This is a genomic window from Acidobacteriota bacterium (assembly GCA_039030395.1).
In the GTDB taxonomy this organism is placed as follows: Bacteria; Acidobacteriota; Thermoanaerobaculia; order Multivoradales; family JBCCEF01; genus JBCCEF01.
The window spans coordinates 115,344-346,029 of the sequence record JBCCEF010000002.1; the positions used below are offsets into that span (position 1 = coordinate 115,344).

Annotated in this window: 189 protein-coding genes, 1 tRNA gene, 1 other RNA gene and 1 pseudogene (2 of these 192 only partly in view); 107 read left to right on the plus strand and 85 right to left on the minus strand. The window is 66.8% G+C overall.

Features of this window, described 5'->3' with window-relative positions; all coding sequences use genetic code 11:
- From rimO to trxA, 3 genes are all read left to right on the plus strand, one after another.
- Window positions 1-996 carry the 3' portion of a 30S ribosomal protein S12 methylthiotransferase RimO gene (gene rimO, locus AAF481_02855; protein ID MEM7480090.1) on the plus strand. Its footprint begins 390 nt before the window's first position, so 996 of the gene's 1,386 nt are visible here — the last part of the coding sequence; the start codon falls outside the window, past its left edge; it ends in the stop codon at window positions 994-996.
- A 65-nt stretch (window positions 997-1,061) separates the two neighbouring features.
- On the plus strand, window positions 1,062-2,018 hold the full coding sequence (locus tag AAF481_02860) for a bifunctional riboflavin kinase/FAD synthetase (GenBank protein ID MEM7480091.1): 957 nt from the start codon (window positions 1,062-1,064) through the stop codon (window positions 2,016-2,018).
- A 102-nt stretch (window positions 2,019-2,120) separates the two neighbouring features.
- On the plus strand, window positions 2,121-2,450 hold the full coding sequence (trxA, locus tag AAF481_02865; protein MEM7480092.1) for a thioredoxin: 330 nt from the start codon (window positions 2,121-2,123) through the stop codon (window positions 2,448-2,450).
- Window positions 2,451-2,687: 237 nt separating this feature from the next.
- On the opposite strand, the gene AAF481_02870 is transcribed toward trxA, so the two are convergent.
- The 5 genes from AAF481_02870 to AAF481_02890 form a co-directional block, all read right to left on the minus strand.
- Window positions 2,688-3,086, minus strand: coding sequence for a hypothetical protein (locus AAF481_02870; GenBank protein MEM7480093.1), 399 nt, complete (start codon window positions 3,084-3,086; stop codon window positions 2,688-2,690).
- A gap of 220 nt (window positions 3,087-3,306) precedes the next feature.
- A complete protein-coding gene (locus tag AAF481_02875; GenBank protein ID MEM7480094.1) occupies window positions 3,307-3,876 on the minus strand; it encodes a DUF4126 domain-containing protein in 570 nt (189 codons plus the stop codon).
- 68 nt (window positions 3,877-3,944) lie between these two features.
- Complete coding sequence (locus AAF481_02880; GenBank protein ID MEM7480095.1) at window positions 3,945-5,282, minus strand: hypothetical protein; 1,338 nt, start codon at window positions 5,280-5,282, stop codon at window positions 3,945-3,947.
- The gene (locus tag AAF481_02885; GenBank protein MEM7480096.1) at window positions 5,279-5,488 is read right to left on the minus strand and encodes a hypothetical protein; all 210 of its coding nucleotides are present in this window, start codon (window positions 5,486-5,488) and stop codon (window positions 5,279-5,281) included. Before AAF481_02885 ends, AAF481_02880 begins: the two co-directional genes overlap by 4 nt.
- Before the next feature lie 252 nt (window positions 5,489-5,740).
- Complete coding sequence (locus AAF481_02890; protein ID MEM7480097.1) at window positions 5,741-6,049, minus strand: hypothetical protein; 309 nt, start codon at window positions 6,047-6,049, stop codon at window positions 5,741-5,743.
- Between the two features lie 314 nt (window positions 6,050-6,363).
- Between AAF481_02890 and AAF481_02895 the strand changes: the two genes are divergently transcribed.
- The 6 genes from AAF481_02895 (at window position 6,364) to pruA (ending at window position 11,475) form a co-directional block, all read left to right on the plus strand.
- Window positions 6,364-6,786: a BrxA/BrxB family bacilliredoxin gene (locus AAF481_02895; GenBank protein MEM7480098.1), complete on the plus strand. Its 423-nt coding sequence runs from the start codon at window positions 6,364-6,366 to the stop codon at window positions 6,784-6,786.
- A 7-nt stretch (window positions 6,787-6,793) separates the two neighbouring features.
- Window positions 6,794-7,078: a hypothetical protein gene (locus AAF481_02900; GenBank protein MEM7480099.1), complete on the plus strand. Its 285-nt coding sequence runs from the start codon at window positions 6,794-6,796 to the stop codon at window positions 7,076-7,078.
- Between the two features lie 295 nt (window positions 7,079-7,373).
- Complete coding sequence (locus AAF481_02905) at window positions 7,374-7,619, plus strand: hypothetical protein (protein ID MEM7480100.1); 246 nt, start codon at window positions 7,374-7,376, stop codon at window positions 7,617-7,619.
- A 222-nt stretch (window positions 7,620-7,841) separates the two neighbouring features.
- Complete coding sequence (locus tag AAF481_02910; protein ID MEM7480101.1) at window positions 7,842-9,185, plus strand: tetratricopeptide repeat protein; 1,344 nt, start codon at window positions 7,842-7,844, stop codon at window positions 9,183-9,185.
- Between the two features lie 65 nt (window positions 9,186-9,250).
- On the plus strand, window positions 9,251-9,622 hold the full coding sequence (locus AAF481_02915; protein MEM7480102.1) for a DUF423 domain-containing protein: 372 nt from the start codon (window positions 9,251-9,253) through the stop codon (window positions 9,620-9,622).
- Window positions 9,623-9,843: 221 nt separating this feature from the next.
- Window positions 9,844-11,475 (plus strand): L-glutamate gamma-semialdehyde dehydrogenase, encoded by a 1,632-nt coding sequence (gene pruA / locus AAF481_02920; GenBank protein MEM7480103.1) that lies wholly within the window; start codon window positions 9,844-9,846, stop codon window positions 11,473-11,475.
- Here pruA and AAF481_02925 read toward each other — a convergent pair.
- The gene (locus tag AAF481_02925) at window positions 11,459-12,439 is read right to left on the minus strand and encodes an EamA family transporter (protein ID MEM7480104.1); all 981 of its coding nucleotides are present in this window, start codon (window positions 12,437-12,439) and stop codon (window positions 11,459-11,461) included. The two genes, pruA and AAF481_02925, sit on opposite strands and share 17 nt — an antisense overlap.
- Before the next feature lie 11 nt (window positions 12,440-12,450).
- Window positions 12,451-13,422, minus strand: a complete 972-nt coding sequence (locus AAF481_02930) for a DMT family transporter (GenBank protein MEM7480105.1) — start codon at window positions 13,420-13,422, stop codon at window positions 12,451-12,453.
- A gap of 141 nt (window positions 13,423-13,563) precedes the next feature.
- Here AAF481_02930 and AAF481_02935 point away from each other — a divergent pair, with 141 nt between their 5' ends.
- The 13 genes from AAF481_02935 to dnaE all read left to right on the plus strand — a co-directional run bounded on the left by AAF481_02935 (window position 13,564) and on the right by dnaE (window position 31,248).
- Window positions 13,564-15,324 carry a methylmalonyl-CoA mutase family protein gene (locus AAF481_02935; protein MEM7480106.1) on the plus strand — a complete coding sequence of 587 codons (1,761 nt, stop codon included), beginning with the start codon at window positions 13,564-13,566 and terminating at the stop codon, window positions 15,322-15,324.
- Between the two features lie 120 nt (window positions 15,325-15,444).
- Window positions 15,445-15,837, plus strand: coding sequence for a cobalamin B12-binding domain-containing protein (locus tag AAF481_02940; protein ID MEM7480107.1), 393 nt, complete (start codon window positions 15,445-15,447; stop codon window positions 15,835-15,837).
- Between the two features lie 130 nt (window positions 15,838-15,967).
- Window positions 15,968-17,047 (plus strand): response regulator, encoded by a 1,080-nt coding sequence (locus AAF481_02945; protein MEM7480108.1) that lies wholly within the window; start codon window positions 15,968-15,970, stop codon window positions 17,045-17,047.
- Window positions 17,048-17,257: 210 nt separating this feature from the next.
- Window positions 17,258-19,900: a valine--tRNA ligase gene (locus AAF481_02950; GenBank protein ID MEM7480109.1), complete on the plus strand. Its 2,643-nt coding sequence runs from the start codon at window positions 17,258-17,260 to the stop codon at window positions 19,898-19,900.
- A 7-nt stretch (window positions 19,901-19,907) separates the two neighbouring features.
- Window positions 19,908-20,753 carry a biotin--[acetyl-CoA-carboxylase] ligase gene (locus AAF481_02955; GenBank protein ID MEM7480110.1) on the plus strand — a complete coding sequence of 282 codons (846 nt, stop codon included), beginning with the start codon at window positions 19,908-19,910 and terminating at the stop codon, window positions 20,751-20,753.
- Between the two features lie 44 nt (window positions 20,754-20,797).
- Entirely contained in the window at window positions 20,798-21,562 is a 765-nt protein-coding gene (locus AAF481_02960; protein MEM7480111.1) for a type III pantothenate kinase, read from the plus strand.
- A gap of 2 nt (window positions 21,563-21,564) precedes the next feature.
- Window positions 21,565-22,215 (plus strand): hypothetical protein, encoded by a 651-nt coding sequence (locus AAF481_02965; GenBank protein MEM7480112.1) that lies wholly within the window; start codon window positions 21,565-21,567, stop codon window positions 22,213-22,215.
- 60 nt (window positions 22,216-22,275) lie between these two features.
- On the plus strand, window positions 22,276-24,603 hold the full coding sequence (locus tag AAF481_02970; GenBank protein ID MEM7480113.1) for a DNA internalization-related competence protein ComEC/Rec2: 2,328 nt from the start codon (window positions 22,276-22,278) through the stop codon (window positions 24,601-24,603).
- Window positions 24,604-24,660: 57 nt separating this feature from the next.
- A complete protein-coding gene (gene miaA / locus AAF481_02975; protein MEM7480114.1) occupies window positions 24,661-25,617 on the plus strand; it encodes a tRNA (adenosine(37)-N6)-dimethylallyltransferase MiaA in 957 nt (318 codons plus the stop codon).
- A complete protein-coding gene (locus AAF481_02980) occupies window positions 25,598-25,816 on the plus strand; it encodes an RNA chaperone Hfq (protein ID MEM7480115.1) in 219 nt (72 codons plus the stop codon). Before miaA ends, AAF481_02980 begins: the two co-directional genes overlap by 20 nt.
- Before the next feature lie 94 nt (window positions 25,817-25,910).
- Window positions 25,911-27,176, plus strand: coding sequence for a tetratricopeptide repeat protein (locus AAF481_02985; GenBank protein MEM7480116.1), 1,266 nt, complete (start codon window positions 25,911-25,913; stop codon window positions 27,174-27,176).
- 3 nt (window positions 27,177-27,179) lie between these two features.
- Window positions 27,180-27,773, plus strand: coding sequence for a CDP-alcohol phosphatidyltransferase family protein (locus tag AAF481_02990; GenBank protein ID MEM7480117.1), 594 nt, complete (start codon window positions 27,180-27,182; stop codon window positions 27,771-27,773).
- 19 nt (window positions 27,774-27,792) lie between these two features.
- Entirely contained in the window at window positions 27,793-31,248 is a 3,456-nt protein-coding gene (gene dnaE / locus AAF481_02995) for a DNA polymerase III subunit alpha (protein MEM7480118.1), read from the plus strand.
- 181 nt (window positions 31,249-31,429) lie between these two features.
- On the opposite strand, the gene AAF481_03000 is transcribed toward dnaE, so the two are convergent.
- Entirely contained in the window at window positions 31,430-34,291 is a 2,862-nt protein-coding gene (locus AAF481_03000) for a penicillin acylase family protein (protein ID MEM7480119.1), read from the minus strand.
- Between the two features lie 215 nt (window positions 34,292-34,506).
- Here AAF481_03000 and AAF481_03005 point away from each other — a divergent pair, with 215 nt between their 5' ends.
- Window positions 34,507-35,418 carry a zf-TFIIB domain-containing protein gene (locus AAF481_03005; GenBank protein ID MEM7480120.1) on the plus strand — a complete coding sequence of 304 codons (912 nt, stop codon included), beginning with the start codon at window positions 34,507-34,509 and terminating at the stop codon, window positions 35,416-35,418.
- Between the two features lie 109 nt (window positions 35,419-35,527).
- A complete protein-coding gene (locus AAF481_03010; GenBank protein ID MEM7480121.1) occupies window positions 35,528-36,925 on the plus strand; it encodes a 3-deoxy-7-phosphoheptulonate synthase class II in 1,398 nt (465 codons plus the stop codon).
- Between the two features lie 230 nt (window positions 36,926-37,155).
- Here the strand turns inward: AAF481_03010 and AAF481_03015 are convergent, their stop codons facing one another.
- Window positions 37,156-37,587 carry a hypothetical protein gene (locus AAF481_03015; protein MEM7480122.1) on the minus strand — a complete coding sequence of 144 codons (432 nt, stop codon included), beginning with the start codon at window positions 37,585-37,587 and terminating at the stop codon, window positions 37,156-37,158.
- Entirely contained in the window at window positions 37,584-38,381 is a 798-nt protein-coding gene (locus AAF481_03020) for a Sir2 family NAD-dependent protein deacetylase (protein MEM7480123.1), read from the minus strand. Before AAF481_03020 ends, AAF481_03015 begins: the two co-directional genes overlap by 4 nt.
- A gap of 586 nt (window positions 38,382-38,967) precedes the next feature.
- Here AAF481_03020 and AAF481_03025 point away from each other — a divergent pair.
- Window positions 38,968-41,787 carry a M14 family zinc carboxypeptidase gene (locus AAF481_03025; GenBank protein ID MEM7480124.1) on the plus strand — a complete coding sequence of 940 codons (2,820 nt, stop codon included), beginning with the start codon at window positions 38,968-38,970 and terminating at the stop codon, window positions 41,785-41,787.
- Window positions 41,788-41,805: 18 nt separating this feature from the next.
- A complete protein-coding gene (murJ, locus tag AAF481_03030) occupies window positions 41,806-43,440 on the plus strand; it encodes a murein biosynthesis integral membrane protein MurJ (GenBank protein MEM7480125.1) in 1,635 nt (544 codons plus the stop codon).
- A 201-nt stretch (window positions 43,441-43,641) separates the two neighbouring features.
- Here murJ and guaB read toward each other — a convergent pair whose 3' ends face one another.
- The 7 genes from guaB to AAF481_03065 form a co-directional block, all read right to left on the minus strand.
- Window positions 43,642-45,111 carry an IMP dehydrogenase gene (guaB, locus tag AAF481_03035; GenBank protein ID MEM7480126.1) on the minus strand — a complete coding sequence of 490 codons (1,470 nt, stop codon included), beginning with the start codon at window positions 45,109-45,111 and terminating at the stop codon, window positions 43,642-43,644.
- A gap of 36 nt (window positions 45,112-45,147) precedes the next feature.
- Window positions 45,148-45,552: a type II toxin-antitoxin system VapC family toxin gene (locus tag AAF481_03040; protein ID MEM7480127.1), complete on the minus strand. Its 405-nt coding sequence runs from the start codon at window positions 45,550-45,552 to the stop codon at window positions 45,148-45,150.
- Window positions 45,549-45,821, minus strand: coding sequence for an AbrB/MazE/SpoVT family DNA-binding domain-containing protein (locus tag AAF481_03045; GenBank protein ID MEM7480128.1), 273 nt, complete (start codon window positions 45,819-45,821; stop codon window positions 45,549-45,551). Before AAF481_03045 ends, AAF481_03040 begins: the two co-directional genes overlap by 4 nt.
- A gap of 34 nt (window positions 45,822-45,855) precedes the next feature.
- Window positions 45,856-47,655, minus strand: a complete 1,800-nt coding sequence (locus AAF481_03050) for a hypothetical protein (GenBank protein MEM7480129.1) — start codon at window positions 47,653-47,655, stop codon at window positions 45,856-45,858.
- Window positions 47,646-49,037, minus strand: coding sequence for a tetratricopeptide repeat protein (locus AAF481_03055; protein MEM7480130.1), 1,392 nt, complete (start codon window positions 49,035-49,037; stop codon window positions 47,646-47,648). Before AAF481_03055 ends, AAF481_03050 begins: the two co-directional genes overlap by 10 nt.
- A gap of 303 nt (window positions 49,038-49,340) precedes the next feature.
- Complete coding sequence (secA, locus tag AAF481_03060) at window positions 49,341-52,055, minus strand: preprotein translocase subunit SecA (protein MEM7480131.1); 2,715 nt, start codon at window positions 52,053-52,055, stop codon at window positions 49,341-49,343.
- Window positions 52,056-52,229: 174 nt separating this feature from the next.
- The gene (locus AAF481_03065; GenBank protein MEM7480132.1) at window positions 52,230-53,093 is read right to left on the minus strand and encodes a M23 family metallopeptidase; all 864 of its coding nucleotides are present in this window, start codon (window positions 53,091-53,093) and stop codon (window positions 52,230-52,232) included.
- Window positions 53,094-53,470: 377 nt separating this feature from the next.
- On the opposite strand from AAF481_03065, the gene AAF481_03070 reads away from it, so the two are divergent.
- Entirely contained in the window at window positions 53,471-54,727 is a 1,257-nt protein-coding gene (locus AAF481_03070) for a glycosyltransferase (GenBank protein MEM7480133.1), read from the plus strand.
- Here AAF481_03070 and AAF481_03075 read toward each other — a convergent pair.
- The 3 genes from AAF481_03075 to AAF481_03085 are packed head-to-tail and all read right to left on the minus strand — an operon-like array spanning window position 54,664 to window position 57,301.
- Entirely contained in the window at window positions 54,664-55,458 is a 795-nt protein-coding gene (locus AAF481_03075) for an ABC transporter ATP-binding protein (protein MEM7480134.1), read from the minus strand. The genes AAF481_03070 and AAF481_03075 overlap by 64 nt on opposite strands.
- A 27-nt stretch (window positions 55,459-55,485) precedes the next feature.
- Window positions 55,486-56,250 carry an ABC transporter permease gene (locus AAF481_03080; GenBank protein MEM7480135.1) on the minus strand — a complete coding sequence of 255 codons (765 nt, stop codon included), beginning with the start codon at window positions 56,248-56,250 and terminating at the stop codon, window positions 55,486-55,488.
- A gap of 58 nt (window positions 56,251-56,308) precedes the next feature.
- On the minus strand, window positions 56,309-57,301 hold the full coding sequence (locus AAF481_03085) for a glycosyltransferase (protein ID MEM7480136.1): 993 nt from the start codon (window positions 57,299-57,301) through the stop codon (window positions 56,309-56,311).
- Window positions 57,302-57,418: 117 nt separating this feature from the next.
- Between AAF481_03085 and AAF481_03090 the strand changes: the two genes are divergently transcribed.
- The gene (locus AAF481_03090; protein ID MEM7480137.1) at window positions 57,419-58,003 is read left to right on the plus strand and encodes a class I SAM-dependent methyltransferase; all 585 of its coding nucleotides are present in this window, start codon (window positions 57,419-57,421) and stop codon (window positions 58,001-58,003) included.
- 1 nt (window position 58,004) lies between these two features.
- Entirely contained in the window at window positions 58,005-58,976 is a 972-nt protein-coding gene (locus AAF481_03095; protein ID MEM7480138.1) for a lysylphosphatidylglycerol synthase domain-containing protein, read from the plus strand.
- Here AAF481_03095 and AAF481_03100 read toward each other — a convergent pair.
- Window positions 58,933-59,925, minus strand: coding sequence for a glycosyltransferase family 2 protein (locus AAF481_03100; GenBank protein ID MEM7480139.1), 993 nt, complete (start codon window positions 59,923-59,925; stop codon window positions 58,933-58,935). The genes AAF481_03095 and AAF481_03100 overlap by 44 nt on opposite strands.
- A 68-nt stretch (window positions 59,926-59,993) precedes the next feature.
- Here AAF481_03100 and AAF481_03105 point away from each other — a divergent pair, with 68 nt between their 5' ends.
- Entirely contained in the window at window positions 59,994-60,482 is a 489-nt protein-coding gene (locus tag AAF481_03105; protein ID MEM7480140.1) for a flavin reductase family protein, read from the plus strand.
- On the opposite strand, the gene AAF481_03110 is transcribed toward AAF481_03105, so the two are convergent.
- On the minus strand, window positions 60,458-61,900 hold the full coding sequence (locus AAF481_03110; protein MEM7480141.1) for a hypothetical protein: 1,443 nt from the start codon (window positions 61,898-61,900) through the stop codon (window positions 60,458-60,460). The genes AAF481_03105 and AAF481_03110 overlap by 25 nt on opposite strands.
- 138 nt (window positions 61,901-62,038) lie before the next feature.
- On the opposite strand from AAF481_03110, the gene AAF481_03115 reads away from it, so the two are divergent.
- A complete protein-coding gene (locus AAF481_03115; GenBank protein ID MEM7480142.1) occupies window positions 62,039-63,484 on the plus strand; it encodes a sulfatase in 1,446 nt (481 codons plus the stop codon).
- Between the two features lie 89 nt (window positions 63,485-63,573).
- Here AAF481_03115 and AAF481_03120 read toward each other — a convergent pair whose 3' ends face one another.
- Together AAF481_03120 and AAF481_03125 are read right to left on the minus strand one after the other, a co-directional pair.
- On the minus strand, window positions 63,574-65,031 hold the full coding sequence (locus AAF481_03120) for a sulfatase (protein MEM7480143.1): 1,458 nt from the start codon (window positions 65,029-65,031) through the stop codon (window positions 63,574-63,576).
- A 76-nt stretch (window positions 65,032-65,107) separates the two neighbouring features.
- Entirely contained in the window at window positions 65,108-66,550 is a 1,443-nt protein-coding gene (locus AAF481_03125) for a sulfatase (GenBank protein MEM7480144.1), read from the minus strand.
- Window positions 66,551-66,891: 341 nt separating this feature from the next.
- Here AAF481_03125 and AAF481_03130 point away from each other — a divergent pair, with 341 nt between their 5' ends.
- The 4 genes from AAF481_03130 (at window position 66,892) to AAF481_03145 (ending at window position 73,567) form a co-directional block, all read left to right on the plus strand.
- A complete protein-coding gene (locus tag AAF481_03130) occupies window positions 66,892-67,533 on the plus strand; it encodes a hypothetical protein (protein ID MEM7480145.1) in 642 nt (213 codons plus the stop codon).
- Between the two features lie 136 nt (window positions 67,534-67,669).
- Window positions 67,670-69,091 (plus strand): sulfatase, encoded by a 1,422-nt coding sequence (locus AAF481_03135; GenBank protein MEM7480146.1) that lies wholly within the window; start codon window positions 67,670-67,672, stop codon window positions 69,089-69,091.
- A gap of 5 nt (window positions 69,092-69,096) precedes the next feature.
- Window positions 69,097-71,787 carry a glycosyltransferase gene (locus AAF481_03140; protein ID MEM7480147.1) on the plus strand — a complete coding sequence of 897 codons (2,691 nt, stop codon included), beginning with the start codon at window positions 69,097-69,099 and terminating at the stop codon, window positions 71,785-71,787.
- A gap of 100 nt (window positions 71,788-71,887) precedes the next feature.
- Window positions 71,888-73,567 (plus strand): hypothetical protein, encoded by a 1,680-nt coding sequence (locus AAF481_03145; GenBank protein ID MEM7480148.1) that lies wholly within the window; start codon window positions 71,888-71,890, stop codon window positions 73,565-73,567.
- Between the two features lie 16 nt (window positions 73,568-73,583).
- Here AAF481_03145 and AAF481_03150 read toward each other — a convergent pair whose 3' ends face one another.
- Both AAF481_03150 and AAF481_03155 read right to left on the minus strand, forming a co-directional pair.
- Window positions 73,584-74,528: a glycosyltransferase gene (locus AAF481_03150; protein ID MEM7480149.1), complete on the minus strand. Its 945-nt coding sequence runs from the start codon at window positions 74,526-74,528 to the stop codon at window positions 73,584-73,586.
- Between the two features lie 264 nt (window positions 74,529-74,792).
- Window positions 74,793-76,133 (minus strand): glycosyltransferase, encoded by a 1,341-nt coding sequence (locus AAF481_03155; protein ID MEM7480150.1) that lies wholly within the window; start codon window positions 76,131-76,133, stop codon window positions 74,793-74,795.
- 98 nt (window positions 76,134-76,231) lie between these two features.
- Between AAF481_03155 and AAF481_03160 the strand changes: the two genes are divergently transcribed.
- The 6 genes from AAF481_03160 to AAF481_03185 all read left to right on the plus strand — a co-directional run bounded on the left by AAF481_03160 (window position 76,232) and on the right by AAF481_03185 (window position 84,242).
- Window positions 76,232-77,173 carry an NAD-dependent epimerase/dehydratase family protein gene (locus AAF481_03160; protein MEM7480151.1) on the plus strand — a complete coding sequence of 314 codons (942 nt, stop codon included), beginning with the start codon at window positions 76,232-76,234 and terminating at the stop codon, window positions 77,171-77,173.
- Window positions 77,174-77,298: 125 nt separating this feature from the next.
- Entirely contained in the window at window positions 77,299-79,218 is a 1,920-nt protein-coding gene (locus AAF481_03165) for a sulfatase (protein ID MEM7480152.1), read from the plus strand.
- A 57-nt stretch (window positions 79,219-79,275) separates the two neighbouring features.
- Window positions 79,276-80,481, plus strand: coding sequence for an efflux RND transporter periplasmic adaptor subunit (locus tag AAF481_03170; GenBank protein ID MEM7480153.1), 1,206 nt, complete (start codon window positions 79,276-79,278; stop codon window positions 80,479-80,481).
- A gap of 27 nt (window positions 80,482-80,508) precedes the next feature.
- Window positions 80,509-81,702 (plus strand): HlyD family efflux transporter periplasmic adaptor subunit, encoded by a 1,194-nt coding sequence (locus AAF481_03175; protein MEM7480154.1) that lies wholly within the window; start codon window positions 80,509-80,511, stop codon window positions 81,700-81,702.
- Window positions 81,703-81,713: 11 nt separating this feature from the next.
- On the plus strand, window positions 81,714-82,982 hold the full coding sequence (locus AAF481_03180; GenBank protein ID MEM7480155.1) for an HlyD family efflux transporter periplasmic adaptor subunit: 1,269 nt from the start codon (window positions 81,714-81,716) through the stop codon (window positions 82,980-82,982).
- A gap of 24 nt (window positions 82,983-83,006) precedes the next feature.
- Complete coding sequence (locus tag AAF481_03185) at window positions 83,007-84,242, plus strand: ABC transporter permease (protein MEM7480156.1); 1,236 nt, start codon at window positions 83,007-83,009, stop codon at window positions 84,240-84,242.
- 36 nt (window positions 84,243-84,278) lie between these two features.
- Here the strand turns inward: AAF481_03185 and AAF481_03190 are convergent, their stop codons facing one another.
- Window positions 84,279-85,784, minus strand: a complete 1,506-nt coding sequence (locus tag AAF481_03190; GenBank protein MEM7480157.1) for a hypothetical protein — start codon at window positions 85,782-85,784, stop codon at window positions 84,279-84,281.
- A gap of 160 nt (window positions 85,785-85,944) precedes the next feature.
- A complete protein-coding gene (locus tag AAF481_03195) occupies window positions 85,945-87,561 on the minus strand; it encodes a glycosyltransferase family 87 protein (protein ID MEM7480158.1) in 1,617 nt (538 codons plus the stop codon).
- On the opposite strand from AAF481_03195, the gene AAF481_03200 reads away from it, so the two are divergent.
- The 3 genes from AAF481_03200 to AAF481_03210 all read left to right on the plus strand — a co-directional run bounded on the left by AAF481_03200 (window position 87,550) and on the right by AAF481_03210 (window position 90,371).
- The gene (locus AAF481_03200) at window positions 87,550-88,071 is read left to right on the plus strand and encodes a hypothetical protein (GenBank protein ID MEM7480159.1); all 522 of its coding nucleotides are present in this window, start codon (window positions 87,550-87,552) and stop codon (window positions 88,069-88,071) included. The two genes, AAF481_03195 and AAF481_03200, sit on opposite strands and share 12 nt — an antisense overlap.
- The gene (locus AAF481_03205) at window positions 88,064-89,245 is read left to right on the plus strand and encodes a threonine synthase (protein MEM7480160.1); all 1,182 of its coding nucleotides are present in this window, start codon (window positions 88,064-88,066) and stop codon (window positions 89,243-89,245) included. The genes AAF481_03200 and AAF481_03205 overlap by 8 nt, the downstream gene beginning before the upstream one ends.
- A gap of 394 nt (window positions 89,246-89,639) precedes the next feature.
- Window positions 89,640-90,371 carry a hypothetical protein gene (locus AAF481_03210; GenBank protein MEM7480161.1) on the plus strand — a complete coding sequence of 244 codons (732 nt, stop codon included), beginning with the start codon at window positions 89,640-89,642 and terminating at the stop codon, window positions 90,369-90,371.
- Between the two features lie 152 nt (window positions 90,372-90,523).
- Here the strand turns inward: AAF481_03210 and AAF481_03215 are convergent, their stop codons facing one another.
- Together AAF481_03215 and AAF481_03220 are read right to left on the minus strand one after the other, a co-directional pair.
- Entirely contained in the window at window positions 90,524-92,374 is a 1,851-nt protein-coding gene (locus tag AAF481_03215) for a protein kinase (GenBank protein MEM7480162.1), read from the minus strand.
- Between the two features lie 17 nt (window positions 92,375-92,391).
- Window positions 92,392-92,964 carry a sigma-70 family RNA polymerase sigma factor gene (locus AAF481_03220; GenBank protein ID MEM7480163.1) on the minus strand — a complete coding sequence of 191 codons (573 nt, stop codon included), beginning with the start codon at window positions 92,962-92,964 and terminating at the stop codon, window positions 92,392-92,394.
- 269 nt (window positions 92,965-93,233) lie between these two features.
- Between AAF481_03220 and AAF481_03225 the strand changes: the two genes are divergently transcribed.
- A complete protein-coding gene (locus AAF481_03225; protein MEM7480164.1) occupies window positions 93,234-94,409 on the plus strand; it encodes an acetyl-CoA C-acyltransferase in 1,176 nt (391 codons plus the stop codon).
- A 49-nt stretch (window positions 94,410-94,458) separates the two neighbouring features.
- Entirely contained in the window at window positions 94,459-95,712 is a 1,254-nt protein-coding gene (locus tag AAF481_03230; GenBank protein ID MEM7480165.1) for an FAD-binding oxidoreductase, read from the plus strand.
- On the opposite strand, the gene AAF481_03235 is transcribed toward AAF481_03230, so the two are convergent.
- Entirely contained in the window at window positions 95,674-98,355 is a 2,682-nt protein-coding gene (locus AAF481_03235) for a sulfatase (protein MEM7480166.1), read from the minus strand. The genes AAF481_03230 and AAF481_03235 overlap by 39 nt on opposite strands.
- 165 nt (window positions 98,356-98,520) lie before the next feature.
- On the opposite strand from AAF481_03235, the gene AAF481_03240 reads away from it, so the two are divergent.
- The 4 genes from AAF481_03240 to AAF481_03255 all read left to right on the plus strand — a co-directional run bounded on the left by AAF481_03240 (window position 98,521) and on the right by AAF481_03255 (window position 103,961).
- Window positions 98,521-100,251, plus strand: coding sequence for a sodium:alanine symporter family protein (locus AAF481_03240; GenBank protein ID MEM7480167.1), 1,731 nt, complete (start codon window positions 98,521-98,523; stop codon window positions 100,249-100,251).
- A gap of 17 nt (window positions 100,252-100,268) precedes the next feature.
- Window positions 100,269-100,637, plus strand: a complete 369-nt coding sequence (locus tag AAF481_03245) for a hypothetical protein (protein ID MEM7480168.1) — start codon at window positions 100,269-100,271, stop codon at window positions 100,635-100,637.
- Window positions 100,638-100,650: 13 nt separating this feature from the next.
- Window positions 100,651-102,093 (plus strand): M48 family metalloprotease, encoded by a 1,443-nt coding sequence (locus AAF481_03250; protein ID MEM7480169.1) that lies wholly within the window; start codon window positions 100,651-100,653, stop codon window positions 102,091-102,093.
- A gap of 71 nt (window positions 102,094-102,164) precedes the next feature.
- Window positions 102,165-103,961 (plus strand): class I SAM-dependent methyltransferase, encoded by a 1,797-nt coding sequence (locus tag AAF481_03255; GenBank protein ID MEM7480170.1) that lies wholly within the window; start codon window positions 102,165-102,167, stop codon window positions 103,959-103,961.
- A 703-nt stretch (window positions 103,962-104,664) separates the two neighbouring features.
- Here the strand turns inward: AAF481_03255 and AAF481_03260 are convergent.
- Window positions 104,665-106,416 (minus strand): aldehyde dehydrogenase family protein, encoded by a 1,752-nt coding sequence (locus tag AAF481_03260; protein ID MEM7480171.1) that lies wholly within the window; start codon window positions 106,414-106,416, stop codon window positions 104,665-104,667.
- A gap of 97 nt (window positions 106,417-106,513) precedes the next feature.
- Window positions 106,514-107,467 (minus strand): hypothetical protein, encoded by a 954-nt coding sequence (locus AAF481_03265; GenBank protein MEM7480172.1) that lies wholly within the window; start codon window positions 107,465-107,467, stop codon window positions 106,514-106,516.
- Window positions 107,468-107,637: 170 nt separating this feature from the next.
- Here AAF481_03265 and AAF481_03270 point away from each other — a divergent pair, with 170 nt between their 5' ends.
- Window positions 107,638-109,401, plus strand: a complete 1,764-nt coding sequence (locus tag AAF481_03270; GenBank protein MEM7480173.1) for a carbon starvation protein A — start codon at window positions 107,638-107,640, stop codon at window positions 109,399-109,401.
- A 12-nt stretch (window positions 109,402-109,413) separates the two neighbouring features.
- Here AAF481_03270 and AAF481_03275 read toward each other — a convergent pair whose 3' ends face one another.
- On the minus strand, window positions 109,414-110,229 hold the full coding sequence (locus AAF481_03275; protein MEM7480174.1) for an AAA family ATPase: 816 nt from the start codon (window positions 110,227-110,229) through the stop codon (window positions 109,414-109,416).
- Between the two features lie 134 nt (window positions 110,230-110,363).
- On the opposite strand from AAF481_03275, the gene AAF481_03280 reads away from it, so the two are divergent.
- Together AAF481_03280 and AAF481_03285 are read left to right on the plus strand one after the other, a co-directional pair.
- The gene (locus tag AAF481_03280) at window positions 110,364-110,957 is read left to right on the plus strand and encodes a helix-turn-helix domain-containing protein (GenBank protein MEM7480175.1); all 594 of its coding nucleotides are present in this window, start codon (window positions 110,364-110,366) and stop codon (window positions 110,955-110,957) included.
- Between the two features lie 8 nt (window positions 110,958-110,965).
- Entirely contained in the window at window positions 110,966-111,823 is an 858-nt protein-coding gene (locus tag AAF481_03285; protein MEM7480176.1) for an SRPBCC domain-containing protein, read from the plus strand.
- Between the two features lie 11 nt (window positions 111,824-111,834).
- On the opposite strand, the gene AAF481_03290 is transcribed toward AAF481_03285, so the two are convergent.
- A complete protein-coding gene (locus AAF481_03290; GenBank protein ID MEM7480177.1) occupies window positions 111,835-113,241 on the minus strand; it encodes a tetratricopeptide repeat protein in 1,407 nt (468 codons plus the stop codon).
- A gap of 178 nt (window positions 113,242-113,419) precedes the next feature.
- Entirely contained in the window at window positions 113,420-115,975 is a 2,556-nt protein-coding gene (locus tag AAF481_03295; protein MEM7480178.1) for a SpoIIE family protein phosphatase, read from the minus strand.
- Between the two features lie 83 nt (window positions 115,976-116,058).
- Between AAF481_03295 and AAF481_03300 the strand changes: the two genes are divergently transcribed.
- The 5 genes from AAF481_03300 (at window position 116,059) to lpxC (ending at window position 122,229) form a co-directional block, all read left to right on the plus strand.
- A complete protein-coding gene (locus AAF481_03300) occupies window positions 116,059-116,823 on the plus strand; it encodes a hypothetical protein (GenBank protein ID MEM7480179.1) in 765 nt (254 codons plus the stop codon).
- A 59-nt stretch (window positions 116,824-116,882) separates the two neighbouring features.
- Window positions 116,883-118,634 (plus strand): PilZ domain-containing protein, encoded by a 1,752-nt coding sequence (locus tag AAF481_03305; protein MEM7480180.1) that lies wholly within the window; start codon window positions 116,883-116,885, stop codon window positions 118,632-118,634.
- The gene (locus AAF481_03310) at window positions 118,634-119,668 is read left to right on the plus strand and encodes an N-acetylmuramoyl-L-alanine amidase (protein ID MEM7480181.1); all 1,035 of its coding nucleotides are present in this window, start codon (window positions 118,634-118,636) and stop codon (window positions 119,666-119,668) included. The genes AAF481_03305 and AAF481_03310 overlap by 1 nt, the downstream gene beginning before the upstream one ends.
- The gene (locus AAF481_03315; protein ID MEM7480182.1) at window positions 119,668-120,702 is read left to right on the plus strand and encodes a rod shape-determining protein; all 1,035 of its coding nucleotides are present in this window, start codon (window positions 119,668-119,670) and stop codon (window positions 120,700-120,702) included. Before AAF481_03310 ends, AAF481_03315 begins: the two co-directional genes overlap by 1 nt.
- Window positions 120,703-120,942: 240 nt before the next feature.
- Window positions 120,943-122,229, plus strand: coding sequence for a UDP-3-O-acyl-N-acetylglucosamine deacetylase (gene lpxC / locus AAF481_03320; GenBank protein MEM7480183.1), 1,287 nt, complete (start codon window positions 120,943-120,945; stop codon window positions 122,227-122,229).
- 204 nt (window positions 122,230-122,433) lie between these two features.
- Here the strand turns inward: lpxC and AAF481_03325 are convergent, their stop codons facing one another.
- The 3 genes from AAF481_03325 to AAF481_03335 are packed head-to-tail and all read right to left on the minus strand — an operon-like array spanning window position 122,434 to window position 126,228.
- Window positions 122,434-124,329 carry an alkaline phosphatase family protein gene (locus AAF481_03325; protein MEM7480184.1) on the minus strand — a complete coding sequence of 632 codons (1,896 nt, stop codon included), beginning with the start codon at window positions 124,327-124,329 and terminating at the stop codon, window positions 122,434-122,436.
- 58 nt (window positions 124,330-124,387) lie between these two features.
- Window positions 124,388-124,636, minus strand: coding sequence for a ferredoxin (locus AAF481_03330; GenBank protein ID MEM7480185.1), 249 nt, complete (start codon window positions 124,634-124,636; stop codon window positions 124,388-124,390).
- Window positions 124,633-126,228, minus strand: coding sequence for a S1 RNA-binding domain-containing protein (locus tag AAF481_03335; GenBank protein MEM7480186.1), 1,596 nt, complete (start codon window positions 126,226-126,228; stop codon window positions 124,633-124,635). Before AAF481_03335 ends, AAF481_03330 begins: the two co-directional genes overlap by 4 nt.
- Window positions 126,229-126,557: 329 nt before the next feature.
- Between AAF481_03335 and gdhA the strand changes: the two genes are divergently transcribed.
- Both gdhA and AAF481_03345 read left to right on the plus strand, forming a co-directional pair.
- A complete protein-coding gene (gene gdhA / locus AAF481_03340) occupies window positions 126,558-127,919 on the plus strand; it encodes an NADP-specific glutamate dehydrogenase (GenBank protein ID MEM7480187.1) in 1,362 nt (453 codons plus the stop codon).
- A 9-nt stretch (window positions 127,920-127,928) separates the two neighbouring features.
- Window positions 127,929-130,859, plus strand: coding sequence for a PEP/pyruvate-binding domain-containing protein (locus AAF481_03345; GenBank protein MEM7480188.1), 2,931 nt, complete (start codon window positions 127,929-127,931; stop codon window positions 130,857-130,859).
- Window positions 130,860-130,984: 125 nt separating this feature from the next.
- Here the strand turns inward: AAF481_03345 and AAF481_03350 are convergent, their stop codons facing one another.
- Entirely contained in the window at window positions 130,985-132,376 is a 1,392-nt protein-coding gene (locus AAF481_03350; GenBank protein ID MEM7480189.1) for an NADP oxidoreductase, read from the minus strand.
- Window positions 132,377-132,417: 41 nt separating this feature from the next.
- Here AAF481_03350 and dusA point away from each other — a divergent pair, with 41 nt between their 5' ends.
- Window positions 132,418-133,515: a tRNA dihydrouridine(20/20a) synthase DusA gene (dusA, locus tag AAF481_03355; GenBank protein ID MEM7480190.1), complete on the plus strand. Its 1,098-nt coding sequence runs from the start codon at window positions 132,418-132,420 to the stop codon at window positions 133,513-133,515.
- Between the two features lie 42 nt (window positions 133,516-133,557).
- Window positions 133,558-134,445 (plus strand): DUF3014 domain-containing protein, encoded by an 888-nt coding sequence (locus tag AAF481_03360; GenBank protein ID MEM7480191.1) that lies wholly within the window; start codon window positions 133,558-133,560, stop codon window positions 134,443-134,445.
- A gap of 44 nt (window positions 134,446-134,489) precedes the next feature.
- On the opposite strand, the gene AAF481_03365 is transcribed toward AAF481_03360, so the two are convergent.
- Both AAF481_03365 and AAF481_03370 read right to left on the minus strand, forming a co-directional pair.
- Window positions 134,490-134,624: a hypothetical protein gene (locus AAF481_03365; protein ID MEM7480192.1), complete on the minus strand. Its 135-nt coding sequence runs from the start codon at window positions 134,622-134,624 to the stop codon at window positions 134,490-134,492.
- Window positions 134,625-134,975: 351 nt separating this feature from the next.
- Window positions 134,976-135,746 carry a hypothetical protein gene (locus AAF481_03370; GenBank protein ID MEM7480193.1) on the minus strand — a complete coding sequence of 257 codons (771 nt, stop codon included), beginning with the start codon at window positions 135,744-135,746 and terminating at the stop codon, window positions 134,976-134,978.
- Between the two features lie 243 nt (window positions 135,747-135,989).
- Between AAF481_03370 and AAF481_03375 the strand changes: the two genes are divergently transcribed.
- The 9 genes from AAF481_03375 (at window position 135,990) to AAF481_03415 (ending at window position 144,366) form a co-directional block, all read left to right on the plus strand.
- Window positions 135,990-136,268 (plus strand): hypothetical protein, encoded by a 279-nt coding sequence (locus AAF481_03375; GenBank protein ID MEM7480194.1) that lies wholly within the window; start codon window positions 135,990-135,992, stop codon window positions 136,266-136,268.
- A gap of 244 nt (window positions 136,269-136,512) precedes the next feature.
- Window positions 136,513-137,874, plus strand: a complete 1,362-nt coding sequence (locus AAF481_03380) for a tetratricopeptide repeat protein (protein ID MEM7480195.1) — start codon at window positions 136,513-136,515, stop codon at window positions 137,872-137,874.
- 123 nt (window positions 137,875-137,997) lie between these two features.
- Complete coding sequence (locus AAF481_03385) at window positions 137,998-139,266, plus strand: DUF1015 family protein (GenBank protein MEM7480196.1); 1,269 nt, start codon at window positions 137,998-138,000, stop codon at window positions 139,264-139,266.
- A 46-nt stretch (window positions 139,267-139,312) separates the two neighbouring features.
- Complete coding sequence (gene serC, locus AAF481_03390; protein ID MEM7480197.1) at window positions 139,313-140,401, plus strand: 3-phosphoserine/phosphohydroxythreonine transaminase; 1,089 nt, start codon at window positions 139,313-139,315, stop codon at window positions 140,399-140,401.
- Entirely contained in the window at window positions 140,401-141,192 is a 792-nt protein-coding gene (locus tag AAF481_03395) for a hypothetical protein (protein ID MEM7480198.1), read from the plus strand. The genes serC and AAF481_03395 overlap by 1 nt, the downstream gene beginning before the upstream one ends.
- 245 nt (window positions 141,193-141,437) lie before the next feature.
- Window positions 141,438-142,244 carry a ParA family protein gene (locus AAF481_03400; protein MEM7480199.1) on the plus strand — a complete coding sequence of 269 codons (807 nt, stop codon included), beginning with the start codon at window positions 141,438-141,440 and terminating at the stop codon, window positions 142,242-142,244.
- Entirely contained in the window at window positions 142,219-142,854 is a 636-nt protein-coding gene (locus tag AAF481_03405; GenBank protein ID MEM7480200.1) for a hypothetical protein, read from the plus strand. The genes AAF481_03400 and AAF481_03405 overlap by 26 nt, the downstream gene beginning before the upstream one ends.
- Window positions 142,855-142,859: 5 nt before the next feature.
- Complete coding sequence (locus tag AAF481_03410; protein MEM7480201.1) at window positions 142,860-143,693, plus strand: DUF4388 domain-containing protein; 834 nt, start codon at window positions 142,860-142,862, stop codon at window positions 143,691-143,693.
- A gap of 64 nt (window positions 143,694-143,757) precedes the next feature.
- On the plus strand, window positions 143,758-144,366 hold the full coding sequence (locus AAF481_03415; protein ID MEM7480202.1) for a heme NO-binding domain-containing protein: 609 nt from the start codon (window positions 143,758-143,760) through the stop codon (window positions 144,364-144,366).
- 53 nt (window positions 144,367-144,419) lie between these two features.
- On the opposite strand, the gene AAF481_03420 is transcribed toward AAF481_03415, so the two are convergent.
- On the minus strand, window positions 144,420-146,150 hold the full coding sequence (locus AAF481_03420; GenBank protein ID MEM7480203.1) for a mechanosensitive ion channel family protein: 1,731 nt from the start codon (window positions 146,148-146,150) through the stop codon (window positions 144,420-144,422).
- A 70-nt stretch (window positions 146,151-146,220) separates the two neighbouring features.
- Window positions 146,221-146,412 (minus strand): hypothetical protein, encoded by a 192-nt coding sequence (locus tag AAF481_03425; GenBank protein MEM7480204.1) that lies wholly within the window; start codon window positions 146,410-146,412, stop codon window positions 146,221-146,223.
- Between the two features lie 221 nt (window positions 146,413-146,633).
- Between AAF481_03425 and AAF481_03430 the strand changes: the two genes are divergently transcribed.
- Together AAF481_03430 and AAF481_03435 are read left to right on the plus strand one after the other, a co-directional pair.
- Window positions 146,634-146,852: a hypothetical protein gene (locus AAF481_03430; GenBank protein MEM7480205.1), complete on the plus strand. Its 219-nt coding sequence runs from the start codon at window positions 146,634-146,636 to the stop codon at window positions 146,850-146,852.
- Between the two features lie 288 nt (window positions 146,853-147,140).
- The gene (locus AAF481_03435; protein ID MEM7480206.1) at window positions 147,141-148,355 is read left to right on the plus strand and encodes a tetratricopeptide repeat protein; all 1,215 of its coding nucleotides are present in this window, start codon (window positions 147,141-147,143) and stop codon (window positions 148,353-148,355) included.
- Window positions 148,356-148,365: 10 nt separating this feature from the next.
- On the opposite strand, the gene AAF481_03440 is transcribed toward AAF481_03435, so the two are convergent.
- The 5 genes from AAF481_03440 to AAF481_03460 form a co-directional block, all read right to left on the minus strand.
- Entirely contained in the window at window positions 148,366-149,547 is a 1,182-nt protein-coding gene (locus AAF481_03440; GenBank protein MEM7480207.1) for a lipocalin-like domain-containing protein, read from the minus strand.
- 5 nt (window positions 149,548-149,552) lie between these two features.
- The gene (locus tag AAF481_03445) at window positions 149,553-152,138 is read right to left on the minus strand and encodes an FtsX-like permease family protein (GenBank protein MEM7480208.1); all 2,586 of its coding nucleotides are present in this window, start codon (window positions 152,136-152,138) and stop codon (window positions 149,553-149,555) included.
- Window positions 152,139-152,162: 24 nt separating this feature from the next.
- Window positions 152,163-152,843, minus strand: coding sequence for an ABC transporter ATP-binding protein (locus AAF481_03450; protein MEM7480209.1), 681 nt, complete (start codon window positions 152,841-152,843; stop codon window positions 152,163-152,165).
- Between the two features lie 69 nt (window positions 152,844-152,912).
- Window positions 152,913-153,440: a hypothetical protein gene (locus tag AAF481_03455; protein MEM7480210.1), complete on the minus strand. Its 528-nt coding sequence runs from the start codon at window positions 153,438-153,440 to the stop codon at window positions 152,913-152,915.
- 112 nt (window positions 153,441-153,552) lie between these two features.
- Complete coding sequence (locus tag AAF481_03460; protein ID MEM7480211.1) at window positions 153,553-155,217, minus strand: AarF/UbiB family protein; 1,665 nt, start codon at window positions 155,215-155,217, stop codon at window positions 153,553-153,555.
- Between the two features lie 86 nt (window positions 155,218-155,303).
- Here AAF481_03460 and AAF481_03465 point away from each other — a divergent pair, with 86 nt between their 5' ends.
- A complete protein-coding gene (locus tag AAF481_03465; GenBank protein ID MEM7480212.1) occupies window positions 155,304-155,636 on the plus strand; it encodes a hypothetical protein in 333 nt (110 codons plus the stop codon).
- On the opposite strand, the gene AAF481_03470 is transcribed toward AAF481_03465, so the two are convergent.
- From AAF481_03470 to AAF481_03505, 8 genes are read right to left on the minus strand one after another with little or no spacing between them, the layout of a single operon-like run.
- The gene (locus AAF481_03470; protein ID MEM7480213.1) at window positions 155,581-156,168 is read right to left on the minus strand and encodes a DUF2878 domain-containing protein; all 588 of its coding nucleotides are present in this window, start codon (window positions 156,166-156,168) and stop codon (window positions 155,581-155,583) included. The two genes, AAF481_03465 and AAF481_03470, sit on opposite strands and share 56 nt — an antisense overlap.
- The gene (locus AAF481_03475) at window positions 156,165-157,241 is read right to left on the minus strand and encodes a cyclopropane-fatty-acyl-phospholipid synthase family protein (GenBank protein ID MEM7480214.1); all 1,077 of its coding nucleotides are present in this window, start codon (window positions 157,239-157,241) and stop codon (window positions 156,165-156,167) included. The genes AAF481_03470 and AAF481_03475 overlap by 4 nt, the downstream gene beginning before the upstream one ends.
- A gap of 2 nt (window positions 157,242-157,243) precedes the next feature.
- Window positions 157,244-157,582 (minus strand): DUF1475 family protein, encoded by a 339-nt coding sequence (locus AAF481_03480; GenBank protein MEM7480215.1) that lies wholly within the window; start codon window positions 157,580-157,582, stop codon window positions 157,244-157,246.
- Window positions 157,579-158,847 (minus strand): cyclopropane-fatty-acyl-phospholipid synthase family protein, encoded by a 1,269-nt coding sequence (locus AAF481_03485; GenBank protein MEM7480216.1) that lies wholly within the window; start codon window positions 158,845-158,847, stop codon window positions 157,579-157,581. The genes AAF481_03480 and AAF481_03485 overlap by 4 nt, the downstream gene beginning before the upstream one ends.
- Window positions 158,844-159,701: a DUF1365 domain-containing protein gene (locus AAF481_03490; protein MEM7480217.1), complete on the minus strand. Its 858-nt coding sequence runs from the start codon at window positions 159,699-159,701 to the stop codon at window positions 158,844-158,846. Before AAF481_03490 ends, AAF481_03485 begins: the two co-directional genes overlap by 4 nt.
- Window positions 159,698-160,981 carry an FAD-dependent oxidoreductase gene (locus tag AAF481_03495; protein ID MEM7480218.1) on the minus strand — a complete coding sequence of 428 codons (1,284 nt, stop codon included), beginning with the start codon at window positions 160,979-160,981 and terminating at the stop codon, window positions 159,698-159,700. The genes AAF481_03490 and AAF481_03495 overlap by 4 nt, the downstream gene beginning before the upstream one ends.
- A 44-nt stretch (window positions 160,982-161,025) precedes the next feature.
- Window positions 161,026-161,847 (minus strand): DUF1295 domain-containing protein, encoded by an 822-nt coding sequence (locus tag AAF481_03500; GenBank protein ID MEM7480219.1) that lies wholly within the window; start codon window positions 161,845-161,847, stop codon window positions 161,026-161,028.
- A complete protein-coding gene (locus tag AAF481_03505) occupies window positions 161,844-162,713 on the minus strand; it encodes a B12-binding domain-containing protein (GenBank protein ID MEM7480220.1) in 870 nt (289 codons plus the stop codon). The genes AAF481_03500 and AAF481_03505 overlap by 4 nt, the downstream gene beginning before the upstream one ends.
- 463 nt (window positions 162,714-163,176) lie before the next feature.
- On the opposite strand from AAF481_03505, the gene AAF481_03510 reads away from it, so the two are divergent.
- Both AAF481_03510 and AAF481_03515 read left to right on the plus strand, forming a co-directional pair.
- A complete protein-coding gene (locus tag AAF481_03510) occupies window positions 163,177-163,566 on the plus strand; it encodes a YccF domain-containing protein (protein ID MEM7480221.1) in 390 nt (129 codons plus the stop codon).
- Window positions 163,567-163,576: 10 nt separating this feature from the next.
- Window positions 163,577-164,341, plus strand: coding sequence for an endonuclease/exonuclease/phosphatase family protein (locus AAF481_03515; GenBank protein ID MEM7480222.1), 765 nt, complete (start codon window positions 163,577-163,579; stop codon window positions 164,339-164,341).
- Between the two features lie 42 nt (window positions 164,342-164,383).
- On the opposite strand, the gene AAF481_03520 is transcribed toward AAF481_03515, so the two are convergent.
- Genes AAF481_03520 through trxB form a run of 5 tightly spaced genes read right to left on the minus strand, consistent with a single transcriptional unit; the run spans window position 164,384 to window position 175,072 of the window.
- On the minus strand, window positions 164,384-168,124 hold the full coding sequence (locus tag AAF481_03520; GenBank protein MEM7480223.1) for a UvrD-helicase domain-containing protein: 3,741 nt from the start codon (window positions 168,122-168,124) through the stop codon (window positions 164,384-164,386).
- On the minus strand, window positions 168,121-171,459 hold the full coding sequence (locus tag AAF481_03525; GenBank protein ID MEM7480224.1) for a PD-(D/E)XK nuclease family protein: 3,339 nt from the start codon (window positions 171,457-171,459) through the stop codon (window positions 168,121-168,123). Before AAF481_03525 ends, AAF481_03520 begins: the two co-directional genes overlap by 4 nt.
- A 46-nt stretch (window positions 171,460-171,505) precedes the next feature.
- Window positions 171,506-172,597, minus strand: a complete 1,092-nt coding sequence (locus AAF481_03530) for a VWA domain-containing protein (protein ID MEM7480225.1) — start codon at window positions 172,595-172,597, stop codon at window positions 171,506-171,508.
- 7 nt (window positions 172,598-172,604) lie between these two features.
- Window positions 172,605-174,116, minus strand: coding sequence for a magnesium chelatase (locus tag AAF481_03535; GenBank protein MEM7480226.1), 1,512 nt, complete (start codon window positions 174,114-174,116; stop codon window positions 172,605-172,607).
- Window positions 174,116-175,072 (minus strand): thioredoxin-disulfide reductase, encoded by a 957-nt coding sequence (trxB, locus tag AAF481_03540; GenBank protein MEM7480227.1) that lies wholly within the window; start codon window positions 175,070-175,072, stop codon window positions 174,116-174,118. Before trxB ends, AAF481_03535 begins: the two co-directional genes overlap by 1 nt.
- A gap of 183 nt (window positions 175,073-175,255) precedes the next feature.
- Between trxB and AAF481_03545 the strand changes: the two genes are divergently transcribed.
- Window positions 175,256-175,765 (plus strand): ferritin, encoded by a 510-nt coding sequence (locus tag AAF481_03545; protein ID MEM7480228.1) that lies wholly within the window; start codon window positions 175,256-175,258, stop codon window positions 175,763-175,765.
- Here the strand turns inward: AAF481_03545 and AAF481_03550 are convergent.
- From AAF481_03550 to tsaB, 8 genes are all read right to left on the minus strand, one after another.
- Window positions 175,762-177,417, minus strand: coding sequence for a hypothetical protein (locus tag AAF481_03550; protein MEM7480229.1), 1,656 nt, complete (start codon window positions 177,415-177,417; stop codon window positions 175,762-175,764). The genes AAF481_03545 and AAF481_03550 overlap by 4 nt on opposite strands.
- A 37-nt stretch (window positions 177,418-177,454) precedes the next feature.
- On the minus strand, window positions 177,455-177,760 hold the full coding sequence (locus AAF481_03555; protein MEM7480230.1) for an Lrp/AsnC ligand binding domain-containing protein: 306 nt from the start codon (window positions 177,758-177,760) through the stop codon (window positions 177,455-177,457).
- Complete coding sequence (locus AAF481_03560) at window positions 177,757-178,710, minus strand: Asd/ArgC dimerization domain-containing protein (protein ID MEM7480231.1); 954 nt, start codon at window positions 178,708-178,710, stop codon at window positions 177,757-177,759. Before AAF481_03560 ends, AAF481_03555 begins: the two co-directional genes overlap by 4 nt.
- A 16-nt stretch (window positions 178,711-178,726) precedes the next feature.
- A complete protein-coding gene (gene pssA, locus AAF481_03565; GenBank protein ID MEM7480232.1) occupies window positions 178,727-179,503 on the minus strand; it encodes a CDP-diacylglycerol--serine O-phosphatidyltransferase in 777 nt (258 codons plus the stop codon).
- Window positions 179,504-179,523: 20 nt separating this feature from the next.
- The gene (locus AAF481_03570; GenBank protein MEM7480233.1) at window positions 179,524-179,757 is read right to left on the minus strand and encodes a DUF465 domain-containing protein; all 234 of its coding nucleotides are present in this window, start codon (window positions 179,755-179,757) and stop codon (window positions 179,524-179,526) included.
- 116 nt (window positions 179,758-179,873) lie between these two features.
- Window positions 179,874-180,017, minus strand: coding sequence for a hypothetical protein (locus tag AAF481_03575; GenBank protein MEM7480234.1), 144 nt, complete (start codon window positions 180,015-180,017; stop codon window positions 179,874-179,876).
- Window positions 180,018-180,127: 110 nt separating this feature from the next.
- Entirely contained in the window at window positions 180,128-180,643 is a 516-nt protein-coding gene (gene rimI / locus AAF481_03580) for a ribosomal protein S18-alanine N-acetyltransferase (protein ID MEM7480235.1), read from the minus strand.
- On the minus strand, window positions 180,640-181,383 hold the full coding sequence (gene tsaB, locus AAF481_03585) for a tRNA (adenosine(37)-N6)-threonylcarbamoyltransferase complex dimerization subunit type 1 TsaB (protein MEM7480236.1): 744 nt from the start codon (window positions 181,381-181,383) through the stop codon (window positions 180,640-180,642). The genes rimI and tsaB overlap by 4 nt, the downstream gene beginning before the upstream one ends.
- A 119-nt stretch (window positions 181,384-181,502) precedes the next feature.
- Here tsaB and mutS point away from each other — a divergent pair, with 119 nt between their 5' ends.
- Complete coding sequence (mutS, locus tag AAF481_03590) at window positions 181,503-184,130, plus strand: DNA mismatch repair protein MutS (GenBank protein ID MEM7480237.1); 2,628 nt, start codon at window positions 181,503-181,505, stop codon at window positions 184,128-184,130.
- Window positions 184,127-185,146, plus strand: a complete 1,020-nt coding sequence (locus AAF481_03595) for a glycoside hydrolase family 3 N-terminal domain-containing protein (GenBank protein ID MEM7480238.1) — start codon at window positions 184,127-184,129, stop codon at window positions 185,144-185,146. Before mutS ends, AAF481_03595 begins: the two co-directional genes overlap by 4 nt.
- A gap of 28 nt (window positions 185,147-185,174) precedes the next feature.
- Here AAF481_03595 and AAF481_03600 read toward each other — a convergent pair whose 3' ends face one another.
- Window positions 185,175-186,323, minus strand: coding sequence for an ATP-binding protein (locus AAF481_03600; protein ID MEM7480239.1), 1,149 nt, complete (start codon window positions 186,321-186,323; stop codon window positions 185,175-185,177).
- Window positions 186,324-186,489: 166 nt separating this feature from the next.
- A complete protein-coding gene (locus AAF481_03605) occupies window positions 186,490-186,954 on the minus strand; it encodes a single-stranded DNA-binding protein (GenBank protein ID MEM7480240.1) in 465 nt (154 codons plus the stop codon).
- Window positions 186,955-187,091: 137 nt separating this feature from the next.
- Between AAF481_03605 and dtd the strand changes: the two genes are divergently transcribed.
- Window positions 187,092-187,538: a D-aminoacyl-tRNA deacylase gene (gene dtd / locus AAF481_03610; GenBank protein MEM7480241.1), complete on the plus strand. Its 447-nt coding sequence runs from the start codon at window positions 187,092-187,094 to the stop codon at window positions 187,536-187,538.
- Window positions 187,539-187,636: 98 nt separating this feature from the next.
- Here the strand turns inward: dtd and AAF481_03615 are convergent, their stop codons facing one another.
- Both AAF481_03615 and AAF481_03620 read right to left on the minus strand, forming a co-directional pair.
- Window positions 187,637-187,903 carry an HU family DNA-binding protein gene (locus AAF481_03615; GenBank protein ID MEM7480242.1) on the minus strand — a complete coding sequence of 89 codons (267 nt, stop codon included), beginning with the start codon at window positions 187,901-187,903 and terminating at the stop codon, window positions 187,637-187,639.
- Between the two features lie 56 nt (window positions 187,904-187,959).
- On the minus strand, window positions 187,960-189,330 hold the full coding sequence (locus tag AAF481_03620; GenBank protein MEM7480243.1) for a hypothetical protein: 1,371 nt from the start codon (window positions 189,328-189,330) through the stop codon (window positions 187,960-187,962).
- 335 nt (window positions 189,331-189,665) lie between these two features.
- Between AAF481_03620 and AAF481_03625 the strand changes: the two genes are divergently transcribed.
- From AAF481_03625 to AAF481_03680, 12 genes and pseudogenes are all read left to right on the plus strand, one after another.
- Window positions 189,666-191,579, plus strand: coding sequence for a tetratricopeptide repeat protein (locus AAF481_03625; GenBank protein MEM7480244.1), 1,914 nt, complete (start codon window positions 189,666-189,668; stop codon window positions 191,577-191,579).
- 41 nt (window positions 191,580-191,620) lie between these two features.
- Window positions 191,621-192,421, plus strand: coding sequence for a hypothetical protein (locus AAF481_03630; protein MEM7480245.1), 801 nt, complete (start codon window positions 191,621-191,623; stop codon window positions 192,419-192,421).
- Between the two features lie 310 nt (window positions 192,422-192,731).
- A pseudogene (gene spoVG / locus AAF481_03635) lies at window positions 192,732-193,010 on the plus strand (septation regulator SpoVG).
- 344 nt (window positions 193,011-193,354) lie between these two features.
- Window positions 193,355-193,429: transfer RNA gene (locus AAF481_03640), tRNA-Gln, on the plus strand.
- 179 nt (window positions 193,430-193,608) lie between these two features.
- Window positions 193,609-194,550 carry a ribose-phosphate pyrophosphokinase gene (locus AAF481_03645; protein ID MEM7480246.1) on the plus strand — a complete coding sequence of 314 codons (942 nt, stop codon included), beginning with the start codon at window positions 193,609-193,611 and terminating at the stop codon, window positions 194,548-194,550.
- Window positions 194,551-194,568: 18 nt separating this feature from the next.
- Window positions 194,569-195,243: a 50S ribosomal protein L25 gene (locus AAF481_03650; protein MEM7480247.1), complete on the plus strand. Its 675-nt coding sequence runs from the start codon at window positions 194,569-194,571 to the stop codon at window positions 195,241-195,243.
- Window positions 195,244-195,274: 31 nt separating this feature from the next.
- Window positions 195,275-195,871, plus strand: a complete 597-nt coding sequence (pth, locus tag AAF481_03655; protein MEM7480248.1) for an aminoacyl-tRNA hydrolase — start codon at window positions 195,275-195,277, stop codon at window positions 195,869-195,871.
- Window positions 195,872-195,933: 62 nt separating this feature from the next.
- Window positions 195,934-197,991, plus strand: coding sequence for a sodium-translocating pyrophosphatase (locus AAF481_03660; protein MEM7480249.1), 2,058 nt, complete (start codon window positions 195,934-195,936; stop codon window positions 197,989-197,991).
- Window positions 197,992-198,314: 323 nt separating this feature from the next.
- Complete coding sequence (rpsF, locus tag AAF481_03665; GenBank protein ID MEM7480250.1) at window positions 198,315-198,713, plus strand: 30S ribosomal protein S6; 399 nt, start codon at window positions 198,315-198,317, stop codon at window positions 198,711-198,713.
- Between the two features lie 2 nt (window positions 198,714-198,715).
- On the plus strand, window positions 198,716-198,952 hold the full coding sequence (gene rpsR / locus AAF481_03670) for a 30S ribosomal protein S18 (GenBank protein MEM7480251.1): 237 nt from the start codon (window positions 198,716-198,718) through the stop codon (window positions 198,950-198,952).
- Window positions 198,953-198,962: 10 nt separating this feature from the next.
- The gene (gene rplI / locus AAF481_03675; GenBank protein MEM7480252.1) at window positions 198,963-199,412 is read left to right on the plus strand and encodes a 50S ribosomal protein L9; all 450 of its coding nucleotides are present in this window, start codon (window positions 198,963-198,965) and stop codon (window positions 199,410-199,412) included.
- Window positions 199,413-199,415: 3 nt separating this feature from the next.
- Window positions 199,416-200,654 carry a methyltransferase domain-containing protein gene (locus AAF481_03680; GenBank protein MEM7480253.1) on the plus strand — a complete coding sequence of 413 codons (1,239 nt, stop codon included), beginning with the start codon at window positions 199,416-199,418 and terminating at the stop codon, window positions 200,652-200,654.
- Between the two features lie 15 nt (window positions 200,655-200,669).
- Here AAF481_03680 and AAF481_03685 read toward each other — a convergent pair whose 3' ends face one another.
- Entirely contained in the window at window positions 200,670-203,267 is a 2,598-nt protein-coding gene (locus AAF481_03685) for a PBP1A family penicillin-binding protein (protein MEM7480254.1), read from the minus strand.
- Between the two features lie 80 nt (window positions 203,268-203,347).
- Between AAF481_03685 and uvrB the strand changes: the two genes are divergently transcribed.
- From uvrB to AAF481_03740, 11 genes are all read left to right on the plus strand, one after another.
- The gene (gene uvrB / locus AAF481_03690) at window positions 203,348-205,339 is read left to right on the plus strand and encodes an excinuclease ABC subunit UvrB (GenBank protein MEM7480255.1); all 1,992 of its coding nucleotides are present in this window, start codon (window positions 203,348-203,350) and stop codon (window positions 205,337-205,339) included.
- Window positions 205,340-205,347: 8 nt separating this feature from the next.
- Complete coding sequence (gene uvrC, locus AAF481_03695; GenBank protein MEM7480256.1) at window positions 205,348-207,174, plus strand: excinuclease ABC subunit UvrC; 1,827 nt, start codon at window positions 205,348-205,350, stop codon at window positions 207,172-207,174.
- A gap of 38 nt (window positions 207,175-207,212) precedes the next feature.
- Entirely contained in the window at window positions 207,213-208,727 is a 1,515-nt protein-coding gene (locus AAF481_03700; protein MEM7480257.1) for a tetratricopeptide repeat protein, read from the plus strand.
- Between the two features lie 200 nt (window positions 208,728-208,927).
- Window positions 208,928-209,317, plus strand: an RNA gene (rnpB, locus tag AAF481_03705) — RNase P RNA component class A.
- 186 nt (window positions 209,318-209,503) lie between these two features.
- Window positions 209,504-210,424, plus strand: coding sequence for an LD-carboxypeptidase (locus AAF481_03710; GenBank protein ID MEM7480258.1), 921 nt, complete (start codon window positions 209,504-209,506; stop codon window positions 210,422-210,424).
- 5 nt (window positions 210,425-210,429) lie between these two features.
- The gene (locus AAF481_03715; protein ID MEM7480259.1) at window positions 210,430-211,215 is read left to right on the plus strand and encodes a cyclic nucleotide-binding domain-containing protein; all 786 of its coding nucleotides are present in this window, start codon (window positions 210,430-210,432) and stop codon (window positions 211,213-211,215) included.
- A 244-nt stretch (window positions 211,216-211,459) separates the two neighbouring features.
- On the plus strand, window positions 211,460-213,508 hold the full coding sequence (locus AAF481_03720) for an ATP-dependent DNA helicase RecG (GenBank protein MEM7480260.1): 2,049 nt from the start codon (window positions 211,460-211,462) through the stop codon (window positions 213,506-213,508).
- A complete protein-coding gene (locus AAF481_03725; protein MEM7480261.1) occupies window positions 213,501-214,709 on the plus strand; it encodes a glycosyltransferase family 4 protein in 1,209 nt (402 codons plus the stop codon). The genes AAF481_03720 and AAF481_03725 overlap by 8 nt, the downstream gene beginning before the upstream one ends.
- Window positions 214,710-214,719: 10 nt before the next feature.
- On the plus strand, window positions 214,720-215,157 hold the full coding sequence (locus tag AAF481_03730; protein ID MEM7480262.1) for a hypothetical protein: 438 nt from the start codon (window positions 214,720-214,722) through the stop codon (window positions 215,155-215,157).
- A gap of 2 nt (window positions 215,158-215,159) precedes the next feature.
- Window positions 215,160-216,071: a glycosyltransferase family 2 protein gene (locus AAF481_03735; GenBank protein MEM7480263.1), complete on the plus strand. Its 912-nt coding sequence runs from the start codon at window positions 215,160-215,162 to the stop codon at window positions 216,069-216,071.
- A gap of 339 nt (window positions 216,072-216,410) precedes the next feature.
- Window positions 216,411-216,881: a hypothetical protein gene (locus tag AAF481_03740; protein ID MEM7480264.1), complete on the plus strand. Its 471-nt coding sequence runs from the start codon at window positions 216,411-216,413 to the stop codon at window positions 216,879-216,881.
- A gap of 575 nt (window positions 216,882-217,456) precedes the next feature.
- Here the strand turns inward: AAF481_03740 and AAF481_03745 are convergent.
- Window positions 217,457-218,356 (minus strand): hypothetical protein, encoded by a 900-nt coding sequence (locus AAF481_03745; protein ID MEM7480265.1) that lies wholly within the window; start codon window positions 218,354-218,356, stop codon window positions 217,457-217,459.
- A gap of 358 nt (window positions 218,357-218,714) precedes the next feature.
- On the opposite strand from AAF481_03745, the gene AAF481_03750 reads away from it, so the two are divergent.
- Genes AAF481_03750 through cmk form a run of 4 tightly spaced genes read left to right on the plus strand, consistent with a single transcriptional unit; the run spans window position 218,715 to window position 221,831 of the window.
- A complete protein-coding gene (locus AAF481_03750; protein ID MEM7480266.1) occupies window positions 218,715-219,512 on the plus strand; it encodes a segregation/condensation protein A in 798 nt (265 codons plus the stop codon).
- The gene (scpB, locus tag AAF481_03755; protein ID MEM7480267.1) at window positions 219,509-220,234 is read left to right on the plus strand and encodes an SMC-Scp complex subunit ScpB; all 726 of its coding nucleotides are present in this window, start codon (window positions 219,509-219,511) and stop codon (window positions 220,232-220,234) included. Before AAF481_03750 ends, scpB begins: the two co-directional genes overlap by 4 nt.
- A gap of 8 nt (window positions 220,235-220,242) precedes the next feature.
- Complete coding sequence (locus tag AAF481_03760) at window positions 220,243-221,154, plus strand: pseudouridine synthase (GenBank protein ID MEM7480268.1); 912 nt, start codon at window positions 220,243-220,245, stop codon at window positions 221,152-221,154.
- A complete protein-coding gene (gene cmk, locus AAF481_03765) occupies window positions 221,151-221,831 on the plus strand; it encodes a (d)CMP kinase (protein MEM7480269.1) in 681 nt (226 codons plus the stop codon). Before AAF481_03760 ends, cmk begins: the two co-directional genes overlap by 4 nt.
- Here the strand turns inward: cmk and AAF481_03770 are convergent.
- The 9 genes from AAF481_03770 to AAF481_03810 form a co-directional block, all read right to left on the minus strand.
- Entirely contained in the window at window positions 221,828-224,002 is a 2,175-nt protein-coding gene (locus AAF481_03770; protein MEM7480270.1) for a right-handed parallel beta-helix repeat-containing protein, read from the minus strand. The two genes, cmk and AAF481_03770, sit on opposite strands and share 4 nt — an antisense overlap.
- An 84-nt stretch (window positions 224,003-224,086) precedes the next feature.
- A complete protein-coding gene (locus tag AAF481_03775; GenBank protein ID MEM7480271.1) occupies window positions 224,087-225,193 on the minus strand; it encodes a hypothetical protein in 1,107 nt (368 codons plus the stop codon).
- 7 nt (window positions 225,194-225,200) lie between these two features.
- Window positions 225,201-225,716: a serine O-acetyltransferase gene (locus AAF481_03780; protein ID MEM7480272.1), complete on the minus strand. Its 516-nt coding sequence runs from the start codon at window positions 225,714-225,716 to the stop codon at window positions 225,201-225,203.
- 3 nt (window positions 225,717-225,719) lie between these two features.
- Window positions 225,720-226,511 (minus strand): polysaccharide deacetylase family protein, encoded by a 792-nt coding sequence (locus AAF481_03785; GenBank protein MEM7480273.1) that lies wholly within the window; start codon window positions 226,509-226,511, stop codon window positions 225,720-225,722.
- Window positions 226,508-227,641, minus strand: coding sequence for a glycosyltransferase (locus tag AAF481_03790; GenBank protein MEM7480274.1), 1,134 nt, complete (start codon window positions 227,639-227,641; stop codon window positions 226,508-226,510). The genes AAF481_03785 and AAF481_03790 overlap by 4 nt, the downstream gene beginning before the upstream one ends.
- Window positions 227,638-229,083: an oligosaccharide flippase family protein gene (locus AAF481_03795; protein MEM7480275.1), complete on the minus strand. Its 1,446-nt coding sequence runs from the start codon at window positions 229,081-229,083 to the stop codon at window positions 227,638-227,640. The genes AAF481_03790 and AAF481_03795 overlap by 4 nt, the downstream gene beginning before the upstream one ends.
- Before the next feature lie 168 nt (window positions 229,084-229,251).
- Window positions 229,252-229,620, minus strand: a complete 369-nt coding sequence (locus AAF481_03800; protein MEM7480276.1) for a metalloregulator ArsR/SmtB family transcription factor — start codon at window positions 229,618-229,620, stop codon at window positions 229,252-229,254.
- A gap of 5 nt (window positions 229,621-229,625) precedes the next feature.
- Window positions 229,626-230,066, minus strand: a complete 441-nt coding sequence (locus tag AAF481_03805; protein ID MEM7480277.1) for an SRPBCC domain-containing protein — start codon at window positions 230,064-230,066, stop codon at window positions 229,626-229,628.
- Between the two features lie 168 nt (window positions 230,067-230,234).
- A protein-coding gene (locus tag AAF481_03810) for a glycosyltransferase (protein ID MEM7480278.1) crosses the window boundary here: on the minus strand, window positions 230,235-230,686 show its 3' portion. The gene runs 451 nt beyond the window's last position; only the last 452 of its 903 coding nucleotides appear in the window; its start codon lies beyond the right edge, outside the window; the stop codon is at window positions 230,235-230,237.

The window sequence follows — 230,686 nt, forward strand, 5'->3', positions numbered from 1 at the left end:
GCGCATCAGGTGTTCGATCACACCGCGCCGCGGCTCTTGACCACCAAGGGCTATGCCTTTCTGAAGGTCGCCGAGGGCTGCAACAACCCCTGTACCTTCTGCGCCATCCCGTCTTGGCGCGGTCGCTTCCGGAGTCGCGAGATTGCGAGCCTGGTGGCCGAGGCGCAGGCGCTCGAAGAGGCCGGCACCGAGGAGCTTTGCCTGATCGCCCAGGACACTACCCGCTACGGCGAGGATCTCGACCTGGGCCGGCACGGTTTGGCGAAGCTGGTGGAGGCGCTTTTGGCGGAGACCTCGATTCCGTGGATCCGGTTCCTCTACGCCTATCCCACCACCCTGGACGAAGAACTCCTCCGGTTGATGGGGCAGGAAGAGCGCTTCGTCTCCTACGTGGATATGCCGTTGCAGCACAGCCATCCGGAGATTCTGAGAGCGATGCGCCGCGGCGGCTCCGCCCAGCGCTATCTGCGGCAGCTCGAGAAGGCGCGGGCGCTGGCGCCGGGGATTTTCCTGCGTACCACCTTCATCGTCGGTTTCCCAGGGGAGACGGAGGAGCACTTCGAGGATCTGCTCGCTTTCGTCGAAGAGGCGCGCTTCGATCACCTGGGTGCCTTCGCCTATAGCCCGGAGCCGGGAACCCCCTCGGCGGAACTCGGCCGGCGGGTGCCCGGCCAGGTGGCCCGGCGGCGCTATGAGCGGCTGCTCGAAGCGCAGAAGCCGATTGCCCTCGAAAGCCGCCAGCGGCTGGTGGGCGAGCGCCTGCGGGTGCTGGTGGAAGGGGTGCACGAGGAGACGGAGCACCTGCTGGTGGGGCGCCACTACGGCCAGGCACCGGAGATCGACGGCCGGGTGCTGCTGAATGACGGCCTCGCCCCGGCGGGTACCCTCGCCGAGGTGGAAGTTGCCGAGGCCTACGCCGACGACCTGGTGGGCCACATCGTGGGTCCCGAGGGAGTCCCGGGGGTGGTGCCGGCGGAAGCCCTTTCGGTGGTCTGATCTCCATCCGCTTCGCGCAACCCGCTTTACGATATTCCTTGCCGCGGTTCCTGTAGAGTCTCCCCATGCCGGTCGTTCTCGATGCCTTCCACGCCACGGATCTGCCCTCCGGCGGCGTCGTCGCGATCGGCAATTTCGACGGCGTTCACCGCGGTCAGCGCGCCCTGATCGACCGGGTGACGGAGCGCGCCCGCGCCCTCGACGTTCCCGCCGTCGTCATCACCTTCGAGCCCCACCCGCTGGCGGTGCTGCGGCCGAACCGTGCGCCGCGCCGCTTGACCACTCCGGAGCGCAAGGTCGATCTGCTCGAAGAGGCGGGGGTGGATGTTGTGCTGGTGGTGAAATTCACCGAAGAGTTTGCCCGCACCACCGCCGGCGAGTTCGTCGAGGAATTCCTGCACCAAAAACTCGGCGTGCGCGAGGTCTACGTGGGGGCCGGCTTTGTCTTCGGCCACGAGCGCGAGGGTGATTTGGCGCTGCTCGAATCCAGCGGCGCGGAACTGGGCTTTGCGGCCGGGGGCGTGGAAGTGGTGACCCTGCGCGACGAACGCATCTCCAGCACCCGCATCCGCCAGGCGGTGGCCGAGGGTCGCACCGAAGACGCCCGCGAGATGCTCGGCCGCCCCTACGCCATCGCCGGGGAGGTGGTGCGCGGCGACCGCATGGGGCAGCGCCTCGGCTGGCCTACGGCGAACGTCGCCACCGGAGCCGAATTGCTGCCACAGGACGGCGTGTACGCCACCCGGCTCCACATTCCCAGCTACCCCGCCACCTTCGACAGCGTCACCAACATCGGCACTCGGCCGACGGTGTACGAAAACTACCAGCGGGTGGTGGAAACCCACATCCTCGGTTTCGACAGCGACGTCTACGGTGAAGCGGTGCAGGTCCAGTTCTTTCGCCGCCTGCGGGAAGAGCGCATATTCCCCACCATCATGGACCTGTCGGCCCAGATCGGCCGCGATGTCGAAGAGGCGCGAGAATATTTCGTCACCCTTCGACGGTTAGAGGAGAATGGGTAGGCCGCGAGGGAAGCGACAAGCCGCCCGCACCTCCAGAATCAAGCAATCCCCGGACGTTCGATTTCCATACGTTCCACCAACGAGCAGAGCAAAGGATCCACCATGGCCAACGACAAGATCGTAGAACTCGATTCCAGCAATTTTTCCTCCGAAGTCCTCGGCGCCGATGTGCCCGTACTGGTGGACTTCTGGGCCGAGTGGTGCGGTCCCTGTCGCCTGGTGGCGCCGCACCTCGACGCCATCGCCGACGAGATGGACGGCAAAGTCCGCATCGCCAAACTGAACATTGACCACCACCAGGAACTGGCCCAACAGTTCCAGGTGCTGAGCATCCCCACCTTCATTCTGTTCAAGGACGGCGAGATGAAGGACCGCATGATGGGCGCCATGCCCAAGGCGGCCTTCGAGAGCTTCATCGAGCGCAACGTCTGAGGCGGGTCGCTCGCCAGCTCACCCAGGCGGGCAGGACGCGAAAAGCCGGGCGCGGGACTCCCAGGAGTCCGGCCCGGCTTTTTCTTGTGTGCCTAACGCCTAGGTCGCCCGTCGGAGCCTTCTGTAGGCCGAGACCAGCAGGTAGCTGGTCCCATGGGCCGCAATCGTGAGCATCAGGTACTTCAACAGCGAGGGCACGGCGACGGAGAGGCTGTTACCGGATTCGGTGATCTGTGACTACGACCGCCGCGGCAAGGTCCCATACCATCCGGAACGCGCCCCAGAATCGTCGAGGTGCACGACCGTGCCGGCCATGCGCCACAGGGGATCCAGTTTGGCGTACTGAAAGAGCCAGCCTTCGTATTGCTGCCGGATGTCGCCAGACACTCGAACGAACGCCAGCTTCCCCGCGATCGAGGCTGTCCCAATGCCGTCCCAGGTCGCCTTTTCAACGGTGCCGCTGCTGAGATCCGCCTGGACGCGGCCAGAGGCGGAGACATGCCGAACGTCGAGCGTGTACACGCGGCCGTTGATCATCAGATTCCAGGTGCCGCGAGGGAGATCCCGGGTGTATTGAAACGGGTCGGAAAACGTGCCGGGCTGCGAGGGAAAACTGCCGGGTTCAGAGGGGGCCATAGTCTCTCCCTGAGATGACGTGGGGGCTTCGCGCGGAAGGCCACCCGGGGGTTGCAGAATCCGTGAAGCGCCTACAAAGCGCGACGATGATTCTTTGAAGACAACTGGGTTAGCGTTCGCGCATAGTACCTGAGCGAATCCCAGGGAAAGATCGTCACCGGTTTTAGTGGGGTGAACAGTCCGTGGCGCTCGCCGACGGGCCTGGGCGGCGAGCCCGGCGTCAGGCCGCTTGCTGCCGCGGCCCGCGTCGGAAGAAGACCCGTCGGCCGACCAGGAACATCAGCGCGATCACCGCCAGGAAGGCGACGATCGGCACCACCACGGCCAGCAGCGAAAGACCCGCCGAGGCGGCGATCTCGCCGGTGGAGACCAGCGGATTGCCGAAGCCCGCGGTGGTCAGGGTGGAAATCTGCCGCGTGCCGGTGGTGACTCCCTGGAACACCGTGGCCGTGCCGCCACCGGCGAGCACCGCCAGGGTCCACTGCATGAAGGGGTCGAGATCCGCCACCACCGAAGCGGTGAGGATCACTCCGGCCACCACCGCGCTCGGGGTGGCGAGGCTGTCCAAGGCGTTGTCCAACCAGGGGATGTAGTAGGCGCCCACTTCCAGCAGGGTGGCGGCGCCGAAGGTGATGAGTGCCGGAGTCGAGCCGATCCAGTCGAAGCCGTCGGCTAGGGCGAGGTGCCCCGAACGCTCGGCGATTCCCACCACCAGAAACGGTACAAAAATGCGGAACCCAGCCGCTGCCGACAGGCCGATGCCGATCAAGATGCTCAACAGGATTTCCATGCTCACTCTCCTCCTCGGTCTACGCTACCGCACAGGGGGCGGATTTATTCCGTGGGGAGAGCTGCGGCCTAGCGCTCGAAAGGCAATTCGGGGTTGTCCCGCGCTTCGCGAAAGTAGAGGTGGACGCGCTGAACTAGCTGCAGGGAAGCCAGTTCGACTTCCGCCGCCTGTTGCAGGTAGCGCAGGGCGATCTGGGCTTCGCGGTGGATGTGGCGGTCGCGGAAGGTGGAGATCATCTCCCGCGCCAGGGCTCGCAATGCGCCCCCTTTGCCCTGCTGGGCGTAGACGGCGGCGAGGTCTAGGGAGACCAGCGCCGCATCGTAAACGATCTCCTGTTCCAGGAAGCCTTCTCTCGCCGCCGCGAGCCGAGTCTCCGCCTCATCGAGCTGGCCCAGCCCACGCAGGATCTTGCCCTCCACCCAAAGCCGGCGCCGTTGGGTCCAGGCGTCCGGAAACTGCTCGTAGAGCGGCTTCGCTTCGCGCAACACCGCCCGCGCTTCGAGGTGGTGCTCGAGGTCGCTCAAATACTCGGCGAGATTGTGGCGAGCGCACAGTCGCAGTCTGGGTTCGCGAGCGGAATCGAGAAACTCGACCGCTTCCCGCAGTACATCGGTGGCCTTCTCGGGCATCTCGGCGGCCCGATAGACCGACGCGGTTTTGATCAACGCCCGGCCGGCACGGTGCGTTTCCTCCGACGAGCGATATCGCCGGATCGCCCTGCGCAGAAGTCGCACCGCTTCGCCGAACCGCCGCTGGTCGCGGCGCAGGGAGGCGGTCAACTCCAGGATACGGGCCTTCTCCAAGGGATCTCCGGTACCTCTCCGCAGAGCTTCTTCTGCCTCGATCAGTGTGGCCTCGGCTCCTTCGAGATCGGATCGCATGCGCAAGGCGTTGGCCAAGTAGGCCAGGCCGCGGCCGCGCAGATCCTCGACTACCGGCAGGTCCTGATCCTCCTGGGCGAGGCGTTCCACGACGTCGAGGCCGAGGCGGGCGAGCACTTCAGCGCGGATCGGATCCTCGAAACTGCGGGCACGGCTGCGATCGAGGAGGAGTTCCGCCAGAGACCAGCTTCGGTAGCGCTCATCGTGCTCGATCACCAGCCGGCGATCCGCCGCCGGTTGAAGCAGCAGCTCGCCGAGAAGCAGTGGGGCCTCCGCCTCCTCCTGACTCAACTGAATGCCGGTGGCGTTCGCCTGGTTCAGCACCCGGTCGAGGATCCTGCGGTATGTGGCCGAGGGCCAAGGCAGGACGCGAGCGAGGGCGGAGTCGCTGTCGCCGAGTAGGTGGCGGAGCTCGGTGCGGCAGGATTCGCAGTCGAGGAGATGCTTGAGGGCCTTGCGCTGCAGTTGCCCGCTGAACTGGTCGATGAGCGTTCCGAGGGTGTGGCGATTGGGGTGAATCTTCATGAACGGTCCTCCCGCGCCAGGCGGCGGGACACCATGTCGAGAATCCAGGCTTCCGGGTTCTCGATCTCGCGATGCTTGCGGTTGAAGATTCGCAGCACCTCTTCGACGATTTCGCCGGCTCGCCGCGGCGGTACCTCGTACCGGATGAACAGCAGCTCCAGCGCCGGAGATAGGCGGTCGAAAATCTCTTCCAGGTATTCGGGCATCGTCTCGATGTTCGGAACAAGAAATTAATTACGAGAAAGTGTACATCAAATCATGGCGGAAGGTGGATGTCCTCGAGAAGCTTGCGCGTTAGGTGTCGAGGGTCTAGCCGAGGATTTCGGCAGCGAGGGGCCGGCCCGAGCTCCGACCGGGCCGGCCGTCAGGCGACGCCGGGTTTGGCGATCATTGGCCGTGCATCAACGGTCCTGAACCCATCGCCCTAGATCCATCGCCCAAGATTCAGTTGCCCCAGATCAGCGGCTGGTGTCCGCCGGTGGGGTCCAGGCGCCGTCGGGATCCATATCGGGTCCGGCTTCACCGTGGTTGGGGTCGCTGGGCACTGCGCTTGATATTCCATCGGGGTCCATGTCCGGGCCGGCCTCGCCTTCGGAAGCGCCGAAGAGAGATTCGATCCACTGCATAAGCCAGTGACCGGCGTCCACCTCGGTCGTCTCCATCGCGTGGAGGCTCGCACCTGAGAACAGGGCGGCCAGGACGAGAGCCAGAGCCAGCATTCGGCGCAGGTGGAATCGAGGGGAAGCGCAAGGTTTGTTCGAGGGCATGGTTTTGGTCTCCGTGATCAGGTTGAAGCGTCGAGCGTTCGCGCACGACGCCCGTGCGTGAATCGCTCATTCAATAGAGTGATCGGAGAAACCTCTTAGTGGACAAAAAATTATTCTTTCAGGCAAATTCAGGCAAACTCTCCCGTGAGACCTGGGGCAAGCCTTGAACCGCTCCGCCCGCGTTGTAAACTCGTTTGCAGACATCACGCCGGGCTCAAACCCGCCGGCGTGAGCGAGTAGCGGTCAACGGGCGTAGAGAGCCCGCTCGGCCGCCGTCCGGCTCCCTCGACTACCGCACATTCCGGAGGTTTCCGATGCCCTATAGCCCCCTTTTGGTCAAACCCATGCGCGATGAACTGACGGTCATCGGCTTCGAAGAACTCACCTCCGCCGCCGAGGTAGACGCCTTTATGGAGTCGCCGGCGGGAATGTCTTTCCTGGTGGTGAACTCGGTCTGTGGCTGTGCCGCCGGCATGGCCCGGCCGGGCGTGCGGCTGGCGCTGGAGGACGGGCCGAAGCCGGACCGCCTCGGCACGGTGTTCGCCGGGCAGGATGTAGAGGCCACCGCTCAGGCGCGCAGCAAGTTCCCGCAGGTTCCCCCGTCGAGCCCGTCCATGGCGCTGTTCAAGGATGGGGAGCTGGTGTTTTTCCTGCCGCGGCACCGTATCGAGGGGCGCACGGCGGAGGACGTGGCGGGCGACCTGAAGGCGGCCTTCGCGGAACACGCGGCCTCCTGAGCCGGCGATGGGCACCTTTCACCAGGGCAAACACGAACTCCACGGCATCACGGTGGTGGTGGAGACGGCGGGGCCAGAACTGTACGTGGGGCGCTGCGACGACATCACCGAAACGCGGGTGATCCTGCTCGATGTGGATCTCCACCGCGACGGGGTGGACGAGGGAACCCGTGCCGACTGGCTGGCCAACGCCGCAAAGTTCGGCGTTTGGAAGAAGCACGACCGGCTGGTGCTGCCGCGACCCCAGGTCACTTCCGTGCGGCCGCTCGGCTCCGTCGAGTCGGCGGACTGATTCCGCATTGGAGCCTTGTTCCTCTCGATTTGAGGGGAACCTATCTGGACATTGCAAGTTTGCTTTAGTATAATAGTTTAAATACAAGAGACGTGCGGGGAGGCGCTGCTGGCCTCGGCTTGACCGGCCGGGGACGGTGAATCCTCTTGATGCCTTATGTGTCCTCAACTTGGTCGTTTCGCACACGAAGTTCTCTAGAAGCAAGACTTTTAGTGGCTAGAGGTATATCGCCGGTTCGGCGCCGGTGAACGAGGAGGCGAGAATGATGAGCTGTCGTATGAAGAGGCGTTGCGCTGTGACCCTGATCGTTGTCCTGGCGATGTGGTTGCCCGCGGTTTCGGCTTGGGCGGCACCGAGGGACATGCCGATGGACATGGAGGAGCCACCGGCTCGCCAGAGCCTGTGGGTTGAGGCCGTAGAGGAGTTGGTGGAGTTGGTGGAGTGGGTGCAAAGTATGTGGGGCGGTGTGGATCCGGGCCCGGGCCTCGACCCGTTCCTGCGGGCGGAGACCAGGGAAGAACCGGAGCAGGCTGAGGACTGACGCAGGTGACCTGAGGAGACGGCGGAAGGTGAAACTCGGTGCATTCGGGTGCCGCGTAGGTCGTACGATGAAGCCGCGAGCTGTCTCATTTTCAGTCTCCAGGGAAACTACCGTTGTAGGAATGTGGCAACGGGCCGCCCGGGTGGCGAGGTCGCTGCCGCTGAAGGCCGGATGGCTCCGGCTGCGGCCAACTCGTTCGGTTTTGCCAAGAGTGCATTGTTTATGTTGAATCGCCATTTGACTTCCGGTGAAATCTCCCGCTTCCTGGCGGAGGAGACGGCTCTTCAGAACCGACGCGTGGCTCTGCACCTTCTGGAATGCGAACGCTGTCGACGTGCGGCGATGGAGGAGTTGGGCGCGGAGCAGGGCGAAGTGGCTCTGCTCGCGAAGGTTTTGCCCTACGATCGGCCGCAGCCGCAGGCCATCCAGCCGGCCCGGAGCGGTCTCAGGCTTCGCCTGGGCGCGGCCATGCGCGAGGTCAATGGCAGTGGCGAGTTGTTCGCTCAACTCAGTTCCTACCCGTTGAAATGCTGGCCGCTCCTGGTTCGCAACCGTCAGCGCTACCAAACCTTGGGGTTGGCACAACTCCTGGTCGAGGAGGGCCTGGCGGCTGGGTACGAGGATGCCGAGCGGGGCCGCTCCCTGGCGGAGGTGGGCCTGTTGATCCTGGACCACCTGGAAGTTCGCCGCTACGGCCAGGCGCTGATCGATGACGTTTCCGGCCGCGCCTGGTGCGTGATCGGTAACGCCCACCGTTTGCAGGCTGACTTCGAGGCGTCGGAATACGCCTTCGAGCAGGCCTCCGAGTTGCTCGCCGACTCGTCCGATCCGATTGCGGAAGGCGACCTTCTGTACCTGTGGGCGCTGGTCAACAAGGATCGCCACCAATACTCCGAAGCGCTGCACCGCTTCGACCGCGCAACGGTTTGTTTCGAAGAGGCCGGCGACGAGCTGAAGGCGGCCCGAGTGCTGACCTCCCTGGGCAACCTTTATCTTGAAAAGGGTGCGCCGGAGGATGCGCTGAGTCCGCTCCTCGAAGCCATTGCCCGGTCCGACGAGGAAGCCGACCCGAAGGGCGTCCTATTTGCGCGGAGCAACCTGGCCCTGTGCTTTGCCGACCTGGGAGAGTTCCACGAGGCGCGCAGTATCTTCGAGCAGTGCGAAGAGGGTTATCGCCAATTTGGGGAACCCCACGTGCTGCTTCGCGGCCAGTGGCTAGAAGGAATGATCGCCGCCGGCCTGGGGGAGAACGAGCGGGCGGAAGAACTGCTTCTGCAGGTGTATCACGAGTTTCGGCGGCGCGATGAGATGTACGAGATCGCCTTGGTCTCCCTGGATCTCGCTCTGCTTCTCAACCGCCAGGGACGCTTCGCCGAGGTGCGCGATATGGCGCGCGAATCGCTGGCGGCACTGGTTCCTACCGGAGTCTTCGAAGGCGCGGCGGCGGCGTTAGCGGTCTTCCACGCGGCGCGGCACAAGGAGACCGTCGCCGAGGATCTGCTGCAGGGCCTGTCGCTCTACCTGAAGCGCGCCAGGACCGCTCCGATCCGCCGCTCGGCGGAGTAGCCTCTTCCCGCCGGGGTGCGCTCCCGGTGTCATCCTTGCCGCTGACATTGCTGTAAGATTCCTCTATGACTCCTCCTTCCCTCAACCACGCGGGCTTCGCCACCGGCGCCGTGTTGGCGGCGGTATCCGTGGTTGCCGGTGCTTTTGGCGCGCACGGCCTGGAGGAGCGGCTGTCGGCAGCGAATCTGGCTCTGTGGGAGACCGCCGCTCGCTATCTGATGTATTGCGCCCTTGGGATGATGCTGGCGGCGCTGGCCGGTGCCGGCCGGGCGGTGGTCGGTCTCCTGGTGTCGGGAGGAGTGGTGTTTTCCGGCACGGTGTTTCTGCTCGCCCTCGGCGGCCCTCGGTGGTTTGGTGCGGTGACTCCTCTCGGCGGCCTGGCTCTGATCGTTGGCTTTCTCTTGCTGGCGTGGCAGGTGCTCCGGGCTCGGTCCTGAGGTCCCCTTTCTTCGATCGATCCGATTTCTTCGGCAGGTGCCATTGCCCCCAGAAGGGCTCTTTGGCTACCATGGTCGAGGTTCGCGGGTTGGGCGCCGTTTCGCTCCTGCTCTGCGGTCCGTAGTTTTCCGTACCGACGCCGCTCCACGCTCCGTACCATCGCCGGCTGGTCGGTTCGATTCCTCCAGTTCTACGCCATCTCTCTGGGAGGCTTTTCGCTATGTCGAATGCCATCAGCCAAACTCCGACTCCGGTCAACGAACCGGTTCGTTCCTATGCACCGGGTACCCCTGAACGCGCTTCCTTGAAGGCTCGCCTCGGCGAGATGGCCCAAGAGCGGATCGAGATTCCGCTGATCATCGGTGGCCAGGAGGTACGCACCGAGAGTCCGGTGGAGGCGGTGTGTCCGCACGACCACGGCCATGTGCTGGCAAAGGTGCATCAGGCCTCCGAGCAGCATGTGGCGCTGGCGGTGGAGGCAGCCCGTGAGGCTTGGGCGGACTGGTCCGAAATGCCGTGGGAGGACCGCGCTAGCGTGCTGCTAAAGGCGGCGGACCTCCTCGCTGGCCCGTGGCGCGACACGATCAACGGCGCCACCATGCTGAACCAGTCGAAGACCGCCCATCAGGCGGAGATCGACTCGGCTTGTGAACTGATCGACTTCTGGCGCTTCAACGTCGAGTTCATGCGGCAGATCTACACCGATCAGCCGATCTCGTCGCCGGGCATGTGGAATCGCCTAGAGCACCGGCCGCTGGAGGGCTTTGTGTTCGCGGTGACGCCCTTCAACTTCACCGCCATCGGCGGCAATCTGCCGACGGCGCCGGCGCTGATGGGCAACGTGGCGCTGTGGAAGCCGGCGACCACGGCGGTGGTTTCGAACTACTATGTGATGCGCCTGCTGGAGGAGGCAGGGTTGCCTCCCGGGGTGATCAATTTCCTGCCCGGCCGCGGCGGCACGGTCGGCGATCCGGTGATGGCGCGGCCGGAGCTGGCGGGTGTTCACTTCACCGGCTCGACGCGGGTGTTCCAGGGCATGTGGAAGACCCTCGGCGACAACATCTCCAGCTACCGTTCCTATCCGCGCATCGTCGGTGAGACCGGCGGCAAGGATTTCGTTTTCGCCCACCCTTCGGCGGATGTCGAGGCCCTGGCCGTCGCCCTCGTGCGCGGCGCCTTCGAGTACCAGGGACAGAAGTGCTCGGCGGCTTCGCGGGCGTTCATCCCGCGCTCCCTCTGGCCGCAGCTCGAAGAGCGCCTGGCGGATTTGATCTCTCACATCGAGGTGGGTCCGGTGCAGGACTTCCGCAACTTCATGGGGGCGGTGATCGATCAGAAGGCCTTCCACGACATCACGGGCTACATCGAGCACGCTCGGCAGGCGCCGGAGGCGGAGGTGGTGATCGGCGGCACCAGTGACGACTCGGTGGGTTACTTCATCGACCCGACGGTGGTGGTGACCTCCAGCCCGGACTTCAAGCTTTTGAAGGAGGAGATCTTCGGACCGGTGCTGACGGTCTACGTTTATGACGACGACGAGATCGACGAGGCCCTGGAGGTGTGCGACTCGGGCAGCCCCTACGCCCTGACCGGCGCGATCTTCGCCCGCGACCGGCGGGTGATTGGCGTTTTGGCCGGGGCGCTGCGCCACGCGGCGGGCAATTTCTACATCAACGACAAGCCCACCGGTGCGGTGGTCGGCCAGCAGCCCTTCGGCGGCGGCCGGGCCTCCGGTACCAACGACAAGGCCGGTTCGATGCTGAATCTCCTGCGCTGGGTGTCGCAGCGGACCATCAAAGAGACCTTCGTGCCGCCGAAGGACTTCCGCTACCCGTTCATGGGCCAGGAGTAGGACGTTTCGGCGGTCCATTGGCGCGCCGGCGAAAGCGAACGGTCGCCACCGCCAGGCCGAGGAGGGTCACCCCGCCGCCCAGCCACTCCGTTGGGGTCACCACGAAGGAGAAGGTCTCCGGGTGGGTGCGCGACAGAACCGCCTTCGAAATCGAGGTCAGCGGCGGGTTCAGGAACACCGTCAGGCCGACGGTGGAGGCGGGCAAGAACTCCAGCAGTTGGGTCCACAGGGCGAATCCCAGCACCGTGGCCCCGAGCGACAGGTAGGCGATGGCCGCCCAGCCGGTGCCGTCGAGGGCGAGCATCTCCGGGCCGCCGGAGAAGGGCAGTACGGCCAGTAGCGGCACGGTCCCCAAGGTGATCGCCAGGAAGGTGATCAGCAGCGGCGATTCCCCGGCGGTCATCGGCTTCGCCAACACCGAATAGACAGACCACGCCAGCGGCGCCAGGGCGGTGATCGCGAGGAGCAGGCTGTAACCGCCCACCGCCGGCCGGCCGACGGCGAGGAGCGCCATGCCCGCCAGGGCGATCGCCAGCCCGAGGATCTTGCGGGCGGTGGGTCGCTCGCCGAGGAAGATCACCGACAACACCAGAATGAAGAGCGGCGCCAGCACGGTGGTGAGCGAAGCCACCGGCGCCGGCACGCCGTGCTGTTGCCCGAAATAAAGGCTCAGGTTGTAGCCGGGCACGACGAGCAGGCCGCAGAGAGCGAGGCGCCCGCCGTGGCGCCGCAGCAGGGCGAGGGCTTCGCGGCGGTGCCAGCCGAAGCAGTAGACGGCGCAGAACAGTGCCGCCGGCAGGAAGCGGGCGACGGTGAGGGACAGGCCGTCGAAACGCGCCGCCTGCCGCTCGGCGCCGAGCAGGAAACCGATGGCGATGAAGGTGTTGCTCCAGATGACGAACAGGGCGAAGGCCACCAGGCCGGTGAGCCCACCGGGCCAGGCTCGCTTCGTCGATCCCCCCATGGCGGCGGAGTTCAGGGCGTGCTCCCCGGCGCCGCTTTGCGGCGCGGTACGGCGCCCAAAGAAATCCAGCCGATGCCGGCCAGCACCGAGGCGACCCCTAGCCACTGCACCGGCGACAGCACTTCGGCGAACAGCAGCCGTCCCCACAGCACCGTCAGCATCGGCTGCATCAGCAGCATGATCGAGGTCTCGAGGGCCGGTAGGCGGGGCAGGGCGTGGGAGATCAACAGCCAGCCAAAGACCTGGGCGACGAGGGCGAGGGCGAGCATCCAGCCGTGGCTCGGCCAGTGGAAGGCCAGCTCCAGGCCGCCGTCCGCCCAACCGAGGAAGAGGCTGGCGACGGTGGCGCCAAAGGTGGCGTCGAGCAGCGGCGCCACGGTGGGAGCGCCGCCCTGGGCCGCCTGGCGGAAGCTGAGGAGGAACAGGGCATAGGTGATGCCCGTCAGGATGCCGTAGACCACTCCCGCCAACGGCCGGTCGCCGTAGCTCGCGGCGCCGCCGAGGCCGGAGATGAGTACCACACCGGCGAGCACCAGGGGCAAGGTGGCCATCGCTCGGCGGGACGGCCGCTCGCCGTGCAGCCACCAGGCGGCGAAGCCGACGAACACCACCTGAGTATTGCCGAGAACCGTCGCCAGGCCGGCGCCGATGTGGTCGATGGCGCGGTGCCAGAAGGCGAAGTCGATCGCCAGGAACACGCCGGCAGCGAGGGCGAGCCAGCGGTCGCGCCGGCTTCGCTGGTCGTCCCGCCGTCGCCATAGCCACAGCAGGGCGAGAACCGGCACGGCGTAGGCCACCCGGAAGAAGGCGGTGGTGGAGTAAGCGGCATCGGCCAGGCGCACGAAAATGGCCGAGAACGAGATCCCCAGAATGCCGACGAGGGCAAGAAAGCGCAGCCGCGCCGCGGCTTTTGAGGAATCGGGAGAGGTGGGAGGCATGGTGCTGGGAGAGGTCGCGGTCGGACGTCGGAACTCTACCGCCATTCGCCGTGGTTCTCCCAGCGCCGTAGGCGAGGGGCGATAGGCTCGGGAAGTCCCTTCGATATAATTCCGGGGAGCAGTTTCATAGGCGGTTTCGGCCGCGGCGTAGGGTCCCGAAACCCGGCCCGGGAAGGAGTTTTTTCGATGGCGGTCAAAGACGTGGAGACAACCCAAACGGCGATGGGCCCCGAGAGTGCCGAGCAGGCCGGGAAGCCGTCCGGCGAGGTGTACCGCGACGAGGCGGTGGCGAAGGCGCGCGAGGCCCGCGAACGCTGGCTCAGGGCCAAGGGCCGCAGCGAACAGAAGCGACCGCCGTGGAAGCGAGATTTCACGACCGTTTCCTCGATGGAGGTGCCGCACCTGGTGACCGCGGCGGAGGCCGATGAGATTCCGGCGGAGCAACTCCTGCCGGTGCCGGGCGACTTCCCCTACACCCGCGGCATCCATCCGACGGGCTACCGCGGCAAGCTGTGGACGATGCGCCAGTTCGCCGGCTTCGGCACCGCCGCGGACACCAACGCTCGCTTCAAGTACCTGCTGGACCAGGGCCAGGGCGGCTTGTCCGTGGCGTTCGATTTGCCGACTCTTTACGGCTATGACTCGGACCATCAGATGTCCCGCGGCGAGGTCGGCAAATGCGGCGTTGCCATCGACAGTCTGGCGGATATGGAGGTGCTATTCGAGGGCATCCCCCTCGACCAGGTGTCGACCTCGATGACCATCAACTCGACGGCGCCGATTCTCTTCGCCATGTACCTGGCGGTGGCCGAGAAGCAAGGGGTGGACATCGCCAAGGACGTTACCGGCACGCTGCAGAACGATATTTTGAAGGAGTACATCGCCCAGAAGGAGTTCATCTACCCGCCGCGGCCGTCGATGCGCCTGATCACCGACCAGTTCGCTTTCGCCGCCGAGCAGGTACCGCGCTGGAACACCATCTCGATCTCCGGCTACCACATTCGCGAGGCCGGCTCGACGGCCCTCCAGGAGCTCGCCTTCACCCTGCGCGACGGCATGGAGTACGTGCAGTACGGCATCGATGCCGGCCTCGATGTGGACTCCTTCGCGCCGCGCCTGTCGTTCTTCTTCAACAGCCACAATGACTTTTTCGAGGAGGTTGCCAAGTTCCGGGCGGCGCGGCAGATCTGGGCGACGGTGATGAAGGAACGCTACGGCGCGAAGGATCCGCGCTCCTGGATGCTGCGCTTCCATACCCAGACCGCCGGTTGCTCGCTGACCGCTCAGCAGCCGGTCAACAACGTGGTGCGCACCACCATCCAGGCGCTGGCGGCGGTGATGGGCGGCACCCAGTCCCTGCACACCAATTCTCTCGACGAAACCCTCGCCCTGCCGACGGAGGCCAACGCCCGCACCGCCTTGCGCACCCAGCAGATCATCGCCCACGAGTCCGGGGTGATCAACACGGTGGATCCCCTCGGCGGCAGCTACTTCGTCGAGGAGATGACCCGCCGGATGGTCGACGGCGCCTTCGACTACTTCCGCCAGATCGATTCCTTCGGCGGCATGGTCGAGGCGATCGAGGCGGGCTTTCCGCAGAAGGAACTGATGGAGGCGTCCTTTCAGTTCCAGATGGCCGTGGAGACGGGCGAGAAGAAGGTGGTGGGGGTCAATTCCTTCGAGGTCAGCGACGAGGAGCCGATCGAAATTCTCTACATCGGCGACGAGGTGGCCGCCACCCAGATGGAAGCCCTGGAATCGGCGCGTTCGCAGCGCGATCAGGGCGCCGCCGCCAAGGCCCTGGACGCCCTCAAGACGGGCGCCGCCGGCACCGACAACACGATGCCTTTGCTGCTCGACTGCGTGCGCGCCTACTGCACCGTCGGCGAGATCAGCGACGCGCTGCGGGATGTCTTCGGCACCTACGAGGAACCCGCGGTTTTCTGACCATTCCAGAGATCCGTGGAAATGGCAGCCGGGCGCCTCGGCCGGATGTCTCGCGATCCGCGGATTTACTTGAGGATGTAGGGGTTTGCGTAGCGCTGACCTCTGCTACAATCGCGCCCCATGAATGATCGAAAGCACCGCATCCTGATCGCCAAACCCGGCCTCGACGGTCATGACCGGGGCGCCAAGGTGGTGGCCCGGGCGCTGCGCGACGCGGGATACGAGGTGATCTACAGCGGCTTGCGGCAAACGCCGGAGCAGATCGCGGCGGCGGCGTTGCAGGAGGACGTTGACGGCGTGGGCCTGTCGATCCTGTCCGGCGCGCACAATGTGTTGCTGCCGGAGGTGGTTCGTCTGCTGCGGGCGGAAGGCGCCGACGACATGCTGGTGTTTGCCGGCGGGATCATTCCCGACAAGGACATTTCCGGACTCAAAGAGGCCGGCATCGACGCGATCTTCTTGCCGGGAACGCCGACCGGATCGATCGTCGAATACCTGCAGGACCGGCTCTGAGCATCGCATCGTTGGGGCTGAGGTTTCCATCTCGTCGGCTGGCCTTTCGGACGCCGCGAGAAGCGATCTTTTCGGACCGCAGCTCGGAGCCGTCATCACATGGGATTGGGGAGCCGGTACGGAGGGTGGAATGAGTAAGAAGATTCTGGTGGCTGACGACAGCCTGACCATTCAGAAGGTGATCGAGCTGACTTTCATGGACGAATCCCATGAGGTGACGGCGGTGAGCGACGGTCAGGAGGCGATCGACCGTCTCGACGGTTTGGAGCCGGACGTGGTGATCGCCGATGTCCACATGCCTGGCCTGGGCGGGCTGGATGTTTGTCGCCGGGTCAAGGAGTCGACCCCCGGTTTGCCGGTGCTGCTGCTGGTCGGCACCTTCGAGCCCTTCGAGATGGAGGAGGCCGAGCAGGCGGGAGCCGATGCGGTGCTCCGCAAGCCTTTCGATTCCCAAGAGTTGATGGAAGAAGTGGAGCGCCTGCTGTCGTCCGCTGGCGCCGAGGACGAGGCCGGTGCCGATGCGGCCGCGGCCGGTGCCGATGCGGCCGCGGCCGGAGCCGCTGTCGAAGGGGAGGCCGAAGCTGCTGTCGAAGGAGAAGCGGCCGACGACGCTGGCGAAGACACGGCTCCGTCGGGCATCGCCGCCGAGACGGAAGTCTTTGCCATGCCCGAGGCCGGCGATCAGGCGTCGCCCTCGAACTGGGGCTTCCAGCAGGAGGCGGAGCCGTTCCGGCTGGGGGAAACCGGGCCGGTGGAAGACCAGGTTGAGGAGCCCGCGCCGGTGGCCGACCCCTGGCAGGAACTGGATGTGGCCCCCACCTCGCAAGACGATAGCCCTCAGGAAGGGGAAGACGAAGCCACTCCGGAAGTTGTCGTGGCGGCCGAGGCCGAAGAGGCTCCGGACGAGGCTCCGGATGGCGAAGCCATCGTGGAGGGCGAGGCGGAGGCCGCGCCGGCCGTTTCCGAACGGGCGGCGATGGCCTGGAAGCCTCAGGCCGTCGAGGCGACGGCAGAGGAGGACGGAGCGGACGACACCGGCGCCGCCGCAAACGGTGGACTGTCCGATGACGATGTCGAGCGCATTGCCCAGCGGGTGGCGGAGATCGTCGGTGAGCGCGTCGCCAAGGACGTTGCCTGGGAGGTCATTCCGGATCTCGCGGAGGTGATCATCAAGGACCGTCTGCGGGAGCTCGAAGACCAAGTCGACTGACGCTCTAAATCGCCCGCACCAGCAGCGCCTCGCCGGCCTCGGCCCGCGGGGCGTTCGTCCTTGTGGAGGCGCCGAGTTTGATCGAGAAGAATTCTCAGCACCTGAAAGGAACATCCTGTGACCACCGGGAACTCTTCCTCTCCGCCGGGCGCGCATAGGCCGGGCGCCCCTCCGCCGGGCGCCCCCGAATCGGCGACCGCACCGGCGCCGATGGATAAGCGGTTCGAGCCCTCCAGTTACGAAGGCCGCTGGCAGCGCTTCTGGGCGGAGCAAGGGTGCTTCGAGGTGGATCCCACCTCCGGGCGTCCGGCCTACTGCATCATGATTCCGCCGCCCAACGTGACCGGCAAGCTGCACATGGGCCACGCGCTGCAGTCCACTCTGCAGGATCTCCTCACCCGATGGATGCGCATGAAGGGCTGTGAAGCCCTGTGGCTTCCGGGTACCGACCACGCCGGCATCGCCACCCAATTGATGGTCGAGCGACAGCTCGCCGAAGAGGGCCACTCCCGCGAGGAGATGGGGCGCGAGAAGTTTCTGGAGCGCATGTGGAGCTGGAAGGAGCAGTACCAGAACAACATCCAGAGCCAGCTTCAGATCCTCGGCGCGAGCTGCGACTGGAGCCGCGAGCGGTTCACCCTCGACGAAGGCCTGTCGCAGGCCGTGCAGGAGGCCTTCGTGCGCCTGTGGAAGGAGGGGCTGATCACCCGCGGCGAGTACATGGTGAACTGGTCGCCGGTGCTCGGTACGGCGGTTTCGGACCTCGAAGTGGAGATGCGCACCGTCGAGGGCAAGCTATATCACCTGGCTTATCCCATCGAGGGCAGCGAGGAGCGCATCGTGGTGGCCACCACCCGGCCGGAGACCATGCTGGGCGACACCGCCGTCGCCATGCATCCTGGCGACGAACGCTACACCCACCTCAAGGGCAAGGCGGCGGTGCTGCCGCTCGTGGGCCGGCGTCTGCCGTTGATCGAGGACGAGGCAGTGGATCGGGAGTTTGGTACCGGGCTGGTGAAGATCACCCCGGCCCACGACCCCAACGACTTCGAAATGGGGCGGCGCCACGATCTGCCGAGCGTTCAGGTGATCGGCCGCCGCGGGCGCATGACCGAGGAGGCCGGCACCTTCGCCGGTCTCGACCGCTTCGAGGCGCGCGAGAGGGTGGTGGCGGCGCTCGATGAAGCGGGTCTGCTGGTCAAGGTGGAAAGGCATACCCACAACGTCGGCCACAGCCAGCGCGGCGACGAGCCGATCGAGCCGCTGGTCTCCACCCAGTGGTTCTTGGACGTCGCCGGCATGGCCGGGCGCGCCCTCGAGGCGGTGGAGGAGGGCGACATCGAGCTGGTGCCCGCCACCTGGGAGAAGACCTGGCGGCACTGGCTGGAGAACATCCGGCCCTGGTGCATCTCGCGGCAGCTTTGGTGGGGACATCAGATCCCCGCCTGGTACGACGCCGACGGCCGCTGCTACGTGGCCGCCAGCCGCGCGGAGGCCGAGGCCCAGGCCGGTACCGCCGAACTGAACCGCGACCCGGACGTTCTCGACACCTGGTTCTCCTCCGGCCTGTGGCCCTTCTCGACTCTCGGCTGGCCGGAGGAGACGGACGATCTCAAGGCTTTTTATCCCACCGACGTGTTGGTCACGGGCTTCGACATCCTGTTCTTCTGGGTGGCGCGGATGGCGATGTTCGGTTTGCATTTCACCGACGAGGTGCCCTTCCGGCGGGTTCATCTCACCGGTTTGGTGCGCGACGCCGAGGGCGTCAAGATGTCCAAAACCAAGGGCAACGTGCTCGACCCGGCGGACTTGGTGGAGGACTACGGTGCCGATGCCTTGCGCTTCACCCTGGCAATCCTCGACACGCCGGGCAACGATATTCCGATGGACCTGGAACGGATGGCCGGCTACCGCGCCTTCGGCAACAAGATCTGGAACGCCACCCGCTTCGCTCTGTCGCGGGTGGGGGATGCGCAGGTCCAGGAGGACCTGTCGACGGACGGCTTGGCGCCGCCGGAACGCTGGATCCTGTCGCGCCTCCACCGTGCCGCCGAGGAGGTGAATGAGAAGCTCGAGATCTTCCGCTTCGACGAGGCCTGCAACCGCCTCTATCACTTCTTCTGGGGCGAGCTTTGCGACTGGTACATCGAACTCGCCAAGCCGTCCTTCTTCGGCGATGCGGTGCGCCCGCGGGTCGGCGAGGTACTGCTGACGGTGCTCGACCGCAGCCTGCGCCTGCTGCACCCGGTGATGCCGCACTTGACCGAGGAGTTGTGGCAGCGCTTGCCCGGCCGGCAGGCGATCCATCCGCTTTCCATCGCCCTGGCCCCCTTCCCGGAGGCGCGGGGCAATTGGCGGAGCGACGAGGTCGAGGCGCGGATGGAGGGGCTGATGGAGCTGGTGACCCGGGTGCGGGCCCTGCGGGCGGAACTGAACGTGCCGCCAAAAGAGAAGGTGCGCCTGGTGCTGGACTTGCCCGAAGATCCGGCCGGCGACCGAGACAGCGCCGCCCAGGGCGCCTTCCTGATGCAGCAGGAGGCTCTTCTCGAGTCTCTCCTGCGGGCCGAATCGGTGGAGGCCGGTGAGCCACCGGAGGGCGCGGTGACGGATCGCATCGCCGGGGTGCGCTTCGGCCTAGTGATTCCCGAGCGGGAACTGGGCGAAGACGAGCGCCAGCGCCTGGCTCAGGAGCTGGCGAAGATCGACGGCGAGATCGCCAACGCCGAGAAGCGCCTGTCGAACGAGGGTTTTCTCGCCAAGGCGCCGCCGGCGGTGGTGGAGGGTAGTCGCCAGCGCCTACGGGAACTCGGCGCCCGCCGGGCGCAGGTGGCGGCAACCCTGGGGGTAGACTGAGAAGGCCGTGACGGAGGAACATTCAGGGTCAGAGGACCGGGCAGAGGCCCAGGCTTTCGAGAACTTTCGGGCTTCCCTGGCGGCGGAACCGGGTCTCGCCAACCTGGTGGTGCTCGAGACGATCGACTCCACCCAGCGTCTCGCCCGGCGCATCGTTGACGAATACCGCCGGGACGGCGGCTCGGTACCCACTGTGCAGGTGCTGGCGCTGGAGCAAACCGTCGGCCGGGGACGCCGGGGCAACGCCTGGCAAAGCCCGTCCGGCGCCGGCGTATACGCCTCAATGCTCGTCTCCCTCAAACGCCAGGAAGAACTCGAACGGCTGCCCTTGGCGGTGGCGATCGGTTTATGCCGCGGGGTCGACGAACTGATCGGCGAGCGGCGCTGCTCCCTCAAGTGGCCGAACGACCTGCTGGTCAACGGCCGCAAGCTCGGTGGAATCCTGATCGAGCAGATCGCTCCCGGCGCCGCCGGCGCCGGCGATCCGAGCGGATCCCTCGACGCGATCATCGGTTTCGGAGTGAACTTTCGCGCGGCGGCGGAGCACGGCGCTCTCGTCGCCACCAGCCTGTGCGACGAGAATCCGGCGATGACATCCCTTGGGGCCGCCGCCGCCGAACTGCTGCGCGGCGTGCAGCGGGTGCTCGAAGGGCTGGGCCGGCCGGCGGAAATCTTGAAGGCCTACGGACGCCGTTCGCTCCATCGGCCGGGCGATATGCTGAATTGGCGAGTGGGGGGAGAATCCGGGAGCGGTGAGTTTCTGGGTTTCGACGAGCGTGGATTCCTCCGCCTGCGCGACGCCGAGACCGGCGAGGAGCGGCTGCTGTTCGCCGGGGAAGTGAGGGGCAGGTGATGGATTCCTCCAACAAGGAAGGTGCCGTGAATGAATCCAAGGGTCTGCTGCTGCTGGTCGATGTCGGCAACACCAACACCGTCTTCGGCATCGACCGGGAGGGCGAACTGTTGGAGGTCTTCCGCCTGTCCACCGATCCGGAGCGTACCGCCGACGAGTACGGCGCTCTGCTGATGCCGCTGTGCGACCGCTTCGGCCTCGATCCGGCGGCCGCCGAGGCGGTGGTCATCTCCTCCGTCGTTCCGCCCTTGAATCCCACCCTCGACCGCCTGGCCCGTCGCTTCTTCGGCTGCCCGCCGCTGTTCGTCGAGCCGGGGGTCAAGACCGGCCTCGCCATTCGCTACGACAATCCCGCCGAGGTCGGAGCGGACCGCATTGTCAACGCCGTGGCGGCCCTCGAACTGCACGGTGCGCCGGTGGTGGTGGTGGATTTCGGCACGGCCACCACCTTCGACGTGGTCAACGCCGCCGGTGAGTACTCCGGCGGCATCATTGCGCCGGGCATCTCAATCTCCGCTGAGGCGCTCTTCTCGCATGCGTCGCGCCTCTATCGGGTGGACATCCGGCGGCCGCCGAACCTGGTGGGCAAGAACACCGGCGGCGCCATGCAGTCGGGCATTTTTTATGGCTATATCGGTTTGGTGGACGGCATCCTGGAGCGGCTGGTGGAGGAGCTTGGGCGTTCCGTGGGGATCGTTGCCACCGGCGGCCAGGCGGAGCTGATCGCCTCCGGCTCGCGCTTCATTCAATCCGTCGATCAGCGCTTGACCCTGCACGGGTTGCGGCGGATCTACGAGCGGAATCGGTGATCGTGGCCACCGCAGCCGAGGAAACCGTTCACCGGTACTTCCAGCGCATCGAGGAGGTGTTCATCGGCCTGCGCGGTGCGCCGCTTCTGCTATCGCCTTCGGACTGGCGCATCGCGCAGGACTGGAAGAAGCGAGAGATCCCCTTCGAGGTGGTCGAGAAGGCGCTCGAAGAGGTTTTCGAGCGGCGCAAGGCGCGCGGCGACGAACGGCGGGTGCAGGGGCTCCGCTACTGCGCGCCGGCGGTGGAGGCCGCTTGGCAGGAGATCGAGGAGCTGCAGGCGACGGGGCGCCGAGAACCGGCGGCCCCGGCCTTCGACGTTGCCGCACGTCTCGCCGCCCTGGCGGCGGCCCTGCCGGCCGAGGCCGAGGCCTTCGGCGATCGGATCCGGCACCTCGACGGACCCGCCGAGGCGGTCGAGGACGCTCTTTCGCGGCTGGACAACGAATTGCTCTCCGCTCTCGAAGTCCAGCTCACCGCCGAGCAGCGCCAGGACATCGCCGAGCGCTCCCGCGCCAGCCTGGCGGTGCTCGCCGAACGCCTACCGGCGGACGAACTGCAGGTGGCCCGCCGTCGCCTGATGGCGCGCTGGCTGCGGCGAATCCTGTCCGTGCCGGTGCTGTCCCTGTTCTCGCCGGAAGCGGAAAAGACCTAGACAACAAGCCATCTCCTCGCCAACGAGCGATGATCTGCCCCGCTGGCGTCTCCTGAGGCGATGGGGAAGCTTCACGATCGTCCCGCTCTGTTGCCGGCCGTCGCCGTCGCCCTCGGGGTGTCGGGCGGCCTGCACCTGCATAGCCTTTCCCTTCCGCTGGTCGTCGCGCTGGGATGCGCCGGCGTGGCGGTGGGCGGATCCGTCCGGCGGGGTTGGGTCGGTGGGAGTTCGCTGGGTCTGGCCATGGTGGCTCTCGCCGCCGGTCTGACGGCCGGCACTCTCGCTCAGGAGCGTGCCGCGGCGCTTTCGGTGACACCCGGAACGGCGGTGCCGGTCGAGGCGGTCGGGCGTGTCGCCGGGCCGTGGCGGCGCCTCGACGGCACTTGGCGCTCGACCCTGACCGTCGAGCGTTTGGGCCGCGGCCGCCAAGTCCACAGTGACCTGGGAACGCTCCTGCTCGACGTCACCGCCTCGACGGACGGTGCGAGGCCGAAGCTACCGCCGTGGGGAGCGCGGGTGCGAGCCCTCGGCAGCCTGCGCCGGGCGCCGGGTTATCGCAATGGCGGTCGGGTGCCGTCGTCGCCGCCGCGGCTGCGGGTGAAGAGTCTCCGGTTGGTGCGGACCCTGGGCGAGCCCACCGCCTTCGGGTGGTGGATGGCGATCTCCCGCCACCGTATCGAAGGCGTCTACGATGCCCACCCCTCGTCCCGCGGCGCGGCCCTCGCCCGGGCTCTGCTGCTGGGCGATTCCCTCCGCCTGCCGGAGGAGTGGGTGCGCGGTCTCCGGCGGGCGGGCCTGGCGCACCTGCTGGCGGTGTCCGGCCTCCATCTCGGGCTGGTCGCGCTGCTGGCCGGCGCCCTGGCCCGGCCGCTGCCGCCGTGGGCCAGGGGTGGATTGATCTTGGCGGCCTGTGCCGCCTACAGCACGCTGGTAGGTGGCCGCACCTCCGTTCTGCGGGCTTTCGGCATGGCCGCTGCAGCGGTGACGGCGAGCGGCACCCGCCGCCCGCCGAGTCCGGTCAACGCCCTCGCCTGGGTGGCCGCCGCGCTGCTGCTGGATCGGCCCGAGCGCCTCCACGATCTCGCCTTCCAGCTCACCGTGGGGGCGACCTTTGGGCTGCTGGTGGTGGCTCCCACGCTGGGCGGCGCGGCGGCCGGAAGGCTCCGCAAGGCCCTGGCGGCGACGGTCGGCGCGCAGCTCGCCAGCCTGCCGATCCTCGTTCCGCGGTTCGGTGTCGTCGGGCTGTTTGCACCGGTCTTGAATCTGGTGGCCGTGCCCTGGACGGCACTGAGCCTCGCCGTCGGCCTGCTGTGGACCTTGGGCGCCCTGATCGCCCCGGAGTCTGTCGTCTCCGAGGCCCTCCTGTGGCTGCTGGATGCCCTGGCCCGTCCCTTCCAGTGGCCGTCTACCGGCGCTCCGCGAAGCTGGGGGAGCTGGATCGTCTCCGCCGGCGGCGGTACCGCGCTGCTGGCCGCCTTGCTCATCGGCTGGTGGCTCGCCGCCGGTTCGACGGTCGTTTCGAACTCCGCCGATCGCCCTCCCAAGTCTCCTTGGCTGCGCCTGGTGAGGCGGTCACCGGCCTTGCTGCTGGCACTTTGGTTCTTGCTGCCGCGGGCGCCGACCGGTGGGGTGGAGGTGGTGGTGCTCGATGTCGGCCAGGGCGACGCGATCCTGCTGCGGGACGGCAGCGAGGCGGTGCTGGTCGACGGCGGCGGCTGGCGGCACGGGGACTTCGGCGGCCGGGTGCTGGTTCCTGCCCTGGCGCGCGAGGGCCTGCGCCGTCTGACGGCGGTGGTGATGACCCATCCGGATACGGACCACTGCGCCGGCTTGGTGGACCTGCTGGCCCGGATGCCGGTGGGGGAGGTGTGGGTCGGCGCCGGCTGGCCCGACGAAGGATGCGCCGCGAACCTGAAACGTTCCGCCGGACGGCGCTGGCGGATCATGCTTCCGGGCGAGGCGCCGCCAGCGGTGGGTCGGTGGCGGTGGACCCACCTCGCGGCGGCGGGCTCGTCCATCAACGATCGTTCGCTGGTGCTCAGAGCCGAGGCCCTCGGTCGTTCCATCTTGCTGACCGGCGATATCGGCTTCGCCACCGAGCGGGCGTTGGCGCTGTCCGACTTCGAACTGGCGAGCACCTTCCTGAAGGTCGCCCATCACGGCTCGAAGAACTCCTCCGGCGGGCCGTTCCTGGCCGCCGTTCGCCCCCGGCTGGCGGTGGTGTCCGCCGGCGTCGGCAATCACTACGGTCATCCGGCGAGGGATACCCTGGAGCGGTTGCGGCGTCAGGGCGTCCGTTGCCTGCGAACGGACCGCCTGGGCGCTGTGCGCCTGGCCTGGTCGGCGCCGGACGGACCCGTGGAGGTGGACTGGGCGGCTCCCTACTGAAGGGTGCCCAGGGGATGCCGTAGGTTGCTGGTGTTCTGGGCAAGCTAGTATCCGCCTATGGGACCCGTGCTGGTGATTCTCGGCCCGACGGCGGTGGGCAAGACCGCCCTGGCTCTGCGGGTGGCGGACGAGGCCGGCTGCGCCTACGAGATTGTCAACGCCGATGCCCTGCAGGTGTATCGCGGCTTCGATATCGGCACGGCCAAGCCGACGATGGAAGAACGCCGGGCGGTACCGCATCATCTGATCGATATTCTCGACTCGTCGGAGCGCTTTTCGGCTGGAGAATTCGCGCGCCGGGCACGGGCGGCGATCGGCGACATCGAGGCCCGGGGAGGTCGAGCGATGGTGGTGGGCGGCAGCGGTCTCTACCTGCGCGCCCTGCTGGAGGGCATCAGCCCCATGCCGCCGGGCGATCCGGAAGTGCGGTCGCGGCTGCGCGAGCGGCGGGCGGCCGAAGGTTTGTCGGTGCTTTATGAGGAACTGCGCGCTGGTGACCCGGAAACCGCCGGCCGGGTGGCTCCAAGAGACTCGCAGCGGGTCCTCCGGGCGCTCGAGGTATTGGCCGTCACGGGGCGCCCTCTTTCGCGCTGGATTGCGAGCCAACCCTTTGGAGAATCTCGGCTTCCGGCCGTCCGGGTCGGATTGACGCTACCGCGAACCATCCTGTACGATCGCATCTCCGATCGGGTGAGCCGTATGATCGATTGCGGTTGGGTGAACGAGGTGGTGACTCTGCTCCGAGGGGGCGCATCGCCGGGTCACCCGGCCTTTCAAGCGATCGGTTATCGCCAGATCGCCCGGCATGTTCAGGGTGGCTGTACCCTCGAACAAGCCATCGATGAAACGATCACCGCCACGCGGCGGTTTGCGAAGCGGCAGTGGACGTGGTTTCGGAAGGAAGCGGACATTTTCTGGCTGGATGCCCGCGATCTGGACGAACGGATGTCCGACATCTCGGATCACCTTTCTCGCCGCCGACTCTGGAGACGTGATGGCCAAGCACAACATTAATATTCAAGACGGTTTTCTTTTTCAGAACCTCAAGGAAGGTCATTTGATGGAGGTTCGCCTCACGACCGGCACGGACCTGGTCGGCCGGCTCAAGCGCTTCGATCGCTTCGCGGTGGTTTTGGAGGTGTCCGGCCAGGAGGTTCTGGTGTATAAGCATGCCATCGCGACCATCTCCATCGGTGACGCGTCCCAAGGCTAAGCACCGCGGGCGTCGGCTCGCGGGCGCCCTGACTCTCGCCTCTGTCCCCTGGTTGGCTGCTTGCGGCTCTGCCGATCGGCCGGCTCCGCAGCCGGTGCCGGAGCCCCGTGCGCTGTTCGAACGGGTGGCCTTCGAGGATCGGCCCTTGGTGGTCGATCCCCTCGCTACGTATCCGCTGGCGGCCGGCGGTGAGCGCTCCGCCGATGTCCTAATTCTGTTCCGCGATCTGGCGCAGGGCGAACCCACCGACCCGTTGCGCGCGGCGGCGCAGGATCTGCTGCGGGTCGATCCCTCTTTTCATCCGGCGTCGCTGATCGTCGCCCAGACCTACTTCGTCGACGGCGATTTCGCCGCTGCGGTGAGAACCCTCGACCCGGTCGTCGAGCAGGTCGCCGACTATCCGGCGGCTCAGCTCCTCCTCGGGTGCAGCGCCGAAAAGGTGGGTGAGGTGGTGCGCGCGGTGGAAGCCTATGGCGCCACCGGCAGCCTGCGTCCGATCGCCGAGGAGCGCTTGGAGACCCTGCTGCCGGTGGCCGAGGGCATCGTCGCTCGGCGCATCGAGGACGCCCTGCGCCGGGGCCGGCCGGAGATCGCTCGTGAGGAGCTGGAGCGGTTGCGGCGATGGTCTCCGGAGTCGCCGGTCGCGCTGGAGAGCTGGCGCTCCATCGCCGTCGCCGAGGAGAACCCCAAAGAAGAACTGGTCGCGGTGCGGGCTTTGCGCGAACTCTATCCGGAAGAGCGCAGCCTGCTGGCGGATCAGGCGGACCTAGAACTGTCGGTGGGCGATCCACGGGCCGGGTTGGAGATCTATCAGAGCCTGTCCGCCGAGTTCCCGGAAGACGAGCAACTGCGCCTCGACGTAGCCCGCGCCAAGTTCCGCTGGCGGGTGTCGCAGTTGCCGGCGGAAGTGCGCGAGGCCGGCGCCAAGGCGGCCTTGAGCCGCGCCGACCACGCTCTGCTCCTCTATTGGGTGGCGCCGCCGGTGCGCTACGGCCGGCCCGGTGCCGGCCGCATCGCCTCGGACATCCTGGACCACCCGCATCGCGAGGCCATCGCCCGGGTAGTCAATCTCGGTCTGATGCGCTTGCAGACATCGGTCCACCGCTTCGAGCCGGAGGAGGAGGTGACCCGGCTCGAGGTGCTCGAAAGCCTGCTGCGGATCGGCGCTACCGACCGCCGCCCGGCGGCTTGCCTGACCGGCATCGAGAGCAACCGCCGGCCATCGTCTTCCTTTGTCTGCGAGGTGGCGGCGCGCTGCGGACTGATCGCCAGCAGCTCCGATTGCCTGCCGAGCGGAACGGTCTCCGGCACCGAGGACCTGGAGCTGATCCGTAGGGGCCTTCTGCTGCTAGGCTCTTAGCCGATGACGTTCACAATTCCCAACCTCCTCTCCATTTTCCGGATGGGGTTGGTGCCCCTATTCATCATCGCGGTGATCGACGGCGACGCCCTGAAGGCGCTGCTGCTGTTTACCGTCGCCGGTATCACCGACGCCCTCGACGGCTTCATCGCCCGCTTCTGGAATCAGCAGTCGCTTCTGGGCACCTACATCGATCCCATTGCCGACAAGCTGCTGCTGACTTCAGCCTATGTAGTGCTCGCCATCCCGCGCCTCAATCCGGAAATGACCATTCCGATCTGGGTGACGGTGCTGGTGATTGCACGGGATGTCTTGATCGTGGTGATGGCCGGTGCGCTGTTCCTGGCGACGGGCATCCGCTCCTTCCCGCCGGCGATGCTCGGCAAGGTCACCACCGCAGCGCAGGTGACCACCGTCTTCATGGTGCTGGTCACCGCCCTGTGGCCGACTCTGCCGGAGTTGGTGTGGGGCACCCACATCGCGATCTACGCCACGGCGGCCCTCACCGTCGCCTCGGGCCTCAATTATGTCCGCCTCGCCAACTCGATGGCCGGTACCCGCTCGGTGGAAAAGGGCGGCGACGAAACCGGCGAGTAAACCCCAGGAAAGTCAAGCATTGTCCGACTTCGTTCACCTGCATCTGCACAGTCAGTACAGCCTTTTGGACGGCGCCAATCGCCTCGACGACGTGATCGGCGAGGCGGTTTCCGCCGGCATGCCCGCCGTCGCCCTGACGGACCACGGCAACATGCACGGGGCGATCGAGTTCTACACCCGCTGCCGCAAGGCGGGGATCAAGCCGATCGTCGGCATCGAGGCCTACGTCACCGAGGATATGTTCGATCGCACGCCGCGCAGTCGCGGCGGTGGCGCCAATCACCTGGTGCTGCTGGCGAAGAACGAAACCGGCTACCGCAACCTGATCAAACTGTCCTCCCGGGCCTATCTCGAAGGCTTTTATTACAAGCCGCGGATGGACAAGGCGCTGCTGCGCAAGCACAGCGAAGGGATCGTCGCGCTCTCCGCCTGCTTGAAGGGTGAGATCAACGAGGCGCTGACCGAAAACCAGGAGGACGAGGCCTTTGCTCTCGCTCGGGAGTACCTGGAGATCTTCGGCGAGGGCAACTTCTACCTGGAACTCCAGGACCACGGCATCCCGGAGCAGGCGGCCTGCAACGACGCCCTACGGCGGATCTCCAAGAAGCTCGGCATTCCGATGGTGATCACCAACGACTGCCACTATCTGCACAAGGACGACTCCTTCGCCCACGACGTGCTGCTGTGCATCGGGACCCAGCGCAACGTCGCCGATACAGACCGCCTGAAGTACTACTCGAACGAGTTCTACATGAAGGGCGTGGACGAGCTGCGGCGAGTGTTCCCGGACGATCGCCAGGCGATCGAGAACACCTTGAAGGTGGCTGAGGCGTGCCAGCTCGAAATCCCGATGGACTCTTTCCATCTGCCGGAGTTTCCGGTGCCCGCGGGCTACACCCTCGACTCCTACTTCGCCAAGGTGGCGCGCGACGGCCTGGACGAGCGCTTCGACGAGCTGCGCCGGCGGACGGATCGCATCGAGCGCTTTGGGGTGGATGTCTACAAGGAGCGCCTGGAACGGGAGATCGGGATCATCGAGGAGATGGGCTTCCCGGGCTATTTCCTGATCACCTGGGACTTCATCCGCCACGCCCGGGAGAACGGCATCCCGGTCGGCCCTGGCCGCGGTTCCGCCGCCGGCTCGCTGGTGTCCTACGCCCTGCGCATCACGGACATCGATCCGCTGCGCTACGACCTGCTGTTCGAGCGTTTCCTGAACCCCGAACGCATCAGCATGCCGGACATCGACATCGACTTCTGCATGCGCCGGCGCGGTGAGGTGATCCACTACGTCAACGACAAGTACGGCCGCGACAAGGTGGCCCAGATCATCACCTTCGGAACGCTGGCGGCGAAAGCGGTGATCCGCGACGTCGGGCGGGTACTGGGGCTTCCGTACGCCAAGGTGGACCGCATTTCCAAGCTGGTGCCGGACATGACCCGCTCCCTCGCCGAGGCCGCCAAAGAGGTCGAGGCGCTGCGCACGGAGGTCAAGCGCGATCCGGAAATCCAGCAGATCGTCGACGTCGGCAAGCGCCTCGAAGGGCTGACCCGCCACGCCTCGGTGCACGCCGCCGGGGTGGTGATCACGCCGCAGCCGCTGGACGAACTGGTACCGCTGTTCAAGACCAGCCGCGACGAAGTGACCACCCAGTGGGACAAAGATGTGGTGGAGGACCTGGGCCTGCTGAAGATGGACTTCCTCGGCCTGCGCACCCTGACGGTGATCGATGATGCGGTGAAGATCATCCGCCAGCAGGGAGTGGACCTGGACCTCGACGAAGTGCCCCTCGACGACCCGGAGGTCTACAAGCTGTTCTGCGACGGGCGCACCAACGGCATCTTCCAGTTCGAGTCGCGCGGCATGAAGGATCTGCTGCGGCGCGCCGAGCCCTCGAAGTTTGAGGATCTGGCGGCCTTCAACGCCCTCTACCGCCCGGGCGCCCTGTCCGTCGGCATGGTGGAGGAGTACATCCAGCGCAAGAAGGGCAAGAAGAAGGTGCGTTTCACCCTGCCGGAGACGCGGGCCATCCTGGAGGAGACCTACGGTGTCATCGTCTACCAGGAGCAGGTGATGCAGATTGCGGTGGAGGTTGCCGGCTTTTCCCTCGGCGAGGCGGACATCCTGCGCAAGGCGATGGGCAAGAAGAAGATCGAGGTGATGACCGAGCAGAAGGCGAAGTTCATCGCCGGTGCCGAGGGGCGCGGCATCGACGGCGGCAAAGCGGCCGAGCTGTGGGACTACATTGAGCCCTTCGCCGGCTACGGCTTTAACAAGAGCCACAGCGTCGCCTACGCCATGCTCGCCTTCAAGACCGCCTACTTGAAGGCCCACTACCCGGTGGCCTTCATGGCGGCGATGCTGAACTCGGAAATGGGCAACTCCGACGCCATCGCCAAGTACGTCCGCGAGTGCGGCGACATGGGGATCGAGGTGCTGCCGCCGGAGATCAACGCCAGCGACTGGTGGTTCACGGTGGACGGCGAAAAGATCCGCTTCGGCCTGGGCGCCGTCAAGGGCATCGGTGAAGGTGCCGTCGACGAACTCTTGCGCACCCGGGAGCGCCTAGGCCGGTATACCGGCTTGACCCACCTCGCCTGCGAGGTGGACGGCCGGCAGCTCAACCGAAAGGTCTTCGAGTGCTTGATCAAAGCCGGCTGCTTCGATGAGCTGGTGCCCGCCCGGCGGCCGCTGTTCAGGGCCCTCGACGGCATCCTGGCGGACGCCCAGCGCCAGTGGCGGGATCGCGCCTCGGGCCAGACCGGCCTGTTTGCCGGCACCGACCAGGCCGCCGCCGCGGCGAAGGATCCCACCGGCCGCGAGTGGGAGGAGCGCGAGCGCCTCAGCTTGGAGAAAGAGACCCTCGGTTTCTACCTCACCGGCAACCCTCTCTCGGAATACGAGGAGAGCCTGGCGCAACTGGTCAGCCACGACCTCACGAACCTCGCCGAAGCGGTCGACGAGACGGTGACCGTCGGCGGCGTGGTCACCCGCATTCGCAACACCAAGATCAAGTCCGGCCCCAATGCCGGCCGCCTGATGGGCCGCTTCACCCTGGAAGACCTCGAAGGGCGCACTCCGGTGGTGCTCTTCGCCAACCAGTTCCAGCAATTCGGTCACCTGCTGGAAGACGAAGCGGTGATCGTGGTGAAGGGGCTGGTGCGGGAGCGGGGCAGCGAGGTGGAGCTGAACGTCGAGGACATGACCTCCCTGGAACAGGCCACCCGCAAGCTGCTGCTGGCGGTGGAAGTGGACCTCGGTGCCGGCCTACCGACGCAGGAGATGCTTCGCCTGCGCGACATCCTGACGGAGCACGCCGGCCCGACGCCCTTGAAGCTCAGCCTGGATCGCGCCGGCCAGCGCTTTCACATCGCCCCGGGCGAAAACTTCAAAGTGCGCTTCGACCCGGAGCTGGTCTCCTCCCTCGAATCCATCCTCGGCGAGGGCCGGGTGCACGAACACTATGCTGGCTAGTGGACCGCAACTGCGGGATCGGATGTGAATGGCTTGTCTTCCGCGGCCATGGCGGCGTTGCGCAAGCTCGGCGCAGCGGAGCTACGCCTGCGCCTGCGCGCCTTGCCCTGACCACGGAATCCTTCGCCAGTTCACTATCCGCTCCCTTGTTCCGGCCCACTATCCGGCCGCCGCTACGCCTTCACGGTGCCGGCGTGAATACCCGCCGCACCCTCACCTGCTCCTGCAGGGCGAAATGCTCCTGCACGATCGGGTAGGTGGCGTTGCGCAGCCACATCTCGAGAATGCTGTTGTACCAGCGGTTTCCGAGCACGGCGCTGCTGCCGCCCGGCAGGCTGCTCTCGCCGTGGATCATGCCGGGCTGGCCGCCCAGCTCCCCGACATAGCGCCGCACCGGTCCGCTACCGAACATGAAGTCGTTCGCGCTGTCCGCCCGGGCCGAATGGCTCGAGGCGTCCACCACGCCGAAGCCACCGTCCACCGGAAAGCCCGGCAGGCCGGGGAGAGGACCCTGAACTGGCTCCGAGAAGGGGCCGCCGAGGGGATGGTCCAGAACCAGGCGGTGGAGGTATCCCCAGCGGTAGTCGTTCTGGTCCGTCGAGCCGTGGAAAGCCGCTTCGAACGGCTCGCCGGCCAGGCGTTCGAGAGCCATTCCGAGACTGGCCAGGATGTAGATGTCCCGTCGGGCGTCCGCCGTCGGCGGCTCCAGCGGGTCATCGAGCTGGAAGAAATCGACTCCCGAGACGCCCTGCCCCTGGTTCTGGTCGAAAGTGTCGAGGAGATGACGCAGAGCGATGACCGCCCGGCTGCTGCCGGGGACCGGCAGGCCGAATTGGCCGAGGGTCGCATCGATCGTGTTCTGGATCATCTGGCCGCGCCACACGGAGTAGATGGTGGCCGCCACGCTGGCCTCGATCTCCGGCCCTCGCGGATTCGTTCCGGTCACCGCTCCGCGGCGATCCGGGTCGCCAAAGTCGAAGCCTTCGGCGAGACCCGTCGGAGTGGAGTAGTCCCAGTGCCGCAGCCGGTCCACCGCTTCCGAGATACCCGCGTCCAGCGACAGGACCGCAAGCAGCGGTTCGTCCGTATCGGAAGCGTTTTCGAAGGCCGACAGGATGTGGGGCACGAAGACCTGTGCGTCGAGCAGCACCGTGTCGCCCTGGATCTCCTGCATGTCCTCGAAATCCACCTGGCCGGCGGCGAATTTTTCCTTCAACACCTGGGTGATGCGGCCGGCACGGGTGCCCTGCGCGTAGCCGGCGTTCAGGTAGTAGATACCGCCGCCGGGGCGCAGTTGGTTGAGGGGATCATTGTCGAGGGTGGTGCCTGCCGGATCGTTGTTGGCATTGACGAAGTAGCCCATCGGCGGGTTGATGAGATGCGGCATCTCCGCCGGCGGCAGAATCTCGTAGGGAATGGCCTGGCCGTCCTGCAGCTGCGCGACCGGCAACCATTCGTTGCCGCCGGCGCCGACGCGAATGAAGTAGGGCGGCAGGCCTTCGACCACGCCGGCTTGCAGGTCCTCGCGGATCGGCATCTCGGCGCTGGTGAAGTAGGCAATATTGCCCTTGACGTCGCCGTAGACCCAGTTCTGGGAACCGACGTCGAAGAACTGAAGGGCGGTCTGGAAATCGTCGATATTGCGCGCCCGCTCCCAGCGGCGGAAGGCGTCGATCTCACGGGTGGCGGAGAAGCCCGTGTACTGGACCGACAGGGCGATTCCGGCGTCGCTGTCGAGCTGAACGATCGGCCCCTGGTTGCGCCGCGGCACGATCAGCACCGCCGGCGGAATGGCGGTTCCGCCGACCACCGTTCCCGGCGCTGCGATGGCCGGGTTGTCCAGCGTGCCGTCGAGCTGATTGAAATGGAAGACCTGCGGGATGGGAATGATCGGCTCCAGGTTGCCCTGGTAGAAAGTGCTCATGCCGCTGGGCGACGCGGGGTCCGGTAGCACCGTCTCCAGGTAGGTGTCGGTGACGTCCATCGGGTTGGTGGTGCTGCCCCAGGAGATCCACTGATTCTGGCCCTGGATGACGTAGGGCACGCCGGCGAAGCCGCTGCCCTGGACGTCCAGGCGGCCGTCCGACGATTGCAGGTGGACCGGGTAGAAGGTCGCCGGGGCGTCGAGGGCGAGGTGGGGGTCGTTGGCGATCAGCGGCCGGCCGCTCTTGGTGCGATGGCCGCGCACTGCCCACTCGTTGGATCCCTTGATGCGCTCCGTTTGCCGGATGGCATCGCGCAGCATCGGCACCTGGCGGACCTTTTCGTAGTAGCTCTCGGCCAGACGCAGAACCTGCGGATTCAGCCGCGCGGCGGAGCGATCCCAGGTCGGCTGCGGCTGCTCGCGCAGCGGCGCACTGGCCACACCGCCTTGCAACCCACCGGGTCCGACGGCATCGGGCACCGTCGCGGCGGGGTCGAAGGGGGCGGAGCGGAACATGTCTTCGAAGTAGAGTGCCGTGCCGGCGTCACCGAGGGCCTCCTGGTAGGCGCCGAGGGTGAGGGAGGCATCGATGTCGAGATCGAAGGAGAGACTGAAGGCGATGGCTTTGGCGATCACCAGGCTGTCCACCGGCGTCCAAGGCTCGAAGGAGGTGATCTCCAGGGCGCCGTATTCCACCGGCAGCGGATTCGCCGCCACCCAGGCGTTGACGCCCTTGGCATAGGCCTCGAGATGGCCGCGGGCTTCGGAGCTGATTGCGCCGAGGGATCGTTCGGCGGCGCGGCGCAGGCCGAGGGTGCGGAGTTCCACGTCGCTCGCCAGGACGGCTTCACCCAGTAGTTCGGCCAAGGTTCCGCTCGCCTGGCGGCGGGTGGTGTCCATCTGAAAAAGCCGGTCGCCGGCATGGACGTAGCCCTGGAGAAAATAGAGATCGGTCTCCGACTGGGCGGTGATGTGCGGTACGCCCCAGGTATCGCGCTCGACCAGTCCTTGCGCGCCGAGTCCGGCGATTCGTTCGCGCACCGTGACGGTGGCGGTCAGTGGCGAGGCCAGTGAAACAGTGAAGGCGACGATCGCCAGCCAAAAAACAGTGCGCTTCATGAATCTCCTCCTCCAAGAGGCGTCATGCGGCAACGCGTGAGCATCGAAGCCGAGGGCTTTCCTCCGGTCCCCGCAATTCCGAAAAGTGAATACAATCGTTGTGCGGCTCGTAGGTCCATCTGTCAAGAGAAATAGTGAAGGAATGTGGGTAAATAGGGACATATCTCTAGCTCAATGATTTGGAAACGGATAGATCGGGAATGGAAAGTGCCTCGATGATCGATTTCAGGCTGGTGGCCCAGTGCGACGACTGTGCCCGGCAGTACGACGTGGAGGGCCAGGAGCCGGGGGATGTCTTCCACTGCTCCTGCGGCGCGGTGGTGACCATACCCACGCCGAAACCCCACGAGTCCGCCGCCATCCACTGCAGCGCCTGCGGCGGTCCGCGGGAGCGCAACGCCCAGGCCTGTACTTTCTGCGGTGCGGACTTCACCGTTCACGAGCTGGATCTGTCGTCCCTCTGTCCGCACTGCATGACCCGCCTCAGCCGCCGGGCGCGCTATTGCCACTCCTGCGCCCACCCGATGACCGCCACCAAGGCCGTGGCGACGCCCACCACCCTGGCCTGCCCTTCGTGTGGCGGATCCGACGGCGGCCGCAAGCTCAACAGCCGGCGAGTCGGCAACCTCGCCCTGGTGGAATGCCCGTCCTGCGCCGGCATCTGGCTAGAGAACGACGTGTTCGAGCGCCTCGGCAAGCAAGCCCGCAAGGGGCATGTGCCGGTGGCTGTCGCCTCGCGCGACCGCGGACGGGATGTCGATCTCGGCGCCACGCACGACAACCGCCCGTCCACGGCGCCGGTCTACCGCCCTTGCCCGGTGTGCAACAACCTGATGAACCGCCAGAACTACGGCCGCCGCAGCGGTGTCGTGGTCGACCTCTGCCGGGATCACGGCGTGTGGTTCGATGCAGAAGAGCTGGAGCGCATCCTGCGCTGGATCGAGGAGGGTGGGCTGGACCGCATGGAGCGTCGTCAGCTCGATCAACTCACCGAGGCCCAGCGCAAGCGCTCGTCTACGCCGGCCCCGATGATTCTGCGCTCGGAGCCTAGCTCTACCTTCGGCCGAGGGATGCTTTGGGAAGCGCTCTTTGCTGCCGGGGAGTGGGCGCTGAGCAAGTTCGACTGATTCCGCCTTCTCGCTAGCACATAGAATCTTCAGAATATTTCCTGCCGAGGGCGGGTTCTCGGTGTAGGATCGCTCGCTCTCCGAGTGGACTCCCCGAGGATCCTTCTCCATGGCCGAACCGACCCCGTCCCCCACCAGCGAAACACTCACCGATTGGACGCCGAGTTCCTGGCGTTCGAAGACCGCCACCCAGCAGCCGAACTACCCGGACTCGCGGGCCCTGGAGGCGGCCCTGGCGCAGCTCCGCGACCTGCCGCCGCTGGTCACCTCCTGGGAGGTCACCAGCCTCAAGGAGCAGCTCGCCCAGGTGGCGCGCGGGGAGCGCTTTCTGCTGCAGGGCGGCGACTGTGCGGAGACCTTCGCCGACTGCCGGGCCGATGCGATCACCAGCAAACTCAAGATCCTGCTGCAGATGAGCCTGGTTCTGGTGCACGGGGCGAAGAAGCGGGTCACGCGGGTCGGCCGTTTCGCCGGGCAATACGCCAAGCCGCGCTCCGCCGATCTGGAGACCATCGGCGGTGAGACGCTGCCCAGCTACCGGGGCGATCTAGTCAATGGAATCGAGTTCACGGAGGCGGCGCGGGTGCCGGCGCCGGAGCGCCTGCTCCGCGGCCACGAGCGCTCGGCGCTGACGCTCAATTTCATTCGCGGCCTGATCGATGGCGGCTTCGCGGATCTCCATCACCCGGAATATTGGGAGTTGGAGTTCGTCGAGCACTCACCTTGGGCGGTGGACTATCAGCGCATGGTGGAGAGCATCGGCGATGCGTTGCGCTTCATGGAAACGGTGGTCGGGAGGCCTGTCGGGCAGCTCGAACGGGTGGATTTCTTCACCAGCCACGAGGGACTTCATCTCGAATACGAGGCGGCCCAGACCCGCCAGGTGCCGCGTCGTCGCGGTTGGTACGACCTGTCGACGCACCTGCCCTGGATCGGCATGCGCACGGCGCAGCCGGACGGGGCGCACGTGGAGTTTTTCCGCGGCATCCGCAACCCGGTGGCGGTGAAGGTCGGGCCGGCGATAGGGCGCGACACCCTTTTGCGGTTGCTCGATCTGCTACACCCGGACGACGAGCCGGGACGTTTGACCTTGATCCACCGCTTCGGCGCGAAGTCCGTCGGGGAGCATCTGCCGAAGCTGGTCGAAGCGGTGCGTGCGAGCGGCAAGACGGTGGTGTGGTGCTGTGATCCGATGCACGGCAATACGGAGAAGACGGCCAGCGGCCGCAAGACGCGGCGCTTCGAGGCGATTCTCTCGGAGCTGGAGACGGCATTCGATGTCCACGCGGAGCTGGGAACCTACCTCGGTGGGGTGCACGTGGAGCTGACCGGAGAGGACGTCACCGAATGCACCGGCGGGGCGCGCGGACTGGCGGACAGGGACCTCGATCGGGCATACCGGTCTTTTGTGGATCCCCGGTTGAACTATGAGCAGGCTTTGGAGCTGGCGATGCTGGTGGCTCGGCGGATGGGGAAGGTGAAGGCGGGAGATCCGAACCGGCCCTGAGTTGGATCCGCGGGCGCCAACGACCTGATGATTCCAAAAATCCTCTGAGTTCCCGCGTCGAGCTCCCGGCCGACGGGACCCGCCTCGGACCTCCGTTCTTCTCGTTCAGTCCCTCTGCTCTGTGGAAGTAGCGCCCGCGTCAGTTTTCCGCCGAGGGGACCTCACTTCGGACCTCCGGCTTCTTATCTTCACGAAGTGAAGGGAACTGCGCCCCCGCTCTGACGGGCTCTTCAGGGTGATGTTTGGGTGATCAGGGCGAGCGCCAGGGCGCCGCGGGCCGTCCAGGCGGCGGTGCGCAGCCAGTTGGTTGCCACCAGGCGGTGGATGGCGGAGAGGTCGCGGTGGCGGGTCAGGCGTTGGTGGAGGGGCACCTGGAGCAGCGCCGTTGAGATCCAGATGAAGGCGAGCAGGCCGATCCCCAACCACAGTAACCGGTGATCCAGACCCAGGGGCGGATCTAGCAGAAGCAGGACGGCGGTGGTCAGCTCGGTGAGCATGAGCGGCATGACCACCCAGGAGGTGCGTCGCTGGTGTGCTTCGGCGAAGCCGGCGAATTGCCGCTCTGAGGCGAGGGCGAATAGGGGGTAGTGGACGAGCTGGACGAACCAGATCACTCCCACCATCGCGAGGGTGGCGCCGGCATGGATCGACAGCAGGGTCAATGAGCCTCCGTCAGTGCCTTGACCACCTTCGGCAGCAGCTCCTCGGCCGGTGCCGGCAGGATTTGGATGTGGCGGTAGGGGGAGGGTGCCGCGGCGGGGTCGATGCTGTAGACGGGGATGCCGCGCAGGGCGGCCTGCTGCTGGAACATCTCCGTGACTCCGACGGACAGGGACGTGCCGATGAATAGCAGAAACTTTGCGCTGTCGGCAACCTCGACGACGTCCCGATAGCGGTAGTCGCGGTGTTCGGTGTAGTACTCGTCGAAGAACAGAACGTGAGCGCGGAGCCACGAGCCGCAGTCCGGGCAGGTGGGGAGGTTGGCGCGGTCGGGCGACTCCTGGAAGCCCGAGAAGTCGACCTCGGTGCGCAGAATCGAGCCCGCCGGGGAGCCGAGGCGGCAGCCGTCGCGGGCGCAGCGGACCCGATCGGCGCTGCCGTGGACCTTGATCAGGTCCAGGGCGCCACCGCCCCGGCGCTCGGCGATGGCTTGCTCGTGCAGGGTGTCGATGTTCTGCGTCACCAGAGCGAGCCGGCCGCCGCTCTCGCTCATCCAGCCGGCGAGATCTACCAGTGCCCGGTGGGCGTCGTTGGGTTGGGCGGCAGTGGCCTTGCGGAAGCGCTCCAGGTACCACTGCCACTGGGTCACCGGATCGCGCTGGAAGAACCCGAAGGTCGCCATTTCAATGTCGTTCTGGTTCCACACCGCTTCCGGGTCGGAGCCCCGAAAGGTCGAAATCCCACTCGCCGCGCTGATCCCCGCTCCGGTGACCACCGCGATTCGTTCACTTGCCACGGATCGCAGTGCTTCGGCTAGTTCCTGCGTCAGATCTTCCATGGGTTGAGCATAAGGCACCTTGCTCTAGACATCGTCCTGCCCTTTTTGTGCTCGAGGCTTTGAACGAAGTGCGAGTCCAGGGGGGCTCGGGGGACCGGGCGGGGCTTGGTGATCTTTGATGATGTGGCCCCGCCCTGCGTTGCGAGGGCGCAAAACGCTGGACCCCTCCCCAAGAAAGCGCGAGCGCCCTCGCAAAGCTACCCCGAACCCCCCTGGACTCGCACTTCTCACCCGCGGTCCTGGATCCACGCTTCTATTCAAGGTGATCCCGGTCCCCCGAGGATTCCAGTCCTTGGCTTCGGCAGGGGTGGTGGGAAGTCGGCGGAGCTAGACCAGTCTCGAACCTCGGAGGCCACCGAAGCGAATGGCGTTCACGCAGAGAAACCGGTAAATTGCCACGAATCTTTTCTTGCGTGTCTGCCATTGCCGAGGAGTTGTCATGACCCATCGCTTCGCCTTCTGTCTTGTCGTTTGCTGCCTGCTCATCGCAGCTTCTGCTTGGGCCCAAGAGCCAGTGACCGCAGAACCGATAGCCCAGGAGCCAATGCCGGCCGGGCTGGTTGCTGCAGATGTAGAAGGCGAGCCCGGCTTTGCAGAGGCTGTTCTGGCAGCCACGACGGATCCTGCCTTCCTTCCAGAGAATGTCGCCACCCTGCCCGATTCGGACACCGCGCCGTCGCCCACCGACCATCTCGGCCACATCGCCGGGGCGCCGGACGTGCTGTCGTCGGTGGCGGAGGTGCACGGCTACTTTCGGGAACTGGCGGCGGCCAGTCCGCGGGTCGAGATCGAGACCCTCGGCACCAGCGAAGAAGGCCGGGAAATGATGCTGGTTTCCATCTCCTCCGAAGACAACCTGGCGCGGGCCGGCGCCATCCGGGAGGCGGGTCGACGCCTGGCCGATCCGCGTCAAACCACCCCGGCTGAGCGAGACGAGCTGATCGCCGACGGGCCGGCCGTGTACTACCTGCTCGGCGGCCTCCACTCGCGGGAGACCGGCTCGCCGGAGATGCTGATGGAGCTGGCCTACCGGCTGGCGGTGAGCGAGCGACCGGAGATCGTCCGCATGCGCGACAAACTGGTGGTGCTGATCACCCCGGTCGTGGAGCCAGACGGGCGGGATCGGGTGGTGGAGTGGTACCGGCGGCACCTCAAGGGGCGCGACATGTCCTGGGAGGATGTAGCGGAGATTGGCGGTCCGCCCTACTGGGGGAAGTACGTCTACCACGACAACAACCGCGACGGCATGCAGCGCACCCAGGCGTTGACCCGGGCGGTGCACGACGCCTTTTATCGCTGGCGGCCGCAGGTGGTACACGACCTCCACGAGTCGGTGCCGCTGCTCTACATTTCCACCGGCCACGGCCCCTACAGCCCGGCGGTCGATCCGGTGACCATCAACGAGTGGACGCAGATGGCTCACCATGAAGCGTCGGCCCTCCAGGCCCAGGGCCTTCCCGGAGTGTGGGTGTGGGGCTTCTGGGACGGCTGGTGGCCCGGCTACCTGGTGTCCGTGGCCCACCACCACCACGCCGTTGGGCGCTTCTATGAGACCTTCGGGAACTCCCACCCGGGCACCTTCGAGCGCGACCTGTCCAAGGCGCGCTTCGTCGGCAAGAAGGTCACCGAGACCACCTGGTATCGTCCCTGGCCGCCGGAGGACAAGGTCACCTGGTCGCTGCGCAACAACACCAACTATATGCAGGCCGGAGTGCTGGCCGCCCTCGACTACGCCGCCCTCCACGCGGAGCAACTGAAAGGCAATCAGTGGCGCAAGGCACAGCGGGCCATCGAGCAAGGCGGTGACGAGGCACCGCACGCCTGGGTGCTGCCGGTGGAAGGGCAGCGCGACGGCGGCCGGTTGGCGGATCTCGTCAACCTGCTGCGGCAACACCAGATCGAGGTCCATCGCCTGGCCGAGGCGGTCACCTTCGGGGAGACCACCCATGGAACCGGGAGCTATGTGGTCCGCCTGGACCAACCGGCCCGCAACGCGGCCCAGAACTTTCTGGAGGCGCAGTCCTTTCCCAAGAACGAACCCAACCCGCCCTACGACGATGTCGCCTGGACCTGGCCGCTGCTCATGGGAGTTGAGGCGACGGCGGTGGAAGATCCGGCGGTTTTGCAGGCGGCGATGGCGCCCGTGACGGCGCCGGTGCAGCCGGCCGGCGGTATCGCCGGTTCGGACTACGGAAGCGACCTCTACCTGCTCGCCGATCGCGGGCAGACTTCGCTGCTGCGGGCGCGGCTCTACTGGCGGGGGTACCAGATCGATGCCGCCGAGGAGCCGTTCGACGCCGACGGCCGACAGTACCCGGTGGGTAGCTGGATCATCCAGGCGCCGCGTGACGTGGTGGAGCCGGTGGCGGTGGAGCTGGGGCTGGAAGTACAGCCGGCCTTCTCCATGCCGGAGGTGCGGCGCCACGTGGTCGATCTTCCCCGCCTCGGGGTGATCCACACCTGGACCCGCACCCAAGAGGCCGGCTGGGCCCGCTACACCCTGGACCGCCAAGGCCTAACCTACGATTTGGTGAGTCCCGACGATCTGCGTCGGGGAGACCTGCTCGATCGCTTCGATGTGCTGCTCTTGCCGCCGGTGGGGCGGAGCCTGGCCCGTATCGTTCACGGCATCGACCGGCGCTGGAGCCCGCTCGCCTATACCGAGACCGCCGACTTTCCCAGCCACGGGCGGCCCAACGCCTCGGACGACATCACCGGCGGCATGGGTTTCGAGGGGTTGGCGAACCTCCAGGACTTCGTCCGCCGGGGCGGCCTGCTCGCCACCCTCGGCAACGGCGCCATCCTCGCCTTGGACGGCGGCCTGGTGCGGCGGGTGTCGCGCTCGTCGACCTCGGTGAGGAATCCCGGCTCGGAATTGTCCGCGCGGTTGGCCGCGGCGGACCATCCGCTGGTCTACGGCTATCCGGAGCGCACCAGCGTCTTCCGGGGGAACGGACTGCTTTTGGAGGTCGACAAGAGGGAACGGCAGCGGGTGGTGATGCGTTTCGGTGACGAGCCGCCGGAGGAGGCGGAGGAGCCGGAGGAGGAGATCGAGATCGCGGAAGTGGAAGACGAGATCCTCGGCGAGGACCTCGCCCTCGACGAGGCGGTGGAGGAAGCCGCCGTCGCCGCGCCGCAGCCGATGGCCGAGGAGGAGAAGGAAGAAGAGCCTCGGCCGTTGGTGCTGTCGGGCTATGTCGACTCGCCGGACAAACTGGCCGGCAAGGCGGCGATCGTCGACCTGCCGGTGGGGCAGGGGCGGGTGGTGATGTACGGCTTCAATCCCCTCCATCGCCACCTCAACACTTCGGATTTCCGCTTTCTGTTCAACCTTTTGCTGCACTGGAATGATCTCCCTGAGTGAGCCGGTCGAGGCGATCCGATGAGCGCCGGAAAGCGCCAGAGCGCCGCTTCGGTAGTGGCCGTGGGCATCTTCGTCAGCCGGGTGATGGGGCTGGTACGGGAGCGCGCCGTGGCGCACTTCTTCGGCGTCGGGCCGCTGGCGGATGTGCTGCAGGCGGCCTTCAAGGGTCCCAATCTGCTGCAAAACCTGCTCGGGGAAGGCACTATCTCGGCGGCCTTCATTCCGGTCTACAGCCGGCTGGTGGAAGAGGGCCGGAAAGAAGACGCCGGGCGCTTCGCCGGCGCGATCTTCGGCCTGCTGGTGTGCCTGGCCGGCGGGTTGGCCTTGATCGGGGTGCTGCTGGCTCGCCCCCTCGTCGGCCTGCTGACACCGGGCTTCGTCGGCGACGCCGCCCGGGTGGCTGCCGGAGAGTTGACCGTCGATCGCTTCGAACTGGCGGTGCGGGCGGTGCGCTGGATCTTCCCGATGACCGGCCTGCTGGTGCTCTCCGCCTGGGCGTTGGGCATCCTCAACAGCCACCGGCGCTTCCTGTTGCCGTATCTGGCGCCGGTGGTGTGGAACGGGGCGATCATCGCGGCGTTGGTCGGTGCGGGTCTGCAGTGGGGCGGTGGCGAAACCCGGGTACTGATCGCCGCCTGTGTCGGTGCTCTGGTCGGTGGAGCCCTCCAGTTCGGGATCCAGCTTCCGGGGGTCTTGCGGCTTCTCGGCGGCCTGCGGCCGTCCCTCTCGATTCGTGCGCCGGGAGTACGCCAGGCCCTCGGCGCCTTCGGCCCGGTGGTCGCCGGCCGCGGGGTGTACCAGCTCTCCGGCTATCTCGATGTCCTGCTGGCCTCTCTCCTCGCCGCCGGGGCGCTCTCGGCGATGCGCTATGCGCAGATCCTTTACATCCTGCCGATCAGCCTGTTTGGCCTGTCCGTGGCCGCCTCGGAGTTGCCGGAGCTGGCCCGCCTGGGCGAGACCGGCCGCCAGAGATTCCTCGGCCGGGTGGAGGGTTCTCTGCGGCAGATGATGTTCCTGCTGCTGCCCTCGGTGGTCGGCTATCTGGCCTTCGGCTACCTGCTGGTGGGAGCGATCTTCCTGACCGGCAGCTTCCAGCAAGCGGCCAATCTACAGGTCTATGCGGTGCTGTGTGCCTACACCCTGGGCCTGCCGGCGACGGCCGTTTCCCGCCTGCTCCAGAACTCCTTCTTCGCCCTGGACGACACCCGCACCCCGGCGAAGGTCGCCGTGCTGCGCGTGGTGCTGTCGGTGGCGGTGGGAGTGCCGGCGATGTTCTGGTTCGACCGCTTCGCGGTGGACGGCAGCGGCGGCAGCCTCTTCTTCGGGGCGGTGGGGTTGGCTCTCGGATCGGCGGTCGGAGCCTGGACGGAACTCGCCGTCTTGAGCTATTTCCTGGGGAAGCGCATGCCGAGCCTGCGTTTTCCCTGGCGGGCTTGGTCGCGGGCCGCTGGACTCACGCTGCTGGCACTGGTGGGCGGTGCGGCGGTCTCCCTGGGACTGGGTTCCTTGCCGGTGGAACTCCACCCCATCGTCCGAGCCCTGACCGTCCTCGGCGCCTTCGCCGGCCTGTACCTGGTCGCGGCGAGAGCCTTCAGGTTCTCCGAACTGGAGACCTGGCTGGGCCGCTTCGGTCACAAGCGACCGCATCGCTGAAGCGAACGGGATACTGCGTCGGGAAAGCGCTTGGGTAACGGATGATCTGCTACCCGAGCAGATCATCACTGAGGTCGAAGACCGAAGCGGCGGCGCAAGCCGCCGAGGATGGGGCGGCCCGCGTCGGGGGGAGCCGCCAAGAATGACACTTCTTGGCGGTGAGGGGGCGATCCCGCGCACGGGCGCCGAGCCCGCCTAGAATCACCGATCCACCCAGTAGTTGGGCGCTTCTTTGGTGATCGTCACGTCGTGGGCGTGGCTTTCCTTGAGGCCGGCGGCGGTCACCCGCACGAAGCGGGCCTTGGTGCGCATGGCCTCGATCGACGGGCAGCCGGAAAGCCCCATGCCGGCGCGCAGGCCGCCGACGAGCTGGAGCAACATCTGGTGCACGCTGCCCTTGAAAGGCACCATCCCCTCGATCCCCTCGGGCACCATCTTGGCGAGGGAGTCGCCGGCCTGCTGGAAGTAGCGGTCGGCGCTGCCGCGGCTCATCGCTCCCAGGGAGCCCATGCCGCGGTAGGCCTTGAACTGGCGGCCCTGGTAGAGGATGGTTTCACCGGGGCTCTCTTCGGTACCGGCCAGCAGGGAGCCGATCATCACCGCGTCCGCGCCGGCGGCGATCGCCTTGGAGCAGTCGCCAGAGAACTTGATGCCGCCGTCGGCGATCACCGGCACGTCATGCTCGGCGGCCGCCTCGGTGCATTCGAGAATCGCCGTGATCTGCGGCACGCCGGCGCCGGTGACCACCCGGGTGGTGCAGATACTGCCCGGGCCGATGCCCACCTTCACGCCGTCCGCTCCGCAGTCGATCAGGGCCCGCACGCCCTCCGCCGTCGCCACGTTGCCGACGATCATCGGCGTTTGTGGAAACTCGGCCTTGATCCGCTGCGCCGCCTCCAGCACCCCGCGGCTGTGAGCATGGGACGAGTCGAGCACCAGCACATCGACCTTGACGGCGACCAGCGCCGCCGCCCGCTCCATGAAGTCGCCGGCGGCGCCGATCGCCCCGCCCACCCGCAGGCGGCCGAGGTTGTCCTTGCAGGCACGCGGGTAGTCCATCATTTTTTGGATGTCTTTGACGGTGATCAGACCGGTCAGGTTGTCGCTGTCGTCGACCACCAGGAGCTTCTCGATGCGGTGCTTGTGGAGCAGTGCTTTGGCCTGGGCGAGGGTGGTGCCCTCGGGCACCGTGACCAGGTCTTCGTGGGTCATCAGCTCCCGCACCGGTCGTTGGAGATCGTCCTCGAAGCGCAAATCGCGGTTGGTGAGGATGCCTACCAAATGGCCGTCCGCATCGGTCACCGGTACGCCGGAGATCTTGTAGCGGGACATCACATCGAGGGCCTCGTGGATGCGCGCCTCCGGCCGGATGGTCACCGGATCGACGATCATGCCGGACTCCGAACGTTTGACCTTGTCCACCTCGAAGGCCTGCTCTTCGATGGAGAGGTTCTTGTGGACCACGCCGAGGCCGCCCTCCTGAGCGATGGCGATCGCCAGGCGGGCCTCCGTCACGGTGTCCATGGCGGCGGAAACGAACGGCACCTTGAGGTCGATGCCGCGGCACAGGCGGGTGGACAGATCCACCTCGTTCGGGTGGACCTCGGACATTCCCGGAACCAGGGAAACGTCGTCGAAGGTGAGGGCTACGGGAATAGGGGAGTCGGCCATGGGGGATTCTAAACGCACTCGGCGCGAAATCCCAGGCTAAGGCGGGACGAGGATCTTCAAGTCCGGGAATGCACCCGAGAAGTGCTTTGGATTTCGCGTGACCAAGCCTCGACGACGGTGGGCAAAGCTTCCGATCAAGAGGTCGGCCAAGGGCTTTTTGGGGGTCTTCCCCGTGCGCTTCAGGTGAATGAACCGAGCCCAGGCAGCCCTGGCTGTTTCCGTGTCAGCTCGTTCCCACTCTGGAGGCAGTGAAAAGCCGATTCGAGAGAGGAAGAGGTCCTGTCTGCGGCGGCTGCCGCCGAAAGCGGGTGCAAGCTCGACATAGATGACTGGGGCAATTTCCAGGCCGTCTGATCGGATTTCGTCTAGCAAACGGGCAGAGGACTCTCCAAACTCTGGGTCGGGTTCCAGGATGTCGAGCAAGATGCAGGTGTCGATCACCCACCCCATTCTTCCTCGCCCTCTCTCAACTCGCGCATCCATTCTTCGGTTGTCCGAGAGGTCCCGCGAAAGGTGCGAGCGAAGCCCAGCATCGCCATCGCCCCGACGGGTTTCTCATCCGACGCGATGGTCACGCACAGTTCATCGTCCGCGACTTTTCGCCAGGAGAGACGCTTTCCCGGTGTCAGGTTCAGCTCGCGCCGGATCTCGGCGGGAATGGACACTTGCCCTCGCTCGGTGACAACCGTTTCTAAAGACTTTGTGGTCATAACTCGACTTTATCATGTGGTTTCATCATGTGGCCTAGGGAGAGAAGAGACTTCGAGACTGTTGGACGATCGCTGCCCCGAGTTCTCGATAGGCCCGAAACTGGAGGTCGGAGTAGTCCTGGTCGAGGGTGGAGTACTGCGGGAAAGGGCACTTGCGGCCGATGGTCGCCTTGCGGCAAGTCGGGTGTTCACTGGCCGCGTAGACCCGTTGCACCGTCGAGCTGTAGGTTGCGAGGCGATCCGCGTCGAGGGAGAGCTTGATATAGACCACTTCCAGTTCTAGCGGAGCGCGGTCCGGAAAGGGGAAGGCCGCGATGGAGCCGGTCATCACCGGGTGTTCGAGCTGGTCGGCAAGGAAGGCGGTGTCTTCCGGGAGCTCTCGACCACACTGGCGAGCCGTGCGGATGCACTCCTCGCCCGCGGGGCACGGCACGGTGTTGGCCGCGAAGAGATGGTCGATTTCGGGCACCGAAAGGGTGACGCCCATTTCCTCTCGCAGGGCCCTCCGCAGACGTTGGTAGGCGGTGAAGGCCAGACAGGGGTCGTGGGCGGAGTCGATCACCACAATGCGCCGACAGAGCCGGCGGACGAGCGGAAACACGCCAAGATTGTCGGCGAAGCCGCCGTCCGATAGGTAGACCCGCTGCCGACGGGGCTCGATTTCGGAACCGGCGTTGCGCGGCTCGAGATCCGGAGCGGACTCGAAGCCGTGGATGAAGGCGCCCAGGCCCACACCGGTCCAGGCGATGTACTGGCAGAGTTTGCCGTAGGGATCGTCCAGGGCGGCACCGGAGATGCCGACGATGTGGCCGAGATCGAGCAGGCGGGGGTCCGCCGCGGTGTAGCCCAAGCCGTCGGAACCGTGTCGCAGGGGAGTGAACTCGAAGGCCGAATCGGCAAGGGGTCGTGGATTCTCGTCGCGGTCCGTCGATCCTTCGCAGCGGGCGTTGGGGGCCGTCCTCCCGGTGGCGTTGAACACCGGGAAGGGTAGCGCTGTTCCACCCAGCAGATCGCGAAGTTCTTGCGGCGCCACCCTGCGCCCGTCGTGGAACATTCGGCGGATGTCCGAGGCGTAGCCGGAGTGCGAGCCGCAGAATCGAGGCACCGTGTTTTGCGCTGGGATCGCCGCGACGGCGCACAGGGGCCGGCCGACCAGGCCGGCGGCGGCATTGGCTAGGCCATCGACCGTATCGACGAAATAGCCGGCACGAGCTGCCAGGCCGGCGAGGTAGGGGCTCGACTCGGCGAACAGATGAGGCAAGGGGTCTGCCCGCCGAGCAGCGTCGAATTGGAGCGCTTGGGAGTAGATCCAGGAGGTGGCGTAGGAGCCCCCGGAGACGGAGGAGAGAATATCCGTGGTGGCGAGGTGTCCCTGGTGTTCGAGGCCCTGCAAGACCCCGAGAGCGAAGGCCGCCGACCGTATTCCTCCGCCCGAGATGGCGATGCAGCTTTGGGGCGCTTCCGCAGGCCAATGCGGGGACGATTCTCCGCTGTAGTAGGGGCGTTCGCTCCGCCCGAAATACCCCAGTCGGGCGCGATTCCAGTGGCCCTTGACCGCTTCGGTGATTCCTTCGCCGGCGAAACCGGCACCGACTACGTGCGGCGGCAGGCGCGCTTTCTGCGCCAGGGAACGCAGGTGCTCGTTGTGGGTCTCTCCCAAGTCCTCCTGATGCACCGGAGCCGCTTGCGGCGCGAGGAGCGTGACCGGTGCCGCGCAGCCGAAGGCCCACAGCGAACCGGCGAGGGCGGCGAGGGGAAGAAAGCGGCTTCGCCGTAGCCGCCGAGTTGCTGGCGTGCGGGGCGTTCCGGCCCGCGGACGGCGGTTCAGGAGCAACTCTCTTGGTGTCCGGCCAGGCAGGCGTCGGCGTGCAGCGCTTCGGCGTTCCGGTTGGCACCTCGTGCCGCCATCCACTCGGCGAGCTGGGCGCAAGCCTCGCCGTCGCCGGCGTTGCAGGTGTGGAGCGAGAGGGCCAATGTGGCGTCCAACTCTCGTCCTGCCTCTAGGTTCGCGGCGCGATAGGCGGCGAGTCGGGAGCAGGCGAACAAGAGACCGGCGTGGCAGACCTTGAATGCCCATTCGATGGCGCGCTCAGGCTGCGCCTCGATGTCCCCCAGTCCTTCCCAGAGGTACCTGGAGAGGTTGGAGCAGGCGAACGGATCTCCCTGCTGACAGGCGTCCTCGAAGAGCCTTCGAATGGTGTCCAGATCGATGCTCGAGTCACCCTTGTCGTAGAGCGATTCGAGGGCTTTTGCCCAATCGTTGCAGGCGGGCAACTCGTTTTCGTCCCGGCAAAGGGCCTTCAAGTCGGCGAATCCCTGCTCTTGCTGATTCTCCACCCCTTCTCCGAGGGCGCGCATCTGAGCGGCGCCGACGCAGGCCAGGGGAAGGCTGTGCGAGACACCTTCTTCCCGGCAGATCGAGTCTTGGAGGTCCAGGGCCCGAGCAGAATCCCGAGTCACGCCTTTTCCCTGCCGGAAAGCCACGGCGAGGCTGAAGCAACCTGCCGGCAACTCTTGGTCGCATGCCCGCACGTAGTGCGAGAAGGCGGCTTGTAGATCCCGGGGCACGAACTTGCCGTTGGTCAGGAGATTGCCGAGATCGTTGCAGGCGAACATCGATCCTCTCTCACAGCGCTCGGTCTTCTTCTGCAGCTCGCTTCCATCCGAGCTAAATTGGGCGCTCTGCCACTGGTCGCGGGGTGGAAAGGTCCGCAGAGCGAGCGCCACGGAGGCGACGGCGGCGAGGGCAGGGTCGATCCCCTCGCCTTCGCCGCAGGTACGAGCGTGCAGGTCGGCGAAGGCGACGAGCAGCGGATCACGCTCCAGGGCCGTTTGAATCTCGGCTCTCAGTTCGCAGGTGCTGATCTCTTCTCTCGTACCCATTCTCACGCCCAACGGCGTTTCGAACAGTCGTTGTTTGAGGGCGGTGAAGGTGTGGTCGCAACCGGTCCAGGACTTTGCCGGATGCAGATTCAGGGCGACCCCTCGCGCCGCTCCTTCTCTCGCGGCGACCTGCGTCCGGAGGTCTCTTCGGGTGGAACGGCTACCGAAGAGCCGCTCGAAGCCGTCGTCGAAGGAGCAGTGGTCCGTTGCCGCAGCCGCGTCGTTGGAAGCGGGCGATTGCAAGAAGGCGATGGACTGTTGAGGAATGGAACTGAGATCGAAGCCGAAGGCCAGACGCAAACGGGCCAAACTCAGGGCGGTCGAGTCGCTCACTTGGGCACTCGCGCGCTTCGATAGGGCGAGGAAGTCATATTCCCGCACCGCCGTCAGGCTCTTCGACGCGACGACGACGCGATCGAGACTCGCAATCGATGCGGCCGACGTTTCCGCGGACACGCGACCGCTGGCGTCGGCTACAGAACCAGTGATCTCGTCACTGCTTCGGATGACCGAAGGCTTCGAAACTGTGATTCTTGGGGTCGACGAAATTTGGGCCGCAGCCGGTAGGGCCACGAGCACGACGAGACCGACAACGAGGCAGACGATTCTTCGCATGCCCCGCAGTCTACCCGGACCTTACCCCGCTGCCTGGGCCGCTCCGTGGCACTTCTTGTACTTCTTGCCGGAACCGCAAGGGCAGGGGTCGTTGCGGCCGACCTTTTCGCCTTTGCGCACGATGGTGCGGGGTCCGGTGTCCGGAGAGGCCTGTTTGGGCGGGGCGGACATCTGGAACTGCGGCGGCGCCGCCTGGCGCTTGCGCCGTTGTTCCGCCATCTGCTCTTCGCTCACCGGCTCCACCCGGAAGACGGTCTTGATGATGGTGTCTTCAATCCGCTCCTTCATCTCCTGGAACAGCTCGAAGCTCTCGCGCTTGTACTCGTTCAGGGGATCCCGCTGGCCGTAGCCGCGCAGGTTGATGCCCTCCTTCAGGTGGTCGAGGGCGAGCAGGTGATCCTTCCAGGACTGGTCGACCACGCGCAGCATGACGTCTCGCTGGAACATGGCGGCGAGGCCTTCGCGCATGCCTTCGAGGCGTTCCTCTTTCTCCGTGTACTTGCGCTCGACGGCGGTCCACAGGGCGTCGCGGATCTCCTCCGCCTCCATCTGCTCGAAGTCGAGGTCGAGATCCTCGTGGACGTTGATGTCGAAGTAGGCGAGCACCTCCGTCGCCAGTTCCGAAAGCTGCCAGTCGAGCGGGTCGCTGCGGTCCGGGCAGTATTGCTCGACCATGTAGCCGAGGGCGTCGGAACTCATCTCCAGCAGGTAGGCCCGCCCTTCTTCGCCGGAGAGGATGTCGCGCCGCAGGCGGTAGACCTCCTCGCGCTGCTTGTTCATCACGTCGTCGTATTCGAGCAGGTGCTTTCGAATCTCGAAATTGCGGCCTTCCACCTGCTTCTGCGCCCGCTCGATGGCCTTGGAGACCATGTTGGCCTCGATCGGTTCGCCCTCTTCCATGCCGAGCTTGCCGAGCAGCATCTGCACCCGGTCGCCGGCGAAGATGCGCATCAGGTCGTCTTCGAGGGAGAGGTAGAAACGCGAGGAACCGGCGTCCCCCTGACGACCGGAGCGGCCGCGGAGCTGATTGTCGATGCGCCGCGACTCGTGTCGTTCGGTGCCGAGGATGTGCAGGCCGCCGGCGGCGAGCACCTCTTCGCGCTCTGCCTTGCAGGAGGTCTTGTACTTCTCGAAGGCCTCCTGGTAGGCCTCCGGATCCTTGTCCGAATCGGCTTCCGCCCGGGCGAGGCCCTCGGGGTTGCCGCCGAGGACGATGTCCGTGCCGCGGCCGGCCATGTTGGTGGCGATGGTCAAGGCGCCCTTGCGGCCGGCCTGGGCGACGATCGATGCTTCGCGCTCGTGGAATTTGGCATTCAACACCACGTGCGGTACCCGCTTGGCCTTGAGGCGCTTCGACAGCAGTTCGCTGTTCTCGATGGAGACGGTGCCGACCAGCGTCGGCTGGCCCTTGGCGTGGACCTCCTGCAACTCTGCCACCACAGCGTCCCACTTTTCCCGCGCTGAGCGATAGATCAGGTCGCCGCGGTCGTCCCGGATCATCGGCTTGTTGGTCGGGATGACGGTCACTTCCAGCTCGTAAATCTGGCCGAACTCGGTGGCCTCGGTGTCCGCCGTGCCGGTCATTCCGGAGAGCTTCTCGTACATGCGGAAGTAGTTCTGGAAGGTGATGGTGGCGAGGGTCTGGTTCTCGCGCTTGATCTTGACCCCTTCCTTCGCCTCCACCGCCTGGTGCAGACCGTCGGACCAGCGGCGCCCGGCCATCATGCGGCCGGTGAACTCGTCCACGATCACCACCTCGCCGTCCTTCAGCAGGTAGGCGACGTCCTTTTTGTACAGATGATGGGCGCGCAGACCCTGGTTGACGCCGTGGATCACCTCCATGTTCGCCGGGTCGTAGAGGTTTTCCAGATTGAGGAGCTTCTCGACTTTGGCGACGCCGTCGTCCGTCAGGGCGACGGAATGGGCCTTTTCGTCCACCAGGAAGTCGCCGGTGGTGCTCTTCGAGCCGTCCTCTTCCTCGATCTCCTCGCCGCGCACCAGCTTCGGGATGATGGCGTCGATGCGGTAGTACTTGTCGACGGACTCTTCCGACGGACCGGAGATGATCAGCGGGGTGCGCGCCTCGTCGATCAGGATCGAGTCCACCTCGTCGACGATGGCGAAGTGGTGCTTGCGCTGCACCATCGCCTGGAGGTCGAACTTCATGTTGTCGCGCAAGTAGTCGAAGCCGAACTCGTTGTTGGTGCCGTAGGTCACGTCGCTACCGTAGGCTTCCTGGCGCTCCGGATCCGTCAGGTCGTTCTGGATCACGCCGACGGTGAGGCCGAGGAATCGGTAGATCTGGCCCATCCACTCGGAGTCCCGGCGGGCGAGGTAGTCGTTGACGGTGACCACGTGGACGCCCTCGCCGGCGAGGCCATTGAGGTACACCGGCAGGGTGGCCATCAAGGTCTTGCCCTCGCCGGTCTTCATCTCCGCGATACGGCCGCGGTGGAGCACGATGCCGCCCAGGAGCTGGACGTCGTAGGGCCGCATGCCGACGGTGCGCACCGCCGCCTCGCGGGCTACCGCAAAGGCCTCCGGCAGCAAGTCGTCGAGGGTCTCGCGGCCGGCCAGGCGCGCGCGGAATTCAGCCGTCTTGGCGCGCAATTCTTCGTCCGACAGCCGCTCGATGGACGGCTCGAGATCGTTGATGCTCTGGACAATCGGCAGCATCTTCTTGATGTCGCGAGCGTGCTGGCTGCCGAAGACTTTGGTCAGAAGGGTATTGATCATCGGACTCTCGAGTCGGTCATGCGATTTGAGTGGGGACTTCCCGCGGTTGTGGACCGGGTAGGGGCTACTTCGAATGGAACCTTCACTCTAGCAAAAAGATTCCAGCCGGCAGGCGCCGAATGGGCGGCTCGACGGACCTCCGAATGGGAGATTCGGAAGGGAAGGCAGCTACGCCTACACGCCGTCGAGGATGTAGGGCACCGGGTCGACGGCCTTGCCGTCGACGTGGACTTCGTAATGCAGGTGATAACCCGTCGCGCGGCCGGTGTTTCCGACGTATCCGATCACGTCCCCCCGCTTGACTTCTTGCCCCGGCGAAACCTCGAGGTCCGAGAGATGGCCGTAGCGGGTGGTCATGCCGAAACCGTGAGCGACGTAGATCGCCTTGCCGAGGGCGCCGATCCGGCCCGCCCGGGCGACCACGCCGTCGGCGGCGGCTCGCACCGGTAGACCTGGGGCAGCGGAGATGTCGATGCCGCCGTGAAAGGCCGGCGCGCCGGTGATGGGATCGCGCCGCTGGCCGAAGCGGCTGGTCAGGATGCCGTTGGTGGGGGCGATGGCCGGCGTCGCCGCAATCCACCGGGTCCGTTCGTTGAGTTCGCTTTCGATCAGATCGAGCTGATCGTCGAGGCCCGACAGGCGGACCGTCAGAGGGTCTACTTCGCCGCGCGGGATGAGGTCGCCTCCGATGCCCGCCTCGCCGTTGCCGGAATCGCCGCTGCGCGGATCGAGGCCGGCCACGATAGCGAGCTGGAGAGTGCGGTCTTCGTAGCCCGAGAGTTTCTCTTCGAGATCCCGGATGCTGCCTTCGAACTGCTCATTGACGGAGCGCAACGAGTCGTTCTCGCTCCGCAGGCGAACGATTTCGCTGCGGTCGACGCTGTTCGAGAGATAGGCCCAGGTGACGAAGGCGGAACTGAGGAGTAGGAGGGCGATGGCTGAGAGGACTAGGCGGATCTGCAGTGTCGAGACTCGCCATTTCCGCAACTTGGCCCGCGCATGTGGCACAAAGATGACCGTGTGGTGTTCCCCGCTCATATCGACCTCAAGGCAATCAATCCCCGCGCCGGCAGATCGAAGGAGTCATCTGCCTCCAGGGTTGTTCAGCGAAAACTAGGTATGTCACGCACTTAGGTGCAACCGGAAAATTGTACCGGTGAGTATGGAGGTGTCAACCCCGTGGCTCTGCGCGGCGAAACGGGGATCAGCGCTTCATGGTTTTACGGCATGGAAAGGGGTCGATTGGTCGTGAGTAGGGCGTAAATTCCCTTGAATCGTGGGTTCTGTATGCTCCGATGGGTGGCCTCCAAGCGTGCCTGCGCAAGAAACGAAATGTCCTGTTTCCGAGGCGGCGGGCGATCTGGAGCCGAAGGCGGGCGCCTCGATCGCCCCTCGGATGGCACCCTGAACGGGCCATGTCCGGTAGGCTCGGCGCCACCTTCGCCCTTGTCTGCGTTCCCCTCGGACGGTTGCCCTTCGTCGCGATGAAACTCCTCTGGCTCGCCACCAAGCCCCCGCTGCCGCCGGTAGACGGCGGACGGTTGCTGCAACTTCGCACCCTCGAAGAGTTGGGTCGTCGGGGCGTGGAGGTGACCCTCGTCTCACCGCCGGATTCGACCGGCGAAGGCGGTGAGATTGAAGGGGTGGAGGTGCATTGGGCTCGTCCGGCGCCCCGCCGGCCTCCCGTTTGGCGCTGGCCCTTGGCGGTCGCTCGCCACCGCCATCGAGGAATGGAAAGGCTGGTGAACAAGCTGCTGGGCAGTGTTTCCTTCGATGCGGTGCACGTGGAGCAAGTCCACGCCCTGCCGCAGGCCCGGCCGGCCCTGGAGCGCGGGCTTCCGGTGGTTCTGCGGGCGCAGAACGTCGAGAGCGACCTGTGGCGCGGCGCGGCGCGGCGCCTGCCGGGGGTGCGCGGTGCAGTGGCGCGGCTGGAAGCTGCCCGTTTCGCGCGCTGGGAAGGGCGAGCGATCGCCCGCGCGACCCGCGTTGCGGCGCTCACCGAAACCGATGCGGCGAGGCTGCGAGAGCTGGCCGCCGACCATCCGACGGGCGAAACATCGGTCACCGTGGTGCCGGCGCCCTTTCCGGGCCTTCTGCCGGCGGGCGAGGCGTTATCCGGGAGTCCTTCCGTCGTGCTGGTGGGAAGCTCCGGCTGGCTACCGAACCGCGATTCGACGGATTGGTTTCTGGAAGAGATCTGGCCGGCGGTGGCGGCGGCCCAACCGGCGGCGCGGTTGCACCTGTTCGGTGAAAAGCGCGAGGTTCCTTCGCCGTCCGTCACCCACCACGGCCCTTTGGCAGACAGCCGCGCGGCCTTCGCCGCCGACTCGGTGCTGGTGGTGCCGCTGCGCATCGCTTCCGGGGTGCGGATGAAGATCCTCGAAGCGTGGGCTCGGGGCGTTCCGGTGGTCGCGACCGCCGTCGCCGCCGGTGGTCTCGGTCTGCCGCTCGGCGAGGGGGTGCTGCGGGCGGAAGACGGCCCGTCCTTTGCGGCGGCTCTGGGGCGGCTCCAGGAGCCTTCCGAAAGGAATCGCTTGGTGGAGGAGGGGCGGCGGCACCTCGCTGCCCGGCACGATCCCGGCCGGGTAGCCGAGCGCCTGCTGGAGCTTTATTCCGGCAAGGTCTCGGCGTCCGCCGGACCGGAGCCGGGGTCCGAGGCCGCTTCCTCGTAGGCTTCGAGAATCTCGTCCGGCGGGCCGTCGGCGTGAACCTGCCCGCTCTCCAGCCACAGGCAGCGATTGCAGCTCTTGCGGATGCTCTCCGGGTTGTGGGAGACCAGGAACAAGGTGGTCTGGCGGTCGCCCAGTTCCTTGATGCGTTCCTCGCAGCGATCGACAAAGCGCGCGTCGCCCACCGCCAACACCTCGTCGAGAATCAACACGTCCGGCCGCCAGGCGGTGGCGATGGAGAAGCCGAGGCGCGCCATCATGCCGGAGGAGTAATTGCGGATCGGCGAGCGGATGAAGTCCCCGAGGCCGCTGAACTCGACAATGGCGTCCACTCGCTCCTCGATTTCCTTGCGGCTGCGGCCGAGCAGCAAGGCGTTCAGGAAGATGTTCTCGAGGCCGGTCAGTTCGTGGTCGAAGCCGGTACCGAGTTCGAGGATGGGAGCGACTTTGCCCCGCACGTCGATCTTGCCTCGGGTTGCCTTGAGTACCCCGGAAATGACCTTGAGCAGGGTGGACTTTCCGGCTCCGTTGCGCCCGACGATGCCCACTCGCTCTCCGGGCTGGACCTCGAAGGAGACCTCCGCAAGGGCCCACAGCTTCTCGTAAACGAGGGCGCCCTTCATCCAGTGGATTGCGTATTCCTTGATCGAAGGAATGCGCTGCTTCGCCAAGCGGTAGCAGAGCGAAATCTCATCCAGGCGCACCGAAGGGCCGGTTCGGTCGCATTGTCTCACCGCGCCCCCCGGAACGACTTTGCCCGATTAGACATAAAAGGCGATGCGATCGGACGAACGGCGGAAGGCCAGGATCCCCACCACCAGAGCGAAGACGGTGATCGCCAAGGTCACCCCGAGGTGGCTCATCGGCGGGATCTTGCCCAGGTAGATCGGGTCCCGGAAGACCTCGAGCACCGAGCGGATGGGGTTGAAGCGGACCACCCACACCCATTGTTCGGGGACGATCGACATGGGGTAGAAGATCGGCGTCAAGTACATGGAGAGGGTGAGGAAAACATTGACCAACTCCACCACGTCGCTGAAAAAGGCCGCCAGCGGTGACAGCAAAAGTCCGGCGCCCAGGGTGAAGAGGCCCGCCAGCAACACCGCCACCGGCATGAACAGCAGCGACGGACGAAGAGGGTGCCCGGTGGCGATCAACAGGAGAAGCAAAGGCGGCAACGCCAGGATCAAATTGACCACCCCGGAGAGAATCGATGCCACCGGGAAGACCGCCTTGGGCACCGGCAGCTTGGTCAGCAGCGTGGCGTTGGTGCGCAGGCTGTTCATGGCGGTGACAATGCTCTGCGAGAAGAAATTCCAGAACAGAATGCCGGCCAGGGCGTAGACCGGGTAGTTGCTGATCTTGAATCGAAAGATGGCGCTGAACACGAGCTGCATCACGATCATCATCAACAGCGGCTGCAGCATCGTCCACAGGAAGCCGATCACCGAGCGGCGGTAGCGTACCTTGAGGTCGCGCAGCACCAGGTAGCCGACGAGATCGCGATAGCGGAAGAGTTCTTTCATGGCGGGGATACCGGAGGGTCAGTTCTACACCGGACGCTCGTCCCAGGGCAAGGCCTCATTAGGCGAGGGACGACAGTTTGGTCAAGGCTTGGCGCAGGGCGATCGTCTCGGCCTGAAAGGTCGTGTGCCGTTCGTCGGCGACGAAGGGGCGGGCCAGGGTCCGAAAGGCGAGGCGGAGGCGGCCGCCCCAGGTCAGAGCCCAACGTGCCCGGCGTGCTTTCTTCTGCCCTTTTCGCTTGGCTGTCCAGGCGACGAGGTCGCTCCACAGACGCTCGGCGTCCTGGCCCGCGCCGATGTTGCGCTCGCCCTGGAACATTCGGCTGGCACCGGGAGCGATCGTCGCGCCGTGGTGGTGCATCACCCGAAAGGTCGGAATCAGGCCGACTTTCCAGCCCGCCTCGCGGGCGGCGGTGCAGAGGTCGAGATCCTGGCAATAGAAGAGCACGCTCTCGTCGAAGGGGCCGCAGTCGCTCCACACCTGCCGGCGAACGGCGAGGGCGGCTCCGGTGACCCAGTCCACCGGCACCGGACCGGAGCCGCCCCCTCGGGTGGGTACTCCGCCAAAGAACCGGCGCAGAACGTCGTAGCCGGGTAAACGGCGCAGATGCGCCGGCAAACCGCTCGCTAGGCTGAACAGCCAGAGCGCACTCGGTTCCGGTCCCGCGCTCCACTGAGGACGGCCGTCCGGAAAGCGGAGGGCGGCTCCGGCGATGCCGAGGCCGGCGTCTCCTTCGAACGCCGAGATGAGGGCGAGCAGGGCGTCCGTTTCGACCTCCGTGTCACTGTTGAGAAACAGGATCACCTCACCGCCGGCCGCCGCGGCGCCTCGATTGGCGGCGGCGGAGAAACCCGTGGCGCGGTCGTGGCGCAGAACCCGCGCTTCCGGGAAGCGTCCGGCGACCGCCTCGGCGGTGCCGTCCGCGCTGCCATCGTCCACCACCAGCACTTCGTTTTGCAGGGAACTGCCCCCCGTCAGGGATTGCAGGCAGGCGAGGGCCAGCTCCCGGGTGTTGTGGGTGGGTACGACGATGGAAAGGCGAAGGGGCGCCATGGAGCGGGATCATAGCGTCCATCGGTTATGCTGCGGCCGCCGCGGCGACTTCTTGGCTCCTCTTCCGCCGGGCAGCCCCTTTTCGATCACGGACCGACTCAGCGAGACCACCCTCCCATGGCGGACCAGCTCACCGGCAAATTGTCGCCCTTTCTGCGGCGCCGCCGACTGGCTGCCGTCCGGCCCTACTTCGGCCCCGGCCGCAATCTCGACTACGGCTGCGGGGTGGGGGAACTGGCGACTTTCTTGCCGCCGGAGGGCTATCTGGGGGTCGACATCGATGCCGAGTCCGTGGTCATCGCCGGCGGGCGGTACCCGAGCCATCGTTTCGCCACCATCGAAGAGCTGGAAGACTCTGACGAGGGCGGATTCGAACGGGTCTTCGCCCTCGCCTTGATCGAACACCTGCCGAATCCTGCCGGCTGGCTGAAAGATCTGCGGCGGCGGGTCGTCGTCGGCGCCAAGCTGATCGTCACCACTCCGGAACCGCGGCTGCAGTGGGCGCACGACCTCGGCGGCCGGCTGGGGATTTTTAGCCGGCAGGGCGCCGAAGAGCACCAAAGCCTGATGAACCGCCGCCGCCTGGTGGCGCTCTCGCAGGGTACCGGCTGGGCTCTGGTTCGCTTCCGGCGGTTCCTGTGTGGGGCGAATCAACTGTTCGAACTGCGTGCCTTGTCGTCCGAGGATCGCGAGGCCGGCTGACGTGCGCTGGCGATCCCCCTGGCTACGGGCCCTCGGCGCTCTGCTGACCGTCGCCGGTCTGGCGTGGGTGATGTGGGTGCTGGTTCGCGAGGGCGCGGCCATGGCCCGCCTGCTCGAGAGCCCCCGCCTGTTCATCACCTTGGCCCTCGCCGCGGTCTTCTACGCCGTCGCGACGCTGCTCGCCGCCAGCGCTTGGTGGTGGTTGTTGGCGATCTACGGTGAGCGTCCGGCTTGGCGCGTCGGCTACTCCCTGTGGGCGCGCACGCAGATCGCCAAGTACCTGCCGGGCAACGTATTCCACTATGTCGGCCGTCAGGCCCTCGGGCGGCGCCTCGGCCTTCGCCACGCGACCCTCGCCGCCGCCGCTTTCCTGGAACTGATGACCATGCTGGTGGCGGCGGCGCTCCTTGGTGCCGCCGCTCTGGCCTCGTCTTCGACGGCGCAGGGGACCTGGGGTGCACTCCTCTTGGCGGCTGGCCTCGGAGCCTTCGGTCTCGTCGCCTTTCGGGTGGGGGACTCGGTGGTGCAGAAACTCTCCGGGCCCAAGAATGGAACGCAGGATGTCGCCGAGCAGGGTGAACTGCGAGAGATTTCCCGCCGGCACTGGGTCACCTTGTTGGTACCGCCGATGGGACTGCACGCCGTCTTCCTCGCCGCCACCAGTGGGCTGGTGTGGCTGTTGTCCTGGGCTCTGCGGCCGGAGGCGGTGGCCTCCTTCTCGGTTTGGCAGGTGATGGGACTCTATGCCCTCGCCTGGGCGGCCGGAACGGTCAGCCTGGGGGCGCCCGCCGGCCTGGGCGTGAGGGAGGCGGTCCTGACCCTCCAGCTCAGCCCGCTCCTCGGCCCGGGACCGGCGGCGGCGGTTGCCCTAGCTCTGCGATTCGTCACCCTGTTGGGTGACCTATTCACCGCCCTGGCGGGCCATCTGTTCAGCCCTCGCCGCGCCGCCGCGCCGGGTCCCCTGCATCCGTAGACTGGCCTCGCTCCAGTCGCTCCAGGCGCAACAGCGCGTCCTGGGCCAGCCGGCGATTGGCCTGCAGGCCGTCGCCGATCAGGCCGAGGGCGGCGATCAGGCATCCGATGGTCAGCAGAAAGCCGCCGAGGGTGACCGAGTGGATGTAGCGCCCGATGCCCCCCTGGCCGGTCAAGTACAGCACCGCAAAGCGCAGTTCCAGGACGAATCCGCCGAGGAAAAAGGGCAGCGCCAGGCAGCCGAAGGTACGGATCGGAGCATAGTAGGCGAGGGCGCGGCCGATGGTCAGGAGCTGCCGGAAGACATAGTGCAGATTGCCCTTGTGAAGGCGCGACGGCCGGTCCGTGCGGCGGGTGGTCACCGGAATGAAGGCGAGCGCCAATCCCTGGTGGCCGGCCTGGATCAAGGTCTCCTGAGAGTAGGAGAACTCGGTGAACACCTTGAGCCGTAGGGCCGCCTCCCGGGTGAAGGCCCGGAAGCCGGAGGCGGCGTCGGGAATCGGAGTGCCGGCGAAGCGGCTGACGACATGGCTTCCGAGGCGCTGCAGCCAGCGTTTGACGGGCGAGAAGTGGGCGACCTTGCCCGGTCCGCGATCACCCAGCACCACGTCCGCTTCGCCGCGCAGCAGCGGGGCGACCAGATCGCCGATGCGATCCCCCGGATACTGGCCGTCGCCGTCGGTGTTCACCAGGTAGTCGGCGCCCAGGTCCAGGGCCGTTTGCAGTCCGGTCTGGAAGGCGCGCGCCACGCCCAGATTGCGCCGGTGGCGCACCACATGATCAGCGCCGTGTCGACGCGCCAGCTCAGCGGTTTCATCCGTCGAGCCGTCGTCGACCACCACCACCACGACTTCGTCGAGACCGGGGATCTGCCGCGGAATCTCCTCGAGGGTGGCAGGAAGGGTTTCCGCCTCGTTCAGGCAGGAGATGAAGACGACGAGTCGGGACACGGCAGAAATCTTCTTGTCGACGAGAACCGGCGGGGTAGGATGGATTTCCATCTCTCGGGGAGAGCCTGATGACGATTTCTTCAGAAGACTATCGCACCGCCATGCGTCACTTTCCTTCCGGCGTGACCATCGTCACCCTCAAGGCCGGAGACGAGATTCACGGCTTGACCGTGTCGGCCTTCGCTTCCGTTTCACCGGAGCCGCCGCTGATCACGGTGATCATCGACAAGCGGCACCACGCTTCGTCGTTTCTGGACCAGCCGGACACCACCTTCGCGGTCAACATCCTGGCGGAGGAGCAGGTCGAACTATCCAACCGCTTCGCCTGGTTGAAGGACGAAGACCGCTTCGCCGAGGGGAAATGGACCACTTCGGAAACCGGCGCGCCGGTTCTCGCCGAAGCCCTTGCTTGGCTCGACTGCCGAATCCACGCCCGCCACGATGCGGGCACCCACACCATCGTTGTCGGCCGGGTGGTGGCGACCGCCGCGCCGCGCACTGACGATGCCCCCTTGGTGTACTGGAATCGCGGCTACCGGCGTCTGTCGACCATCTGAGCCAACTCTCCCCGGCGGCGGCTGCCGGGCGCCGCGAGCAGCCCCACCAGAACCAGGGTCGCCAGGTACTCGACGGGCAGATAGTAGCGCTCGACGAAGACGAAACCCACCGCCAGGTTGACCACCAGGAGGTAGGACACACCGACGGTGGCGACGGCGAGCACAGCGAGGCGCCGACGCGGTCGCAGCACCGCCCAGCCGAATCCGGCGAGCAGCAGGCTGGAGAAGAACCAGCGCGAGTAGCGCCACGGCCGGTAGAGGACTCCGGTCAGGCCCGGCGTGCGGTCCAGGGTTTCGATGTCCAGGCCGATGAGCTGCATGAAGAACTTGTCGACGCTGTCGTCGACGGTGAGAGCGGAGCTGTAGTCGTTGTTGCCCTGGGTCGGGAGGAAGAACCGCTTCAAGGCGGTCAGAAACTGACCGGTGAAAGAGAGCGGGTGGCGGAGCGCCACCCGGACGGCGGCGCGTTCGAGGGTCTGATTGGTCTTCACCATGCTGCCGTCGTGGAACTCTTTGCGCAGGCGGTGGGCGGTGGAGTCGAAGTCCCAGATCTGGTAGCTGCCGTTGCGCTGCAGGGACTCCCTGTCCGACAGCAGGATTTCGCCGCCGGGGATGCCGTCGAGGTCTCCCGGTTCCGCGAAGCGCCCGACGGAGGCCCAGAGGGTCCAGCCGGCGAAACCGCTGGTGCCGGCGGCGAGATCCACCTCGCCGAGGGTGGTGCGCGAAAAGACTCCGCTGTAGGCCACGGTGGAGAGGAAACCCACCGCCAGTGCCGCTATCAGTCCGATCAACGCTCGGCGCCGGAGATCCCGCCGCTCGAAGGGGTCCGCGGTCGGCGACTCGGTGGGGCGGTAGAACGCGAACAGGGCCATGGCGAGAAAAACCAAGGGCAGAAGCGACCAGCTCGCCCGCAGCACCAACGGCAGCACCGCCGCCAAGCCGAGGAGCGCGCCCCGCAGCAGGCCGGGGCGTTGGAGGTAGGCGAGAAGGAGGGCGACGCACAGGCCGAGGACCGCCAGCGCGAGGGCGTCCGACAACAGGTAGCGTTCGAGGAGCAGATTGCCCGGCGAGAGGGTGACCAGGGCGGCTCCCAGGGCCGCCGCCCACAACGGCGCCCGCAGGTAGCGCCGGGAAATGGCGAAGGTGCCCGTCGCCAGGGCGGCACCGATCAGCGTCTGGGCCAGCGAAACGGCGCCGATGCGGACTTCGCCCAGCAGTTCCGTGAGCACGCGCAGGAAGATGCCGTAGCCGATCGGTCGCGGCCAGGATGGTTGCAGACTGAAGGAATCCTTCAGGTACAGCCCGGAGTCCGAGTGCAGAGCCAGCACCGGATCCAGCCACCAGAAGACGAGCTTGGTCACCAGGGCGGCGCCGAAAACCGCCGAGAGTTGGGGCAGGCTGTTGCGAAGAGAAGGCATCTGAAGAGAAGGCATATGAATGGACTTGGGCGACCGGAACCGACAGAGTTTCGCCGGCCCGTGGGGTCGGGGTCAAGGGCCTCGGGTTTGTTGGCGGTGTTGATCCTTCGGCGGACCCGCGATGTCGAAACGGATATGATGGCGCGTTCGCTGATCTTCCCGGTCACCGACTTTTCCACCATGCCCGCCCGGTCTGAACGTTCCGTTTCGCGCGGCCTGAGTGCGTGGTCGCTTTTCTTCTCGATCCTCCTGGGGCTGAGCCTCGCCGGTTGCCAGCGGGTCGATTCCGCCTCGGATCGATCCGCCGAGTCCCCGCCGGATGGGCTCGCTGCGCCCCGCTCGGTGTTGATTCTTGACATTGACACTCTGCGGGCTGATCGCCTCGGTTGCTACGGCAACGAGCGCGCAACCAGCCCGCGCATCGACGCCCTGGCGGAGCGCGGGGTGCGCTTCGAGTGGGCCTTCAGCCAGGCGCCGTTGACGCCCCCGTCCCAGGCCTCGATCCTCACCGGAATGTACCCGAGTTCCCACGGCGTGGTGGGGCGCGGCGCCCGCCTGGCGAGAGAGCATCTGACCCTGGCGGAGATCTTTCGGCGTCAGGGATTCCAGACCGCCGGCTTCGTGGACGGTGGCTACATGAATCGGGGCTTTGGCATGGGCCAGGGCTTCCGCCTCTACGCCGATCGCCGAGCGGGCCTCGAAGGGATCGGCCCGCAGGTGCTCGATTGGCTCGACGACCATGGTGGCGAGCCGTTCTTGTTGTTGGTCCACACCTACGACGTCCACACTCCCTACGACCCGCCGGAGCCCTACCGCTCGCTGTTCCTCGATGAGATCGCGGCGTCGACGGAAGGCTTCGAACCGACCTCCGCGGCGATGGAGACGGTGCGGCGAGCGGTGTGGTGGGACGCCGAGGCGCGCCTGCCGGAGCGCGATATCGCCTACGCTCTCGCCCTCTACGACGCGGGCATTCGCTATGTCGACGATTGGGTCGGCCGGATCGTCGATCGCCTGGCCGCCCTCGACCTTCTCGAATCGACGCTGATCGTGGTGATCTCCGATCACGGCGAGGAATTCCAGGAGCACGGCTCGGTGCTGCACGAGACCCTCTACAGCACCGTGACCCGGGTGCCGTTGATCCTCTCCTTCGCTCCCTGGGGACCGTCCAAGGTGGTCTCGCAGACCGTCGAGACGGTGGATCTGATGCCGACGCTCTTGGAGGTGGTCGACGCGCCGATCCCCCGGCCGGTGCAGGGCGAAAGCCTAGCGCCGCTGCTCGCCGGCCGGTCGATGCGGGAGCGCCCGGCGATCAGCGAATCCCGGCTCTTCGGCCGGCAGCGCGCCGTCGCCCTCGGGGACCTGCGGATGATCTACCACCTGCGCGATTCGACCACCGAGGTGTTCGAGTTCCGGCGCGACCCGCTGGAGCAGGCACCCCTCGAAGCGGCCGACGTGCGGGCTCTGCGGAAAGCCCTCTGGGAGTGGCGGGAGCGGGTGGAGGAGCTTCCTCCGCCGGACGCCGCTCCGAGCCCGATCCGCAAAGAAGTCGTCGACAGCCTGAAGGCCCTCGGCTATCTGCAGTGACTGCCGGTTCAGAAAAGGTGCCCAGCCCCCTGACAAACAAACTCCAGCGGTCGGCTGAAATCATGCGCTAAGCGCTTTTCAGCAACCTGCTAGAGGTAGCCCAGGCTGCGGAGGCGTTCGCGCTCTTCGGCGGTGAGCTGGCTGTCGCCTTCCACTTCGACGACCGGTAGCTCTTTCGCCCGCAGCCGGCCGTCTCGCACCTCCGCCCGCAGGCGAGAGGTCATGCGCTCGGTCAGCTCCGGCTGTTCCTGGGCGAGATTGTTCCGCTCGCCGGGATCCGTTCGCAGGTCGTAGAGTTCCGCCGCTCCGGTCTTGAATTCGTAGATCAGCTTGTGGCTGCGGGTGCGCAGCCCGAAGCGGCTTCTCACCAGCTTGTCCTGGCTGAGAGCCGGCAGGCCCTGCCAGGGCCCTTCTTCGATCAACGGCACCAAGCTCTGACCCTGAACATGCGGTGGGGTGGGGAGGCCGAGCAGTTCCGTCAGCGTCGGCAGGAGGTCGCTCAGGCGCACCACCGGCCGCACCTGTTGGCCGGCTCGGCGACTGCCCGGCAGTTTGATCAGCAGCGGTACGGCGACGGACTCCTCGTACACCTGACTGTGGAGAAAACGGCCGTGCTCGCGGAACTCTTCGCCGTGGTCGCTGGTCACCACGATCAAGGCCGGGTCGTAGAGCCCGCGGCGGCGCAGCTCATCGAACAGGTCGCCCAACTCCGCGTCGAGGCCCCGGATGCCCGCTTCGTAGAGATCCTTGAGGGCGATCAGTTCCTCCTCCGGAACCGGCCGGTTCTCACGGTCCGCGGACAGCAGGTAGGCGGTGGCGCACCGGTTCTCGGCGTCGCAGAAAGCGTCGTCGCCGAAAGCGAGCTCTTCCCGCACTTCCTCCGGTGACCAGTAGGGCAGTCGATTGCGGCCGACATGGGTGAAGTCCGAGTGCGGATCCATGTAGTGGAGAAAGAGGAAGAACGGCCCGGAGGCGTTTTTCTTCGATTTCGGCAGAAGACCCAGGGCTTCGCGATTCAGGCGATCCGCGTAGGTCAACCGATGGGGGATCCGGTCGTAGCTGTCGAACCCCCGGGCGAAGCCGAAATCCGCCTTGAGCCAGTCGTTGGTCACCCGGCCGTCGGTGCGGTAGCCGGCGGCCTGCAGGATCTCCGGCAGGGTCCTGAGGGCGGTCGACAGTCGATCCTTCTCGGTGGTGACCCGATGCACCCCGGGCTGCACCCCGGTGAACATGGTGATGTGGGAGGGCAGGGTGAAAGGCATCGGAGCCACCGCATGGCGGAAGATCACCGCGTCCTCGGCGAAGCGGTCGAGAGCCGGCGAGATCGAGGGCCGGCCACGCCGCTGAACGCCCAGAGCGTCGGCCCGGAAAGTGTCCAGGGAGATGAAGATCAGCGGGACGGCGTTCTGATCGGGCACCGCTCGGCGGGGGCGAATCTGGCTGCCGGATTCTCCGCATCCGGTGGCGACGGTGAGGAAGAGGACCGCCAGAATCAGCAGCCGCCGGCAAGGCAAGCGGTCGGCGGAAGCGCGCAGGGATGGGCTCATCGGAGGCTCGGAGCTTGAGGGTCTGGCGCGAATCGGGCCGGAAGGTTGAGAAGCGATGGCCGGCGAAAGGATGCCGTCAGTTGAGATATCCCAGGGCGCGGAGTTGGGCTTCCGTTTCCGCATCGTAGCTGTTGTCGTGGTCTTCCGCGGATGGATCGTCGGCTAGCGCGCTGTCGGCCGGGTCCCGTAGGGCGCCATCGAGGACGGCCTCGAGGCCGGCGACGAGCGCCGGCGGTGGATCCTCCAGGGGGTGCTGCTCGGCACCGTCGCTTCGCAGGTCGTAGACCAATTGGGTGCCGTCGGCCCGCCGGATCAGCTTGTGGTTCTTCCACACCACCGCTTGGCTGTCCGGTCCGTAGGCCGGAGATTCGGAGACCTGGGGAAGCTCCCGGCATGGCGTATGGCCCTCGATCATCGGCTGTAGGCTGATGCCCTGCATCTCCTCCTTCGGCGGCAGGTTCAGGTAGCCGAGGATCGTGGGAGCGATATCGATCTGGCGGGCCGGACAGTCCATTCGCAGGCGCGCGGGCACCGGCGGTCCGCTCAGGATCCAGGGAACCCGGATCAGTTCGTTGTACATGGTGTGCCCGTGGCCGACGCCCCAGATGTTGCGCGGGTCGCCGCCCAATTCGCGGCCGATCTCGGCGTGGTCCCAGAATTCCTCGCCGTGGTCGGAGGTGATCACCACCAAGGTGTCCCGCCACAGGCCGCGGGCTTCGAGGTCCGCCCGCAAGCGCCCGATCTGAGCATCCACGTAGCGCAGGGCGCCGTCGTACAGGCCGATCTTCTGCGCCCGGTACCCGCGGAACCGCCGGTCTTCCAGATTCGTGACCTCCTGGTAGCCCCATTCCTTGTGGATCGCCCGGCGCTTTCCTCCCATGCCGGCCTTGAAATAGTTGAAGTAGGGCTCCGGCGGGTCGATCGGTTGGTGCAGGTCCATGTACTGCAGGTAGAGAAAGAAGGGCTGGCTCGGATTTTCGGCTAGCCAGGCGAGGGCTTCGTCGGTCAGGGTGGCGGCATCCCGCTGGCTCACCCGGGCGAGATCGAAACCCCGCTCGAAGCGTCCAAACAAAAAGGGGTTTGCGGAGAGCAGGGCGGTGCGCATGCCGCTCTGACCGAGGATCTGACCGAGGGTTTCCACCGGTTTGCGCAGTGGCTCCGGCGGTCCTTGGGTTCCGAGGTGGCGAATCTCCCCGCGCAGTCCGGCGCCGTGCTGGACGGGGTAGAGGGAGGTGAGGATCGAAGCCGTCGCCGGCACGGTCCAGTTGGACTGCGCCACCACGTCCTCGAACAGCACGCCCTCCGCGGCGAGGAGGTCGATGTGGGGTGTGGTGTCCCGGTCGTAGCCGTAGCTGCCGACATGATCGGCTCGCAGAGTGTCGATACAGATGACCACCAGGTTCTGCGCCGGTGGCTCGCTGCAGCCGGCGGTCCAGCCGCATGCCAACAGGAGAATTGAACGGAAGAGTCGGGAAGCGCCCATCGGGGGCGAGATGATACCCCACCTGCGAGAGTTCATTTCGCAATCCATCGGCTAACTGCTAATCGCGGCATTTGCGCTTTGTCTGGGACGCCGTTAGAATCCCAGGTGCTAAAGGGGATCAAGGAGTCGGCGTCGTCGCTCGTCCGCAGTCGTTTCGCTGCCCGCGTCTCCCGCGGTTGATCCATTTGGACTTGAGCAAGGATTCGGGTACGATACGTGCCAATGCATGAGTCGAGCAGGAATTTAGGACTGGGGTCCTTGCAGAATGAGACGAAACGGATTCGTAGGAGTCTGATCGAAGCTTTGTTTTTCGGGTGTCTCGCGACCGATCACGGCACGCGCACCTACAACTTGGACCGGAGGTTACTCAGGTGAAAATGAAAACTGGTCTCGCGTTTCTTGCCGTGGCGATGTGTGTTTGCGCCACCCTGCCGGCAGCGGCAAACAGCTTGGATGTCAACGCCGCCGCCGCCCTCGGCGGCTCCGTCGGTACCGCCTGCGGCGGCTCGCCGTGTGGCCTCGAAGTGGTCATGACGGACGAGAACAACGCCTACGTGCAGAGCGATCATCCGAATCAGGAGCCCTTCGCCCGCATCGCCTTCCGGATCGACCCCAACGACGTCACCCTGCCGGAACGCGGCAACGGCACCCCGGGTCGCTTCCGGGTCATGGTGTTCTACCGCGAGCAGGGCAACAACCCCCGTCAGCACCTGTTCGTCACCCTCAAGCGCAACCTCGCCGACACCGGCTACCGGATGGCGATCCTGCAGCGGGACGACACCAACTCCTTCAACTTCGTTGGCGAGTTCTTCCTCGGCAACAACGACAACCTGATCGAGATCGAGTGGGATCAGGCCAACGATCAAGTGACGGTGTCCCGTAACGGAACGCAGCGTGCGCAGGCGACGGTGGAACTCTCCACCTGGAACGTCGACCGCGTTCGCTGGGGCGCCATCGACCAGATCGACACGGGCGTTTCCGGCAGCATCTACCTGGACACCTATTCGTCCACCCGGTAGAGCGCCTTGAATCTCGGATCCCGGTGAAACGACCGGGAATCGGGATTCCCCCGAACGAAGTTTGAAACCCCGGCCGAGGGGAACCCGGTCGGGGTTTTTTCTGTGTGTGTGGTGAGACCAAAAGGCGGATCCTGCGATGTCCCCGAAGCGAATTCTTCGCACTCGATGGTCGTTCTTGGCGGCAGCCTCGTTCCTGTTGGCCTGCGGGGGAAGCCCGACCGCACCGGAGATTACTGAAGAACCGAGTGCCTATGCCTGCGCCGGCTGCAGCGTGGTGTTGATCTCCCTCGACACTCTGCGCGCCGATCGCCTCGGTGCCTACGGCCACGATCGGGCGACCTCGCCGCATATCGATGCGCTGGCGGATCGCTCCATCTTGTTCGAGCGGGCGAACAGCGTGTCGTACCACACCGCCGACTCGCACATGTCGATGTTCACTTCGACCTTTCCGTCGGTCCATCTGGTGCGCAATGCCGCCCGCGACACGGGGCGGCCCCTCGATCCGGTCATTCCCACCCTGGCGGAGGTGCTCCAGGACGGCGGCTATCGCACGGTGGGCTTCCACGGCGGCGGCAACATTTCGTCGATTTACGGCTTCGATAGGGGCTTCGAGGTCTACCGCAAGTCCGATGTCGACGCCGCCATCGCCTGGTTGGCCGGCGATGGCGCCGACGACCCGCGGAAGCCGTTCTTTCTCTTCTTTCACGCCTACTACACCCATGATCCCTACACGCCGGAGTCCGTCGCCTTCGGCGGCGACTACCAGGGAGACATCCTGAGCGACCGCGATGAGCTGCTGGAGCTGACCGAGTCGAAGAGTTTCCTGGAACTGCGGGATACGTTCTGGGAGCGGGTGGACCCGGCGGACCCGGCGGACCTCGAGCGCCTCTTCGACCTGTATGACAGCGAATTGCTCGAGCTCGATGCACAGGTGGGCCGTCTGCTGGCGGCGGTGGAGGAGCGCGGCGAGCGGACGCTGGTGATCTTGACCTCGGACCACGGCGAGGAGTTCCATGAGCACGGACGCTTTCTTCACGACCAGCTCTATGACGAGCTGCTGCACGTACCTTTGATCCTGCATCATCCGGATCTGCCGCCGAAGCGGGTGGCGACCCGGGTGAGCCTGCTCGATCTCGCGCCAACGCTGGTCGGCATGCTGGGGATCGAGAAGCCCGAGTCGTTCCAGGGAGGCTCCCTGGCGCAGGTGGCCGAGGGCCAGCGAACGCCGGCGTTCGTGTTCAGCGAGAAGATCCGGCGCCTGCCGGAGGAGCGCGGCTTGCGGAGTCGCGAGTTCTCCAACTGGGCACTGGTCGCCGAGGATCGCAAGGTCATCGTCCGCAAGGGAGTGGAGACCTACGATCTGGTTGTCGATCCGGCGGAGCAGAACGACCTCGCGCTGGAGCATCCGGCCAGCCGCGAACTGGTCGCTTTGGGCAAGCAGGTTCTGCGGCAGAACGCCGAGCTGCGGGATCGCCTCGGGGTCGGGCAATCGGCCACCGAACAACCGCTGGATCCTGAGACCCGCGACCAACTCAAGGCTCTCGGCTACCTGCAATAGGCATCGTGACCAACCGGATCAACGAACCGCCGGTGAAGTCGCCGCCGCCCGCCGCTGCAGCGAGGGGGGACGGCACAGTAGCGGAATTGCGCCAGCAGGTGGCCCGCGATGCGGCGAGCCTGCGCGCCCGCGACGAGGAGCTGGAAAGCCTCAGCCGCCAGATTCTGGTGCTCGAAGAAGAGCTGAACGCCGTACACGGCTCCAAGATGTGGAAGCTGTGGATGGTGTACATCGCCGTGGCGCGGGTGATCCAGAAGATTCTCCTCTCGCCGGTCTTCCTGGTCGAGAAGGTGTTCCGCCGGCCGGGCCTCTCGGCGCGCTTCGAAGCCGCCGCGAAGCGCCGCATCCGGTGGTTCTCCAAGGCGGTGCGGGTGGTGCTGCGGCGGTCGAAGATCCTGCTGCTGCGGTTGCTGCTCGCCGTACCCCACGCCTGCGGCTGGATCTACATGTGGTTCTACGCTCGGCGCGAGCAGCGGCAGGCTTTAGAGCGCCGCAGGCAAGCGGTGGCGGAGGGGACCCTAGCGGGGTTGGAACTCCGGATGGCTCCGCCACCGCCTCGACCCGCCTCGCCGGCCCGCCGCCCGCGGGTGCTCTTGGTCAGTCCCTACGCCCTCTATCCGACCGACCACGGCGGTGCCGTGCGGATTTTTCACCTGCTGCGCGAGGCGAGTGCCGAAGTCGATCTTCACGTCGTGGTGTTCAGCCGCGATGACGACAATTCGGCGCAGCGCGAGGCCTTGGCGCCGTACTGTACGAGCCTGCACTTCCATCGCTGGCAGCCGTCCCTCAAGGCGGATTTCTGGGGATTGACCCCGCCCGGCGCTCAACTCTTCCGGTCGGCGGACGTGACCGAGCGCCTGCAGTCCCTGGTGTCGGCCTACGACATCGACATCCTGCAGCTCGAGTTCACCGAGTTGGGCCAGTACGCCACGCGGGTCGCGGTGCCGAAGACAGTGCTGACGGAGATCGACATCACCTTCCGTTCGCGCTCCCGGCGGCGCGCTGCCGGCTTCCACCGGCGCTACATTCACGACCGGGTCTTCGGCACCTCCCGTGGCGATTGGATGCGCCTCTTTCGCTACGAGGTCGCCGTCTGCGAGGGGGTCGATCAGATCCACGTGATGTCCGAAGACGACGGCCGCTATCTCGCCTCTTTCATGGCCGACGGCTCGCGGCGGGTGCGGGTGGTGCCCAACGCGGTGGATACGGAGCGCATCCGGCCGGGAGCGGGCGCCGAGCGGTCCGAGGAGGTGTTGTTCGTCGGCAACTTCCAGCATCTTCCGAACGTCGACGCGGTGGACTTCTTGCTCGACGAGGTCTGGCCCCGCCTGCTGGCCCTGCGGCCGGAGTCTCGGCTGACGGTGGTGGGCGTGGCGCCGCCGCCTCACATTCTGGAGCGCGATGGGCGCGATGGCGTGACGGTGGCCGGCGAAGTGCCGGATGTTCTGCCCTACTACATCTCTCACCGGGTGATGATCGCGCCCATCCGCGCCGGTTCCGGTACCCGCCTCAAGATCCTCGAAGCCTTCTCGGCGGGACTGCCGGTGGTTTCCACCACCGTCGGAGCGGAAGGGATTCACTGCCGGGACGACGAGCACCTACTGCTCGGCGCCGGCGCCGAGGAACTGGCCGAGGGGCTCCACCGAGTGCTCGGGGATCGGGAACTGGCGGAGCGCCTGGCGAGCGCTGGGCGGGAGCTGGTGGAGGCGTCCTACGACTGGCGGGCGAGCGCCCGCAGCCAGGTCGACTCCTGGTGGGAGCTGATGCCCGAGCCGGTGCGTTTGGGGGCGGCGGCGGGGGCGCCCGCCGAGGAGCCCGATACCGGCGAAGGGCCGCCGGAGATTTCCGTCGTCCTGCCCACCCGCAATGGCGGGCCGCTCCTCGAAGAGACGCTGGCGGCCATCTTCGAGCAAAAGGTCGAGCGGAGCTTCGAAGTGATCTGCGTGGATTCCGGGTCAGGCGCTGACGACCTGCGGCGGATGCAGCGTTTTCCCATCCGCCTCATCGCCATCGATCCGGCGGAATTCAACCACGGGTTGACCCGCGATCTCGGTGCCCGGGAGGCCCATGGGCAGGTCCTGGTGTTCTTGAACCAGGACGCGACGCCGGCTCACCGCCACTGGCTGGCCCGCATCACCGAACCGCTGTTTTCCGGCGATCGGGAGATCGCCGGAGTGCAGGGCGCGATCCAGGAGCGCCCGGAGCCGGCGGAGCGCTTCTACTGGGATTCCTGCGGTGAGCGCTTCTACTTCACCCGCGAGTCGGACCGCTGGATCGAACGCTTCGACGGCATCGGATTCTCGACCGTCAATGCCGCTCTGCGCCACGACGTGTGGCAGCGCCATCCCTTCGGCGAGGCTCTGATCATGGAAGACAAGAAGTGGCAGCGGGAGGTGGTGGAGGCCGGCTACCGGCTGGAGGTGCGGCCGGAAGCGGTGGTCGCCCACACCCACACCTACGATTTGCGCACCTTGAGCCGTCGCTGCGAGAGCGAAGGCTACGGCTGGCGCCTGCTCGATGAGCCCTACAGCCTGTTCGACGTCCTGCGGGACCTCTCCCAGCCGAAGATGTACGCCGACTGGATCAGCGGGTTGTTCCAGGGCCGCATCCGCTCGCCGGCGGAGTTCTTCTTCCCCTGGCTCCGGCCCTTGATGCTCTACCGCGGCAACCGCTGGAGCCGCGGCGTCAAGCTCTAGCCGCCGCCTCGCCCTTTGGGCTCGGAGCGTTTGGCTATCGGACTTCGAGGGAAACGCTTTCTCCCTCTCCGGCCACTTCCGGTCGAGAGGAGGAGGCGAAATGAGAATCTCGATCGTAGTTTCGACGGGAAAATTTCTGGCCCTGGTTCTGTGCCTGCCGTTCCTGGCCTGTTCGGCGACCGACCCCTGCACGCCGTCGCCGGCGCGGCCGATCGGTGCGCCGGTGAGCAACGCCGAGTGGGATGCGTCGGTGCGGAACAATTGCTTCGCCAACCTGCGTCGGATCAACCGCTGGTTCGGAAGGACCGTGGCGGTGGCTCCGAAGGAGAGCCCGGCCCAGTACTTCATCCCGGTGGGGGAGGCGGCGCTGGGGCAGGGTATCGACTCCGGCTCGGTGGTGGTGTTCGTGCACGGCTGGGCGCCGGGCTTTCGCGCCGCCGTCGACCGCGCCGGCGGCAATCTGCTGTGGTGGCAGAACGGCGCGACGGACTCCTCCGGGGTGTTCACTTCGGACTGGGCATGGGTGCCGACCCGGGGTGACGACATCCCGCTGACCATTTCCGATACGGGTCTCTTCCAGCAGGCGATTGCCCTCGATTCGAACACCATTGTCCTGGGCTATTCTTGGATCGACGACTCCTCGACCATCGATAGCTCTTTCGTCGATCTCGACTTCGTCTACCGCTCCGAGGCGTATACCAGCGTCAACGGCCTACGCCTGGCCAGCGCCCTCGAGCAGACTCTGGCGCCGTCCTTCTGGACGACTCCCGGCAACCGACTCCACCTGGTCGGCCACAGCCACGGTTCGAAGGTCGCCACCGTCGCCACCCTGGCGCTCCAGAACAACGGCAAGCGGGTGCACCATCTGACCACTCTCGATTCGCCGGAGAGCAACATCACCCTGGAGGGGAACGGCGCCAACTTGCTCGGCTTCTACCTCAACCAGATCCATACCAACGACGGCGTCAATGCCTCATCGGGGACCTTCGTCGACAACTATGCGTCGTATTTCGGAGTCGCCTTCGGCGGCAGCTCCAACACCCATCGCATCGTCAATACGGTTCTCAACCCCGAGGTCGATAGCTGCACTTCCGCCGGGGAACGACATTCCTACTCGGCCGAGTGGTATGCCGGCGGCGCCGCCGCGGCTCGCAAGTTCGGCCTGTCACCCCTCGGTCTGGCGTGGCCGCCGCCACAAACGCCCAATCGGCCGGCGCTCAATCAGCGGTGGACCGGCGGTATCCAGGAGCGGAACCAGTGGTCCTTGACGGCCGGTCCGGTGGGCATCCTCGGCTGCGGTTCCGATGCGAAGACCTGTGCCTACGGCACCACTCCGACGGTGGTGAAGACGAATACCTCCCGGTCCTTCGGCAACTTCACCGGCAACCCCACCAACACGCTGACCATGAGCGCCGGACCGAACGGCGACATCGTGGGCTATGGCGGCTCGACGAGTTTCAATTCCAGCCAGTTCGGGGTTGCCTTTTCCGTCGAATGGTCGGCGCCGGTGGACGGCGACTACCTGGTCTTCACCGGCAGCGATGTCCTGGGAAGCCAGGAAGTGCTGTTCGTGATGGACGGCAAGTCCGCCATCACCGGTACGCATCCGGTCGCCATCAACGCCTACGTCTTCGACAGTCTGGAGTTCTACGTTTACTTCCTGCCCGCTCAGGGCAACCGAACGGGGCGGGTGACGATCCGATCGATGGCGGCGGTCGAACAGACCTGTGCTTTCGCGGCGACGGACGAGGCGGGTAGCCCTGAATCGACCGAATCTTAGGCGGGCCGGTCGGCGCTCAGGCCATCGGCCAGTCGGCGGCCGGCTCTAGCGGGCGATAGCGGCGTACCGTGAAGACGGCGCGCAGCATGCCGTCGAGGTAGCCCCACAGCGCCCCGCGGTGACAGCGCCCGAGGAGCCGTCCGTCGCGCTTGCGGTGCACAAAACCGCCGAGGGCATTGCGCAGGGCTTGGCCAAGGCCTTTGCGCAACCCTCGGAAACCGCCATGCTGCCAGTCGATGATCGCTTCAGAACGGCCCTGAGCGGCAAAGCGGGCGATCAGCCAGTGGGGCGTGATCCGTTCGGTGGAAACCAAGTGCTCGACGCCGGCTTCGGGAACGTAGAGGATCTTGCCGCCGCTGCGCTCGATGCGCAGGCAGAGTTCGATCTCCTCGCAGGAACGGAGCGATTTCCCCTTGCGGCCCAGGTCCGTGCTAAAGCCGCCGAAGCGGTCGAAGGTTTCCCGGCGGAAGGCGATATTGGCGCCGCGCGGGTACTCGTTGTACTCCAGCGGGTGGATTTCGTCGCCGCGATCCCACACGGTCAAGTACGGCAGGTAGCGCTCGGCGAACCAGTCCGGTAGGTCGCCCTCGAAGCGTGGCTCCACCGGGCCGCCGGCGGCAAGTGCCCGGTCGCGTTGCAGGGCTTCGACCAGGGCGCCCAGCCAGGCGGGCTCCGGAAAGGCGTCGTCGTCCAGAAAGGCGACGATCTCGCCCTTCGCCTCGCGGATGCCGCGGTTGCGCGCCGCCGATAGGCCAATGGCCGGCTCCTCGACCACCCTCACCCGACCGGGATATTCGGCGGCAATCCCCTGGGCGACGGTGAGGGTGTCATCGGTGGAGCGGTTGTCGATGATCACCAGCTCCCAGCGGTCCGCCGGGTAGTCGACCCCGAGCACCGCTTGGCAGGCCTCCGCTAGCAGGCGGGACCGGTTGTGCGTGCAGACGACGACGCTAGCCTGCATTTCTCACCCGCCACCTTCTGCGAGGCCGTATGCCGCTGAATCTGCCGCGCTATCCGGAGAGCCTGCTCCTCGACGTACTACGAGCACGCCTTTTTCACCGACCCCGCGGATGCCTTGCATCTGCTGCGACCTACGGCCTCTCGCTACGGTCGCGGGTGTGAAATGCAGGCTTGGGGGATCGGACTTCATGGCGGTGAAGGGCTTCGCAGGTTTCCAGCTTGCTGGTCGCGGGAGCGTAGCACAGGGTCGGGCTCAAAAGTCGCGCTAGGCCGTGCCCCGAAGCTCGTCGATCAGCTCGCCGAGGCGCCGTGCGCGGGCCTCCCAGGAGGCTCCCACCACCGCCTCCCGGCGCTGGCGGCGAAGGGCGTTGGAATCCCGCGCTAGCGCCGCGTCGAGGAGGCCCGCCAGATCGTCCCCGTCATCGTAAAGGTGCACCCCCGGGACCTCGGCCCAGTGTTCCGTTCCGGGCAGGCGCCGCACCACCACCGGAAGTCCGAGGGCCAGCATCTCGTAGACCTTCACGGAGTCGATGGCGCGGGTAATGGCGAGGTCGCGATAGGGGACCAGGCCCACCTGGAGGGAGCCGAGGAACGGCGCTACCCGATCGAAGGGGATCTCACCGAGCAGCTCCAGGCGCTCGCCGCCGCCGGCCGAATCGGATCTTGCGAGGGCTTCCATCGCTGGATGCTCCAGCCGGCCGGCGAGGCGAATCCGCCAGCGCCCCGAGTCGAGCAGCCGGGCGAGGGCTGCCGTATCGATCCGCTGGTCGAGGGCGCCGACCATGCCGGCGACCGGCCATTCGCCCTCGGAGTCCACCGCCGGCGTCGGCTCTTGGGGGAAGTCGAGAAACGAGCGGTCCACCCCGTTGGGCAGGGCTTCGACGCGCCGGGCGAAAGGCCGCGAACGCTCCAGCAGGTCCGGCGAAGTGGCGGTCACCAGATCGGCGGCGGTCAACAATTCCTCCTCCCGCCGGCCGACCTCCGGCGGTACGCCGGGAAACTCCGTGTGGAGATCGATCCGGTCGTAGACCAACGGCACGCCCCAGGCATAGCGCAGGGCGACGGCGAGGGGAAGCCAGAAGGGGAGCTGTGCCACCACCGCCGCGGGTGGCTCGCGCAGGGAACGTCGCATCTCTTCGGCGACCGCCTCGATTTCCGACGGCGGTAAGGCCTGTCGGAAGGGGTCCGGGCGACCGGTGAGCCGGCGCGAAACCCGTTCGAGTCCGGGCGCGAGCACGCGATGCTGCCAGCGCGGCTGTAGCCGCTGCCGGTCGAAGGTTTCGAGGTAGATCACCGGTCGCCCCTGGCGGGCGAGGCCGGCGGCGAGCTGTTGCGGACGCTGGTATCGCTCGTGCCAGGGTAGGGCGGGCAAGTAGAGGAGAGGCCTGGCATTGGGCGCCAGCGCTCGCGGGTCTTCTGGCTGCCGCCGCTGGCGCGCCACCGGACGTAGACGGTCCCGGTCTTCCCGCCGCAGCGGCGCGCGGCCGGCGAGGAGTCGGCGGGCCACCGCCCGGAGCGCCCGTTCGACGAGTCCGGCGAGGCGCAACAGGCGGTCGCCGGGCCGGTCGGGACGGCGAAAGTAGGGACGGAAGAAGGGAGCGCTCATGGCCACTGCGGATGGTAACCTGTCGCCTCCGCCGGGGACTCGCAACGCCCCCGAATTCCTTCCCGGAACCGACCACGATAGGTGAGCGACTCTCTGCCATGACGGACTCCAAGACGTTTCATATCGGTGTGACCGGCGGTGCCGGTTTCATCGGATCCCATCTCGCCGATGCCTTTCTGAGCCGTGGCCATGCGGTCACGGTGATCGACGACCTTTCCGGTGGCAAGAAGGAGAATGTGCCGGACGACGCCACCTTCGTGGAGTACGACATCCGGTCGCCCCAGGCTTCCCAGGCGGTGGCCGACCTTGGAATCGAGGTGTTGGTTCACCACGCGGCGCAGATGGACGTCGGGCGCTCGGTGAAGGATCCGGTGTTCGATGCCGACGTCAACGTGGTGGGCAGCCTCAACCTGCTGGAGGCCGGCCGCAAGGCGGCGCTCCGCCAGGTGATCTTCGCTTCGACCGGTGGCGCGATGTACGGCGAGCAGGAGGTCTACCCGGCGCCCGAGGAGCACCCGACGAGGCCCGTTTCACCTTACGGGGTCAGCAAGCTGGCGATGGAGCGGTACCTCTTTTTCTACCAGCAGGAGCACGGCCTTGATGCCTGCTGCCTGCGCTATGCCAACGTCTACGGCGAGCGCCAGAACCCCCATGGCGAAGCGGGGGTGGTGGCGATTTTTCTGAACCGTCTGCTCGCCGGTGAGGCGCCGACGATCAACGGCGACGGCGGCCAGACCCGCGACTACATTCACGTTTCGGACGTTGTTCGGGCCAATCTCGCCGCCCTCGGCCGCAAAGGCTTCTCGATCTACAACGTCGGCTCCGGAGTGGAGACTTCGGTGGTCGAGCTGTACGACCAGCTACGCCGCGCCGCCGGCAGTGATCTCGAGGCCGAGAACGGTCCTCCCCGTCCCGGCGAGCAGCGCCGCTCTTCGATCGACGGCAGCCTGGCGCGCCGCGAGCTGGGCCTCGTCGCGCCGATCTCCCTCGCCGAGGGCCTGGAGCGAACCGCCGCCTGGTTCGCCGAGCGGGCGAGCTGAGTCCCATCGGGGGTTCGCCGATTCGCTTCTTTGTTCTGCTGTGTCTCCTGTCGGCGGCCTGTACGGCGCCGGAGGAACCGCCCCATCGCCTGCTGCTGCCGGCGAGCGGAGACGAAGTCCGCCGGGTGGAGATCGCCGACAGCTTTCGCCGTTCGGTGGCCTCGCCCTGGCGGGGTGAGATCGATCCCCGGCCCGGTGACCATCTGGAACTCTCCCTGGCGGTGGATCCGGAGGTCTCCACCGCGGATCCATCGGCGGCCGTCGATGCCATCGTCGAGGTGGCTACCGGAGAGGGCGCGCTGGAGCTGGGCCGCCGTTCGGTGACCGCGGCCGAAGGCTGGATCCCTTGGCGCCTGCCCCTCGACGACGCGGCGGTGCGGGAAGGCCGTTCGGCCACTCTGGACCTGCGCGGCGAAGGGCAGGCCCCGCTGGTGTGGAGCGAGCTGGCCCTGGTGCGCTCGCGGCCGGAGCCCGCTGCGCTGCCTCCCAATCTGATCCTCGTCTCCCTCGACACGGTGCGGGCCGACCACCTGTCCCTCTACGGCTACGAGCGCCCCACCAGTCCCGCCCTCGACGCCTTCGCGGCGGACGCCTGGGTGTTCGATCGCGCCCTGTCCAGCTCCACCTGGACGCTCCCCAGCCACGGCACCATGTTCACCGGCCTGCTGCCGGACCAGCACGGCCTCAAGAAGCTGGACCATCGCCTGCTGCCGAAGGTGGAGACGGCGGCGGAGCGGCTGCGGCGGGGGACCATCGGCTACCGCACGGCGGCGATCACCGACGGTGGTTTCTTGAGGCCCCGCTGGGGCTTCGACGACGGTTTCGATCGCTACGACGTGACCCCCGGCAACGCCTGGGAGCCGAAGGACGCGCAGGCGGTCTTCGAGCGCGCCGCCGCCTGGGTGCGGGACAATCGCTACCGGCCTTTCTTCCTCTTCGTCCACAGCTACGAGGCCCACCAGCCCTACATCAATCGCGAGGGCTTCGCCGATCCCTTCCTGGATCCGGACTACGAGGGTCCCTTCCAGAACGAGGCCGAAGTCTTCCGCCCTGGAGTGCCGGCGGCGGAGCACCGCGAGCGGGTGGTCGGCCTGTACGACGGCGGTATCCGCCGCCTCGACCACTACCTCGGCCGTTTTCTCGCCGACCTCGAGGCGCAGGGACTGTTCGCCAACACCGCGGTGATCCTCACCTCCGATCACGGCGAGGCGATGAACGAACACGGTGACTTCGAGCATGCCCTCGGCAAGGTGTTCGACGAGCACCTGCTGGTGCCGATGGTGGTGCGGCCGCCCGGCGGCACCGAAGGTCCCGGCGGGGGCCGGCGGGTGCAGACCCCGGTCACCACCCTCGACATCCTGCCGACACTGCTCGACTTCGCTGGTCTGCCGGACGACGAACTGCCCGGCCGCTCGCTGCGCGCCCTGGCGGAGTCGCCGGACCGGCCGCAGCGGCCGGTGTTCGTCCACGGCCTCAATTCCCAGGAGCACCTCGATGAGAGCCGCTACCGCTTGGACGTCGGCGAGACCACCTGGATCGTCGATCGGGTGCGAGACAGCGCGCGGGTCTACGACCGGCGGAAGGACCCGGCCCTGCAGGGCGAACGCCCGCCGGCGCCGGCGGATCCCGGAGGAGGCACCCTAGCCCGCGCCCTGGCCTGGCTGTCGCCGGGCGGCTACTGGACCTGCCTGCCGGCGAACAGTCCGCAGGTGGCGGCGCGGCGCGATTCCGCCCTGCGCCTGCGCGGCGCCTGGAACGGCTGGCGGTGGCTGGCGCCCGAGGAAGGCCGGGTATCCCTCGCCCTCGACCCCCGCTGGCCTTCCTGCGCGGTGTTCGATATCGCCTCCGGCGGCGGCGACCGGCGCCTTTGGCTTGGGCAAGAGGCGCTGCGACTGAAAGTGGGGGAGGGCGGGGTGCGGCCCATCGAAGAGCCCCCTTTGGCGGCGGGCAGTGTCCTGCCCACCGCCCGGCGGACGGCCGCCGGCACGCTGGTGCTCGACGACGAGGCAGTGGAGGAACTGCGCGCCCTCGGCTACCTACAGTGACCCTTCGATCGCCCGCGGGGGCAACGTCGACGGCCCATCAATCGTAGAATTCAGAGAATGAGACTTCTCCGGAGGTGCCCTCTCCTAGGCCTCCTGCTGCTGAGTGCCTGCGCCGGGGCCGATGCCGTCGAGGTATCGGATCCGGATCCGGTGCGCGTGGTGCGCGGTGACCTTCGGCCGCGGGTGCTTTTGACCGGTACCCTGCGCGCCCAGGAGGCACATGAACTGGTGGTGCCGCGCACCCCCACCTGGGAAGTCCAGATCCGCTGGATGGCGGACGACGGCACGGCGGTGGGCGCCGGCGAGCGGGTGGTGGAGTTGGACAACACCCCGTTTCTGACGGATCTCGAAGAAAAACGCCTCACCCTGGCGGAACAGCGCGAAGAGCTGGAGCGCATCCGCGCCGAAGGGGAGCTCTCCGTCGCCGACGCTTCGCAGACCACGGTGCAGCGCCGGGCCGATCTGGAGAAGGCCCGCATCGCCGCCGAAACGCCGGCTTCGCTGTTGCCGCGAGTCGAGTACGAGGAGCGTCAGCTCGCCCTGAGGCGGGCGGAACTGGCCCTTGAAAAGGCCGAGGAGGACCTGGCCGCGGCGCGCCAGCGGTCCGCCAACCGGTTAGAGATCCAGCGCCTTTCGGTGGTCCGATCCCAGCGCGAGATCGCCCTCGCCGAGACCTCCGTCGACAGCCTGGTGCTCGTCGCGCCGACGGAAGGCATCATGGTGGTGGAGGATCACCCCTGGGAGGGGCGCAAGCTCCAGATCGGCGATTCCGTGTGGGTGGGAATGAAGCTGGTGCGCATTCCAGACCTGTCGACCATGCGGGTCGACGCCCGGCTGGCCGACGTGGACGACGGGCGGGTGGTGCCGGGGATGGCCGTGCGCTGCACCCTCGACGCCTACCCGGAGCGCATCTACCCGGGGCGGGTGGCGCAGATCGCGCCGGTCGCCAAGGAGCCCAGTTCCTACAGCCTGCGGCGCTTCTTCAAGGTGGAGATCGATCTCGCAGAGACCGACGAAGACCGCATGCGGCCGGGCATGTCCGTCAAGGTGGAGGTGCTGCCGGAGCCGGTCCCGGATGTGTTGCTGGCGCCGCGCGGCGCCCTCGATCTGACGGCTCGGCCGGTACGCGCCCGGCGCGATGGCGGTGGCTGGAGCGAGGTGGTGGTGGGCCCGTGCGATGCGAACCGCTGCGTGATCGAGAACGGTCTGGCCGAAGGCGACCGCCTCGCCGCAATCCCTACCGGCGGAGTCGAAGGTGGCTAGCCACCGATTCTTCCGCGGGGACTGCCGGTGAAGCAGCTCGCCTGGATCGTCGCCGCGGTGGGTCTGCTGTGGCTCGTCGGTTCCTTCCTGGTGAGCGGCGACGACCGGGTCTGGGCGGTGGTCGAGCGCGGGGACCTGGTGGTGGGCATCGAGGTGGAGGGCACGCTGCGGGCGGCGCGGTCCGACCTGGTGGGACCGCCTTCTCTCCAGGGTCTTTCGAGCTTCAAGATCGCCTCGCTGCTGCCGGAGGGCCAGAGCGTCCAGGCGGGCACGCCGGTGATCCGGTTCGACACCTCGGAGCTACAGCGGGAACTGCAGGAAAAGATGGCCGTGCGCGAAGCGGCGGACAAGGAGCTGGAGAAGCTCCGCACCAACCTGGCCTCGGAGCGTCGCACCACGGAGCTGTCTCAGGCGGAGGCCGCCGGCCGGTTGCGGCGGGCGCAGCTCAAAGTCGACGTGCCGGCCGATCTGGTCGGTGCCGACGAGCTGGAGACGGCGCGCATCGACCTCGACCTGGCGGAGAAAGAGGTGGCGCACTTCGCCGAGCGCCTCGACTTGATGAAGCGCCAGCAGGGCGCCCAGATCGCCTCCTGGCGCGAGCGGCGAGATCGCGCCGCCGCCCGGGTGGCGGAGGTGCGCGGCCAGATCGAGAGCATGACCGTGCGGGCGCCGCGGGACGGCACTTTTCTCCATCGCGCCAACGTTCGCGGCGAGAAAAAGCGCGCCGGCGATAGCGTGTGGCGGCGCGAGAAGATCGGCGAGATCCCGGACCTCAGCCGGATGATGGCCGACGGCGAGGTGGACGAGGCGGAGGCCGGCCGGCTGGCGGTGGGCCAGGCGGTGAACCTGCGCCTCGACGCCCATCCGGACCGCCTGTACCGCGGGCGCCTGGTGAGGATCGCCGAGTCCGTGCGCCAGAAGTCGCGCGGCAATCCCCTCAAGGTCGTCGGCCTGGAGATCGAGCTGAGCGAGACGGATCCGGCGCGCATGCGGCCGGGCATGCGCTTCCGGGGCGCCATCGAGCTGGAGCGCGCCGAAGGGGTGCTGCTGGCGCCGGAGGAGGCGGTGATCGGCACCGCCGAGGGCGCTGTCGCCTGGCGCAAGGGCCTGTGGGGCGTCGAGGAGGTGCAGCCCACCCTCGGCCGGCGCAACGGCGAGGAAGTCGAGATCCTGGCCGGGCTCGAGGCCGGCGATCGGCTGGCCCTCGGAGGGTCGCCGTGAGGCGCCTCGCCATGACTGCTCTGCTTTTGCTCGCCGCAGCCGGTCTGCTGGCAGTGATGGCCCTGGCCTGGAGCGATCGCTCCGCTGCGGAGGTTCCCACCGCCCGGGTGGAGCTCACCGAATTCGTGCGCAAGGTGCCGGCGGAGGGTTACCTGCGCTCGGTGCGGGCCAACGACCTGGTGGTGCCGTCGGCGGTCAACGGTCCGGTGCGCATCGCCTGGATCGTGGAAGACGGCAGCGCCGTCGCAGCCGGGGATGTGGTGGTGCGGCTCGATCCTTCGGGTTTCGAGGAGCGCCTGACCCAGGCGCGGGACGACCGCGTGCGCACCGGTCTCGAAACCTCGTCGGAGAGGGCAACGAGCCGCGCCGACCTGGCGAATCTCGATCGCGACGCGGAACTCGCCCGCCTGGAACTCGACGCCGCGGAGCGCTTCCAGAAAAAGGACGAGACCATCTTTTCGCGCAGCGAGATCATCGAGTCGGAGATCGACGGCGAACTCGCGGACCATCGCCGCCGCCACGCCGAGGCGTCGAAGAGCGACCGCCAGCGTCTCTCGCGCACGGAACTGGAACTCCTCGGCATCCGCCGCCGCCAGGCAGAGCGGAAGATCGGCGCCGCCGAGGAGAGCCTGGAGGCGCTGGAATTGACTGCCCCGGACGACGGCATCCTCGTGCTCAAGTCGGACCGCCGCGGCAACCCGCCGCGGGTGGGGGACACCACCTGGGCCGGCCAGACGCTGGCCCAACTGCCGGACCTGACGGAGATGGAGGCGGAAGTCTGGGTGCTGGAGGCCGATGCCGGCGGCCTCGAAGCCGGGAAGTCGGCGGAGGTGGTGGTCGAAGCCCACCCGGACCGCAGTCACCGGGCCACCATCAGCCGGGTGGACAAGGTGGCCCGGCCACGGCGGCGCGGCTCGCCGGTGCAGTACTTTTCCGTCGTCCTCGCCTTGGAGAGCACCGACCCCAAGACCATGAAGCCCGGCCAGCGGGTGGCCGCCAAACTGCTGGCGGAAGAGCGGAGCGCCGCCCTGACGGTGCCCCGGCAGGCGATCTTCGAGGGCGATGACGGGCCGCTGATCTACCGCCGCGCCGCCGGCGCCTTCGAGCCGGTGGAGGTGGAAGTGCTGTCGACGTTTCTCGGCAAGGCGGTGGTGCGCGGAACGGACCCAGCACCGGTGGCGGAAGGGGACGTGGTCGCCCTGCGCGACCCGACGGCCGCGGAGCCTAGGGCATTGGAGCGGACCGACGGTGGCGGCAGCGGAGTGCTGCCGAATGAGTAGGGGCGCCCCATGAGTCGCGGCGCCATGAACTTTCGCGAAAGTTTCGCCAGCGCCCTCGAAAACCTGGCCGGCCACAAGCTCCGCTCCGGCTTGACCATGCTCGGCATGATCTTCGGCGTCGGCGCGGTGATCGCCATGCTCTCGATCGGCGCCGGGGCGGAGCAGCAGGCCCTGGGGATGATCCAGAGCCTCGGCCTCGACAACATCCTGGTGCGCGATGCGTCGCCGGATGGCGAGGAGTTGGAGGAGATTCGCCGCCGCACCCCCGGCCTGTCGCCGCGCGACGCCCTGGCCCTGGAAGAAGCCGTCGAAGGTGTCGCGGAAGCCTCGCCGCGGGTCCTGATCGAGCCCTATCGGGTGTTTTCCGCCGACGGCCGGAGCGGGGCCCCGGTCTTCGGCGTGTCCCATCGCCACGCCCAGCTCGCCGGCCTCCGCCTGGCCGAGGGGCGCTTCTTCGACGCCCACGACGAGCGCGACCACGCTCAGGTGTGCGTCATCGGCGCGGTGGTGCGCCGCGAGCTGTTCGGCTTCGGCCCGGCCATCGGTGACGACCTCAAGGTCGACGACCAGTGGTTCGAGGTGATCGGCGTGCTGGCCGAGGGCGGCTCCAACGCCGACTCCTTCCAGGGCGTCCAGCTCGGCGATCCGGCGCGGGAGATCTACCTGCCGGTGTCGACGGCGCTGCGCAAGCTCGAAAAGAGCCCCCTCGACGCTCCTTTGACGGAGATCGTCGTGCGCCTGGAAAAGGGCGCCTCGGCCAGGCGAACGGGGGAATCCATCGCCGGCCTGCTGGAGCGCCTGCACGCCGGCGCCGAGGACTACCGGCTGGTCATTCCCGAAGCCCTGCTGGAGCAGAACCGGCGCGCCCAGCGCCTGTTCAACGTGGTGATGGGCGCGATCGCCGGCATCTCGCTGCTGGTCGGCGGCATCGGCATCATGAACATCATGCTGGCGACGGTGTTGGAGCGCACCCGCGAGATTGGTGTGCGGCGCGCCGTCGGCGCTCGCCGCCGGGATATCCAGTTCCAGTTCCTGACCGAGGCCTTCGCGATCAGCCTCCTGGGCGGCGGCGCCGGAGTGCTGCTGGGGCTCGGCATCGCCCGCGGGGTGGCCCTGTGGGCGGACTGGGAAACGGTGGTCACCCTCGGTTCGGTGATCTTGTCCACCGGCGTCGCCATGGCGGTGGGACTGGCCTCCGGCTACTACCCGGCGGTGCGCGCGGCGCGCCTCGATCCGGTGGACGCCCTGCGCTACGAGTAAGTCGAGTTCGGTACGCACCGGACTCGACCTTTCATCTCAATTCAGACACGATCCGTTGTCGTCACCGATCTGCGTCAGGCGAGTCAGGACGGTGGATGGCGACCCTGCCGTGAAGTAGACGTCGCCTCCCGCCCAAGAAATGCTGTTGACGTTGTGGAATCTGAAGACTTCCCATACCAGCTTCTGCCGGAAGGGCGCACAGTCGAAGCCGCAGCGGAATTTCAGTTTGGTGGTCGCCACCTGCGGGAGATTGCCAAGCCCGAGCGCGAAGCTGCCGTCGGCGCTTGTCACGCGGAAGCCTTTCCCGTTTGCCCCAGGCAGGGCGACTTCTTCATCGCAACCGGGGAAGTGAGTCGAGTCAATGGTGCCGGAGTCCATGTCAATGACCTCGACTTTGATGTTTTCGTCTTCGCAGTCTCCGAACGGGCTGAGAAGGAACCAACCTCCGTTTCCTAGATTTAGGGGGTTCTCGGTGAACGGCGCGCTGGAGTCCTTCTGTGCTTCAAAGCGCTTCTGAATAACGTCCTCTCGATGAGTCGTTCCCAGCTTGCAGCCGATGGTGGTTTTCACCCTGAACAGGCCGCGCCAGGCCAATGGGCTCCAGGGATCGTTTCTCTGAAAGTCGTTGTGGCAAAAGTTCAGTGGCCGGGTGGTGGTTTCGAACCACTTCTGGGTTGTTCCTCCGGAAGAGGTGGAGATCACCGGGCTGCCGGCCCACCTACGCGTGTTTCCGTAGTCCCAGCAGTCTGTGCCACCGGAAAGCGTAGGATTCAGTAGCTTGCCGCCGCCGGGAACTCCGTAGAAGATGGCCGCGTTCACCATGTCGCCGATGGAGTGGGAGACGAGTTGTTTGCCTGTCGGCAGGTGAGTGATCTCGCCGATCGCGTTTCCCCAGATCGGGTTGTGCCTGACTCGAAAGGTGCTGTTCTGGGTGACGTTGCCAAGCGCGTTACCGTCGTTGATTACAGAGCACTGGTCTAGGAGATTCCCGTAGCGGGGATAGCCCCGCCAGGACTTCCACGAGGCGCCTGGCGAGTAGCCGGCAGGCGTTGACGAGTTCATCCAGGTTCGATGGTCGAAGATGGATTGGTTGATGTATCGCGTGATCGGTGCTGTCCCCGGAAGGTTGGTTGAGAACGCATATCCATGAGTGAACTCGAGGGCATAGCCAAGGCTTGGAGCTGGATTCGGTTCCGGAGCGTCCATGTGGTCAACCTGCGTCGGGCTGTACACCCGGTAGAACGGTGCTGTGTTTGGAGTTGTCGCGTCACGAGCGATGTAGTAGGTCTCGCGAAACCCCTCGGAACCGAACGGAAAAGCTGTTCCCTGATCGAGCCAGAACGGATTGGTCAGGGAGTCGCCGTTGCCGAAGTTGGGCATCCAGTGGTTACCCAGCCGGGTCAATGGGATGAAGTGGTTCTCCCACGGAATGTCGGTACGGTTCCCTGGCGGAGTGCCCGCCGGCGCTTCGCAGGTTTGTGATTGTGCCGCGCCGGCAAGAGCCAGCGAACAGACAAGGACGAGACTGGAGACTCTGTTCATGGTCTTAACCTCCGTTGTCAGAATTATATATAAATTCATATGTCATAATAATCATACATTTGAAGAATTGCAATCCGGCATGGGGAGAGCGCTCGCGAACCTGCAAGAGAATTCGTGGACCTAGCCTTGCCTCGGGTGACGGCGCTCGAGCCGTCGCCGGTCAACTCGGATCTTTATGGGCTCGGAGTGATGCTCTCATCGCGACATAGACGAGGATGATCCATAGGACCAAGACTCCGTAGGTTCGCAGGGAGATGAGCTGAATCCAGCCGCCTTGTCGAAGGAACGGATGGTCGATTGGCAAGGGGAGGCTGATCACGAGCAGAGAAATGCCTAGCGGAATCCACAGAAGGGAAGGAATCTGCTTCTGGTCAACGACCAGGGAACAGAGCCAAAACAGACTGGGGAAGACGAAAATCAAGTGATGCTCCCACGCCAGCGGCGAAACCAAGAACATCGTTGGCATGAGCAAGGCGAACCCGAAATTGATTCGGCTGGCTTCCGTCTGACGTCGGAGTCTGTAGGTTGCGACCATCGAGATTCCGATCATGCCCACCGCCAGCAGGTAGGTGCTCGCTTGGCCGGCGAGGGGAACTGAGAGGTCCGTCGGGGTGCAGTTGGGGGCGAGAAAAAACCTGGACACCAGACCGTTGAAGCTCTGGTTGTATGGACAGGCCGGCGAGAACAAGAACTCCGGCACTTTGCCGTAGGCAAGGGATGGGCGGATGACCTCAAACCACTCCTTCCAAGTGCCGGGGGGGGCCAAGAATCTACTGACGGTAGCGGAACCGAAGAGCACCAGAAGTGAGGCCGAGAGGGCCTTCCACCGCCTCTCAAGCACGAGGAGCGCAAGCAGGATGACGGGCGACTGTTTCAGCAGGACGGCCAAAGCGATAGAGATTCCGGGCCACCAGCCGTCCCGGCTTCGAAGGCCGAGCCATGCCAGGCAGATTAGTACGATGACCATGAAATTCACCTGGCTGTGCACAAGGGTCTGGGTCGAGGGAAAGCTGATTAGGAGCAGAGCGCAGACGAAGAAACCCAAGGTGGAGTCGGAAAACCGGCCGATTCGAAAAGCGAGAAGGTAGGCGAGGAGTACCAGAAGCAGGTGGTTTCCGATCACCATCAGCCATTTTGCGGTGTCGTAGGATACGAGAGAAAAGGGGAAGAGCGGAACCAGGCTAGAGGGCGGATAGAGGTAGGGAAAAATGGGCTGCTTGATGATGGTACCCTGCTGCGCCATGGTGGCGAAGTCGTAGGGCGATCGTCCTTCCACGAAGGCCATCTGAGCGGAAAAATAGAACGAGGGGAGATCGGCATGGAGGAGGCGCTGCTGCCTGTAGCCGTAGTGAAAAAGCAAGTAGCCCTCGAAGAACAGGAAGAGGACCAGCGCGATTTTCTTGCGCCGCCGACTGAGGTTGGCCGGCGAGTCGACCCTCGTAGAGGCCTCGGGTGATTCGGCTGACGAGAGTACGGAAGTAGGCGTCGTGGGACGCTCTCCGACATCTGGTTCAAGTTGATCACTCATCTTTCGGGTTTTCCCTCGGTGGCCTCTTTCTTGACCTTGAATTTGCCGGCCCTGAGGCAGAAATCCTCTGGACTCGGTGTCTCTCGGATCCTCCCGCCCGACGTTTGCAAGCAGAGGTTCAAGGGATGGTATCTTGTGGTCCTCACCATGGGTCGCTTTCTTCTCCTCTTCACCTTGATTCAGTTCGGTGCTTGGGGTTGTGCTCGGGATGCCCCGGTAGCGGAATCGGCGCCGGCCGTGCGTGCGCAACGTGCGCCCTTCGTCCCGCCGGCGGATGGGCGCCTGGAGGCGGCGCAGATCGAGCGCTACTTGACCGTTTTGCGCCGCGCCGCGGTGCTGCGGCGGGAACTGGTGGACGACCTCGCGCCGCATCTGAAGGTCCCCAAGAAACATGGAATTCGAGAGTCCATCGGTGCCTGGAAGGACGGTGCCTGGAAGGACCTGTCGGCGATCGAGGATCCGGAGGAGTGCGCCGTCGAGGAGCTCGGGTTCGACCTCGAGGAACACCGCTGGGTGACGGAGCGGCTGGAGGAGACGGAACTGCTGGCGGTGGAGCGGGAAATGCGCCAGGAGGTGCTGTGGGGTACCGGCGACGACGGCCGAAGCGGCCCGGACTACAGCGTTGCCGAGATCGACGAAGTACAGCTCGAAGGGCTCAGCCCGGAGGACCGGGCGGTGGAGGAGAATCTTGCCCTCGTCCGTCGCTATGCCCGTGCCCTGGCGAGCGCCCGGGCGGCGGAGGACGCCACCGATGTCTGACGGGCCGGTGTCCGACGGCGGCGAAGGCGAATGCTGGGCGACCCATCTCTCCTGCTCGAGGAGCGGCGAGACGGCACCCCTCGACGAGCCGGCCTTTCTGTCACCCCGGGGCGCGCCGTGGTTGGTGAACTATCTCCTCGACCCGACCCGCGGCCAGGCGCTGCGCGAGCGCCTGCCGGGCCGGCCCTGGACCCTGTGGCGTTACCGGGAACTGCTGCCGCTGGCGGACTTCGCCGGCCGCCTGGATCTCGGCGAAGGCGGAACGCCGCTGCTGCGGCTCAGGAAGGCTCCGGTCCGCTGCCGCCTGTGGCTGAAAGAAGAGGCGGGCAATCCCACCGGCTCCTTCAAGGCCCGGGGCCTGTCCCTCGCCGTCAACCGGGCGCGGGAGCTGGGGGCGCCGGGGGTGGAGCTGCCGAGCGCCGGTAATGCGGCCCTCGCCCTTTGTGCCTACGCTGCCGCAGCCGGCCTGCCGGCGCGGGTCGCCATGCCCGAGGACACTCCCTCGAACATCATGCGGCGCTGCCGCGATCATGGCGCCGAGGTGCTCACCTCGCCGGGCACGCTGGTGGATGCCGCCGGCCGGCTGTCGGGGGACGACCGTGGCTACTGGAATCTCTCCACCTTGAAGGAGCCCTACCGCGCCGAGGGCAAGAAGACCATAGGCCTCGAACTGGCGGAGCAGTTCGGCTGGCGGCTGCCGGACTGGATCGTCTATCCCACCGGCGGCGGTACGGGAATCGTCGGCATGGCGAAAGCCTTCGACGAATTGGAGGCGCTGGGTTTGATCGGCTCCGAGAGGCCACGTTTCGCGGTGGTGCAGATGGCCGGCTGTGCCCCAATCGTGCGGGCTTTCAGGCAGCGCAAGACCGAAGCCACGGCTTGGGAGAACCCGGAGACCCGCGCCTGGGGCCTGCGGGTGCCGAAGGCGATCGGCGATTTTCTGATCCTCGAGGCCCTCTACGCCACCGACGGCCGCGCCGTCGCCATCGAGGAGGATCGCCTGCCGGCGGTGACCGCCGAATCGGCCCGCCGGCACGGTGTGCGGTTGGGGCCGGAGGGCGCCGCCTGCCTGGCGGCGGTGGAGGACCTCGCGGCTGTCGGCGAGATCCAAGGGGATCACCGGGTGGTCGTATTTCAGACCGGCCACCCCGACAACTACCTAAGTGCTGAGTAACGGCTTCGCCGATTCTTTCAGCACCTAGGTCATTCGTTGTTCTGAGCGGGCTTGGCGCCCGCCCGCGGTCCGCCCCTCAGCCGAAAAAATAGGGCTTTTCGGCCTCGCTCCGTCCTCGGCGGCTTCGCTGCCGATTCGCCCCTTGGGCTCAGGTCTAGGCCCAAGCAGTGGTGATTTGCCTCGCCCACGTATCCCCGTCTTCGGCTTGATTCTTGTGACCTTTGATTTTTTTGAGCCACTTTGGTGTTCGTTTGCGCATTCCTTCCATCGGTACGAGGATTCGAGCCAGCGGCGCCGGTCACCCATCACTTTCCTGCGACCTCTGGCCATCCGGTTCTTTTGATCCCTCGTCGGCGGATATCCCGCCGACGAAGTATGCCAGGAGGTTTCTAGAATGAAGCGTTTGACCCTTTTGTTCGCCGTTCTCGCTCTGCTTTTCTTCGTCCCTTCGGCCTTCGCCCAGCCGCCCTGTGAGGTGCCGGACGACGGTTCCGGCACGGTGACGATGCCGCCGGAGGACTGCGGCTACGTCAGCCCGGACGACTTCCACCTGATGGTCAACGGTCTTCCGCCGGGCACCACGATCATCGTCAAGCCGATCCATGGTTGGTTCGTCTGCGGCAAGGAGCGCACCGGGGCGGTGCAGGAGAGTGGCTGTGTCATCGGCGGTACGCCAGAGACCGGTGAGACCGAGCAGTTCGACTCCATCGTCCAGCTCCAGTTGATCGGCAAGGGCGGAGCCCTCGAGGGCTACAACCGGACGATCAACGTGCCGGCGAACGTCACCACCAAGGTCGGCCCCCGCTTCCCGGGCGATCGCGTGCAGAGTTTCGAAACCGAGATGCAGAACCTCGGTGGCGCCATCGCCGGTGATCCGGACTTTGCCTACCTGTCGATCAAGGCGGGATCGGACAACGGACTGCCGAGTCCGGGCCGCACCACTCTCACTCAGCAGTCGAACGGCACCTGGCGCGTCGACAGCGACTTCTACGTGAACTACCGCTTCGACTTCGAGGGTGCCCAGGGAAGTCTGCTAGAAGGTAGCGGCGGCACCAGCGAAGGCGTTGTCCGGATGTCCGCCGCGGCGGCCAAGGATTCCAACACCGATGCCGACACGGCCAACTGAGATCTGAGCCGATTCTTTGCAGGGGTTCAGCCTCTGGCTGACCCCTCGGCCTCGGCCAAGGCCCGCCGCGGACGAATCGCCTTCGGCGGGTGTCTTACCAAACGAGCCGTAGCGCACCGCACATCGCGGTGGCCGCCGGCTCGTTTTTCGCGTCAACGGTCAAAACCGGCAGCAGCGCTCTGACCCTCCGGCGGGGCCCGGTCGTTCACCGTCGCGAGGATTGCCTCGGCCAAGTCGGCGCTGCCGCTGCGCTCTAGTGTCTGGCTCAGGGAAACGAGGTCCTCGGCCGCATGATGAGAAATGTCGAAGGGCTGCCGCCGAAAGTGCGCCAGGGCCTCCCGGGCAAGAAAGCGCGCCGCCTCCTGCTCGCCCTCTGCCAGGTTGATGGACGCCAGTTGGGCGAGGACGGCGACTCGCACGGAGGGGTCCGGGTCGCTCTGCCGACGCAGTCGGTCGAGGGACTGCTCCAGGAAGTACCGTGCTCGATCGCGGATGCCGAGTTGCAAGTAGCCGCGCCCGAGCTGTTCGAGGACCAGGCTGCCGCTCGAGAGATCCTCGGCCAGTTGCTCGGCGACCTCCTCCGACCGTCGATCGAGCAGCTCCCGGAGAGTCAACGGGCCCTCGGCCGACAGCGAATCGTTTTCGAGCAGGTCCGAGACCAGGCGGGTGAGGCCCTCGGAGCGGGCACGTTCCTGCGCCGCCAAGCGCTGCCCCCGGTCCGCCTCCAGGCTCTGCCAGGCGACAGCGACGACGAGCACCGCGACCAGGGCGAGGGCCGCCGCCATCCAACGGTTACGTCGCAGTTTCTTGCCCAGCCGATAGATCGTCGAATCCCGGCGGACGGCGATCGGTAACCCCTGGCGGTGCCGATTCAAATCCTCCATCAGGTCGCTGATGGAGGGGTAGCGCCGGTCCGGGTCCGGCTCGAGGGCATGGCGCAGGATGGTGTCCAGGTCGCCGCGCAGGGCTCGCCGAAGTCCCCGAGCGTCGGTCGAGCGCTGAGCGGCCGCGGCATCGCAAGCCGGATCTGACGGATCGATGGTCTGGCTCGGTGGACTCCAGGGTTCGGCGAGAATGGTGCGGGCCATCTCCGCCGGTGCCCGAGTGGCGGGTAGGTAGGGGCGCCGGCCGGTCAGCAGGCGATAGAGGATTACCCCCAGGGAGTAGACATCCGATCGGCCGGTGACCGGGTGGCCGAGGAGCTGCTCCGGGCTGGCGTACTCCGGGGTCATCGCCCACAGGCCGGTGGCCGTCTGTTCGACCGCTTCGGTGGGGTCCGGCGCCACCACCTTGGCGATGCCGAAGTCCAGGAGCTTGGGTTGGCCCTCGGCGTTCACCAGGATGTTGCTGGGCTTCAGGTCGCGGTGGACTACCCTGAACCGGTGGGCGTAGGCGGTAGCGGAGCAGGCCATCAGAAACAGGTCGAGACGTTGGTCGAGGGTCCGTCGGCGCCGATCGCACCAGACATCGATCGGTTCGCCGGCAACGAACTCCATCACCAGGTAGGGAAACCCGCCGTCGGAGGTTCCGCCGTCGAGCAGGCGGGCGATATTCGGATGCTCCAGGCCGGCGAGGATCTGACGCTCGGCGACAAAACGCCGGGCCACCTCGCCGCCGCGGGAAATTAGCTTGATGGCGACTTCCTTCGAGAAGGAGTCGTCGGAACGGCTGGCGAGGTAGACGGTGCCCATGCCGCCCCGACCGAGAATCCGGCGGGTGCGGTAGGGACCGATGGTGCAGCGCGCCGGCAGGTCCTGCGAAGAAGCGGTGAGGAAATCGCCGGCGCTGTCGTGGGATCGCAGCAGCGCGAGGGTTTCGCGTAGCATTTCGTCATCGTCGCCGGTCTGGCGGCGGAGCCACTCCATGCGCTCTTCGGGCGGTTGTTCGACGGCCCGCGCAAAGAGTGACTTGACCCGCTGAAAGCGCTCCTGCTCCCGACGTGCCGCCGAGTCCGTCGGCGGGCCGTCGGGCTGTCGCCGAGGTGTCGATGCGGACTCGTCCATCGCTTTCTTCTGCTCCTTCAGCCGGAGGCGAGGCGACGGTGGAGCCAGGCTCGAGCGGTGGTCCACTCGCGCTTGACGGTGGCGACGGAGACCTCCAGGACCGAGGCGGTTTCCGCCAGGGTGAGGCCGACGAAGTAGCGTAGCTCGACAATCCGGGCTTGCTGCGGGTCGAGCCGACCCAGGGCGTCCAGGGCCCGGTCGAGGGCCAGCAGCTCGGTCTTCTGCTCGGCAAAGCCGTCCAGCCGCTCGTCGAGTACCAGATGGCCCCGTTCGCCGCCGCGCTTCTGGGCATTGCGCTGGCGGCCGTAGTCCACCAGGATGCGGCGCATCACCCGCGCCGCCACCCCGATGAACTGTTCGCGGTTTTGCCAGCTCAGGTCGGCCTGGCTGTCCAGGCGCAGGTAGGCCTCGTGCATCAGGGCCGTCGCCTGTAGGGTGTGCTCCCGGCCCTCGCGGTAGAGGTAGCCCCGCGCCAAGCGATGGAGTTCTCGGAATAGGCTGCGGTAGATCCGCTCGAAAGCGGTCGAATCTCCACGGCTCCACTGGTGGAGATCGCGGGTGAGTTCCGATGCGATCGGTTCGTTGACCACGACGCCTTGAGCCTTTATCTTCAACCCTTTAGAATTAGGTATTTATATGTTCCAAATACTGTAAAATTCTAGCATGGCAATGGGCCTGTGTGGTGGCCGGACTGCGATGGTGGGCACTTGGCGGGTGCGGGAAGAATGGTCTCGAGGGCGGAGATGACGGCGAGCGCGATCTGAGGCATCATAGGGCGGCGCGGCAGTGCCGGCCCGGCGTGGACCGTGCCCATCCGAACGCCCATTGAGTGTCCAACAGGAGTTTTCCAGATATGCAGATTCAAGACCTGGTGCTGGTCGACGGCTTGCGCACGCCGATGGCCGCCTTCAACGGTTCGTTCACGCGCACCTCAGCCATCGACCTCGGCGCCCACGCGGCGCGGGCGCTGCTGGAGAAGAGCGGCGTGGCCCCTTCGGACATCGACCACGTGATGGTCGGCAATGTGCTCCAGACCTCCAAGGACGCCATCTACGGCGGCCGCCACGTCGCCCTCAAAGCGGGTATTCCCCAGGAGGTGCCGGCCCTCACCGTCAATCGCCTGTGCGGTTCCGGGGTTGAGGCGGTAATCCAAGGGGCCCTGCGCATCCTGTCCGGCGATGCCATCACCTGCCTGGTCGGTGGCATGGAGAACATGACCCAGGCGCCGCATGTGGTGTGGGGTGCTCGCCAGGGCTTTCGCTTCGCCAGCGCCGGTTTCGAGGACTACCTGCTGACCTCGCTGATGGACCCGTACTGCGGCTGCTACATGGCGCAGACCTCGAACAACCTGGCGAACGACTACGGCATCAGCCGGCAAGAGCAGGATGCCTACGCCGTGAGCAGCCAGCAGCGGGCGGCGGCTGCGGCCGATCGCTTGGTGGAGGAGATCGCACCGATCGAGGTGGGTCGCGGCAAGCGGGCGAAGACCGTCGAGCGGGACGAGCATCCGCGGCCGGAGACCACCGTCGAGAGCCTGGCGAAACTTCCGCCGGCCTTCGATGAGAACGGATACGTCACCGCCGGCAACGCCTCGGGCATTGTCGACGGCGCCGCCATGCTGATCCTCACCACCGCCGAGAAGGCAGCGGCCGAGGGTTGGAACGTCCTGGCGCGGCTGCGCGGTTGGTCCACCGTCGGGGTCGATCCGTCGCGCATGGGTATCGGTCCGGCGCCGGCCATCCGCAAGGCCCTGGAGAACGCCGGCCTGGAGCTGGCGGATCTCGACCTGATCGAGATCAACGAGGCCTTTGCCGGCCAGATTCTCGCCTGCGTCAAGGAACTCGGTCTCGATACGGAAAAGCTCAACGTCAACGGCGGCGCCATTGCCCTGGGGCATCCCCTGGGCGCCACCGGTGCGCGCATCACTTTGACCCTGGCCAAGGAACTCGGTCGGCGCGGCGGCGGCCTCGGCGTCGCTTCCGCCTGCATCGGCGGTGGCCAGGGCATCGCCCTGATCCTCGAAGCGGGTGCTTGATCGAACGTGATCGCTCCGCCCGCTGAATCCACTCCCTTCGACGGCGGCCGTGTCCTGGTCCGCTGACGGCCCGGCGCCGTCCCTCTGGCTGCGCCGCCCGGGTCCGGCCCGGGAGGTGGACTACGCGGTGGTCGGCGGCGGCGTGGTGGGCCTGTCCACCGCCTACTGGCTGGCCCGCGACGGCCACCAGCCGCTGCTCCTCGAAGCGGATGACCTCGCCCAGCGGGCCTCCGGTCGCAACGCCGGGTTCTTGCTTTCCGGCGTGGCGCGGGTGGTGGAGCGGCTGAGCGACGGTGAGGATCTCGGCGGCACCCTGGAGATGTGGCGGGCGACGGTGGAGAACCGCGAACTGGTGCGCCGCGAGTTGATCGACTCCGGCCGGGTGGACTGCGACTTTCAGCCGGAGGGGAGCTGGATGGCGACGGTCGGCGATCCGGCGCCCCTGGAGGCGGCCTGCGAGGTGCTGCGCCGGGAGGGCTTTGACGCCCACTGGAAGAGCCGCGCCGAAGCGCGGGCGGCCTGCGGCAGCCCGGCCGTCGCCGGCGGCATCTTCCAGCCGCGGGACGGCGGTCTCGATCCGCTGCGGTTGTGCCGCGGCATGGTGGCGGCCGGCGGCTTCGAGGTGCGGACGAGCTTCCGCGTGCGGGCCGTCGAAGCGGTGGGCGAGCGGGTGCGCTTGTCGACGGACGGCGATGCGGTGCTCGCCCGGCGGGTGATCCTCGCTCTCAACGCCTACGCTCCCAATCTGCTGCCGGCTCTCGGCGGCTGGGTGCGGCCGGTGCGGGCGCAGGTCCTCGCCACCGCTCCCGGCGAGCGCACCGTCTCCGGGGTCTGGTATCTCGACGAGGGATACGAATATCTTCGCCAGCTCGCCGACGGTACCTTCCTCCTCGGCGGCCGCCGAATGGAGGCGGAGTCTGCCGAGCGGGGCTGCGCGGAGGTGCCCACGGGCACGGTGCAGGGAGCTCTCGAGGCCTTTCTGCGACAAAATTTCCCGTCCTTGGTGGACCGCCCGGTGGTCCATCGCTGGGCCGGCACCATGGCCTTCACCCGCAGTGGACTGCCGCTCTTGGGGCGCCTGGCGGCGGCCCCGGCGGCGATCTACGCGGCGGGTTTCAACGGTCACGGCCTGTCCCTCGGCTTCTGGGCCGGCCGCCATCTCGCCTCGGCCGCCACCGGCCGGGCTGAGCTTGCGGACTTTCCCCTGCAGGCCCGTCCGGCGGCGGATCAGCCATCGGCGGAGTCCGCCGTCGCCGTTTCGGCCTCAGTCGATGTAGCCGAGGGCACGGAGCTGGGCGCCTAGCTCGTCATCCACCGCCGGTGCCGCCGCGTCGCCAGCGCCCTGCCAGCGCAGGATGATCTCCGCCAGGGGCGGAGTCTCACCGTTCCCGTCAGTACGTCGCCACCCGCCATCGTCCAACGTCACATGGGCGCTGGATTCGGCCAGCTCCGCAAGAGGGAACTCGAAGGCCGTCTCCCGGCGGTCGCGGGTCACCATCAGGCGCAGCGAGTCCCCCCGCAGCCGTCGCCTGAAAACCAGCTCGTAGGCGGCGCCCGGTGGGATCTCGAAACCCAGGTTCTTGCGGTTGATCCAGCGCACCGGGGCGGCGTCGAAACCCAGCACCTTGAGTCCCACCTGGGTGAACTGCTCGGCGACCAGCCGGCCGCGCACCTTCTCCGGGCTGTCGTTGCGGAAGGTCACGAAGAGGCCCACCGGATCCTCCCGGAGCCGCTTTTCGCCCCAGGCGCGGAGAGCCTCCCGCTCGCCCGGCGACAGTTCCGGCGCGAGGTCGGCCGGAGACGCCTCCCGCGAGTCCGCCGCCGCCTGCCACGGGCTGTCCTGGAGGATCAGCGGCTGCCGGCCGCGCACCTCGACGGCCAGCCCCTGGTTGGTGCTGCCGGCGTAGCTCCAGGCGGCGCGTGGCGCCTGGGAGCGATCACCGTCGATCAGCGGCAGAAGGGACGTGCCGTCGAGGCCGGTGGGAATGTCGAGACCCAGGAATTCGAGCACTGTGGGAGTGAGGTCCACCCCGCGCACCATCTCCGCCACTCGCCGGCCGGCCCAGCGCCGGTGCGGCGGCACCAGGATCAGCGGCACCCGCAAGTTTTCCGGCCGCAAATAGGCATGACTGGCGAGGCCGTCCTCGCCCAGCATCTCGCCGTGATCGGAGGTGAGGATCACCAGTGTGTTGTCTGCCAGATCGAGATCTTCAAGGCCTTGGAGCAGACGGCCGATCTGCTGGTCGGTATAGGCGACGGCGCTGTCGTAGAGGTCGCCGGGCAGGTGATTCTCGTCCGCTGCGAGGGCTCGGCGGTCGTCCCCGAGGGTGAATCGGTAGCGCGTCCGGAAGCCGTTGTCTGCCCGCGTTGGCAGCCCTTGGGTGCGTAGGGTGCCGGGCGGCTCGACCTGGCCCGAGAACTCCTCGAACCAGGGCGCTCGGGGGGTGAAGGGGGAGTGCACCTCGTAGGTGTGGAAGAAGAGCAGAAAGGGCCGATCCTGGAGCCTTGCGAGGCGGGTGAGTGCGCGCTCGATGCCGCCTTCCAGTTCCTCGTCCTGGCGCCGGCGGGCGTTCCAGGCCCAGTGCGCCTCGAAGCCGCGCCCGAGACCGTACTGCGGCCCAAGAAAGCCGCCGCCGGTGACCGCTTCCGTCGCCCAGCCCTCTCGCCGCAGGATCTCCGCCAGGGTCAACTGGTCGCTCAGGCGGTCGTTGTTGTAGGACACACCGTGGCGCGGGGCGTCGAGGCCGGTGAACAGCGAAACGTGCGCCGGCAAAGTCCACGGCGCCGCCGCCACGGCATGTTCGAAGACGGCGCCGCCAGCCGCCCAGGCGTCGACGACCGGCGAAGTCTCGCGGGAATGGCCGTGGAGGGACAGGCGATCCGCTCGCAGGGTGTCGACCAGCAGGATCACCACGTTGTGGCGTGGGTCACCCTCGCGCGACAGGATCTGGGGGTGCCCCCACCAGGGGAGGGTGGTGAGCCGCTCCGGTTTACCGCCCGATGTGCGGTCCTCGCCGCCCTCGTTTCGGCCCTCGCTGCTCAGTTCCAGAGTCACCGGTTGCCCGGCGTAGGCCGTGAGATCCACTTCGTCGGTGAGCCATCGGGCTTCGGCGAGGCTCTGGCGCAGCAGCTCGACCGGTGGATCGACCGCTGCGCCTTCGGCGGAGGCCAGGCGGAGGACGAAGTCGTGGGCCGCCGGCCGGGCGCCGGCCAGGCCGACCGAGAACCGCATCCTGGCGCCGGCCGGCGGGGTGACCTGCCAGCGGTGGGGCCGGCCCGGCGGGGTGAGCCACGCGCTGCGCGTCTCGTCGCCGAGCTGCACCCGCCAGGGAACCGCTAGGGCCTCCGTCAAGCGCTCCCCGTCGAGCCGTTGGGCGAGGCCGCGGACGTAGCGCACGCCGATCCGGTGTCCGGCGGCGGAATCCGTCGACACGGTGACGCTGCGGACCGTGTCGCGCCAGGCCGGGTGGCTACCGACGGCGAAGCGGTAGATCTTCATGTTGGCGTGATAGGGGTGCGAACTGGTCGCTTCGAGGCGTCCGGTGAGGGGTTCATCGCCTTCTGCGCCGGCCCTCCACTCGACGGCGACCTTGCCCACCCGCAGGTTGGAGAGCTTCACCTCGATCACGTCGACACCCACCGCCGGAAGATCGGCGGCGCGCTCCATCGCCGGCCCGGCGACCGGTGACGAAAGGACCATCTCCCGGCCCTCGCGGCGCAGCTCTCCGCCATTGGCGACGGTCCAGGCGCGGGCCTCCGGGTCGAGGGCGACTTGCCAGCGAAAGACCTCTTCTTCGCGGTGCAGGGCGGCCGCTTCGAACAGCTCCACCGGATCGTCGGCGATCGACTGCTCGACCACGCTCCAGCGCCGCTCGCAGCCCTGTGCCAGCAAAGCGGCCAGACCGCCGAGAAGGAGAACGCAGGCCGAGGGGTTGCGGGGGAGCATCGGATGGAGAGTGGGGAGTCCTTGCGCGTTCAAAGACGACTGGCCGAATCATAGGACATCCCAAGGGGCATCTCGGCTCCTTGAGGCACCGCCGGCTGGGGTAGACTGCGCCACAATCACCGGGGTAAGAGCGAACTCAAGGCCCGCCGGGGCCAGGGGAGTAGCATGGAAATACTGATTCGAATCATCGGCTTTCTCGATCGCATCGTGTGGCAGAGCGGTATTCCGGTGGGAGGGGAGACGATCCCCTTCCTGGTGATCGCTCTGCTCGGTACCGGTCTGTTCTTGACCCTGCGCCTCGGATTCATCCAGATCCGGCGGCTGGGCCACGGATTCGGTGTCACCAGCGGCCGCTATGACGATCCCGATGAGCCGGGGGACGTTTCCCACTTCCAGGCCCTCACCACCGCCCTGTCGGCGACCGTCGGCATCGGCAACATCGCCGGTGTCGCCATCGCCATCCACTACGGCGGCCCCGGAGCCCTTTTCTGGATGTGGATGACGGCGGTCTTCGGCATGGCGCTCAAGTATTCCGAGGTCACCCTCGCCCTGCACTTTCGCCAGGAGGAGAAGCCGGATGTCGATCCGGAGCGCTGGGACGGCTCCGTTTCCGGCGGGCCGATGTACTACATCGAGCGCGGCCTGGGCAAGGCCTGGAAGCCCTTGGCGATGTTCTTCGCCGGTGCGCTGATCATCACTTCGTTCCTGACCGGCAACGGCATCCAGGCCAACACCGTCGCCGACACCATGCTGTCGGAATTCGGCGTTTCGCCGTGGATCACCGGCCTGGTGACCGCCTCCATCGTCGCCCTGGTGATTCTCGGCGGCATTCGCCGCATCGGCGCCGTCACGGGGATCTTGGCGCCGGTGATGGCGAGCGTCTACGTGCTCGGCGCCCTGATCATTCTGGTGATGAACGCCGGCCAGATCGCACCCACCTTCGGGCTGATCTTCCGCGAGGCTTTCAATCCCTCCGCCGGCATCGCCGGCACCGGCGCCGGCGCCTTCTTGCTCACCCTGATGTGGGGCGTGCGGCGGGGCTTGTTCTCAAACGAGGCGGGGCAGGGCTCGGCGCCCATCGCCCACTCGGCGGCGAAGACCGACGAACCCGTGTCGGAGGGCGTGGTGGCTCTCCTCGAACCCTTCATCGACACCATCCTGATTTGCACCATGACCGGCCTGGTGATCCTGGTGACCGGCGTCTGGAACCAGCCCGTGGCCACCGAGTTGAGCATCGTTGGCGGTGATTCCTCCTGGGTGGAGATCAACTCCGAAGGCACGCACCTTTCCGTCGACGCGCCGGAGGAACTGGTGGTGGTCGACGGCGTGCCGGCAACGGATTCCCGGCGCTTCGCCTGGCACGACATCGCGGTGGATCGCTTCTACGTGGACGCCGACCAGGCGACGCCGTTCACCGGCTCCCTGCTGCCCGGCGAGGGCATCGCCCGCGGCAGCGACGGTACGAACTACACGGTGCTGTACGGGCCGGCGGTGGAGAGCGCCGCGCCGTTGACCAAGCTGGCCTTCGAAAAGGCCCTCGGCAAGACCGGCGGCTACATCGTGCTGTTCTCGGTGCTGCTCTTTGCCGTGTCGACGGCCATCTCCTGGAGCTACTACGGGGATCGTTGCGCCAATTACCTGTTCGGCAAGAAGGCGGTGTTGCCCTACAAGATGGTCTTCGTCGCCATGCACTTCGCCGGAGCCGTCGCGCCGCTGGCGGCGATCTGGGCCCTGGGCGACGTCGCCCTCGGCATGGTGACGTTCCCGAACCTGGTGGCCCTGGTGCTGCTCTCGGGCCTGGTGGTGAAGCTCACCAAGAGCTACTTCGAGCGTCGTCCGTGGGAGCAGAACGCCGTCGACCACAAACGCTGGAAAGAAGAGCATCGCCGCAAATAGGGTCTGGTCGAGTGATGATGCTGCGATCGAAGGCCGTGCGGGCGCTCCTGGTGGAGGAGGTCGGGGGACTGCGGGTAGACCGTCCGATCGCCGAGAAGGGCGAGGCGCCGGACCCCGCCGCCGAGTCGGCGGCGGAGCGCGAAGCGCTGGCCAAGGCGAGCCGGAAGGCCCTCGGGGTGGCCCTGCTGGACTTGGTGGCGGTGCTCGTGCTGTTTACCTTTCGGCCGGCGGAGACGCCCTTTCTCGACCCCGGGGCGACGGAACACGGCGTCTTCACCCTGGGGATTCTGCTGATCACCGCCCACGGCGGCTTCCGCCTGGCTCAGTATCTGCAATTGAGGACCATCGGCCGGCTGCACGAAGAGATCGAGCAGCGGGAACGATGAAAAGGAGACGACGATGAAGATGTTTCGGCTTGCGGCGATTCCCCTGTTCGCTCTGCTGGTGACCAGCGGTTGCGCCACCAATCCGGCGACCGGCAAGTCCCAGCTCTCCTTGATCGGTGAGCAGCAGGAGATCGCCATGGGGCGGCAGGCGGACGAGCAGGTTTCGACTTCCCTCGGCCTGTACGACGATCAAGAAGCTCAGGAGTACGTCTCCCGCATCGGCCTGGAGATGGCCGCCAAGTCCGAGCGGCCGAACCTGCCGTGGTCCTTCAAGGTGGTCGATGATCCGGTGGTCAACGCCTTCGCTCTGCCGGGTGGTTTCATCTACGTCACCCGCGGCATCCTCGCCCACATGAACAACGAGGCGGAGCTGGCGGCGGTTCTCGGCCACGAGATCGGCCATGTCACCGGCCGGCACAGCGTGTCGCGCATGAGCAAGGCGCAGCTCGCCACCCTCGGCCTGGGCATCGGCTCGATCGTGGAACCGTCCATCGCCCGCGCCGGCGATCTGCTGCAGACCGGCCTGGGGCTGCTGTTCTTGAAGTACAGCCGCAACGACGAGCGCCAGGCGGACGATCTCGGCCTGCGCTACCTGGGCCGTACCGGTTACGACGCACGGGAAATGATCGGCGTCTTCGAAATGCTGGGGGCGGTCAGCCAGGCGGCCGGCGGCGACCGCATCCCCGGCTGGCTGGCGACCCACCCGCAGCCGGAAAACCGCCGCGCCCGCATCGCCGAAGCGGTGGCCACGATGGAGGCGAGCGAGGTCGAAGGGGAAGTCCGGCAAGGCCCCTTCTACGACATTCTCGCCGGCATGACCTACGGCGCGGATCCGCGCCAGGGCTACTTTGAAGGGTCGACCTTCTACCACCCGGAGATGGCCTTCCGGCTCGACTTCCCGGCCGGCTGGAAAACCGCCAACCAGCGCCAACAGGTGGTGGCGATGCACCCGGACCAGAACGCCATTCTGGTGCTGCGCCTTGCCCCCGGCGGCAACTCCGCCGAGGCGGAGCGGCAGTTCTATTCGTCCCAGCAAGGCGTGCGCCGGGGAAACTCCCTGGGCAATATCCCGGCTGCTCTGAGGTCGAGCGGGTCGTACTTTTCGGTGCCGCGGCAGCAGGCCTCGAACCTGGTGGGGCTGACCTCCTTCATCGAGCACCGGGATCTGGTATTCCAGGTTTTGGGCTATACCCTGGAGGAGCGCTGGAGCGGGGTGGGAGACTCGCTCAGAAACTCCGTCGCCACCTTCTCGCGGGTCACCGACCCGAAGGTCCTGAACGTCCAGCCGGCGAAGATCGAGATCGTCACCCTGCCGCAGGCTGCCGGTCTCGATGAGATCCAGCGGCGCTGGCCGTCGAACGCCGATCTCCGCACCCTCGCCCTGATCAACCGGGTGGACCCGAACGCCACTCTGCCGGCGGGCACGCGCTTCAAGCGGGTCGTCGGTGGGCGGTAGATCGATCGGGGCCTCGAGCTGAGAACCGCTCGTCGGTCGACGAGCGAACCACCCTACCCGGACCCCTCACCTTGATCGACCGCGACCAGGTCTCTGCCCACTGGGGAGATGCCGGCCACACCAGCCGCCTGGCGGAGATCCACTGGATGGGGTCGCCGGTGGTGCGGGCCTACCTGAATCGCCGGGTGTCCGGCGATCCGGAGGAAGACTGGCTGAGCCACACCTGGGGCCGTTGGGTGCGCGGCGAAGGGCTGCGCGTGCTGGTTCTCGGCTGTGGCGAAGGTTGGCTCGAACGTTCGATCGGCGGGCGCCGCGATATCGCCTTCATCGATGCCTGCGACGTCGCCGAGGAAGCGGTCGAGCGGGCTCGCCGGCTGGCTCGCGAGGCGGGCCTGGAGCGCATCCGTTACCACGTGGTGGACCTGAACGTCGATCCCCTGCCGTCGCCGGCCTACGACGTCATCATCGCTCATTCGGTGCTGCACCACGTCGAGCATCTCGACCACTGCTACGGAGCGCTGCAGAAGGCTCTGCCGCCCCACGGGGTACTGATCCTCAACGAGTACGTCGGCCCGTCGCGCTTTCAGTTCTCCGATGCGCAGATGGAGGTGATCAACCGGCTGATGAGCCGCCTGCCGGAGACCCTCCGGCGGAGCGCCGCGACGGATGGAACCTACGGCGCCAAAGCGGTGCCGACGGTCGAAGAGATGATCGCCACGGACCCGTCCGAGGCGGTGCGGTCGGACGAACTGGTGGCCCGTACTCGGCGCGACTTCTCGGTGGTGGAGGAAGTTGCCTGCGGCGGCACCGTTCTCCACCACATGCTCTACGACATCGTGCAGAACTTCGATCCGGCGGAACCGCTGGACAATCGCCTGCTGGCTTTCCTCTGCTGGACCGAGGAGACGCTGGTCGACGAGGGCCTGCTGCCTTCGGATTTCGTGGTGATGGTCGCCCGGTCCGGCAGCGGCGGTGCGCCCACCTCCTCCGCTCCTCGTCCTCGGGCGCTATCCCGCGGGTGGGCGGAAGGAACGCCCCGGGAGGGGGTGGAGCGCCTCTCGCTTCACGCCCGGCCGGATCGCCGCCGCCGCCGCGGTCTGGCCTTCGAGTCGGTGCGCGAGGCCCTCCACCGGCGCGCCACGGGCTATCCGGACTGCGACTGGCTGACCTGGATTTGCGGGGGCGGGGAATCGGCCGCGCCACAGCCCGGCGAGCGGGTCCTGGTGCTCGCCGATGACGAGGGCCGATGGGTGGCGGACCGTCTGGCGGCGCTGGAGACTCGGGTGACGGTGGTCGAACCGACGGCATCCGACACGTCGGACCCCCATCCGTGGGACGGAATCGCCGATCATTCCTTCGACTGGGTGTTCTCGAACGGCCACTTGGGGCGAGCCGAAAACCGTTCGGCGAGGGTCGCCATCCTGGCGCGGGTGCTGCGGCCCGGCGGCTGGTGGGTGGGGGACGAATTCCTCGGGCCGTGGGATTCGCGCGGCACCGCCGCGTCCCTCCACTACGCCCGCGAATCCCTCGAACTGCTGCAACCGATCGGCGCGCCGGAGGCGACGGCCGCCGACCGGCGCCGATGGTGGCTGGCGGGCCTCTACCACGACCCGATCCGCCGCTGGTTCGGTCCTCGCCGCGAGGATCTTTCCGATCTTCTCGACGGAACCTTCGAAATACGAGTTCGGCACGAGCTCGCCGGTGCCCTTCGTCAGCGCATTTTCGCCGTTCTCGATGCGGCGTCCGTTCCGGACGATCCGCGATACGACGGTCTGCTGGCGATGGCCGGCGATCTCGAGGAGTGGTTGACCGCCGCCCGGGTGATCGAGAACGATGACGTGGCCTTCCTCGCTCGCCGACGAGCCTGATCTGCTCTCGGTCCGCGACCGACGCGCCGTAGATCTATCCTTGCAAAGGCGTCACTCATTGGCAGTTGAAGTGGCTAATTTTTGTCACCAACGAGGCCTGTGGGCCGAAAAAACCCTGTAAATCAAGACTCTCCGCTGCTGGCACGCAACCTGCTCTAGTGAGCTCTGGCCGCGCTGGAAAGTGCAACCGTCATTTGAAGTCTTGATTTTTCCGAGGGAGGGATGAGTTCAGTCTTGTGACGGCTGAACTTCCGAGTTGTGGTTTTCCATGTCGCTGGACGGTCAGGGAGGGCGTTCAGCGGTTTCCATGTAGGGGTATCACCTCAGGGTGAGCCCCTATTTTCTTTTTAGCCCTTCCTTCTCCCCAAGGTTCTGCTGCGAGGACGTATGCACCAGCATCTGCTGCGTCCTTCGGCCCCTCCACTCCTCGACGTACTACAAGTACGCCTGCGTCGCTCCGGGATGCGAACTCCTTGCAGCTACTGGCACCTACGCCCTCTCGCGACGAACTTGGTGAGAAGAAAGGGCTATCGGCGTGCGGGATCCTACCTGTGGCGATCGCTAGCAGGGTGCTGAAAAACTCCGACAGGACGTTCAGCACTCTGCGACCGAGCCCTCGGGTCTCGGCGGCGTCGTAGGCACCGAGGACGGGGTGAGACCGAAAACACTGGTGTTTTCGGGCGAGGGGGCGCCCAACCCCCTGCTAGCCTCTCAGCGCGTTCCAGAAGATTCCCGGCAGGCGGAAGGGGGAGGGCGAGGCCTCGAAGCGGGTGAGGGCCTCGGCCAGTTCGGCGTCGGTGCGGTGGCCGGGGAACCAGGGCGGCTTGGGCTGGGCCCGGAAGGGGGCGCGCACTACGGTCTTCTGGGAACGCGAGAACATCAGCGTGTTGTGCACCACCCCGACGCCCGACTGGATGTCCGTCGGCGCGTGGCCCGGGAAGGCGCCCCAGGGAGTGACCACCAGGCCGTAGCCCACCGCCGCCCAGTGGTTGATGGCGACAGTGCCGTAGCGCAGATTCGCCACCGCGCGCTCCACCGCCGCCGCCGTTGCGGCGTCCTTCAAGGATGCCGGGTGGACGATCAGGGTGGCGTTCAGGGTGCCCCACAAGGTCTCGTTGCAGAACGCGACGGCGCGGTCCAAGAAGGCGGCGGGGGAACCGTCGCCGTCGTCGGGAGTTTCTAGGGCCGACTCGGCGAACAGGCCGCAGAAGGCTTCTTGCCGAAAGCAGATGTCGCCTTCGTCCCTCGGATTGACGGCCGGAACCAGCGCCCAGGGCAGCTCGCCGCCGCGCGCCAATCCAAAGGTCTCCGTTTCCGGATGCTGCTCTATGAACTTGTCGAAGCGCTCCGCGGCGCCGGGATAGTAGGCGTGGCGGGTGGGGACCCGTTCGAGAGCGCGGCGCAGCTCGGTTAGCAGCTCGCGCCGGCCGGTCCAGTCCGCCGGCTGAACGATCACCCGCGTGGCGTTGCAGTTGAAGCCGGCGTTGTTGACCAACATGGCGGCGAGGTTGAGGGCCTGGTACTCGAAGTCCCCAGCGCTCCAGGGACCCGGCACCACGATCACCGGACTGACGTTGCCCAGCTCGGCGGTGATCTCCTTGTCGAGACGCGGCCGGCTTTCGGCCTTGCGCCGCTCTCCCTCTGCGCCGGTGCCGAAGACGATCGCCTCGTAGGTGCGGTCCGAACCGGTGATGTGGACCTCGTCGAGATCCGGGTGCTGGCACAGGTAGGCGCCCTCTTCGGCGCCACCGTAGACCACCCGCAGGAATCCTTCCTCGATCAGCGAGCGACAGCCCTGTTCGAACAGCGGGCCGAGATAGTCGTTGACCGGGTGGGCCTTGACCAGCACCGTCTTCTTCTCGACGAACAGTTTGTAGAACGCGTCCATCGGGCCGATGGAAGAGACGTTGCCGGCCCCCAACACCAGCACCGCAGCACCCTCCTGCGGGGCGTCGGGCCGGTAGGCGACGGCCTGGGTGGCGGGGAGTTCGGCCGCCGTCACCCCGGGCTCCATCCACACCTCGGCGGTGACCGAGGGATAGAACAGCCGGTCGTAGAGGGAAGCCGGAAAGACCTCCGCCACCACCTGGCCGTGCGCGCCGGTGGTGACCGCACCGGGAATCTCCGGATGCCCGCCGTGGGCGATCTCCTCGAGGGAATCGCGCAGCAGGCGCAGGTTGCGCAGGATCAGGTAGGGACCGGTCAGCCACTCTTCGCCATCGTCCGGCGACAGACCCTCAGCGGCGGATGCGGCGGCGACCCAGCGCGGTGCGACGGCGAGAAAATCCGGGATCAGCCGGTCGATCAAGGAAATGCGCTCGTCGATCGCCAGGGAGGCCCAGCGCTGCCGGGTATCGGCGACGGTCCGTGCGGCCTCATCGAGGGCCGCGAAGCGCTCCTCGGAGCTAGAATCCTGGGCTGGTGGTGGTGGGCTCGGCGCGGGGTCTGCGGGCATTGGGTATTCTCCTGAAGGGGCACCAACATAGCATGAAAACAAACCGGGCTGCCGCGATGCGGCAGCCCGGAAAGCACTACGAAAACTGCTCTCAGGGTCAGCGGTAGCGGGGACGTACGCCGCGCCTCGACGTCTCCTGCCGGAGGTTGTCCAGACCCTGGTAGTTCGCGAACTCCTCGGACTGGACGATCAGGTCCACCACCGCCGCCATGCCGCGCCGGGTAAACAGACCGACGTTGTCCCGAAAGCCCGGGTCGCGGCTCCACAGCTCCTCATCCGGGGCGGTCCGGCCGAGTAGGGTGCGGTAGAGATCGCCCACCACCCGCCGGTTCGCCGTGCGGTCGCCATTGCGAGCCGGGTAGTATGCGCCGGCGATGTCCCGCGCCACGGTGCGAACGGCGGCAACGCCTTCGCTTTGCAGCCGCACACTGTAGCGATCGAGCTCCACCGCCGACGGCGCCCGTCCCAGTACGCCGTAGTAGAGGCTGGAGGTCACCTTGCGGGCGGTCGAGCCCTCGGCGCCGGAATCGACGGGATTGCCGCCGCCGGCCGCGCCATCGCCGATGTCGAAGGTCAGATAGCCCCTCTTCAGCACCGGCCGCGCCTCGAACTGCGGGTGCAAGGTGTACTGGATCTGGCTCAACATTCCGGCTTTGCCGCGGTTGTCCTGATTCGAGGACACCGCCTTGACTTCGATGAAGTCCGTGGCGCTGTTGACCACGTCGAGACGCCAGGAGCCTCGGCTCTGCACCCAGTCCGCGTGCAGATCCATCGCCTTGTTCAAGTTGGGCCCCTTGCCACGCAGCCGGATCGCCACCTGGTCGCCGACGGCCAGAGGGATGGTCACGCCGGGCTCGATCTGGTAGTTGGTCACCTCGCCGGTCGCGACGTGGCGCACTCGCGCCTCGATCGAGCCGATGCGGATCGTCTGCTGGTTCTGCATCTGCGGGTTTCTCGGATTCTCTTTCTTCTGGGCCGCGGCGGGGCCGGCGGCAAGGCTGGCGAAGGTGATTGTCAGGGCCAAGGCCAGGATCCATTTCATATTTTTCATTTTTTTCCTCCTGTTTTGAAAACGCCTGTGGGAAAAGGTCCCCAAGGCGAATATCCTTCAAGATACAGCTCACCCATCGAAAACTGCAATCGCCCTGCCAACATCCCGCTACTCGCGGCCAGAGGATCCACTAGAATCCTTCCAAACCGCTTGTTTCCTTGGAGGTTCCCATGGTTGCCGTCGTCACCGCTGTCTGTTTTCTCGGGTATTTTCTGGGATATGCGGTCTATGCACGATTCCTAGCCCGCCGGGTTTTCCGGTTGGATCCCGCGGCGGTCACCCCGGCCCATGCCCTGCGCGACGATGTGGACTACGTGCCCACCCGCCGCTTCGTGCTGTTCGGACACCACTACGCTTCGATCACCGGCCTGTCGCCGATGCTCGGGCCGGCGGTGGCGGTGATCTGGGGCTGGGCGCCGGCCATGCTGTGGGTGCTGTTGGGGGCGGTGCTGGTGGGCTGTGTGCACGACTTCGGCGCTCTGGTGGTGAGCATCCGCGCCCGCGGCATGTCCATCGGCAAGGTCACCGAGGGCATCATCGGTCCGCGCGCCAAGAGCCTCTTCCACCTCATCATCTTCTTCGGCATTGCGCTGGCGATGGGGGTGTTCGTCTACGTCATCGCGGTGTTGTTCTCGATCACGCCGCAGTGGAGCGCGGCGGATCCGATGGCGGATCCCTCGTCGTTCCCGACGGCGGTGTTGCCCTCTGCCTGCCTGGTTGTGATGGCGATGGCGATCGGCTACCGGGTCTACCGCCGGGGGGATCGGCTGGCGCCGCTGGCGGCGGTCGGTTTCGCCTTGATGTTGGTGGCCGTGTGGGCGGGGCTGCGGCTGCCCACCCTCGGTTTGCCGCGGGAGGCTTGGCCTGGGCAGCCGGCCTGGATCTGGATCCTCCTCGGCTACTCCTTCACCGCCTCGGTGCTGCCGGTTTGGAGCCTGCTGCAGGCGCGGGACTTTCTCAACTCATTGCTGCTCTACCTCGGTCTCGGGCTGGCCTACCTCGGATTGTTCGTCGCCACCCCGGAGTTCGCCGCGCCGGCTTTCCGCATGGATCCGCCGGGTGCGCCGAGCTTCCTGCCCTTTGTCTTCATCGTCATCGCCTGCGGCGCCGCCAGCGGATTCCATGCGCTGGTTTCCTCGGGCACCACCGCCAAGCAGATCGATCGCGAGCCGGATGCTCAGATGATCGGCTACGGCGGCATGCTCGGGGAGTCACTGCTCGGGCTGTTGGCGGTCCTCGCCTGTACTGCCGGGGTGATTGGCGCTCCAGGTCAGTCGGCGGCGGAACTGTGGCAGGCGACGTACCACGACTGGTCGTCGATCCAGGGCTTGGGCAATCAGGTGGGGGTGTTCATCACCGGCGCCGCCGGCTTCGTGGAAGCCCTCGGATTTCTCGATCACCGCTCCGCCACCGCGCTGATCGCGGTGGTGGTGGTGTCCTTCGCCCTCACTACCCTGGACTCGGCTACCCGGCTGCTGCGCTTCAACCTGTCGGAAATGGGCGAGACCCTGCGCCTGCGTGTCCTCGACAACCGCTATGCGGCCTCCGGCGGGGCGGTGGCGGTGATCGCCTTTTTCGCCTTCTACGAGGTCGGTGGTCGACCCGCCGGTCTCGCCCTCTGGCGGCTTTTCGGCACGGTCAACCAGCTCCTCGCCGGCCTCGCCCTACTGGTAGTGACCCTGTACTTGGTGCAGAGGCGGCGAAACGCCTGGTTCACCGGCGTGCCGGCGGTGTTCATGATGGTTTCGACGCTGGTGGCGATGGTCGTCAACCTGCGGGACTTCTTGAAGACGTGGGACGAAGGCGGCGCCCTGCTATTCGTCGTCGGGGTGGTGCTGCTGGTGCTCGCCCTATGGCTGCTGGTCGAGGCCTACTTGTGCTGGCGCAAGGCGCGGCGCGGCCCGCCGGTGGAGGCGGTGGAGGTCTTTCCGTAGCCGCAGCGTTTCCTATGCCGAGGCGGTGAGGCGGTGGAGGGATTTGCAGCGCAGCAAGAACTCTTCCGCCAGCAGACTGTGGGATTCGGCGCCGGTCGCCCGCGGGTCGTACTGGAAGATGGTTTGGGCGTGTTCCGGCGCTTCCGCCAGGCGGGTATTGATGCGCACTTCGACGCCGAACACCAGCCGACCGTACTCCTCCCGCAGCAGCGCCACGTTTTGCCGGGTGGCGTTGGTCCGGTAGTCCACCATCGCCAGCAGAATGCCCAGCGCCACCAGCCGCCGGTTGAAGTTCGAACGCACCCGTTCCGCCGTCTTGAGCAGGCTTTCCACTCCCTCGATCGCCAAGAAGTGCGGTACCACCGGCGCCACGAAGCCGTCCGCCGCCGTCAAGGCGTTGATCGGCAACAGGGTGAGGGAAGGAGGGCAGTCGAGGATGATCTCGTCGTAGTGCGGCCGCAGCGGCTCCAGCACCTTGCCGAGGCGGAACTCCCGCTCTCGCGAACCCCCCAGCTCGACATCCGCCGACACCAGATCGACGGAGGCGGTGATGAGGTTCAGGTTCGGCACTGAAGTGTGCCGGATGGCGTCTCCCGCCGGCAGGTTGGAGAACAGGACATCGCTGATCGACGGCGCGAGATTCGAGCGGGTCACTCCCAGGGAACGTGAGGCGGAAGCCTGGCTGTCGAGGTCCACCAGCAGCACCCGCCGCCCCAGCGCCGCCAGGGCGGCGGCGAGATTCACCGAGGTGGTGGTCTTGCCGACACCGCCCTTCTTGCTGATCACGGCGATGATCACGCCCGGGGTCTGCCTCGTTCGGATGCTCATGGGAGTATCCCGAGCATACCGCGAGTGGGGGCTGGGTGGTGACCTTCGCGGCGACGACACCGGGCTGCCAGCTCTCGGAATAGGGATCCTGCGGCACTATTGACAATAAAAATTGTCAAGGGTAATGTACCCGCATGCTGGACATCGAGGTCATCGAGGAACCCACGCCCGCGGTGGTGGCGTTGGACCCGATCCGCAGTCGGTTGCTGTCCGAATTGCGGCAACCGGCCTCGGCCGCGATGCTGGCCGGGCGGATGGGCCTGGCGCGGCAGAAGGTGAACTATCACCTGCGCAAGCTGGAAGGGCACGGACTGGTGAGGGTGGCCAGCCAGAAGCAGTGGGGTGGCCTGACGGAGCGGCGGTTGGTGGCGTCGGCGTCGGCGTACGTGGTGTCGCCGGGCGCGATGGGACCGGTGGCGGCGGATCCCGAGTGCGAGATGGACCGGCTTTCGGCGAGCTATCTCATCGCCCTGGCGGCGCGCGCCGTGCGGGAGGCGGGGGATCTCCTGCGCCGCGCCCGGGAAGCCGGAAAGTTCCTCGCGACGATGTCCGTGGACACGGTGATCCGCTTCCGGTCGGCCGCCGACCGGGCCGCCTTTAGCCAGGAATTGACCGCCGAGGTCCGCCGCCTGGTCGCGAAGTACCACGACGAGTCCGCGCCCGGTGGGCGCTCGCACCGGCTGGTGCTGCTGGCCCATCCATTGCCGAAAGCGAAATCTGACAGATAGGAGCCCTCATGGCGGTGAAGAAAGACAAGGACGGCCGACGTTCGGTCGAAGCGAAGGTCGAAGTTCCCGGGTCACCCGAAGAGGTATGGCAGGCGATCGCCACGGGCAGGGGCATTTCGTCATGGTTCGTTCCCAGCCAGGTGGAGGAACGGGTGGGAGGGACGGCCGTGACGACCTTCGGCCCGGGCATGGACTCGGTAGCGAAGATTAGCGAATGGACTCCGCCCCGGAGCTTTGCCGCCGAAACCGAGGAGGAACCCGGCACGGTGGCGACGGAATGGCATGTAGAGGCACGCGAGGGCGGAACCTGCGTGGTGCGGGTCGTCCACCGGTGGTTCGCCGATTCGGACGACTGGGACGGGCAGTTTGAAGGGCACGTTTTCGGTTGGGAGGCGTCTTACTTCCGCTTCCTGCGTCTCTACCTGAAGCATTTTTCCGGCCAGCGATGTTCTCCGCTCCAGCTCAGCGCTATCACCGGCCGGTCCGCGCCGGAAGCCTTGCGCGCCCTCAGGGGGGCCCTAAACATCGAAGGACCGGGGCGCTTCCAGTCCAGTGCAGGAACGCCTGACCTCGGCGGGGTGGTGGAACGGGTGGAGATCACGGATCCGGAACTCTTGCGAATCCGTGAGCGGTCGCCGCACATCGTCGCGGCCCGGGAGGCGATGGAAGGGGAGAATCCGGAGCTGTTTCTACGGCTCGACCGGCCGGCTCCGGGGCTCGCCCATGGCATGGTCATGGCCATGGGTGAGCAGACCCTGGTTTCGATCCGCATCCACTTCTACGGCGAAGCCGGCGCCAAGGTCGCGCCGATGGCCGAGGGCGAGTGGAGCGAGTGGTTCAGCGAGCGATTCCCGGCTCCGGAGTGAGGTCGCACAGCTCACCCCGCCGGGTACTCCTTCCAGCGATTGGTGAGAGCGGGATTGACCGCTCGGGCGCGCTCCAGAACGGTTTGGGCGGCTCGGCGGTCGCCGGCTTCTTCGAGGGCTTGCCAGAGTTCGATTTCGACCGCCAGGCGTTGGTTGGCTGCCGGTACGTTCCAAAAGAGGAGTTCTTCGGGTAGGGGCGCGAGGAGTTCGGCGGCCTTACCCGGCTCGCCATCGTGGCGTAGGCGGATCGCGTCCAGCAGGGTGGGCAGAACCCGGTGCGAGACTCGGACTTCGGCCTCGCCATCCTTCGGGCCGTAGCGCTCGTGGACGCGCTGTTCGATTTCGTCGGCCCTGTCCTCTCTTCCGGTCGCCAGGGAAGCCCGGAAGTAGGCGATCGGCATTCTCTCTTCGACTCCCTGACATCGCTCCCCGGCGGCCAGGGTCCAGAGGCCTTCCCAGTTGCCTTCAGACCGTAGCGCCTCCGCGTCGACGTAGCAGACCGGGTCGATGGTGTGCATTTGGCTGCAGGTGTCCCGCTGCGGTTGCCGCGCCAGTACTTGCCGAGCACCCTCCCAGTCGCCGGCGAGTACATGGACCTCTTTCAGGTGGCCCCAGGAGGGGCAGAAGTCGGCTTTGGCGGCGAGGGCCTTTTCGAGGTGCTCTTCGGCCTCCTGCCAGCGGCCGGTGACCATCATCAGTTCGCCGAGGGAGTCGTGGGGATTGGCCTGGTCCGGCGCCAGGTAGCGGTAGAGGGCGAACTGCTCTTCAGCCTCGGCGAAGCGCCCCTGGGCCATCGCCAGGTAGCCGAGGAGGTTTTGCGCCACCACCCAGTTGGGATCCTCGGCGATCAGGTGTCGGAAGCACTCTTCCGCCCGCTGCCATTGACCCTGTAGCCACAGCTGGTCGCACTGGATCTCGAGCAGGAAGGTGTCGTTCGGGAAGCGTTCGAGGTATTCGGAAACGACCTTTCGGGTCTCGTCGGGCCGGTCGTCGTGCATCGCCAGATGGTGCTCGACCAGCGCCCGTTCCCGCTCCGTCGCCTGGCTGAGGTCCGCCGCCGCGATCTGCTGATGGAGTTCGCCGGCCCGCTCCGGCTGATGATGTCGCAGGTACATCCACAGGGCGAGCTTGGCGGCGATGAAGTCGGGATCGAGCTCCACCGCCCGCTGGAAGTGCTCCTGGGCTTCCATGGCATAGAGCTTCATGCGCGCTTGGAGGCCCAGTTCGAAGGCTTCCTGGGCTTCTGGCGAGGACGACGACCAGGACGGCTCCGGGGCCCGGCCGAGGACCACCCAGGCGCCGGCGGCGCACACCGCCAGCGCGGCGAGGGCGAGGGCGATCCGCCAGCCGCTGTGCGGGGTATTTGCCAGTTCCGCTTGATCGCCGCGGGTCCCTTCCTGTGGCTCGTCGATCGTCATGATCTGGTTTCCTCGGGCCCTAGCAGGATGCTGAAAAACTTCGTTAGGACGTTCAGCACCCTGCGACCGAGCCCACAGGCTCGGCGGCGCCAGAGGCGCCATAGACGGGGTGAGGGGGCGCCCAGCCCCCTCGAAAAGTAAGCTAGCAGGGCAGCTGAAACCATGGTCGAAGGCCTTTTCAGCAACCTGGTAGCCGTTCGATGGCGAGCACCGTCACGTCGTCGTAGGGGTCTTGCCCCTGGCTGAACTCGGTGAGGGCCGCCAGCACCGCGTCGACCAGTTCCTGCGCCGTTCCGTTGCTGGCCTCGAGCACTTGCGCCAGGCGGTCGACACCGAAAAACTCGCCGTCCGGTGACTGGGCCTCGGACACGCCATCGGAATATACGAACAGGATGTCGCCGGGTTGCATGGCGATTTCCATCGCCCGATAGCCCTGTACCCGTAGTGCTCCCAGCGGTAGGCGATGGGACGGCAAGGGAATACCGTCGACCCGGCCGGCGGCGTCGCGCATCAGGGGCTGCGGCTGACCGGCGAGCAGGTAACGCAGGCCTCGATCCTCCGGCGTCGGCGTGAGGTAGCCGAGGGCGACGAAGCTGCGCTGGGCGACTTCGTACAGCCGCCCGTTGGCGAGGTCGAAGAGCTCATCGGCGCCACCGCTGGCGAGGGCCAGCGAATGGAGCACCTCTTTGGCGGCCATCATCATCAGAGCGCCGGCCACCGATTTGCCAGAGACATCGCCGTAGATCACCGCCCGGCGGTCCTTCGACGCTCCCGGGATCACGGCGTAGAAGTCGCCGCCGACATGGCGCGCCGGATGGCAGGCGGCGGCCACCCGCCAGGCGGCGGAGAGTTCCACCCGCGCCGGCAGCAGCGACCGCTGGATCTCGGCAGCGATCTCGAGCTCCCGCTCGAGTTCCGCCTGGCGTGCCCGCTCGTCGAGCAGAACCTTGGTTTCCAAGGCGATAGCCGCCTGGCTGAAAAGGCCCCGCAACAGCACGAAGTCCTCTTCTTCAAGGGGGGTCTGTCCGGTCAGGCCGGAGAGCAGCACCATTCCCACCCGCCGCCGCGAGGTAGCCAGCGCGCCCACCGCTTCCACCCCCGCTTCGGTCAGGCGATTGAGCAGCCGGCTGGTGTCGTCGTCGAAGGTGCGGGTGAGGTTGAGGGCGTCGAGGCGAGCCACTACCCGGTGCCGCAAATTGCCGTAGAGAGGTGCCGGTAGGGGAAAGCGGTCCGGCAGTTCCGGCGGGCCGTCGGCGCGCACCAGCTCGGTGCCGTCGTACAGATAGAGGGCCGAGAACTTGAGCCCCAGGAGCCCCGGCAGGCGGCGGACCAGGTCGTAGACCACCTTGGCCGGGTCGACCCGGTCGGCGTAGGCACTGCCCATTTCCACCAGGGTGCGCTGCAGCCGGCCGCGGCCGGCGAAGAAGAACCGGTCCACCGGCACCTGGACGCTGCGCCGCAGGGGTTCGAAGAGCAGCACGATGGTGAGGGCGAAGACGAACGGGAAATAGGGTGAGGCGGCCAGTTCGGTGCCCCGGAACACGGTGTTGAAGGAGGCGATGCCGAGGGCGTAGAGGCCGGTGACGAGAGCGGTGGTCAGGGTGTAGAGCAGGCTCTTGCGCAGGATCACCCGCACGTTCATCAACCGGAAACGGATGATGGCGTAAGCGAAGGTCAGGGGAATCAGCGCCAGGGGCACCAGGCCCCAGGTTAGAAAGCGTTCGGTCTGGAAGAAACTCGGTACCACCACGGCGGTGACCAGGAAGGGCGCCAGACCGGCGACCGAGCCGAACAGCACCCAACCGGCGCCGCTGCGCTCGCGGCGCGACGGCAGGCGGGAAGCGTTGACGGCCAGGATCGCCAGGCCCGCCGGCAGAAAAATCGCCATCAGCCACCAGCTCGCCGTCGGCGCGCCGCTGATCAGGGGGGGCGCCTGGCCCGCCGGCCGCGGCCAGGCGAGGGCCGCCGCGAAGGTCAGCACGGGTAGCAAGTAGAGGCCGGCGAGAATCTGGGTCCGTCGCCGGAGGCTACCGAGGCGGGCAATGCGCTCGCCCCACCGGCCGTCCCAGATCGGGCGGGGAAAGATCAAGAAGAAATGTAGAAAACTCGCCGGCAGCAAGACCAGGGCGGCGGTGCCGGTCTGCAGCACCAGGCTGTCGATGCGCGAGTACGAAGCCGGCCGCAGGCGGCACACCAGCACCAGCAGGAACAGCGTGCAGAGAAGAAAGAAGACCTGGCTGACGCGGATCTCCGGCTGCTGGCGCAGCACCAGCAGTCCGATGCCGAAGAAACCGAAACCGAGCAGGCAGGCGTAGAGGTAGCCGGTGGTGCCGATCTGCCGTCGTCCCAGTTCGACTTCCAGCTCGAAGGGCAACTGGCCGGGCCGTTTGACGAAGTAGGACACCTGCTCCCCGATCTCGAAGCGGTGGAGGGTGGCCGCCGCCTGTTCCGGGGAGTCGAGGAGGGAGTTGTCCATGCCGGCGATCTCGTCCCCGGGGCGAATGCCCGCCCGGGCGGCGCCGGAGTCCGGCTCGAGGGCCAGCACCCGGATCGTGCCGCGCACGTCGCGGTCGAGAATCACCCCGTCGTAGGGCCGCGGCAGGTACATGTCGAGAATCGACAGGCCGGCGAGCACGAAGGCGACCAGGCCGAGGACGTACAGGGCTCGAATGGTCAGACGCTGGGACATGGAATTCGCTAGGGTGGAGTGTTGGGTGTTGTGGGTCGGCAACACGCCCGTTCCGCTCCGAATCTACCAGCAGCGGGTGGCGCAACAGCGCTTCGCGCACGATTTTGGCGGCGCTACAATCCGCAGCTATGGAGAACGATCCATCGCCGCCGGCTTCCGCTCCTCGGGGGCTGCGCTCCGCCACCTTCTACAGCGTCCTCGCTTCCCTCTGTCCATGGATCCCCCTGCCGTGGATCGACGATTGGGCCCTGCGGGTGGTCCGCCGAAGCCAGGCGAAGGACTGTCTGCGCGCCGTCGACGCGCCGGTCAACGACCTGAAACTACGGGCCGCTACGGGCACCGAAGGCGAATCCGGCTCCGGTTGCTGGCGGACCCTGCTGCTGTGGCCGGTCTTTCGGCTGATCGGCTATTTGATCCGCAAACTGTTCCGAAAGTTTCTCTTCATTCTCACCATCCACGACAGCACCCATCGCGGCGCGGAAGTGCTGTGCGAGGGTTTGCTGCTGCGACGCGCCGCGGTGCGCGGCGCTCTCAACGGGGGAGTCGGTGGCGACACGGGGGTGGAGGAGGCGCGGCGCGTGCGGAGCGCCATCGAGGCCACCCTGGAAGAGGTCGACCCCCTGCCGCTGCGCCGTTCCGTGCGGGGCGCGCTGTCCGGCAGCGGCCGCCTGCTGCGGCGGGGTGCGCGGCTGCTGCGCCGGTCTTTCCGCCGGGGCGACGAGGATCCGGATCTCCCGATCGCCGAGGAGGAGGCGCTGTTGCGTCCGGTGGTCGATCGAGTGGAGGCCGCCGTCGATGGTCAGTTGCCCTATCTCCGGGCGATGGAGGCGCGGTTCGACGAGATCCTCGACGCGACGGCTGGGGGCCCGGCCGGCGGGGGCAATGGTGTATGATTCTGAATTCGAATCCGGTAAGCCTCCGAACTCGCGAAAAGTACACAGGATAAAGAACTTTGGTCGGCCGATTCCCCCCCAGAATCTTCAGGCGCGTACCCTTCGAAGGGCCGGTCACCATGCGCTTCGAGGACGGCACCGAGATCCAGGGTCGTTCGATGAACGTCTCCCTGGGTGGAATGTTTATCGCCACCGAAGCGCTGCGCCCGGTGGGATCCTCCTTCGCGGTGGAATTTCGCCTGACCGAGGGCGGGCGATTGATCCAGGGCCAGGGCCGGGTGCTGTGGAGCCGCGAAGAACCCGAGGGCGAGGAGTATCCGCGCGGCGTCGGAGTACGTTTTCTGGAGTTGACTCCGGGCAGCCGCGAGCTGATCTTCGAAGTGGTCGATCGCCACGTTCGCGACACGGATCCGGCCGATGTGGACTCGGCTTCGGACCGCCAACGGGCCGCCGCGGCGCCGGCGGTGGGTTCGCTCTCCCTCGAGGAGATGCCCGAAGAAGCCCTCGACGAGGTGCATCCGGCGACCCTCGACGCGGCGATCGAAGAGGCGGTGGATCGCGAGATGGTGGGTCCATCGGCGAGCCCTCCCGAGGAGGATCCAGCGGAGGGGCTGGCACGGGTGGTGGGCGACGAGAAACCCGTGACCCCGGCGGATTTCGCCCGGCCTTTCGGCAGCGAAGCCGTAGAGAGCGCCGGCGTGGAAACGGCGGCCTGGGCCTCCCCGGCGAATTTCGATGCCGGCGAGCAGGAGCCGGAAGCCGAGGAGAACCCTGCGGAAGAACCTCCCGCGGCGCCCTTTGCTTTTGACGATGCTCCCCCCAAACCGCTGGCCCGCTCTCCGGAAACGCCGGCCGCCTTCGAGGATTCTCCAAACACCGCCCGGAGCGGAGTCGATTCCGAACCGGAGAGGGACGAGCTGGGATCGGACGATGTGCTGAGCGCCGTCGCACCGCAGGCTGCGGGATCGGAGCCCGTAGAGGCCCCATCCGAGGCGGTGGAATCATGGCAGGGCTGGGACGAAAGCGAGCGCTATCGCAAGCCTTCCGCCCGGCCCTGGTACCGCTCGCCTTGGTTGCCCGGAGCGCTGGTGGTGGCGCTCGCCTTGCTGGCCGCCGGTTGGTGGTTCGGGCTGCGGGAATCCGGCGAAACCGAGAGTCCCGCGATGGTGCAACCGGCAGCTTCCGACGCCACCGGTCCAGCCGGTGGCGACGCGGATACGGCGAACGTCGCCGGTGGCGATGCCGGTACCGGTGACGCCGGAACCCTTGATGCCAGTAACGTTGACGCCGGTGTGGCGGACGGCGAGACGGATGAGGCGCCGATCGAGAATGTTGCCGAGGGCACGGCCGATCCCGAGTTTCCGGATCCCGCGGCTCCGGCCCCAGGAGAGGCGGTCCAGGCCGATTCCGCGGTGGACGCCGTTCCTGCGACAACGGAGATTGCCGCAGAGCCGAGCGTTCCCTCCGAGCCGGCCCGGATGGTGACCGGCATCACCTGGCAGCGTCAAGGTCCCGAAACGGTCATCGTGGTGCAGGGGGACGGTGTCCTCGCTGAAGGGGCGGTGCTTCAGTCCCGCCTGGGTGGCGCCAACCCGCGGCAGTTGATTCGCCTCATCGGCATCGAGGGCCCCTTCGCCGACGGCACCGTGGAGGTGGGCTCGGCGGAGGTCGCCCGCATCCGCACCGGACACCATGCCGAGAAGAACCCGGACGAGCTGCACGTGGTGGTGGATCTCGTCGATCCGGCGGTCGAGCTGGCGGCGGTCGAGCCCCTGGGTGATCGTCTACGCCTTCGCTTCCGGAAGCCCTGATGGCCCGGGCGGAGCGGATCAAGCGCCGGGTTGTCGCCGAACTGGTCACTCAGAATCTCGATCTGATCCGCGGGCGATTGCCCTGGCAGGTTCGCCGTAGCCGCCGCTGGCTGCACGCCGCGCTGCGATTTGCCAGCTCTTTCCTGGTACCGGTGGGCCTGATCGTGCCCTCCTTCTTCGCCCTGTCGGGCACTGCGCCGATCTCTCCGCCGCCACCGGTGGCGACCGCCGTCCGCACTGCGCCGGCCGAAATCATGGAGTCACCGCCGGCGCCGCAAGAGCTGGCCGCGGAAACTTCGATCTCCGTGCCGCAGCCGGTCGATTCCTCGGTCTTTCCCCTCGCCGTTCGGCGGGTGGTGCTCGATCCCGGCCATGGCGGCCGCAGCGGCGGTACCCGCACGCCGAGCGGCTTGAACGAGAAGGAGATCACCCTCGACATCGCCCGGCGCCTACGCCGGATGCTCGAAGAGGCTTCCTTCGAGGTGGTGATGACCCGGGAGGCGGATGTGGACGTGTCGCTCCAGGAGCGCACTCGCCTGGCGAACGATGCCGACGGCGACGTGTTCGTTTCCATCCACGTCAACTGGATCGCCAACCGATCCGTGCGCGGCGTGGAAACCTACTACCTCGGCGCCACCGAGGACCCCTTCCTCACCCAGCTCGCTGCCGCCGAGAACCGCGAGTCGGGCTACTCGATGACCGACATGCGCGATCTGCTCGAGGGGATCTTCGTCGGGGTGCGGATCCAGGAGTCGCGGGCTCTGGCGCAATCGATCCAGAGCGGTTTGCTGCGCTCGATGCGCGAGGTCAATCCCGCGGCGGAGGACCGCGGGGTCAAGAGCGCGCCCTTTATCGTGCTGATGAACACCGAGATGCCGGCGGTGCTGGCCGAGGTGTCCTGTCTTTCCAATGAACAGGAGGCGGATCTGCTGGCCAAGCCCCTGTATCGTGAGTTTCTTGCCCAAGCCGTCTTCTCGGGCATCCGCGCCTATGCGGAGGACCTGGAGAATCCGGATTTGAGGAGGATGAGCTGATGAGTCAGAAAGCCGACAATGTGTTGCGAGTGGGAATCGATCTAGGAACCTCTCGCAGTTCCGTTTCCGCCTCCAACGGGCAGCGCCATGTGGTCGAGAGTTACGTCGGTTGGCCGGCGGACATGGTGGCGCGCAAGGTGCTCAAGAAAGACGTCCTGATCGGCCGCGACGCCCTCGACAACCGCTCCATGCTGGATCTCTTCCGGCCCCTCGAAGAAGGCCTCATCCGCGAAGGCTCGAGCCGTGATGCGGAGGCCGTCAAGGAGTTGCTGCGCCATCTGGTCGGACTGGCCAAGGGGGAAGGGTCCAATGGCAAGGCAAAGGTGCGGGCGGTGGTCGGCGTGCCGGCGGAGGCCCTGCGGGTCAACAAGCAGCACCTTCGCCAGTCGATGGGCGACCTGGTGGACGGCCTGATGATCGTCTCCGAGCCCTTCGCCGTGGCCTACGGTCTGGAGGCGCTGCTGCACAGCATGATCATCGATATCGGCGCCGGGACGGCCGACTTCTGCGTGATGAGGGGCCGCTTGCCGACGGAGGAGGACCAGCGCACCTTGACCACCGCCGGCGACTGGCTCGACGAGCAGTTGATGACCCAGATCCGGGAGCGCCATCCGGAGGCGACCTTCTCGATCCACATGGTGCGCGGCTGGAAGGAGCGCCACAGCTTCGTGGGGCCGGCGCCGGAACCGGTGGTGGTGACCGTGCCGGTCGCCGGCAAGCCGACGGAGATCGACATCACCGATGCGATGCAGGCGGCCTGCGAGGCGCTGATGCCGCCGGTGATCGAGACGATGGTGGATCTGCTCACCCGGGTCGAGCCGGAGTACCAGGAGCGGGTGCGCCGCAACATCATCCTGGCCGGCGGCACCTCGCTGATCCGCGGCTTCGATCAGCGCATCGAGCGAGAGCTGGCGGAGATCGGCGGCGGCACCGTGAAGGTGGTCAAGGATCCCCTGTACATCGGTTCCGACGGTGGCCTCGCCATTGCCATGGACGCTCCCGACCCCGACTGGGATCGGTTGTCAGGAGGCTGAGGACTTTGGCTGATCTTCTTCTCAGCCCCCTGACAACTGCCTATTTCAGGGGGGCTGGAGGCGCCCCCCTCGCCGCAGGGAACCTGCGGCTCACCCCCGTCCTCGGCGGGTCTTTGGACCCGCCGCCGAGCCCTCTCGGGCCCGGGCTCGGGCTTCGGATAGATTGTCCGTTAGCCGAGTGGACGCTATAGACGTCTATTTCCGAGGCTCTCGCTGTCGAGCCTTCAGAGGAATTTTTGGATGAGCCATCTGGTCCTGATCGTCGACGACGAGCCGGGCATTCGCACCGCCCTGTCGGCCATTCTCGAGGACGAGGGATACGACACTGTCACCACCGATAGCGGCAGCAAGGCTCTGGAGCTGTACCAGGGGCGGCGGCCGGATGTGGTGTTCCTGGACATCTGGCTACCGGACCGCGACGGCCTGGAGACCCTCGAAGCGCTGCGCCAGGGGGATCCATCGGCGGCGGTGGTGATGATGTCCGGTCACGGCACCGCCTCGACGGCGGTCAAGGCGATCAAGATGGGGGCGGTCGACTATCTCGAGAAGCCTCTGTCCTACGCCCAGGCGGTGGAGGCGGTAGAAGGAGCGCTGGCAACGCGCACCGTTTCGGCGGCGACCGGCCCCCTCGAACAGCACGCCCGCCGGGTGGAGCAGGAGCGCTCCTTCGAGCCGGCCCCGGCGCTGCCGGCGCTGGTCGAGTCGGACCGGCCGCAGCGCACGGTCCGCGAGGCGAAGGTGATCTACGGTCTCGGTCTACATTCCGGTAGCCGCACCGGCATGGCGATTCAGCCGCTGCCGGCGGACAGCGGGATTCATTTCGTGACCCTCCCCTCGGGACGGCCCATTCCCGGTCACGTCGGTTTGGTGGCCGATACGGACTACGCCACCACTCTTTCGCGCGGCGGCGACAGTATTCGTACCGTCGAGCATCTGCTGTCGGCGCTCCACGCCTACGGGGTGACGAATCTGCTGATCAAGGTGCACGGTGAAATCCCGGTGCTCGACGGCTCGGCCCTGGAATTTTGCCAAACTCTCGAAGAGATCGGGGTGGTGGATCAACCGGCGATGCGCCAGGAAATGGTGATCGATCGGCGGTACGAGGTGGGTGGTGACGGCGAGAAGTGCCTGGTGATCGAACCGTTCGACGGGTTTGCGGTGTCGTATCTGCTGCGCTATCCGCCGCCTTTGGGGGAGCAGTACTTTGAGTTCGAGTTGAATGATGTGGAAGCCTATAAGCGGGAGATCGCTCCGGCTCGGACATTCGGGTTCATGCGGGACATGAAGATGATGAATGAGCTTGGGCTAGGCTCCGGGGGGCGGTTGGACAATTTCATCCTGGTGGGGGAGGACGAGGTACTGAATACGGCTTTGCGTTTTCCGGATGAATTTGTTCGGCACAAGATTCTCGACGTCATCGGGGACCTCTACCTGCTCGGCTATCCCATCCGCGGCAAGGTCACCGCACGACTGACCGGGCATCGGGACAACATCGCTCTACTGCGCGAGATTCAGAAATCCGCCTGAGCTTTGGTGGTTGGGGCCGGCCCTCCCCCGACGGACCTCCTCCTCAGCTTCCGAATAGGGGTGGTCGCTGGTCTTCCATTCCAAGCGATCACCCCCCGACGAACTTCCTTCACTGGCCTCGAATAGGGAACGTTCTTTCTTCGCCTCTGGCCGTGTGTGGGCGGCTCGCTAGGCGCCTGGGGTGGGGTTTGCGCTGAGCGGTGGCTACTGGATGTAGCCGAGGCTTCTCAGGGTGTCTCTCAGTTCGTCGTCCATGGGGCTGGGTACGGGGGTTGGGTCGTTGGGTCGGGTGCCGGTTTCCCAGGTGGCGATTCTGGGAGGGATCGGGTGGGCGGTTCGGTAGGTGGCGGAGAGGGCGTTTAGGTAGGCCTGGGTCTGGGTGCCGGGCATGTCCTCCGGTTGGGGAAGGGCCAGTAGGTGGAGAATCATGGGGGCGAGGTCGTAGATGGAGAGGTCCTCGACCTGCCGGCCCGGCTCGAAGGCCGGTCCGCGGGCGAAGAACATGCCGGCCGGGGCCCAGGTGTGGTGGTTGCGGTCGAAGTCCCAGCCGTGGTCGGAGATCACCAGCAGGTTGACGTCGCTCCCAAGGAGCGCTGCGAGGCGCTCGATCAATTCGCCGAGGCGCTGGTCCGTCAGGCGGTAGGAGGCGTCGAGGGCGTTTCGGAAGGGCGAGGCCGGGTTGTTGCGGTCGGCGGCGAAGAAGTGGCTGAAGGGGTCGACCGGGTAGAAGGAGGCGGCGGTGAAGCGCGGTTCGAAGCGCTCGATCAGGGCGGGCAGAACGTCGACCGCCGGGTCGATCAAGTGGCCGATGGCCGCCAGCCGGCGCGGGTCCTTGTCGCCGAGCGCCGCACTCTCCTCGACGGAACCCAGGTAGGGAATCAGATCCGAGGGCTCGAGAGCCCGGCGCCGGAGACGGCGGGCGCGGGCGATCTCCTTCGACAGCTCCGGCGGGTGGCTGGCACGTTCCGCCAGTTCGTCGCCGATTTGTTGGCGGAATTCTCCGGCGAGCTGTACCCAGCCGAGGCCTCCGGCGACGTTGAAACCCCGTACCGGTTCCGCCGGCCAAGTGATCAGCCACTGGTAGGCCCCCACCGGATAGACGTCGTCCACCATGTTCCACAGAGCCTTCACCCGGCGCATGTTGCTGCTGTAGGGAATCTGTAGCGGCGGCAGGCCGGGCAGCTTCTCGAGCAGCGGGAAGAGGTGGAAGTTGAGGCCCGTGTGCAGGGGAAATTCGTTGATCGGGGCGGACAAGCCCGGCAGCCGGAAGCTGACGAAGCTTTGGATGCCGTGCTCCTCCGGCGCCTTGCCGGTGATGATGGTGGTCCAGACGACCGCCGACAGGGTCGGCTCGAGGGTTGTGAGGGGGCCCCAGGTGCTCTCGTCCAGCAGGCGGGCGAAGGTGGGCAGCTCGCCCGCCGCCGCCAGCGGCAGGATGACGTCGTCGAGGTCCGCGCCGTCGACCAGCAACAGCACCACCGGAGCCGGTAGTGGCGTTTCGACGGCGGCACTCGGCGCGACTGGAACTTCGCTGGGCCGAAGGATCTTCGCTGTTTCGGGCGGCGACAGGACCAGCCGGGCGAGGTTCGGCGCCAGCAGGATCCATCCCATGAGGACGATGCCGGCGGCCAGGGCGAAACCGAGATGCCGGCGCCGGGTGAACCAGCGGTCGGCGGCCACGCCGATGAACGCGGTGACCCCGAATGCCGCTCCCGCCACCAGCGACCGGCGGAGCCACGACGGACTGAACAGTGTGTCGCTCAGGAAGGAGCCCGCCAGGCCGACGTCCGGCAGGAGTAATACGTAGAGCAACGGTAGCGCTGTCAAGACCCCCGCCGCCGCCGGGGTGAGGTTCGGCAGGCGCGGGAAGGGACGCCGCAGGAGATCGATGAGGAGCACGGCGGCGCAGCCACCGGCCGCGCCGGCGATGGCGCCGGCGACGGTGAACATCGCCGCCAGCAGGAGGGCCTGCGCGGGCTCTTGAAGAATGTGTGAGTTGAGCCGCAGGGTGAGGGTGGCCACCAGGAAGGCGGCGCATCCCATGCCGGCGGCGCCGCGCCCCGGAAGGGTTTTCCACGAGGGGACCTGCGCGGCGGGCATAGCAGAGCTACGGTGAGGGCGGCGAGATGGTTAGTCTGAGGGAAGCTGGCCTGCCGCGTCAGGGAACGAGTCGCTTCTCACCGTCATAGGCGGCAAGGGCGCTCGTTGGGCAGACCTGGCAGGATTCGAGCACTCTTGCGCGATCCGTCTCCACATCCTCGGCGCCACCTTCAACGAAACGCACCGCTTGCCGGCTGTCCAGCTCGAATAGTTCCGGTGCGATGGTGATGCAGCTTTGCGAACCGATGCACAGATCGCCGTCGATCACCACCCGCAGGCCGGCGACCTCGCGCTCCACCTCGCTCACCGCTTGTTTTTTAGCTTGGCGAAGGCCGCTTCCATGGCACTCATGCCGGTGGCTTCGGCTTCCTTCTGCTGCTTGACGTAGGCCTGGTAGTCGTTGCGCGAGCCCTCGACGGCGGAGCCTTCCTTGGCGAGGGAGATGCGCTTGCGGCGGCGATCGATGGACACCACCTGCACCTTGACCTTCTGGCCCGGGGGGTACACGCGGCCGGGGTTGGAATGCTTCGGCAGGCCCATCTCCGAGGCCGGCAGCAGGCCGGTCAGGCCCGGAGCCAGGTTGATGAACACGCCGAAGGGCGCCAGGCTCTCGACAGTGCCCTCCACCGCCTCACCCTCCGGGAACTGCTCCGTGGCGTCCTGCCAGGGATCGTTCTTCGGGATCTCGCGCAGCGATAGGGAAATGCGCTGGCGCTTCGGCTCGACCTCCTGCACCCAGCCTTTGACCTCTTTGCCGACTTCGAGGGATTCGTCGTTCATCTCGACCCCGTGGGGCAGGCGGGAGAGGTGAACCAGGCCGTCGACGTCCGCCTCGAGCTCGACGAACAGGCCGAAGTCGGTCTTGCGGACCACCTTGCCGGTGAACTCGCTGCCGCGCGGGAAGCGCTCTGCCACGCCGTCCCAGGGATTGGGCTCGAGCGCTTTCATGGACAGCGAGATGCGCTTGCCGCCCTGCTCGACCTTGAGGACCTTGACCTCCACGTCCTTGCCGACCTGCACCGCCTCCCGGGCGTGACCGACCCGGCTGCGGGAGATCTCGGAAACGTGCACCAGGCCTTCGACCCCGCCCAGATCGACGAAGGCGCCGAAGTCCGTGACGGAGGACACGGTGCCCTTGAGCACCGCGCCGGGCTCGAGCTTCTTCAACGTTTCGGCGGCCTTGGCGGCGCGCTCCTCGCGCGCCAACTCGGCCCGCGACAGCACCACCCGTCGGCCGCGCTTCTGGACCTTGATCACCCGGAAGGTCAGCTCTTTGTCCAGGTAGGTCGCCGGATCCTTCGGCCTTCCCGGTTCCATTTCGGAGTTGGGGCAGAAGGCCGTGAACCCTTCCAGGGCGATGTGGAAGCCGCCCCGGTTCCAGCCGATGACCCGGCCGGTGACCGGCGTCTTGTTGTCCTTCGCCTCGCGCAGAGCCGCCACTTCCGGCGTGTCCTCGACCTCTTCTTCGGCGGCGGCTTCCTCACCTTCGACAGCCGCCGCTGCTTCCTTCGCAGCGCCTTTCTTCTCCTCGCCCTGCTTCTCCTCACCGGCCTCGCCGTCGGCGGCTGTGGGCTCTTCCTGCTCAGCGTCGGCGGCAGAGGCTTCGCTTCCGGCTGCAGCTTCGGCATGCACCGTGGCTTCGGCCTCGGCCGCCACGGCAGATTCCTCTTCGGCCCCGTCGGCGGCCGGCGCCTCGTCCTTGGCCTCGGCTTCGTCGGCAGCAGCCTCCGGTGGAGCGGCATCCGCCTCGGCGGCGACCGCTGCCGGATCGGACGCTTGCGCCCCCTCAGAGGTGGCGGCATCGTCCAGAGCGGCTTCGGCGAGAGGATCGCCGTGCGGCTCGCCGGACGGAGTCGGGTTCTCGGAAGGGGCCTCGGAATCGGTGAGCTTGTCGGACATGCGGGTACTCCAGATGGCTCGGTGCGGGGTAATCGTTGCGAGGTGGGCGCACCCCTCACGGGCGCGAGCCGGGAGCATACCGCACCCGCCGGAGAATCGAAAGGGCCGGCTCCCTGGCGCGGAGCCGCCGATCGCGGCCGGGCGGGAAGGTCCGTAAATACCGGCATATCCCGCCGCGGAAGGGCAAATTCTCCCGATTCGCCGGCGAATCTCCCAGCAAGCCGGCCGGATGGATAGAATCGCCGGGAGGGCAGATGGACAGTGCCCTGGAGTCCTTCGAGGAATGCATCGGGCTCAATGCCCGATATCACTTGGGAGAGCGAACGCCGATGGCGAATCAAGCCCACGAGTTCATGGAATATGTCGAACGCCGGAGCCCTGGCGAGGAGGAGTTTCACCAGGCGGTGGAGGAGGTCGTCGCATCCATCCTGCCGGTACTGGAACGGCACCCGCAGATGCGCAAGGACAAGCTGGTGGAGCGCTTGGTGGAGCCCGAGCGCACCGTTCTCTTCCGGGTACCCTGGATGGACGATCAGGGGGAGATCCAGGTCAACCGCGGCTACCGGGTGGAGTTCAACAGTGCCCTCGGTCCATATAAGGGCGGCCTGCGGTTTCACCCTTCCGTCAACCTGAGCATTCTCAAGTTCCTCGGTTTTGAGCAGATCTTCAAGAACGCCTTGACAAGCTGCCCCATCGGCGGTGGCAAGGGCGGCGCGGATTTCGATCCCAAGGGCCGCTCCGATCGCGAGGTGATGCGCTTCTGCCAGTCCTTCATGAGCGAATTGTTCCGCCACATCGGACCGCACACGGACGTGCCGGCCGGTGACATCGGAGTCGGCGGACGGGAGATCGGCTTCCTCTTTGGCCAGTACAAGCGGCTGGTCAACCGCTTCGATGGGGTGTTGACGGGGAAAGGGCTGTCCTGGGGTGGTTCACTCATCCGCCCCGAGGCGACGGGCTACGGGCAGGTCTACTTCGCCATCGAAATGCTCGCCAGCCGGGACCGATCGCTGGAGGGCAAGACGTGTTTGATCTCTGGCTCCGGCAACGTCGCCCAGTACGCCGCCGAGAAAGTGCTGGAACACGGCGGCAAGGTGTTGACGATGTCCGATTCGAGCGGCTTCATCGTCGACGAGGAGGGGATCGACCGGCACAAGCTGGACTTCGTGATGAAGCTCAAGAACCAGCGCCGCGGGCGGATCCGCGAGTACCTCGAGGAGTACCCTTCCGCCACCTACCAAGAGACCGACGGCAATCTGGACGCCAATCCGCTGTGGGACATTCGGGCGGATATCGCGCTGCCGGCGGCCACCCAAAACGAGATCAGCCGGCAGGACGCCGAGAATCTGGTAGCGAACGGCTGTATCTGCGTTAGCGAAGGCTCGAACATGCCTTCGACGCCGGAGGCGGTGGATGTGTTTCTCGATCGCGGCATCCTCTACGGACCGGGCAAGGCGGCAAATGCCGGCGGGGTGGCGACCTCGGCCTTCGAGATGAGCCAGAACAGCATGATGCTGCGCTGGTCGCGGCAGAAGGTCGACGAGCGCCTGCGACAGACCATGAGGGACATCCATCAGCTCTGCTACGAAACCGCTGAACAGTACGGCGAAGGGGGAAACCTGGTCGCCGGCGCCAACATCGCCGGCTTCCTGCGGGTGAGCGAAGCGATGATCGACCAAGGTCTCGTGTAGCCCCTAACGATGGCGATCCCCGAAGGGCCGAAGCCGTTTGCCTACGACGCGCTGATGCCCTTCACGGTGCGCAAGATCCTGCTGGTCGCCAGCGCCTACGACAGCTTTATCCTGGAGGAAGAGGGGCAGTTTTCGGACCGCTTGCTCAGCGAGTACCGGGCCCTCGACCTGTCGACGCCGCCCAAGATGGATCACGTGGCGAGCGCCGAGGAGGCCCTGCGACGTCTCGAGCAGAATCCCTACGATCTGGTCATCACCACCCCCCACATCCATGACATGACGCCGCACCGCCTGGGGGCGGAGATTGGCCGCTACCATCGCGGCCTACCGGTGGTGTTGCTGAGCTACGACCGGTCGGATCTGGTGAATGCCTCCGTCGGCCAGGGCATCGATCACGCCTTTCTGTGGGTGGGCGACCCGCGCCTCTTCCTGGCGATCGTCAAGCTGGTCGAGGATCACAAGAACGTCGACCGGGACGCTCGCGAGGGGCTGGTGCGGGTGATCGTCCTGGTGGAGGATTCGGCGGCCTTCTATTCGTCGTACCTGCCGATCATCTACAGCGAGCTGCTCGATCAGGTGCGCTCGCTCCTCGCCCAGGGCCTGAACGACCGGGAGCGCCACTACCGCATGCGGGCGCGGCCCAAGATCCTGCTGGCGCGCACCCACGAGGAGGGCGAAGGGTGGCTGCAGCGCTACCGTCAGAACCTCTTGGGGGTGATCTGCGACATGCGCTTCCCAAGCGCCGGCACCCTCGATCCGGAGGCCGGTCTGCGCTTCATCCGCGCCATTCGACAGAGCCGCCCGGACCTTCCGGTGTTGCTGCAGTCGAAGGAACCCGACCACGCCGCCGTGGCGCAGAATCTCGAAGTCCACTACGCGGACAAGAACTCACCGGAGCTGCTCGGTGAGCTGCGCTCCTTCATGCGCCGCAACTTCGGCTTCGGCCCCTTCATCTTTCGTACCCCGGCGGGCGACGAGGTGGAGCGAGTGGCCACTATCCGGGAGATGGTCGAGGTGCTCGACGGGATTCCCGACGAGGCCATCCTGTTCCACGCCCATTCCGGGCATTTCTCGAATTGGCTGATGGCGCGCAGCGAATTTGGGTTGGCTCAGGAGGTGCGCAGCCGCAAGGCGGAGGACTTTGCCGGGGCGCAGGAAGTGCGGAACTACTTGCAGCAGGTGCTGACGGCGTTCCTCGAAGACCAGCAGCGCGGCCAGGTGACGGAGTTTCGCCGCCAGACGGCGTCGTCGGCGCGGGATTTCACCCGCATCGGTACCGGATCTATGGGCGGCAAGGCGCGCGGCTTGGCCTTCGTCGCCCGTTTGCTCGCCGACCAGCCCTTCCGAGAACAATTCCCGACGGTGCGGGTGACGGTGCCTCGCACCTCGGTGATCTGTACCGACCTGTTCGAAGAGTTCTGCGCTGCCGGGTCGCTACGCGAGCGGGCGCTGGACCTGGAGGACGATGGCGCCATTGCCGAGATGTTCCTGCGGCAGGGCCTCCAGCCGCAGCTACTGGGTGACCTGCGGGCCCTGATCGAAGCTATCGACTACCCCCTGGCGGTGCGTTCGTCGAGCCTGCTCGAAGACTCGGAGTTTCAACCCCTGGCGGGGATGTACAAGACCTTTCTGTTGCCCAATCGCTCGGGCTCGCTGGACCGGCGTCTGGCGCAGCTCTCCCGGGCGGTGCGGCTGATTTGGGCTTCGACCTTCTTTTCCGGACCGCGCGGCTACATGAAGGCCACCCACCAGCGCCTGGAGGAGGAGAAGATGGCGGTGATCGTCGAGCGCTTGGTGGGCCGGCGCCACGGCGACCGCTTCTATCCGGATTTCGCCGGCGTCGCCCAATCGCACAACGTCTATCCGATGGCCGCTGTGCGGCCCGGCGACGGCCTTGCCACCGTCGCTCTGGGACTGGGGGAGACGGTGGTGGGCGGCGGCCAGGCCTACCGCTTCAGTCCCCGCCATCCGCGGGTATCGCTGTCGATGGTCGCTCCGGAGGACGCTCTGCGCTCGGGCCAAAATCGCTTCTTCGCTCTGGATCTGGGCAATACGGACTTCGAACCGCAGGTCGATGAGGGAGCCCATCTTCTGCACCTGGATCTGTCCGCCGCCGAGGCCGACGGCACCTTGTCCGCTGTCGCCTCGTCCTACTCGGCAGAGAACCATGTGTTGTACGACTCGCTGCGCCGCGGCGGCGTGCCGGTGGTGAACTTCGCCGGGGTGCTCAAGCACGATCTCTTTCCCTTGGCGCCGCTGTTGACGGAGCTTTTGGAGCTGGGGCGGGAGGGGATGGGGACGGAGGTGGAGATGGAGTTCGCGGCGGTGCGGTCTCCTGGCGATGCCAGCGATGAGCTGAGCGTGCTGCAACTGCGGCCGCTGCTGGCCCATCAGCGGGACCGGGAAGTCGAACTGAAGTCCATCGCGCCGGAGCGGCCGCGGCTGGTGACCGGCCGCGCCCTGGGTCACGGTGTGGTGCGCGACCTGCGGGATGTGATCTACCTCCACCCGGACCGCTTCAGCATGAACGACACGCCGGCCTTGGCGCACGAAATCGGTCGCTTGAATGGCGAACTGTCCCGTCAGGGGAGGCCTTACCTGCTCATTGGGCCGGGCCGCTGGGGGACCCGCGATCGCTGGATGGGGGTGCCGGTGGCCTGGGGCCAGGTCTCCGCCGTGCGGGTGTTCGTCGAGCTGGAGCTTCCGGGCAAGGGCATCGAGAGCTCCCAGGGTACCCATTTTTTCCACAACATCACTTCGCTGAAGGTAGGCTACTTTTGTCTGGCGCCGGAGCGCGAGGAGGAGGATCGTCTCGATCTGGAGTGGCTGGACAGCCTGCCGATGGTGCACGAGGCGGGAGCCGTGCGGCATGTGGTCCTGCCGCGGCCCGCCGTCGCGCATATCGACGGTCGGTCTGGAAGGGGTGTCATTCTCCGCTGACGAGTGCGGAAGTGGCGGTCGAGACGGGAGCGAGGCCGTAGGGCGAGGGGGCCGCCCAGCTCCCTGGAATAGAAAGCTAACAGGGAAGCTGAAGGAGTAAGCCGAAGGCCTTTTGCAGCAGCCTGCTAGGCGCCGTCGAGGAACTCCAGCATCTCCTCGATCCGCACCATCTTCACCCGCGGGCGGCCTTGGGCCTTGCCGCGGGCGATCTCTTCGGCGTCGATGCGCTGCCAGTCGGCGTAGCGCACCACCCGCACGCCGCGTTCCGCCAGCAGGGCGTCGAGGGCCGCCGGTTCGCCTTGGGGAGCCGGCGGGGCGGCGGGGAAGTCCTCGATCATGGCGGCGGCCGTTTCGGCGCCGTCGGGTTTGTTGCTGCCGATCAAGCCGGTGGGGCCACGCTTGACCCAGCCGACGACGTACTCCCGGGGCAGTGGCTCCTCCGTTGCCGGATCGAGGATGCGGCCGGCAGCGTTGGGGATGATCCCTCGGCGGTCGTCGAAAGGCAGGTCCGCCAGCGGCAGCGAGCGGTAACCGATGGCGCGCACCAGCAGGTCCGCCGGCAGTTCCTCGAAGGTGCCGGTGCCGACCGCTTGCAGATAGCCGCTGTCCGTCGGGGTGAGGCGATTGCGCTCGATACGAACCCCCGATACCTTGCCGTCTTCGGCGACGATCTCCTTCGGCGAGGAGAGGAACCGCAGGTGGATCCGACGCGGCGCGCAGCACGGCGGCGCGGCGGCGATCTCGCGCAGCAGGTCGACGTTCTTGCCGGCCTGGCGATCCTCCTGGGCGAACTCCTCGCTGGCCTCGTCCAGCTCCATATCCGCCGGGTTGGCGATCAGATCGACCTTCTCGAGATGGGCGATCTCCTTGAGTTCCGAGGGAGTGCAGGCGGCCTGCGCTGGCCCGCGCCGGGCGAGCACGTAGAGATCCTCGAGGGCACTCTCCCGCAGCGTCGCTAGGGCCGGATCGGCGATGTCGGTGGTGGCGAGATCTTCCGCCGGCCGCGCCAGTACCCGGGCAACGTCCATGGCGACGTTGCCGATGCCCACGACCACGGCCGTCGAGCCGGATAGATCCACCGGCAGGTCGATGAAGTCCGGATGGCCGCTGTACCAGGCGACGAGGGCGGTGGAGGAGTGGCTTCCGGGCAGGTCTTCGTCGGCGAGACCGAGGCGACGGTCGCTCTCGCCACCAACGGCGTACACCACCTGATCGTAGTGGGCCAGCAGGTCTGCGCGTTGCAGATCGTGGCCCACCTCAACGTTGCCCAGGTAGCGCACCCGGTCGTCCTCGATGATGCGCTCGAACACCCGGGCGACGGCCTTGATCTTGGGGTGATCCGGTGCCACGCCGTAGCGCACCAACCCGTAGGGCGCCGGCTGGCGGTCGATCAGGTCGATGGAGTAGTCGAACTCGTCGCCGTTGAGGAGAGCGGCCGCCGTGTAGAAGCCGGACGGGCCGGCTCCCACGATCGCTACGCGCCGGGGCCGGTCGGCGTCAGCGGAAGGTTCAGGCATGATCGGGTGAGTATATCCGCGCCGTTCGATAGAGTTTTGCCATGAGTCCTTCGGCCTCCCATCCTCGGACCTCCGCTCGCCGCGGCGGCGCCTACCCGTTGAGCATCGCTCCGATGATGGATCATTCGGATCGGCACTTTCGCTGGATCCAGCGCCAGCTCGCACGGCGGCCCTTGGTGTACACGGAGATGGTGACCACCGGAGCGCTGCTCAACGGTGACCGGGAGCGCTTTCTCGCCTTCGATCCGGCGGAACATCCCCTCGCCCTGCAGCTCGGCGGCGATGATCCAAAAGAACTCGCGACTTGTGCCCGAATGGCGGCGGATGCCGGCTTCGACGAGGTCAACCTCAACGTCGGCTGTCCAAGCGATCGGGTGCAGAAGGGACGTTTCGGAGTCTGCCTGATGGCTCGGCCGGAGCGGGTGGCCGAAGCGGTGGCGGCGATGCGCTCGGTGGTGGGTCTGCCGGTGACCGTCAAGCACCGCATTGGCTTCGACGATCTGGATCGCTACGAGGACATGCGACGCTTCGTCGACCGGGTGGCCGAAGCGGGCTGTGACCGCTTCGCGGTGCACGCCCGGAAGGCCTGGCTGCAGGGCCTCAATCCAAAGCAAAACCGCGAAATTCCGCCGCTGCGCTACAGCGAAGTCTACCGCCTGAAGGAGGAACGACCAGATCTGCAAATCGAAATCAACGGCGGCATCCGAACGCTCGATGACGCACGCGTTCACCTGGGCCGAGTGGACGGCGTCATGGTCGGCCGGGTGGCCTATGAGGATCCCTTTGCGCTCGCCGGAGCGGACGGTTTGTGGGGCGAAGAGGACCACCGTGCGCCGTCCCGGCGGGAAGTGGTGGTGGCGACGGCAGACTACCTGCGCCGCTGGCAGGGGAAGATTCCGCCGGCCCGCATCCTCCGGCACCTGCTGGGGCTGTTTGCCGGGCAACCCGGTGCCCGCGCCTGGCGACGCACCTTGAGCGAGGGAATGCACCGGCCGGAGGTATCCGGTGCCCTGCTGGATGTCGCCTTGGCGCAAATCCCGGCGGAGATCCTCGACGAGCGGCCGACGGCGGCGAATTCCAAGGCCGCGAAGACGAACGAAGCGGCGGCGGTTTGCGTAGACTCATCGCAAGCCGTGTGATTTCGTCCCGTTTCGTTCCTCCGCGCTGAAAGGAAATCCCCGATGACCGACCGAGAGTTGCCGCCGCCGCACGATCCCGTCCTGCGACCCGACGCCGATGACGAGATCGAACTCGATCTGGGGACCGCCGAGTACTCGAAGGAGCCGGAGCGGCCCGGTGGCGGCAAGGGGGGCTGGTGGATCTTGTTAGCGGTTGGCCTGGCGATTTGCCTGCTGCTGGGCTACTGGTGGTGGCAGCGATCCGAAGAGCCGACACCGCCGCCGGCGGTCGTGGAGGTCGAGCCGGTCGGCGAGGTCGAAGAGGCGCCGACCATCGTCGAGGACGAATCGGAAGAGCTGGAGCCCCTGCCACCCATCGAAGACAGCGATGCCTTCATCGGAAACCTGTTGGGAGAGTTGTCGGCCAGCCCGCTGGTCGCCGACATTCAGCGGCGAGGCAATCTGGTGCGGCGTCTCGTCGCGGCGGTGGAGAACATCGCCGGCGGAGTGAATCCCGCGCCGCACTTCGGCGGACTGTCCCCGCGGGAGCCTTTCCGGGTGGTGGAAGGTGCGGACGGAACGCGCATCGATCCCCGTTCCTACGCGCGCTTCGATCGCTATGCGGCAGCCTTTGGGGCGATGGATGCAGCGGAGATTGTTGCGCTGCTGCGGCGGGTGGAACCGCTGCTCGATCGCGCCTTCCAGGATCTCGGCTATCCCGGAGAGTCCTTCGAAGATCCTGTCGAGCGGGCGATCGCCCGTCTGCGGTCGACTCCTGTTCCCGAAGAGCCGCCGCGGGTCAGACTTGATGTGACGACCTACGAGTTCGTCGATCCGAATCTCGAAGCGCTATCGCCGGCTCAGAAGGTTCTGATTCGCATGGGGCCGGAGAACGCTCGCCGGGTGATCCGCAAGTTGGGCGAAGTGGAGCAAGTACTCGAAGGGCGCTGACTGTGCGGCGCGGAGATCCGCGCCGGCGAGATCATGCCGGAGAATCACCTCTCGCTGAGGTCGAGAATCGCCCGCAGGCCGGCGCGAATGATCTCCGTTTCGCTCAGACGCTCGTCGAAAGCTTTCTGTCGCAGAGCTTCGTTTTCCTCGTCAGAAATCCAAAGATTCTTGCGAATCATTCCGCTCTTGGTCACTGTGGTGGTGCCGCCACGTGGACCCGTTCGTCGAGAGAATCGAGAATCTTGTTTGAGCATTCGCTCACCAGGTCGCATGCTTCGGACCTCCTTCGCAGCTTCGCAAAACACAGAAGATCAAGGACCTTCCGGGTGCTGGCGCGATCCACCGCCCCGCCTTGACCCGTCACTCTTCAGATCCGCTTTACTTGAGACAAAAGTGTAACACAGTTTCTTGCAAACGAAATTTTGGCATTCGTTCGAGGTGTCGCCGAGCGGACGCGTTGGAAAGAAAAAACTGCTCGCCGGGGAGGGCCCGGCGAGCAGTTTTTAGCAAAGGGATGCAGGCGAAGAACGCTAGCCCTCTCCCTCGTAGGTGATGCTGGCGGTGGTGAGATCCTCTCCGTTTTGTCGCAGCAGGGTCACCGTCAGCGTGCGGCCGTTGCCCTGGGCCTTCAAGTTGATGATCTTCTGACCGCCGGCAGAGACCGTCGAACGCTCGACCGTCGAGCCCAGGTCTTCCAGTTCTGAGGTGTAGTACTGCTCGGCCTCTTCGAGGGAAGCATTCATGCGCTGCGCGAAGATGCCGGACACCTTGTTGTTGGTCGAGGTGGCAAAAGCACTCGCTACCTCGGCACCGGGATAGCGCGGCACCCAGTACGGTATGTCGCTGTCGTCGGCGCCTCCACCTAGGGTCATTTCGGAGGTGGTGCCGTCGGAGTTCTGGGTAGTGACTTCCATCCCGCCGGCACTCCCTTCGGCCATGGTGAACGAGGTGGTGGCGCCGTCTTCGTTGGTCCAGCCGAAGCGACCTTCCTGCACATCTTCGAGGTTCACCGTCACCACCTCGCCAGTTTTCTCATTGCGAATGGTGATGGTGCCGGCAGCTTCGTCCGACTCGACCAGCTCGAGGTTGGGGTCCATCCGCACGATGAACTGAGCGGCGGCCATAGCGGGATTGTCCTCGAAGTCACTGGCGATATCTCCCACCTTCTTGGAGACGAAGATGCCGCCGGCGGTCACCAGGATGGCGGCGATGATCAACAGGCCGGCACATCCGATCGCCACCCATGCGAGGGGGTGTAGGCCCTTTTTCTTCTGTTGTCCCGGGGGGTACGGTTCGTTCATTGAAGTTCTCCCTCCTTGAGATTTTCGGCGGCAAAGCTATCACGCCAGAGGCGGAAAATTGGCCGCTCCGTCGAGTTCCTTCTCGAGATGCAGTTCGGTGCCGATAATTACCGGTTGGAGTAAGGATGTATCGTTTTTGCGAAGATACGCGTCGCAAAAAATGCTCCTCAGGCACAGAAGTCCTTAGGGAGCGGAGAACATCCGGCGATGAAGTCGGGTCAACAGCCGCTCGGAGGAGATGAGATGCGTTCAATGACTTTGTGGTTCACTTTGTGTCTGGTTACCGCCCTGGTCTTCGCTGCACCTGCATCTGCCGTTCCGCGGGAAGCAAACTTCGAGAGGGAGCAAACGGCGTTCGATGGCTGGCTGAGCTGGCTGGAGGGAGTATGGGCTGCGCTGGCCGGCGAGCCGCCGACCACCGACGACCCTCAAGACCAGAGCGAGTCGCCGCATGAGCCGCAGCATGGGGGTGGGGGTGAAGACGGCGACCCGGATCGTGGCACCCTCGATCCCAACGGTTGACCTACCGACGGATCGACGAGCTGGAAGATGACGGATTGTTTAGTTTATATTTATATGAAGGCTGTGAATTTCCGCATCGATGCTGGCGAGATCCGCCGACTACGGCGCCCGTCCTTTTGAGAACCTGAGGGCGAGGGATTCACCGGTGCTGCGCGGTGAGTTCTCGCCCGGCGGCCGCACTACAATCGGGTAGTCGTCAACCGGCGTTTCGCCGCAACAAGGAGTGTTTGACCGAGGCGAGGTGATGGAGAAACACCCGGATCCCGAGACTTTGAGTGACTTTTCGCGTTTGGCGCTGGAGAATCGCCGACTGCGCCGGACGGCATGGCACCTGTCGCAGTGCCGAAGCTGTCGGCGAGCCCTGGCTCGGCTGTCGCCGGAGGGACTGTCGGTCCTCGGCCGAATGCTCTCGCGGGCCGGTCTCGAAACCGGTAGCGGAGAGCTGTCGGTGACCGGGCCGACAAGCTACGGCTCGATCTTCGCGCGGGTTCGCGAGAAGGTCGCCGAACGGGCCGGCGGCCTGGAGGAGGATCGCCGCCTCGCCGGTGAGCGAGTGGAGATCCTACTGAACACTCCGGAGCCGGAACGGAACGCTCTGTTGCTCGCACGTGCGGATCTGCGGAGCCGAGCCGTGGTCGAGCATCTCCTGGAGCGTGCGCGGGTGCCGGATGAAGAGGCCGGCTCTCTGTCCCGCCTCGCCATCTCGGTGATCAGGGCCATGCTCGACCCGGGAGATCCCGTCGACAACGCCCTGTTGGCGGATCTGGAGGCCGAGGCTTGGGGCCTGATCGGCAACGCCGAGCGCATTCGGTCCGACCTGCGGGCAGCGGATCAGGCCTTGGCGAGGGCCCGCGACCTGCTGGCCGTCGGCACTGGCGATCCGCTGGCATGGGCGCAGGTGGCGGCGTATGAGTCTTCGGTGCGGCGGGCGCAGCGACGCTTCGGGGACGCCCTGCGGCTGCTGGATCGCACCATTACCATCTTTCGCCGTGCCGGTGACCGTCAGGGGGAGGCCCGATCGCGGGTCAATCGCGGTGTGACCCTGTCGTTCCAGGGCGATCACTCGGCCGCCATTGAAGAACTCGAAGCGGCTCGAGCCCTGGCGGATTTCGAGATCGATCGCCGGCTGGAGCTGACCATTGAGCAGAACTTGCTCTACTGCTTGATGGACAGCAAACGATTCGACGAGGCGCTCCGCCTGCTGCCGCGCGTTCGCCGCTTGTCGCGGCGCATCGATCGCCCCTTGGATCGCCTCGAGCTCGACTGGTTGGAGGGGCAGCTCCAGGCGGACCTCGGTCGCCGAGCGGAGGCGGAGAAGCTCCTGGAGTCGGCTCGTCGCGGCTATATCCGACTGGGGATCGGGTACAGCGCCGCCCTGGTGTCCCTCGACCTCGCGTGCCTGCTGCTGGAGGATGGGCGGGATTCTGAGGTGCGTCATCTGGCGGTCGAGAGCTTGCCGATTTTCCTGTCACGGGACGTGCCCTCGGAAGCGGCCGCGGCCCTCGCCCTCTTTCGTCAGGCAGCGCTCGCGGAACGCGCGACGGTAGAGATGGTGCGAGAGGTGACGGACTTGCTGCGGCCGGAGCGAGACCGCGATCGCCGGTAGTCTCCTCGCGCCGCGGGAAGCACCGAATTACCGCCCCGGGCGGTCTCCGGAGCATTCGATTTTCGGCAGCCATTGGGATAGCCTCAGGGCTGTAGCCGATCCGTGGATCCGAGGAGCTTCCCGATGGTTCAATTGCGTCCATTCCGCGCTCTCCGTCCCGCTCCCGACCTGGCCTCGGAAGTGGCGAGCGTTCCCTACGATGTGGTTTCTTCGGAAGAGGCGCGGTCGCTGGCGGAGGGCAATCCGCGCAGTTTTTTGCGGGTCGTGCGTCCGGAGATCGAGTTTCCTCCGGCCTCCGAGGCATCGCCGGAGGAAATCCACCGAGCGGGGGCTCGAGCCCTCGCCCGCTTGGTGGAGGCCGGTGCTCTTCAACAGGATGGCAAGGAGGCTCTCTACCTCTACCGGCTGACCTGGCGCGGCCATCATCAGACGGGCGTGGTGGGATGTTGCGCGGTTGACGATTACGACTTCGGCGCGATCAAGAAACACGAGTTCACCCGTCCGGACAAGGAGCGCGACCGGACGAACCACGGCCTGGCGGTGCGGGCCCACGTCGGTCCGGTGTTCTTGACCTATCGCGGGCGTCCGGAAATCGCTGCGCTGGTGGCGGCAGGGGTCGCCGGTGAGGCGCTCTACGATTTCACTTCCGATGACGGTGTTCGGCACCAGGTTTGGCGGGTGGCGGACGGTTCTGACCTGGTGCGCGCCTTCGCGGCGGTTCCGGCGCTCTACGTGGCCGACGGGCACCACCGCACCGCCTGCGCCAGCCGGATCCGAGGCGAACTCACCCGGGCCAACGCGGGGCATCACGGCGGCGAGGACTACAACTTTTTCCTGGCGGTGATGTTCCCGGCGGAGGAGTTGCGCATTCTGCCGTATCACCGCTGGGTGGCCGACCTCGCCGGCCGGGACGCAGACGCCTTTCTCGCGGCGCTCTCAGAACGCTATACGGTGACGGAGAACGCTTCCCCGGAGCCGGCCGCACCGGAGCCGGCCGCACCGGAGCCGGCCGCACCGGAGCTGGCCGCATCGGGGCAGGTTTCCATGTACCTGGCTGGACGGTGGTACGGTGTGGCGCTGACCGCCGAAGACGCCACCGGCGACCCGGTCGACTCCCTCGATGCGGCCCTACTGCAGAATCAGATTCTCGGCCCCCTGCTCGGCATTGACGATCCCCGCACCGCCGCCCGGATCGACTTCATCGGCGGCATTCGCGGAACCGGAGAACTGGAGCGTCGGGTGGATGCGGCTCCGGGCTCCGTCGCCTTTTCCCTCGCCCCTTTGGCGATCGACGATCTGTTGACGGTGGCCGATGCGAATCGCGTGCTGCCCCCCAAATCGACCTGGTTTGAGCCCAAACTGCGCTCGGGCCTCTTAGTCCACCCGTTTTAGCGACCCTCCCACGCGGAAGCGCGGATCGAGACCTTCTGGAGCCGTTATGACCACTGACCGGGTTTTCAATTTCAGCGCCGGACCGGGCGCTCTGCCGCTGGCGGTGCTCAAAGAGGCGCAGCGCTCGATGTTGTCCTACGGCGACAGCGGCCGTAGCGTCATGGAACTGTCCCACCGGTCGCCGGAGTACGACGCCATCCACCGCGAAGCCCTCGCCGGCCTTCGGCGGCTGCTGGCGATTCCCGACCAGTTTGCGGTGCTGTTGCTGCAAGGCGGAGCGAGCCTGCAGTTCAGCATGGTGCCGATGAACCTGATGACCCGCCATCGTAGGGCCGACTATCTGGTGACCGGCAACTGGGCGAAGAAAGCGCTGGCGGAAGGCCGCAAGGTGGGAGCGGCGCGAGTGGCGGCGAGCACCGAGGCAGGCGGCTTTAGCCGCCTGCCGGAAAGCGATGAGATCGACCTCGACCCCGAGGCGGACTTCCTCCACTTGACGAGCAACAACACTCTGTTCGGTACCCAGTGGGCCGAACTGCCGGAAGCCGGAGATGTGCCGCTGGCGGTGGACATGTCGTCGGACATCCTGTCGCGGCCGGTGCCCTGGAAACGCCTGGGCCTGGTCTACGCCGGTGCCCAGAAGAACCTGGGGCCGGCCGGAGTGACGGTGGTGGTGGTGCGGTCCGAACTGCTCGAGCGGGCGCCGGAGGACTTGCCGACGATGCTCAACTATCGAAGCCATGCGGCCAAAGATTCGCTCTACAACACGCCGCCGACTTGGGCCATCTACATCCTCGGCCTCGGTTGCCGCTGGGTGGAGGAGCAGGGCGGCGTGGCGGCGATGGAAGCGGCCGCCACCGAACGTTCAGCGCGTCTCTACCGGGCGATCGACGCCAGCGACTTCTACCGCGGTACCGCAAAGGTAGAGCATCGCTCCACCATGAACATCCCCTTCCGCTTGCCGTCCGAGGCGTTGGAGGCGGCGTTTCTGCGCTCGGCCACGGACAAGGGGATGACCAACCTCAAGGGGCATCGCTCCGTCGGGGGCATCCGCGCGTCCCTCTACAACGCCGCGCCGATGGCGGCCGTCGATGCGCTGCTCGAACACATGGCCGACTTCGCCCGCGACCACGGCTGATGATCACCCGCAACCCGCATCCCCGCATGCCCTCCTTCGGGGGGCTGGGAGGGCCGCCGCCGAGGGACATCGTGATCCTGTTGGCGGTACTGCTCTTCACTTTCAGCCTGCGTTTCTTCAGCAGCACCGAGGCGCTCCCGGCCCTCCTCGAGCTGCGGTCCGAGGGATGGAGGTCGGGGTTTCTGTGGCAACTGGTGACCTACGCCTTCGTCGGCAGGGGAGGCGGGGGCCTGTGGTTCGTCATCGAACTGTTCATCTTGTATCTCTTCGGACGCGACGTCTGGATCACCCTGGGTCGCCGCCGGGCTCGCCGCCTGATCGGCATCGTGGTGGTGTCGGCCGCCGTTCTCGCCGTCCTGGTGGACGCCTTGGCGGGCTTTGTCGGACACCAGGTGCGCCCGCCTTTCCAGCCCTTCGATCTGATCCAGGGCCAGCACATGCTGGTGGTGATTCTGATCGCCGCCTTCGCCACTCTCCACCGCCACGCCACCATCTACCTCTTCTTTGTGCTGCCGATCCAGGCGCGCTGGTTCCTGTGGCTGGAGGTCTTGTTCGGGTTCCTCGCCTATTTACCCTCCCACGACATCGCCGGCTTCGTCGGTCTCCTCACCGGTGTCGTGCTGACCACCTCGTTGCTCCGGCCCGGTGGCCCGCGGCGGTTCCTACGGGAGATCTGGCTGCGCGGCCAACATCGAGTGCTGCGCGCCAAGCTCGACCGGGAACGGCGCCGCCGCAAGCTGCGGGTGGTGCCGGACCCCGACCGGCCTCCGCGCGACAGCACCATCCACTGACCGACCGCGCCCCGCCGCCAGGTCCGGCGGCGCAAAATGCCCCTTTCGCCACCCTGATCTGTCAGGGAGTAATGTAATTCATCATTTGGAGTGAAGATGAATCCCGTATTGAAAATCTGCTTGTATCTGTGGTCAACAGTATGAAAAGATGAGCGTATCGTTTGATATCGCCACTACCGGAAGATCTCCCTTCTCCTGGGGGGTTTTCCGAATCTGCGATTTTTTTATCGGATGTGGGAGATGTAATGCGTTCACTGGCGATCTGTTCTCAGAAGGGGGGAGTCGGCAAGACCACTCTTTCCCTAAATCTGTCCTTTGCCCTCGCCCGCCGCGGTTGGAAGACTCTGCTGATCGATGCCGATCCTCAGGGTAGCGTGGGTCTGTCGCTACAGGGTGATGCATCGCAAGGTGTCGGCTTGGTGGAGGTATTGGCCGGCGACGAGCCGTTGACGGCAGCCGCTCGCAGCACACGCCTCGCCGAGCTCGGCTTGCTGACCGCCGGTAAACCGGAACCCGGACGCACCCAGCGCTGGTCCGAGGGACTGGCTGCCGGTGGCCTTGGGCCACTGCTGCGGGCGGCCGAGGACGATGGCTGGGAAGTGGTGGTGGTCGATACGGATTCCGGTTTGCACGGCGCGACTCTCGACGTCCTCCGGGCAGTCGATTCCCTGGTGGTGCCGATCCAGGCGGAGCCTTTGGCGTTGCGCACGGTGCCGCAGATTCTCGAATGCGTGGGTCAACTGCGCGACGAAGGGGCGGACTTGAGCATCGGCGGATTCGTCATCACGATGCTGAGTTCCCGCCAGGATGTGTCCCTATCGGTCGCTCAGGAAGCCTGGTCGATGCTGCCTTCGGAGCTGATCCTGGAGGCCTTCGTGCCGCGCGACGAGGCGTTCTTGACCGCCAGCGCTCACGGTGTGCCGCTCGGCTTGCTGAGTCGCCGGCCGCCACCGGTGGCCACCGTGTTCGATCGCCTCGCGGCAGAACTCGAATTGCGTGTGGGCCTGATCGAAGAGGAGGCGGAGCTTGCACCGGTCGCTCTCCTGGATTGATCCCAAGGACCTCTCGGCGGCCCTGGTGCGGGCCGGTGTGCGGCGGACCCCGCGCAACCAGCGCCGCTCCGTCAACGTGGGGCTGAGTCGCCTCGAAGCCGAGCAAGACGGAACGGTAGCGGAATTTCCGTCAGCAGACGGACCGTCCCATCGAGCCCGGCCGGTGGCGGTGGAGGCGATCGCCGAACCGCCTCGCGCGGTGCCCTTCGAGGTGCCGTCCGGCACCCTCCAGGATCGCCTCATGGCCTTCGTCAGGTGGGTGGAGCAAATCACCGAGTGCCGCCAGGTTTTTGTGGCCGATGCCGAGGGGCTCGTCCTGATCGAGCACCAGACCGCCGGTGAGTTGGTGGCGGTCTCGTCGTCCTTCATGAGCAGCCTCGAACGGGTGCGTGCTTGTCTCGGTACGGAGCCGCGTGGTGTTCTGGCCGTCGACATCGATGACCAGCAAGTTCTGCAGTTGATCCAGATTCGATCGGACCTCGGGAGATTCCATCTCGGGTGCATCGTTACCGATCCCCTTGGGCGTAGCCAGGTCAACGCCCTGCGCGAGGGTTTGGCGACCATCTTTGAACTAGAAGAGGCGGTTCTCGCCTTCGAGGATCCGGAGTGATTTCTATGGCTGGAACCACGGAGAGCCACTTTCGAGGCTGGAATCTCACCACCATTCTCCAGATGGTGGAGATGGACCAGAGAACCTGCACCCTCAAAGTTCGGTGCGGCGAGAATCTCGGTTTGCTATTCTTCCGCGGCGGGGAGCTGATCGACGCGGAAAGCGGTCCCCTGCAGGGCATCGACGCTGCCTACGAGATCGTCAATTGGGATGGAGAGACGTCGATCGAGGTGGATGGGTCCTGCGGCGCGGGCACAAAGAACATCGATCTACCGGTGACCCACCTGCTGCTGGAAGGGTTGGCCCGGCGTGACGAAGAACGGCACGAACACTCGCAGACGAAATCGAATGGTTTGAACTTGACCCTGCCGACGGAGGTACTCGACGCTTTCGAGGAGAAAGCGGAGCTTCTGGAAGCGGGGGCGAATCCCTTGGTGCAAGAAGATGAGGAGGACGACGTGAACAAGTTGCAGTCCGTATTGGATCGTTTCCGAGACGAAGTGCCGGAGTTTGTTTCGACCGACATCGTGAGTATCGACAGCGGCCTTTCGATCGGTGGCGCAACCCTCGATGCGGACTTCGATTCGTCCGTCGCCTCGGCCAGCTATGCCGAGGTGGTCAAATCCAACCGCCGGGCATTGGACCTCCTCGGCCTGGGCGCCGACTCGACCGAGGACATTCTGATCTCAACGGCGAAGGTGTTCATTCTGCTGCGCATGCTGGGATCGGAGTACTACCACGTCGTGGCGATCACCCGAAAAGGTAATCTGGGATTTGCCCGGGCGATCATGAAGAAATACGAGCCCCAGCTCCTGCAGTCCGTCGGCCAGCTGGTGTAGGCGCCGACGGCGGAAAGCAAAACGAGGTGCGATCAACCAACGGGTGACCCGGGGAGGGTAGTGCATGCATGGATTTATTTTTTCTGAAATACAGGATTATGTGAGCACCAAGCTGGGTGCCGAGACCTGGAAGGCGCTTCTCAGGGAGGCCGGCTTGGCGAACCGGCAGTACGAGAAGTTCATCGAGTATCCAGATGAGGAAGCCGTCAAGATCGTGATGACCGCTTCCGAGATGACCTCACAGCCAGCCACCGCCATCCTCGAGGACTTCGGCCGCTTCCTCGGACCCCACCTGCTCAAGGTCTACCGTCCGCTGATCAATCCGTCCTGGAAGACCCTGGATTTTCTGGAGCACACCGAAGAGACCATTCACCGGGTGGTGCGCTCGCGCAATCGCATGGCGAAGCCGCCAGCTTTGGCGTGGACCCGCACCGGGCCGGAAGAGGTGGTGCTCAAATACTCGTCGCCGCGTCGCATGCAGCACCTGGCGATCGGAATCGCCAAGGGCGTGGCGGACGAGTACGGCGACTCCCTGGACGTTGCCATGGATGACCACGGCGACGCCGGCTGCACCATCCGCTTCCGCCTGGCTTCGGCCACCGCCGGGGAAGCCGACGCCGCGGCTGAAGGGGCGGGAACGCCGGCCGAACGCACCACGCCGACGACGAATTGACGACGTTCCGAAGTCGACTGTAGAGGCGGCTCGCGAGCCCCCCACGGCCGAACCTACTCCCTCTTGAATTCCGGTGCGGAGCCCTCGCTCTGCTCTCGGTCCTCCGTCACCCGCTCGCCGACGGCGGCCAGCACCGGCTGGCCGTCAGCCAGGTGGAGGGTGCGGGTGGGGAAGGCGAAGACCACCCCGAGAGTCTCCGCCAGGCGGATGATCTCCACCATCAAGACCTGTCGCTCGTGTAGCTCCACCGCCCAGTCGGTGGTGTCGAAAAAGATGTAGAGCATGATGTCCAGGGACGAGGCGCCGAACTCGTTGAGGTGCACGTAGAAGGCGTCCTTGCGGGTGTGAGGGTTGCTCTCCACCAGTTTGCGGATCTCTTCACAGAAAGTCTCGATTTTCTCGACCGGCGTGTCGTACTCGACGGACACCAGGGTCTTCCAGCGGCGGAAGCGGCGGGCACCGAAGTTGTCGACATTGGCGGTCATCAGGCTGGCGTTCGGCACCGTTACCAGGGAGTTGTAGAAGGTGCGCACCCGGGTGCTGCGCATCCCCACTTCCTCGACGGTGCCCTCGACGTCGCCGATCTTGATCGCGTCGCCGACGTGGAACGGCTGATCGAGGAGGATGGTGATCGAGCCGAAGAGGTTCTTGAAGGTGTCCTGGGCGGCCAAGGCGAGGGCCAGGCCACCGAGGCCGATGCCGGCCAACAGGCTGGCGACGTCGAGACCGAGGTTGTCGGCCACGAAGACGGCGCCGAACACGACGATCAGGAACTTGCTGGTCTTGCGGATGAGGGGAGTGAGGAGATCGTCGATCCGCGACTCGGTTTCCTCTGCCCGCAAGGTCAGGAACCCCGTCACCAGGTCGATCACCCGATAGGCGAGCCACAGCAGGGCGACCAGGGCAATCAGGTCGACGCTGGCTTTGAGAAAACCGAAAACCTGTGCCGGAAGCTCCAGCACGGGCAGCGCGATGCCCGCCAAGAGCGCCGCCAGCAGGGTGCGAATGGGGCGCAGGGCGCGATGCAGGGCCATGCCCTCCAGGTTCTCCCACACCCGCTTGAGCTGCGGCAGCAGGATCTTGCCGAGGATGGCCTTCACCAGCACCGCGACCAGGTAGCAGGCAACGAGCAGCAGCACCAGCCCGATCCACTGCCAGTGTTCGAGCAGGAAGGTGGTCTCGCGCAGGCGCGGCGGCACTAGGCTCCGCATCCACAGGCCGACGGTACGCGGCGCCTCGGTCACCCCCTCCACCACCTCCAGGCTCTCGACTTTCTTCCATAGGGCCGGGATCGACTCGATGGTCGCCGGGGTGAAGCGCCAGGCGTTGTCCGCTTGCTGAGCGATGGTGATCACCCACTGGCCGTCCCGCAGGAAGTTCCAGGGATCGCCGGTGGTGCGGTCGGGCACCAGCGAGAGGTCGACGTACTCGGTGCGGTCGAAGACGTCCTTGAGCTGCACGGCGAGACTCTGGCCGTTGGCCTCGCGGGCCGCCTCCGGCAGCGCGGACAGATCGAGGGTGGAGGTCGCGAGATCGAACAGTCGGCGCCGGTCCTCTTCCTTGAAGGCGGCAAGGAAGGTCGTCAGGGTCGCCCGCGGCGAGGCCAGTTCCTCCGGTGGGGGTGCCGGTGCGCCGGATGCTTCATCAGCGGACTTTCCGGCCGCCTCCGCTGCGCTCTGGGCGGTAAGGGCGGGAGCGAGCAGGCAGGCCGCCATCACCGCGAGCCAGATCGCAAGGTGGCGGGTCAAGGAATCGTTGCGCAGTACAGGCCGGATCGACGACATCGGCAAACACCTCGGAAGAACTGTTGGATAGGGCTCCTGAAACGACGCGAGCCGGGCGGCGTGAGTTCGCTCAGGACAACTCGTCGGAAACCTCAAGGCGTACATCCACCGCATCCGGAATGCTGACGGTGGGGTCCTCCGGCGGCGTCACGCGATCGAGATCGACGCCGAGAACCGACAGGCCGGTCCGCCGTTCGAATTCGCAGATCAACATGAGGATCTCCTGCTCGAGGCGCTCGCGCTGCTGCTTGAGGGGGTTCACCGGGGGCTCCTGCGGTTTATTGTAGCGCGCTTCGCCGATGCGACCGCAAGATCAGCGTACCGCCGCCGTTGATTTTGTCCCGATGGACCATCGAGACCTCTTCTGAAGATCCTCCGTCACCGAGATGCAATAAGAGGTTACAGAATGCGATGATTCGTCATCGGAAGACGTGCCCGATCGATCCGATCGGAGCGTTCGAAGCTTCCGGAGAGGACGGATCGATGCGCGCTGTTCGAGGTGGACTGCAGTTATTGCTGGTCGCCGGCCTCCTGGCGGTCGGGGGCACCGCTTGGGGAAAGACCGCGATCCAGGAGGACGGTAGCCGGTGGCGGGGGTTGGCCGAGCGGGTGGTGGAGGCGCTCTTCGGCTCTACCGGCGACGAAGAACCGACACCGGAGGACGGCGACGGTGGCGGTGGCATGATCGACCCCAATGGTTGATCTAGCCTAGCCCGACCTTCTCACCAGCCTTCTGCTGTGCGTGCGGATGCACCTGCATCTGCGGCGTCTTTTGGCCTCTCCGCTTTTCGACGGGCTTCGAGTACGCCGACGTCGCTTCGAGAACCCAACCCCTTGCGGCTACCGGCCCAGGAAAAGACTCTGGCGCTCTCTCGCGACGAAGTTGGTGAGAAGGTCGGGCTAGCAACAGCGGGCGGCTGACGGAAGGGTCTCGCGGGCGTATGATCTAGGGATGGTTCCTTTCCTCCTCCGGCATTTGTGGGTAGGCCGTTGAGACGACGCGCCGGGGACGCCTGGATCAGTCCCCTGGGGACTCGCTTCGAGCGGGTCTCGGTGGATGAGAGACCCTCGGTCGCCGGTGAGGTGCGCCTTCGCGTGCGAACCGCCGCGGGGGGTGAAGTGCTCCTCTTCGAGAAAGAACTGACCGAGCTGCTCGCATCCGACTGGTGGTCCAGCGGGGGCGAGGGCACCGACCCGGTGGCAGCCGCCCGCCCGACGATCGAGCAGGTGCGAGAGGCGCTGAATCGGTCCCGCGCGCTGGTTTTCGAGAACCCCGGCGAGGCGGAGGTGCAGTCCCGTCTCGGCCGGTCGCTGGCCGGCGGCCTCGATCCACGGCGCTACGGGGGAGCCGCGGTGCGGGATCAACAGGCCCTCGCCGAAGCCTGTCTTGCCAACGTCCTGCGGGTGGCTGGGGATCTCGAACGGGCTCGGAGCCACATGGTGCGGGCGCGGCAGTGCCTCGCCCTCGGCCGGCTGGGCAGTGAAGAGGGGGTGACGGTGCGGGAACTGGAGGTCTCCCTGTGGCGAGACCTGCACGACTTCGGGGCGGCGCTGGAGATCTCCGAAGGGGTGATCGATGATCACCGCACCGCCGGCCGGCGGAGCGCCGTGGCGAGCGCGCTGCTCACCCGAGCGTCCCTGCTGGAGGTGATGGGCGAGCCCGAAAGGGCGCTCTCATGCCTGCGCGAAGCGGTGCGCGAGACGCCTGCGGCGGATGCCGAATTGTCCCTCTGGACGGCGCACAATCTGGCCTTCGCCTTGGCCCGGGCCGGGCGCACCGGCGAGGCGTCGGAGTTGTTTGAGCGCTGGCGCCCGCACTATCGCTCCAGCGCCGGCGTTTTCCAGCCGGCGGTCTTGGCGCGCCGGGACTGGCTGGGAGGCCTGCTGGCGGAGGAGCCGGTGGCCCTCCTGGCCTCGGCGCGCCGGCGGTTCCGGTCCGCCGGCTTCGCCTTCGATGCGGCCCTGGTCTCACTCGATCTGATGCTGGCCCTGTCCGCCGCCGGCCGGCAGCGGGAGGCCATGTCCCTGGCGCGGGAGACCTACCGGGAACTGGCCGCCCGCGGTGTCGAGCGCGATGCCCTGGCGGCCCTCCTGCAGTTTCAGCACGCGGCTCGCGAGGCCCCGGAAGTCCTGCTTCCGAGATGGCAGCGCGCCGTCGAAGGCCTGCGCCGAGTGCTCGCCGATCGGCGAGCGGCGAGTCGGTAGGGCTAGCCTGCTAGCGCGTGTAGCCGGTCATCTCCAGGTAGCCGAAGCCTGTGATGTCCTCGCGGCCTCGCCGGCCGCGAGCCCTGACGGCGCCCTCCCAGTAGCGAAACGCCAGGGTCAACTCCTGCGGGTCGATCAGTGGATCGATCGCCAGTTCGAGCCCCGCCGACGGTATTTCGAGCCGCCAGGCAACCGGGTAGCGCGCGGCGCCGTCTCGCGCAGTCCAGTAGCGCACCTCGCTGAAGCGCAGGTCCGCGGCGGTGAAGGTTCGGCGGTCCAGTACTCGGTCGTTGTCGTCGCGGGTCACCAGGGTGCCGGCGCTCGCCGGATCAGCCGTTCCGTCCGGGCGCCGTAGGCGAAAGGCCATCAGGTCGGAGCCGTCGGAGAGCTGAAGGGAGAACCAATCCCACCCGATCTGTCCTTCGAGCACGCTGGTGCTCCATTCGCGATCGAGCCAGGAGCGTCCGGTGACGGAGTAGGTCTCGGTGCCGATCCTGAGAGTGCCCCGGCTGGTCAGCCGCGGCAGCGAGAAATAGTACGACGCGTTGCCCGCTTCATGCCCCTTGCGGCTCAAGCCCTGGTCGCCGTGGAGGATGGGATCGACGGTGGCTTCGAGTTCCAGGTCCAGGGCGATGGTGTCCTCTGCCGCCTGCAGCCGGAAGCGGTCCGTCGCGGCGCCGGAATCACGCACCGCCCGCCAGTCACCGATCCACACTCGCAGGTCCTCGGCGCCGGTCACCCCGGCCAGGCCGAGGGCTTCGCGACTCCAGCGCTCAAAGGAGTGGAAGTTCTGGTCGCCGACGTCGGTGACCGCGAAGTGGGCGAGGATCGCCTGGTCCGTGGCCCACTTGGAAGTGCGCGGCGGGGTGCTCCCGGGGGGCGCCAGGGCCTGCCGGAAGAAGGTGAGCTGGTACCCGAAACGGCGGCCGCCCTCCGCTGCGAGGTGGCCGGTGAAGTACCACCACTCCGTCTGAAAGGCGCGATGGGCGCCATGGTCCGCCGGCCATGCGATGGGCTGGACCTCCAACGCGCGCGCAAATCCCTCCGCCGGTGGACCGCCGAGGGAGCGGGCGACGGACAGAGTGTCCGTCGGTGGTGGCGGCGGTCCGCAGCCGACTCCTACGATGACGATGAAGAGGGTGACTCCCAGCGATAACCCTAGCCGTCGCGTCCTGTCCGCTGCGGATGGCATCGCCGTCATTCCTCGCGCAGGGCTTCCGCCGGTGAGGTGCGGGCCATTTTCCAGGCCGGGTAGAGGCCGGCGAGGAGGGCGGCGCCGGTGGCGAGGGCGACGGCGGCCAGCAGGTCCAGCGGAGCCACGGTCATCCGCAGGCTCCAGCCGAAGGAGCGGCGATTGATCACGAAGATCATCAGCGCCGCCAGACCGGTGCCGATGGGGAGGGCGAAGAGGCCCGCCGCCAGGCCGGTGATGGCCGTCTGGCCGGTCAGCATGCGCCACAGTTGGCCAGGGGTCATTCCGGTAGCGCGCAGCACGCCGAGCTCTCGGGTGCGCTCGAGCTGCAGGGCCATCAACGAGCTGAGCACGCCGAGGAAGGCGACCAGTCCGGCGAGGGTGCGCAGCACGTTGGTCACCTTGAAGGTGCGGTCGAAGACCACCATCGAGGCGTCCCGCAGGCGATGGTTCGAACGTACCGCCAGACCGTTGCCGAAGATATTTTCGAGCCGCTCTCCGAGGTTGCCCAGGTCCACTCCGTCAGCGGCGGTGACCGAAAGAGCCGAGATTCGGCGGTCATGGAACCAGCGCTCGTACACTGGCCGGGCGAACAGGACCTCGCCCTGATCAGAAGCATAGCTGTACACCACCCCGGCGATGTTGAAGGTGCGCGGCCCTTGGTCCGTGCGCAGGGTCACCGAGTCGCCGGCCCACAGGTTCCGGTGCCGGGCGTAGGGTTCCGTCAGCATCACGGCGCCGGCATCGAACGCCCGCCAGGCGCCGTCCGGGCTATCCGTCAGCAGCTCGAAGCCGCGCGGCGCGCCTGCCTGAGTGTTCACCACCAGGAGGCGATCGGTACCCGTTTCGGTCGCGATCTCAACCCGCCGGATGGTGGCGACGTAGGCCACCCCCGGGAGGGCTGCCGCTCGCTCGGCGAGGCCCGGGTCGAACCCGCCGGTGTCGCCGCGGCCCGGCGGCGAAAGGTAGAAGTCCGCCAGCAGGGTGTTGTCTAGCCAATCCGCCAGGGTGCCGCGGAAGGACGAGATCATCGTCCCGACGCCGAGGGTCATGGCGACGGCGATCATCAGGGCGGCGGTCGCTACGGCGGTGCGGCTGATCGAAGTGACCACCCCCTGCACTGCCATCCGGCCGGCGGCGCCGAATAGGCGGCCGGCCAGGGGGCGGATCAGCCAAGTCAGAAGGATGGTCGCCGCCGGCGTCAAGAGCGCGGCGGCCATCACCACCGCGAAGAGTCCGACGAAGGAAAGCTCCAGCGAGCGGCCGGCCGCCAGAACGGCGCCTCCGGCCAATATCCCGAAGGCGGCCGCGGCGTTGGCGCGGGGCACCAAGGCGCGGGCCCGCTCCTCCAGGTGCGAGCGGCTCAACACCGCGCGGGGCGGCGCCCAGGCGGCCTCCAGGGCTGGCGCGATGGCGGCGAGCAGGGTGGCGGTGAGGCCGGCGCCGAATCCGGCGGCCAGAAGCGCCCACGGCGTCTCCAGGACGCCGACGGAGGCGGCGAAATAGAGGTCGTCGAGGGTGCGGGTGACGCGGCCGACGAGACCACGGCCAAGGAGCGTGCCGAGCGCCACGCCCAGGCCTGAGCCGATCATTCCGATCGCCGCCGCCTCGCCCATCACCAGCCCGAGAATCTGCCGGCGGCTGACACCCAGGGCGCGCAGGATGCCGAGGTGGGTTCGGCGGCGCACTACCGAAAAGGTCATGGTGCCGTAGATCAGAAACATCCCGCACAAAAGCGCCAGCAGGCCGAGGGCCTGGAGGTTGACCCGGAAGGCGCGGGTCATGGCGCGGGCACTTCGCCGGCCGGCCTCGGCGGTGACCAGGGAAGTGCCGAGGGGCAGGGTCCGCGCCAGCGTCGCCGCCTCCTCCGCATCGAGGGCGAAGTCGATGCGCGACAGTCGCCCTTCGAGGCCCAACAGCTCTTGTGCTGTGGCGATATCGGTGACCAGTAGGTCGCGAAGGCCGGCCCGGGCGACGGGATCGCCGGCATCGAGCAGGCCGGCGACGGTCAACACCTCGAGGGTGCCGCCGGCCAGGACCGACAGCTCGCCATTCCCTCCGTCACCGGTGATGCCCTGGGCCTCGGCGGTGTCCCGCGACATCAGCACTGCGCCGGGGCGGGTGAGGAGCCGGCGCAGATCGATGGTGCCGCCGGCCCGGCCGGAGCCCTGTGGAGTCAACCAGGGGCGAAAGGGAGCTTCGGCGAAGGGATCGATGCCGAGGATGCGCAGATCGGTGCGCGAGCCGGTGCCCCCGGCCGGCGATCTGTCCGCTCTCGGCGCGGCGAAGGTCACCGTTCCTTCGACCACCGGCGCCGCCGCGATCGCTCCGGCGAGGGCGCCACCGTTGCCGGCGCCGACCAGATTGACGTAGAAGCTCTCGTCGATTCCCGAGGGACCTCCCACCAGGCGATGGGTTGCGCGGCCCATCACCGCACCGCTCGACAGGTCAAAGGCGCGCAGGGCGGCACTGTTGGCGAGCTGCACTGCGACGGCGACGGCCACCCCCAGGGCGATGCCGAAGACGGCGAGGGCGGACTGTGCCGGTTGGCCGGAAAACGACCGGCGGCTGGCCCGCAGCAGAAGATTCACCGTTGCCGTCTCATGACGTTTCGTTCAGGAGGCCGTCAGCCGGCCGTCGGCCAGCGACAGGGTGCGGTCGGCCCGCCGGGCGACAGCGCGGCTATGGGTGACGATCAGCAGAGTGCGGCCGCGGTCGCGGGTCAGTTCGAGCAACAGATCGAGCACTCGGTCGCCGGTCTCCTGGTCGAGATTGCCCGTCGGTTCATCGGCCAGCACCAGCAGGGGGTGATGCACCAGGGCCCGGGCGACGGCCAGGCGCTGTCGCTCGCCGCCGGATAGGCGATCCGGAAAGGAGGCTCCGCGGTCGCCCAGGCCGATGCGCTCCAACCACTCAGCGGCCGCCGGGCGGCGGTCCTTTTCGCCCTTCAGTTCGAGCGGCAGGAGGAGGTTCTCGGCCACCGTCAGGGTCGGTACCAGGTTGAAGAACTGGAACACGAAGCCGAGGTGATCCCGCCGGAAGAGGGTGCGCTGCCGCTCCGTCAGGGCGACCATATCGACACCATCGATCGAGATTTCGCCCGCATCCGGCAGATCGATGCCGCTCAACAGGTTGAGCAGCGTCGACTTGCCGGAACCGCTGCGGCCGAGAAGGGCAACGACCTCGCCCCGCTCGATGGCGAGGGAAGCGCCGTCGAGGACCCGGCGGGCGACCTCGCCTTCGCGAAAAGTGCGCACCAGCCCCCGGCACTGGACGAGAGGCGTGGAGTCGGTCATGGAGTTGCGATAGAAGCTGCCGAACGGGCCGGACGTTGGCCCCCTGCGGTGTCCGCCCTGGCGTCCACATTATGCCACCTGGACCGCCCGCCGGGGGTCCGCCGGCGGCGGAGGAGGCGCGCCATCGGGTTCCGAGGACGCGCCGGTGGCGGATCGCGGCAGCCGGTGCTCGCCGGGGGCGGGAGCGCTCCCCAGGCCGAGGGCGACGGCGCTCTGCAGGCCGAACAGATGGAGCGCGACGTCCGGCGTCAAGAGCCCTTCCCGCTGGGCCGTCGCCACCGTCCGGCCAATGCGCCGGAGAAGCCGCCGGCCGATCTCCTCGAACCGCGACCGCCGGCGGGCCGAGTGGGTACGAAAGCAACCGCTGACCACCACTCCGGCGGCAGCGGCGGCCTGGCGCAGAGGCCGGCCCAGCTCGTCCTGCAGCGGCTCCGGCCAGGGTTCCGTAGCGGTGTAGAGGGACCGGTTCAGGCGGTCGACGAGGTCGACCACGATCCAGTCCCGTCGGCGGCCCGGCGGAGGGTCGGGCGGTAGAGGTGGCGGCGCGCTCGCGGGGGCCTCGTCGATCGGCGGATTCGGCTGGAAGGGGTAGGACATGTCGCGGTTCCTCTCTTTCGGTTCGAGTGAACGGTCCCGCTGCGGTGCGGGGTTCGAAAGAGGGAGACGCGAAAGCGGCCGAGCATCGCTCGCAACTCGGGAATTCTCGGCTCTACCGCCGCAACCGGCTGACCAAAAAAGCTCCGCCGGCCAACCCGAAGAACCACGCCGCCGCCGGGTCGTCGCCGAGGCGAGCGATGGCTCCGGCCAGGAGGCTGGCGGCGGAGAGGATGGCCCAGGGGAGGTTACGGCCAATGGCGGAGGGCTCAGCCTGCCGGGCGCTTTGGCGGCGCTCGTCTTCTTCGTCCAGGAAGCGCTCGATTCGGCGCGGCAGGAGGGCGGCGGCGCGCAGGCTGTCGGGTAGGCCCTTGGCGGCCTCTTGGAGCGCCTGCCACAGCTCGCGCCGGGCGAGGCGTTCGGCCACCGGGATGGCCTCGGACCAGAAGTCGAAGCGCGGGTCGAGGCGGGTGGTCACGCCGGCCAGGATGCCCATTGCCCGGGCAGAGAAGAGCAGTTCGACCTGCACCTGGAAGGGCATCTCGTAGATCAGGCTCCGGTAGCGGCGGAAAAAGTACCCGGCCTGGTCGAAGGCGACGTCGCGCATGGCGCCGATCTCGATGCCCCACAGCCGCTCAAAGACGTCTTCGTGTAGCGCTTCCAGGCGCTCCAGGTCCGCTCCCGGCAGCAGCACCCCGGTGCGCTGGTAGGAACGCACCATGCGCCGAGCGTCGCGGGTGGCCAGGGCGATGACGTATTCGGACAGCGACGCCCGCAGGCGCTCCGGCACGGTGGCGATCATGCCGAAATCCACGAACACCAGTTCGAATCCGTCCGGCGCATCCGGCGCCGGGCGCACGAAGACGTTCCCCGGATGCGGGTCGGCGTGGACGAACTGGTGCACCAGCACCTGGTCGAGGTAGCAGTGGAAGAGGGTGGCGGCGACCCGGGTGCGGTCGATGCCGGCCGCTGCCATGGCGTCGAGGTCGTCGATCTTCGGAGCCTCGATCTTCTCTAGGGTCAGCACGTCGCCGGTGGTGGTTTCCCAGATCACCCGCGGCACGGTGATCGCCGGCGAGTCGGCGAACATCTCGCCGAAGCGCTCGGCATTCGCTCCCTCGGCGCGCATATCGAGTTCCGCCCGGGTGGTCTTGGCGATCTCCTGCTCCAGCCGGTCGAGATCCACCCGCCGGCGAATGCGCTTCGACCACTTGAGCCAGCGCACGGCGAAGGCGACGGCGGAGAGGTCCGTCTCCACCAGCACTTCGATGCCCGGCCGCAGCACCTTGACGACCACCGTCTCGCCCGAGCGGGAGCCGGTGCCGGCGCCGGCTTCGCTGTCGGCCCGGGTCGCGGCGTGGACCTGGGCCAGGGAAGCGGCGCCCAGGGGCTCCTCGTCGAAGCGTGCGAAGACCTCCGACAACGGCCGGCCGAAGCTCTCCTCGACCCGCCCGACGATCCCTTCGAAAGGTCCCGGCGGCACCTTGTCCTGCAAACCGGCAAGCTCCGAAGTGACCTCCGGCGGCAGCACGTCGACCCGGGCGCTCAGGAACTGGCCGACCTTGATCAGCACTCCGCCCAGCTCCAGGGCTAGGGCACGAAAGCGCCGGGTGACGGCGACCCAGCGGGGCAGAGGATCGCGGCGCAGGGAGCGCAGGCCACGGCGGTTGAGGAGCAGGTCATGCAGGAACGCCTGCAGCAGAACACCGAGAACGAAGCGACGCAGCTTGGTGTAGCGCCGGCGGTCGATGGCGGGGGCTGGCGGAGCGGGACGAATCATGGCGGTGAGGGCGAGTGTCTCCGAGGATGAACCCCCGAAGCAATATCACTATCGGACGCTACGGGAACCGTTGATACCCTATTCCCATGGCGGCATGGTGGCAGATCGCGCTTCTGGTGCTGGCGACGGCGGGTCTTTCGGCGCTGCTGACCCTGGTGGTGCTGGCGGCCTGGCTCAAACGCAACTTCGTGCCGGACCTCGAAGAGCGCCTCGGGCGCACCCTCGCGACATCCGGCGAAGAGGTCGGCGACCAGATCCGCGAGAAGGTACGCCTCGGGGTGCTCGATGCGGTGCGCGATCTGCCCACCACCGAGATCCTGCGCGGCGCCCAGCGCTCGGTGGTGGACACGGCCACGGGCATCGTCAAGGACGGCTTGACGACGCTCCTCGGCGACCGCCCGTCGCGGCGCGATCGGTAGCCCCGTCTTCCTGCCGCCAGGCGAAAGCCACCAGGGCGGGAATCACGCCGGCCCAAATCACCGACAGGGACAACAGACTCGGCCACAGCTCCGGGTGGAAGGCGACGGCGCCGAGGCGTTCGCCGGCGTAGAAGGCCGCCGGCCCGGCGATGCCGCCGAACAGAGCGCCCAGCCACGGACGGCGGCGCAGGAAGGCCAGACTGGAGCGGGGCGTGATGCCGAAGTGGAGCCATAGGGCGACGATCCAGATCGGGCAGAGGCACGGCGCGGGGGCGGCCTCGAAGCGCAACAGACCGGCGCACACCTGTGCCGAGTCGATGGCGGTGCCGATAGCGCCGAGGGTGAGTACCGTCACCGCATCGCGCCGACGGGTCGGGCTGGACGGGCAGGTCCATAGGTGAAGGGTGACCAAAAGGATCACCACCGGCGGGCCGATCCAGGGGCGGCCGTCGGCCGCCGCCAGCACCGAGACCCACCATCCGATCTGGACTGACAGAGCGTTCCACCAGGAACTCTTGAGGAAGCGAATCAAGTTTCGGTTTCGCTCGCCCGCACGAAACGGTAGTGGGCCACCAGCCACTCCTCGCCGCCGCCATAGCCGAAGAGCTCCGCGCAGGCCATGAAGAACACCCGCCAGCGAACCCACCAGCGGGTGCCTTCGCCTGGGCCGTAGATCTCTTCCAGTAGAGGCAAGATGAAGTTGCGCCGAAGGTCCATCCGCGCCAACCAGGCCTCGGAGGTTTTCTGGTAGTGGGTGCCGTCCATCAGCCAGCGCTGTTCGAGGCGCCAGGTGGCGTCGAAGCGGGGCAGTAGATCGGCGGACGGCATCAGGCCGCCGGTGAAAAAGTGCCGCGCCATCCAGTCGCCCGGCCTACCGGAGTCGATGAAGGGGTAGGCGAAGTGGCGATGGCAGAAGACGTGGACGAAGACCTTGGCGTCGGCGCGAGTCCAGCGGCCGATGCGGGCGAACAGCTCGGCGTAGTTCCGCATGTGTTCGAACATCTCCACCGAAACTACCCGGTCGAAGGTTCGATCCGGGGCGAGGGCGTGAGGATCGAACTCGTTCATGTCGGCGGTCTGAACGGTCAGGTTGCCCAGGCCGCGGGCCTGAGCCTCGCCGTCGATAAATTCCTTCTGGCTAGCGGAGTTGGAAACCGCCAGCACCCGTGCCCGGGGAAAACGGTCGGCCATGAACAGGCTCAGGGATCCCCAGCCGCAGCCCAGTTCCAGGATTTCCTGGCCATCGGCCAGTTCCGCCCGCTCGACGGTCGCTTCGAGCATCGCCTGTTCCGCCTCCGCCAGTCGATCGACGCCGGCCGGCCAGAGGCACGAGCTGTATTTAAGCTGCTGGCCGAGCACCCACTGGAAAAAGGCGGTGGGCACTTCGTAGTGCTGGCGGTTGGCGTCGTCGACGGAGAGGGCGATGGGGCTCGAGCGCAGTTCCTCGACGAAGGCTTCGAAGCGCGCCTGTTGAGCCGCCGGCCCGCCGCGCCGAAGTTCCCGCAGGCGCCCGGCGAGCAGGCGGCGGATGGCGAAGCGAATCAGCGGATCGGGCAGCCGATCGGCCTCCAGCAGGCGCAGGAAGGGGCTCATCGCGGTAGCCATGGTCAGGCTTCCCGGCGGCGCCGGAAGAGGCCTTCTACCGAACGATCCGGCCCGCTGAGGAGGGCGGCGAGGACGTAGACGGAGATGGCGATGCTCCCGAGGGTCAAGACCAGTGCCAGCCACAGGATCCGCCGGCCCCAGGTGCGCTCCCGCCAGGCGATCCACAGGTACACCGTCAAGAAGGCGAAATAAGTGTCGAAGAGGGTGGCCTTGCCCCACGGATCGGCCCAGATCTCCTGGGCCGCGGTCAGGACGTTTCGATCGAAGCTGGCGTAGGTGGTGACGGCCAGCATCGCCAGCAGGAACCCCAGGAACAGGGCGATCAGGGCGACGCGCATCATCGTGCCTCCTGGGCGGTGGTGAGAGTGCCGAGGATCGGCGGGCGTCGATTGCGCGGTTTCGCCAGCACCCACTGGATGTTGCCGATGGAGCGCTCGATGTAGCCGCCCTCGCAGTAGCAGAAGTAAAACTCCCACATACGCTGGAAGCGCCGCGGGAAGCCGAGTTTCTGGATCTCGTCGGCCTTGGCCTGGAAACGCTCCCGCCAGGTGCGCAGAGTGCGGGCGTAGTGCGGCGAGAGGTCCTCCAAATGGACCGGTGTCAGGTCCGTCACTCGGGCGACGGAGCGGCTGAGGGTGGAGATCGAGGGGATGGCGCCGCCAGGAAAAATGTAGCGCTGAATGAAGTCTACGGAGCGTCTGGCCTGCTCGTAGAAGCGGTCGGCGATGGTGATCGCCTGTAACGCCATCAGGCCGTCCGGCGCGAGTAACGATGAGCACTTGGCGAAGAAACTGTCGAAGTAGCGATGACCGACGGCCTCGATCATTTCGACGGAGACCAGCTTGTCGTAGCGCCCTTCGAGGTCCCGGTAGTCCACTTCGATCACTTGTACCCGATGGTCCATCCCCGCTTCGGCGATGCGTCGGCGGGCATAGGCCGCCTGGGACGGCGACAGGGTGGTGGTGGTGACCCGGCAGCCGAAGCGCTCGGCGGCACGCAGGGCGAGGGCGCCCCAGCCGGTGCCGATCTCCAGCAGGTGGTCGTCCGGTCCGAGCTCGAGCTTCTCGCACAGGCGATCGATCTTGGCGCGGGAAGCGTCCGCGAGGGAAATCTCCGGCGGATCGAACAGGGCGCAGGAGTAGGTCATGGTCTCGTCCAGGAACAGCTCGAAGAACTCGTTGCCCAGGTCGTAGTGCTCTCGGATGTTGCGCGAGGCGCCCCGGCGGGTGTTGCGTCGCAGGCGATGGTAGAGCGCGTGGAGGGGAGCGGTCAGTCGCCCCAGGCCGCCTTCGAGGCCGTTCATCAGGTCGCGATTGCGCACCATGATGCGAACCAGGGCGGTGAGGTCGTCCGTCGACCAGTGACCGTCCATGTAGGCCTCGGCGGCGCCTATGGTGCCGCCGAAAGCGACACCGGACCAGAATTCCGGCCGGTGAACGTGTAGGTGGGCCGCGGGCTCTTCACACTTGCCCAGGAGAATCGTCTCGGATCCCTGGTGGATCGTCAGGCGGCCCTCGCGCAGGCCGCGCAGTTTGGCCAGCACGGCGCGCCGCGCGAAGCCGCCGCGGCGCCGGGAAGGCAGTGGTAGGGCTGTGGACTCGGTCATGGGCGATCCGTTCTTGCCGGTGAGGCGGCGGCCGTTTCGGTTTTGGGATGTTGGGTTTTAGGATGGGGGAAGAAGGGAACGCCCTTGCGCTTGAGACGCAGAGCCTCCCGGTAGATCCAGTAGACGCCGCGCAAGGTCATCGCCGGGAAGCGGAACAGATAGCGGTCCAGGGCCAGCGGCCGTCGCTCGAGGGAGAGGGAGGCGTTGAACATCTTTTCGCCCTCGCGGAAGCTTTCCATCCACACCCGCAAATGCTTTCCCGGCGGTGAAAAGCGCCAGCGGTAGTCCATGTCCATCGCCATGAAGGGGGAGACGTGGAAGTCCTTCGCCAGGGTGAAGGTCAGGCTACGGTCACGGCCGGCACCGGGTTCCGAACTGTGCGCCGAGGTGCCATCGAGGACGTAGGCATAGCGCTCGTTCCAGGGGGTGTTGTTGACCTCGGCGACGATCGCTCGGGGCTCGTCCGGGTCGCGTTCCGTGGGGTTGTCGAACAGGTAGTAGAAGCTCACTGGGTTGAAGCAGTGCCCCCAGGTCCGGGCGTGGGTGAGGAGGCCGATGGAGCCCTCCGGCCGGTGCTCGGTCCGCTCCTCCACCAACTCCCGCAGGCAGGTCGCGAGGTCGCGCTGCGGCTCGCCGAAGTAGTCTGCCCGGCGGAACCAGCCCGGGGCGAAGCGGCGAGCGGACCAGAAGCGGGCGCGGTCGAAGATCTCCGGAACCTCGTCCAGGTTTAGATACAGCATCGCCGCCGGATAGCTGAAGCGGTGTTCCCGCGGCGCCATCCGGTGGTGCATGACCCGGCCGATGTAAACGGCGCTCTTCGGGGCGCCCGGCAGTTCTTCCGGTGGTGAGGTCACGAGGCCGCCATCCGTGGAGAGGTGGCGGCGGACCATCCTACGCCCAACGCATCGGCGACTCGAACGGCGCTCCGCACGCCGTCCTCGTGGAAGCCGTAGCCCCAGTAGGCGCCGCAGAAGTGGGTGCCGGCGACACCGCTGATTTCGCGCCAGCGGCGTTGGGCAGCGAGGGCCGGGCCGTCGAACTGGGGGTGAGAGAAGGTGCGCCGTTCGAGGACCTGCACCGGCTCGATCTCGTCCGTGCGATTGAGGGTCACGCACAGGGGACGTTCGCTGGTCAGGTTCTGCAGTCGGTTCATCCAGTACGTCACCCGCACGCCGCCCGAGTCGCCGCTGCCGTCCCCGCGGGTCGAGACATTCCAGCTCGCCCACAGTTGGCGCCGCTCCGGCAGCATGCGCAGGTCTCGGTGCAGGATCGTGTCGTTGGGCCGGTAGGGGATCGCACCGAGGATCGACTTCTCCGCCGGCGAGGGATCGGCGAGTAGGCGGAGCGCCTGATCGCTGTGCACCGCCAGGATCACCTGATCGAAGCGTTCCGGCTCGCGGCCCGCCGCCCGGACGGTGATGCCCGCGCCGCCGGTTTCGCGGTCTCCACGCCGAATCCACCGCACCGGAGTGTGGTCGCAAATGCGGTCCCGGAAGGTTGCCGTCAACGCCTCGACATAGCGTCGCGAGCCTCCCCGAACGGTGCGCCACTGGGGTCGATGATTGACCTGTAGCATACCGTGATTTGCGAGAAAGGCGATCAGTGGCCGCAGTGGGAACCGGCGCATGTCGCCCGGCGGCGTGGACCACACAGCGCCGATCATCGGCAGCAAGTACCGCTCGGCGAAGACGGTGCTGTAGCGGTCCCGGTCGAGGGCATCGCCCAGGGTGGTGTCGTCCGACTCCAGCAGGTAGGCATCCGCCTTGCGGTGAAATCGCAGGATGTCCCGCACCATCGACCAGTGAGAGGGGCGCAGCAGATTCCTCGGCTGGCCGAACACCTGTCGCAGGGTCGAGCCGTTCCACTCCAGGGCGCGGCCTTCCTCGCGCACGCTCAGGGTCATTTCGCTCGGTTGGGTATCGACTCGCAACTCCGCCAGCAAGCCGGTGAACAGGGGATAGGTTTTCTCGTTGTAGACGATGAAGCCGAGGTCCACGCCTTCGCCGTCGACCTCCACCGTGTCACTGTGGCCGCCGATTTTCCCGGCCTCGAACAGGCGGATCTTGTGCTGCCGGTGGAGCAGATAGGCGGCGGTGAGGCCGGAGATTCCCCCTCCGATGATGGCGATCTTCACGGGTTCTCAGTTCGCAAACGGCCGACAATTGGAGGCGGGAGAAACTAGTTCTTCTTCGGAGGCCACGGGAAGAAGGCGTTGGTCGAGCGCACGTAGTCGCGGTATTTCGGCCGGCGCTCGGCGATGTCCTTCTCCAACAGGCTGACGCCCGACACCTTCAGCAGGAAGGTGGTCATCAGGATCGGCGAGAACAGGGTCCACCAGCCGCCGGGGAGGCTGGCTGCGAACAGAAAGTAGCCAATCCACATCATCATCTCGCCGAAGTAGTTGGGGTGCCGAGTGGTCGCCCAGACGCCGCTGCGCAGCACCTTGCCTTCGTTCGATGGATCCGCCTTGAAGCGGGCGAGCTGCCAATCGCCGACCGCCTCGAAGAAAAAACCGATCGACCAGCAGGCCACGGCCAGGAAGTCGACGGCGTTCCAGGGCGCCGAGTCGCCACCCCGGGCGTCCTGGGTTTGCACCCAGTAGAGGGGAGCGGAGATCACCAGGATGAGGAACCCTTGAAGGAAAAACACCGTGATCAGGCTGCGCCAGCGAAAACTCTCGCCGACCTGCCGGCGCATTTCGGCGTAGCGCCGGTCCTCGTCCTTCCCCCAGTTGCGCCAGGTGAGATATCCGGAGAGCCGCAGGCCCCACACCGTCACTAGCGCGAGCTGAACCGCCTGACGCAGATCCACCTCGCCACCGAGGGCGCGGTAGATCCAGGCGCACAGCACAAAGCCGAAGCCCCAAAACAGGTCGATGATCGAAACATCCCGGCGCACTAGGCTGACGAGCCACAAGGCGATGAGGCAGAAGGCGAGGACGATGCCGGCGGTCGCCACCGCCTCCGGCAGCCAGATGGTCGGCGAGACGAGCGCGATCACGACGCCGCCAACCCCCGGGCGAAGGCCGCCAGCTCGGCCATCGAGTCCCCCACGAAGAGTCGTGGATTCTTGGCCGGCAGATCGACCTCGCGGACCTTCTTGCCGCCGAGCATGAGAAGAACGCCGTGCTTCGACAGCTTATCGAGTAGGTGGCGGATCTCGGCGCTCAGGCGGGCCGGCTGATCCGCCGTGCTGATGCTGATCCAGACCATCTTCGGAGCGAGGGCGCGCACCGCTTCGAGAAGGGTCGAAGAGGGAGTCTCGGGCCCCAGATTGGTGGCTCGGAATCCTTCCACTTCCAGCAGGGTGGAAACCGCCAAAGACGGAATCATGTAGGGATCGCCGGTCGGTGCGCCACCCACCGCCGCCATCGCGCTATCCGGCGGCGGCGCGACCACGGAGCGGATCTGGTGCAGTCCCTGGATGGTGATGTCGGTGGCGCGGTGCTCCCTGAAGATCCCTTCTTCTCCCTGCAGCCACAGCTCGCCCACCCGCCGCATGGCGATCCGCAGAGGACCGTCGACAATCTGAGCGATGCTCGCGCCCTCGAGAAAGAGCGATAAGAGCAACCCGCGAGCGCGCTGGGAGCGGCCGTGGCGCAGATCTTCGAACAGCCGCTCTTCCGGCGGGCGCTGGTCACCCGGATCGTTGGCCACCACCACGTCCTCCAGGCCCAGGGCGGCCGGATTGGAAAGGGTAGCCCGAGATTCCCGCAAATAGCGCACCGCTTCAGTGATGGGAATCCGGCGATGTCCACCGGCGGTGCGCTCGGCTTGGATCACGCCGTCGTCGGCCCAGCGTTTGATGGAGGACTCGCTGACGCCGATGGCTTCGGCCAGGTCGCGTGGTGAGAGGAGGGCCTTCATCGAGTTTGAGTACTCGACAGGCGTGAACGGAATGAACGTTTAAGTGGTTGGTTTTTCACGGCCGGAATATGCCACAAATTGGGGTCTTTTTCAAGTTTTCTCGCTCGAAGACTTGACGAATGGAAATTGTAGTCTTATGATTTGAACGTTATGAACGATTTCAGGGCAAGAAACACCGATCACCCCGTTCCTACTCGCGGCCCTAGTGGTTTGCCGGGTCGGATGGGATGGTTTCCTCTGCCGATTGAAAATCGCGTGGTTCTTCGGAGGCTCTCGATTCCAACATCCTCTGCTAGAAATCTCCTTGTACCGATCTCACCCATCCCGTAGTGCCTTCCTCCGGTGATCCACCGAGTCACCGGGTCGCCTTTCTAAATCGAGAGCCTCTCCGAAGCTTTCTTCTTCCTATCTTCTTCGCAGAGACCGCGGAAAATCGGCCGCGAGCCGATACAATTGCCGAGAGATGAGATTCCTCCACTTCCTCGGCAATGTCCTCTGGTTCCTACTCGGCGGTTTCATCGCCGCGCTCGGTTATTTCATCGGCAGTCTAGCCCTGTGCATCACCCTCATCGGGATCCCCTTCGGCATCCAGACTTTCAAGCTCGGTGTAGCTTCCCTGGCGCCTTTCGGTAGCGAGGTGGTGGAGAAGGAAGGGGCAAACAGCGCTCTGCGGGTGCTGTTCAATATCCTGTGGATCGTGCTCTTCGGTTGGGAGATTGCCTTGGCGCACCTGGTATGCGCCGTGGTGCTGGCGCTGACCATTCTCGGCATACCCTTCGCGCTGCAGCACATCAAGCTGGTACCCCTCGCGCTGCTGCCCTTCGGCCGCGGACTGCGGCGCGTTGGCTCCTGATCGAGTTGCCGTGCACCTGAGGGTTGTCACCTACAACATCCACCGCGCGATCGGGGTAGATCGTCGCTATCGCCTGGACCGCATCGTGGACATCCTGCGCCACCATCGGCCAGACATCGCCCTACTGCAGGAAGTCGATGACGGTGCCCCGCGTTCCCGGCACCAGGACATGGCCCAGGAGCTGGCGGACCGCCTGGAGTACCCGGAATTCGCCGTGGGGCACAATGTCAGTCTGCGGGAGGGTCGCTACGGCAACGCCACTCTCAGTCGGTTTCCCATCGTTCTCGAGCGGAACGTGGATCTGACGATGGGCCGGCGCAAGGCACGGGGCTGTCAGTATGTGCGCCTACAGCTCGCCCCGAATCTGCCGCAGCTCGATGTCTTCAACCTTCACCTCGGGTTGTCCGCCGCCGAGCGGAAAAAGCAGATCGAACGCTTGGTTCGCTCCGTCGAACTATTACGGGTACCGGATCATGCCCCTTGTGTGGTGGGCGGAGACTTCAACGACTGGCGAACCCAGCTCGGGCCGATCCTGCGCGATCGCCAGGGCTTCCGGAGCGCGACGGAGCGACGCCGGGCCGGTTCCGAGCTGCGCACCTATCCCTCCTTCTCTCCGAGTACCGGCCTCGATCGGGTGTACTACCGAGGACCGCTGAAACTCCATGCCTCGCGCCGCTGCCGCCTCAAGTTGTCGAAGGTGGCGAGTGATCACCTGCCGGTGATCGTGGACTTCGAGGTGGACACCTCGTCCCGGAACGGATTGCCGATACCTTGAAGGTGGCGAAGTCGAGGCGCTGTTCGACCTCGGGTCTTTAGACTACGAATCTTCCCAATCCGGGAAGAGGCTTTGCTGCTTGGGCTCCACTGGAGCCTGTGGCGATTCTCGCAGGGGTGGAGGCTCCGCGAGGATAGAAGGTGCTCCGGCGGAAGCCGGTTCGGCGGCCATTGCCGCCTCTACCTCCACGATGTGATCCAGCGCCAAGAACCACAGCTCTACCTTCGGAGGCGTTTCCTCCGGCAGCGCCTCCGCCAGGGCACGGCGATAGACCTCCGCCTGAAGGGCGTAGGCCTGCGTGCGGCGGGCGAGTCCCTCGTCGTCGCCGGGGAGGAGTTGATCGGTCTTGTAGTCCACTACCACCAGCCGGCCGTCCCTCGGATCGCGATAGACGAGATCGGCAGCGCCGGAGACGAAAGCGGTGGGGCCTGTGTCCACGTCTTGCGGCGCCAGGAGCACCGGCAGCTCGCGCCCGACGATGTGTGGCGCCAGCTCCCGCAACCGCGTGCCGAGAGCGCCTGCGGCGAAGCCGTTGAGGAGGGATGCGGTGCGCTCGGCGGCTGGCGACTCGATGTCCTCGAGGGCGCGGGCAATCTGCTGGTTGAGATCCCCTTTGAGATCCAGGCGCTCGAGGATGCGGTGCACCTGGTCTCCTGCCTCCAGCGCGACTCCGCGGGCGCCGACGGCGGCTGCCGCGCCGGCTGGGTTCGCCAGGCGGGCCTCGACGAAGATTTCTCGCAGGTGCTCGTGAGCTTCCGACGAGGCGGCGCCGGAGAAGCCCCGGTCCATGCGGGCCTCGGCGGCAGCGCTGCGTCGGCGGAGATGTTCGGCCATGGTGGCGAGGGCCGTGGCGCTCGGCAGGAAGCCTGCGTCGTCGTCTTCCCGCGGCTCATCGGATGTCGATAAGTCCTTCGCCGCCGCCCGGGCCGGAACCCGCCAGCGGGCGCCGGTGGCGTCGTCCACGGGCTCTCCGGCGGTGTCTCCGGTGATCGCGCCGTCGGCCAGCGGCGTGGTCCGTCCGGTCAGCAGGTCGAGGTGGCTCGCCACCTTGTCCGGTGGGCACTCCGTCGGCTGCTCCGGCCACAGGCCGGCGAGCACCAGACGCTGTTCCGCCCGGGTCATGGCGACATACAGGGTGCGGATGCGCTCCGCCCGCTCCACCGCCTCCTGGCGCTCGATCACCCGGTGCCAGCCTAGGCTCGGCGCCCCGAGGAGGCGCATCTCCCAACGGCCGGCGGGGGTGCGGGCCGCCTCCGTCACCGGCCCGAAACCGCCACCGCCGGACTGCTTGTGGAGCTGCACCACGTAAACGTGCTCGAAGTCGAGGCCCTTGGCGGTGTGGATCGTCATCACCTGCACCGCGTCTTCGAGGCCATCTTCGGGTTTCGCCTCCTCCGCCTCGATCGCTTCGGAGATGCTGGTGCGCAGCATGCGCAGGAGCGCCGTGGCATTGCCGCCGCCTTCCTCCAGAGTGGAGAGCAACCGGAGGAAAAACCGCTCTAAGTTGGCGAGGCGGTAGGGTCCGAGGTAGCGCGCCGCCTCGGTTTCCTCCATCAGGAAGAGGCCGCGCACGGTCTCGACGAAGACATCCGCCGGATCTGCCTCGAAGGACTCCCGCGCCCGCGCCAGGGCGTGGACGAATACCCGCAGGCCGTGCTCCCAGCCGGCGATGCGCTCGATGCCCGGGATGTCCCGCGGCGTGGCCTCGACGGCGCCGGCGATCACCCCTTCGATCTCCTCCAGGGCGGCGGGTTCCGCTTCCGTCAGCTCCATCATCCGGCGCGGCAGTTCCCGCCGCCAAAGGGGGATGAGGGCGGCGTCCGGTACGCCGACCAGGGCCGAGCGGAGAACCGTCAGCAGGGCTAGGTGGTCGCCCGGGTCGAGAATGGTGCGCACCAGCGCCGCCGCCTCGATGATCTCCCGCCGCCGGTAGTACTGCTTGTCGCGGCCCACGGCAAAGGGCACCCGGCGGCGCCTCAGCGCTTCCAGATACAAGTCGAGATCGCCGGTACTTCGAAGCAGGATAGCGATGTCTTTCCATTCGACGTTTTCCCGCCGGTGGAGCGCCAGGATGTCGTCGGCCACCGCTTCGGCTTCGGCCTCGGTGGCCTCCTGGGTGGTGGGCGTGGTGTCCTCTCGGGTCCAGCTCACCCAGAACTCGACGGGCCGCCGGCCGCCGCCGCGAAAGCCGGCTGAGGCGACCTTGGCGGCGCAGGGCAGAAGCGCTTCGTAGGGCGGCTGGAGGCCCCGCTTTTCGTGCATCACCGGTTCGATCGAACGGGTGACTTCTTCGAGAATCGCCGGCACCGAGCGAAAGTTCTCGATCAGCCGCCGGCGCTCGCCGCCGGCCGCTTCCACCCGCTCGACGAAGTCGTCGTAGGCGGCGAGGTCGGCGCTGCGCCAGCCGTAGATCGACTGCTTGGGATCGCCCACCAGGAACAGGCCTGGGCGTTCCTCCGCCGGGCCTTCGAGGGCCAGGCGCCCGACGATCTCGCATTGCAGGGGGTCGGTGTCCTGAAACTCGTCCACCAGGAGCTGATCGATGGCGCGGCGCCGCCGGGCGGCGAGACCGGGGCGATCGGCGAGCAACCGACCGGCATGCACCAGCAGATCCTGGAAGGTCATCACTCCGCGGCGACGCATCTCCGCCTCGACCCGCCGGAGCAAGGGGCCGAGGGCCTCGCAGGCGGCCTGGAGAAGGGGAGGATCGAAGGTGCCGAGGTAGGCGAGGCGACCCCGCAGCTCCGCCGATGCGTAGCGAACCTCTGCTCGCCGGCCTTCGAACAGTCCTTTCTCGGCGCCGGTGAATCGGTCACGGCCCCAGTCCTTGAGGCGGTTGACGATGCCGTCGGGCAGAGCCTGGCGCAGGAATTCGAGCAATAGGTCGAAGGCGCCGGAGGGTCGCTCGGTGGTCTCTTCGAAGCTCCAAAGCTGGTGGGCGACCAGCCCCAGGGCCTGGTGCACCTCCTTGGCTTTCTTGAGCTGGCCGGAGGTTTCGCCGGCGAAGGCGTCGTCGAGCAGTGCGAGCGGCTGCTCGATCACGCTCCGCAGGTCGGCGACGAAGGCGGTGACCGGCGCGTCTCCGAAGGGGTCCTCGGCCAGCCCTTCGGCCGGCACTCCGGCGGTCGCGAGGGCCAGCACCGCATCGAGAATGCGGGAGGGTCCGAAGCCCTTGCTTGCCAGTTCGAGATAGGCGTCGATCCCCGGCTCGCCGTAGGCCTCCGGCAGCGCCGCTTCGACGGTCTCGCGCACCACCTCGTCGAGGATCGAGCCGTCCGCGTCGACTTCCAGATCCGGGTGGATGCCGGCCTCCAGCGGATGGTCCGCCAGCAGTCCACGGCAAAAGGCGTGGAAGGTCTGAACCACCAGGTGGTCGAGGGTGGCGAGGAGCGCCGAGGCGCGATCCTTGAGCACCGCCGCCTCGGGCAATGCCTCCGCCGAAAGCCAGGGCGGCGGCCTTTGGCCGGCGGCCAGGCGGGCGAGTTCGGCGCTCACCCGGGTCGCCATTTCCGCCGCCGCCGCCTCGGTGAAGGTGATCGCCGCCACGCGGCCGAGCAGCCGCGCCGCTACTCGGTCGGCGGTGGGCTCTGCGAGGGTCTCGGCGTTGCGCTCCCAGCCGCCGCCCAGGCACCAGGCCAGCACCCGGGCGACGAGGGTGGTGGTCTTGCCGGTGCCGGCACCGGCTTCGAGCACCAGGGGATGATCGAACTGCCGTTGGGCGGCTCGTCGGGCGGCGGCGTCCTCGGCCTTGCGCTCAGCCTCGACGGCGGGCGGGGCGCTCACTGAGCACCGCCGTCCGAGGGCAACGGAACCCGGCCCGGTTCCGCCAGGTCCCAGGCCTTGAGTAGTGCTGTCTCCTCGCCCTCTTCCGGCTGGCGGAGGTCCTCGGCCCAGCGGTGTAGCCGCAGCCGGGAGCCGGAGTCGCCGCGCAGGCAGGCCTCGGCGACGGCGCAGAAGGAGCAGAGGATCGGCTCCTTGCGGCCGGAGGGATCGACCACCCGCGGAAAGAAGCTGCCGGCGTCCCAGGCGCCGAAGGCGGTGCGGGCCGCCGCCCCGAAGGCGGCGACCACCTCGCCGTCCGCTGCCTCCACCCGGAATTCCCGGTGCTCCAGATCCGGCTTCAAGAAAAGGTAGCGCCCGGTGCCCGAGGCAAGGGCGTAGGCCACCGCCTGGAGGCGTCGGCCGGCGACGATCTGTTGTAGAAAGTGCTTGCGTCGGGTCTTGTCCATCTTGCCGGTGGAGATGGCGCGGCCGGTCTTGTAGTCCGTCAGCATCCTGCTGCTGCCCTCCGCGGGGGCCACCGGCTCCACCCGATCGGCCTTGAAGCGGACCCGTATGCCCTCGCCGTCCACCGCCGGCAGGCGGATGTCGTCCACCTCTTCGGCGGCCAGCACCCGCGGCGGTGGGGTCCAGGCGGCTTTCTGGGCGGTTTCGAGGTAGGGCCAGGCGCGCGCTGCCAAGGCTTTGGCCATGCCCTTGAGGGCTACTCCGTCTTCCTCCACCAGGCGCTCCGCTTGGCGCCTGAGAATCGTCCGTAGCTCGTCGTCATCGGGCCAGGGGATGACCATGCCGCCGTCTCCCGGTCCGTCCTCTCCGACCTGCTGCCGCACAATCCCTTCCAGCACCCGGTGAATGACGTTGCCGAGGATCAAGGCGTCGATCTCCGGTAGCGACTGCAGGGGGTCGGGCGTCGGTTCCAGGCGCAGGAGCTTCTCGAGGAACACCTGCCAGGGGCAGGAGGCAAGGCCTTCGAGGGTCGTGACCCACAGATCCTTATGCCGGGGATCGTCGTCGCCCAGGGCGCCGCGTCGACCGATGAAGCCGAAGTAAGGGCCCAGGCGATCGCGCACCCGGCGCCCGGCCGGCGTGCGGCGGTCCGGATCGAACTCGCCGAGCACCGCCGACCGTGCCGTCGCCCAGGTTTCGGCCTGGATGGAGGGCAGGGAGCCGTCCGCCGGCAGGTTGCGAAGAGCCTCGCCGCAGGCGATCGGCAGGAGCCGACGGAAGGTTTCGCGACGGCCGTGGAGGGCCGCCAGGGCGACGTGCTCGCGGGGTGGCCGGGAAGCCGCCGCGCCCTCGGAGGCGAACGAATCCGGCGAGTAGAGCCCCGGTGCGCGCTCGGATCCAGGCGCCCGCTCGCCCCAGCGAGCGATCAGTCGCTCCAGCAGCGGCGACGGCGACAGGGCGCGCTCGTCGGCACCGGTGGCGGCCCAGGAGAGGGTGATCCGCGGGCTCGCCGCCAGCAGTTGGGCGAACAGATAGCGCTCTTCGTCGAAGCCGCGGCTCTTCAAAGGAATGTCCGGCAACACGCTGGCCAGGGCGAGGCGGACGTCGTCTCTGAGCAGCGGATCCTCACGCACCGTGCGCGGGAAGACCCCGCCGTTCAAACCGATGAGGAACAGGTGCTCGAAGGTGCGGCCGCGGGCTTCGACCACGGTGAGCACCTGGACGCCGCCGCCCCGGCCGCCGAAGGCATCGAAACCGGTGCTCTCGAGGGAGGGACCGAGGAGAGTCTGAATCTCGCCGAAAGTCAAGACCAGGGCCGGTGGGACGTCCGGCGAGATCGCCTGGAAGAGCGATTCCTCGCGCCAACCGAGGCAGTCTTCGAGCAGCGAGCGCAGCCGGTCGAGGTGCTGGCCGGTGGGTGCTTCGGCGGGCCAGTTGGCGAGGCGTTGGACGATCTCCGCCGCCGCCGCGACGGCCGCCCGCAGGGCCTCGCCGCTCACCCGGCGGCGGGCCGCGTGGAGACCGGCGACGGCCGCCTCGGAGCCGCCCTCGGCGGTTTCGTCCGGCGCTTCTCCCTCGTCCTTGGCCTCCGCCGAGGCGCCCGGCCGCAGTCCCTGGCGCACCGGCAGGGGATAACTGTCGTGGTGCAGGAAGCGGTCGATCTCGAGGGTGGCGATGTCCTTCAGCCGTCCGGCACCGAGGGCGAAGAAGGCGAGGCGGAGATCCATCCGCTGGCGGCCCGCCAGGGGCTGGCCGGAGAGGGCGAGGGTGGCGTCGAGCCAGCGGTCCGCCGGCAGCTCGGCACCGCGCCGCAGCAGCTCCGCCAGGGCGCGGGCGCGGCGCCCCGGGGCGGTCAGGGAGCCGGGGATAGAAAGGCCTGAGAAGGGCACCCCGAGCGCCCGCAGGTGCCGGCGGAGGGTGAGGCGGTAGGGGGCCGGATCGCGCATCACCACCGCGACGGTTTCGGGCACGGCACCCTCATCCAGGGCTTGCCGCGCTCGGCGGGCGACTTCCCGCACTTCCGCTTCCAGGCCGGTGGCGGGGACCAGCGAGATCTCGGGCGCCGGAGGGATCGGGGAGTCCGAGGGGATGTCGCTCGCATCTCCGAGGCGGTCGAGAAGCTGCCCGGCGTAAGCGTGCTCGATGGCGGGCTCCGGACCGTGCAGGGTCGCTGGATCCGGCGGCAAGTCGAGCCACAGGCGCGAACCGGGGCGGCGCAGAAGTCCTTCCAGGAAGTCCAGGGCGGTGCCCGTCGCGTCGGCGAAGCCGTGCACCCAGAGCGCGCGGCAGGGGAGCCGCTCTGGATTCGTCGCCAGCAGCTCCGTCGCCCGCATCAGCAGGTGAGAGGAGCGTTCGACGTTCAGGATTGCGGCGCCCCGCAGCAATCCGTCCGCCACTCGCACCAAGGCGTGGCCTCGGGCCTTGGCGGAGGTAGGGCCCGGCCAGGCGGTGAGGGCCTCCCCGCAGGGTTCGGCATGGCTCGACTCGAAGCCGGCGTCGAGCAGGTCGCGCACCGTGGCGTCGGTGGTGCGGTAGCCGTCCTCCAGCCCTTCGAGGGGATCCGCCAGGGCCGATTCCTCGGCCGCCAGGCGGCGGGTGAGCAAGTGGAAAAGTGGATCCCGCGGGCGCGGAGTCTCACCGGCCCCTTCGACGATCTCCAGGGCCGCGGCGTAGAGGGTCTGCACCCGCAGCCCGAGGGCGGCGCGGCCGCGGCGGCGGGCGATGGCGGCGTTCAGGTGGAGGCGTAGGCTGCGCGAAGGCACCACGATGCGCAGCGGCGCGGCGAGAAGAGAGAGATCCTCTTCGGCCTCGGCGAGGATTTCGTCGAGTGCGTCGAGCAGGGCGTCCTCGACGGCCTTGGGGCCGTGCCCGATGTGCACGGGTTTCGTCATCTTCGCGGGTATGCGAGCACGGCCCCGGTCGGATGTCAACCGGTGGCTAGCGCAGTCGCCGGCGGCGGTTGCGGAGGTAGTCCGCCAGGATGAATTCGCCCAGGTTGTAGGGGGAGGCGAAGTAGGCGCGGCCGCGGTTGATTTGAGTGAGCTTTTCCACGAAGTCCGTCAGCATCGGGTCCGTCGCCAGCATGAAGGTGGTGATCACCACCTTCTGGCGCCGGCACTGGTCCGCTTCGTCCAAGGTGGTGTTGACGATCCGCATGTCCAGGCCGAAGGGATTCTTGAACACGCCGCCGTTCGGTTCGGTGATCGCCGAGGGCTTGCCGTCGGTGATCAGGAAGATCTGCTTGTTGGCCTGCTTCTGGCGGGCGAGGAGGCCGCGGGCGAGCTGCAGGGCCTCGCGGGTGTTGGTGTGGAACGGGCCGGCCTCGATGTACGGCAGGTCGGTGAGATCCACCGGTTCCGCCCGGTCGCCGAACAGGATGACGCCGAGGTGGTCCTTCGGGTACTTGGTGGTGATCAGCTCGGTCAAGGCCAGGGCGACCTTCTTGGCCGGAGTGATGCGGTCCTCACCGTAGAGGATCATCGAGTGGCTGATGTCGATCGCCACGATGGTGGCGCAGGAGGTCAGGTGCTCCGTCTCGTAGACCTCCAGGTCTTCCTCGGCCAGGGTCAGGTCGCCGCGGGTACGTTTCAGGGCGTTGGTCAGGGAGCGCGGGCCGTCCAGGTGGTGCAGTGAGTCTCCGAACTGGAAGGGCCGGCTCTCCGGTAGCCGTTCCACTCCTTCGCCGGGGGAACGCACCGGATGGTAGCCGGGGCCGGAGCGGGACAGGTCCGAAAAGATCTCCTCGAAGGCACCGCGGCGAATGCGCCGCTCGCCGCCGGCGGTGAGCTGCAGGCCGCCCTCGCCGTCGCGCCCCACCATCTCCTGCTCTTCGAGGCTGTCGAAGAAGGCGTCGAGGTCGACATTCTCGTCCAGGTAGCCTTCCTGCTGTAGATAGCGCATCCATTCCATCGCCTCCTCGACATCGCCGCCGGAGGCCAGAACGAGCTGCTGAAACATGCGCAGCAGGTCCAGATCCGCTAGCAGGGCGCGGATCAGGTTGGGATCGAGGTAGCGATAGCGGTGGCGCATGGAGTGGCTAGTTGATGTCTCCCGTGTCGCGGGCCGGCCGGCGCGGTTTCAAGAGCTGGAACTTGATCATCTCCTTGTACCGCACCTGGCTGTCGAGGTCTTCCCGCGCCAGCTTGAGGTGCTGGTGCAGACCTTCGAGGATCATCTCGCCGGCAAAGGCCTTGGCTTCGGTTCCTTCGATGGCCTCCACCAGCTCCTCGAGCCTCGGCACCTGGAACAGCTCGCCTTCGTAGTTGGCGAAGGGCATCTCGTCCGAGAGATCCACCTGGCCGCCGTCGGCGAACCAACGGACGATCTCGCCGTAGGGACCGTCGTCCTCCTCGCCGCCGCTGCCGACCTCCTTGCCAACCTCCGGGAAGAGATCCGTAAACACGACCTTCACCGCCTGGCCGACCAGCTTGCGGGCCACCACTTCGGCCCCCTGCTGTTCACCCTCGTAGACCATCTCCACCTTGCCGGTGATCGCCGGCAGCAGCATGTGGAAGTCGCACACCCGCGGGTACACCGGCTGGTCGCCGGTGGCCAGTGCCCGCCGTTCAAGGTTCGAGGCCAGCAGCTCCAGGGCGGAGATGGCGACCCGCGCGCTCACCCCGGAGGCCTGGTCCACCAGGTCGCTGTCCCGCGCAGCGATGGAAATCTCTTCGATCAGCCGCCGGGCGAGGGGCGGGATGACGTAGGCCGCTTCGTCTCTTCCCTCCGTCGGCCGCTCGGTCCAGGCCTCGGCATCGGTGATCTGCATCGCCGTGTCTACGTCCGGCGGGTAGTGGGTGAGGATCTGCGATGCGATGCGGTCTTTCAGCGGGGTGATGATGCTGCCTCGGTTGGTGTAGTCCTCCGGGTTGGCGGAGAACACCATCAGCAGGTCCAAGGGAATGCGCACTGGGAAGCCGCGGATCTGCAGGTCGCGCTCTTCGAGGATGTTGAACAGACCCACCTGGATGCGCGGCGCCAAGTCCGGCAGCTCATTGATCGCGAACACGCCGCGGTTCGAGCGCGGCACCAAGCCGAAGTGGATCACGTCCGGATCGGCGAAGGTGAGCTTCTTGGTGGCCGCCTTGATCGGGTCGATGTCGCCCAAGAGATCGGCGATGGAGACGTCCGGTGTGGCGAGCTTCTCGTGGTAGCGCTCGCCGCGCTCGATCCACTCCACCGGCGCCTCGTCGCCGGCCTCGGCGACGAGATCGCGGCCCCAGGTGGAGATCGGCGCCAGAGGATCCTCGCGCAGTTCGCTGCCGGTGAGCACCGGAACCGCTTCGTCGAGGAGCGAGGGCAGGGCCCGCAGGAGTTTGGTCTTGGCCTGGCCGCGCAGGCCCAGGAGGATGAAGTCATGGCCCGCTAGCAGGGCGTTGACCACGCCGGGAATCACGGTGCGGTCGTAGCCCAGAATGCCGCGGAAGAGGGCTTCGCCGGCGGCGATCTTGCGGCGCAGATTGGCGCGCATTTCGGCCTTGACGGAGCGAGGTCGGTAGCCGGTTTCGCGCAGGGCGCCGAGGGTGGTGGGTCGATTCCCCGGGGCCATCAATCCTGCGCCTCGAGCCAGCGCTCAGCGTCGATCGCCGCCTTGCAGCCGCTGCCGGCGGCGGTGACCGCCTGGCGGTAGGTCGGGTCGACGGCATCGCCGCAGGCGAAAACCCCCGGGACGTCCGTGTAGGTGGTGGGCTCTTGCACCTGGAGGTAGCCCACCGGATCGCGGGTCAATACGCTCTCGAAGAGTTCCGTGTTGGGCTTGTGGCCGATGGCCACGAACATGCCCTGGGTTGGGAAGTCCCGCTCCTCGCCGGAGCGCACGTCGCGCACCCGCACGCCGTGGACCCCGTCCTCACGGCTGCCCAACACGTCCACCACCTGGTGGTGCCAGAGGAACTCGATCTTGTCGTTCGCCATGGCGCGATCCTGCATGATTTTTGAGGCCCGCAGCTCGCCGCGGCGGTGGATCACCGTCACCTTGGGGGCATACTTGGTGAGAAAGATCGCCTCCTCCAGGGCGCTGTCGCCGCCGCCGACGATCACCACTTCCTTCTCCTTGAAGAAGAAGCCATCGCAGGTGGCGCAGGCGGACACGCCGTAGCCCATCAGGTGACTCTCGGACGGCAGGCCGAGGAGCTTGGCGGTGGCGCCGGTGGCGATGATCACCGAGCCGGCGGTGTAGGTTTCGTTGGCGTCCGTCTTCACCGTAAAGGGTCGCTTCGAGAGGTCCACCTCCATCGCCGCCTCGAACTTCACCTGGGCACCAAAGCGCTGCACCTGCTTGCGCATGTCGTCCATCAACTGCGGGCCGAGAATGCCCTCCGGAAAGCCCGGAAAGTTTTCGACGTCGGTAGTGATGGTGAGCTGGCCACCGGGCTGATTGCCTTCGAGCACCAAAGGCGTGAGGTTGGCCCGAGCGGTGTAGAGAGCGGCCGTGAAGCCGGCCGGTCCGGAACCGATGATGAGGACCGGATAGTAATCAGTCGCTTGCGCGTCGGAGTTCGACATGGAGAATCAATGCTCCCTTGACTAGAATAAGTAGGCCGGCAAAAGGGGGGAGGCCCGTGAGTTGCGTTAGGCTGTCGGCGGGGCGGCCGACGGGCACCAGTATAGAACACCGAGACGGCCCGAAAGCTTCCCTCGCCGAGCCTTCTCACCTCCGATGAATTCGATCCCTCGAAGGAGATTTCCATGCTCGCCAGCGAATCCCTGATCGATGCCCTCAACGCCCAGGTCGGTCGCGAAATGGGGGCTTCCATGCAGTACATCTGCATTGCCACGTACTTCGATGACCAGGCGCTGCCGCAGCTCGCCGCCTTCTTCTACCGCCAGTCCGAGGAGGAGCGGGAACACGCCATGCGCTTCGTGAAGTTCCTGGTCGATGTCGGCGGCCAGGTCCGGATCCCACAGATCCCGGCCTCCTCCAGCGCATTCGACAGCGCCGAAACGGCCGTCCGCAAAAGCCTCGACTGGGAAGAAGAAGTCACCCGCCAGATCTACGAACTGGTGGAGATCGCCGAGCAGGACAAGAACTACATTGCCCAGCGCTTCCTCGACTGGTTCGTCAATGAGCAGCTCGAAGAGGTGTCGGTGATGGGGGATTTGCTGCAGGTGGTCCGCCGGGCCGGCGCCGACGGCCTGCTTCACGTCGAGGACTACCTGGCGCGCAATCCTCTGGTCACCGAAGGCGAGGAAGATTAGTCGTCTTTTCCTTCCGGCGACGCCGGCCGCCGAAAGGGTGATTTCGGACGCATCCAGAAACCGTCGACGAGGCGGAATCCACGCGCTCGCATCACCCGCTTCAGGCGCTCCGGCTGCATGCCCCAGGCCTGGAGAAATGCGTCCGGCCGACGCTCGAGGAAAACATACCGATAGTCGCCCTTGACGTGGCCCGGGCGGTAGGCCCGGTAGCCTGCCCGGCGCAGGGCCTCGGCGGGCTCCAGCCGGGCGATGTGGCGGTCCGAATAGCCGAGCATGTCCACCATTCGGTAGTCCGAGAAGTAGGCCGGGATGCCGGCCCAGAAGGTCGCCACGCGGGCCGGAGGCGCGAGGTGCGATTCGAGCTGCCGGAGGCGCCGATAGACGATCTCGTGGCCGGTCACCATCAGCGGTTTGTCGGTCAGGGTGACGGCCGCCCAGTTTTCTTTCAGCACCTCGGCGGACCGGTTCGGCAAGAGGCCATTCGCCGAGGCGAGGATCGCCACTGCCAGCAGGGCCTCGGCGGTCCAGAGCCTCCTGCGCCGGGAAGGGCAGCGGCGGATCCAACCGGCGAAGACCTCACCCACCACGCTGCTCGCGAGGAGGAACAGCAGCGGCATGGTGAAGACCATGAAGCGATTGCAGTGCACCCCGGCGGTCACTTCCCAGGCGTCGCCTCCGACCCATACGGAGTAGGCGCTGTAGAGGAGGACGATCAGGGCAGGCAGCAGCCAGTGGCGCTGGCGGCGCAATCGGGGCACGATCGCCAGGGCGAACAACAGCAGGAAGTACAGGTGCTCTCGGGCGAAGGCGAGCAGGCTCCAGCCGCCGCGCGGCAGGCGGATGTCGAGGGGGATACCGGTCAACTTGAGGTCGTAGGTGTTGGGTAGCGGAGCATCGAACACCGCCAGCCGGAAGACCTGGTAGCCCAGAGCGGCAGCGACGGGCAGGACCGCGGCGACGGCAACCGCGCGCCATCGGTGCTCGGAGCGGCTCCGGCCGGTGAGCGCCAGCCAGCCGAGGCAGGCCCCGGCGAGGAGGGCCATGTCCATGCGGGTGAGGTATGCGAGAGCGAGGATCGCGCCGAGACGCCAGCCGCCGCGGCCCGCGGCCGAGGTGCCTTCCCGGATGACGAGCGTCCAGTAGACCGCGGCGGTGGTCCATAGTGCTTGAAGCGCCGTCTCCATGCCCATCAGCGACCAGTAGGCAAGGGGGTAGTAGCCGGCGGTCAGCAGCAGCGCCGGGAACCACACCAGCACCGGCGGCACACCCTCCGAAAAGAAACGAACCGCCAGCCGGCGGAGCAGCGCCAGGTGGGCCGCGAGCAGCAGCAAGACGAGTGCCTGGATGCCGAGGGAGCGTCTCTCGAGGGGCACCGGCAAGGCGTTCACCAGCGCCATCACCGCCGTCCACAGGGGAGTGGTGAAGCCCTCCACCGGTTCGCCCTCCCGCGCCCAGTTCAGGCCATGGCCCTCGACGGCGTTGCGGGCGTAGGTCATCGAGATCATCGCGTCGTCGAACAACGCGTACACCCGCTCGCCCTCCACCTCAAAGGACGATCGGTGGATGAAGGCAGATCCCCACAACAGCAGGGCGCCGAGCAGACCAAAGAACAGCCAGTCGGCCGTGTTAGTGGAGGGCGAAGGGGTGGTCATCGCCGAGGGGGTGGCCGGTCGAGAGGGCCGGGAGGGATCAGCAGGGGGGAGCGTCGTCTTCGATCGGCTTCGAGGCCATGGCGAACATCCGTTCGAGGTCGTGCTTCGAGATCACCCGGAATCCGGTGAGGGTCTCCGAGTGGGTGATGCCGTCCAGCGAACGGATGTGGGTCGTCACCAATTCCGCCAGGTGGTTGTTGTCCGGCACCCTCAGGATGGCGATCAGGTCCCAGCGGCCGGCGACGGAATGCACCTCGCCGACGCCGTCGAGGTCGGCCATCTGCCGCGCGACGTCATTGACCCGGTCGCGGGCGACGTTGAGCAGTACGAAGGCGGTGATCACGACACGCTCTCGGTGCCGGCCAGAACGTCGAGGATGCGCAGGGCGTTGGAGGCGCCGCCGCGGGTGAGGTTGTCCATCACCGCCCAGATCGACAGTGTCCGATGGTCGAGGCCGGGGTCGACCGGGCCGATCAGCACCAGGTCGCTCTGCGCCGCGTCGATCGGACCTAGGGTCTCGGGATCCTCGTGCATCACGCACCATGGGTGAGCGGCGAGAGCCTCCCGGGCTTCGTCGGGGTGGATGTCCTGCCGGAAGCGCAGGGTCAGAGCGGCCGAGATGCCGTGAAACACCGAACCCTGGAGGCGCCGGAACTCGACCTTTGAGCCGACCACCGCGGCCACCTGCGACACCAACCCGTCGGCCGGCTGGTGCGACGGGTAGAGGTTGAAGGCGAGCTGCCGACCGAAAATCTCGGACGGCTGCTGATCCACCAGCGCCACCAGGTTGCGCGCCTGGGCGTAAAGCTCGTCGAGGCCCGCCTTGTTGTAGAAGGAGGCCGGTTCGATCAGCGTCGCCACGGCCTGCTCGATCCCGAAGTCTCGCAGCGGATGGAGCAGATGACTGAGCAATACCCCGGACGGATGAGGGGTGAGTAGGGTCTCGCCGTGGCCCATCTCCAGCTCGTTGACTCCGGCGACGACGGCGGTGGCTTCGAAGCCATGGGCGTTGCCGAAGAGCAGTCGGGTGGCCGACGCCGGCAGCCGCGCGAAGAGCTCTTCGTTGCCTTCCATGGAGCCGCAAAAGACGGCGATGTCCGCCCCGTTGAGGGATTCCGGATCCGCCTGTTTCACCATCGCCGCGGCGCCGTCGATGCTGGTCAGGGTGCCGATCTGTTCTTCCAAGCGGCTGACGAGCACGAGATCCTGCCACAGGTCGGGTCGCCGGCCGAGTTGGTCCCGCAGCTCCTCGCCGATCAGGGAGACGGGGTCGATCAGCGCGATGGTGGTCATGGAAAGGCTTGGTGCGTCAGTCGGAAGCGGGTTCTTTGAGTTCAGGAGCCCCAACGGGACGGGGGCGGAAACGTCCCACCAGCCATCCGAGGGGTCCCGCGAGGGTATAGGAAATCGCCGCCGCGAGGAAGAAGGCATAGGGCTCGATGGCGGCCACCAGAATCACCGCCGCCAGCGGCAGTACCGTCCGATAGCTGCGGCCCTTGCGCAGATCGACCCGTTTGAAGCTGGGGTAGCGGAAGGTAGAGACCATCAGGCTGCCCACCAGCACCAGGCCGATGGCATGCACTAGGCTCAGGTAGGGGCGCCATTCCGGCTGCGGCGCGAGGAAAAGCACCGAGCAGAGGGTGCCGGCGGCGGCGGGCACCGGCAGGCCGACGAAGAACCGGCTGTCTACCACTTTGGTCTGGACGTTGAAGCGCGCCAGGCGGGTGGCGGCGCAGACGACGAAGAACAGCGGAATCAGCCAGCCGGCACGGCCGAAATCGCGTAGCCCCCAGAAGTAGACGAGGAGCGCCGGGGCAACCCCGAAGGTCAGCACATCGGCCAGGGAGTCGTATTCCTTGCCGAACTCGCTGTCCGTCCCGGTCAGACGGGCGATGCGTCCGTCGAGGGTGTCGAGGATGCCCGCGGCGAAGATCATCAGCGCCGCTTTACGAAACTCCTCCGGGGCTCCGCCGGTCACCCCGCGAAATCCTAGGATCATGGCGTAGAAGCCGAGCATCATATTGCCGATGGTGAAGGCGCTCGGCAACAGGTACATGCCGATCTTGTGTCGGCGCGGGGAGTTCATGGCCGCGGTGGCTCAAGCGCTCAAGCCGTGGCGGCGACGGTGGCCGGCTGATGCGCGCGAAGGATCTCGTACATGCGGTCCTTCAGGGCGAGTTTGTGTAGTTTGATCTGCTTGATCTCCGTTTCCATGGCGAGGGAGAGGCTCGCATTCTGCTGCAGCACTTCCAGGCGCTCCTCGCACTGACGGTGTTCCTCGTACAGATTGCGGAAGTCGAGGTCTGTCTCCAGCAATTCCGCTTTCAACTCGTCATCCATCGATGGCTTCCTCCTCTAGGTCCAATAGGTATATGAATTTTCGCGCCACCGGTGAAGCGGTGAGCGAGACGGCTACGACAGAGCAATGAAACAGCGAAGCGCGAACCACCGCGCGGTCACGAATGGCAAACTCCCACCCCGGTGCGCTGCGGTGCCGCGGCGAGGGAAGGTAGGTGAGCCTGGGAGGGAGGCCGGTAGACCTTGCCCGCAAGGCAAGTCCACAGGCGGAGGGCGGTGCCCTGGGATGTCTCGGTCAGCATCCCTGGATCGACATTATTTTCATCATCGTGAGGATCGTGAGGATAGCACCGGAGGGCGGTGGCGGCAACCGGCTCCAGAGGGCTGCGCGGGGCTGCAGCCGGCTCGGCGATCAGGAAACGGGCGCGCCCGACTGGGGATCCCCCTCGGCCATGGGCGGCGCCAAACGATGGGCGAAGAGCAGCGCCGTCGCGCCGTCCGGGTAGTAGCCGGTGCGCTGGCCGACGGAGCGGAACCCGTGGCGCCGGTAGAGCCCGATGGCCGCCGGATTGTCTTCCCGCACCTCCAGATGGCAAAGCCTGGCGCCGAGCTTGCGCAGCCGCCGCAGCCCCTCCCGCAGCAGCTCATCGGCAATGCCTCGGCTGCGGTGCTCGGGTAGCACGCCGATGCGCAGAAGCTCCCCTTCGTCGGCGGCGGTGCGCAGCAGCGCATAGCCGACCGCGTCGGGAACCTGATGCGCCACCAGAGACAGCGAGCCGGGACAGGTGAGCTGGCCGGCGAGAACCGATTCGGACCACGGATTGGGGAAGCAGGCGGCCTCCAGCTCGGCCAGCACGGAGCCGTGGCGCACCTCGGCGGGAACGATGCGCAGCCGGGCCGGGGAAGTCTGGTAGAGCGGCGCGGTCATTGTCGGCGATTCCCGGTCGCGGCGCCCTTGTGGGTCCGTTGGTCGAGCAGGCGCTTCGGCGGTCCCGGCGGGGTGGCCGCCGGCGGACGGAAGTAGAGTGGCTGGGTCAGGCCGCCGGGATCCCAGGGGCGCGGGTGGTGGGCGAAGTGGCGGAGAGCGTCGGCGGCGAGGGTTTCGGGCTCTTGGAGAGCGTCGGCGGCAAAGCCCACTGCGGCGAGACGGCCCACCCCGAAGCCTCGCAGGATGGGTTCCGCGCCGGAGGTTTGCCGTGTCTCGGTCACCCGCCGGAGCAGCGCTTCCTGGGAGATGCGCTCGGCCTCCTCACCGAGGGGGTTTCCGGCGGGAAACTCCCGCACCGCCCAGTCGCCGCGCAGCACGTCCACCAGCGCGAACACGGTAGCCCGGTCCGCTGCGTATTCTCTCCTTGCTCCTTCGGCGAGGGCGTGGAAGGTCGGCAAGGTGGCGACCGCCAGGCCGCGGCCCTGGTAGAGGCCCATCGCCGTCGCCATCCCCACCCGCAGGCCGGTGAAGCTGCCCGGTCCGGAGAGGGCGATGAGCCCGGTCAGGTCGTCCAGCCCGAGGTTTGCCTCGCGCAGGCATTCCTCGATCATCGGCAATAGCCGCAGGGACGACTGCCGAAGCCCTTCGCGGCGCCGGGCGAGAATCTTCGCGCCGGTGCCGAGGGCCACGCTCACCGTCGGCGAGGCGGTGTCGAGCACCAAGAGGAGGGCGTCGTCCATTCTTCCCGCGGTGGGTAGGGGGCGCTGGCGGTGCTGCGAATCAGGAAGGTCTGTCATGGATCGAGAACGGCCTGCGCCGACGCGAGTTCGGGCCGGCGTCGCGAGTATACTTTGCCGCCATGTCGAAGAATGCCCAGCGCAAGCTGACGCCCATGCTGCGTCACTACCTGGAGGTCAAGGCCGAGCACCCGGACGCTATCCTGGTGTACCGCATGGGCGACTTCTACGAGATTTTCTTCGAGGACGCGGAGCGCGCCGCGCCGATCCTCGAAGTGCAGCTCACCGCCCGCCAAAAGGGCACTCCTTCGGAAACACCGATGTGCGGCGTTCCCCACCACGCCCTCGAGTCCTACATCGGCAAGCTGCTGGAAGCCGGACTGCGGGTGGCTGTGTGCGATCAGGTGGAGGACCCGAAGGAAGCCAAAGGACTGGTCAAGCGAGAGGTCACCCGGGTGGTTACCCCCGGCACTGTCAGCGAGCCGGCGCTGCTCGAAGGCAAGGAAGACAACCTGCTGGCGGCCCTCACTTGGGACGATTCGAGCGACAGTGGTGCAGCGGCCTACCTCGACGTGTCGACGGGCCGCTTCTACGCCCGGCGCTGGAGCGGCCCGGACGACGCCCGGGAAGATCTGGAGCTGGTGCGGCCGCGGGAGATCCTCTTCGACGAGGAAGAGATCCCGAACGAACTGCTGCGCTGGGCCGAGGCGCGAGTGCCCTGCCGCACCCCCCTGGATGGCGACCGTTGGTTTGACCGCGGCAAGGCGTCGCAGCTTCTGATCGATCACTTCGACGTGGCGACCCTGCGGGGCTTCGGTTTGGAGGACGGCGAACCGGCGGCCCGCGCCGCCGCCGCGGCGCTGGCCTACGGCCGAGAGACCCAGCGCAGCGACCTCTCCCACGTGCGATCTCTTGCGGTACGACGCGGTCGCGACCGCGCTATTCTCGACGCCACCACCGTCGCCAATCTGGAGATCTTTCGCAGTTTGCGGGAAGGCGGCCGAAAGGGCACCCTGTTGAGTGTCCTAGACCGTTCCGTCACCGCTCCCGGCGGCCGCACTCTGCGCGATTGGTTGCGCCGGCCGCTGCGCGATCGGCAAGCTATCGCCCGGCGCCATCGGGCGGTGCGGGCGCTGATCGAAGATCCCGCCCTGCGCGAACGGGCGCGGGAGGCACTCGCCTCGGTGAGCGATCCCGAGCGGCTGCTGGCCCGCGCCGTCCTCGGCTCCTTGACGCCACGCGAGGCGGCGGCCCTGCGCGACAGCCTACGGGTGGCGCCGGGGCTTTTGTCGGCCCTCGCCGATGCCGACAGCGATCTGCTGGTGGAACTGTCGCAGGCGGATCCCTGCGGTGAGCTGGCTGAACGCCTGGAAAGGAGCCTAGAGGAGGAGCCGGCCATCTCGCTCAAGGACGGCGGGGTGATCGCCTCCGGCCTCGATGAAGAACTCGATCAGGTGCGCTCCCTGGCCCGCGACAGCAAGCAACACATCCTGGCGCTGGAAGCCCGCGAACGCGAGGCGACGGGCATCAACTCCCTCAAGATCCGTTACAACCGGGTGTTCGGCTATTACCTGGAGGTGACCAAGGCGAATCAGGACCTGGTGCCGGACCACTACATCCGCAAGCAAACCCTGGCCAATGCCGAGCGCTACATCACCCCGGAGGTCAAAGAGCTGGAGGAGCAGATCCTCTCCGCCGAGGAACGCCAGGTGGCGATCGAGGAGAAGCACTTCAGCGCCCTGCGCCAGGCGGTGGTGGAGGCCGGCGCGCCACTCACCGCCCTCGCCGGTGCCCTCGGCACCCTCGACACCTTGGCGGCCTTCGCCGAGGGCGCCGAGCGCCACGGCTATGTCGAACCGACGATGGCCGTGGCCGGCGAACCGATCGCCGTGCGCGACGGGCGACACCCGGTAGTCGAGCGCACGAGTCACGAAGACTTCGTGCCGAACGACGTCGATCTGGACGCGGACGAAGCGCGCATCGTGCTGCTGACCGGCCCGAACATGGGCGGCAAGTCCACCTACCTGCGGCAGGTGGCGCTCATCTCCCTGATGGCCCAGGCGGGCAGTTTCGTACCGGCGGCGGAGGCTTCCCTGGCGGTGGTGGACCGCATCTTCACCCGCGTCGGAGCGAGCGACGACCTCGCCCGGGGCGAGTCGACCTTCATGGTGGAAATGATCGAGACGGCGAACATCCTGCGCCACGCGACCTCCGAGAGCCTGGTGATCCTCGACGAGGTCGGGCGCGGCACGGCCACCTTCGACGGCCTGTCCCTCGCCTGGGCGATCGTCGAGTACCTGCACGAGGTGGAGCGCCCGAAGACCCTCTTCGCCACCCACTACCATGAGCTCACCGAGCTGGCCTCGCTGCTGCCGGGGGTGGTCAACCGCACTCTGGCGGTCAAGGAATGGGGGGATCGCATCGTCTTCCTGCGGCGCGTGATCGCCGGCAGCGCCGACAAAAGCTATGGCCTGCACGTCGCCCGTCTAGCGGGTCTGCCGGACTCGGTGGTGGAGCGAGCCGGCGAGGTGCTGGCGAATCTCGAGTCACACGAGTACGACCCCTCCGGCACCCCGCGCCTGGCCCGCGGCACCCTGCCCGAAGGCGCCGAGCCGACGGATCAGATGGAACTCTTCGTGCCGCCGGAACAGGTCATCGCCGGGGTGCTGCGCGACACCGACATCGACCAGCTCACGCCGCTGGCGGCCCTCAATCTGCTGCACAGCTTGAAGACCCGGGTGAGCGGATGAGCGGCCGGCGATGGCCCGGCGGCGAACTTCTGGTGTTGGGGTTGAGCGGCCCGCGCCTGACGATGGAGGAAGGCGAAATCCTGCGCGAGGTCCAACCCTTCGGCCTCATCCTCTTCGGCCGCAATCTGGTGGACATCGAGCAAACCCTGGCGCTCACCGCCGAGCTGAAGGACCTGCTGCCGGAGGTCGTTCTGTCCATCGACGCCGAAGGCGGGCGGGTGGATCGCCTGGCGTCCCTCGTCGGACCGGCGCCGGCCGCCTCGCGATTGGCCGAGGAGCCGCCGCGGCGCTCCGAGCAGGCCGGCCGCTGGGTGGGGGCGGCGCTGGCGCACTTCGGTATCGGCCTCGACTTCGCGCCGGTGGTGGACCTGGATCACGGCCAGACGGCGAATGCCCTCGACGACCGCTACTTTGGCTCCACGCCGCGCGCGGTCATCGCCCGCGCCGGAGCTTTTCTGCGGGGATTGCGCTCCTCCGGAGTCGAGGGCTGCTTGAAGCACTTTCCGGGCCTCGGAATGGCCTCCGCCGACACCCACTTCGAGGGTGCCTCCATCGAGGGTGGAGAAGGGGAGCGCGACTTCGCCCCCTTCCTGGCTCTGGCAGACACCGGGGCCCCGGTGATGGTCGCCCACGCCGCCTACCCCGGCCTCGACCCCTCGGGCCTCCCGGCCACCTTGTCGAAGGCCATCTGCACGGATCTCCTGCGGGATCGCATGGGCTACAACGGCGTCGCCCTCAGCGACGACCTCGAGATGAAGGCCCTCGACCGCTGGGGCGACCTGCCGTCCCTGGCTGTCCAGACGGTAGAGGCTGGCTGTGACGGAATTCTGCTATGCAGTAGGACCGAGGAAGCGCCGTCACTGGCGGCGGCGCTGAGTGCGCCCCGCCTGGCAGATCGGCGTCAGCAAGCGGCGAGCCGGCTAGAAACTCTCCGGCAGCAGGTGACCGCCTTGTCGCCGTGCCGGCGCTGGTCGCTGGAGACGGTGCGTCAGCGGCTGCGACCTGCGGCGGGTTGAGCGGCGCAAGAACCTTCGGCCGCTCGCGCTACTCGAAGATAGGCTCCCCCCGGCCCAGAGTCTCTAGCGGCACCACCTCGGTTTCTTCGCTCAGGGGATAGCGCTTCGCTCCCGGATAGAGCACGGCGATTCGGGACAGGCCGAGGTCTTCGTGGGCGGTACGAAGGGATCGAGTCATGCGCGGTGCACCGGCTCGTTTGCACTCCACCCCCAGCAACTGGTCGCCTCGCTGCAGCACCAGATCGATTTCCGCTCCCTGATGAGTTGCCCAGAAGTAGGCGTTGCCGTGCGGCTCGCTCAGCAAGACCTGTTCGATGACGAAACCGTCCCACGAAGCTCCGACTTTGGGATGGGTGAGTAGCTCCTTGGCCGAGTTGATGCCCAGGAGTTGATGCAGCAGGCCACTGTCGCGTATGTAGATCTTGGGTGCCTTCACCTGTCGTTTGCTCAGATTCGCATGCCAGGGTTGGAGCTGGCGAATCATGAAGGCATCGGTCAGGAGGTCGAGGTGGCGGCGGACCGTCGGTGGGCTCACTCCCATGGCACGCGCCGGTTCGGCGGCATTCCAGGTCTGGCCGTGGTAGTGCGCCAACATGGTCCAGAAGCGGCGGAGGGCCACGGCGGGCACGCTGACGCCCCATTGCGGTATGTCGCGCTCCAGAAGAGTGCGGATGAAGCTTCGTCGCCAGGCGAGACTCGCATCATCACTGGCAGCGAGAAAGGAGAGTGGAAATCCACCGCGAAGCCACAGCCGGTCCTCTGCGTCGTTGGCGACTTCCGCGAGGGTGAAGCCGCCGATCTCGATCTGCTCCATTCGCCCGGCGAGGCTTTCTGCGGTCTGCCGGAGAAGGTTGCCGGAGGCGCTGCCGAGAATCAAGAAGCGCGCCGGGAGATCCTGACGGTCCGCCAGGGCACGGAGAACCGGGAAGAGGTCCGGACGGCGCTGCACTTCGTCGATGACGACCAAGCCGCTCAACCGCCGCATAGCCGTCATGGGCTCTGCCAGACGCGCCAGGCTGGCTGGGTCTTCCAGATCGAAGTAGTTGACCGAATCTGCGCTGAGTAGCTCTCGGGCCAGGGTCGTCTTGCCGCTCTGACGCGGCCCCACCAGGAGCACGATCCGGCTGCGCTTTAATGCCTCGGATAGGGAGCGAAGTAGCTCCGATCGTTGAATCACCTGGTGAATTGACCATGAAAATCGAACATCATGTGTTCGATTTTCATGGTCATCGTGCCCTGATCGGTCTAACTCGGAGGAACCAGCAGAGAAGTTCGAAAGCGGGCGCAGCCGGTTGGCTGCGCCTTGCGGTCGTCGCAGGGCGGTCCCGAGAGAAGAGCGGCCGCTAGAACGGAATGTCGTCGTCGTCCATCTCCGGGGCGTCGCCGCCCCCGCCGCCGTAGGAGCCGCCCCCTCCGCCCCCACCGCCACCGTACGATCCACCGCCCCCTCCGCCGTAGCCGCCGCCCCCGCCGCTGTCGCCGCGCTGGCCGAGCATCTGGAAGTTGTCGCACACGATCTCGGTGCGATACTTCTTTTCGCCGGTTTGCTTGTCGTCCCAGGAGCGGGTCTGCAGGCGGCCTTCGACGTAGATCTGCTTACCCTTTTGCAGGTAGCGGCCGGCGATCTCCGCCTGTTTGCCCCAGCACACGATGTTGTGCCACTCGGTCTGCTCCTGACGGTTGCCGTCGCGGTCGTTCCATCGCCGGTTGGTGGCCAGGCTGAAAGTGGCGACGGACTGCCCCGAGGGGGTTTGGCGGACTTCCGGATCGCGCCCGAGGTTGCCGACGAGGATGACTTTGTTGACCATGGTTCCTACTCCTTCTGAGGGACGGTTCTCGCACCGCCCGGTGGGCAGATGGGCCGGCTGCGATGTGCTTGAATTGGCCGGCAACGTATCACAAGGACGACGCTCTGGAGCGTGCGTCATTTAGGGAGACGCAGAACATGCGAATCGTCTTGCAAAGGGTGCTTTCCGCTTCCGTCGAGGTCGATGGGGAGACGGTGGGAGCGATCGATCGCGGGATGCTCTTGCTGGTCGGTATTGCCCGCGGCGACGGGCCGGAACAGGTCGCCGCCGCGGCCTCCAAGATTGCCGGTTTGCGCATCTTCGAGGATGAGCGGAGTCGCATGAACCTCGCCGCGGAGGCAGTGGGTGGTGCTTTTCTGGTGGTGTCGCAGTTCACTCTCACCGGCTCCCTGGCCCGCGGCCGCCGGCCGTCCTTCGACGGCGCGGCGGCTCCCGCCGTCGCCGAGCCTCTGGTGGAGCGGCTGGTGGAAGATCTACGGAATCGAGGTTTCGTCGTCGAAACGGGCCGCTTCGGCGCCTCGATGAAGGTCGCCTTGGTCAACGACGGTCCGGTGACCTTCGTGCTGGACATCAACCCTGAGTGAACGGTCGATAGAAAGTCGCCGAGCCTGAGGTGGCTCGGTGGCGGGCTGGGCGTCCTGCTCTTCGCCGAGGATGGGGTGGTTCGAAGAGCTTTGCCTTGCTAGAGGTTCTTGAGTTCTTTGCCGGGCTTGAATCGCACCGTCTTGCCCGGGGTGATCTCCACTTCGATGCCGGTCTTGGGATTTCGGCCGACGCCCTTCTTTCGGTCCCGCACCTGAAACACGCCGAAGCCGCGCAGCTCGATGCGCTTGCCGTGGCTGAGGGCGTTCTTCATAGAGGCGATGATGGTATCCACCGCTTGGGCCGCTTTGACCCTCGGTACGTCCGTCGCATCGGCGACGCGGTTGACGATGTCGGCTTTGATCATCAGCGCTCCAGGAACGGGCGCGAGTGTAGCACGGCCCAGGGTTCGTTCAACACGGTCTAGTGGTGGAGTTGGGTCTGCTTTTTCAACATGATACAGCGTTCCAACCCAACTCCGGCAGCGTTTGCCAGGCGTTGAAAAACGCCCGCATCGAGGTTCTCCAGGGGACCGTTTCGCAGGTCGCCGTAGAGCACCGCCGCCAGGCGATCTCGCACCGGAATGGGGACGATGACGCAAGCCCGCGGCAGGGCACCGTCCCAGCATTCGACCAGGGCGCGGTGGCTCGGCATGGGAGGGAGCGGACCGGCGTGGTAGGCGATGCCTTCACCGAGGGCTTTGAACAATGAAGGTTGGCTAGTCGGCAAAGAGAAGCTCTCGAAGCGGCGTTCCCTCAGCCCCTTGCCGCCCGCCGTCCAGGCCTTGAACGCACCGCGGGGGGCGCCCAGCAGGGCCACCCGGTCGAGGTGCTGCACCAGGTACCGCACGATCAGGTCACCGATCAGGTCGCGATCGGCGGCGGCCCGCAAGGCGGCCTCGGTGGATTCGAGCTCATGGACCGGCTCGGTGGGCACGGGCGGAGCGACCGCCTCGGGCTCCGGCAGGTCGGCGCGGGTCGCTTCGCCCACCGCAGGCTCGAGCAGTACCGGCTCGTCGCCCGAAAGCTCCGGGTCGTCCAAAGAAGGCAACGAAACCTCTCCGATGGAAGCCTCGGAGGCGGCATCGGTGCGGCTCTCCAGCACTTCGAGGTCCGCGGCGAGGTTGGATTCGAGGCCCTCTCCATGGCCCGTCGCCAGCCCGCCGGGCAGGTCCGGCGGAGCCAGTTCCGGCAGGGTTGGGAACAGTTCGTCGACCCCATCGGCCCAGTGAGCGGCGGTCATCGCGCCCTCGTCCGGCAGTTCGTGATCGGCCAGGGCGAGGCCTGAATGCTGAACGTCGTCGCCTTGGTTCCACAGGTAGCGGGAGCGATTGAGCCGGTCGAGAAGGCGCGATAGACGCTCCGGACATTCGGCCCGGTAGTAGCGGTCCAGGGCCTCGGCGATGCGCGCCTCGGTGGCGACGAAAGGTTCCACTCGGCGGCCGGTGGCGAAGGCGATTTCGTCCTGGCCGGCGAGATCCGTCGGGTCGAGCATGGCGACCTCGATGCGGTCTCCGTGGCGGCGGAAGGGAATGGCCCGCAAACGCCGGCTGACCCCCTCCGGCACCAGCCGCAGGGTGTCTTCGGAAATGGTGCGGAGCTGGTCCGGATCGACGGACGGTACGGCGAGCTGGGTCGACAGGGCTTCGAGCAGCCGGCCTTCGTCGATCGCCGCGGCCTCGAGCAGACAGGTTCCCAACCGGCCGCCGAGAGTGCGCTGGGCGCTCAGGGCGCGCCCCAGCTCAGACGACTCCACCCAGCCGCGTTCGACCAGCACCTCGCCCAGTCGTTTCATGCGCGATGGGTCATGCTGGGGAAGTCCTCAACGAGGGCCGCTGCGGGAGTTCGAGCAGGCACGGGCGAAGGGCGTATCGAATGGAGTAAATCTTTGGCACGGTTCCGTTTAGGGGTTACGGAAAAGATTATAGGGTGGTGGCGCAGCTCTTGTAAAGGAGGCCTTGGCGGGGTATTGTCAGGAGCGTGAGGTCAGTCTTCGGAATTACTCTCGCCCTGCTTTTCTTCGCGATGGCCTTCCTCTCCGGCGCGTCCTTGTACGCGTCTTCCGAGCCCTTCCCAATCGCGCAGCTCTCGCCTTCCCAGTTACCGGGTTATGGATCGCCGCCGGCGGACTTGTCCGCGGCAATGTCAGGGGCCGAGGAAACGCCGCAGGACCCCAACGCGGCGGATGCCCGGGTTCTGGCGCAGGCGCGGTATCTCTTTGCCCTCGGCAAGGTGTTGGCCGAGGAAGGAAACGTCGGCCAGGCGGCGGAAGCCTTTGAGCAGGCCGGCCGCCTCACCCCGCTGGATCCCTATCTGTTGATCGAACGGGCGCAGTTCGCCTTCCGACTGGCGGCTCGGGCACGTTCCGAGGAACGGCGAGCGGAGGGCTTGGCAGAGGCGGTGAAGTTGGCCGAGGCCGCCGCCGTCCTGGCTCCGGAGAACCTCGACGTGCTGCGGTCGGTGGCCCAGATCCACTTGACCCTGGCCGGTGATCGGCCGGATTCCCTGGGCAAGGCGATCAGCGCTCTGGAGAGCATTCGACGAAAAACTCCCGGCGACCTCCGGACGGTCATTCCTCTCGCCCAGGTGTATCTGCAGCAGCGGCAGCCGGACGAAGCGGCAGACGTATTGAGCGAGGCCGCTCTCCAGTCGCCGCCCACTACCGTGCTCTACTCCCTGCTGGTCGAGTCTCTGGAGCAAGCCGGGCGCACCGCCGAGGCGGCCGATGCGCTGCGCCAGCTCCTCGGTCTCGATCCGACGCTCGTCGACGAGCGGGTCAAACTGGCGACCATCCTCGGTGACCAGGGAGACTCGGAAGCCGCCTTGCAATGGCTCGAAGGGGCGCCGGAGGAGGGCCGCGCGAACCTGCCGCTCCTCGCCCAACTCGCCTGGCAGCGGCTGCGCCTGGAGCGCTTCGAAGGCGCCCTCGAAAGCGCCGACGCTGGCCTCGCCCTCGAGCCGGACGATCCCTGGCTGCGTTTTCTGCGCTCCCAGGCCCTTGCCGGCCTCGGGCGCAACGACGACGCGATCGCCGAACTCGACCTCCTGCGCGAACTGGAGCCGGACAATCTGGAGTTGATCCGCACCGCGGCGGAACTGCTCGAGCGCGAGGGCCGGGCGAACGAAGGCATTCGACTGCTGAAGGAGTCCGTGGCGCGGGCGGAAGCCGGAGGGGAGGACCGGGCGATTTTCCGAGCTCGCTTCCTGCTTGCGGGCATGCTTGCCCGGGCGAACCGGGTTGGCGAGATCGAAGAGGTGTTTGCGCCGGCGCTGGCGTCCGATGATCGCGAAGTTCAGCGTTCCGGGTATCTGATCCTGAGTGATCTGCTGGTGGCCCATGGACAGATGGAGCGCGCGCTCCAAATCCTCGCCCAAGGAGCGCAGGCCCAACCGGCGCTGCAGGCCAAGGCCCTCGACGTGATGCTGCGCGGAGACCGTGACGATCTCGCCCGCAAGCTGATCAAGCGGGTCCGGCGTTCCGGCGACCGCGAGGTGATGGTGATCGCCGCGCAGGCGGCCCAGGCCAACGAGCGCTACGAATGGTCTCTCACCCTGCTCGACGAGGTGCTGGAAGCGGAGGCGAACCACATCGGCGCGCTGTTTGCCGCCGGCGCCGCCCATGAGCGGCTGGGCGACCGGCCGCGGGCCGAAGCCTCCTTCCATCGTCTGTTGGAGCTGGAACCGGATCACGCCCATGCCCTGAACTATCTCGGCTACATGTGGGCGGAGGGGGGAGTCCATCTCGAGAAGGCCCTGGTCATGATCCAAAAAGCGGTCGACCTCGATCCGACCAACGGAGCCTTCATCGACTCCCTCGGCTGGGCCCACTTCCGCCTCGGCCAATTCGACGAGGCGCGTGAGCATCTGGAGCGGGCGGCGCTGCTGGTGCCCGACGACGGCACCGTGGCCGTCCACCTGGCGGATGTCTACCGCGCCCTCGGCGAAACGGAGCGGGCGCGGGACCTCTACCAGCGGGCCCTCGACCTCGACCCTTCCACCGCCGACGAGGTGCGCCGGAAGCTCGAAACGCTGGTCGTCGACTGAACACTTTCTTTCCCTCCAGCCGAGGCGCCCGACGGACTCTCTTGTTCGAAGCCCCCTTTCTCGACAAGCCTTCAGGTCGTGAGGTGGCGAGGCTGCGGTGGGCGCTGCCCATCGCAAGCCTCTTCGTGCTCGCCGCCTTCGGTTGCGCTAGCTCGCCGGTGGTGCCACCCTCAACGACGGCTCCGGTGGCCGAGCCGCCGGTAGCGGGTCCTGCCGCCTCGACCGGTCTTCCCACGGAGTGGCTCTCCAGCCAGTATCTGTTCCGTGTCCGCTACGACGGAGGCGAAGGCGCCGGGAGCTTTCGGCTGGTGTTGCGGCTGACCGCCGACGATCGTTTTCAGGCTTCCGCCGTCGACCTCTTCGGCCGTCCTCTGTGGGCGCTCCAGGTGAGTGGGGGAGAGGGCCTGTGGCTCGATCGCCGGGAGTCCTTCGCCTGCCGCGCCGCCGCCAGTTTCGAACTGCCGTTGGCGCCACTGCCGATCGGCGCCCTACCGGCATTGCTCCTCGGTCGTCTGCCGGTGCCGCTGGCGATGGACTCCGCTGGCGAGGCGTTCGATGCCTCCGGCCGGCGCTGGACCTACTCGATCGGTGGCGGAGGTTCCGCGGCCGCTGGAACCGACAAACTCACCGCCTGGACCGTCTGGCGCGGCCGAGAGCGCCTCCTCGCCTGGTTGATCGCCGGTGAAGAGCGGGTGCTGTCGGATCCGCGAGGTGGCTACCAGTTGCGCTGGCGGCGGGTGAACCAGGCTCCCCTCGCGGCGCCGCCGTCGCCGCTGACCATTCCGCCGGACTACCGAGAAGTGGAGTGCAAAGCGCTGCTGGGCGACCTGTCGCCGATTTGACAGCCCCCCTCCGCAGATCTAGCATTGCAGGTGCTACGACAGGAGTTGATTTCAGTCATTTACCCGCGTTGGGCGGGTCATCTCCGCAAGCGGATGAAACGGGCTCCGCGAGCGGTTGTTCTGTTTTCCTTTTTTTCGAGCCGACTCCTTCCGCCGGGCGGGAGGATCTGGACGGTAAAGTGTAGAGGCGGGCGCCGACTGGCTGCGGCTTGTGCGGGGTTTAGCCGCCGGAAAGCGGCGGAGGTGGAGTCGCCGCGTGAGCAGCGCACCCGCATCGTTTATGCCGGGCTGACGACGGAAAGGGCACACGATGGAGATCACCGAGGTCAAGGTCTTCCCGATCAGTGAAGAAAAGCTCAAAGCCTTCGTTTCCGTGGTCTTCGATCACTGCTTCATGGTCAACGACATCAAGATCATCCAGGGTCGGGACGGCTTGTTCATCAGCATGCCGAGTCGCAAGAAGAAGAACGGCGAGTTCAAGGACGTGGCGCATCCGTTGAACAACAGCACCCGGCGGATGATCGAAGGACAGGTTCTGACGGAGTACGAACGGGTGCTGGCGGAACGCGGGGAAGCCCTACCGGCGCCGCCGCGCGTGCCGGTGGGACTGGCCCCGGAAACGTCCGCTCCAGCCGCTTCGGAAACGCAACCGCCGGCGGCCGCCCCGGAACCCGTGAAAGCGCCGGCTTCGGCCCCGGTGGCGGCGGAACCGGCCACCGACGAAGTGGCGGCGGCCGCCGCCGGTGAATCGAACGACGACGACGCAGACGACGGCAAGACGCCCAATAGGAGTCTGGAAGAAATTCAGGAGTTGCACCTGCGCGATTCGTTCTGGTCGACTCCCTGAGGGGGTTGACGCGGCGGGCCCGTGACGGTGACATGGCCATCAGGGGTGACGCAGCGGCCCCGGTTCGCGGTACGCTTCGGTTCCGTTGGGGCGTCGCCAAGTGGTAAGGCACCGGACTTTGGATCCGGCATTCGGAGGTTCGAATCCTCCCGCCCCAGCCAAATTTCGCAGCCAACTTCGCCCGTCTCGCCTGCACGTCGAGGTCGCAAAGAACTCCGAGATGTCGTGAATCCCGACCCTGGTCCTTCCTACCGGAGCACTCACCACCCCAATTGACCGACCCCGAAACTATCGGCTCCAAGGCCGATCGGTACCGGTCTGACGAGGAATCAACAGAGGAATGTACGGAGATCTCAAGATTTTCAGCGGCCGCGCTCATCCCGCCTTGGCGGATGAGATCTGCGACTATCTCAACGTCCCGAAGGCCAAGGCGTCCTCCTTTGACTTCTCGGACGGGGAGACCTTCTGCCAGATCCTGGAGAACGTGCGCGGAGCGGACGTCTTCGTGGTCCAGCCCACCTCCCAGCCGGTCAACCAGAACCTGATGGAGCTATTGATCCTGCTGGACGCCTGCAAGCGCTCGTCGGCGGCTCGGGTGACCGCCGTGGTGCCCTACTACGGCTACGCCCGCCAGGACAAGAAAGATCAGCCACGGGTGCCGATCACCTCCAAATTGGTGGCCGACTTGATCTCCAAGGCCGGCGCCGACCGGGTGCTGACGATGGATCTCCACGCCGCTCAGATCCAGGGCTTCTTCGACATCCCCGTCGATCACCTGTTCGCCGCGCCGGTGGTGCTCGAAGCCGTCCGCAAGCTCGCCATTCCGGATCTGGTGATCGTTTCGCCGGACGCCGGTGGGGTGGAGCGGGCGCGGGCCATCGGCAAGCGTCTGGAGGCGAGTCTGGCGATCCTGGACAAACGCCGGACGGCCCCGAACACCGCCGAAGTGATGAACGTCATCGGTGAAGTCGACGGCCGCAGCGCCTTGATTCTCGACGACATCGTCGATACGGCCGGTACCCTGGTGCAGGCGGTAGAGGCCTTGCAAGAGAAGGGCGCATCGCGCATCTTGTGCGTCGGAGTCCACGGCGTATTGTCCGGACCGGCGCTCGAACGCATCGAAGACTCCGCCCTCGAACAGGTGCTGATTACCAACACCACTCCCGTTGAGGATAAGATCCGCCGCTGTAGCAAGCTTCGGTCGCTGTCAGTGGCCGGTCTGCTGGGAGAGGCGATTCGCCGAATTCACGATGACAGCTCCGTAAGCTCTCTTTTCGTTTGAACCTGAGGAAGACGTACCATGAGTGAACTCAATATCGACGTCGAGTTGCGGGAACAGCCCGGCAAGGGTGCCAACCGGCGCCTGCGGGCGGCCGGCAAGATACCGGCGGTGGTGTATGGCGGAGACCGCGGTCCCGTCGCCATCCAAACGGAGCGCCGAGCGTTCCTCGCCCTGCTCAAGCAGGCCGGCACGGACAACGCGGTGTTCCAGCTCAAGGTCCCCGGGACCAAGAACAGCCGCCACGTGATGATCCGCGAGATGGATGTGAACCCGACCACCCGCGAGGTTCGGCACATCGATTTCCTGCGCATTCTGATGACCGAGGCGGTGCGCGTTTCGGTGGCCGTGGAGCTGCTGGGAACCCCCGAAGGGGTGAAGAACGAAGGCGGCCTTCTCGACTTCAATACCCGCGAGATCTTGGTCGAGTGCTTGCCGACGGACATTCCACAGCACATCGAGCTGGATGTTTCCGCCCTCACCATCGGCGACACCATCGAAGCGCGGGAGGTGGAGCTGCCGAAGGGCGTGACCCTGGTGGCCGACGACGCAGACAAGGTCATCGCTTCGGTGGCACCGCCGCCGACGGAGGAGGAAGAGGTCGAGGAAGAGGACGAAGGCCTGATCGAGTCGGAGACCGCGGAGCCCGAGGTCATCGGCGAAGAGAAGGACGAAGACTCTTCGGACGACGACTGATCCGACCGGCCGGGAAGGATAAGAGGCGCCCATGGACCCCTCGCAGAGCATCCCTGGGCGACTCATCCTCGGTCTTGGCAATCCCGGGGCGGAGTACGCCGACACCCGCCACAACCTCGGCTTTCGGGTGGTGGACGAGCTGGCCCGGCGCTGGTCCTGTGCGGTCGATCGGTTGGAGTGCAATTCTCTGATCGGAGAACGGTCGAGCGGTGAGGTGAGGGTCGTCCTCGCCAAACCGCTGACCTACATGAACCGCAGCGGTCACGCCGTTCGCTGCCTGCGGGAGCTGCGCGGTTTCGAGCCGTCTTCGGCTTTGGTGGTGTACGACGAGATCCACCTGCCGCTGGGCCGGCTGCGTTTGCGCGGCGGCGGCAGTCCGGGAGGTCATCGAGGGATGGAGTCGGTGGTGTCCGGCTTGCGCACCGATCAGGTGCCCCGGCTGCGCCTGGGTATCGCCCCGGACGCGCCGGCGGAACAGCCGATGGAAAATCTAGTGCCGTTCGTGCTCGCGGCATTCGAAGAAGGGGAGCACGCGGCGGTGGACGCGATGATCGCGCGCGCCGCCTCGGCCTGCGAGGCCTGGCTGGACGAAGGTCTCGAAGGGGCCATGAATCGATTCAACGGATGAGCCACGCCGGCTCGAGGCCGGCGCACACGGAGGGAAGGAACGTGAATACCACCCTGGTTTACATGACACTCGGGAGCGGCATCTTGGCGCTTCTGTTCGCCTTTATTCGATCCGGCTGGGTCAACCGGCAGGACGCCGGCAGCGACGAGATGAAGACCCTCGCCGGCTACATCCGCGACGGAGCGATGGCCTTCCTCGCTCGTGAGTACCGGCTACTCGCCATCTTCGTGGTGGTGGTGGCCGGGCTCTTGGCCTTCTCCAACAGCGGCCGCGGCGACAGCTCGGCGCTGATCGGCCTGTCGGTGCTGGTGGGCGCCATCTGCTCTGGACTCGCCGGCTTCTTCGGTATGCGGGTGGCGACCAGCGCCAACGTGCGCACCGCCGCCTCCGCCCGCAAGGGTTTGAACGGTGCCCTCGCCGTTGCCTTCTCCGGCGGTGCCGTGATGGGCTTCTCGGTGGTCGGCCTGGGAGTTCTCGGGCTCTCTGGCCTGTTCCTGCTGTATTCCTCGCTGTTCGCCGGTTCCGGCAGCGAGGCGGAGGTGATGCGGAGGATCGTCACGGTGCTGGCGGGCTTCTCCTTCGGCGCCAGCTCGATCGCCCTTTTTGCCCGCGTCGGCGGCGGCATCTACACCAAGGCGGCGGATGTCGGCGCCGACCTGGTGGGCAAGGTCGAGGCGGGCATCCCGGAGGACGACCCGCGCAATCCGGCGGTGATCGCCGACAACGTCGGCGACAACGTCGGCGACGTGGCGGGCATGGGGGCGGACCTGTTCGAGTCCTATGTCGGCGCAATCATCGGCAGCATGGTGCTGGCGGCCAATGCCACTCTCGTCGGGGGCACCGCCTTTACCCCGCAGTTGCTTCTTCTGCCGCTGATCCTCGCCGGAGCGGGCATCGTCGTGTCGCTCCTCGGCACCTTCCTGGTGCGCACCAAGGAGGGCGGTAACCCCGGCACGGCGCTTCACATCGGAACCATCGCTTCGTCCGTGACTATGCTGGTGGTGACCTTTCTGGTCAGCCGCTGGCTGCTCGGCGACAACAGCTACACCGTCGACGGCTTCGAGTTCGGCGCGATGGGCGTGGTGTGGGCCACCATCGCCGGCCTCGCCGCCGGCGTCGGCATCGGCCTGATCACCGAGTACTACACCTCCGAGGCGCGCCAGCCGGCGCAGTCCATCGCCGCGGACAGCCGTACCGGCTCGGCCACCACCATCATCACCGGCCTGGCCGTCGGCATGCGCTCGACCGCCGCCCCGATCGTAGTGCTGGTGGCGGCGATCTTGATCGCTTACTCCCAGGCGGGCCTCTTCGGTATCGCCATCGCGGCCCTCGGCATGCTGTCGACCACCGGCATTCAGCTCGCCGTGGACGCCTACGGCCCGATCGCCGACAATGCCGGCGGCATCGCCGAGATGGCACACCTCGGCCCCGAGGTGCGGGGCCGCACGGACAAGCTCGACGCCGTCGGCAACACCACTGCGGCGATCGGCAAGGGCTTCGCCATCGGTTCCGCGGCGCTCACCGCCCTGGCCCTCTTCGCGGCTTTCAAGACCACCGTCGGTATGACGGTGCTCGATCTTTCGAACCCGAATGTGATGGGCGGGCTGTTCATCGGCGCCATGCTGCCGTTCCTGTTCAGCGCCATGGCGATGCAGGCTGTCGGCCGCGCCGCATTCAAGATGATTGAAGAGGTGCGCCGCCAGTTCCGGGACATCCCCGGACTGATGGAGGGCACCGGCCAGGCGGACTACGCCAAGTGCGTCGACATCTCGACGGCGGCGGCCTTGAAGGAGATGGTGGTGCCGGGCCTGATGGCGGTTCTGGTGCCGGTGCTGGTCGGCTTTTACGATGTCTCGGCCCTGGGCGGCGTGCTCGCCGGCGTCACTTCTTCCGGTGTGCTGATGGCGATCTTCATGGCCAACGCCGGTGGCGCCTGGGACAACGCCAAAAAGTACATCGAGGGTGGCGCCTTCGGTGGCAAGGGCTCGGACGCTCACAAGGCGGCGGTGGTCGGCGACACGGTGGGCGACCCCTTCAAGGACACCGCCGGACCGAGCTTGAACATTCTGATCAAGTTGATGTCGGTGGTGGCGGTGGTCATAGCGCCGCTGCTCATTTGATTCGGGGGGCTTTTCAAGCCCCCCGCCCCCAAGAAGTGCGATTCTTGGGGACCCCACCCCCGAGTCGGGCCTGAAGGCCCGGCTCGCCCTTCGGGCTCGCATTTTGCTCAGGCGATTCGTACTTTTGTGGTCTGAGGTAGCTCAGAGGGTTAAGGGGGGGCGGTCCGATAGGAAGCTGAAGGAAGGGGACGCGCCTTGCGTTTGCGGTGAAAATCAGTACAATCTCCGCTTCTACAGCACCCGCCGGTGTGGTGGGCGCTCCGTACCCTCTCTGTTTCGCGAGAAGCGAGACTGATCTAGGCCATAGGGAGGTCCCGATCGAAATGCGTACCTATGAGTTGATGTTTGTCACAGATCCGCGCGTCCCCGACGAGGACGTGACGGCGCTGACGGACGAGATGATCGCGCTGTTGTCCGCCAACGGCGGAGTGACGGTCACCAAGAAAGAGTTCTGGGGTCGGCGCAAGCTGGCCTACGAAATCGCCAAGCTCAACGAGGGCAAGTACGTCCTTGTTTATTTCGCCAGTGAGCCCGGCGCGGCGCAGATCGCCGATGTCGAGCGGCGCCTGGGGCAGAACGACAAGGTTCTGCGCTTCCTTACCATCCGTACCGACGAAGACCTGAAGCGGGCCGGGATTCCCCTACCGCTGGAGGTTGAGACGGAAACCGAACCGGAGGCCACCGAGGAAGCCACCGAAACGACTGAAACGGCGGAGGCATAACCATGGCACGCGGAGGCAAACGAGTCTTCTTCCGGCGGCGCAAGGTCTGCAAGTTCACGTCCGAACACATCGAGTACATCGACTACAAAGACGTGAAGCTGTTGCAGCAGTTCATCCCCGAACGCGGCAAGATCATGCCGCGACGGATCACCGGCACTTCGGCCCGTCACCAGCGCATGCTGTCCACGGCCATCAAGCGGGCGCGCCACCTGGCGCTCCTGCCGTTCTCCACGGATTAGGAGGCACGGCATGGATGTCATTCTGCTCAGCGACCGGCGTAACCTGGGAATCCGCGGCGACATCGTCTCGGTGAAGCCCGGCTACGCCCGGAACTTTCTCCTGCCGCGCGGTGTCGCCCTCGAGGCGACCCCCGGAAACCTGAAGTATTTCCAGGAACAAAAGGCCAAGATCGACGCCCGCCACGCCCAGGAGCGGGACGAGGCGGCGGCCATCGCGGCGCAGCTCAGCGAGATCCGGCTGGAGATCGCCAAGCGGGTGGGTGAAACGGAAACCCTTTACGGTTCCGTCACCACCAGCGACATCGGCGCGATGCTCGAGGAGAAGGGCTTCGAGGTGAACCGCCGCCGGATCAACGTTGACGGCGGCGCCATCAAGACCCTGGGTGACCACAAGGTGACGGTGGACCTGCACACGGAAGTGGTCGCCGAAATCGTCGTCACGGTCATCCCCGAAGAGTAGCCGGTGACCGCCGGAACCGGGATCTCCGAGGATCCGGTTCGCACCGAAGGGGTCGCCATCGACCGCTTCCGGGGCGAACCGACGCGGGATCTCTCGGACTGGCGATGGCTTTGGAGTGGGGATCATCGATTCCCCATCGAAAGCCATCGCGGTCCCATCGGGCGCCTGGTCGTCGCCCTCAAGAGACTCTTCAGTCCGTTCTTCCGGGCGCCGCTGGCGGACCTCTGGGACCGCCAGCGGATCTTCAATCTCATCCTGCTGGAACATTTAGAGCACGGCCAGAGCCTGCGCCACGAGGAGCGGCTGCACCACCTGGAGCGTTCCTTCCCGGCGGCGGTGAGCGATGCCATGCGGCACAACGACGCGCTCTTTGCGCGGGTCGACCAGAAGCTCGATCGCTACCGGCGCGAAGCGTCGGACCTGCGCGAGATTCTCGGTTCCGCCCTCGCCAGCCTCGAGGGATCGCCCGTCGAGGGTGGTGGCGGGAATACCGCCGCCGGTCCGGCGGCGGCCCTTCGCCGGGTGATCGATGAGCACGGCTATGTGGAATTGGAGCGCCGATTCCGGGGCACCGAGGAGGAGATCCGCGACCGCTTGGCCCGCTACCTGCCGCATCTCTCAGGCCACCAACCGGTCCTCGACCTCGGCTGCGGTCGGGGGGAGGCGCTGGCGGTGCTCGGGGAAGCGGGCGTCGAGGCCCGCGGCGTGGACGGCAGCGCGGCGATGGTCGCCCACTGCCGCCAGCGAGGTCTGGAGGTGGAGGAGGGCGACCTGTTCGGGGCATTGGCCGCGGCGGATCCGGAGTCCCTCGGTGCGGTGGTCAGCTTTCACGTCGTCGAACACCTCGATCCGGAGTCCCTCGATGCCCTGGTACGCGCCGCCTGGCGGGTGCTGCGGCCCGGCGGCAAGCTGATCCTGGAAACTCCCAACCCCCTGTCGGTGGTGGTGGCGGCGCGCAACTTCTGGCTCGATCCCACCCATCGGCGGCCGGTGCATCCGGAAAGCCTACGCCTGAGCTACGAGCTGGCCGGTTTCGAGGTCGAACACCTGGAGCTGCGGCCCTTCCCCAAGGAGCAGCGGCTACCGGAGATCGATCTGCCGGAACTGGATCCGGAGCAGCGCCGCCTGGCGGACCGCATCAACCGGCTGCGCGACCAGCTCGACGACCTGCTATTCGGCGCCCAGGACTACGCCCTGATCGGCACCAAGAAAACCGAAACTATCGGAGATTCAGAGCCGTAGTCCGGTCGAGGGAAGTCAGGATTCTTCGAGGGCCGCACCTTCCTCAGTGGATTCCTCGTCTTCGTCGTCGAAGCCGATCGGTTCCCGCTCGCCTTCCTTGTACAGGTAGAAAGGCTCTTGCTGGTACCAGGGAAGGTCCATCACCGTCTGCCAGCGAGCGTCGTACTCGCGGATCGGTTCAGTGCCGGTGATGAAGGCCTCTTCGATCATCCGCTCGGCGCCCGGGCCGGGCAGTAGGCCGCTGAAGTACTCGATGGCCTCGAAGGTCACGCCGGCGGGCATCGTGAAATTGCCGCCGTCCTGCAGCCAGCCGTCCTCCAGGCCGTTTTCGACCAGGGCTTTCCAGATCGGCACCGCCGCCTCGGCGCCGGTCATTCCACGGCCAAGGGAACGCTTGCGGTCGTACCCGACCCAGGTGAGGATGGTGTAGCGGGGCGTGAATCCGACGAACCAGGCGTCCGTGTAGTCGTCCGTGGTGCCGGTCTTTCCGGCCAGGTCGAGGTCGAGGTCGCGCAGGGGGTTTGCGGTGCCGCGGTCGACCACCCCCTCCAGCATTTGGGTCAGCAAGTACGCGACCCGCGGCTCCATCGCCGTGGCGGTGCTGGCGCTGTGCAGTTCTTCCACCCGTCCGTCGGCGGTCTCCACCCGTTCGATCAAGTAGGGTTCCACCCAGGTGCCGTGGTTGGCGACGGCAGCGTAGGCAGCGGCCATCTCCAAGGGCGTGATCTCCGCCACCCCGAGGGCCAGGCTGGGGAAGGGCGGTAGGTCGCCGGTCACGCCGCATCGCCGCGCGAACTCGATCACGCTGGCCGCCGACACGATGTCCTGCAGTTTGACCGCCGTGATGTTGGCGGAAAGTTCCATCGCCCGCCGCAGGGTGATGATGCCGTGGTAGTCCCGGTAGTAGTTGCGGGGCTTGTAGCTCAGCTCGTTGTCGCCGCCGAGGAAAGCCGTTGGGGCATCGAGCAAAGTGTCGGCGGCGGTGAAGCCGGCCTCGAGAGCGGCGCCGAAAACGAACAGCTTGAACGAGGATCCGACTTGGCGCTTGGCCTGTGTGGCGCGGTTGAACTTGTTGCGGTCGTAGTCCCAACCGCCGACCATCGCCCGCACGGCGCCGGTGGCCGACTCCAGCACCAGCGTCGCCGCCTCGATCTCCGGCTCCTGTTCGAGCATCAAGACCGGAGCGGTCTCCTCCTGGCTTTCGCCTTCTCCTGGCTCGTCGTCGGTTTCCGGAGCGGCCAGGCGGAACCAGGCCACGTCCCCCACGTCGAATAGCGACCGTGGTCCCCGCTTGCGGGTCCACCGGTAGCCCTCCGGGCCGAGGGTGAAGGTCTCGCCGGCGATGCGCACTTCGGCCGTTCGCTGGTCGATGGCGGTGATCACCCCCGGCAGCCAGCGGTCGACGGGCACTTCCTCCAAGCCCTCCCAGGCGGGCAGGGCGAGGTCGTCCGGCAAGGTGCCGTCGGCCGCCGCTACCTCTTCGATGGCGCCGCGCCAGCCCTTCCGCCGGTCGAGGCGCATGAGGCCTTCGCGGGTGGCTTTTTCGGCGCTGCGCTGCGCCGCTGGATCGAGGGTGGTGGTGACCTGCAGGCCGCCGCCGGTCACCGCATCGCTGCCGTAGGTCTCCTCCAGATACTTCCGTACTTCCTCGGCGAAGTAGGGCCCCAGGCGCTCCTCGCGCTGGTGCTGGATCACTTCGAGGGGCGCCGCGATCGCCGCCTGGTGGGCTGCCGGCTCGATGAAACCCTCTTCGAGCATGCGGTCGAGGACGCGGTTGCGCCGCCGTTCGACCAGTTCCGGCCGGCGGTAGGGGCTGTAGCGGCTCGGTAACTGAATGATGCCGGCGATGGTGGCTGCTTCCGGCAGGGTCAGATCGTCGACGGACTTGCCGAAGAAGTAGCGGGCCGCTGCTTCCACGCCGTAGTTGCCGTGGCCGAGATTCACCAGGTTGAGATAAAGAGTGAGAATCTGCTCCTTCGAATAGTTCTTCTCCAGCTCGACGGCGAGGAAGGCCTCCTCGATCTTGCGGCTCCAGGTCTGTTCCCGGCTGAGGAAGAGCAGCCGCGCGAGCTGCATGGTGAGGGTGCCGGCGCCGGAAACGATCTCGCCGGCCCGCAGATTCGAGATCTGCGCCCGAACCACCGCCATGGCGTCCACTCCGCCGTGCTCCAGGAAGTTGGCGTCCTCGATGGCGAGCACGGCGTCGCGCAGCAGATCGGGCACTTCGCCCTCTTCCAGCAGAATGCGGCGCTCCAGGGCGAAACTGGCGAAGCGCTCGCCGTCGCGGGCCCATAGCTGAGTGATCAGGCTCGGCCGGTAGTCCGCGACGGATTCGACCTCCGGTACGTCGATAGCGGCGGCGAAGGCGAGACCGCCGACCACCCCCAGAATCGAGGCGACGACCAGGGGGATGCCCCAGTGCAGGCGCCACTTGCGGCTGGCCGCCTCAGGCATCGGGCGCTTCACCACGCTACGGGCGCTGGCCGGGCGATCCGGCGCGGCGCCGTCCTGCGGTGAAGCCGAGGCGTTTTCGGTGCTTTCCGGCGGGGTCCGGGAGTCCGGGGAAGGGGAGTCGTCCATGGAGCGATTATAGGTGGTAAATCGGGCGGACATATGGCGGCGGGTCCGCCTCCTCCGCTGATATGCTGACCGAGGTGCGCCGTCCCTCCGGGCGCCCGTTTCCAAGCCCTCCGATGAATCGTTTCGCACTCGTTTCGCCCTTCTCGCCCAGCGGCGACCAGCCGCAGGCCATCGAGCAGTTGGTGCAGGGGGTGCGGTCCAGACTCGGCGAGCAGGTGCTCCTCGGGGTCACCGGATCCGGCAAGACCTTCACCATGGCGAAGGTGATCGAGGAACTCAACCGGCCGACCCTGATCCTGTCCCACAACAAGACCCTGGCGGCGCAGCTCTTTCAGGAGTTCCGGAGCTTTTTCCCCAACAACGCCGTCGAGTACTTCGTCTCCTACTACGACTACTACCAGCCGGAAGCCTATGTACCGGCGTCAGACACCTACATCGAGAAGGAAACCTCCATCAACGAGGAGATCGACCGCTTGCGCCTGCGCGCCACCAAGTCGCTGTTCGAGCGTCGCGACGTGCTGATCGTGGCGTCCGTATCGTGCATCTACGGCCTCGGCTCGCCGGAGACCTTCTTCGGCATGCTGCACTTTTTCGAGGTTGGCGACGAGGCGGGGATGGAAGAAGGGCTCGAAAAGCTGGTGCGCATGCAGTACCAGCGCACGCCCTTCGACCTCTATCACGGCTCATTTCGAGTGCGCGGCGACGTGCTGGAGATCCAGCCGGCCTACGAGGAGATCGGCGTGCGGGTGGAGTACTTCGGCGACGAGATCGAGCGCATCAGCCGCTTCGACCCGCTGCGCGGCGACGTCCTACAGGAAGTAGAGAAGGTGGGGATCTTCCCCAAGACCCACTACGTCACCCCCAAGGAGCGGCTGCTCAAGGCGATCGACGGCATCCAGCTCGAGTTGGCCGAACGCCTGGCGGAGTTGTCGGACCAGGACCGACTGCTGGAGTTCCAGCGCCTCGAACAGCGCACCCGCTTCGACCTCGAAATGTTGCGCGAGATCGGCTACTGCCACGGCATCGAGAATTACTCCCGCCATCTCTCCGGCCGGCAGCCCGGGGAGCCGCCGCCAACCCTGTTGGACTACTTCCCGGAGGATTTTCTGCTGGTGGTGGACGAGAGCCATCAGACGGTGCCGCAGGTGCGGGGCATGTACTACGGCGACCGCAGCCGCAAGGAAACCCTGGTGGCGCACGGCTTCCGGTTGCCGAGCGCGCGCGACAACCGCCCGCTCACCGTCGAGGAGTTCGACGACCGGGTGGGCCAGCGCATCTACGTGTCGGCGACGCCGGCGCCGTGGGAGCTGGAGCGGGTGGAAGGGGTGGTGGCGGAGCAGCTCATCCGGCCGACGGGCCTGCTCGATCCGCCGATCGAAGTGCGGCCCGCCCGCGGCCAGGTGGACGACCTCTTGGCGGAGGTGCGGCGGGTGGCGGAGCGCGGTGAGCGGGTGTTGGTGACCACCCTCACCAAGCGCATGGCGGAGGAACTGACCCAGTACTTCTCCGAGCTGCAGGTGCGGGTGCGCTACATGCACTCGGACATCGACACCATGGAACGGGTCGAGATCGTCACCGCCCTGCGGCGCGGGGAGTTCGACGTGCTGGTCGGTATCAACCTGCTGCGCGAGGGCCTCGACCTGCCGGAAGTGGCGCTGGTGGCGATTCTCGATGCGGACAAGGAGGGCTTCCTGCGCTCCGAGACCTCCCTGATCCAAACCGCCGGCCGCGCCGCCCGCAACCTCGAAGGGCGGGTGATCTTCTATGCCGATCAGGTCACTCGGTCGATGCAGCATGCGATCGACGAAGGCCGCCGCCGGCGCGAAGTGCAGCAGGCCTACAACAGCGAGCACGGCATCGAGCCCAAGACCATCCTCAAGGACGTCCACAACCCGCTGGTGGCCCTCTCGAACCTCGACGCCTACGCGCCGGATCCTCGGCTGCTGGCGGAGGTGGCGGAGGGTGACGAAGTGCCCCTGCCCAAGCGCATTGCCCGCTTGGAGAAAGCGATGAAGGAAGCCGCCAAAAAACTCGAATTCGAGGAGGCGGCGGCGCTGAGGGATCAGGTCAAGGAGCTCAAAGAACTCCAGATCTACGGCAGCTAGCGTTCACCATGTCCTGGACGGACCGCCTTCCCCAACTTCCTGACCAACCGGGGATCTACATCTTCCGCGGGGCCGACGGTGGTGCCCTCTACGTCGGCAAGGCCAAGTCCCTGCGCAAGCGGGTGCCGGCGTACCAGCGGCCGATGGAGCCGCGGCTGGCGGCAATGGCCGCCGAGGCGGTGGATCTCGAGTTCGTGGTGACGGATTCGGAATCCGAAGCGCTGCTGATCGAGAACAACTGGATCAAGAGCAACAAGCCGCGCTACAACGTCCTGCTGCGGGACGACAAGACCTACCCCTACCTTAAAGTCACCGTGCAGCACGACTACCCGAAGATCGCCTTCACCCGCCGGGTGCGCGACGACGGGGCCGACTACTTCGGCCCCTATCTGCCCGGCGGCCTGGCGCGCAAGGCGATCAAGCTGGTCCAGAAGCTGTTCCAGGTGCGGGTGTGCCACATCCAGATCGACGGCAAACTGGCGCGGCCGTGCTTGTACCACGGCATGAGGCGCTGCCTCGGGCCGTGCGTCGATGGGCTGACCACGGCGGAGGCTTACGCCGCCGCCGTCGAGCAGACCCGGTTGTTCCTCGCCGGCCGCAACAACGCCCTGGTCAAGCGCTTGAAGAGCGACATGTGGAACGCCTCCGAGGCCCTCGACTACGAGACGGCGGCGCGCCTGCGGGACACCCTGGCGGAGATCGAGGCGATCGGCCAGCGCCGCAAACTGTCCTCCGTCGCCGGCGAGGACGTCGATGTCTTCGGCATCTACCTGGCCGGCGGCAACGCCGCCGTGGTGGTGCTGGTGATGCGCGGCGGCCAGGTGCTCGACCGGCGTGAACTCTTCTGGGAAGGGGTTGGCTCCATCGCTCCGGAGCGTCTGCTGGACGAAGTGCTGCCGCAGCTCTACGACCGCACCACCTTCATCCCTAAGGAGGTCCACCTCCCGCTGGTGATCGAGGGCGAGGAAGCGCTGGTGGCGTGGCTCGGCGAGCGCAAGGGCCAGCGGGTGTATCTGCGGGTGCCGGCCCGCGGCCCGAAGGCCGAGCGGGTGGCCCTTGCGATGCGCAACGCCCGCCTGGCCCACCGGCGGCGGTTCCGCGAGGGGCAGGCTGCCGCCGGCGCGATGGCCCTCGGCAAGCATCTGCGGCTACCGGAGGCGCCGCGCCGCATCGAGGGCTTCGACATCTCGCATTTCCAGGGCGGTGAGACCGTCGCCTCGGTGGTGGTGTGGGAGGAGGGGAGGATCCTCAAGAAGGACTACCGCTCCTTCAACATCCGGCCGGAGGACGAGCCCGGAGCGGCTCCCCGGCCGCGCGACCGCGCCAACGACGACGTGCGCTCTATCCGCCAGGCGGTGTCTCGGCGCTACCGGCGGCGCCTGGAAGAAGTGGGCGAGATGCCCGATCTGGTGCTGATCGACGGCGGCCGTGGGCAGCTCAACGGCGCCCTCGAGGCGCTCGCCGAGTTGGGGGTGGAAGAGACCCCCATCGCCGCCCTGGCCAAGCGAGAGGAAGAGGTCTACCTGCCGGCCCAGCCGGCGCCGCTGCGCCTCGACCGCTCGGACCCCGGTCTCCTGCTGCTCCAGCGAGTGCGCGACGAAGCCCATCGCTTCGCTCTGTCGCGCCACCGCAACCGGCGCTCCCGGCGCACCCTGGCAAGCCGCCTGGAAGAGATCCCCGGCGTTGGCCCCAAGCGCCGTAGGCAACTCCTCACCCGCTTCGGCAGCCTGGCGGGGGTGGCCGCCGCGCCGGCCGACGAGTTGGCCGCGTTGGTGGGAAAGAAGCTGGCCGGGCGCATCTCTACCGCCCTGGCGGACGATGCCCCCGCGCCCTGATAGAGTCGGCGCAACATCTTTCAAAGGCAAGGTTTAGCATGAACTCCGATCACCCCCTCAAGCGCCAGGTGCCGATCATCGAAGCGGTCCGCGGTATCTACCAGAGCCGCCGCAGCGGCCTGATCGAAATCGAGGCCGAGGCCACCGGTCCGGGCGGCGAAGCGCAGCCCAAACGCCGGCTGTTCTTCGCCGACGGCGAGCTGCACCTGCCGCAGGTGAACGCCCTTGCCCGGCGCTTGGCGCCGCACCTGCCGATCGGCAGCACCGGCGATTCGGAGGAGCTGCGCTCGGAGGTCGCTTCGCTAATGGAGCGGGTCGCTCACCTGCTGCACGGTTGGGAAGCCTCGGAGTACGCTTTCTTCGAGGGCAACCACCTGCTGCCGCCGGATCTCGTCGGCCCCTTCCCGACCGCCGCCCTGCTGATGGAGTGGGCGGTGATGGACCTCTCCCACGATGACCTGTTGGAACAGCTCGGCGGCGGCGGAAACCCTTTTCGGGCCGTGTCGGCGTCGCCGCCGGAGGCTCTCGCCCCGCTGCTGTCGCCGGACGATTTGGCCCTGCTCAAGCGTCTGACGAAGCCGGTGGAGCTGGGCCCGCTGGTGACCGAAGCGGCGGACGACGCCACCGAGACGCTGCGCCGCCTCGGTCGCCTCAAGGCCATCGGCCTGGTGCGGGGCGGCACCCGCTCACCGGTATCCCAGGGCACACAACCGGTGCCGGTGGACGTCCTCAAGAGCTTGGCCGACCGGGTCGGCCGCGATCTCGCCGCGCGGCCGGTGGACCTCGACTCCAGCGAACACCGAGCGCGGCTACGGGATCTGCTGGCGGACTCCGGCGGTATGACCCACTACGAGCTGTTCGGCATCGGTCAGGAAGCCAAGGACGAAGACATCCACGACGCCTACGACCGGGTGGCCCGGTTGGTCCATCCGAGCCATGCCGAGGGGCTCCATCTGGAAGGCCGGGAGGAGGCCCTGTGGCTCCTCTTCGAGCGCGCGACGGACGCCTACCTGACCCTGAACGACCCGTCCCGGCGCAGCCGCTACAACACCCACCTCGGAATCTCCCTCGACCCTTCTCCCAATCGTCACCAGCGCGAAGGGGAGTCCCAGCGCCTGGCGGTCAGCTACTTTCGGCAGGGCAAGAGCATGCTGGCGAACGAGGAGTATCACTTCGCCGTCGAGCTGCTGCAGCAGGCGGTGCAGGCGGATCCCAAGGGGGAGTACTACCTGGCCCTGGCGGAGTCCCAGGAGCAAAACCCCAACTGGCTGCGCCGAGCGGCCGAGAGCTATCGGCGAGCGATCGAGATGGGCTCCGACGAGGCCGCCGTGTGGAACGCCCTGGGCCGGGTACACGAGCGCATGGGGCAGTTTGAGCAGGCCCGGTTACAGTTCGGCGCCGCCCTACGGCGCACCCCGGGAGATCCCGAGGCGGAGGCCGGCCTGGCGCGCATCGAAGCTCTGCGGGCACCGGCCAAGGCTGCCGTCACCGGTGGTGGCGGAGGGGTCAAGTCTTTCCTCTCACGTCTTCTCCGCAAGCCTCAGAGCCAGTAGGGTGCTGGAGATCGGCTTCGCCGATGATTTCAGCACGCCTCCTGGCTGCTCATTTGCGGGGGGCTGGGCGCCCCCTCGCCCGAAAACGGAACGTTTCCGGGCTCACCCCATCCACGGCGTCTTACGCCGCCGCCTCGCTCTCCGAGTTCGGTCGTGGAATTCAGCGCTCTGCTTGAATGCTGATAATCTGGCGCCGAGTCGGAGAGGCTCGGGTGGTCGCCGGGCTCCTCGGAGCCTGGAGGAAAGTCCGAACTCCCACGGACAGCATGCTCGCTAACGGCGAGGCGCGGCGACGCGACGGAAAGTGCAGCAGAGAGTAGACCGCCGCGCACCTCCCGGGTGCGCGGTAAGGGTGAAAGGGTGCGGTAAGAGCGCACCGCTCCACCGGCGACGGTGTGAGGCACGGCAAACCCCATGCGGAGCAAGACCAAATAGGGGAGCGGTTCACGGGCCGTCCGTCCCGTCTTCGCGCGAGCGAGGCCAGCTCCCGGGTAGGTTGCTCGAGACCGGCGGCAACGCCGGTCCCAGATGAATGACCGCCGCTCCGCTTCGGCGGAGAACAGGATTCGGCTTACACGGCCTCTCCGGCTCGGTTTTTCAGAGGGGCTGGGCGCCCGCACGCGGTCCGCCCCCTCGCCGCAACAAGTGCGATTCTTTGCCGGGCCGCGCAGGCGGCTCACCCCGTCCACGGCGCCTCTGGCGCCGCTTCGCCCTTCGGGCTCGGGTGCAGAGTACGAAGAAAGTCTCGCACTCTGCCTTGCTGACAAGGGGCTCTCATGAGAAACGTTCCCATCGCCCGCTTGCCGCCGCCGGTTCTGCCCGGCGACAAGGTTGGCGTCGCCGCCCTTTCCGGCCCGGCCGACCCGGTTCGGCTGGAAGCGGGCCTGGCGGCTCTTCGCGATCTCGGCTTCGAGCCGGTGGTGGCGGCCAACGCCTTCGATCGCTCCGGCCTGTTCGCCGGCAATGACGGCCACCGCCTGGAGTCCTTCCACCAACTGCTGCGGAATCCGGAGATCAAGGCCGTCTTCTTCGTGCGCGGCGGCTACGGCTTGATGCGCCTGCTGCCGAGAATCGACTGGGATCTGCTCGGCAGCGAGCCGCGGGCCTTCATCGGTTACTCGGACCTCACGCCGCTGCTCTGGCAGATCGTCGAACGCTTCGGCTGGGTGACCTTTCACGGCCCGATGGTGGCGGCGGATCTGGCCCGCGGCTTGACGAAGATGGAACGCATCTCGCTGCTCGACGCGCTGGCCGGCCGCGGCCCGTTTCTCGTGCCCCTGGCCTCCGCAGGCGGCGAGCCGGCGGAGGAGATGACCGAGGGTCCGCTGGTGGGAGGCTGCCTTTCGATGCTGACGGCGCTCCTCGGCACGCCGTATTTCCCTTCCCTAAGGGGCCGGATTCTCTTTTGGGAGGACATCGACGAGCCGCTCTATCGCCTCGACCGAATGTTGACCCATCTGCGGCTCTCCGGTAGCCTGAGCGATCTCCGCGCCATGGTCATCGGCCATCTCACCTGCTCCGACGGCAGCGCTTCCGAGCGCTGGAGGTGCCGATTGGAGGAGGCCGTGAAAGGGTTTCCCTGGCCGGTGTTTTGGGGGCTGGAATGTGGGCACCAAGCGCCCAACCGGACCCTTCCCATGGGATTGCAGGCGCGCCTGGAGATGGCGGCGGGCCGAATGGAGTTGTTCGAGGCTTGAATGCGATGACCAAGGCGAAGTTCAAAACCACCAGCAACAAGGCGGCACAAAGTCAGTTCCAGGCGGAGTTCGCCAAGGGATCCTTCGTCTTCACCGAAGGTGAATTGGGTACCCACATGTACATCATCCAGGAAGGCAAGGTGGAGATCCTCCAGCGCCTGGGCGGCGAAGACCGCCAGGCGGCGGTGCTCGAAAAGGGTGACTTCTTCGGCGAGATGGCGGTGCTCGAAGACCTGCCGCGCAACGCCTCCGCCCGCACCCTGGCGGACACCCGCCTGCTGCAGATTGACAGCTCGACCTTCGATCAGATGCTCAAGGACAATCCCGAGATCGGCGTGCGGATGATGCGCAAGCTGTCCCGCCGGCTGCGCGAGACGGACACCATGCTGCGGGAGATCATGGGTACCGACGAAAGCACCCCGTCGCCGGAGATCCCCGCCCCGGAAGCCGCCGTCGCCGCTTCCACCAGCGAAACCCTGCGCCACGAAGAGTCCGGTATGAAGTTCCCGCTAAGCAGCGGTTCCGAGACGATGATCGGCCGCAAGGATCCGGTCACCGGCATCTTCCCGGACATCGATCTGTCGCCCATCGACACCCAGCGCTCGATCAGCCGCCGCCACGCCAAGATCTACCGCCGCGGGGACACCCTCTACCTGTCCGAGGAGATTGGCACCATGAACGGCACCTTCGTCAACGCCAACCGGCTGGTCAAGGGCGTGCCGGCGGAGATCAAGGCCGGCGACGAAGTGCGCTGCGGAGTGATTCCCCTGGTGCTAGAAGTCGGCGGCTAGCAGCTCGCTGAAGAATGTCTTCGACAATGATCTCAGCTTCGCTGCTAGCTGTTATTCATCAGGGGGCTAGGCGCCCCCTCACCCGAAAAGCTCAGGCTTTTCGCTCTCACCCCGTCCTCGGCGGTTTTGCCGCCGCCTCGCCCTCCGGGCTTGGTCGCAGGCTGCTGATGAGCAGTTCAGTACCCTGCTAGAGACCGCTCGACCTTGCATGGGCAGAGCCTCGCAAGGAACCGTGGCCGCCGAGTTGAGCCCCACTTCCGATCTTGAAGGTCTGCCCGGCATCGGCCCCAAGCGGGCCGCCGAGCTGCGCTCCCTCGGCATCCGGCAGCCGTTGGACCTGCTGCTGCGCCTGCCGCAGCGCTGGGAGGATCGCCGCTCGGTGGCGGCGGTGGCGGATCTCACCGGGCGTTGGAATGAGGGCGCCGGCGAGGAGCTGGCAACGGTGGTCGGCTACTTGGAAAGCGTCCGAACCATCCGCCTTCGCGGTCGCCGCACGATGGTGACCGCTCGCCTGCGCGACGCCGCCGATAAAACCCTCGACGTCCGCTGGTTCAACCGCCCCTTCATCGCGCGCCAGATCGATCCCGCCGCCCGCTATCGGCTGCACGGCGCGGTCAAGGTCAAGAAGAACGGCTTGGAGCTGCTCAACCCGAGTTGTGAGCGCTGGGAGGTGGCGGAGGGAGAGCCGGCCTTGACGCCGATCTACAGCTCCCTCGGCCCGCACGGTCCCGCCACGGTGCGGCGCTGGACGGAAGCGGCCTTGAGACAGGATCTACCGGCGGATCCGCTGCCGGCGGATCTCCGCAGCCGCCGGCAGCTCGGCGATCTGCCGGCAGCTCTCCGCGCTGTCCACCAGCCGCCGCCGGACGCGAGCCTCGATGACCTCGCCCCGGGCTCGCCGCCCTGGCGTCGTGTCGCCTATCAGCGCCTCCTCGAACGTCAGCTCCGATTGGCTCGGCGGCGCAGCCTTCGCCGTGGCACCTGCGCGCCGATCTCGCTGCCGACGGATCCGGACCGCCTCGACCGGTTGGCCCGCCCCTTTCCCTTCGAGCTGACCGCCGGCCAGCGGCGCTGCGGCGAGGAGATCCTGAGCGACCTCGGCCGCTCTTGGCCGATGGATCGGCTGCTCCAGGGCGATGTCGGCAGCGGCAAGACGGCGGTGGCCGCCCTCGCCCTCGGGGCGGTGCTGGAGGCCGGTGGGCAGGCCTTACTGATGGCGCCGACGGAACTGCTGGCAGAGCAGCACCGGCAGTCCCTCGACGGGTGGGGCTTCGGTGAGCGCTGGAAGGTCGCCACCCTCACCGCTTCCCGGCGGGACGCCGAGGCGGTGCGACGGGAGCTGGCGGACGGCTCGGTGGATCTCGTCGTCGGCACCCATTCGCTGATTCAGCACACCACCCGCTTCGTCCGCCTCGCCCTGGTGGTGATCGACGAGCAGCAGCGCTTCGGCGTCGAGCAGCGCCAGGCCTTCGCCGGCCATCCCCACCGCCTCACCCTCACCGCCACGCCGATCCCCCGCTCTCTGGCCCTCACCCTGTGGGGGGATCTCGAACTGTCAATCCTCGACGAGAAACCGCGCGGCCGGCAGCCGGTGGTCACCGAGCTGCAGCCGATCACCGAACGCATGGCCGTCTATGCCGAACTCGAAAAGCGCCTGGAGCGCGGCGAGCAGGCCTTTGTGGTGATGCCGCGGGTGGGCGGGGAGGACAAGGCCGGCGCCACCGCCGCGGTCGAGGTCGAAGGCGAAGCGCTTCGGGAGCGCTTCGCCAAGTTTGGAGCGGCGGCTATCCACGGTGGGACGCCGAGCGAAGAGCGCCAGGCGGCGACCGCCGCCCTGGCGGCCGGCGACCTGCGCTTGGTGGTCGCCACCACCGTCATCGAGGTGGGGGTGGACGTGCCCGGTGCCACGCGGATGGTGGTCGAAAACGCCGAGTGCTTCGGCCTGGCTCAGCTCCATCAGCTCCGCGGCCGCATCGGTCGCAGCACCAAGCCCTCCAAGTGCATCCTGCTGCATGGCCCCTGCGGCCCCGCCGCTCTCCGACGGCTGGAACAACTGGTGCACGGTGACGACGGCTTCCGCCTCGCTGCCGTGGACCTTCGCCTGCGCGGCGCCGGCGATCTGCTCGGCGCCCGCCAATCTGGGCTGGAAGAGTTCTCTGGGCTGGAAGAGTGGCTCGCCGAGGAATCGAGCCCCTGGCCCGAATACGCTCGGAAAGATGCCGAGGAGTTGCTCGCGCGCTGGCAGGATCCGGCCCTCGCGGCGCTGCGGGAAAGGCTGGCTGGCGATGGCTGACGATCCGCTCCACGAGCGCATTCTGCTGGTCGCCAACACCCTGCCGCCGCACGACATCAGCGGCGTGGGGGAGCAGGTGCTGCAGCTCGCCGAAGGCCTGCGGCAGCGCGGTGCGGAAGTCGAGGTGTTGGGCCGCGGCGGCCAGAAAGAAGACGCGGACGGTGCCCGGGGACCCAAAGTGCTCTTCCCGTTGACCATCGTGCCGGCGGTGCGTCGGCGTCTGCGCTCCTTCCGCCCGACGGTCCTCCAGGTCCACGAGTCCGACGGCGCCCTGGCCCTGTGGGCCGGGCGCCGCCACCGCCGCCGCAGCGGCCAGCGACTTCTCCTCGTCGCCCTCCAGCAGGTGAGCTACGTGCGCGAGCGCCGCGCCGTCCGCCCGCTGCGCGACGCTTCCGACGGTGACCGGGTGATCGGCCGTCCGGGGAGCGTCGAGAAGCGCTTCCGGTGGCTGAAAGCGCCCCTCCAGATCCTCCTCGGCCGCTGGACGGCTCGCTGGGCGGACCGGGTGCTGGCCCCCAGCGAGCGCACCGCCGGCGAGATCGAGCTGGACTATCTCAGAGGAAAAGGACGGGGCGGAGAAGGAGACGTGCGGGTGGTGCCGAACGTCACCGGCGGGCTAGTACACCAGACCGTTGCCAGCTTTGAGGACCCCGCCGATGAACCGGTCTTTCTGTTCGTCGGCCGCCTGCGCCTCCGCAAGGGGGTGGAAACCCTCCTCGCCGCCTACCGCCGTCTGGAGGACTCCGGCTCCCCGCCGGCACCCCTCTGGATCGTCGGCAGTGGCGAGCACCAAGCGGCTCTGCGGGCGCGGGTGGAGGCGCTCGGCCTGCGATCGGTCCGCTTTCTCGGCCGCCGTTCCGGCGCCGAAGTGCGCGGCCTCTTCGAGCGCTCCCGAGCGCTGGTGGTGCCCTCCACCTATGAAGGCATGCCGCTGGTCATCCTGGAGGCGATGGAGGCGGCCTTGCCGGTGATCGCTAGTGATGTGTCCGGAATACCCGAGGTGGTGGTCGACGGCGTCACCGGCCGCATCGTGCCGCCGGAAGACTCCGCCGCCCTGGCGGCGGTCCTGCGCGAAGCCCAGGATCATCCCGAGCGGGCGAAGGACTGGGGCCAAGCCGGCCGCCGGCGCCTCGACGAGCACTACCGCCCACACCACGGCGCCAAGGCCTGGATCGCGGCCCTGTCCGACCTCTTGGAGTAGGATCGCCGCCATGCGATTCGAGCGCTTGATCTACGCCATCGCCCTGTTGGGCACCGCCGCCTTCCTTGCCGCCGGCGTCGTTTCGTTTGGTGTCGGTTTACCCCTTGCCGGCCTGGAACCGTATTTGTTCGGCGGCCTGATGATCCTCGCAGCGTTGCTCGTGCCGCACTTTTGGACCATTCTTTACCTGTTCGGAACCGGTCGCGCCCTCGCCGCCGTCGGCATCACGCCGCCCCGCCTGAGAGCCCTCGCGGCGTGGATCGCTGCCACCGTCCTCACCCTCGGCGCGCTGGTCGGCAGCGTTTTGCAGGGAGGCGGTGCCGGCGCCTTCCCGGGCGGCCACCTCGGCCTGTTCGTCTTCGCTCTCGTCCTCCATGTGAGCAGCCTGGTCTACGGCTGGAAAGTGCTGCGCGCCAACGCCGCCCTCTTCGACCACCCGGCCGAGTGACCGTGCGCAATCTCGGCGCCCCGGTGGTCGCCGTGCTGGTCAACTGGAACGGCGCGTCGGACACCCTCGAAACTCTCGACAGCCTGTCCGAGTCGGACTCTCCACCGCGCATCCTGTTGGTGGACAATGGTTCCACGGACGACTCCGTGGCCCGCCTGCGTGAGAGTTGGCCCGACCTCGAAATCCTCGAAACCGGCGAAAACCTCGGCTTCGCCGGCGGCAACCTGGCGGGCATCCGCCGCGCCCTCGAGGACCCGGAGGTCGGCTTCGTCCTGCTGATCAACACCGATGTCGAAGTGGCCCCAGACTTCCTGGAACCGCTGGTCGTCGCCTGCGCCGACCCGGATGTCGGCGCCGCCGGGCCGAAGATTTTCTACGCCGATCCCCGCGACCGCCTGTGGGCTGCCGGCGGTCGCCTCCGCCTGCGCGAGACGGTCACCGAAGAGTGGGGAAGGGGCGAGCGGGACGGACCCAAATGGTGCACCCCGAAAGACGTCACCTACCTCACCACCTGCTGCCTCCTCATCCCGCGCGACGCGCTCGAAAACGTCGGCCCCCTCGACCCGGCCTACTTCATCAACGTCGACGACGCCGACTGGTGCCGCCGCGCCTTGGACGCTGGCTACCGCCTGCGCTACGAGCCGGCAAGCGTCCTATGGCACAAAGTCGCCTCCTCCACCGCCGGCAGCTACACCCCCTTCAAGACCTTCCACACCGGCCGCAGCAACGCGATCTATGTGCGGAAGCACCACGGGTTCTTCGGGCGACTGGTGTTTGTCGGCTGGAACCTGCTGGCGCTGGCGGCGGCGTTCTTGCGCGAGGCGCCGAAGGGCAACGCCCGTGCGGTTTGGGGGAAGGTGCGGGGGGCGTGGGAGGGGCTTAGATCGAGCCTGCCCACGAATCCAAGTCTTTGAGCGAGTTCGCCAGATCGGCGTTGAAATTCAATTGATTTCGGGAAGCCTGCTATGATTTTATTTGCTACATATACATCATCGTGACTTGTTCCGGAGATCGACTGCGCGGCGAAGTCTTCTCGACGTCTCGCTTCTTTCCCAAGCAAATCGCTAGGCGTTCTAACGGTTCTTTTAGTCGTTCGATTGGCCGTCCGCGAGCTAGCTGAGGTAGCGTAAGAATCCGCTTCTACATCCGATGGGGCGCCTATTTCCAGTAAGCCCAACCGTTCCAGGACCCAAACGAATATTGGCGAGGGAGTGACTATGTCTAGTCCGACTGCTGGCATGCGTGATCACATCGTGGAACGAATCGAAACGGGAGCGAATATCAGCGTCGGCTTCGACATTCCACAGTTTCAGATGGCACTCCATCTGACCGGAATCGATAAGCCCAGCAACTGGCGCCAGTGGTGGAACCCGAGTGGAGCCTACCGGGTCATTACGACCTGGGCTCAAGACCTTGAAATCGAACACATGGTGGAGGAGGTCCAGTTCTTCGACAACAACGTCAACGCTAGCTGCAATCACTGGATCCCGTTTTGCTTGCACGCCATGACGATCGCCTTACCGATCACTGGCAACTGGAGTTGCGTGATAGCTAGGGAGTGGCACGAGATTCTTCCTGGTGACGAGTACAATCGGGCCCACTCCTATGTCGGTAGGGCCGTCATGAGTCGTGGCCAGTGGGAACCCAAGCAAGGAGGCTGTGCCGGTCTCTTGCTGCTACCGACTCTTGTGGGGCTGGGCATTCTCTTCTATGAGGCGCTATGAACCGACCTGGGCTTATCGAAGGCTCGAGTTCGAGATCTTATGGTGACCACATGCGGTTCGGCCTCATGCTCTTCATTCCGGCGGCCGCTGCACTTTCGGTTGCGTTTACGGCGATTGCGCTCATGCTTGCAGGTCGACTTGACTTGAGATCCCCATGGACAGCTCTCGGGGGTCTGGTTGATGCTTGGGCGGTCGCGGTTGCTTGGCTACCTCTGACGCTAATGTTCCTACGGGGCCTAAACAACGCTATCGGATGGCCGAACAGCTATTCCTCATACGCGCGCAGAGATGCGTTGAGAGTGATGGCATCGGTGTTGGCCCTTATCAACCTGGCAATCGTAGTATTTGGGCGTGTTGCTGAAGGCTCGATGGCTGGCCATATGGCATTTTGGTGCGACGTTCTCGAGTCCGTAGGAATCGTAGCCCCTGGCGGTCACTCGTCTCTTCACGATTGGTTCTGCGCGATCATAGCTATCGTTATTGCTGTCCTCGTGACTCGACAGGGGGAAGAGCCGTGACCAGTTCATTAAGGAAGTAGCTATTACCGGTACTCGAGCTTCCACCTTCATTCCCACTCAGTCGACCCGTGAACGAACCCACTCTGCTGTCGTTCCCTGCAAGCATCGAGCGTAGGTGAGCAAGGCCACTGCCAAAGAGAAAATGGCCAGTTTCCATCCCCACTCGAATGGCACCGCGTGATAAGTCCACAGCAGAGCCATTACCCCGCTTCCGGCGACCGCCAAGCAGGCGAAGAGGCCATGGAGCGCAGCTTCGGAATCGAACTCTAGGCGTTGGTACTCCCGGCGCCGCCAGAGAAGCCACGGCAGAGGCAACAGGAGGCCCGCGAAGAGGAAGGGGTCGGCCGGGAAGCCCCCCATGGCGCCGGCGGTCGCCTGATTGGGTTCGAAGAGGATGCGGGCCGTTCGCAGCTCCAGGACCGTGTCGCTTCCGTTCTGGGAACGGAACTGCACCGGCTCTTGCAGCTTGAACACCGCGCCGACCGGCGGAATGGCTTGGATGCCGGGGGAGGCGACGACGATGGGGTCGTCGTGGGTGAGATCCCACCCGAAGTTGGGTACCTGGACGCGAAAGAAGAAGCGGATCTCCGCGTCCGCGGGAAAGAACTTGAGGCCGGTGGGATCGTGGCTTTGAACGCGCCCTAGAGAGGTTCTTTCGGTGTCGAGATCGATGTGCACCGGCCCGGTGAGCGGGTGGAAGCCGCGGAAGGAGGTCTCCTCCCATTGGATCTGTTTGGTGGTCGCGGTAAGGTCGGAGACCTCTCCCGTGCCTTCACCCTCGGACGAGACTTCGACGCACACCGGAAACCCTTCGCCACCGTCGCCCGGCGCCACCATGTACCAACAGACGGTTTTGACGCACTGACGGTGGCCGGTGCAGGCGAGGGCCGAACTCGATGCTGCATGCGAGAAGGCAAAACAAGCGGCGAGGGTGGTGATCAAGGTCAGGCGGCGCACGTTGTCCTCCTCTGCTGAGATCCCTCAGGGCGGCTTCGCCGGGGACGGCGACTGGATCAAGGCCATCCGATCGAGGAAATGTATTTTCAATAATGCAGATATTAGCATGATCAGCTCCGGCGCGGAGATCTAGGGTCCGCCACGATAGGACAGACGGCTCTGATCCGGTATCATTGGCGCTTCGCGCCCCGGCTTTTCCGGCCGGGCGGTTCCACCCCACCTGCGAGCGATTTCGAAGAGCGAGCCGAGGAGTCACCGTGTCAGAGAAGGTTACCGAGAAGAACGTCCTCTCTTCACGCCCGCGTTCGGCGGTCGGTTTCGACGACGGTCGGCCGCGCTGCGGAGGAACCGGCGCGCGATGACCCGAGTTCCGGCCGTCAGCGGCCTGCTGCCGGAGTCCTGGCGGGTCCGGCTACCGATTTTCGAAGGTCCCCTCGATCTGCTGCTCCACCTGATCAAGATGGACGAGGTGGACATCACCGACATTCCGGTGGCGCGGGTGTGCGACCAGTTCCACGAGTATCTGGGGCTGATGGAGGAGCTGAATCTCGACATCGCCGGCGAGTACATCTACGAGGCGGCGCTCTTGATCAACCTCAAGTCGAAGATGCTGCTGCCGCAGCCCAAGCCGGGCACCGGCCGCGACGACGAGGGCGATCCGCGAGAGGAACTGGTGCAGCGGCTGATCGAGTACCAGAAGCTCAAGGAAGCGGCGCAGTCCCTGGCGGAGGTCCACCAGGTGCGGCGCGGCATCTGGAGCCGCCAGCCGGCGCCGCTGCGGTTGGTGAAGGACGAGGACGAAGAGGTCGATCTGGGCGATCTGTCGCTCTACGATCTGGTGGGCGCCCTGAAGACGGTGTTCGACCGCTTCGAGCGCGAGAATCCGCCGCCCTACCGGCTGAGCGGCGAGTCCTTCTCGGTCAAAGGGCAGCTCCAGCGGCTAATGGAGGCGATTCCGCGGGGGCGGCCCTTCGATTTCTTGGACGATCTTCGCAGCCGATCCTGCCGCGCCGAGGCGGTGTCGGCTTTTCTGGCGGTGCTGGAGATGGCCCGCATGAACCTGGCTCGGCTCCACCAGACGAAGGCCGGTGAGATTTTGCTCTACCGCACCACCCGGGAACTCGACGCGGAGGAGCTGGAGGCGATGTCCGAATGACCACCCGGGCTGAAATGGAGGCCGCCCTGGAGGCGGTGCTGTTCGTGTCCTCGGCGCCGGTGCCGCGCAAGAAGCTCCTGGAGCTGTTCGAGGACGACGACGCGGACACCGCGAAGGAGGCGCTGGCGGCGGTGCTCGAGCGCTACGCCGGCGACGACCGCGGGGTGATGCTCGAAGAGGTGGCCGGCGGTGTGCGGCTGGTTACCCGGCCGGAACTGCACGGCTGGCTGCGGCGCTTTTTCGAGGTGACCGGCGCCAGCAAGCTGTCGATGGCGGCGGTGGAGACCCTGGCGATCATCGCCTACCGGCAGCCGGTGACCGGCCCGGAGATCCAGGAGCTGCGCGGGGTGAGCCCGTCCGGGGTGCTCAAGACCCTGCTCGAAAAGCACCTCATCCGCATTGCCGGCCGCAAGGAGGTGGTGGGCAAGCCCTTCCTGTACTGCACCTCGCGGGAGTTCTTGGTGCACTTCGGCTTGAAGAGCTTGAAGGATCTGCCACCGCTCGAAGATCTGGAAGAGTCGCTCGCCGCCCAGCTCCTCGAACCGCTGGAGGAGGCGCCGCCGGAGCCGGGCCTCGAAGGCGGCCCGGAGCACGACCGCGAGGAAGCCATTCTGCGCCAGGCGGCGGAAGCGGAAGAGGCGGCGGAGGAGAGCGACGTGGAGGCGGACGCCGAAGGCGCGGACGAAGAACCGGCGGCGGTGTCCGAAGGGCAGGCTTCCTGAGGGAACCCATGAGCCGAGCGAATCCACAGCGTCTACAGAAGATTCTGGCCCGCGCCGGAGTTGCCTCTCGCCGCGCCTCGGAAGACTTGATCGAGGCCGGTCGGGTGACGGTGAATGGCCAGGTTGCCACCTTGGGCGACAGCGCCGACCCGCAGCGCGACGCCATCAAGGTGGACGGCAAGCGCGTCCAGGCGCCGAATCCGGAGACCTACCTGCTGCTCAACAAGCCGCGGGCGGTGATGTCCACCCGGTTCGATCCGGAGGGCCGCCCGACGGTGATGGATCTGGTGCCGCCGCCGCTTCGCAAGGCGTTGGTGCCGGTCGGCCGCCTCGACTTCCTCACCGAGGGTCTGCTGCTGCTGACCGACGACGGCGACTTCGCCCACCGCGTCGCCCACCCGCGCTACGGTTGCCGCAAGCTCTACGAGGTGAAGGTCAAGGGCGAGCCGCAGGAGCGCGATATCGAGCGCCTGCGCGCCGGCATCTTCCTCGACGGTAAGCGCACCCGGCCGGCGGTGATCGAGCGCCGGCGCACCGCTCGGCGGCCAGGGGAGAAGATGAGCAACTCCTGGTGGACGGTGGAGATCGGCGAGGGCCGCACGCGCCAGATCCGCGACATGTTCCAGCGCATCGGCCATCCGGTGTCGAAGCTGCGGCGGGTCGCTATCGGCCCCCTACGAGACGACCACTTGGGCCTAGGAGAGATCCGTCCGCTGACCGAGCGGGAGGTGGCGGCTCTGATGCGGACTTCCTCCGGCAAATCGGACGGAGGCAAGAAGGCCGCCGGCAAGGGACTCGCTAGAGGACCGGCGAAAGGGCGGAACAAGAAAGGGCCGGGCGGTCCAAGGTCCGGATCTAGGCCCGGAACGAAATCCCGCGGCGGCAAGAAGCCATCCTCTCGGGGACGGCGTCAGCGATGAGTCTGGTGGTCGCCATCGACGGCCCCGCCGGGGTCGGCAAGAGCACCGTCGCCCGGCGGCTGGCGGCGCGCCTCGGAGTACCGTATTTGAACACCGGCGCCATGTACCGGGCGCTCGCCCTGCGGGTGCTCGACCACGGGGTGGATGTGGCGGACCGGAGAGCCGCCGAAGCCGTTGCCCTGGCGGCGGAGCTGGAACTGCGGCCGGGAGCCGACGGAGAGGTGCGGGTGATCCTCGACGGTGAGGACGTTTCGGACCGCCTCTACGTTCCGGAGGTCGGCGCGGCGAGTTCCCAGATCGCCGCCTACGGCGCCGTCCGCAAGCGGCTGGTGGCTCTGCAGCGCTCCTGCGGCGAAGCGGCCGGCGGGGTGCTCGAAGGGCGCGACATCGGTACGGTGGTGTTCCCGCACACGCCCTACAAGTTTTTCGTCACCGCCCGTCCGGAGGTGCGCCACCACCGGCGCTGGCAGCAGTTGCGCGACGCCGGCGACGAGGTGAGCCGCGAGCAGGTGGCGGCGGAGATGGAGCGGCGCGACCGGCGCGACGCCGGCCGCAGCGACTCACCGCTGGCCTGCGACGCCTCCTACCGCGAGGTGGACACCTCCGACGTGTCCATCGACGAAGTGGTGGACGAATTGGAACAGGCCGTCCGGCGAGGCGGCGCTGACCAAGGCTAGGGCACCCCGGCCTCCGGTTCTCCCGACTCGAAGAAATCGGCAAAGATCTCCTCGGCGCACTGCGGTGCGTCGCTCCCCAGGCGGACCAGTGCGTCCGCCAACTCGGCGCGCATCTCGGCGGCCTCCGGCCAGGGGCTCCCCGGCACCATCGGTCGCGGGCACAGGGTGCGGAACATGTTGCGGTAGATCGAGGCGAAGGCGAAGCTGCCGCCGGCGCCGTCGATCAGGGTTCCTTCCTGCTGGATGAACTGGCCGTCCAGCAAGGGGTCGAAGGTCGAGCGGCTGACCGCATTGGCGCGCAGCAGGATGCGGCCGCTGGGAGTGTCCGGGTCGCTTTCCGCCCACTGGGCGTAGGTCACCAGCAGCGGGAAGGGCGCCGGCGCGTCGCCCACGTCGAGGCCGCGGATCATGTTGCCGATGTAGTCGCAGTTGTCCTGGTCGCTGTCGCTGTAGAAGGCCATGTTGTTCTGCAGGTTGTCGCCGCTGTCGTAGACGTAGTTGCGCTCCAGGAAGTTGCTGGCGTGGCGCTGAAAGCCCGAGACGTAGACGTAGCCGTTGACCAGGTAACCCCGGCCCCGGCAGACGTCGATCAGGGCATTGCCCTCGATTCGGTTGCCGTGGTTGTAGACGAACTGCATCGCCTCCCGGGAGCCGGCGCCGAGGTCGTCGAAGGCGAGGATGAAGTCGGTGACCGCCTGGGGGATTTCCTGGTAGTGGAATTCGCGGACGGTGCTTACTCCGGCGCCCTCCGTCTCGCCGTGGGAAAGCATGGCGAGCTGCCGCGGAGCGGTGAGTACGATGGCGGTGAAGTCGGTGTCGGCGATGTAGTTCGAGGCCACCCGGTTGCTGGAGCTCTGGTCGATCATCAGGGCCGGCGCGGTCCACTTTTCGCGGCCGGTGGCGGAGATGTGGTTGGCCTCGATCCGGTGGTTCTTGTTCACGTCGCCGCGGCCCGGGGCGCGGCCGGTGAGGACGATGGCCTCGCGGCCGAGCTGGCGGAAGATATTGCCGGCGATGACGATGTTCTGGGCATAGCGGTCGAGGCGCAGGCCGGTGCTGCCGCTCTTCTCGAAGGTCGAGCGGCGCACGGAGCAGTTGCGGGCGTTGCGGAAGCGCAGCAGGGCAGTGCCTTCATCCACCACCGACCAGTCGTGCTGGGTGGTCACGTCTCCCGGCTGCATGACGTAGAAGTCCCCGCCGGTGAAGGTGATGCCGTCGAAGTGGATGTTCTCGATTGGGGCCGCGAAGTCCGCGTTGCCGTCCACTGTGCCCTCGTCCACCCGGATCAACTCCACCAGCCGCGGCACCGAGAGATCGCCGGTACCGGCGAGGGGCCAGTGGTAGAGGGTGCCGTCGAGGCTGGCCCACTCGCCCGGCTGGTCGATGCCCTCCAGGCTGTTCAATACCCAGTTGCGGTTGGGGATGTCGTCCTCGGAGGTGTCGCGGCGCATTTCGTAGAGGGCCGGAATCTCGGTGAAGATGCGCCGCTCTACCGCGTTGACCGAGGCGATGGGGAGGATCTCCTGGGTCCAGGCGTGCTGTGATTGCCGCAGGTCGTACTGGCCGGCATGGGACCAGTCCGGTGCGGCGAAGCCGGCGGGGTAGCGAATGTCGCTCTTGTTGGCCTGCACCGCCGGGTCGTCCCAGGTGCATTCGACACAGAAACTCGTCTCCGTGGCGGCGAAGGGCGCGGTGGCGGAGCGCGGCAGCCAGTCCTCGCCGGCGTCGTGGAGAAAACGCACGTGGTCGATGCCGGCGGGCAGCGGTGCGTGCTGGATCGGGCCGCGAAATGGACTCCAGCCGGTGACCGGCACGAGGGAGGTGAACACCGGCGTCGCCCCCTTGTCCGCCCGGTAGGTGATCCGCTGACCGGGCGAGCCCGAATCCGCCGGGCCGAGGACTACCGTTTCCGTGAAGAGGTAGGTGCCGTCCCGAAAGACCACATCGATGGCGCCGTCGCCGTCGAGCACACCGCGTACTCGCTCCACCGCGCCGGCGAAGGTGGCCAGCGGCGCGAGTTCCGTGCCGGGATTGTCGTCGTCACCGCTCGGGTCGACGAAGAAGGTCTCCTGGGCGTGGGTGCCCGAGGCGAGCAAGGCGCAAGCGAGAAACAGAGTGGCTCCGCTCCATGCGCCAGGGGATCGAGATGTCGAGGATTGGTTCAACGGCATGGGGGCCTCCGGAATGGCGATTCCAGAGGAGTGACCCCGGTCGCCGGGAACGTTTCAACAGGACGGATCGGAGCCGCCGGAGGGTCAACGGATAGAGACCAGGCGCGGCTCGGAGAGCTCACCGCCGGCCGGCAGTTCCCGCACCACCAGCGAAGAACCGGCGGCGGTGTGGATGCAGCCGGTCATCAGCAGCCAGCGGTCGGGGACAGGGCGCAGCAGGTAGTCCCAAGCGAGGGTCACCCCGTCGCGGGTGGTGACCGTCGGCGACAGCTCGCCCTCCACCTTCCAGCCTGCTGCCGGACTCCAGCCGGTCAGCACCAGGCGCGGCTCGTCTTTGCGTCGGCGGTCGAACCAGGCGAGGGCCAGGTGCGATGAGCCCGCGCTGGCGCCGGTGGGCACGTCCACCTGGTAGTCGACCCCCGGCCGCCAGCTTTCGGTCTGCTGCACGCCCCAGGGGGTCCAGCGGCTGAGGCTCCAGCGGCTTCCGCCGTCGGCGGTGAGGAAGGTGCGCCCGGCGATATCGACCAGCGCCGCGTTGCGGTCGGCGATGGGGATCAGCTCGCCTTCCACGCCGCGCGGCAGGCCGCGCAGCCAGGTGGAGGGTGCCTTGCCGGCGGCGAAGCGAGTGGAGCCGGAGATCACCGCCTCCGCAAGGTCCGGATCGGGCCGCACTCCGGCGGCGCCGCCCAGGCGAACCGCCGCCCGTCCGTGGGGACGCCACTCGCCCTTCTCCAGACGAAAGGCGCTGCCCTGGAGACCTTCGCCGACCCGCCGGTGGAGGAGGATCCAGGGGCTTCCGGAGCGGTCCCAGGTGGAGTGGAGGGTGGCCCCTCGGGGCACCGGAAAGGCTTCGCCCAGGGGAGCCCAGGCGCCGTCCCGCCAGCGCACCGGCTGGGCGCAGGTGTCGCCGCAGGACGACAGCGCGAAGATCTCTCCCGGACCGGTAGAGCCGGCGTAGATGGTGCTCTCGTCCTGTCGCCATGCCCGCGCGTCGCCTGTTCCGTCCAGGGAGACCCACCAGCGCTCGCCGGCGGTGGAGGTGATGGTGAGGAGAGAGGTGCCGGAACGGGTGTCGAAGGCGAAGGCGGTCACCCCGCTGGCGGCGTCGCAGGTGAACTCTGCCGCCGTTGCCGCCGGCAGCAGTAGCCACAGGAGAGCCGCGGCGAGACCTGCCAGAGGTGTCCGTTTCACGATTCCCTCATGATGCGAGAACCCTGGCCGGCACGCCGGCGGCGGTGGAGCTCGGCGGAACGTCCTGCAGCACTACCGCGCCGGCGGCGATCATCGCGTCGTCGCCGATCTCGATGCCGCCGAGGATCTTGGCTCCGGCGCCGATGGTGACCCGGTCGCCGATCCGAGGACAGGCCAGTTCGTCGAAGCGCACCTCACCCAGGGTGACGCCGTGGAGCAGGGTGCAGTCCTCGCCGATCATCGTCTCGCCGCCGACCACCAGGCCGATGCCGTGGGCGATGATGAGGCCGCCGCCGATGTCGGCCCGGGGCAGGATGTCGACGCAGCATGCGCTGATCGACCAGCGCCGCAGGATCGCCGGCGCCAGGGGAAAGCCCCAGGCCTTGAGGGTGTGGGCGGCACGGTGGGCGAGGACGGCCTGGAAACCGGCGTCCAGGAATACGGCGTCGAACAGCGCCGGCCAGAAGGAGCGGCCCTTGACGGTGCGGAGGCGGTGGAAGTCCCGCCGCAGGCGCGGCCACATGGTCTAGGTGGTCTCCTGCCGCCTTCTCCGGTTGCGCAGGGCGCCGAGCAGGCCGAGGCGCGGCAGGCGGCTCCACCAGCGGTAGGCGCCGCTCGCCTTGAGGCGCAGCTCGAAGGTGGTTTCGCCGGGTCGGAGGATCATGCGGGGGAGGGCCAAAGGGTCGCGGCGATCGGTGCCGGAGACGCCGTGGATGGAGACGGCGGCGCGGTACCCGGCGGCCTGCACGGCTTGCCGATAGCGCCCGTCGAAGCGACCCCAAGGGTAGCAGAAGGTGTCGACGGGACGACCGATGGTCGCCTCCAGGTCGGCCTTGGAGCCGGCCGTCTCGGCCGGGAAGTCGTCCGTCTCGAACTCTTCGAACGGCCGGTGCGAGCGGCTGTGGGAAGCGATCTCGAAGCCTTCCTCCGCCAGCGCTCGCAGGGCGTCGCCGTCGAGCAGCGATTCGCGGCGCTCGCCTTTCGCCCGGTCCCAGGCATTCTCGCCACCCAGGGCGTCGGAGACGGCGAAGAGGGTGGCGGTCATCGAGCGTTGCCGCAGCAGCGGCACGGCGTGCTCCAGGAAGCAGGCGCAGCCGTCGTCGAAGGTCAGCACCACGCACTTGCCCCGAGCCTCGCCGCGCGCCGCCTGGGCGAGGGTGACGGTGCGGTAGCCCCAGCCTTCGAGGAGCGCCAGGTGGCGGTCGAATTCCTCCGGCGTCAGGTAGCTGGTGGAGAACACCGTCGGAGGGTCGAGCGGCGCCGGCTCGACGTGGTGGTACATCCATATGGACGGGCAGGCAGCCCGGAAGGGACTCATCCTTTGCGCCTCGTCTCGTCGATAATTTGTTTGAACAGCCGGGCGTAGGCGTCCGCCGTCGCCTCGGCAGAGAAGCCCTCGGCCCGCCGGCGCGGCAGGCCTTGCCAGTCGTGCTCCAGGGCTTCGGCGAGGGCGTCGGCGTAGGCGGCGGTGTCCTCCGGATCGGCGAACCGCCCGGCTTCGCCGATCACCTCCCGGCGCACGGCATCGTCCGGCGCGACGCACGGCAGCCCCGACGCCATCGCCTCCAGGTAGGCCAGGCCGAAGGATTCGCTGATCGAGGGCAGGGTCAGGACGTCGGCGGCGGCGTACCAGCGGGGCATCTCGTCCCGCGGCACGGTACGGCGCAGGTAGCGCGTCGGTCCCAGGGAGTGGGCCGCTTCGTCGAGAGCGGGAGCCTCGGGACCGTCGCCGAGCACCAGCAGGCTCGCCGGCTTTCCGCGGCGGTGCAGCTCTCGGACGGCGGCGCGGGTGCGGTCGATGCGCTTGTGGGAGTCGACGGCGCCGGCGGTCATCACCACCGGACGGCCGAGGCCCGTGTCCACCGAATCGAGGCCTGGACGAAAGGCCGCCAGATCCACGCCGTGGGGGATCACCTCGATGCGGGCCTTCGGCGCCGCGTCGGCGATCATCCGTTCGGCGGCTTCGGTGAAGGCGACCACCCGGTTCGGTCCCTGGCGGGCGAAGGCCCGCTCCCACTTCGGGCTGTTGCCGTGGGCGATGTCGACGAAAGGGGTGCCCCGGAAACGCCGCAGCGCCCGGGCGAGGCGAGCGCCCATCAGGCCGCCCTCCATCACCAGCAGGTCGTAGCGGGCGCGCCACAGGTGCGGCAGGGCGGCCAGCGAGGCCGTCGCCCATTCGACGGAGAGGGGGTCGAGCCACAAGGTGTCGAGGACCTTGCGGCAGAGCTTCAGCCGGTAGACGGCGCGCATCAGCGGGTGATCGCGGCGTAGCGCCGAAACCCGCCGGTGTTTCACCGCCGGATGCATCGCCGGCCGCTCGCCGCGGCCGAGGGTGGTCACCTCGAATCCGCGCTCCACCAAGGCGCCGGCCAGTTCGACGACGAAGGCCTCGGCGCCGCGCTCGACCACCCCAAGGCCGGACATCAGGAAGGCCACCCGCGAACTCACGAGGACGCCTCCTTGTCGGCATGGCCGGCCGGGGCGAAGAAGAAGCCCATGACCGGTGCCCGGAAGCGCAGGATCAGGACCGCCGCCGCCAGGGCGCCGGCGACGACGGAGGCGGCGAAGCGGCTCCAGGAGCCGTCCGGGAAGGCCCACGCCACCAGCGCGAAGGCGGGCAACGGCACCAGGTAGACGAACAGGAGTTCGCGCAGTAGGTGCCAGAAGTCCGGCCCGCAGATCTTCGCCATGCGCCAGGCCATCACCAGGTTGCCGAGCAGCAGATAGTTGGCCCAGGCCATGCCCGGGGCGCCGAAGGGCGCGGCGAGGAGAAAGCCGAAGGTGAGGAGCGACGCCATGTTGACGAGCACGATCAATAACCACAAGCGGTCCTCTTCGCGCACCTTCAGAACTTCGCCGCCGAGGCGGGTGAAGGGGTCCACCAGGGGCAAGAAGCAGAGGATCTTCAACAGCGGTACCGCCTCCGGCCACTGGTCGCCGAGCAGAATATTGACCAGCACCACCTCGGCATTGAAGAACAGGAAGTAGGCGGCGAGGGTCTCCAACGCGAGGATGGTGACGGTACCCAGGCGGTAGGCGTCCACCAGCCGCCGGCGATCGCCGCGGTACTCCACCAGCGCCGGATACACCACCCGCAGGAAGGCCGGCAGGATCAGGATTTGGAGGCGCAGACCCCACTCGTAGGCCTTGTCGAAGAAGCCGACGGCTTCACTGCCGGCGGAGTCGTAGGCGGCGACGAAGAAGCGCTGCACGTAAGGGATGGGCACCGCCGCCAGGGCGATCAGCAGGAGGAGCGCGCTCTTGCGCAAGAGGCCCGGCAGGCGCCCGGGATCGCAGCCTAGGGGGATGCGGCCGCGGGCCCGGAACCACACCGCTGCGGCATAGAAGGCCGCCGCCGCCAACTCGCCGATCACCAGGCTCCAGACGCCGTGGCCGAGGGCTGCCAGGGTGATGGCGACGGTGGCGTAGAGGGCGCCGCGCAGGATCTCCGGCGCCACCAGCTGGCGCACCGCCAGGCGGCGCTCGAAGAACACCTTGGGGACCACCGCCACGCCGTCGAGAAAAACCCACAGCCCGAACCAGCGCATGACCTCCGGCAGGCTGGGATCGAAAAAGGCCAGCGGCTGCGGCCACAGCATCAGTAGCGCGCTGATCAAGGCGCCGGTCGAGAGCACCCAGGCCAGCACTTCGCCCCACGGCTCGCGCCGGTCCCGCACCAGGTGGTAGGTGGTTCCCGAGTCGCGCAGCAGAGCGGCGACGATGGTCACCGCGCGGGCCAGGCTGAAGACGCCCCAGCCCTCCGGCACGATCAGCCGGGCGAGGGCGAGTTCGGCGGCGGTGCGGATGAGCACCCGTCCGAACTGGCTGCCGTAGGCCGACAGGGCCGACGAGAGAAAGCGCTTTTCGGTGCTGCCGCCGGGAGAGGTCATGGATTCTGGCTACCTGCGGAGGGGCCGGCCGCCGGCCCAGGGGCCAGGCGCGCAGGGAACTGCAATGGGGCGGTGAGATCGGCCATGGCCGGTCGCGATCTTACTGCAAAACCTATGGTTTGCGGCGATCGGAGCCTGCCTAGACTCGAGAGGGGGATTGGAATGAGGCTAGGGCTCCTCCTCAGGAGGTGAAGGGGCCGCCGGGTGCCTTTCAAGATCCTTCTTGAGATCTGTCAGGCGGCTGGCCCAGAGGTCTTGATAGTCGTCGACCAGATCCTCGTAGATCCGGCGGATGGGTACGACATTCAGCGAGTTGAGGCGCCGGGAACCGTCCCGGCGCACGGTGATCAGGCCCGCCTCTCGCAGCACCGCCATGTGTTTCATCACTCCGAAGCGAGAGAGGTGGGGGAGGGCGCTGACGATCTCGGTGGTGGCGAGGGGGCCTCCACGCAACAGCTTGAGGACGCAGCGCCGAGTCGGATCCGCCAGCGCCTTCCAGATCGGCTGCAGATCGTCTGATGATGGATCTTCAACCATTTGTTCTAGGACTCGGCGCCTTGCTGAACGGCCTCGAGCATGCTGCGGAACCCCTGCTGGATTCCCTCTCGATGGTCGTCTTGGAGGAGGCCGAAGGCGGAGTAACGAAAGGCCAGCCGAGTGCCTTGGTCGGTGGCGTGGAACCGGATGATCATGTGGCCGGCGACCGGGTAGGACATGAACATCGGGCCGTACAATTCCAATAGGGTGGGTGGCCGGTAGGACTGGACGAATCCCCATAGGTGCCCCTGATCGTCTCCGAGATCTCGATACCAGCGCCCTCCCGGTCGGCGCTCCAGTCGGAGCGGCAGCGGATGGGGGCCGCCGTGGTGGTCTTCCGTAAGGCGCTGAATCATGCCTTTGAAGACGTCCTCCGGGCGGGCTTGGATGTCGATCTCCTGATCGAAGTGGAGGACGGTGGGTTCTTGAGCTAGGGCTTCTGTCACGGTGAGCTCCTTTGTGGAGTGTCGATTAATGATGAATAAATAGTAACGTGACAAAATAGTAACGTCAAGGGCAGCCCAGCCGAGGGCACGATCCTCGGGTTCGAAGAGCGTTTGGCGCCAGTGGATCATTCGAGCCCCAGCGAATTCCGGAGGGTGGAACCTTGGAGCCTACGAGGAGCTGCTAGAGGGAGATGAATCCCTTTCCGGCCAACATTGGAGAACCGCCCGGTACCAAGCTCGTTTGAAGGCGACGACGCCGGGAAAGGCGCGCCAGGCGTTCCAGACGGTGCGGTGCCGGAGGAAGATGCCGAGGGTCGAGGTGACCGCCTTGAGGGGGGCCGTGGCGGCGAGCAGGCGGCGGTCGCGCCAGGTGATGCCGCTGCCGAAGTGGCCCGGGTGGCGCGCCGCGAAATCGTGAAACTGGCCCCCGTACCAGGTGGCGTGGCGTATCAGGTCGTCACGGGTTTGGCGCACCGCCCCGTGCTCGACGACCGCCGCCGGATCGAATGCGGTGGGCAGCCCGGCCCGCCGGCAGCGCAGGATCCAGTCGAAGTCTTCGCTGGTGGTGAGCGCTTCGTCGAAGGGGCCGACCCGCCGCCAGGCGTCGCGGGTAACGGCGA

What these genes read in the sequence shown, in the direction of transcription:
- AAF481_03260 (MEM7480171.1), bottom strand. Translation starts at nt 106,416, where the DNA reads ATGCCCGCAGACCCCGCGCCGAGCCCACCACCACCAGCCCAGGATTCT.
- AAF481_03300 (MEM7480179.1), top strand. Translation starts at nt 116,059, where the DNA reads ATGGAGAACGATCCATCGCCGCCGGCTTCCGCTCCTCGGGGGCTGCGC.
- AAF481_03275 (MEM7480174.1), bottom strand. Translation starts at nt 110,229, where the DNA reads ATGAGCATCCGAACGAGGCAGACCCCGGGCGTGATCATCGCCGTGATC.
- AAF481_03270 (MEM7480173.1), top strand. Translation starts at nt 107,638, where the DNA reads ATGGTTGCCGTCGTCACCGCTGTCTGTTTTCTCGGGTATTTTCTGGGA.
- AAF481_02900 (MEM7480099.1), top strand. Translation starts at nt 6,794, where the DNA reads ATGGGCACCTTTCACCAGGGCAAACACGAACTCCACGGCATCACGGTG.
- AAF481_02875 (MEM7480094.1), bottom strand. Translation starts at nt 3,876, where the DNA reads ATGGAAATCCTGTTGAGCATCTTGATCGGCATCGGCCTGTCGGCAGCG.
- AAF481_03545 (MEM7480228.1), top strand. Translation starts at nt 175,256, where the DNA reads ATGCTCGCCAGCGAATCCCTGATCGATGCCCTCAACGCCCAGGTCGGT.
- AAF481_03110 (MEM7480141.1), bottom strand. Translation starts at nt 61,900, where the DNA reads ATGCCTTCTCTTCGCAACAGCCTGCCCCAACTCTCGGCGGTTTTCGGC.
- AAF481_03210 (MEM7480161.1), top strand. Translation starts at nt 89,640, where the DNA reads ATGAAGCGTTTGACCCTTTTGTTCGCCGTTCTCGCTCTGCTTTTCTTC.
- AAF481_02870 (MEM7480093.1), bottom strand. Translation starts at nt 3,086, where the DNA reads ATGGCCCCCTCTGAACCCGGCAGTTTTCCCTCGCAGCCCGGCACGTTT.
- murJ (MEM7480125.1), top strand. Translation starts at nt 41,806, where the DNA reads ATGAGCGCCGGAAAGCGCCAGAGCGCCGCTTCGGTAGTGGCCGTGGGC.
- AAF481_03185 (MEM7480156.1), top strand. Translation starts at nt 83,007, where the DNA reads ATGAACTTTCGCGAAAGTTTCGCCAGCGCCCTCGAAAACCTGGCCGGC.
- AAF481_02910 (MEM7480101.1), top strand. Translation starts at nt 7,842, where the DNA reads ATGTTGAATCGCCATTTGACTTCCGGTGAAATCTCCCGCTTCCTGGCG.
- AAF481_03085 (MEM7480136.1), bottom strand. Translation starts at nt 57,301, where the DNA reads ATGGCGCCCCTTCGCCTTTCCATCGTCGTACCCACCCACAACACCCGG.
- AAF481_03535 (MEM7480226.1), bottom strand. Translation starts at nt 174,116, where the DNA reads ATGGCCCCGGGGAATCGACCCACCACCCTCGGCGCCCTGCGCGAAACC.
- AAF481_03475 (MEM7480214.1), bottom strand. Translation starts at nt 157,241, where the DNA reads ATGGCTACCGCGATGAGCCCCTTCCTGCGCCTGCTGGAGGCCGATCGG.
- AAF481_03105 (MEM7480140.1), top strand. Translation starts at nt 59,994, where the DNA reads ATGACGATTTCTTCAGAAGACTATCGCACCGCCATGCGTCACTTTCCT.
- AAF481_03370 (MEM7480193.1), bottom strand. Translation starts at nt 135,746, where the DNA reads ATGAACGAACCGTACCCCCCGGGACAACAGAAGAAAAAGGGCCTACAC.
- pruA (MEM7480103.1), top strand. Translation starts at nt 9,844, where the DNA reads ATGTCGAATGCCATCAGCCAAACTCCGACTCCGGTCAACGAACCGGTT.
- AAF481_03155 (MEM7480150.1), bottom strand. Translation starts at nt 76,133, where the DNA reads ATGAGCGCTCCCTTCTTCCGTCCCTACTTTCGCCGTCCCGACCGGCCC.
- AAF481_03070 (MEM7480133.1), top strand. Translation starts at nt 53,471, where the DNA reads ATGTCCGGTAGGCTCGGCGCCACCTTCGCCCTTGTCTGCGTTCCCCTC.
- AAF481_03595 (MEM7480238.1), top strand. Translation starts at nt 184,127, where the DNA reads ATGAGCGGCCGGCGATGGCCCGGCGGCGAACTTCTGGTGTTGGGGTTG.
- AAF481_03455 (MEM7480210.1), bottom strand. Translation starts at nt 153,440, where the DNA reads ATGTCCTACCCCTTCCAGCCGAATCCGCCGATCGACGAGGCCCCCGCG.
- AAF481_03715 (MEM7480259.1), top strand. Translation starts at nt 210,430, where the DNA reads ATGACCAAGGCGAAGTTCAAAACCACCAGCAACAAGGCGGCACAAAGT.
- AAF481_03440 (MEM7480207.1), bottom strand. Translation starts at nt 149,547, where the DNA reads ATGCCATCCGCAGCGGACAGGACGCGACGGCTAGGGTTATCGCTGGGA.
- AAF481_03505 (MEM7480220.1), bottom strand. Translation starts at nt 162,713, where the DNA reads ATGAAGGCCCTCCTCTCACCACGCGACCTGGCCGAAGCCATCGGCGTC.
- AAF481_03335 (MEM7480186.1), bottom strand. Translation starts at nt 126,228, where the DNA reads ATGTCCGACAAGCTCACCGATTCCGAGGCCCCTTCCGAGAACCCGACT.
- AAF481_03160 (MEM7480151.1), top strand. Translation starts at nt 76,232, where the DNA reads ATGACGGACTCCAAGACGTTTCATATCGGTGTGACCGGCGGTGCCGGT.
- AAF481_03480 (MEM7480215.1), bottom strand. Translation starts at nt 157,582, where the DNA reads ATGATGCGCGTCGCCCTGATCGCCCTGTTCCTGGGGTTCCTGCTGGCG.
- AAF481_03145 (MEM7480148.1), top strand. Translation starts at nt 71,888, where the DNA reads ATGAGAATCTCGATCGTAGTTTCGACGGGAAAATTTCTGGCCCTGGTT.
- AAF481_03450 (MEM7480209.1), bottom strand. Translation starts at nt 152,843, where the DNA reads ATGACCGACTCCACGCCTCTCGTCCAGTGCCGGGGGCTGGTGCGCACT.
- AAF481_03415 (MEM7480202.1), top strand. Translation starts at nt 143,758, where the DNA reads ATGCATGGATTTATTTTTTCTGAAATACAGGATTATGTGAGCACCAAG.
- AAF481_03345 (MEM7480188.1), top strand. Translation starts at nt 127,929, where the DNA reads ATGGCGATCCCCGAAGGGCCGAAGCCGTTTGCCTACGACGCGCTGATG.
- AAF481_03235 (MEM7480166.1), bottom strand. Translation starts at nt 98,355, where the DNA reads ATGCTCCCCCGCAACCCCTCGGCCTGCGTTCTCCTTCTCGGCGGTCTG.
- AAF481_02895 (MEM7480098.1), top strand. Translation starts at nt 6,364, where the DNA reads ATGCCCTATAGCCCCCTTTTGGTCAAACCCATGCGCGATGAACTGACG.
- AAF481_03000 (MEM7480119.1), bottom strand. Translation starts at nt 34,291, where the DNA reads ATGAAGCGCACTGTTTTTTGGCTGGCGATCGTCGCCTTCACTGTTTCA.
- cmk (MEM7480269.1), top strand. Translation starts at nt 221,151, where the DNA reads ATGAGTCTGGTGGTCGCCATCGACGGCCCCGCCGGGGTCGGCAAGAGC.
- lpxC (MEM7480183.1), top strand. Translation starts at nt 120,943, where the DNA reads ATGAGCCATCTGGTCCTGATCGTCGACGACGAGCCGGGCATTCGCACC.
- serC (MEM7480197.1), top strand. Translation starts at nt 139,313, where the DNA reads ATGACCACTGACCGGGTTTTCAATTTCAGCGCCGGACCGGGCGCTCTG.
- AAF481_02915 (MEM7480102.1), top strand. Translation starts at nt 9,251, where the DNA reads ATGACTCCTCCTTCCCTCAACCACGCGGGCTTCGCCACCGGCGCCGTG.
- AAF481_02885 (MEM7480096.1), bottom strand. Translation starts at nt 5,488, where the DNA reads ATGCCCGAATACCTGGAAGAGATTTTCGACCGCCTATCTCCGGCGCTG.
- AAF481_03770 (MEM7480270.1), bottom strand. Translation starts at nt 224,002, where the DNA reads ATGCCGTTGAACCAATCCTCGACATCTCGATCCCCTGGCGCATGGAGC.
- AAF481_03005 (MEM7480120.1), top strand. Translation starts at nt 34,507, where the DNA reads ATGATCGATTTCAGGCTGGTGGCCCAGTGCGACGACTGTGCCCGGCAG.
- dtd (MEM7480241.1), top strand. Translation starts at nt 187,092, where the DNA reads ATGCGAATCGTCTTGCAAAGGGTGCTTTCCGCTTCCGTCGAGGTCGAT.
- secA (MEM7480131.1), bottom strand. Translation starts at nt 52,055, where the DNA reads ATGATCAATACCCTTCTGACCAAAGTCTTCGGCAGCCAGCACGCTCGC.
- AAF481_03115 (MEM7480142.1), top strand. Translation starts at nt 62,039, where the DNA reads ATGGCGCGTTCGCTGATCTTCCCGGTCACCGACTTTTCCACCATGCCC.
- pth (MEM7480248.1), top strand. Translation starts at nt 195,275, where the DNA reads ATGGACCCCTCGCAGAGCATCCCTGGGCGACTCATCCTCGGTCTTGGC.
- AAF481_03620 (MEM7480243.1), bottom strand. Translation starts at nt 189,330, where the DNA reads ATGAAACGACTGGGCGAGGTGCTGGTCGAACGCGGCTGGGTGGAGTCG.
- AAF481_03290 (MEM7480177.1), bottom strand. Translation starts at nt 113,241, where the DNA reads ATGACGATCGACGAGCCACAGGAAGGGACCCGCGGCGATCAAGCGGAA.
- AAF481_03150 (MEM7480149.1), bottom strand. Translation starts at nt 74,528, where the DNA reads ATGCAGGCTAGCGTCGTCGTCTGCACGCACAACCGGTCCCGCCTGCTA.
- AAF481_03530 (MEM7480225.1), bottom strand. Translation starts at nt 172,597, where the DNA reads ATGCGCCACCGCTATCGCTACCTCGATCCCAACCTGATCCGCGCCCTG.
- AAF481_03615 (MEM7480242.1), bottom strand. Translation starts at nt 187,903, where the DNA reads ATGATCAAAGCCGACATCGTCAACCGCGTCGCCGATGCGACGGACGTA.
- trxA (MEM7480092.1), top strand. Translation starts at nt 2,121, where the DNA reads ATGGCCAACGACAAGATCGTAGAACTCGATTCCAGCAATTTTTCCTCC.
- AAF481_03400 (MEM7480199.1), top strand. Translation starts at nt 141,438, where the DNA reads ATGCGTTCACTGGCGATCTGTTCTCAGAAGGGGGGAGTCGGCAAGACC.
- rimI (MEM7480235.1), bottom strand. Translation starts at nt 180,643, where the DNA reads ATGACCGCGCCGCTCTACCAGACTTCCCCGGCCCGGCTGCGCATCGTT.
- AAF481_03285 (MEM7480176.1), top strand. Translation starts at nt 110,966, where the DNA reads ATGGCGGTGAAGAAAGACAAGGACGGCCGACGTTCGGTCGAAGCGAAG.
- guaB (MEM7480126.1), bottom strand. Translation starts at nt 45,111, where the DNA reads ATGGCCGACTCCCCTATTCCCGTAGCCCTCACCTTCGACGACGTTTCC.
- AAF481_03650 (MEM7480247.1), top strand. Translation starts at nt 194,569, where the DNA reads ATGAGTGAACTCAATATCGACGTCGAGTTGCGGGAACAGCCCGGCAAG.
- tsaB (MEM7480236.1), bottom strand. Translation starts at nt 181,383, where the DNA reads ATGGACGACGCCCTCCTCTTGGTGCTCGACACCGCCTCGCCGACGGTG.
- dusA (MEM7480190.1), top strand. Translation starts at nt 132,418, where the DNA reads ATGAGTCCTTCGGCCTCCCATCCTCGGACCTCCGCTCGCCGCGGCGGC.
- AAF481_03265 (MEM7480172.1), bottom strand. Translation starts at nt 107,467, where the DNA reads ATGAAAAATATGAAATGGATCCTGGCCTTGGCCCTGACAATCACCTTC.
- AAF481_03090 (MEM7480137.1), top strand. Translation starts at nt 57,419, where the DNA reads ATGGCGGACCAGCTCACCGGCAAATTGTCGCCCTTTCTGCGGCGCCGC.
- AAF481_03550 (MEM7480229.1), bottom strand. Translation starts at nt 177,417, where the DNA reads ATGACCACCCCTTCGCCCTCCACTAACACGGCCGACTGGCTGTTCTTT.
- AAF481_03025 (MEM7480124.1), top strand. Translation starts at nt 38,968, where the DNA reads ATGCCGGCCGGGCTGGTTGCTGCAGATGTAGAAGGCGAGCCCGGCTTT.
- AAF481_02970 (MEM7480113.1), top strand. Translation starts at nt 22,276, where the DNA reads ATGGGGAAGCTTCACGATCGTCCCGCTCTGTTGCCGGCCGTCGCCGTC.
- AAF481_03350 (MEM7480189.1), bottom strand. Translation starts at nt 132,376, where the DNA reads ATGCCTGAACCTTCCGCTGACGCCGACCGGCCCCGGCGCGTAGCGATC.
- AAF481_03395 (MEM7480198.1), top strand. Translation starts at nt 140,401, where the DNA reads ATGATCACCCGCAACCCGCATCCCCGCATGCCCTCCTTCGGGGGGCTG.
- AAF481_03170 (MEM7480153.1), top strand. Translation starts at nt 79,276, where the DNA reads ATGAGACTTCTCCGGAGGTGCCCTCTCCTAGGCCTCCTGCTGCTGAGT.
- rplI (MEM7480252.1), top strand. Translation starts at nt 198,963, where the DNA reads ATGGATGTCATTCTGCTCAGCGACCGGCGTAACCTGGGAATCCGCGGC.
- AAF481_02890 (MEM7480097.1), bottom strand. Translation starts at nt 6,049, where the DNA reads ATGCCCTCGAACAAACCTTGCGCTTCCCCTCGATTCCACCTGCGCCGA.
- AAF481_03465 (MEM7480212.1), top strand. Translation starts at nt 155,304, where the DNA reads ATGGCGGCATGGTGGCAGATCGCGCTTCTGGTGCTGGCGACGGCGGGT.
- AAF481_03730 (MEM7480262.1), top strand. Translation starts at nt 214,720, where the DNA reads ATGCGATTCGAGCGCTTGATCTACGCCATCGCCCTGTTGGGCACCGCC.
- AAF481_03560 (MEM7480231.1), bottom strand. Translation starts at nt 178,710, where the DNA reads ATGACCACCATCGCGCTGATCGACCCCGTCTCCCTGATCGGCGAGGAG.
- AAF481_03725 (MEM7480261.1), top strand. Translation starts at nt 213,501, where the DNA reads ATGGCTGACGATCCGCTCCACGAGCGCATTCTGCTGGTCGCCAACACC.
- AAF481_03430 (MEM7480205.1), top strand. Translation starts at nt 146,634, where the DNA reads ATGCGCGCTGTTCGAGGTGGACTGCAGTTATTGCTGGTCGCCGGCCTC.
- AAF481_03385 (MEM7480196.1), top strand. Translation starts at nt 137,998, where the DNA reads ATGGTTCAATTGCGTCCATTCCGCGCTCTCCGTCCCGCTCCCGACCTG.
- AAF481_02935 (MEM7480106.1), top strand. Translation starts at nt 13,564, where the DNA reads ATGGCGGTCAAAGACGTGGAGACAACCCAAACGGCGATGGGCCCCGAG.
- AAF481_03045 (MEM7480128.1), bottom strand. Translation starts at nt 45,821, where the DNA reads ATGACCACAAAGTCTTTAGAAACGGTTGTCACCGAGCGAGGGCAAGTG.
- AAF481_03510 (MEM7480221.1), top strand. Translation starts at nt 163,177, where the DNA reads ATGAGATTCCTCCACTTCCTCGGCAATGTCCTCTGGTTCCTACTCGGC.
- AAF481_03710 (MEM7480258.1), top strand. Translation starts at nt 209,504, where the DNA reads ATGAGAAACGTTCCCATCGCCCGCTTGCCGCCGCCGGTTCTGCCCGGC.
- AAF481_03700 (MEM7480257.1), top strand. Translation starts at nt 207,213, where the DNA reads ATGAACTCCGATCACCCCCTCAAGCGCCAGGTGCCGATCATCGAAGCG.
- AAF481_02990 (MEM7480117.1), top strand. Translation starts at nt 27,180, where the DNA reads ATGACGTTCACAATTCCCAACCTCCTCTCCATTTTCCGGATGGGGTTG.
- trxB (MEM7480227.1), bottom strand. Translation starts at nt 175,072, where the DNA reads ATGTCGAACTCCGACGCGCAAGCGACTGATTACTATCCGGTCCTCATC.
- AAF481_03660 (MEM7480249.1), top strand. Translation starts at nt 195,934, where the DNA reads ATGACACTCGGGAGCGGCATCTTGGCGCTTCTGTTCGCCTTTATTCGA.
- AAF481_03575 (MEM7480234.1), bottom strand. Translation starts at nt 180,017, where the DNA reads ATGCTGACCGAGACATCCCAGGGCACCGCCCTCCGCCTGTGGACTTGC.
- AAF481_02925 (MEM7480104.1), bottom strand. Translation starts at nt 12,439, where the DNA reads ATGGGGGGATCGACGAAGCGAGCCTGGCCCGGTGGGCTCACCGGCCTG.
- uvrB (MEM7480255.1), top strand. Translation starts at nt 203,348, where the DNA reads ATGAATCGTTTCGCACTCGTTTCGCCCTTCTCGCCCAGCGGCGACCAG.
- AAF481_03010 (MEM7480121.1), top strand. Translation starts at nt 35,528, where the DNA reads ATGGCCGAACCGACCCCGTCCCCCACCAGCGAAACACTCACCGATTGG.
- mutS (MEM7480237.1), top strand. Translation starts at nt 181,503, where the DNA reads ATGTCGAAGAATGCCCAGCGCAAGCTGACGCCCATGCTGCGTCACTAC.
- AAF481_03240 (MEM7480167.1), top strand. Translation starts at nt 98,521, where the DNA reads ATGGAAATACTGATTCGAATCATCGGCTTTCTCGATCGCATCGTGTGG.
- AAF481_03215 (MEM7480162.1), bottom strand. Translation starts at nt 92,374, where the DNA reads ATGGACGAGTCCGCATCGACACCTCGGCGACAGCCCGACGGCCCGCCG.
- AAF481_03310 (MEM7480181.1), top strand. Translation starts at nt 118,634, where the DNA reads ATGGCCCGGGCGGAGCGGATCAAGCGCCGGGTTGTCGCCGAACTGGTC.
- AAF481_03180 (MEM7480155.1), top strand. Translation starts at nt 81,714, where the DNA reads ATGACTGCTCTGCTTTTGCTCGCCGCAGCCGGTCTGCTGGCAGTGATG.
- AAF481_03065 (MEM7480132.1), bottom strand. Translation starts at nt 53,093, where the DNA reads ATGAGCGGGGAACACCACACGGTCATCTTTGTGCCACATGCGCGGGCC.
- AAF481_02980 (MEM7480115.1), top strand. Translation starts at nt 25,598, where the DNA reads ATGGCCAAGCACAACATTAATATTCAAGACGGTTTTCTTTTTCAGAAC.
- AAF481_03125 (MEM7480144.1), bottom strand. Translation starts at nt 66,550, where the DNA reads ATGAACTCTCGCAGGTGGGGTATCATCTCGCCCCCGATGGGCGCTTCC.
- AAF481_03750 (MEM7480266.1), top strand. Translation starts at nt 218,715, where the DNA reads ATGACCCGAGTTCCGGCCGTCAGCGGCCTGCTGCCGGAGTCCTGGCGG.
- AAF481_03120 (MEM7480143.1), bottom strand. Translation starts at nt 65,031, where the DNA reads ATGAGCCCATCCCTGCGCGCTTCCGCCGACCGCTTGCCTTGCCGGCGG.
- AAF481_03135 (MEM7480146.1), top strand. Translation starts at nt 67,670, where the DNA reads ATGTCCCCGAAGCGAATTCTTCGCACTCGATGGTCGTTCTTGGCGGCA.
- AAF481_03795 (MEM7480275.1), bottom strand. Translation starts at nt 229,083, where the DNA reads ATGACCTCTCCCGGCGGCAGCACCGAAAAGCGCTTTCTCTCGTCGGCC.
- AAF481_02860 (MEM7480091.1), top strand. Translation starts at nt 1,062, where the DNA reads ATGCCGGTCGTTCTCGATGCCTTCCACGCCACGGATCTGCCCTCCGGC.
- AAF481_03280 (MEM7480175.1), top strand. Translation starts at nt 110,364, where the DNA reads ATGCTGGACATCGAGGTCATCGAGGAACCCACGCCCGCGGTGGTGGCG.
- AAF481_03420 (MEM7480203.1), bottom strand. Translation starts at nt 146,150, where the DNA reads ATGTCGTCGATCCGGCCTGTACTGCGCAACGATTCCTTGACCCGCCAC.
- AAF481_03800 (MEM7480276.1), bottom strand. Translation starts at nt 229,620, where the DNA reads ATGGTTGAAGATCCATCATCAGACGATCTGCAGCCGATCTGGAAGGCG.
- AAF481_03605 (MEM7480240.1), bottom strand. Translation starts at nt 186,954, where the DNA reads ATGGTCAACAAAGTCATCCTCGTCGGCAACCTCGGGCGCGATCCGGAA.
- AAF481_03130 (MEM7480145.1), top strand. Translation starts at nt 66,892, where the DNA reads ATGAAAACTGGTCTCGCGTTTCTTGCCGTGGCGATGTGTGTTTGCGCC.
- AAF481_03080 (MEM7480135.1), bottom strand. Translation starts at nt 56,250, where the DNA reads ATGAAAGAACTCTTCCGCTATCGCGATCTCGTCGGCTACCTGGTGCTG.
- AAF481_03190 (MEM7480157.1), bottom strand. Translation starts at nt 85,784, where the DNA reads ATGAACAGAGTCTCCAGTCTCGTCCTTGTCTGTTCGCTGGCTCTTGCC.
- AAF481_03525 (MEM7480224.1), bottom strand. Translation starts at nt 171,459, where the DNA reads ATGACGAAACCCGTGCACATCGGGCACGGCCCCAAGGCCGTCGAGGAC.
- AAF481_03380 (MEM7480195.1), top strand. Translation starts at nt 136,513, where the DNA reads ATGGAGAAACACCCGGATCCCGAGACTTTGAGTGACTTTTCGCGTTTG.
- AAF481_03760 (MEM7480268.1), top strand. Translation starts at nt 220,243, where the DNA reads ATGAGCCGAGCGAATCCACAGCGTCTACAGAAGATTCTGGCCCGCGCC.
- AAF481_02930 (MEM7480105.1), bottom strand. Translation starts at nt 13,422, where the DNA reads ATGGCGGTAGAGTTCCGACGTCCGACCGCGACCTCTCCCAGCACCATG.
- AAF481_02950 (MEM7480109.1), top strand. Translation starts at nt 17,258, where the DNA reads ATGGATAAGCGGTTCGAGCCCTCCAGTTACGAAGGCCGCTGGCAGCGC.
- AAF481_02880 (MEM7480095.1), bottom strand. Translation starts at nt 5,282, where the DNA reads ATGAAGATTCACCCCAATCGCCACACCCTCGGAACGCTCATCGACCAG.
- AAF481_03645 (MEM7480246.1), top strand. Translation starts at nt 193,609, where the DNA reads ATGTACGGAGATCTCAAGATTTTCAGCGGCCGCGCTCATCCCGCCTTG.
- AAF481_03325 (MEM7480184.1), bottom strand. Translation starts at nt 124,329, where the DNA reads ATGCCCGCCGCGCAGGTCCCCTCGTGGAAAACCCTTCCGGGGCGCGGC.
- AAF481_03685 (MEM7480254.1), bottom strand. Translation starts at nt 203,267, where the DNA reads ATGTCCGCCCGATTTACCACCTATAATCGCTCCATGGACGACTCCCCT.
- AAF481_03785 (MEM7480273.1), bottom strand. Translation starts at nt 226,511, where the DNA reads ATGAGTCCCTTCCGGGCTGCCTGCCCGTCCATATGGATGTACCACCAC.
- AAF481_03485 (MEM7480216.1), bottom strand. Translation starts at nt 158,847, where the DNA reads ATGACCGAGTCCACAGCCCTACCACTGCCTTCCCGGCGCCGCGGCGGC.
- AAF481_03365 (MEM7480192.1), bottom strand. Translation starts at nt 134,624, where the DNA reads ATGATTCGCAAGAATCTTTGGATTTCTGACGAGGAAAACGAAGCTCTG.
- AAF481_03460 (MEM7480211.1), bottom strand. Translation starts at nt 155,217, where the DNA reads ATGATTCGTCCCGCTCCGCCAGCCCCCGCCATCGACCGCCGGCGCTAC.
- rpsF (MEM7480250.1), top strand. Translation starts at nt 198,315, where the DNA reads ATGCGTACCTATGAGTTGATGTTTGTCACAGATCCGCGCGTCCCCGAC.
- AAF481_02940 (MEM7480107.1), top strand. Translation starts at nt 15,445, where the DNA reads ATGAATGATCGAAAGCACCGCATCCTGATCGCCAAACCCGGCCTCGAC.
- AAF481_03375 (MEM7480194.1), top strand. Translation starts at nt 135,990, where the DNA reads ATGCGTTCAATGACTTTGTGGTTCACTTTGTGTCTGGTTACCGCCCTG.
- AAF481_03315 (MEM7480182.1), top strand. Translation starts at nt 119,668, where the DNA reads ATGAGTCAGAAAGCCGACAATGTGTTGCGAGTGGGAATCGATCTAGGA.
- AAF481_03250 (MEM7480169.1), top strand. Translation starts at nt 100,651, where the DNA reads ATGAAGATGTTTCGGCTTGCGGCGATTCCCCTGTTCGCTCTGCTGGTG.
- rpsR (MEM7480251.1), top strand. Translation starts at nt 198,716, where the DNA reads ATGGCACGCGGAGGCAAACGAGTCTTCTTCCGGCGGCGCAAGGTCTGC.
- AAF481_03205 (MEM7480160.1), top strand. Translation starts at nt 88,064, where the DNA reads ATGTCTGACGGGCCGGTGTCCGACGGCGGCGAAGGCGAATGCTGGGCG.
- uvrC (MEM7480256.1), top strand. Translation starts at nt 205,348, where the DNA reads ATGTCCTGGACGGACCGCCTTCCCCAACTTCCTGACCAACCGGGGATC.
- miaA (MEM7480114.1), top strand. Translation starts at nt 24,661, where the DNA reads ATGGGACCCGTGCTGGTGATTCTCGGCCCGACGGCGGTGGGCAAGACC.
- AAF481_03245 (MEM7480168.1), top strand. Translation starts at nt 100,269, where the DNA reads ATGCTGCGATCGAAGGCCGTGCGGGCGCTCCTGGTGGAGGAGGTCGGG.
- gdhA (MEM7480187.1), top strand. Translation starts at nt 126,558, where the DNA reads ATGGCGAATCAAGCCCACGAGTTCATGGAATATGTCGAACGCCGGAGC.
- AAF481_03410 (MEM7480201.1), top strand. Translation starts at nt 142,860, where the DNA reads ATGGCTGGAACCACGGAGAGCCACTTTCGAGGCTGGAATCTCACCACC.
- pssA (MEM7480232.1), bottom strand. Translation starts at nt 179,503, where the DNA reads ATGAACTCCCCGCGCCGACACAAGATCGGCATGTACCTGTTGCCGAGC.
- AAF481_03360 (MEM7480191.1), top strand. Translation starts at nt 133,558, where the DNA reads ATGACCGACCGAGAGTTGCCGCCGCCGCACGATCCCGTCCTGCGACCC.
- AAF481_03570 (MEM7480233.1), bottom strand. Translation starts at nt 179,757, where the DNA reads ATGGATGACGAGTTGAAAGCGGAATTGCTGGAGACAGACCTCGACTTC.
- AAF481_03780 (MEM7480272.1), bottom strand. Translation starts at nt 225,716, where the DNA reads ATGTGGCCGCGCCTGCGGCGGGACTTCCACCGCCTCCGCACCGTCAAG.
- AAF481_02945 (MEM7480108.1), top strand. Translation starts at nt 15,968, where the DNA reads ATGAGTAAGAAGATTCTGGTGGCTGACGACAGCCTGACCATTCAGAAG.
- scpB (MEM7480267.1), top strand. Translation starts at nt 219,509, where the DNA reads ATGACCACCCGGGCTGAAATGGAGGCCGCCCTGGAGGCGGTGCTGTTC.